We start from the raw sequence: 215,896 nt of genomic DNA on the forward strand, positions 1-215,896 counted from the left end.
CATGAATCAGGCCGAATACATTCGTGTCAAACTGCTGTCTGTAATGTTCCATCGGTACATCTGCAATAAATCCCCCATACGCAGTGCCGGCGTTGTTCACAAGCACATCAACCGGTCCGAAACCGCTGATGGTGTTGCCGAAGTCAGACACCGACTGCTCATTTGTAACATCTAAAGAAGCGATCGTAATATGACCGGATACACCCGCTTGGGCGGCCGCCTCTTTCAATGTTTCAGCTTTCTCCGGCTGTCTCGCTGTTGCGATGACATGATAAGACCGGGCGAGCTTCAGCGCTGTCAGCAGACCGAATCCGCTTGTCGCGCCGGTTACAATGGCAATTTTTCTGTTCAACTCATATTCCTCCCCGTTTGTTCTTATATGTTAGTGTATAACATTTAGCGGTGAGAAGGAGAAATCGTTCGGAAATATGTCAGAATTATTTTATAATGGAATCAGCTTCGGACAGAAAGGGGTAATGAAAAAGATGGCATTAGAGGGATTGAAGGAAACATGGGATTTAAACTCCATTTTTGAGGGCGGGAGCAGGTCGGAAGATTTCCAGCAATACATACAAGAGCTCAAACAGCAGCTCAGCGCTTTTCAAAAAGAGGCAGAGGCGTTTACAGTTCCGTCTCATGCTGATGAAGGCGGGGAGCTGGTCAATCTGATTGATCGGTTTGAACGGTCGGCGATCATGATCAGACAGGCGGGAGCGTTCGTCGGCTGTCTTCAGGCTCAGAACACTGATGACCAGAAAGCGAATGAGTGGAGGGCGCGGATCAATCAGCTGAGCAGTGATTTTAAATCCGCTCTGGTCACCCTTGACGATACACTTGCCCGGATTGACGAGCGGGTCTGGGCGGAACTGCTGCAAAAACCGGAACTTCAGGACCTCACATACGTTTTAAATGAAAGAAGAGACCGGATCAGAGAAAAGCTCAGCGCACATGAAGAGAGACTGATTGAAGGTCTGGCCGTTGACGGCTATCATGCATGGGGCGACCTGTATAATGCGGCTGTCGGAAGAATGAAGATTCCGTTTGAGGATAAAGAGCTGTCAGTCGGCCAAGCGGAAAACATGATGGCGCATCCGGACCGCGGCACCAGGCGGCAAGTATTTAAAGAGCTTAACGAAGCCTGGAAGGGAGAAGAGGAGCTGTTTGGCAGCACGCTGAATCATCTGGCCGGCTTCCGAACGGAAATGTATAAAGCGCGGGGCTGGGAAAGCGCCTTGGAAGAGCCGCTTGCGATCAACCGGATGAAAAAAGAAACACTGGATGTCATGTGGCAGGTCATTACCGATCATAAAAAACCCTTTGCCGAATACCTGAATCGAAAGGCGTCCCTCTTAGGGCTTGAGCGCCTGAATTGGTATGATGTGAATGCGCCGATCGGCGAGGCGCCGAAAAAATACACATATGATGAAGCGGCCAATCTGATCGTTACCCAATTTTCCACATTTGGCAAAAAACTGTCCGCATTTACGGAAAAAGCGTTCCGCGATCGGTGGATTGAAGCGGAAGACCGCAGCGGCAAACGGGTCGGCGGTTTCTGCACCAGCTTTCCCGACAGCGGAGAATCCCGTATTTTCATGACGTTTTCAGGAAGCGCTTCAAATGTATCAACGCTTGCGCATGAGCTTGGACACGCGTTTCATCAGGAGGCCATGCTTCAAGTGCGGCAGCTGAACAGAGCCTACGCCATGAATGTCGCTGAAACAGCCTCGACTTTTGCGGAAATGATCGTCGCCGACGCCGCTTTGAAACAAGCGGAGACAAAAGAAGAAAAGCTGTTCCTGCTTGAAGATAAAATTCAAAGAAGCGTAGCCATGTTTATGAATATTCATGCGAGATTTTTATTTGAAACGCGGTTTTATGAAGAGCGGAAACATGGCGTCGTTCCGGCTGAAAAATTGAATGAACTGATGGAAGCGGCGCAGAAAGAAGCGTTTTGCGATTCATTAGGGGAATACCACCCGCATTTCTGGGCGTCAAAACTTCATTTTCATATTACGGGAGTGCCGTTCTACAATTTTCCGTATACGTTCGGTTATTTATTTTCCCTTGGAATATACGCAAGAGCTCTTCGGGAGAATGCGGATTTTGAAGAAAAATATATCGCGCTTTTGTGTGACACGGCTTCGATGACCGTTGAGGATTTGGCGATGAAGCACCTTGGAGCGGATCTGACGGAACGATCGTTTTGGGAGGACGCGGTCCGCCTTGCGGTACGGGATGTACAGGAATTTTTAGAGCTGACTGAATGATGATATAGAGAGGAACCGGCCGGAGCGATAAACAGCTCCGGTTCTTTTTTGTTCGATGAATGACAGCCGCCTCCCTTGGAAATACCTAAAAACGATCGGAATGGAATGGGAGTGAATCGCATGAAATGGATCAGGACGGCGGGTGTTTTATGTCTGGCGCTGATGCTGATTGCCGGCTGCCGATTGAATGAAGAAAAACGGAATGCGGAACAAGACAGCACGCCCGTATCATCCGCGAAGCCGGTTCCATACAGCAGCTTTTCCCTTCGCGTCAACTACGGAGCCGGAGAGCATAACCGCTATGAAGGTTTGTATGAAAGAAAAGGCGGTCGTGAAAAGGCGGACATCCAGGACAAGCTTTCAGGAGTTCACAGAGAGGGCGAGGAAGCGCTTGATGAAATGAAGATGATCCTCGGAGAACTTGCCGTAAACAGCGGGATGCAAGAAGGCGAAGTTGTCAGGCAGGTGCTCTCTGCTTTTAATTTAGACAGCCATTATGACCATTTTTATTTGAAACTGAAAAAAAGCGACGGAGAAATGACGGAAATCAAGAAATAACCGCTGTCCGCTGTTTTTTTGCCCGAAACTAATTGATAATGATATTCAGAGTCATTAATTTCTGTTACAATATAATCATGATCTCACGTTGAATGTTCAGGCAATTTGTTTATATACATAGTGTTGGGAAATACAAAAAAGGAGCGGTTAGCGGTATGAGTGCAATTTCTACAGAGACGCTGAGCTTAGGGTACGGAGAGACTGTTATCATTGACGAGTTGGATGTAGCGATTCCAAAAGGCGAAATCACTGTATTGATCGGAAGCAACGGCTGCGGAAAATCGACGCTTTTACGTTCATTGGCGCGCCTGATGAAACCGAGGGGCGGTTCTGTGCTTTTGGAAGGAAAAGCCATCGCTAAGCTGCCGACGAAAGAAGTCGCCAGAGAACTGGCTATCTTGCCGCAGAGCCCGTCAGCTCCCGAAGGCCTGACCGTGCATCAGCTTGTAAAGCAGGGACGATACCCTTATCAAAGCTGGCTGAAGCAATGGTCCAAAGAGGACGAAGACGCAGTGGCAAAAGCGCTGAAGGCGACAAAGCTTGAGGAAATGGCCGACCGTACGGTGGATTCTTTGTCAGGCGGACAGCGCCAGCGCGCGTGGATTGCGATGACACTCGCCCAGGATACGGATATCATTCTGCTCGACGAGCCGACAACCTATCTCGACATGACGCATCAAATTGAAATACTTGATTTGCTGTTTGAATTAAATGAAAAAGAAAAACGGACCATCGTCATGGTGCTGCACGACCTTAATCTCGCATGCCGCTATGCTCATTATCTTGTCGCCATTAAGGATAAACAGATTTACGCGGAGGGCCGTCCCGAAGAAGTCATCACTTGCGAGCTTGTGCAGCAGGTATTTGCGATGAACTGCCAAGTCACGCAGGACCCGCTGTTCGGTACGCCGCTTTGCATTCCGCACGGGCGCGGGAGATGCATCGTGCAGGAAGCGGCTCTCACCGCCCGATTGTCATAATCATGAAAAAGGGAAGGGAACGGTATGGAAGAAAAACTGCAGCAGCAGCTGGACGGCCTGCTTGAAAAATATACGGAACTATTGCTTGGCGAAACAACCCCGGAACTAAAGGAAGAAGTCAGGCAATGGATTTTGTATACACATATCGCAAAAAGCATGCCTCCGCTCGTAAAGCATTGGAACCAATCCTACCCGGACGCCAAAGAGGGCATCAAAGCTGCGATACAGCACATTAAACAGCTCAATGAAGAGCACAGAAAAAAACAATAAAAAGCTTCCGGCATCAAAGAGAGGTGCCGGAAGCTTTTTTTGCTGAAAAGGAATCAATAAAGGCGCCATTCAATTCTTTAATAATTTCTTCCGCTTGTTGAACCAAGAAAAAAGGACCGCCGCAGCAATCCCTTTCTCTCTTTCCTATATATCACATTTCTTTTCGGATACTTAATAACTCTTCAAATGCTTTTATATTTGTATCAAAATTGGGCACTGTTTGAGATTCCTCGGCACATTTGACTTGTGCTACAACCAAATCATTAAAAGGTGTTGAAATTCCAGTACCTTCTGCCATTTTGGGAATAACTCCATTAATATAATCAATTTCAGTTTTGCGTTTCTTCTCAAGATCCTGCAGCATACTTGCTCTTAGCAGCCTAGATGGTGCCATGGCTGCCCTAAATGTCTGGATACGTTCAGGAATATCATTTTCGCTTCTTAATTCCAAAGATTCTAAATCAAGGCCGCCCATTTTCGCAAATTTGACACCATTGGCGTGTCCAACCTTAATCGTCTCATCTGCGATATGAACTGCGCTGACAATGCCGATTTCATGGTCAAGAATGTCTCCGTATTCTCCATCTAATGCTGCCGATAAACCACTGAATGCATTATTGATAAGTAATTTTGACCACTTCGTTCCAACTAAATTATCGGAAATATGTGTTCCGCCGATAAGGTCTAAAACCGATTTAATACGCTGGATTCTTTCTGTTGTTTCACCATTTAATTCTCCAATTTGAAAAGCGTACTCTTTAAATTGAGTATACTCAGTTGTAAGTCTGGATACGCCTGGTTCAATAAACGTAGCACCAAATTCAACAGAACCCGCAATAACACGTTCATTACCAACGATCGAAGCAACTTTCTGTTCAGGTATACCGTTTTGCAAGGAACATACAACACTGTCATCCTTTAAAAAAGGCAGTAACTCTTTAAGAATCGAATCATTATATAATTGTTTCGTCAGAAGTAATATTAAATCATACTTGCCTGACTTGTTTTCAGGGGTAATGGCTTTCACCTTTGCTTGGAATTCCGTTGTACCAACTACTTTAGCACCTATTTGATTTAGAGTATCTACATGTTCTTTGTATGAATCAATCAATTCGACATCCATTCCGCCAGCAGACAGATATGCTCCCACTATGGTTCCTAAAGAACCTGCCCCTAAAATTGCAATTCTCATTGTAAACGTCTCCTTATTTTTCCTCTAAGTAGTTATAAACCGGCTGAGCAGCATTTAAGGTTAAATCTGTAAGGATATGAGATGCTGAAACGACTTCTAATACAGGCAAGTCTGCAAGAGGTGCCAGAGCATGTTCAAATAATTGAAGCCGCGCGGGTCCAGTCCAGGCACCTTTAACTTCTATATTCGTTATTTGCGTTCGCACCAAATCACAAACCCTTAAATCACCATTATAATCAGTAGCCATCTTAACCATAAAATTAGGTCGGCAAATTTCCCTTTTCGCTTTTTCCTTGTCCATTTCGAAATGTTTATATCCCATAGTCGCAGTTGCCACGCGAAGACTGCCATAATCCAGTGTGCCGACAAGAGTATCAGAGTCTATATACAGCTTAGGGGCACCCAATTTCTTTGGATATGCAGTAAGTTCCCGTCCGCTTGCGATAGCTGGAAAATTGTCTACATACATAGAATGTACATAATCCCCTTCTTCACCATTAAAGCTGACAGGGATGACTTGTCCTGCTTCTGTATAGGCGCCAAGTCCGGAAACATCGGGCATCCACATCACTTCGAATTTCACTAAAGGTTCAGTAATTTCAAGAGGTTCTGGCACTGCCGCACGTAACGCTTTTTCATCCGTTCGGTAAATAATATTTAAATATTCACGGTTAACAAATTTATAATTTGGGATAGGATAAGCAGGAGCCGTTAGCGGCGTATTTAAATTTTTTGCTATATCTTTCACATCAATTTTCATTGAATGACACCCTTTCCTTTTCTTTTTTATGTTTTTTCAATTTAACTATGCTATTATCTTACATCCGCATTTACATTTAATCTAATACATAATAAGGTATATGTATATTTATTGAAATAAATAAGGGAGATGCAGACAGATGGAATTGCTGCAGCTAAAATACTTTCAGACAGTTGCCTATACTGAGCATATTTCTAAAGCAGCAGAACAATTAAAGATTGCCCAGCCTTCTTTAAGTCTTACTATAAAAAGACTTGAGAATGAACTGGGAACAGCCTTGTTTGAGAGAAAAGGCAGAAATATTAAGCTGAGTTCATCAGGGGAAATTCTTTTAAAACATGTAAACAGGATTTTTACTGAAATTGAAAATGCACAAACGGAAATTCAATTGAAGGAACATCAAATTTCTGACACCATAAGAATATCTATTTCCAATCCAAGATTCCTTGCAGGACTGATGAGTGAATATATCAACCGCTCTCCTCAATCAAAAATTCTCCAAGCAATCGGAGTTAAAAGCGAGATCATCACAAGTTTAAAAAAAGGGGACATTGATTTAGGAATAACAGGTCATCCGATTCAAGATGAAGAGATAGAGAGCTATGTGCTGGTAAATGAAGATATTGTTCTGGCTTTACCCTCAAACCACCGATTTACGGGTAAAACAGAAATTTCTTTACGTCTTGTCGCCGATGAACCATTTATTACCCTTGCTAATAATGAGGAGTATAGAGGTTTTACAACCTCGCTTTGTGAGAAAGCTGGTTTCACCCCAAATATTGCATTTGAGGCGGATTCTCATTTACTGGTCGAGATTATAAAGCTGGATCGAGGTGTTGCGTTGCTTCCTATTTCAGTTTGCAGAACATTGGGGCTGAATTTTATAAAAGTGACTGATCACTCTGCTTCATATCCAGTCGGCTTATCTTGGATGAGACATAAGCTGTTATCTTCTTCGGTAAGAAATTTTCGTGACTTTATTATGTCGTACTATAAAGATAACGATGAAATGTTTAAGGTTTATTAAAGGGTTCCATCACTAGGGTTTTTACCCCCATTTCCTATTCACTTGTTGCGGGGTAGGTACTCCGGCTGCACGAAAAGCTGGGCGTCAGAAAAGAAGATGTGTTTATCGTCCTCTCAGGCAATGCGGCGGAAGACTGGTCATTCGGAAACGGAGAGGCCCAGAGGATATAAAAAAATCCCGCGGCATCCGCGGAATTTTCTCTATTAAACGGCTTTCGCCTTTTCTTCTTGTTTGCCTGTTTTTTTGTTAGTCAGTTTAATTGATTTAACAAACAGCGTGAGGATTAATCCGGCAGCGATAAAGGCCAGACCTGTGAAAAACACGCTGTGAAGCGAATCCATCAGTGACGTTTTTAAAACCGGCACGATATGGGAAGAAAATGCCGCCGGAATCTGCTTAATCGATTCCTGGCTGAACAAGGATTGAAGCAGCCCTTCAGGATTCTTGTCAATCATGCCTTTAAACTGGTCGGCAAAGGCACTTGCCTGTTTCGGCAGTGAATCTAAGTAAGGCACCAGTCTGTCGGTTAGAAGGGTTCCTGATCTGGCATTCATGACAGCGCCGAGCACCGTAATGCCGAACGTTCCCCCGATCATCCGGAAAAATTGGCTTGATGAAGTCACCACACCCAGCTCTTCTTTTGAAAACGTTTCTTGCAGAGCGAGTGTGAGAAGCGGCATAACGAGCCCCATTCCCAGACCGATCACGGCCATATAGCATGTAGCCGCGAGCTTGCTTGTATCCAGCTGCAAAGTCGTTAATAAGAAGAAGCCGACGGCCATGATCAGCATGCCGATCATGATTTGCGGTTTGATGCCGATCTTATAAACCAGCTGGCCTCCGATAATACTTGTGATGATCATAGATACCATCATCGGCGTCATAATCGTTCCGGACGCGGTAGCGCTGACTCCGATAATTCCCTGCATAAAGAAAGGAACGAACGTAACGGCGCCGAACATGCCGATACTCATGAAAAACCCGATCAGATTCAGTACGGTAAACGTTCTGTTTTTAAACAGGTACATCGGCAGAATCGGCTCTTTTGCTTTGATTTCAGCGAAAATGAATCCGACAATCCCGACAAGCGCAAGCGCAAAGAGACCGAGAATCTGCCAAGACCCCCATGCATAATCCTTTCCTCCGAAGCTGAGTGCGAGCAGGAGGCTGACGATTCCGACGATCATTGTGAAAATGCCGGCGATGTCAAAGTTAATCGGCCCGGTCTGTTTTCTGCCTTGAAGTCCTCTTGCGATAAAGATGACGGCTAAGATTCCGACAGGCAGGTTGATATAGAAAACCCATTTCCAATTTAAAGAGTCAACAATCCAGCCCCCGATTTGCGGGCCGATAACAGAAGCCAGCCCGTAAATCGCCCCGAAAAGCCCTTGGAACTTGGCACGCTGTTTCCCTGTGAACAAATCTCCGATGACGATCATGGCCATCGGCATCATGACACCGCCGCCGATTCCCTGAAGTCCGCGGAAAATAATCAGTTCCGTCATGTTGCTGGCCATTCCGCACAGTGCGGAAGCGCCCATGAAAATCAATAAACCTGATACATATACGACGCGCCGCCCCAATAAATCTGCAAGTTTCCCCGCAATCGGGACGATCGTTGTCGAAGTTAAAAGATATGCCGTGGTCAGCCACGTCATCATGCTTAATCCCCCGAGGTCACCCACGATTTTAGGAATCGCCGTTCCTACGATCGTGCCGTCAAGGGCTGAGAAAAACATAGCGATAATTAAGCCCGTTATTAATAGTGTGCGTTTTGGATCCTTCTGTTCAATGCTCATGCTTCGGCAGCTCCTCTTTTCTATTAGTTTTCTTTTTGGTCAGCCGCGTATTTCTCGGCGGCTTCCGCTACTTTGCGGATGATGTTCACGGACTGAATCAGTTCATCGTCAGTCAGAACGGACAGGTTTCGCGCTAATATCGCTTTTCTTCCTTCCACGACATCTTCGAATTTCTTCTCGCCTTTTTCGGTAAGGCTGATGTCGATGACACGTCTGTCCTGCTGATTATGTTTGCGGACGATCAGTCCTTTTTGCTCAAGGCGGTCGGCCATCAGCGTCACTGCGCTCGGCTTTACTTCCATGCGCTCCGCAATTTCGGAAACTTTGCAGCTCCCTTGTTTTTTTAAGCTGGCTAAAACAAATAATTGGGCAGGAGTCACCTCATGTTTTGCCATGCTTTCCATCATTTCCGGCTGTATGTTTTGCAGCAGCGTCTGAAGGGATTTTTGGATGTCAGACACATATTGATCCGCGTTTTTCATAACTCCTCCTCATCTGGTTCTTCGGGAAAATAATTAACATTAGTTAAATATAAATAAGGATTAAAGATAAGTCAATCCTTTTGTGCAAAAATAAAAAAAGGATTGATGCTTAGTGAAAACATCAAATCCTTTCTTATGTTACTGCTGGTAGGGAGACTGCTGCTGAATGGTCTGCCGGAACTTCTGATACGATTGCTGAAGCTTTTGGGTGTCGGCCGCTTCAATGGAATACCAGCCATTTTGAAACATTACATCGTATAATCTTCTCTGCGCTTTTTGTGACTCATCGAAAATCGCCTGAATATCTTGATAAAGAGACTCGTGGCTGAACTCGTGCAGGGCTGTGCAATATGAAGACGTGATATACTTTTCCGTCGTCAGCAGTTCATTCACCAAGTCTCGGTCATTCATTTGCGCCGTATCGGGCACGGGCGTTTGCGGGTTAGTGATTTTTTGATTTTGCTGTTCCATGTATTGTCCTCCTATTGCATATAGCCTGTTGTTGTCTGTCCGCCTTGAGCGGGATTCAGGTGACCCAAAATGTTTTGATAATGTTTGTGGTGCATCCGGCCTATTTGTTCAAGCTCTTGTTTTAACGTCTGATTCTGGCAGTGTTCCGCCATGAAATGCGCTTTTTTCATGGCAAGCAGATTCCAGTTCAGCATGTCTTCAAGATACAAATGGTCTTTCGTTGAGATGACGGCAGGCGGCAAATGTCCGTGCTGCTCCTGGTTATTCATATAAACGCCTCCTTCAATTCTGTTCTTCTTAGCTTTCTCTGCGACCGGGATTTCATACACGAATAAAAGAAAAAGGAGGGAGTTCGCCCTTGCTGCGGAGCATATGTTTATTTTTGTCGAAAAATAAAATGCTTACGAAATTCGCCCAGGCTTACGGCCTCCGCTTCGGCGCGGGAAGATTCGTTGCGGGGGAAACACTTCGAGAAGCAGTAAAAACGGTGAAGCGGCTGAACCAAAACGGGCTGTCGGCCTCGATAGATTACCTAGGTGAATATGCTGGGTCCCGGAAGGATGCCAAAAGGACGGCCGAAGAATGTAAAAAAGCAATCAGGGCGATCGCAGAGAATCAATTGGACTGTGAGCTGTCGCTGAAATTAACATCCATCGGTCTGGATATATCTGAGAATCTCGCCGAACAGCACATCAGAGACATATTGACGGAGGCAAAAGAACACCGCGTCCCCGTCACGATTGACATGGAGGACTATTCCAGATGCGCCCGCACGCTTGATCTGTATAAGCGGTGCAAACCGGATTTTCCGATGCTCGGCACCGTCATTCAGGCTTATTTGTACCGCGCGGCTGAAGACATCAGCAGCCTGATGCCATACAAACCGCGGCTCAGGCTTGTAAAAGGCGCATACAAAGAATCAGCGTCCGTTGCGTTTCCTGATAAAAAAGGGACCGATCTTCATTTCCAGCAGCTGATCAAGCTGCAGCTTTTGAGCGGGCATGAAACAGCGGTGGCGACACATGATGACGACATGATTTCGTATACGAAAACACTCATCAGCGAATATCAGATTCCCCGGGAGCAGTTTGAATTCCAAATGCTGTACGGCATCAGAACGGAGCGGCAGAAAAAGCTTGCCGAAGAAGGATACAGGATGAGGGTGTACGTCCCGTACGGAACCGATTGGTACGGCTACCTGATGAGAAGAATTGCCGAGCGCCCGGCAAATGCGGCGTTTGTGCTGAAAGGAATCTTCAAAAAATAACGGCTGCCTTAAAAAAGCAGCCGCAGTCTGTTACTCCATGTTGTCTTTTTTATATTGCTGATTTTGGCTTGTCCGCTTGCCGCCGCCGTATTTTTGCTTCGGTCCCGCATTTCCTTTCATGCTTGCCGCGCTCACTGCGCCGGAAGACGGATCTTTTCTCCCTCGCACCATTCCCTTCACCTCCGGGTTTAAGTTTCCCGCCTGCGGCGCGGAACATGCGGAAGCCAAAAAATTTAAAAAAATTCCATATTTGCTATTGAAGTCATCCTGAAAATCTTTTAAGATGAAAGAAGAAAAGGGTTTCATTTTTTTTGCCGAAAAAATGAATGACTATTCATTCAAAGTTCAAGGGGGATGACTCATGCACAAGTTTATAAAGAAAGCAGCCGTTCTCGGGTCAGGCGTCATGGGGTCCGGAATTGCCGCGCACTTGGCTAACATCGGAATTCCCGTCCTGCTGCTTGATATTGTGCCAAACGAGCTGACAAAGGATGAGGTGAAAAAAGGGCTGACATTAGAAAGCCCGGAGGTCCGCAGCAGACTGAGCCGATCGGCCATGCAAAAGCTGCTGAAGCAAAAACCGGCGCCGCTGACTTCAGCTGCCAATCTCGATTATATAACGGCGGGGAATTTGGAAGATGACGCGGCTGGGTTGAAAGATGCTGATTGGATTATTGAAGTCGTCGTCGAAAATCTTGACGTGAAAAAACAGATTTTCTCACTTGTTGATGAATACCGGAAACCAGGAAGCATCGTGTCCAGCAATACGTCCGGTATCTCCGTCACAAAAATGGCGGAAGGCAGATCTGCCGATTTTAAAGCTCATTTCTTAGGAACACATTTCTTTAATCCGGCCCGCTACTTGAAACTTCTGGAAATCATTCCGATTCAGGAAACAGATCCTGACGTATTGCAATTTATGACTTCATTTGCCGAAAATACACTCGGAAAAGGTGTCGTCATCGCAAAAGACACGCCTAACTTTATCGCCAACCGCATCGGTACGTACGGCCTGTTGGTCACGGTAAGGGAAATGCTTTCCTCCGGCTGCCGCATCGGCGAGGTGGACACGGTGACCGGGCCTTTGATCGGCAGACCGAAAAGCGCGACCTTCAGAACCCTTGACGTCGTGGGGCTTGATACATTCGCCCATGTGGCAAAAAATGTTTATGATAAAGCCGACGGTGCTGAAAAAGACATGTTTAAGCTGCCGGAATTTATGAATGACATGCTGAAAAACAATTGGCTGGGCAGCAAATCAGGCCAAGGTTTTTACAAAAAAGAAGGTAAAACAATATATGAGCTCGATCCGCTTACCATGACATACGGCGAGCGTTCGAAAATGAAGACGCCCGCTTTAGAAGCCGCCAAACAGGCAAAGGGTGCCAAAGGGAAAATGAAAGCGCTTATATATTCTGATGACCGCGCCGGCCGCCTGCTTTGGAATATCACGTCGCAAACCCTCTTATACTCAGCCCGGCTTTTAGGTGAAATCACTGATGATATCAAAGCGATTGACGACGCCATGAAATGGGGCTTCGGCTGGGAGCTCGGCCCGTTTGAGATATGGGATGCCATCGGTGTCAGAACATCAGCAGAGCGGCTTGAACAAGAAGGCGCAGAACTTCCCGGCTGGGTGAAAGAAATGCTTGACGAGGGCCATGAAACATTTTATATGAAGGAAAACGGAAGACCGTTTTACTATTCAGACGGCCAATACAGAGCTGTGAAAGAAAATCCGAAACGGATCAGCCTGCAAACGGTAAAGGAAACAAAGGGCGTGATCAGCAAAAACAGCGGTGCCAGTCTGATTGATCTCGGCGATGATATCGCTTTGCTGGAATTTCATACGAAAAGCAACGCGATCGGCTTAGACATTATTCAGATGATTGACAATGCGCTTGAGGAAACGGAGCGGAATTATAAAGGTCTTGTCATCGGAAACCAAGGCAGACATTTCTGCGCGGGAGCAAACCTTGCGATGATTTTAATGGAAGCTCAGGATGATAACTTCATGGAAGTCGATTTTGTCATCCGCCGTTTTCAGCAGACGATGCTGAACATCAAATACAGCGCCAAACCTGTTGTGGCGGCGCCGTTCGGAATGACACTCGGCGGAGGAACGGAAGTCTGTCTTCCGGCGGCACGCGTTCAGGCGGCGAGCGAATCGTATATGGGTCTTGTCGAAACCGGCGTCGGCCTTATTCCGGGCGGCGGAGGAAATAAAGAGTTGTACATGAATTATTTGAACGGCGGAAGTGAACTGATGGACGCTGCCATTAAAACCTTTGAAACAATTGCGCTTGCCAAGGTGTCCGGCTCGGCGCACGAAGCCCGTGATATGAAGATTTTGTCTGCGGCAGACCGTGTCAGCATGAATCAGGATCACCTGCTGCACGATGCGAAACAGCTGGCTGCTTATTTATATGACAGCGGATACCGCCCGCCTGCCCGCAAAAAGGTAAAAGTCACCGGGGAAACCGGCTGTGCCGCGTTACTGCTCGGAGCAGACCAAATGAGAAGATCCGGCTATTTATCAGATCATGATATGAAGATTGCGAAGAAGCTGGCCCATGTCATTGCCGGAGGAAGAGTCCCGTTCGGCACGGAGGTTTCAGAAGAATATTTACTCGAGATTGAAAGAGAAGCCTTTTTAAGTCTCGCTGGCGAGGCGAAATCTCAAGCAAGAATGCAGCATATGCTGGTCAAAGGCAAACCTTTACGGAACTAGGAGGGTGTTTATGAGAGAAGCAGTCATTGTGGCCGGTGCGAGAACGCCGGTCGGTAAAGCGAAAAAAGGGTCGCTTGCAGCCGTTCGTCCTGATGATTTAGGCGCGCTTTGTGTGAAAGAAACGCTGAAACGGGCAGGCGGCTATGAAGGAAACATCGATGACTTAATTATCGGATGTGCAACACCTGAAGCCGAACAAGGATTAAATATGGCGCGGAATATCGGTGCGCTGGCGGGGCTTCCTCATACGGTGCCGGCCATTACGGTGAACCGCTACTGCTCTTCCGGACTCCAATCCATCGCTTACGGTGCGGAAAAAATTATGATCGGCGCGGGCGACACCGTCATCGCCGGCGGTGCGGAATGCATGTCACAAGTTCCGATGATGGGGCATGTGACCCGCCCGAATATCGCTTTGGCGGAGCATGCGCCTGAGTATTACATGAGCATGGGGCACACAGCGGAGCAGGTCGCCGAAACGTACGGCGTATCCAGAGAAGACCAGGATGCGTTTGCCGTCCGCAGCCATCAGAATGCCGCGAAAGCCCTTAAAGAAGGGAAATTTAATGATGAAATCGTGCCGGTTGAAGTAACGCTGACAGAAGTCGGGGATGATCATAAGCCGCGGAAAAAACAATTTACCTTTTCTCAAGATGAAGGCGTGCGCCCCGGCACATCGGCTGACGTATTGGCAAAGCTCCGTCCGGCTTTTTCTAAAACGGGAACCGTGACGGCCGGGAACTCTTCACAAACGAGTGACGGCGCCGCGGCTGTCATGCTGATGGATCGCGAAAAAGCTTCGTCGCTCGGATTGGCGCCGCTAGTCAAATTCCGTTCCTTTGCCGTAGGCGGCGTTCCCCCTGAGGTCATGGGGATCGGTCCGATTGAAGCCATTCCGCGGGCGCTCAAGCTTGCCGGACTCGAATTACAGGATATCGGGCTATTTGAATTGAATGAGGCCTTTGCTTCACAGGCCATTCAAGTCATCAGATCGCTGGGAATAGATGAAGAAAAGGTGAACGTCAATGGGGGCGCCATCGCGCTCGGACATCCGCTCGGCTGCACGGGAACGAAGCTGACCTTGTCACTCATACATGAAATGAAACGGAGAAACGAGCAATTCGGTGTGGTGACGATGTGCATCGGAGGCGGCATGGGCGCTGCCGGCGTATTTGAGCTCATTTAAACAAAGGGGGAAACAAACATGAAACAGGAAACGGTCAACGTCAAAAAAGGCGGCAGCTTTCTGATTGAGGAGACGGGATATGATCAAATATTCACTCCGGAGGACTTTACAGACGAACATAAAATGATCGGCAAAACAACAGAAGACTATGTCATAAACGATGTGCTTCCTTATATTGATGAAATTGAAAACCATCAGTTTGAGCATTCAGTCAGACTGCTCAGAAAAGCCGGAGACTTGGGCCTCCTCGGAGCAGACGTGCCTGAAGAGTACGGCGGCATCGGCCTGGATAAAATCAGTTCAGCCTTCATTACGGAAAAATTTTCACGTGCCGGCAGCTTTTCGCTATCTTACGGCGCTCACGTCGGTATCGGCTCATTGCCGATCGTGTTCTTCGGAACGGAAGAACAGAAAAAAACATATTTGCCGGACTTGGCTTCAGGACAAAGAATCGCGGCATACGCCTTAACTGAGCCCGGTTCAGGTTCAGATGCCCTCGGTGCGAAAACGACGGCTGTTTTGAATGAAGCGGGCACACATTATATTCTCAACGGAGAAAAGCAATGGATTACGAACTCCGCCTTTGCAGATGTCTTTGTCGTCTACGCAAAAGTGGACGGAGATAAGTTTTCCGCATTTATCGTAGAGAAAAATTATCCGGGCGTGTCAACGGGCCCTGAAGAGAAAAAAATGGGGATTAAAGGTTCATCGACGAGAACGCTGATTTTAGATCAGGCGGAAGTGCCGAAAGAGAACCTTCTCGGCGAAATCGGAAAAGGCCATGTCATCGCCTTTAATATCCTGAATATCGGACGCTACAAGCTTGCCGTCGGCACAATCGGCGCTTCTAAACGGGTGATTGAGCTGTCTGCCGCTTACGCAAACCAGCGCCGGCAATTTAAAACACCGATTTCAAGCTTCACGCTCACTCAGGAAAAGCTTGCGACAATGTCGGCACGGCTTTACGCCATGGAGAGCTCTGTATACAGAACAGTGGGCTTATTCGAAGATAATATGAGTCGGCTGACAGAAGAAGCGCAAAAAGACGGACGCGAAGTCGCAAAGTCGATCGCCGAGTACGCCATTGAATGCTCGCTCAACAAAATGTGCGGATCTGAAACGCTTGATTACATTGCCGACGAAGGCGTTCAAATTCACGGCGGTTACGGGTTTATGCAGGAATATGAAGTGGAGCGCGCCTACCGTGACTCGCGAATCAACAGAATTTTTGAAGGCACAAATGAAATCAACCGCCTGATCGTAACGAGCACGTTCCTGAAAAAAGCCGTAAAAGGGCAGCTTCCCCTCTTTGAAAAAGCGAAGGCGCTCCAGGAAGAGCTCATGATGCTGATGCCTGAAGAGCCGGGCTCAGAGCCTCTTGAACAGGAAAAATACATTGTCAGACAGGCGAAAAAGATCGCCCTCTTGACAGCGGGGCTCGCGGCGCAGAAATACGGAAAAGAGATCGAAGGCGAGCAGGAAATCATGGTAAACATCGCTGATATCGTCAGCGCGGTGTACGCTTTGGAATCTGCCGTCCTCAGAACGGAAAAAGCGATTGCGGCGGACGGTGCCGAAAAAGCCGCGCAAAAGCTGTTATATACGGAGATCTTTGCCCAGGAAGCCCTTCAGAATATTGAAGCGCATGCCAAAGAATCACTGATCGCCATGGAGGAAGGAGATTCCCTCCGCATGATGCTTTCCGTGCTGCGCAAACTGACGCGCCTGACACCGAAAAATCTGATTCAGAAAAAACGTGAAGCAGCGGCCGCTGTCTTCCGTGAAGAAAAATATATCGTCTGATCACATGCTGTAAGCGCTCCTTCATCCGGAGCGCTTTTTCATGAAGCAACGTTATAGGTTTTTACAAGTGATTGTGTTAAAATAACGACGATCATTTACAAGGGGTGAAGAAGATGTCGTTGAATTTTTACTGGTACCCTAAATGCGGAACGTGCCGTAATGCGAAAAAATGGCTGGAAGACCGCGGTAAGGAAATAAACGAAATACATATTGTGGAGGAAACTCCGTCGAAAGAAGAAATTAAAGACCTCTATGAAAAGAGCGGACTTGAGCTGAGAAAGTTTTTCAACACGAGCGGCATGAAATACCGCGAGCTGAACCTAAAGGAAAAACTGTATCACATGTCAGAGGATGAACAGCTTGACCTTCTGTCATCTGACGGTATGCTCCTGAAACGCCCGATTACGACAGACGGCGAAAAAGTCACTGTCGGCTTCAAAGAAGACCAATTCGAAAAATATTGGATGTAATGCCGCGTTCAAAGAATTATGGTATCTTCTTATTATAAGAAAAAATTGGAGGGATTTAGATGAGCACACCGAAAGATATGCGTTATTCCAAAGAGCACGAATGGGTCAAAGTTGAGGACGGAAAAGCCCGTATCGGGATTACACATTTCGCGCAAGCCGAACTTGGCGATATCGTATTTGTCGAGCTTCCGGAAGTCGGCGCTGAAATTAAAGCGGACGAGCCATTCGGCAGCGTAGAATCCGTCAAAACCGTATCCGAATTGTACGCACCGATTAACGGAACGGTGACGGAAGTGAACGAAGACCTTGATGACAGCCCTGAATTCGTAAACGAGTCTCCGTATGAAAAAGCGTGGATGATCGTCGTAGAACCGGCTGATGCTGAAGAAATCGAAAACCTCATGACTTCCGAGCAATATGACGAAATGACACAGGAAGACTGATCGGATAGCAAAAGGGCCATTTGGACATTCTATCTGTAACGGGAGGTGTCTAATATGGCTTTTGATAAACAAAAGGTCGATGTGACGGAGAACGTCACAGGCCGCTTTCAAAACGGCCGGTTTTCCTTGTTTCATGAAAATGAAGCCATCGGCGAGATGACAGGCATGAACCAGTACGAGCTCAAACAGGGCTTTTCATTTGAGAATCAAAAATTTTATAAAACAGCCGATGTCATAAACGGCAGTGATCCGAAATATGTGGATTGCGATTATGAGAACGGCTGGTGTTAACAGTTGGCGGTGAATTTCACTGCCTTCTTTTTTAATCTGACGCTAAAACAATCGGCAGGTGATGCGCTTATGTTCAACGGAGATGAAAAGGTGATCATCGTAGAAGGAAAATCGGATAAAATCAAAGTCAGAGAAGTGCTCATCGAACCCGCGGAAATCGTCTGCACAAACGGGACGATCGGCCAAACCGAACTGGAAGATTTGGCGGACCGCCTGTTTGACAGAGACGTGTTTATATTAACGGACGCAGATGAATCCGGAGAAAAATTAAGAAAACAGCTGAAACGGGAGCTTCCCGAAGCGCGCCATATCTATATAGACAGAACATACAGGCAAGTCGAAGCGTGCCCGGGCCATCATCTCGCATCTGTGCTGATCAGAGCCGGCCTTGATGCAGACCCTGTATTTTTGAAAAAGAACGACCTGAGGTGAAATCAAAATGAAAGAACTCCAAGAAAATGAACTCGAATTGATTCAGGATGACGTCTATCTCCTGTATTTGTACACCCCGTTTTGCGGCACATGCCAGCTGGCGTCCAAGATGCTTTCTGTCGTCGAAGAAATGCTGCCCGGCACCGCCTTCTATAAAAACAACGTGAATTATTCCCCCGCATTCGCCAAAGCCTATCAGATTGAGAGCGTTCCGTGCTTTTTGCTGTTTAAAGGCGGAGAGCTTGTTGAGAAAGGATACGCCTTCCGCTCCGTTTCCTATTTATATGAGCTGATTAAACAAAAAACATCGCAAACGTTCCCGATGTGACAATTTTTACAGGAAAATGTCGTGCGGTTTATAAAGGGTTCTGTCCGTTAAAAAGAGAAAGTGTATGTATGGCCATTAAAACGGGAGGTTATACGAGTGGAGAAAATAGAAGTTTTGGAGAATGACGGACAGCATCTGTTTTTGAAACCGCTATTAAACGCCTCAACGCTGCTGATTACATTCCAGGGAGAAAAAGAAGCCTTAACGGTCTCAATTAACGGACAGGGAGAAATGAGAAAAACGGCGGTTTCAAAGGAAAAATCAAATTTGACCTTTTACGGAAACCAGACGGAAATCATCCATCTCCTGCACGGTGATGTCTCTTTGCAGAAGCTCATCCAAAGCGGAAAACTCAAAGTGAAAGGATCATTCCGAGCCCTGCTGAAGCTGGAGGCCATCCTCTGGCTGACAAACGGATTTTTTCAGACGATCAGCAAACGGCCGTAAACAGCCAATCTACTATGTGACAATAGCTTCCATTATTTATTTTATTGACTTTTTATCATTCGCCGTGCTATTCTACAGTAAGAATTTCCGGACGAAAATACGATATGTTTTCTCTTATCAAGAGAGGTGGAGGGAAGTGCCCTATGAAGCCCGGCAACCATCAACGATGTTGAAATGGTGCCAATTCACTCAAAGCGGTCTGCTTTGAAAGATGAGAGAAAGGCCTTTTTCAATAAGCCTTTCTGCTCATTTTTGCAGAAAGGCTTTTCTTTTGCGTAGAAAACCGGAAGATTTCTTAGAATAGTGTAAGGCAGGTGATTGCTTTGATCCATCTTCAAAATGTTTCAAAAATTTACAAAGCGAAGCATGGGGATGTCAATGCTGTCCAAGATGTCACTCTTGATATCAAAAAGGGCGAAATATTTGGAATTATAGGATATAGCGGAGCTGGTAAAAGTTCCTTAATCCGTCTTTTGAACGGCCTTGAAAAGCCGACGTCAGGCATCGTGGAAGTTGCGGGGACGGAATTAAATAAAGTAAGCAGCCGCGGACTGAGAAAAGCGCGCCAGGAAATCAGCATGATTTTCCAGCATTTTAACCTTTTGTGGTCGCGCACCGTCCGGGAGAACATTATGTTTCCGCTGGAAATCGCCGGCGTGAAAAAAAGCGAACGGGTCCGCCGCGCCGATGAGCTGATTAAACTGGTCGGATTAGAGGGGAAAGAAAAGTCTTATCCGTCACAGCTGAGCGGCGGTCAAAAGCAGCGTGTCGGCATCGCCCGGGCGCTCGCCAATAATCCGAAAGTCCTTCTGTGCGATGAAGCAACATCAGCGCTCGACCCGCAGACGACCGATTCAATTTTGGATCTTTTATCCGATATAAATGACAGACTCGGTCTGACGATCGTGCTCATTACCCATGAAATGCACGTCATCCGAAAAATCTGCAACAGAGTCGCCGTGATGGAAAACGGGAAAGTCGTTGAAGAAGGCGAAGTGCTCCAAGTCTTCAGAAACCCGCGCGAACCGATGACCAAGCGTTTCGTTCAGCAGGTGACAGAACCGGAAGAGACGAAAGAAACCATCCAGCATTTTCTGCAGGAAACCGCGACAGGAAAAACGATTCAGCTTTCATTTGTCGGGCAGGCCGCCGAGCAGCCCCTCATTACGGAGATGATCCGAAACTTTGATGTGGACGTCAATATTCTGCAGGGGAAAATCTCACAGACGAAGGACGGAGCCTACGGTTCTTTATTCATCCATATTGACGGTCAGGAAAAAGAAGTAGAAAACGTGATCCGGTTCATCAAAGACAAACAGGTAGAAGCAGAGGTGATCACAAATGTTTGAAAAATGGTTTCCGAACGTTGATTTAACCGAGCTGTGGACGGCCACATACGAGACCCTTTATATGACGGTCATCGCCTTAGTCTTTTCATTTGTCATCGGAGCGATTCTCGGTCTTCTGCTCTTTTTAACGGGCAAGGGAAGCTTATGGGAAAATAAAATCATTAACACTGTGATTGCGGCGGTCGTTAATATTTTCAGGTCTATTCCGTTTCTTATTTTAATTATTCTGCTTCTCGGCTTTACTAAGATTTTGGTCGGCTCGATTTTAGGGCCGAACGCGGCATTGCCTGCGCTGATTATCGGCTCCGCGCCGTTTTATGCCCGGCTTGTTGAAATTGCGCTGCGTGAGGTCGATAAAGGAGTCATCGAAGCTGCCAGATCAATGGGAGCAAAGACATCGACGATTATCTTCAAAGTGCTGATTCCTGAATCAATGCCTGCGTTAATTTCGGGCATCACCGTTACAGCCATCGCCCTGATCGGATCTACCGCCATTGCCGGCGCCATCGGTTCAGGCGGACTCGGAAACCTTGCATATGTAGAGGGGTACCAGTCCAATAATACGGATGTAACGTTTGTAGCAACTGTATTTATACTCATCATCGTCTTTATCATTCAAATCATCGGTGATGTGATTACAAATATAATAGACAAAAGATAAGGGAGGATTTACATTGAAAAAGATTGTACTAAGTGCGCTGCTGCTTGTGTTCGCGGGAGTTTTGGCCGCCTGCGGATCAAACGGCTCAAATAAAAAGGAAATCGTCGTCGCTGCGACAAAGACGCCGCACGCTGAAATCTTAAAAGAAGCGGAGCCGCTCCTGAAGGAAAAAGGCTACACATTAACAGTAAAAGTGCTGAACGATTACAAAATGTACAACAAAGCGTTAGCTGATAAAGAAGTGGATGCAAACTACTTCCAGCACGTTCCTTACCTTGAACAGGAAATGAAAGAAAATAAAGATTACAAACTCGTGAATGCCGGAGCCGTTCATCTTGAGCCGTTCGGTATTTATACGAAAAAATATAAAACACTGAAAGACCTGCCTAAAGGCGCGACCATCATCATGACAAACAACGTCGCTGAACAAGGCCGGATGCTGGCGATGCTTGAAAAAGCCGGATTGATTACTCTTGATCCGAAGGTAAAAACAATTGACGCCACTACGAAAAACATTACGAAAAACCCGAAAGACCTGACATTCAAAAAAATCGCCCCTGAATTAACGGCGAAAGCATATAATGAAGAAGAAGGCGATGCAGTCTTCATTAACGTCAACTATGCGATTCAAAACAAACTGAATCCGTTAAAAGATGCGATTCAAGTAGAATCAACGAAAAACAACCCGTACGCAAACATCATCGCCGTGCGAAAAGGTGACGAAAAATCAGCGAAAATCAAAGCGCTTATGGAAGTGCTTCACTCTAAGAAAATCAAAGACTTTATTGAGAAAAAATACGACGGAGCCGTGCTTCCTGTATCTGAATAAAGCAAAAACCCCGGATGGATCATCCGGGGTTTTTTTCGGGTATTAATCGGAGAACTGTCCATAATAAAAAGGAAGGTTAACGATTGGAGGGAATGGCAGTGGCTCAATACCAGGATAACGGAAAAAGCGTACATGACGCATTGAAACAATATAAAGAAGGTTTAGGCATATTCGAGCAAAAAATGCCGATGATGGGGCGGAAATTTAATGAATTTACTGAACAGTGTTTTTCAGCGGATTCATTAACTGAAAAAGAGAAACAATTAATCGCTCTGGGCATCAGCATCAGCGCTCAAGATGAATTTTGCATGATTTATCACACGAAAGGCTGTCTTGATCAGGGCGCGACAGAGGAAAACATCCTTGAGGTCATCAGCGTCGCCGCGGCATTCGGGGGAGGCGCGGCTCTCAGTCAGGGAGTAACCCTCGTGCAGCAGTGTATTCAGGAATTCGGACATACGACGCATTAGAAAGAGCAATCGTATGAATACCGTTTTTCAGATAAAGCCAGCGCCGGTTACCGGCACATTCGAAAGGATTCAGGGGCACACTCCCTTTGGCCGGAGCAGAGGATCGTTGTTACAATAGAAGCAAATAGATGAAGGGATTGATTCATTATCTGCACCAGCCACGAGAGACTGGACCTTGACTATACGCCTGAAATGGAAAAAGCGATGCAGAAATCACACGGCATCGGCTACGAGGAATACGGACGGCGTCTTTCAAAAAGGATGGAAGTCGAACGGCAGAGGGAGCTTGAGTACCAAAAAAGCAAGTTCCTCGCAGCGCAGTTTAATGAGAAAATCGGTCAGTAAAAAAGGGTGGAATTCCGCCCTTTTTCTGTTTCAAACAGCTTTAACTACGTCCGGTTCTTTGATAAACTTTAGGAATGTTCCGGGTAATATAAAAAGTTGTATTTACTTTTCATTTGTTATAAAATTAGAATGAGAATAAATTGAGAATAATGATTATATATTTTTGGAGGTATAGATATGGCTGCTTCAACATTAACGATCAAGGATCTTCACGTTGAAATCGAAGGAAAAGAGATCTTAAAAGGTGTAAACCTTGAAATAAAAGGCGGCGAATTCCACGCTGTCATGGGGCCGAACGGTACCGGTAAATCAACGCTTTCTGCAGCGATTATGGGACATCCGAAATACGAAGTCACTAAAGGCAGCATCACGCTTGACGGCAAGGATGTACTGGAAATGGAAGTGGACGAGCGCGCTCAGGCGGGTCTTTTCCTTGCGATGCAGTACCCAAGTGAAATCAGCGGTGTGACGAATGCCGACTTCCTTCGCTCTGCGATTAACGCACGCCGCGAAGAAGGCGATGAAATTTCTCTTATGAAATTCATCCGCAAAATGGACGAAAACATGGAGTTCCTTGAAATGGACCCTGAAATGGCGCAGCGTTACCTGAACGAAGGTTTCTCAGGCGGAGAGAAAAAACGTAACGAAATCCTTCAGCTTATGATGATCGAGCCGAAAATCGCCATTCTTGACGAGATCGATTCAGGTCTTGATATCGATGCGCTTAAAGTTGTTTCTAAAGGAATCAACAAAATGCGCAGCGAAAACTTCGGCTGCTTAATGATCACTCACTATCAGCGCCTTCTGAACTACATCACGCCGGATGTCGTTCACGTTATGATGCAGGGACGCGTAGTGAAATCAGGCGGTGCGGAGCTTGCACAGCGCCTTGAAGCGGAAGGTTATGACTGGATTAAACAAGAACTCGGCATTGAAGACGAAACTGTAGGCCAAGAAGCGTAAGCGTTAGGGGGATTAACATGACATTGGAAACGAAACTATCCGTAGATCAGGAATATGTCAAAGGCTTTTCCGAAAAGCATCAAGAACCTGCCTGGCTGAAAAACCTGCGCTTACAGGCTCTTGAAAAAGCTGAAGATCTGCCGCTGCCTAAGCCTGATAAAACAAAAATCACAAATTGGAACTTTACAAAGTTCAACAAGCATACAGTAGAAAACGCGCCGCTTGCTTCTTTGGAAGATTTAGCTGATGAAGCAAAAGCGCTGATCGATATTGAAAATGAAGACAAAACGTTATATGTGCAGCGTGACCAAACGCCTGCATTTCTGTCTCTCTCTAAAGAGCTGAAAGACAAAGGCGTTATTTTCACGGACATCTTAACGGCTGCCCGTGAGCACAGCGACCTCGTTGAGAAATACTTCATGAAAGACGGCGTAAAGGTCGACGAGCATAAACTGACTGCGCTTCATGCGGCATTAATGAACGGCGGGGCATTCCTTTATGTTCCTAAAAACGTTCAGGTGGAGACGCCTGTTCAGGCCGTTTACGTTCATGAAAGCAATGACACGGCATTGTTCAACCACGTGCTGATCGTCGCTGAAGACCACAGCTCCGTCACTTACGTTGAGAACTATATCAGCACAGTGAATCCGAAAGAAGCTGTATTCAATATTATCAGTGAAGTAATCACAGGTGATAATGCCAGCGTGACGTACGGTGCCGTTGACAACTTGTCAGCAGGCGTCACAACATACGTCAACCGCCGCGGAGCCGCGCGCGGACGCGACAGCAAAATCGAGTGGGCGCTCGGTCTGATGAACGACGGCGACACGATTTCTGAAAACACGACAAACCTCTACGGAGACGGCACATACGGCGATACGAAAACCGTGGTTGTCGGAAGAGGAGAACAGACGGAAAACTTTACGACGCAGATCATCCACTTCGGTAAAGCTTCCGAAGGCTATATCCTGAAGCACGGAGTCATGAAAGATGCCGCATCTTCCATTTTTAACGGCATCGGCAAAATTGAGCACGGCGCGTCTAAAGCAAACGCTGAACAGGAATCCCGCGTCCTGATGCTGAGTGAAAAAGCGCGAGGCGACGCAAACCCGATTCTTTTAATTGATGAAGACGATGTAACTGCAGGACATGCGGCATCTGTCGGCCGTGTGGATCCGATCCAGCTTTACTACCTGATGAGCCGCGGAATTGCGAAAGAAGAAGCAGAACGCTTAGTCATCTACGGATTCCTGGCGCCGGTAGTAAAAGAACTTCCGATTGAAGGAGTTAAGAAACAGCTCGTCTCCGTCATCGAAAGGAAAGTAAAATAATGAATATCACTGATATTCGTGAACAGTTCCCGATCCTTCATCAGCAAGTGAACGGACATGACCTCGTGTACCTTGACAGCGCGGCGACTTCTCAGAAGCCGCGGTCAGTCATTGAAGCAGTGGATCAGTATTACAGCAAATACAACTCCAATGTTCACAGAGGCGTTCATACTCTTGGCACAAGAGCGACAGACGGCTATGAAGGAGCGCGTGAAAAAGTCCGTAAGTTTATCAATGCGAAGTCAATGGCTGAGGTCATTTTCACAAAAGGCACGACAACTTCACTGAATATGGTGGCGCTGAGCTATGCCCGCTCCAGCTTAAAACCCGGTGATGAAGTGGTCATCACCCAAATGGAGCATCATGCGAATATCATCCCGTGGCAGCAGGCTGTAAAAGCAACCGGCGCGACTTTAAAGTATATCCCGATGCAGGAAGACGGCACGCTTTCGCTGGAAGACGTCCGGCAGACTGTCACAAGCCATACGAAGATCGTGGCGGTCGCTCATGTGTCAAACGTGCTCGGCACGATCAACCCGATTAAAGAAATCGCCAAAATCGCTCATGACAACGGCGCGGTCATCGTGGTGGACGGAGCGCAGAGCACACCGCACATGAAAATCGACGTTCAGGATCTGGATTGCGACTTCTTCGCGCTTTCTTCCCATAAAATGTGCGGCCCGACGGGAATCGGCGTGCTGTACGGCAAGAAAGAACTGCTTGAGAATATGGAGCCGGCTGAATTTGGCGGCGAGATGATCGACTTTGTAGGGCTTTATGAATCAACTTGGAAAGAGCTTCCGTGGAAGTTTGAAGCAGGCACGCCGATTATTGCAGGCGCGATCGGATTGGGAGCCGCGATTGATTTTCTTGAAGAGGTCGGACTCGACGAGATTTCCCGGCATGAGCATAAGCTTGCGGCCTATGCGCTTGACCGTTTCGAACAGCTCGACGGCGTGACGGTATACGGACCGAAAGAGCGGGCGGGCCTTGTGACATTTAACCTTGATGAGGTTCACCCTCATGATGTCGCGACTGTCCTTGATGCTGAGGGCATTGCGGTCAGAGCCGGCCATCACTGCGCCCAGCCGCTCATGAAATGGCTGGATGTATCTGCTACTGCGAGAGCGAGTTTTTATCTGTATAATACAGAGGAAGAGATCGATAAGCTCGCGGAAGCTCTCCAAAAGACAAAGGAGTACTTTACAAATGTCTTTTAATGCAAATTTAGATACATTATACAGACAAGTGATCATGGATCATTACAAAAATCCGCGCAACAAAGGGGTTTTGGATGACAGCATCGTCGTCGATATGAACAACCCGACTTGCGGCGACCGGATCAGACTGACAATGAAGCTTGACGGCGATACCGTTCAGGAAGCGAAGTTTGAAGGGGAGGGCTGCTCCATCTCCATGGCTTCAGCTTCCATGATGACGCAGGCGATTAAAGGAAAAGATATTGATACCGCCCTTTCCATGTCTAAGATTTTCTCAGACATGATGCAAGGGAAAGAGTATGACGACTCAATAGATCTCGGGGATATTGAAGCCCTTCAAGGCGTTTCGAAATTCCCGGCCCGGATTAAATGTGCCACCCTTTCATGGAAAGCACTTGAAAAAGGAGTCGCTGGCGAAAAAGGCGGCAATTAAAAGATTGGAGTGAAAATGGATGGCTAAAAAAATGCCTGAAATTGGTGAATACAAGTACGGTTTTCACGATAAGGACGTTTCCATTTTCCGTTCAGAGCGCGGATTGACAAAAGAAATCGTAGAAGAAATTTCACGCATGAAAGAAGAGCCTCAATGGATGCTCGATTTCCGCCTGAAATCTCTTGAGCATTTCTACAACATGCCGATGCCGCAGTGGGGCGGGGATTTAAACTCTTTAAACTTTGACGAAATTACGTACTACGTAAAACCGTCTGAGCGTTCAGAGCGTTCTTGGGATGAAGTGCCTGAGGAAATTAAACAGACATTCGACAAACTCGGTATTCCTGAAGCTGAGCAAAAATACCTTGCCGGTGTTTCTGCACAGTACGAATCTGAGGTTGTGTACCACAACATGAAAGAAGACCTTGAAGCGCAAGGCATCGTCTTCAAAGACACCGACAGCGCGCTGAAAGAAAATGAAGACATTTTCCGCGAGCACTGGGCGAAAGTCATTCCGCCGACTGATAACAAGTTTGCGGCGCTGAACTCAGCTGTATGGTCCGGCGGATCTTTCATCTACGTGCCTAAAGGCGTGAAGGTTGAAACACCGCTTCAAGCGTACTTCCGCATCAACTCTGAGAACATGGGCCAATTCGAACGCACGCTGATTATCGTTGACGAAGAAGCAAGCGTTCATTACGTAGAGGGCTGTACGGCTCCTGTGTACACGACAAACTCACTTCACAGCGCGGTTGTTGAAATCATCGTCAAAAAAGGCGGCTACTGCCGTTATACAACAATCCAAAACTGGGCGAACAACGTTTACAACCTTGTAACGAAACGTACGGTTTGTGAAGAAAACGCAACAATGGAATGGGTTGACGGAAACATCGGTTCTAAATTGACGATGAAATATCCGGCTGTCATTCTGAAAGGTGAAGGCGCGCGCGGCATGACGCTTTCTATTGCTCTTGCGGGCAAAGGACAGCATCAGGACGCAGGTGCGAAAATGATTCACCTTGCACCGAATACGTCATCCACAATCGTATCAAAATCGATTTCAAAACAAGGCGGAAAAGTAACGTACCGCGGAATCGTCCACTTCGGACGGAAAGCGGACGGCGCCCGTTCAAACATCGAGTGCGATACGCTCATTATGGATAACAAATCAACTTCTGATACAATCCCTTACAATGAAATTCTGAACGACAACATTTCATTGGAGCACGAAGCGAAAGTATCAAAAGTTTCTGAAGAACAGCTTTTCTACTTGATGAGCCGCGGTATTTCTGAAGAAGAAGCAACAGAAATGATCGTTATGGGCTTCATCGAGCCGTTCACAAAAGAACTTCCGATGGAATACGCAGTTGAAATGAACCGTTTGATCAAGTTCGAGATGGAAGGTTCTATCGGTTAATAGTAAAACCCCGCCATGCGCGGGGTTTTTTTGTTTTATTGAATAGTGAAATTTCCGTATTCACTTGACCGGACATGAATCGGCCCGTTTAAATTGTAGTTCTTCTCTTTGACAATATCACGGAAAACGTCGACCCGGGCAACCGATTCTCTCCATTCATCCTGGGTGTCCTCATCTGACGGATTCATCAGATCGTCATAGCGCACATCCAAAAATTTATTTAACCATTTCTTCTCGTCCGTTCCGTCTTTCGGTGACCCGCCCATTTTTTTGTTCGTGCGTTTAATCAGGGCATAGAAGGAGTCTGGATCATCGCCGTCGCCATGCTGAATCACTGTATCGTACATCACCGCTTTTGCCAATGCCGTTTTCAGTCCGGCTTGCTCTGAACGTTTCATCGCCGGCTGATAATACAAGCTGTCATTTACCTTATCCTGGGCAGCGCGGAAGGCCTTATCATTGCCAAGTGAGCGCCAGGCAGAAGCGAATCCTTTCAGATTGCTGATGTCATCACTTTCGTCCTTTGCAAGACGCCGTAATTCAGGCAAATACTTTTTCAATTTGTTATTCGGCACCGCTTTCGTGTATACTTCGACTACTTCCAGCGCATCTCCGGTAGCCGTCGTAAAGCCGGCCCGGCCGCAGGTGTAACCTCTTCCGTCATCCAACGCTTCAACATAGCCGTATTGGATTTCCGTCTTGCCGTTTTCAAAGATGCTGGTCAGCTGTTCCGCCCGTCGCTTCTGATCCTTATTCAGCCCGGCCGCAAAAACCGTACCGCTCATCATCAGGGTAAAAAACATAGTGAAAATAAGAGATGAAACCGCCGTCTTCTTCCAAAAACCTGCTTTTTTCTTCAACCTGATTTTCATGGTCATACCCCTTTCATATGTAAGTTACGCACTCAGTATACATGAGGGGGTTGTTTTTTTGTTGAAAACACACGAATTTGTCAATATTTTGAATCATAAGCCCTATCCGGCGCTTCATAAAAAGAACGCATCTTCATCAGACAGACAATCCCGTTCTCGCATCATTCTCATCTGTCACATAGCCAACGCGGTGAAACCCGCATTGTACAGCCTGCTGAAAAAGAGCTTCGAGCATGTCCGGATCTTTGCAATATAACGTTACATACGAGCAATCCGCGATGAGAAGCACAAGTTCACAGGGACTCTCCACATACTCCTCGTACGTATCGATTTCCGTTACCATCCCGCTCGGGAAAGCTTTCAATTCAGCAAAAATCATATAATAAGGGTTTCCTTCCAGACGCTGACGGAGTTCTTGACCCTCAATGACGCGCTGATTTTGTGGAAACAGGTCTGTATCGGTGTCTTCTTTGAACTCAGTATACGCCTCTCCATCACCGATAAACCACGTATAGGAAGAGATGGGGAACGGTTTTAATATATCTGCCGCAAACCGCCCGAATTGATTTGGGATGTCAAAGGTAATGCCGCGTTTCATATTGTCCTCACTTCTTTCGGCTTTTGAATATTATGATATAATAGTTGGATAAATATTGAAAGGGCTTGATGGTATGACAACACGATACGGAATTGATGCGCCTTATGGGGCTTTTGGGTTTATTTTACTTGCGATCCTTTATGTCGCAGGCACGTTATGCGGCATAATTCCTCTTTTCTGGGGCTGACGGGTGCTTTGTTTTTAGTGCTCGGACTTTGGATGCTTTTGTATTCAACGGCCATTAAACTTTCACACCGCCATCGCATTCTGGCGCTTTCCGGTTTAAAGCCGGACATGAAGGTGCTTGATATTGGGACGGGACGGGGGCTGTTAGCGATCGCCGCGGCTCAAAAAGGCGCTGACGTCTCAGCGATTGACAAATGGTCAGGCTGGAATCTGGGCGGAAACGGGAGAGACGCATTTGAAAAGAACAGACGGGCAGAAGGAGCGCTGGAAATTGATTTGTATGACGGGCTCGCGCAAGACATGCCGTTTCCTGATAAAACGTTTGCCGTACACAACATTTCAGGCAGAAAAGAGAGGGAACGGGCGATCGCGGAAATGGCGCGAGTGCTGAAACCTGGCGGCACATTGGCTGTGTCAGATATAAAAAATACGTCTCAATACAGGAAGCTTCTTGAGGAAAGCGGCTTCCAGACAAGAACTTATTCCTTTTATTATACGTTTCCGTTTTCGAAACTCATCATTGCCGTCAGGACTCCGGTAGGAACCGGGCGCTCCATTTGTTAAAATAAATAAGACAAAACAGATAGAAAAGGTGTTACACATGAAGTCTTATATCATTATCGGAGCCGGCATTCTCGGTGCGTCAGCGGCTTATCATCTCGCAAAGGCCGGTGCGGATGTAACGGTCATTGACCGGAAACACAAGGGGCAGGCGACTGACGCTGCAGCGGGGATCGTCTGCCCGTGGCTGTCGCAGCGCCGCAATCAGGCATGGTATGCGATCGCAAAAGGCGGAGCCCGTTATTATAACCAATTGATACAGCAGCTTGAAGCCGACGGAGAAACGGACACCGGTTATCAAAAGGTCGGTGCCGTCAGTCTCCATACGGATGAAAAAAAGCTCAGCCAAATGGAGGAAAGAGCTTATAAAAGAAGAGAGGACGCTCCTGAAATCGGTGACATTACAAGACTGACTCCGGAAGAAACGAAGGCATTGTTTCCTGCGCTGTCGGAGGAATACGGAGCGGTTCATATCAGCGGTGCGGCCCGGGTGAACGGCAGGGCGCTTCGTAAGGCGCTGTTAAACGCTGCCGTTAAGCACGGCGCGGCTGTTTACAAGGAAGAGGCGTCAATATTGACAGAGGACGGTGCCGTCATCGGTGTGAAAACCGCAGAACGCAGGCTTTTGGCCGATCAGGTTCTCGTAACGGCCGGCGCTTGGGCGAGAGAGCTGCTTGAGCCGCTCGGCATCCGCTTTTCAGTATCGTACCAAAAGGCGCAGATCGTTCATTTAGAACTTCAGGATGAGGATACGGGCGGCTGGCCGGTCGTCATGCCTCCAAATGATCAATACATTCTCGCGTTTGCAAACGGCCGGATTGTAGCGGGCGCGACTCATGAAAACGATACCGGCATGGATTTGCGGGTGACGGCCGGCGGTCTCCGCGAGATTTTTGACAAAGCATTAACTGTGGCGCCGGGGCTTTCAGACAGTACTGTGATAGAGACAAGAGTCGGTTTCAGGCCGTTTACTCCCGGTTTTCTTCCCGTCATCGGCAGACTGCCGAATATCAGCGGACTTCTCGTTGCCAACGGGCTGGGCGCCTCAGGGCTGACGAGCGGGCCGTATCTGGGGGCTGAACTGGCGAAACTCGCGCTCGGTCAGCAGACAGAAATTGATTTGAGCCTTTATAATCCGGCCGGGGCGCTTGAATAAAAAATAGCTTTTGGCGCATTCTTATGATAGGATGGAGCTTTAATGAATAAGAGGACGTGACCCATTTTGATAAAAATAAACCTTCCTGCTCCTGATGTAACGATTACGGAACGGCAGCAGTCACAGTCGGAAAATGAACCGGCGATTAAAGCGATTTACGGTTTCATTGATTTTCACCGAATTCCAAGAGACAAAGGCGGCATCTTTATGTTTTATAACATTCATGATGAGCTGCTGTTTGTCGGGAAAGCCCGTAAATTAAGACAAAGAATCAAAAAGCATTTTGAAGACAATGTGTCGCCTGTTAAACATCACAGGGACGAAGTGTATAAAATTGAAGTATGTGTCGTCAATGATCCGATGGAAAGGGAGATTTACGAAACGTACGCGATCAATACCCTTCAGTCAAAATACAACATTGAGAAAGTATTTTATAAATAAGAAAAACCGGAGCTTAAGGGCTCCGGTTTTCTTTATGTTTACAGTGCCAGCCACATCACTGCAATATGCACGATCAGCAGACAGTAAACGACGAGGAATAGCTGGACGACCTTTTTTCTGAATAACATGCAGATAATCATGAGCACAGGAAAAATCAGGACGCCGGCCGTTTTATTGATTGATGTATTCGGACGGTTCGACACGTCATAGTGAATGGCCATATCAGCAGGAAGCAACGGATAAAACACAATCGAAAGAATAAAGGCGAGAGCCACCGCTCCCCACAGCACCTTATCATTCATCAAAAACATATGAACACTCCTTTTTTACATATAATAGTATATTAGTCCGAAAAATCTAATTTATCAATATTTTACCTGTTGAATGGTGTATAATCATGTCAATGAAATTTCCAAACAATAGGAGGGTTTCGATTGACTGACAAGAAGCAAACCGGCATGTTTTCATTCTTTCTTTTTATCATGGCCGCCTGGATCATCGTTTTGTTTTTAACCGTTATCGCGGCACTGCCAAGCTCCGCCATCCAATTAACCAAACATCAATCCAAAACCGTTTCTATGATTTATCCGCAAAGCTGGGGGTTTTTCAGTAAAGATCCGAGAGAAGACAGCCTGAACATCTATCTTCTTGATGCCGGGGAGGAGCTCAGATGGCCGAATAATTCTCTGAAAAACGTGATCGGCTTAAACCGCTACGGACGGACGCAAGGGATAGAGCTCGGCCTTATGCTGGAAAAGCTGCCTTCCAAAGAAAAGTGGAACGACTTCACGGCCGGCCAGGACTTTAAGGATACCACATTTTTGAAGGTGAAAAATGAGTCTCCCTCCCCAAGGCTGAAAGGAAAAATGATCATTACATATGAACGCATTACCCCATGGGCATGGAGCAGCCATACTGAAACGAAACGAACCATCAAAAAATACATCGGAGTGGATGTCAATTGATTCAGGATGCAAAAAAGCAGCTCACCTTATGGATGATGAAGAATCCGCCTTGGACAAATGTGTACGGGCTTGCCAGAAGTTTAATCGCGCTCGGCACGCTTCTGACATTGCTGTTCAATCCGGCGTCTGTCTTCTTTAAAACGCAAAATCAAATGCTCAGCTTTTCCGATACGTTCAGCCTGTTCTTGCTGTTTCCCGAATTCCGTTACATTGAGGTCGTCAAAGCCGTTTGTATCTGTATTTTAATTCTGGTTGTCATTGGCTGGCGGCCCCGCCTAACCGGTTTTTTTCACTGGTGGATTTCATACAGCTTCCAAAACTCCGCCGTTACCCTTGATGGGGGAGATCAGGTGGCTGCCGTCTTTACGCTGCTGCTGCTGCCCTTGACATTAACTGATCCGCGGAAGTGGCACTGGTCTCCGTACGAAGCGTCTTTTGAGAAAAGGCCGCTTGAGCCTTATTACCGTTCCTTATGCTGGGCGACACTGACAATCATCAGAATACAGGTCGCGATGCTGTACTTTAACTCCGTCATTGCCAAACTGATGGAAGAAGAGTGGCAGAATGGCACCGCCGTTTATTACTATTTGAACGATCCGATGCTGGGGCTGCCGGATGCGCTTCACAGTCTGTTTGACTTTATCTTGCAGTCAAAGCTTGTCATCATCCCGACTTGGGGCACGCTCATTGTGCAAACCATTATGTTCTGCGCTTTGTTCGCTCCGAAAAAATATTGGCGCCTGATCTTGTTTATATCCATTTTTATGCATGAAATTTTTGCTGTCATGCTTGGGCTTACCTCATTTTCCATTACAGTGTCTGGTATTTTGGTCCTGTTTTTGGTGCCGGCAGAGAAAACAGTAGCTTTGAACCATTACAATCCCTATTTTATCAGATACAATTTTCTCAATAAAAGGAAAAGGAGGAAATTATATGGTTAAAAGTAAAAGGTCAGCTGCCGCCATGCTGCTGGTGTTTGTTTTAATGATTGCATTAGTCGGTCCGCATGCCACAGCGAAAACGAAGCCAGCCGTCTCTTATTCGGGTGAAGACATTTTTTCCGGCATCTTTTTTGGACAAGGTGAGGTCGCAAAGCTTCTTCCCGAGGTATGGGATACCAAAGCTGTCAAAAAGATTAATCAGGACGAATTAAAGCAAGTTTCCGATCAGGTGATCGCTGATATTAAAAAGTCATCGCCGGATTATTTTAAAAAGTTAAAAGCCGCGGTCTACAGCGGCGATTATGAGAAAGTGAACAGCGTCATTGATCAAGGTTCGCAGATTATGGCGAAAGTGCTGAAAGAAGAATTTGACAAAAAAAGCATGGACAAAGGAAAATCAACGGCCATCGGCCAATGCGCAACGGCAGTTTGGGTGTTTTTAAACGCGGCAGCCGCCATTGAGACGATCGCTCTTGCGGTAGCGGCCATCATTTTGACTGTAGCAAGCGTTGACGAAGATTCCGACTTAGGCAAAGAGCAGCTCATCGCTAATGTCGTGGACCGCATTAATGCGCAGCACTGAAGCTGAAGAAAGAAACGCTAAGGAAATCGGCCTTAGCGTTTTTTTATTTGCAGCATCTCTTTTAAATATGCCTCTGAATCAAAGCCGAGCTCCTCGTCGGCTTCTTTTTTCAGTTCAAGCTGAAGGCGCACGTATTTGTCATATGTCGGACTGAGCTTTTGAAGGAGATCGCTGAAAGGCGAACCCGCCTTAAGCGCAGGCAGATCCGAAGCGGATTCCCCGACCTTGATCAGGTTTTCTCTGTATTCTTCATCTGTCTGCACTCTTTTTACGAGCTGAATGATTGTGTTTTTATGAGTGTCCCAAGTAGCGGGGTCTCTCTCCAAAATCCGCTCGATGAATTGGTCATGCTGGGCTTTGTGCTGCTGGAGCTGAGCCGGATCCTCACTGCCGACCAGCTGCATGATCGGGTGTGCGGCCGGCACTTCTTCCATATCATCCAATACTTTAATAAGCTCCGCCCATGTCGTTTTTTTCTCATCTGTATCAATAGAAAAGTCGAGGAACGGTTCAAACAGCGCGGCGATAAATTTTCCGAAATCTCCCGGGAACAGTTTTTTCAGCTGAAGCCCCATATACTTCGGTTCGTCTATTTGGACTTCGCCGATGTCATGTAAAATGGAATCGACATTTTCTGCACCCTCCACGCGTTTGAGCAGCAGTTCGGTGAGTTTCCGTTCCTGCTCAAGCCCTTCAATCTGCCGGCTGAGCTTTTGATGCTGCTGCTGCAGTATCTCATGCAGGCTGCTGCCCTCTAAGAGAAACGCTTTAATATCGCTTACGGACAGTGCCAGCATTCGAAGGGCGGCAATCATTTTCAGTGTATTTACATCCTTTGCGGAATACTCACGGTATCCGTTATCAGGGTTTTTGCTGACGGTAATTAAACCTTCCTGCTCATAATATTTGATGGCTTTTTTCGTGAGACCCGTCTGCCGGGCAGCTTCTTTTATATTCATTCTGCATCACTCCCTGCTTTTATTCTAAACGTGTCTCTAAGGGTCAGGTCAAGAGAGTGCGGGAAATAAGGCGATCCTGCTTTATATTTTAGAAATTTCAGAAAATATAATTGACAACACACCTTTATTGCGATTAATATAACAATATATAATGTTATATAACGTTATATAATAAGAATAAGGAGTGAAAGATTTGAGTCAGGCCACAGCAAAAGTAAATCGTGAGGTTCAAGCTTTCTTGCAGGATTTGAAAGGGAAAACCATTGATCATGTCTTCTTTGTCGCTTGCGGAGGGTCTTCGGCCATTATGTATCCGAGTAAATATGTGTTTGACAGGGAGTCAAAATCAATCAGCTCAGACCTTTACAGCTCAAACGAATTTATTCAGCGCAACCCTGTTCAGCTTGGTGAAAAGTCTCTTGTTATTTTGTGCTCGCATTCGGGAAATACCCCGGAAACAGTTAAAGCTGCCGCGTTTGCAAGGGGCAAAGGCGCACTTACGATTGCGATGACGTATAAACCGGAGTCTCCTTTAGCACAGGAAGCGCAATATGTTGCCCAGTACGATTGGGGTGATGAGGCGCTTGCGATCAATACGAACTATGGCGTTTTGTATCAAATCGTTTTCGGCACCCTGCAAGTTTTAGAAAAAAACACGAAATTTGAGCAGGCCATTGAAGGCTTAGACCAATTACAGGCTGTGTATGAAGGAGCCCTTAAGCAGGAAGCTGACAACGCACAGCAATTCGCAAAAGCTCATGAAAAAGAAAGCATCATTTACACAATGGCAAGCGGTGCAAACTACGGTGTCGCTTACTCCTACAGCATCTGCATTCTCATGGAAATGCAATGGATTCATTCCCACGCCATTCATGCCGGAGAATATTTTCACGGACCATTTGAAATCATTGATGAATCCGTTCCATTTATTATCCTGCTCGGCTTAGACGAAACAAGACCTCTTGAAGAGCGGGCGCTTTCCTTCTCGAAAAAGTATGGCAGAAAGCTCACTGTGCTTGATGCCGCATCTTACGATTTCACTGCAATTGACGATTCAGTTAAAGGCTACCTTGCCCCGCTCGTCCTCAACCGTGTGCTGAGAAGCTACGCAGACGAGCTGGCAGAGGCGAGAAATCATCCTTTATCTCATAGAAGATACATGTGGAAAGTTGAGTATTGATCTGAAAATGAGGAACCATTATGCACTAGACTATAATGTTATATAACATTATAGTCTAGTGTCCAGAGGAGGCCAACCCTTTGAAGAAAATGTTGTTGTTCTTGATCATTGCAGCTGTCAGTTTGCTCACCATTGCAGGCTGTTCGAGCCAGGGCAGTTCAGCGGACGGAAAGGTGACATTGAAATTTTTCCACAGATGGCCGAAGGAGCCGGAAAAAAGTTACTTTCAAGAGGTTGTGAAGGAATTTGAAAAAAAGCATCCGGATATCAACATTCAGATTGAATCCGTTTTGAATGACTCCTATAAAGACAAAATTAAGGTTATGCTGGGAACTACCAGTCCTCCAGACATTTACTTCTCTTGGAGCGACGAGTTCGCTTTTAAATTCATCAAAGGCAATAAAGCACTTGATCTCTCGTCCTACTACAAAAATGATACCGATTGGTCATCACAGCTCGTTCAATCGCAAATCACACCATTTACTTATGAAAACAAGCAATATGGCGTGCCGTGGCAAATGGACGCTAAATCATTCTTCTATAATAAAGACATTTTTCAAAAACTGAACCTTAATCCGCCGAAGACATGGGATGAATTAATCGATGTGTCAAAGAAGCTGAAAGCACATGGATACACACCGATCAGCTTCGGCACAAAGGCAACTTGGACAATCTCGCACTATATCGGCACGCTCAATCAGCGGATGGTCGATGAAAAAACCCGGGAAAAGGACTATAACGCCAAAACAGGTGAATTTACCGATGAAGGCTATGTAAAAGCACTTGAAAAGCTTCAGGAGCTGATGCCCTACTTCAATAAACATGTAAACTCCGTCGACCACGAATATGTAAGACAGCAATTTAAGAGCGGAAAGTCGGCGATGATATATGCGGAAACAGCGGAAATCAAGCTGGTTGAACCGGTGAATCTGGGGATGTTCCCATTCCCTGAAATCAGCGGGCAAAAAGGATCCTCAGAAGCGTTAACGGGAGCGCCGGAAGGATTCATGATTTCCTCAAAAACAAAACATCCGAAGGAAGCGGTGGAATTTTTGCAGTTTCTGACGTCGAAAAAAATGGGGGAAAAGCTCGTCAAAGATGTCGGAAAATACAGTGCGGTGCAAGGAACGGCAACTGAAGAAAATTCAACAGCCGTCCAGCGTGAAGCCGTTCAGCATATTGTTGATGCCAAATCAATGGTTCCATGGTTTGATATGGATGTCGATGTTGAAATTGCAGATGCGTACCTAACGAGCGTCCAACAAATGCTTGGCGGCGACATGACACCGGAGCAGGTGATGAAGGCCGTTCAAAAAGCAGCGAAGCAAGTGAGGGCGCAAGCTGAATAAATCAAGAAAAGGTGAAGCTTCGCACCTTTTCTTTTTATAAAGGAGATGAGATATCCTTGGTCAATCAGAATAAAATAATCCCCTATTTGTTTTTGGTGCCCGCTCTCGTTTTTTTACTTTTCGTTTATATCCCGATTTTTGAGAATGTCTTCCTCAGCTTGTTTCAGTGGAGCTCTTTTTCTCCGGAAAAAACGTTTATCGGCTTGAAAAACTATGTGGAACTGTTTCATGATCCTGTCTTCTACCAGGCGCTTTCCAATAATGTGCTTTACGCCGTGATCTCCATTGTATGCCAGGTATTTGGCGGTTTGATTTTGGCGGCGGTGCTTGAGGATAAGCTGGTCAGAAAATGGTCGCCGTTTTTTCGCACCGTTTTCTTTTTGCCGGTCGTCATCTCTATGACGGTGATCGCGCTTTTGTTTGATTTTATTTACAACCCTGAGACGGGGCTTTTGAATCAGCTGCTTCAGGCGGCAGGGCTTGATCAGCTGACGAGGGCTTGGCTTGGGGAGGACAGCACGGCTATGCTTTCTGTTATTTTCGTGTCTCAATGGCAATCTGTCGGTTATATTGCGATGCTGTACATTGTGTCGATTCAAAAAATACCGGATGAACTGTATGAAGCGGCCCGGCTTGACGGGGCGGGAAAAATTCAGCAGTTTTTTCACATTACCGTTCCCCAGACGAAAGAGATGTCATTTGTTGCGGTCGTCATGACGCTGACAGGGGCTTTTACGGTATTTAATGAACCGTACATCTTGACAGGCGGCGGGCCGGGAAACGCTTCAGAAGTTTTAAGCACGTTTTTATATAAAAGCGCCTTTACAAAGGATATGATGGGCTATGCCTCAGCGATTGCCACCGTTGTGTTAATCATTACCCTCGTATTGTCGCTCATGCAAATGAAGTTCTTTAAAACCGGAAAGGAGGATTAACAGATGCTGCCCCAGAAGAAGACAGATTCGTTCAGATTGGAGCCTGTGCCTGACCGGCGCATTGAGGAGAAAAGAAAGCCTAGACGAAAATGGTACATCGGAGAAACGTCTGTGTGGGTTTTTCTGTTTCTTTATCTGATTGCGATCGCCTACCCGCTTATATGGATGGTGATGAGCGCTTTTAAAAACTCGGATGATATTTTTGAGCACAGCTGGTCGCTGCCGTCTTCGTGGCATCCGGAGAACTTTGTGTCGGCCTGGAATCAGGGGATTTCTTCTTATTTTATGAACAGTGTCATTGTCACGGCGCTGACGTGTGTGATCACTGTCTTTATCAGTGCATGGGCGGCGTATGGACTTTCCCGTTTTGAGTTTAAAGGAAAAGGATTCTTTTTGGTGCTGTGTCTTGGCGGATTGATGCTGACGCCGCAGGTCAGTCTTGTGCCGCTTTATTCTATTATTCAGTCGCTTGGACTGTACAATACGTATTGGGCGTTGATCCTCCCGTATGCGGCTTACCGGATTCCATTCACCATCATTTTGATCCGCTCTTATTTTCTTTCTATTTCAAAAGAATTGGAGGAGGCGGCTTATTTAGATGGGTGTTCGAGTTTCGGAGTATTTTTCAGAATTTTCTTACCAATGAGTGTGCCGATCCTGGTCACCTCCGGCATTTTGACGGCTTATCATACGTGGAATGAGTTTATGTTTGCGATTATTTTCATAGATGATGAGAATTTGCGGACCATTCCAGCCGGGCTGATGCAGTTCAGAGACGCGCTGCAGACAGATTGGGGCGTCCTGCTGGCGGGGTTAACGATTTCAGCAGCGCCGATTATCATTCTATTTTTATTGATGCAGAAATATTTTGTCCGCGGGATTGCAAGCGGAAGTGTAAAAGGTTAAAGGGGGAAGAGAAATGAAATTGATTGCGGTCGGAGATAACGTTGTCGATTACTATAAGGATCAAGAAACGTTCTACCCGGGAGGAAATGCCTTGAACGTCGCTGTGCTTGCCAAACGGCTCGGGCACGAGGCTTCTTATATCGGAATTGTCGGCAATGACGAAGCTGCGGCACATCTTTTGAACGTACTGAATTTAGAGAAGGTTAATGCGGATTACATCCGCCAAGCGCACGGAGAAAACGGAATGGCGATTGTCACCCTTGATGAACAGGGGGACCGGATTTTTGTCAGGTCAAATAAAGGCGGCATTCAGTCCCGGCTCCGGCTCGTGTTCCAGGAGAAAGATCTCGCCTTTATCAGCGGGCATGATCTGCTGCATACCAGTGTGTACAGCCGGCTTGAGAACGATCTTCCGCAGCTGTGCGGGCTGATCCCGGTCTCTTTTGATTTTTCAACCAATCGGGAGGATGATTATTTGAGAAAGGTCTGTCCTTATGTGACGTATGCGTTTTTCTCAGGAAGCGATTTGAGTGAGTCAGAGTGCGGTTCGCTTGTTGAAAAAGCTCATGGGTACGGAGCCAAATTCGTTTGTCTGACCCGCGGGAGCCAGGGCGCGATCCTGTCTGCGGGAGACCGAATCTATCATCAGCCGATTGTGGAAATTGATATAATAGATACACTTGGAGCGGGAGATTCTTTTATCGCTGGTTTTTTGACTGCCTTTTGTGAGAAGCAGGACATAACGCCTGCTTTGCGCCAAGCGGCGGAAACGGCTGCGAAAACTTGCAGCGTGTACGGGGCTTTCGGCTATGGCCATCCTTATCGCTTGGAGGATGGCGGGGGAAGCAGTGAAAAAACGAGAATACTGTAAGCAGTGTCTCGTTTTTTATGCCTATTAAGTGTAGGGGCTGTTGATGGTAAAGGTGACACGGTTTGTGTGCATCAAAAACAATGAGCAGTAGATTGGCTGGTCATTTGAAGTAAAAGCCGTTTTATCAATTTCAAACAGCGCATCGCCGATATCGCAATCCAGGTATTTGCTTTCCTCCTGCTGGGCATATACGACATTTAATAGCTTCGTATTGTGAGTCGGAACAACTTGGTATTGCTGTTTCAAAATATCATGCATGGATACGCCGTCAGCAATAAACGTATCAATAGCGGGAAACAGATCCAGCGGATAATGTGTCACTTCAAAGGTGAGCGGCTGGTCATCGTTATATAAAATCCGTTTTAGTTCAACGACAGGGCTCTCGGGATTGATCTGAAGCTTCTCAGCAATGAGGTTTGCCGCCGGAATGATCTCATGGGACAGCACATGGTGCTTCGGTTTTTTTCCGGTTGATTCCATGAATTCCGAGTAGCCGTTTACTGCAATCAGCTCCCGTTTTAATTTAGGGCTTTTAACGAACGTTCCTTTTCCCTGCTGCCGGATCAGATAGCCTTCTTCGACTAAATCAAGAATGGCTTTCCTGACGGTAATGCGGCTGACATTATACTTGCTGCAAAGCTCGTTTTCAGTAGGCAGCTTGGCGGCGGGAGAATACACGCCCTTTTTGATATCATCAGTGATGATTTGTTTTAGCTGAATGTATAAAGGTGTAGAACTTCCATTGTTTAACAAAAGGTAGCCTCCTTTTAACCTGTTATTCATATTATAATGTAATATGACGTTATAATACAAATTCGCATTTGTTATTTTAGGAATATAGCAAAAATAGGAATTGATTATTTTAAAAATAACAGAAAGACCGCGTTGTTTCCAGTGACGAAATAACAGATGAAAAGATAGGGGGAATGTCTGATGGCTTCATTAACATTTGAACATGTCAAAAAATCATATCACTCACAATTAACGGTGAAGGACTTTGATTTAAATGTAAAGGATAAGGAGCTTTTGGTGCTGGTGGGGCCGTCAGGATGCGGAAAATCGACCACGCTGCGGATGGTGGCGGGACTGGAAAGAATCTCTGAAGGAAACCTTCTCATTGATGGGGAGCGGGTCAATGATCTCCCTCCGAAAGAACGTGATATCGCGATGGTATTTCAAAACTATGCGCTTTATCCGCATATGACGGTTTTTGATAATATGGCGTTCGGATTAAAGCTCAGAAAGATGTCCAAACAGGAAATCACCGAGCGGGTTCATGCGGCAGCTCAAATTTTAGAGATTGAGCATTTGCTGAAGAGAAAACCGAAGGCGCTCTCCGGCGGGCAGCGGCAAAGGGTGGCGCTGGGCAGATCGATTGTGAGGGAGCCGAAGGTCTTTTTAATGGACGAGCCGCTTTCCAATTTGGATGCGAAGCTGAGAGTGACGATGCGTACAGAAATCAGCAAGCTGCACCAGCGTTTAGAGGCTACCATCATTTATGTCACACATGACCAGACCGAAGCGATGACAATGGGCGATCGGATTGTCGTGATGAATGAAGGAGAAATCCAGCAGGTGGCGAAACCTCATGACATTTATCATTATCCGGCAAATCTGTTTGTCGCAGGTTTCATCGGCTCTCCCGGAATGAACTTTTTGAAAGGCGTCATAGAAGAGCAGCATGGCGAGCTGTTTTTCACAAATCCTTCGATCCGGCTTCACATTCCTGAAGAAAAAGCGAAGCGGCTTAGACAAAAGGGTTACGCCGGAGAACAGATGATTGCCGGCATCCGGCCGGAGCATATCACACACATGACAGGGAATGAACAGCTGTTTGATTCAGTGTGTAAAGCGAAGGTGGAAGTGAATGAAAATCTGGGATCAGAGCTGATTGTCCATGTCACAAGCGGAGACGAGCGGCTGACGGTGCGCCTGGATGGGAACACGCGAATTGCCGCAGGCGATTCGATTCAGCTGGCAGTGAAAATGGATCACGCCGTCTTTTTCGATGCGGAGACGGAAGAGGCTGTGTATTAGGAAAGGTGCTCCTGAAAAGGCATCTTCAGCTTGAGCAAATTGCAGGAAAGCATCATAAAACAATTTCTAAGTGATCTTACGCTGGCATATCTAGCCCGGTGCTGTCCCGATTCCAAAATCAGCACCGCTAGACAGCCAGCCTGTAAATATCTCTGTTTTTGATTTCTCCTTGAAGAAAACGATATGAAGATCATCATTCGCTTACCCGCCCGGACGTACCCATAACGGTTAAGATCCCGCGCGGAGTATGAGGAGTTTTAAGAGAAGAAATACTCAATAAAGAACGTGGTATAGCGGCCGTCCTTTTCAGCGAATTAATTATCACGTAATCACAGCTGCCCTGCTGATTTTAAGTCTTTCACTTGCCGTTACATTTATTTTTCGGTTTGGATCTGACACAACTATATTAAACACTTTTTTGATTGTTGCTAACGAGGAACCACCAAATTTGACTACCTTCATATCTACATCTCCTAATATTTTATTATAGCTCTTTTGCTAATAACAATTTATATAAAATGAATGCCACAAGTATTCTGTAATTAACTTGTGGCATTCATTATTTCAATAAAGTAGTATTATTTATCTCGCAAAAATATAAATTTACCGCATATGTCCTCTATAACCGATGAAAATCCAGGTAAGAAGGACTTAAAGAAGCCCATACAATGATGCGCCTCTCTATATTCTTGATTTTCCATTAATATAATATGTGCCTTTTTTAAATTGTAGTGCGGTATACCAGGAAATAAGTGATGAACAAGATGGTAATTATCATGATGTGGATGCAAGATAAATCTTTCGATAGGATTACCAAGTGTGTTTCTACTTGAATAGAGGGGATGATCAGTTTTTAAACCTGAGTGCTCTGCCATTTCCGCCCAATATCTAATGATTTGAAATGTTGTTAATAATGGTACAAACCAAAATAACAATAACTCTAACCATAGATTAAATACAGCAATAACTACTAAAATAGTTGCCCAAAAACCGAGGCGTGCGATACGTTCGCTCAATGGCTCTTCTTTTGAGAAAAGATTAACTTTTAATGTTCCAAATATATACTTAGGTACATGTAATAATGTTAATGGTTTAATAATATGATTAATTAAGAATGTGCTCATTTTTTTCTGTGGTTTATCTAACCCCATTAACTCATATCGTTTGGTATCTGGGTCTTTCTGAGGATCCCATAAGAAACGGTGATGTAGCACATGTGACTTACAGTACGTTGTAAAAGAAGTGAATATAGGAAAGGCTATAAAAAAGCAAGTAACCCATTTATTTAAGTGCTTATTCTTAAATAACATTTTATGACTTGCTTCATGCATGAGATTGTCAAAACCTCTCATTCTACTTCCAATCAAGGTAATACTTAATAGGTATATCCAAATATTTGGGGTTTTCATAGATAAATAAATCGAACTGCTTATCACGCCCCAATTAAAGAAGATACATAAGAAGTTATACCAGTTATTTTTCTTGTAAAGTTTGGTTAATTTTTTTCTAGTTTCTTGTGAAAAGATAGAGTTCACTGAAGACATGACTTTTCCTCCGTTATTAATTAGAATAGGGAGCCGAATGGCACCCTATTATTTATATTAATTTGTTACTAAATTTGCTTGATTTAATGCATTTTCTAAATCAGCTTGGATATCTTCAACTTCCTCAATTCCAACTGAAAGTCTAAGCATTCCATCTGTAATTCCACCTTTTTCTCTTTCCTCACGAGGTAATAAATTGTGAGTCATAGAAGCAGGGTGTGTAATGGTGCTTGAATAACCACCAAGACTAACAGCCATCTTATTAAGTTTCACGTTAGATATAAGTGAAAGACCCGAGTTCATTCCACCTTTTACCTCGAAGCAAACCATTCCTCCCCCACCAGTCATTTGACGAGCGGCTACATCATGTTGTTTGTGACTTTTAAGGAATGGATAATATACCTTATTTACCATAGGGTGATTTTCGAGGAATGTAGCTATTTTCAAAGCATTTTCGTTATGTTTTTGAACTCGCAATCCTAAAGTTCTCACACCGCGGCATAAAAGCCATGCTGCAAAAGGATCTAATTTCGGACCATGGAACGAAAATGCTTTTCTCACTTTACTCATTAAGTCTTTGTTTCCTGCACAAACTCCAGCTACAACATCAGAGTGACCGCCAATATACTTCGTTGCCGAGTGTAGTACAATATCAGCTCCGAGCTTTAAAGGTTGTTGATTGTATGGTGTTGCAAAAGTGGAATCCACTACAAAGATTGCGTCACTCTGTTCTTTTGTAATCCTAGACACTTCTTGAATGTCTACAAGAGTGATAGTTGGATTTGCTGGTGTTTCTGCATATACAAGTTTTGTATTTGGGTTAATGGCATTCCTATAGTTTTCAATATCCTCTGAACTAATCATTGTAAGTTCAACAGAATGTTGTTTGCATAATTCTTCGATTAATATTTTCGACTCGGAATAACAATTATGTACAGCAACACAATGGTCTCCTGGTTGCAGTAAAGCATGGAATACCATCGATATTGCTGCTAATCCTGAAGAAGTAGATACGGCATCTTCTGCTCCTTCTAATGCAGCTATAATCGCTTCAAACTCCCTTTCATTTCTACTACCCCATCTTCCGTAAAACTCATCCGCATGTATATCTGCTGCTCTACGTGCACCTTCCTCAGTGTTGGGAAATTCAAACGCTGTAGATTGACATATTGGGGGACTCAAATGACCACTCTTGTTCCATTCTTCTCCAGAGTGAATACAACTAGTTTGAAAACCTCTATTTTTATTTTCCATTAATAACTCTCCCTTACGAATAATAATTTATTTAAACTTCGAAATAATTAGTGGGATACTCGTTACTTAGTTCAAATTGATATATAATTTGAGCATCACATGTATCTTTTAGTAGATTTGCTAAGTCCTTGATCGCATTTTTCCCTTTTGTAGGTGTTGCGTCAATTTCATCTATAAAGAATATAGAGTTTTTTGTATTTTCAGTAATTTTTGTATACTCAGAATCTCTATAGTTCCAATAGGAACACAACACTTTTTCTTCATCCGCATATACAACAGAGTTCTTAGAAAGAGAAATTGGTTCGCTTGCTCCAATTGGTAAGCAAGTTTCACCTTCCTTCGCAAAACGGAGAGTGATTTTATTTTGAATCTTGTCTAGATCATAACCACCAATACATTTTTGATGTAATAGACTCACAGAGTTATAGGAATCTACAACATTATTAATGCCCAGAAAATTAAAGCCTTTTAAATATCTTCGAAGAATACTTTCAAAAGAACAATGGTATTTACTTGGCTTTAGTCCCATTTTTTTGTATATATTTCTCCATTTTTTCACTTCTTCATTTTCAGTTACATCCTGTTGTTTATAGAGTTCATTTAAGCCGGAAATATAAGGTTCAAAAAAATTAGGATTTATACTTTTCACCTTCAAGTTTTTAACGATAATTCCTGTTAAGTGAATGTCCTTGAATTTTTCTAACATTTCTTTCTCGATAGATAATGTGTAAAGTTTACCCATATGAAAGTTAGTTCTCCCTCTTGATTTTGTTTGTAAATGCTCCATGGAACATATGCAATAAAACTTCAATCCTCCCATTCTGATATTTTTTTCGTTATTACTTGTTTTTCTGGGTGTTTCATGTGTCAGTTTATCGAGATATGACTAAATTTGTAAATAACAATCGAATACAAGTGTTATTCTAAATTCCCTAGTGTTATAAGTAGTGTTATTGCTCTTCCTTGACTGTTTTTAAATTTTTTTATATGATTGAATTTTTTAGTAGAGTTATGCTCTTTAACCCTAGTTTCGCTAATTAGCGGAACATAAGGTTTTGTGAAGAATTGGACGCCAGTATCCTTTATGAAAATTTCCTATTTATAGGATTTTGCTTCTCCCCCTAACTTATCTTGAATTGCAGACTCAGCAAATGTCGCCTAACCTTTTATAAACTTGTGTTCCTCAGGGTAGAAGTTTGCCGCCACCCCATATAAAAAGAGTGAATATTTTTAATGTTCACTCAGCTTGTAGAGAAAACGATGTTTTTTCTACAAGCTTTTTTGTTTTATACAGTTTCTTTAGATATTCATCAGGTTTCAGATGCAGAAAAAGCGCTCCCTCCCACATGCCTAGCCCTGCTTGGCTAGGTATGTGGCAATCTTCTTCATGTTCTGGCATACGGCTGTGAGGATAACTTGTTCACTCACATTTCGTTTTCCCCTCAACCTGCAATAGCGAAGCCCATGCAGCTGTTTTGAATCTGCAAAGCCTCGCTCTATTTTTTCTTTTCTTTTTTTATAGAGGGTTTTTCCTGAAACAGACAAGCGATTTTGTTTGACCTTTTCTTTATGATCTTCCCATACATGCCGGGTGATGACCTTCTGGCGGTTTTTTGATCTTGTGCATTGCGCAAGTAAAGGGCATGCGGAACAGGTTTCAGGATTTGATTTATATGACCGTTAGCCTTTTCGGTCAGTTGTTGAGTATGTAAGTTTTTGCTGGTTCTGGAAAATATAACTGTCTTTTTCACTGTCATAATGAAACTTCCATTTTGGAAACAAGCCTCTAGTAGGGTGATATCGTCTATGGGCAATAACGCCAAAAATATGGCGGTCAGCTAATCCTTTACAGATGCGGGGTCGTTAAATATCCCAAATCAAGAGTGACGGCTTCTACTTGAAAACCAAATGTGCGATTTGAAGATCCAATCGGTCAAGATAGGGCACAGAATCATGGAGATTTCCGGGTGTGACATAGGCATCGGTGATAATGTTGTATTTCATATCCGTTGTGCGGTGATCTAAATAAAAGAAACCCTCCGGTTTGTTTTCACAGTACATATATCCACTTTCAGGATCAGTGGTACTGTGGCGGATCTCTTTTTCAGCTTTCACCTCCTCTTTGGCGGGTAATGGCTTTTTTCCGTGTTCCTCCCGATCTTCTTGGATGGCTTCATTTAAATCTTTGATATAGTTTTGTGTATCCTGTTCAATTGTTTTTCTTGTGTATTTGTGCTTGTTGGCATTGGCTTTCAGTTGAGTTGAATCGGTGAAAAGTACACGTCCGCCCACCATGTCATAATTGATGGCCTGGCGAACGATCTCATCAAAGATGTCTTGGAAAATAGTTGTATCTTTAAAGCGTGTTCGTCTGTGCCAGCTGATGGTGGAGTGGTGCGGAACTGGGTCATTGATATTCAGTCCCAAAAACCATCTGTACGCCATATTGTAGTAAATTTTTTTTCAAGCTGTCTTTCTGAACGGGTACCGTAGAGGTATCCGATAAACATCATTTTGAATAAAATCAGCGGATCAAGTGAGGGGCGGCCTTTGTTTTCGCTGTAGTAAGGTTTCACCTTTTCAATGATGAAAGAGAAGTCTATTTTACGAAGCAGATGATCTTCTTCGACGAGTTGGTCAAGCAGAACAAATTCGGCTGTGTTTTGAGAAGAGTTTCTTGTGTGGAACATGAGAAAGACACCGTCCTTTTTAGTCTTTCTTTTATTTTATTGCAGGAGAATGGATATTTTAAGGAAAAATAAAGGCCGTCGAGATTTTCTCGACAGCCTGAGTGAACATTTTTAATATTCGCTCTTTTTTGATAATAGGTTACTAAAATATCTATTTTATAATATTAGCCGACTATTCTCTGGAGGAGTAACTGATAAAAATTCTTTTAAGATTCTACATAATTCTATAATTCCTGTCTCTAAAACATTATCGTTTAGATATGAAAAGCTTAATCTTAAATGATTTGTTTCTGGTTCACCAGAAAAACATACAAAACCTGGTAGGAAAGATAGGTTTTTCTTTTGACATTCTAATAATAACTGTTTGGTATCCCACTTTTCAGGAATAGATATCCAAATATTTAATCCTCCTTTTGGTTCTATCCACTCAACACCTTCAGGCATATGTTTCTTTAACAACTTAATTACTAAATCTCTTCTTATTTTTAATGCAGTTCTTAATTTTTTTATATGATCTTCCATTCTTTTAGATTGAAAGAGTGGATATAAAGCTTTTTGTGTTAATAAAGGACTTCCAAGGTCAGCATTCATTTTTGATGATACCAAACGATTAAAAATAGTCCCATCTGCAGTTAGTAATCCTATTCTACAACCAGGAATTAGTGTTTTACTTAATCCTTTTAAATATATAACATTCCCCTTAGTATCCAAACTTTTAATTGGATTTGGCGGTTTTTCATTGTAATAAATTTCACTCCAAGGATCATCTTCAATAATTATTATTTTAAATTCTTGAGCAATTGTTAACAGTTGTTCTCTTCTATCGTCACTAAGAACTATTCCTGTGGGATTTTGGAAATTAGGGATTGTATATATTAATTTAGGATTTTTTGTTTCACATAGTTTAATTAATATGTCTGTTCTTATTCCATTTTTATCTATTGGAACGGGTAAAATTGAGGCTCCTCGCGAACGGAATATGTCTAATGCTGCTGGATAAGTAGGCGCTTCTGCTATAACTACATCTCCTGGACCAATAAATGTCCTTGCTACTAAGTCTATTCCCTGTTGTGTACCGTTTGTAACTAAAATATCCTTTTCGCTAACATTAATTTTTTGTTTCTTTAAAGTTCGTTTCATAGCTATTCTTAAATCTAAGTCTCCCTGAATTGGTCCATATTCTGATAAGATAAGAGGATTTTTTTCTAACATTATATGAATCTCGTTTTCTAGATATCTATTTGGCAAGAGAGAGGGAGCAATAGCTGCTAATGAAAATTGTAAACTATGATCTGACGAATTGTAATGTGTATCAAAATGTGTTCTTGGAAGATAATCTTGTATTGAAAGTTGCCACTTGTATGATCTCCCCGTGTTTTTTGATTTTTCACACTTTATGGAATGCGATTTAACAAAAGTTCCTTTTCCTTGTACTCTTTTGACAAGGTTATTTTGTTCAAGTAGATCATAAGCTTTCACAACTGTAAGAAAACTCACCTCTAAATTTTTGGACATTTCCCTAATTGAAGGCAGACACTCCTCCTCATTTAATATCCCTGACCGTATTCTGTCGGATAGATTTTCGTATATTTGTTGGACAAGGGATATTCTACTATATCTGTTCAATTCAATTTTCAAATTTAATCCCTCCGTAAAACCATCAAGGTGTTATAGTGTTATGTTGACTGTTATTCTAATTATTGGTTTATATTAGGGTCATACCATACAATATAACTTATTTTGAAAATTATAAAAAGGTGGAATTCGTATGTCAGACAGTGCTCTTCAACTTAAACGTTCAGCACAAAGCCAAGAAACTTTTATGGATGGTGTGAAAGCTTGCTTGCCGACTGTGTTTGGTTATCTCAGTATTGGTTTTGCAGCAGGGGTAGTTGCAAAGACAGCTGGTCTAAGTGTTCTAGAAATTGCATTGTTATCCCTATTCCTTTATGCAGGTTCAGGACAATTTGTAACAGCTGGAATGATTTTGGCTGGAAGTGCAATTACTTCCATTCTCTTTTCAATCTTTTTAGTAAATCTACGACATTTGCTATTTAGTGCTTCTTTAGCTCCTTATTGTCGTAAATTTTCCGCTTGGAAAAACTTTGTTATTGGTTCGCAAATTACGGACGAAACATTTGGTGTTGCATCCAATCATCTAGAAAATAGGAAGGAAGCGAGTTTTTCTTGGCTACTCGGATTAAATATAACAGCATATATCAATTGGTTACTTGCTAATGTCCTAGGAGGTATTTTTGGAGGTTTAGTAACAGATACAGAGTCTATAGGGATGGACTTTGCTTTACCTGCGATGTTCGCTGGCCTATTGGTTCTACAGATTTTGAGTAAGACCAATAAAGCTCTCGAAATATCAATAGCTATCTTTACAATTTTTTGTTTGATCGCTGTTAATTATTTAATGCCAGGTATGTGGGCCGTCATGGTGACAACTATTATTGCTTCAACAGTCGGGATGGTGATTAAGAAATGGAATTGAGATTAGATATTTTACTCATTGTTTTAGGTACAGGTATTGTTACATTATTACCTAGAGTAATCCCACTCCTTTTTTTAAGTAAAATAGAGTTGCCTAAATGGTTTTTGAGTTGGCTAAGTTTTGTACCGGTTACTGTTATGACTGCTTTGTTGGGTCAAGAACTTCTTTTTGAAGATGATAATTTTTCACCTCTCTCAAATAGTCATGAGTTATTAGGAATCATACCAACTTTTTTAGTTGTTTTATTAACTAAGAGTTTGCTAGGTGCTGTAGTGGCAGGAATGATAACTATTAGTTTACTAAGATATTTTCTATAATTTTAAATATAAAGGAAAGAACAAAAGCGCAAGCGCCTTGATCAGCCTCGGGCAAATAAGACGCTCATGAATAGAAGGTGCTCTTTACCTTCAATTCATGAGTCGCTTATGACCTCGAGGGGCTAGGCGCTGAAGCTGGATGCCAAGCGTTTATCCACAGTACAAGAATTTTAAGGTAGTAATAACTCCAATAGTTTCCATGTATCGTACGTATTCTCTACGCAACCCTTGTAGCTTTTCGCTCCCATGTCTAAAACTTGTCAAATGCATCTCATTCGTTCGTTACACCTATCCAAGCGGTAGGGGCCAGTCCTTCTAAAGGAATAGGTAAGAGCTCTTTTGCACAATAAATCCGGTACTTCGTACTTTCTTTGGTATCCTACGAATAAGCTCATATTCGAAAGATATTAATCTTAAAAACTACCGGTTATTTTAATTTCTAATTAGTCTATTTTTTGTTTGTCTTGTATTTTAAAAGCTCCTCCTAAGAATGATTTTGTATTGTGTGTGTATAATTATCTTAAATGAGTATCCCTTTTGCTCAGAATATGTTTACCAAAGTTATCTAAAGGTGCTCCTCACAAGGAGCACCTTTTTCTTACGGCCAGATGTCGCCGGCCCATTCAGGGTGGTCGATAAATGGATTGCGGTTGTGCTGGTATTTCTCATAAATGATTTCATTTCTTTTTCGCTCACGGCCGTCAACCGGGTCCTGTTTATTCCAGTCGAGCAGGACAGATTGTTTGCCGATATAAGGAGCCGAGCCGTTGCCTGTCTTATTATTAAGCTCAAGGTCAGGATAGCCGTCATCACCTTCGTAACGGACAGCCATGTAAAACAGCATGCGGGCAATATCGCCTTTTACATCATCGCGGGGTTCCCATGAATCGCCATCATAATAATTTCCGGGTGCCTTCTTATATTCAGTGCCGCCATTGTCAAAATCCATATTTCCTCTGGCGCTGTTAACTTGGACATCAGCCGGGCGCAAATGGTGAATATCAGTTCCGGGTCCTTTGCCCGTACCAAAATTGCCATGGGATTTCGCCCAGACGTGCTCGCGGTTCCAATCGCCGACATTGCCACCGTTCAAGTTTTTGGACCGTGATTCATTCGTATAGAGCAGGATGACGTTATTCGGATTTGCCGGATCTTCATCGGTTTCTTTCAGTGCGTTCCACACTTCGCTGTAGGACAGCATCGTGTGTCCGCTGATGATGCGGTGCAGGGCGCTTTTTAGCGAGTTCCCTGTTTTTCCGTCAGCCCCTTCATAATAGGTGTCAATGTCAGTATAAGGTGCAGCGGGAGCGGCTAATGTGAGAAGGCCCCCTGTCCCTGAGATGGAAGACGCCAATCGGTCATTCAGGCTTAATGCGGTTTGCGCGCTTGCTGAAGCTGCCGGCGCAAACCATCCGGAAATCAGTAATACACAGACGAACGGCAGAAACCATGCTTTTTTTGTCATCGCTTGCCCTCCTTTTATCAACTCATATCTATTATCTAAAATTGATATAAAGGATAGAAGTGTCATTTTATATATTTTTCATTAAAATTGTAAATTGGTTCCTTTGGGGGATATCCTGAGAACCGGTTTTTGCTTCAGTTGGGAGGCAAGCTGCCGGCATTTCTGTTTTCATCCGTCCCGCGATCTCCGCAGCGCTTCTCCTGTAAGCTTGGCTTGTTCATATGAAAGGTTTTTTGTCCTCCTTTTTTCCTCTCGCTGGTTCCTTCATTCATTGCGGCTGATTACTGTGTTTTCTGTGGGCTTTACATGAGATACTGTGACCAAAAAATAAACGTTTTTTTGGTTAATCTGTCAATGAACTGTCGTGTTCCTCCTTCTATAATGAAGTCACCATAACGGCCAGAGGGGGGAGTACATGGAGAAGCAGAAGCTTTCAGTCAAAAACAGCATCACAGATTATATTGAATGGCTCGCCCAATACGGCGCATCAGCAGACGGCGGTGTAACGAGGCTTTTGTACACAAAAGAGTGGATGGACGCACAGCTTGCAGTGAAGACGGAAATGTCTTCATTCGGGCTTGAAACAAGATTCGATGACGTCGGCAATGTTTTCGGCAGGCTTACGGGCACCCAGTCTCCGGATGAAGTGATTGTAACCGGTTCGCACATTGATACTGTCATCAATGGGGGAAAGTATGACGGCGCCTATGGCGTTCTGGCGGCAATGCTTGCGTTAAAGCAGCTCAAGGAAACATACGGAGCGCCGAAAAAAACGCTCGAGGCGGTCTCCTTATGTGAGGAGGAAGGCAGCCGTTTTCCAATGACCTATTGGGGGTCGGGGATTATGACGGGTGTTTTTTCAGAACAAGATGCAAAAGAGCCAAGAGACGAGTCGGGAGTCTCCCTCCAAACAGCGATGCATGAGAGCGGTTTTGGCAAAGGTGTGTTTCAGTCAGCCTATAGGACAGATATCAGCGCATTTGTTGAGCTGCATATTGAACAGGGGCAGACATTGGAAATGTCAGGCCGGGATCTCGGCATCGTGACAAGTATTGCGGGGCAGAGACGATATCTCGTCACGCTCGAAGGAGAATGCAATCACGCAGGAACCACCTCCATGAAATGGCGCAAGGACCCGCTCGCAGCCGGCAGCCGCATCATTCATGAACTGCTGCTGCGCGCGGAAGAGCAGCCGGACGAGCTCCGTCTGACATGCGGCAAAATAACGGCCGAACCCAATGTAGCCAATGTCATCCCGGGGCGCGTGCAGTTTTCAATCGATATACGCCATCAAAATCAGCGCGTGCTGAAGCAATTTCATGAAGATATGGCTGTTTTGATCAACCGAATTTGCCATCAAAAAGGAATTCACGCCGTGATTGATGAATATATGCGGATAGAACCTGTGCCGATGGACAAAAGGCTGAAGGATGCGGCTTTTGAAACGGCGGCAGAAAACGGCATCAGCTGTGAGGAAATGGTGAGCGGAGCAGGGCATGACGCGCAAATGATCGGACGGCGCCATCCTGCTTGTATGCTGTTTGTGCCTAGCCGAAGCGGCATCAGCCACTCACCGAAGGAATATACCTCAGCCAGACAGCTTGAGATCGGCGTCCGCGTACTGACTGATTTATTATACAAACTGGCTTACTGATAAAGGAGGAATGGCTGTGTCAGGCAGAAAAGAATTATGCACGCCGTTAAGAACGATTATGACGCCGGGCCCTGTTGAGGTTGATCCGCGTGTATTAAGAGTGATGAGCACCCCTGTTGTCGGACAATTTGATCCGGCGTTTACGGATATCATGAATGAAACGATGGAAATGCTTCGGGAGCTGTTTCAAACAAAAAACCGCTGGGCATACCCGATTGACGGCACTTCTCGAGCGGGAATCGAAGCGGTGCTGGCGAGTATCATTGAACCTGAAGATGATGTGCTCGTCCCCATTTACGGGCGCTTTGGTTATTTGCTGACTGAAATTGCCGAGCGGTACGGGGCGAATGTCCATACGCTTGAGTGTGAATGGGGAACGGTTTTTGACCCGGAGGACATCATACGGGAAATGACAAAAGTGAAGCCGAAAATCGTGGCGATGGTGCACGGCGAAACTTCGACAGGGCGGATTCACCCGCTGAAAGCAATCGGCGAAGCCTGCCGCGCACACAATGCATTGTTTGTTGTCGACGCAGTCGCGACGATCGGCGGCTGCGAGGTAAAGGTGGATGAATGGAAGATTGACGCGGCCATCGGCGGCACGCAAAAATGCTTGTCTGTTCCGTCGGGAATGGCGCCGATTACATATAATGAGCGGGTGGCGGATGTGATTGCGGCTCGTAAAAAGGTGGAGCGCGGGATTGCGACACAAGCGGATAGGGCAGCACTTTCGGGAAACCGGCCGATCACAAGCAATTATTTTGATTTGAGCCAGCTTGAGGATTATTGGAGCGAAAGACGGCTCAATCATCATACAGAAGCGACGACGATGCTGTATGCCTTGCGTGAAGGTGTCAGGCTGGTCCTTGAAGAAGGTCTGGAAGCCCGCTTTGAGCGCCATCGCCGCCATGAGAACGCATTAGCGGCAGGGATTCAGGCCATGGGGCTGAATCCGTTTGGAGATGACAGCTGCAAAATGCCTGTTGTCACCTGTGTAGAAATTCCGGACGGCATTGACGGCGAGTCTGTCCGCCGCATGCTGCTGGCGCAATTCGGCATCGAAATCGCCAGCTCATTCGGTCCGCTGGCGGGGAAGATCTGGAGAATCGGCACGATGGGCTACAGCTGCAGAAAAGAAAACGTGCTGTTCGTCCTTGCCGGGCTGGAGGCTGTGCTGCTCAGGCATGGTGCAGCGATCGAAGCGGGAAAAGCACTCCAAGCGGCGCTTGACGTGTATGAAAACGCCGGCCGTCAGGCGGCGGTATAAAGAAAAGCTTGCGGAATCTCCGCAAGCTTTTTTAGTCATATGATGTGCTATTTCTCCAATCCGTTTTTCTCCGTTTGACTCTTTTTACAAATCTTCTTTCTCCGTGTTGTATTTTCTGACGAAGCATGAGTCATTTTTTCTTCCATCATCTATTCTTTATACAAGTTACCTATAAAATCACGCTGAACTTGTTGATTCTCACAACAATTTGAGAGAGGGGGATACAGCATTGGCAAATTTGCACATGATGGTAGATGCGCTCCTGGAAGATCAGGAAGAGGCTGTGCTGGCGACAATTGTTCAAGTAGAAGGTTCCGCATATCGAAAAGCAGGCGCCTCTATGCTCTTTAAGAAAAATGGGGAAAGGGTCGGCCTGCTGAGCGGCGGATGTGTAGAAGAAGATTTATTCCACAGAATCAGTGAGCTGGGTGATCAGCTGACGTCAGCGCTGATTTCTTATGATATGCGGGCGGAGGACGATCTTTCTTGGGGCATGGGAGCAGGGTGCAACGGCATGATTCATATTCATGCGGAAGCAATCACTCAGGAAAAAAGACGGCACTATGAAAGAGTGAGAGACTGCCTTCATGCAGGCAAAGCAGTAACAGCCGTTACGCAGATTGACTCCTCCCGTTCTTTATTTCTGACGGAAAACGGGCATTTCGGGAATTGGCCGGGCGCGCCTCTGGAAGACATACAACGTACCGTTTCTGCGCTTCATTTACCTCATTTTGATCCATCTGCCAACCTGTTTATGCAGCGGATTGAACCGAAGCCGCGCCTCATTCTGTTCGGAGCGGGACCGGATATTGTGCCGCTTGCCAATTTGGCGGCTGATACAGGATTTTCTGTGATCGTGACAGATTGGCGTCCCGCTTATTGCACATCCTCTCTATTCCCAAAAGCGGATCGGCTGATCACCGCTTTTCCGGAACAAATGCTCAGTGAATTTCAGTTTTTACCGCAGGATGCAGCCGTTGTGGCAACCCACCATTTTCAGCACGATCAAGCGATCATCGACTTTTTATTTTCTCAACACCTTCATTATATCGGTTTGTTGGGTTCGGCGAATCGCACGAAGCGGCTGCTGAACGGTAAACAGCCGCCGGCTCACTTTTACAGTCCGGTCGGGCTGTCAATCGGTGCGGAAGGCCCCGAGGAAATTGCCGTCAGCGTTGTTGCCGAAATCATTCAAACAAGAAAACGGCTGGCGGTTGTATGAGAAGCCCCTATCTGATCGGCGTGTTTCTCGCTGCCGGCAAAAGCGAAAGGATGGGCCGAAACAAGCTGGCTTTGCCGCTAAAAGGAGAAACCATCGGATCGCTTTCCTTGAAAACGGCTCTTCTGTCCGGCCTTGATCACGTGCTGATCGTCGAGCGGACAAAACATGCTTCCCTTGAATGGATGGGAGCACCCTATCACGCTCCGCCTTTTCGAAAACGCTGGAATCTGCATGTTTGTCGAGACGCAGAAAAAGGTCAAGGGCATTCAGTCAGCAGCGGGGTGAGAAAAGCGGAAAGCATGGGAGCGGACGGCGTTGTCATTTTGTTAGCCGACCAGCCGCAGCTTTCCGTTGATCATCTCAATGCCCTTGTGGCAATGGCACCTGAGTCGTTTGCCGTGTCTTCATCTTTAGGCGCTCCTGCCCCGCCAATCTATTTCTCAGCAGCGTGTTTTCCTTATATAAAGAAGCTAAAGGGAGATGAAGGGGCCCGCAGACTTCTGAAAAACGGGCAGCTTGGAAGAGGAGCCGTTTTGGAGGCAAAGGAAGACGCGGAGCTGAACGATATTGATACACCGGAGGAATATGAGATGGTGAGGAGGGTGATGGTATGAACGGGCAAGTGCCAAAAGCGAGGATGAACATTCAATTATGGAAACCGGCAGCGCTCGATGAAGCCTATTCGCTTCTAGAGCAGTTTGCCCCGGATGTGTGTGCCGCATCGGGCAGCACACTGCTTCAGCTTCAGTGGGATAAGGGAATTCTTCCGAAACAGCACCTTGTCAGTCTGGAAGGAATTGAAGAGATGAGGGGGATCAGCGTCAGTGACACCCACGTGTCGATCGGAGCGCTCACGACACTGAATGAATGCAGAAAGCATCCTTTCATCAAAAGTGCGCTTGGCTGTTTCAGCGACGCTGCTTCCGCCGTCGCCGCACCGGGTGTCCGCAGCCGGGCCACAATTGGCGGAAACATCGCGAGTAAAATCGGCGATTTGCTTCCGCTCTTGCTCGTGCTTGATGCGGAGCTTGTCGTGTATCAAAACGAGCTGATCAGACTGCCGCTTGGCGATTGGCTCGCAAATGAAAACGATGGAGCTGCTATCGTCACGCGTGTCATCATCCCGCGTGCGGAGGGAGAGCGTGTGTTTTACCGCAAGCTTGGGAGGCGCCAGGCTTTTACAGGAGCGGCTGCTGTTGTGGCCGGACGTTTTTTGAAAGACGGCGGCATTCGTCTCGCTGCCGGCCATGCCGATATTACACCTGAAAGATTACTGGAAAGTGAAGCGAAGCGGATGGCGTCAGGGTGTGATCCGCACGAGCTGTACGAAACGCTTATCCATGAGCTGCCATTTTCCGCAGATGCTTTTATGTCAGCGGCATACAGAAAAAAAGCGGCTGCTAACGTCATTATGTCAGAGCTGATGGCTGAGGGAGGGGAATAAATGATGATCAACAAACCGTCAAGAGTCAGGCCGGATGGAAGAGAAAAGGTCACAGGGGAACTGAAATATATGACCGATCTCAGCTTTCGCGGAATGCTGCATGGCAAGGTGTTAAGAAGCGCTTATCCTCATGCGGAGATTGTGTCGATTTGCACCATGAAAGCTGAAGAAATGGAAGGTGTGCGGGCTGTCGTCACTTATAAAGATGTTCCCGGATTAAACCGATTTGGCATAGTCATCCCTGATCAGCCGGTTTTATGCGAGGACAGAGTACGGTATGTCGGGGATGCGATTGCCGCCGTGGCTGCGGAAACGGAGGAAATCGCGGAGGCGGCGCTGGAGCTGATTCACGTTGAATATAAAGAACTGGAGGTCATTGATTCACCGGAAAAAGCGCTTCTTCCGGACGCGCTTAGACTGCACGAGGACGGCAACATTCTGCACCGTGCATGTTTTGCACACGGAGATGCGGAAGAAGGGTTTCGGGTGTGTGACACAGTCCTTGAAGAAACCTATGAGCTGCCCCGGCAGATGCATACGTATATGGAAACGGAAGGAGGCACAGCCGTTCCGGAGGATGATGGGGGCTTTACGATGTATGCAGGAACACAGCACGGCTATAAAGACCGTTTCCAGCTTGCTCGTATTTTTGACATTCCTGAAGAGAAGATCAGGGTGGTGTCGAGTCCGATGGGCGGCTCGTTCGGAGGAAAGGATGAGCTGAATATCCAGCCGTATGCCGCGCTTTTGGCCCTGAAAAGCGGACGCCCTGTCAAAATCCATCAGACGAGAAAGGAATCTGTACATTCTGGCATTAAGCGCCATCCGATGAAGGTGACAATAAAAACGGGAGCTGATCAAACAGGAAAGCTTTTGGCTCATGATGTGAAAATTGTGGCGGACACAGGCGCTTACGCCACCCTTGGGCCCGCCGTTCTTGATTTTTCTGTCGAGCATGCCGCGGGGCCGTACCGTATTCCGAATATCCGGACGGAAGGGATATCTGTGTTTACGAACAACGGGGTGGCGGGAGAATTCCGGGGCTTTGGCGGCAATCAAATCACATTTGCCCTTGAAACCCATCTCGACCGTCTCAGTGATAGGCTTGGTATCGACCCGTTGGAGCTGAGAAGAAAAAATATCAGAAAACCGTATGACTTAGGGCCGCTGGAGCATCGGATTGCACCGACTGACGGAGCGACACAGGTGTTGAATGCCATTTCTGAATCTCCCATTTTGACAAGAAAACGCCGGAACTCCGGGTATATACGGAGCGGCACGGGAGCGGCAATAACGATGCACGGCGGCGGGCTGGGCTATGGCCGAATGGATGCGGCGGGAGGCCGTTTGTCCCTTTCAAGTGACGGCAAAATCACAGCTTCGTTCGGATTTGAAGAATGCGGACAGGGCATTCTGGCAGCGATTGAACATATCGTCACAGAGGAGCTTGGCTGTGCCGCAGAGGATATTTCCATTGTGATCGGAGATACCGCAAAAGTGCCGAAGTCAGGCTCCTCCACGGCATCCCGCGGCACAAGCATGGTATGGCACGCAATTCAGCGTTTGAAGAAGCCGTTTCTTTCTCGCTTGAAAAAACGGGCGGCAGAATGGAGCGGCTGTTCAGCGGAAAACCTTATTCCCGGCGCTAAAGGCTTGCGTGATAAAAACACAGAGGAGCTTATGGTGACATATAAAGAGCTGGCTGAAAAAGGCCCTTTGGCAGAGGAAACGGCATTTGACTTTCCGACAACGCCTGATCCCGTGGACGGCGGCCATTTCCTTTACTCATTTGGAGCGGCGGCTGTTGAGGTGGAGGTAGATCTGTTAACAGGTGATGTCAAAGTGATAGATTGTGAGCATGCTATTGCGGCAGGGCCGATTGTCAGTCCGCAGGGTTATCGGGGCCAAATTGAAGGCGGCGCCGCCATGGCTCTCGGCTATACGCTGATGGAGGAGGCCAAAATGACGGACGGCCGTTATGCCGCGGAAAATCTCGATCACTATTTAATCCCTGTCGTCAAAGATGTTCCTAACATGAAGGTGATCGCAATAGAAGAACTGATGAAGGGAGACGCATATGGCCCGAGGGGAGTTGGCGAAATCGGAACGATCGCTATCACTCCCGCTATTGTAAAGGCTGTCCATGATGCGGTCGGCTGCTGGATAAACAAGCTGCCGATTTCAAGAGAAGAGCTGCTTGAAGCGATAGACAGAAAGGGGCTGAAGCAATGGACGTAAAAGAAGCTGGATCACTTCCTGTAAAAAAGGGACAGTACCAAATGACCGTAAATGGGCAGGAGCGGGAGATTTCAGCCATTCCCACGGCACGTCTGAGTGATTTGCTTAGAAAGGAATTTCAGCTGACCGGGACAAAGGTGTCCTGCGGTATTGGCCGCTGCGGAGCATGCTCCATTTTAATTGACGGGAAGCTTGCCAATGCGTGCATGACGATGGCCTATCAAGCAGACGGCCATTCCATCACAACCATCGAGGGGCTTCAAAAAGAAGAGCTAGACATGTGCCAAACCGCTTTCCTGGAAGAAGGCGGCTTCCAATGCGGCTACTGTACGCCGGGAATGATCATTGCGCTTAAAGCATTGTTCGAAGAAAACCCGCATCCCACAGATGAAGACATAGAAGAAGGGCTGGCAGGGAATTTGTGCCGGTGTACCGGGTATGGCGGAATTATGCGGTCGGCTTGGAGGATTAGAAGAGAGCTCAACAGAGGGAAAAGGGAGTTCGGCTGTTAAGAGCGGACTTTTAGTATCTAAAAAACTTCGTGATATTTTCCCCGCAGGCCATTTTCTGAAAATCAATAATTGTATAAGACTAATCAATACTTTAGAATAATTGATTATATTCTGAAAAAAATTCAGGAGTGGTGATATGAAAACGATCGGCCTTATTGGCGGAATGAGCTGGGAATCTTCGGCTGAATATTATCGAATAATCAATGAGGAGATAAAAAAGAAACTAGGAGGGCTGCATTCTGCAAAATGCGTTTTGTACAGTGTTGATTTTAAAGAGATTGAACACTATCAGTCTGAAGGGGCTTGGGATAAGGCGGGTGCAGCTTTGGGGGAGGCTGCGAGATCATTAGAAAAAGCCGGTGCAGATTTTATCGTCATATGTACAAATACTATGCATAAAGTGATTGGCTATATCCAGAAAATGATCACCATCCCTATTTTACATATTGCAGATGCAACTGCCGATCAAATCACAAGACAAGGTATTCGTTCAGTAGGTTTACTTGGAACGAAGTATACGATGGAACAAGATTTTTATAAATCACGTATTGAGTCTCACAATATCAATGTCATTGTGCCTGCTGATGAGGAAAGAGAAGTAATCAATCATATTATTTATCAGGAGCTGTGTTTAGGCGAAATCAAACAGTCGTCTAAAACCATGTATAAGAAGATTATCAATCATTTGGTGGATCGAGGTGCAGAAGGGATTATTCTCGGATGTACTGAAATTGGATTATTAGTAAAAGCCGAGGATTCTGAAGTGCCATTATTTGATACGGCTTTCATTCATGCACAAACAGCAGTGAATACATCTCTTTCCTTGTAGCTGTGAATGTGCCAAGTGAAAAGAGTGTAAGACATACTTTGGAGAAGCCCGCCTCACCGGCGGGCTTCCTTTTAATTAACTTCCCCTATACACCTGATAACCAAACGGCGACAGCAAAAGCGGGATATGATAATGCGCATCTGAATCTGCAATGTGAAACCGGACGGTGACGATGGTTAAAAACGGCTGAGCGGCTGTGTTCACGTTTCTACTCGCGAAATAGTCCCCTGCATGAAACTCCATCACATACTCTCCGGACACCAGCTCTTCACCTGCGAGAAGCGGCGCATCGACTCTGCCGTCATCGTTAGTGTATGCCTCTTTCCTAAAGCCTCCGCCGCCCAGCCGCTTCAATTCAATTTTTACGTTCGCCGCGGGTTTGCCGCAGGTTAAATCTAAGATATGGGTCGTCAGCTTTCCCATCAGGCCTTCAGGCTCCCTAAGGCTTCATCGGCTTTCTGTTTTTCTTTCTCGGCGTCTTCTCTTGTCACGGTAAAGCGCTGGAAACCGAATGGCGGGCGCGGTTCAGTGTAGACTTTTCCTTTGGACCCTGGGATTTCTTCCACGACTGTGTCCCATGTGTGATTTTGAGATTGGAAGCTGACACCAGTGAGCTGCGGGAATCTCGTTAAAATTCTGCAGCCGATATGATAGATTAAATTTTGGATTGAAGGGGTTTCAAGCTCGTGAAATACGGCGCTTGCCAAGTCGCGGACTTGTTCAGCGGCGACGTAGCGGGCGGGATCAGAAGCGTATGCGTCATTTGTGTGTTCATAATGCCAGCCGATGTTTAGATGGACAAACAGCGGGCGGTTGCCGTCTTCGGGGAGAGTCGTATATTCGTCGCGAATAAAGCCGACGAAGGAGTTGCCGCTCACCTTGACGAGCTGAAGATCCATCATTTCGCTGTACTGCTCTGTAATCGTTATAGTCTCTCCTGTGCGTTCCGCTTTCAGCACAGACCGGGCCCGTTCATTGCGTGATCTTCTGAAAACGAGCCGGCTTGTGCGGAGCTCTTGCGCCTCATATGCGGGCATTGCTTCAAACGGAATCTCTTCGCCTGTCAGAGTAATCGTGTCCATATGAGAATACGTATTTAAAAATCGGTGAGCCACATCGTGTAAGAATCCCTCAATTGTTGTCCCTTCATAGGAAGCGAAATGGCGCTGAATAAAGTTTTTCATTGAGTCTGTAGCCACAACGAGAGTGTTATCCCCGTCTATAAATGACGGCAGGAAGGCATCACCGCCAATTTCACATGTCACATCAACACCGACAACGGTATTGTCTCTCCCTGAAAAAGATGACTCTGGGATTTGCTTTACTCCTGTGAGCGGCTTTAAAAACGTTCGGTAGGCAAATACATTTCCTTTGCCGTAAGACATGGTTCTTTTCATTTGCGTCTCTCCTTTTTCAGTGATGATGTCAGCCAGACGAAAGCGGGCGATGCGGTAAATTTCTTCCAGTGACTGCTGGAATTCCGTTTCCGGTTCGTTCTCAAGCCTTGCCAGCAGGGCCCGGTGAATGTCCTGTTTCGTTTTTCCCTTTACCGCTAAAATAAAAGGAAAGCCGAAGCGTTCATAATAGTGTTCATTCAGCTTGAGAAACTCCTCGTATTCCTCTTGTTCAAGTTTGCTGAGCCCTGCGTTTCGCTGTTCGCTTACTGAGGCATCACTCATTATGTTCTTTGTTCCGAGCCTGGGATGCTTGTTGATTAAATCAAGCTGCGTCTGGCGGTCCGCGGCTTTTACAATGCCGGCCATTTTGCGGTGAAGGTCAGAAAGGGAAGAAAACGGGCGTAATTCCGCAGCTTCCTCCGCAATCCATGAAGAGTGTTCGAAAATAGATCCCAGCGTGTCTGTCAGTGTGTGTCTTTCCATTTGATTCAGGTCATCGATAGTGAACATTGGCATCTTCCTTTACGTTTTTATTTCAGCGTGATCCGGCTGTTTGGTATGAAAAAAAGCGTGCAATGCAATGGCCGTCAAACTGCCGATCACAATTCCGCTTCCTGCCAAGACTGAAGCCGCTCCCGGAAGAGATGAAAACAACGCGGGAACTGTCGTTGCGCCGAGCCCTAAGCTGACGGAAGCGGCAATAATCAGCAGGTTGCCTTGGGAGTCGAGATCAACGCTGGAAAGCATTTTGATCCCGTAAGAAATGACCATGCCGAACATGACGATCATCGCGCCGCCGAGAACGGGGGTTGGAATCACTGTTGTCAGTGCCGCTGCTTTTGGAACCAGGCCGATTGCCATCAGCATCATTCCCGTGACGGCGATGACATTGACACTTTTCATTTTCGACAGCTGGACAATACCGACATTTTGCGAGAAAGCTGTGTAGGGAAACGCGTTAAATAAGCCGCCAAGCACGATCGCAAGGCCTTCCGCCCGGTAGCCCTTTTCCAGATCCTTTTCCGACAGCCTGCGGTTTGTGATATCGGCAAGCGCAAAGTATACACCTGTCGATTCGACCAGACTGACAATCGCAACGAGCAGCATCGTCACAACAGCCGGCAGCTCAAAGGTCGGCATGCCGAAATAAAACAGAGACGGAATATGAAGCCAGGACGCCTCCATGACATCAGAAAAATCGACCTTTCCCATGAAGAATGCGGCCGCTGTACCTGCGATAAGGCCGAGCAAAACCGAAATGGAGCGGATAAAGCCTTTAAAGAAATAAAACAGCAATAAGATAAAAGCCGTGACGCCAAACCCGAGGAGCACATTGTCCAATGAGCCGAAGTCTTTGCTTCCTTCACCTCCGGCCAGATTATTCATTGCCGTCGGGATCAGGCTGAGACCGATGATCATGACGACTGAGCCGGTTACGACAGGCGGAAAAAAACGGACAAGCTTTCCGAAGAAGCCCGCGGCAATGACGACAATCAGCCCTGCGGCGATAATGGCGCCATAGATCGCTGAGACACCGTATGTGCTGCCGATGGAAATCATCGGGCCGACCGCGGTAAACGTACATCCGAGCACAACGGGGAGGCCGATGCCGAAAAACCGATTTTTCCACAGCTGCAAAAGAGTCGCTGCCCCGCACATGAACAAATCGATCGCGATTAAATATGTCAGCTGCCCCGCATTCAGCCCGATCGCCGCTCCGACGATCAGCGGAACGAGAATCGCTCCCGCATACATGGCAAGCATATGCTGAAGTCCGAGTATCGCCAGCTGAAAGGCATTTTGATGTTTCTTCATCTTTTTCACACCTCTTTTTCTAATGCGAGTGTATGATCTAATGCCGGAAGTTCAGTTTTCTGTGTTGTTTTTTCTTTTTTGCCGCGCAGGCTGAAAAATAAATTCAAAAAGATGGCGGTCAGGCTGCCGGTGATGGTGCCGTCACTGACCAGAATTCTGATTGGAGCGGGGAATTCAGCAAAAATCCCGGGGACCGTGCTGGCGCCGATGCCGAGTGCGATTGAGCATGCGATGGTCAAGAGGTGGTATTGGTTTTTGAGATCCGCTGTGCTGAGCATTTTAACGCCTGAGGCAATCACCATGCCGAACATGACAACGGTTGCGCCGCCAAGTACAGCAGCAGGAACGGCGGAAGCAAGGGCGGCAATCTTCGGTATCAGCCCGAGACAGACAAGGATACAGCCTGCTGTAACAACGATATTTCTTGTTTTCACTTTCGTGAGCTGCAATAAGCCGGCGTTTTGCGCAAAGGTATTATAAGGAAAGGCGTTGAACAATCCGCCGATGAGAATGGCGATTCCCTCCGCCCGGTAGCCTTTGACAAGATCTTTTTCGGTTAAAGATCTGCCGCATATCTTGCCGATTGCGTAGAAAACGCCAGTTGATTCGACGATAATGACCATTCCGACGATCAGCATCGTTAAGATTGGTCCGATTTCAAATGAAGGGGCTCCAAAATAAAACGGTTTCGGGATTTGGAAGAACGGGGCTTCAGCAGCAGCAGAAAAGCTGACTTTGCCCATGATCGCTGCTGCCGTTGTTCCGGCGGCGATTCCGATCAGAACAGACAGCGTTCGGGCAAACCCTTTGAGAAAGCGGTTGAGGACTAAGATCAGAACAAGAACGCCGACAGAGAGAAGAAGGTTTTCGAGCGAACCGTATTCGGGGTTGGCGCTGCCGTTTATTTTTTCGCCGCCGGCCATATTTTTCACACCTGCCGGAACAAGTGATAGGCCGATTAAGGTCACAACGGTTCCTGTTACGACAGGAGGGAATAACACGGTCAGCTTGCCGAAAAAACGCGCAAACAAAAAGATGAACACACCGGCTGTGATGATGGAACCGTAAACCGCGTGAATGCCGTAATTGGCGCCGATTGCGATCATCGGGGTGACGGCCACAAAGGAACTGCCCAGCATGACGGGAAGCCCGATCCCGATGTGTGCGCCGCGCAAGGTCTGCAAAAGCGTCGCGATGCCGCACGTTAACAGGTCAATCGCCAACAGGTAAGACAGCTGTTCAGAGGTTACATTCAGCGCCCTGCCGACAAGCAGGGGCACTAAAATCGCACCTGCATACATGGCCAGCACATGCTGAAGGCCAAGAGAAAACACCGCAAACGATCTTTGTTTCAACATAGTCCCTCCTTGTATGTAAACTTTAGTAACATGATAGCGTGCTGATTTTTAGGTGTCATTGGGTACAGTAGCTGAAAAAGACAGGCATTATTGCTGGAAGTGACGAAAAACGATTTAGTTTGTAAGATTATGTGACGGATGCTAGCTGATCAGCCGCTGCATCCGTAAGGCCAGCCGCAAACGCATCGTCGTTTCAGGATCTTTTAAGCTTTTGCCCAGCAGATCCTCACATTTTTCAAGGCGGTAGATGACCGTATTGCGATGAACGTACAGACGCTTTGCCGTCTCGGAGATTTGGCAGTGTGTTTCTAAATAGACGGACAGGGTATGAAGCAGGCTTTGATCCTCCTGCTGTTTTTCAGCGAGGCTTTGAAGCGTGGAGCTGTAAAACTTCTTCAAATCCTCAACCGGAAGCAGGCGGAGAAGCTCGGGCACATCTTTCGCGTGATACACCTGGATAAACTCCGTGCTTCTTGACAAATGCCCAGAGTGCAGAGCATCAGAAGCCTCTGTGAATGCGTCGGGCACGTCAATGAGCTTTTGGCATATATTGCTGATGCCAAAGGACACCGTCCGCTTAAATTGAGCTCTGACCTGTGTTTGGAACTGCTCTAAAAAGCTGATCACCGAGGCGTGCATTTCATTCCAGCTGTCTGTCGCTTCTATCAGAATAATGCCGACATTTCCTTTTATAAAAAGGTGGGGTGGAAATGGGAAGGCTGATAATTCACCTTCAAGAAAGTCGAAGACACCGTCGGAGGCGAGCTGATTTTCTGTGAAGCTGATCGAATCGTTATTCCGGTCGAGTTTGCCGGCGATGCACATGTATTTTTGATCCCAGCACAGCTTGAATTCCTTCGCCCGGTTTTTGATTTCATCATCTGAAGAAAATGTGCGCTCAATAAAATTGCTGAAAAACTCATTGCGCGCACGCCGGCTGAATTGCTTCAGCGCATTTTCCTTCAGCAGTTCAAAGGATATTACGTTGGCCGCTTGCTCTATGGTGAGAATCAATCCTTTGTCGCCGGCCTGCACCATGTCCGGTATCAGCAGGAAGCCGCAGTTTTTTTCATGATTATAAATAGGAAGGACGGAATATGTTTTCTGATCGGAGATTGCAGAAAAACAAGTGAAAAACGGCCCGGATACGGTGTTCAGGACTCTTTTTAGCTTTTCGGTCTCAATTGAGATCTGATGGGACGCAGACAGCATTTTGGCATGCTGGTCCAGAAGCAGTACGGGTATCTGAAGCAGGTCTGAGACCTTTTTGAGGAGAGATTGCAGCCCTTTGCCGCTCATAATGTGGTTTGTGAATTTTTTGTGCGCGTAAATGGCTTGCTGAAGCTCGCTGGAACGCATATCGAGAATACGGCTGAGTGTTGCATTCACAATATCGCCGAGACGGATGTGTTCCGGAAGCTCAATGATCGGAAACGCGTATGAATCGGCCAGTTCGATGATTTCTTGCGGGATATCCTCCAAGTAGCGCTTTGTTTTAATGCCGAGACCCGCGCAGCCGCGTTTTGCCATTTGCCGAATCAATTCAGATAACTGGTCCGGGTGATCCTTCAGGTGATACGCGGTGGTGACGAGCAATTCATTCTTGTGCAGGAAGTCTGCAATATCCGGTGCGTCCATCATATTGACATGCTGAACCTCTCTTTCCCCTCCTGCTTTTCCAGCGATTAAATGGGCGTTTGCAAAAGCCGGTATTCTCATCACATCAAAAATATTCATAGCGTATTCTCCTTTTCTATAAAAAGATTGGTTAAGATGAATAATTTTCAATAGGAATTCTAGCGGTTTTGCTGATGTAATACGATTATAGTAGCAGTAAACTGTTGAAAATAGAATGGATTGTGTTACATAAACTGACATGAAAAATCGTCAACCTGACATGGGGGGATCGGTATGGCTTACGATATGGTGATAAAAGGTGCGAAGGCAGTTACGCCAGATGGTGTGAAGGAAGTTGATATCGCAGTTCAAAACGGTATCATTGCCGAGGTGGGTTCTGTCATTGAAACAAGCGGGGCAGAAATCATCCAAGCAGACGGAAAGTACGTGTTTCCCGGTGCGATAGACTGCCATGTTCATTTCAATGAACCGGGCAGAGAGGACTGGGAGGGGATTGAAACAGGCTCTCAAATGATGGCGGCAGGCGGCTGCACTACCTATTTTGATATGCCGCTCAATTGCATCCCGTCAACCGTAACGGCAGAGCATCTACACGCAAAAGCTGAACTCGGCAGACAAAAATCAGCCGTGGATTTTGCGCTATGGGGCGGCCTGGTGCCCGGCCATATCGAGGACATCCGTCCGATGGCTGAAGCGGGAGCGATCGGATTTAAAGCATTTTTATCAAGATCAGGCACAGATGAGTTCCGCTCTGTTGATGAACGGACATTGCTCAAAGGCATGGCGGAAATCGCGGCAACAGGGAAAATCCTCGCTCTTCACGCGGAAAGCGACGCGCTCACAAGTTATTTGCAGATGGTTTTGGCCAATGAAGGAAAGGTGGATGCGGATGCGTACGCCGCCTCCCGCCCGGAGGAAGCTGAAGCTGAAGCGGTATATCGCACCATTCAGTATGCGAGGGTGACAGGGTGCCCGGTGCATTTTGTTCATATCAGCACGGCGAAAGCGGTTCGGCTGATCAGAGAGGCGAAACAGGAAGGGCTCGATGTTTCAGTCGAAACATGCCCGCATTATGTCTTGTTCAGCCATGACGATTTACGGGAAAAGGGCTCTGTCGCAAAATGCGCGCCTCCGCTCCGGCCGCGGGAGTCGCAGGAAGCGCTGATCGAGGCGCTCATTGCGGGGCACATTGACATGGTTTCCTCTGACCATTCCCCTTGCCGTCCATCCTTGAAGCGGGAGGATAATCTGTTTTTATCATGGGGCGGAATCAGCGGCGGGCAGTTTACTTTATTAGGGATGCTGGAACTCGCGCTTGAGCATCAGATTCCGTTTGAAACCATCGCTGAATGGACAGCAGCGGCACCTGCGCGGCGATTCGGCCTTCAGAAAAAAGGGCGGCTTGAGGAGGGGTGTGATGCGGATTTTGTGCTCGTCAGCATGGAGCCGTACACTGTCACAAGAGAATCGATGTTTGCAAAGCATAAGCTAAGCCTTTACGAAGGACATACCTTTCCCTCCCGCATTTCGGCTACATACAGCAAAGGCCGGTGCGTGTACAGTGACGGGAAGAAAGCAAAAGAAGGCATTGACGGAACGCTGGTCGTTCCTTCGTAAGCCCGGCGGATTTTACCGCCGGGTTTTTTTGATTTCCGCCCTGCTTGTTTTTAAAATTTCATCAACGTGGTATCTTTTTATAAAAAGGAGTAAAACACATTGTATGATCAAATCTTGAACATATTAACGGCATCCTGGTCGCGGCAGTCCAGTACAAAATGGACGGAAGAATGCCCGGCCAAAGGCCAGTGCGGCGTGACGGCTTTAGTCATCCAAGATGTTTACGGCGGTGACATTCTCAAAACAAAAACCGGCACAAGCTGGCATTTTTATAACCGAATAGAAGGGGAGATATATGATTTCACGAGGGGACAGTTTTCGGAGCCGGTCGTCTATCAGCATATCCCTTCTACCAGAAGTGAAGCATTTTCGGACACCAATGAACATCAATACCGGTATCTGAAAAGTGCATTCAGACAAAACATGGAGACGGAAAGAGAAAAACACCTGTGATAAACTAGAGTGAGAGGTGAAGGAATGTGATTTATATCGGACTGACGGGTTGGGGGGATCATGACAGCATCTATCCGCCTAAAACGGCGGGCCCGCAAAAACTGCAGGCGTATTCCTCTCATTTTCCCATCGTTGAGCTGGACGCGAGCTTTTACGCGATACAGCCCGCCCGCAATAACGAGAGGTGGGTCAAAGAGACGCCGGAAACTTTTCAATTTATCATCAAAGCATATCAAGGGATGACGGGCCATCAGCGCGGCGATATTCCTTTTGAAACGAAGGAAGAGATGTTTGAAGCGTTTAAGCTGTCATTGACGCCGTATATAGAGCATGGAAAGCTTGCCATGGTGCTGTTCCAATTCCCGCCGTGGTTTGACTGCAAGAAAGAAAACGTCGCATATTTGAGATGGTGCAGGCAGCAGATGGGTGATATCCCGTGTGCGCTTGAATTCCGCAACAGGTCATGGTTTTCCCCGCCATTTTACGAGCAGACGCTTTCCTTTATGAAGTCGGAAGGCTGGATTCACACCATATGTGACGAGCCGCAAATCGGCGAGGGCAGCATTCCGACCGTCCTGAAAGCAACGGATGAGGAAAAAACGCTTGTCCGTTTTCACGGACGGAACAAGCAGGGCTGGGTCAAACCTGACGGCGGGCAAAACTGGCGTGAGGTCAGATATTTATACCGCTATAATAAACAGGAGCTCAAAGATTGGAAAAACAATCTTCAGGAGCTGAAAAAGCAGTCGCGCAATCTGTACGTGCTCTTCAATAATAACTCAGGCGGAGACGCCGCCGACAACGGCCTTGAGATGCTTGAAATGCTAGATATACAATATACCGGGCTTGCTCCGAAGCAGCTTGACCTATTCAGCTAGAAAAGAGGTTTCAAGACACATGTCTTATCTTATTTTAATTATATTAGGATTTATCGCGGGAACGGTCGGCAGCCTGATCGGGCTTGGGGGAGGAATTATTATTGTGCCCGCAATGCTCTATTTAAGCACGATGACTCCGTTTTTCCATGACGTAACACCGCAGACTGCCATCGGCACGTCCCTTTTGGTGATTATATTTACGGGTCTGTCATCAACTCTGGCCTATATGAAATATAAAACCGTTGATTACAAAAGCGGGCTGATCTTTTTTATCGGTTCCGGCCCGGGAAGCATCATCGGCGCGTATTTGTCTAAACTCTTTAATGCACATACGTTTTCCGTCTGGTTCGGACTTTTTATGATCTTGATTTCCATTACATTAATGCTGAAGGCGAAAGCAAAACCGGTCAATAAAGCGCATAAAGGCATGATCCGGACATTTGAGGATGAATCAGGTGAGCTTTATACATATTCGTACCGTATGTTTACCGGTATCGCGATTGCCTTTTTCGTCGGCTTATTGGGCGGTCTCTTCGGCATTGGCGGCGGCTCTCTTATGGTTCCGGCCATGATGCTGTTATTTTTGTTCCCGCCGAAAGTGGCTGTGGCGACGTCAATGCTCATTATTTTCTTATCCTCCGTGACAGGTTCCGTGTCACATATCGCAGAAGGCCATGTCAATTGGCTGTATGCGCTGTGTCTTATTCCGGGCGCTTGGTTCGGCGGTAAAATGGGCGCGTGGGTCAACAAGCGGGTGCAGACGAAAACGATCGTGCTTTTCATGCGGATCGTCTTGATTTTGATCGGCTGTGAATTGATTTATCAAGGGATATTCAGCTAAAAGGTAGGAGAGATGGTATGTTAGAGAAGCTCCGTTTATATCATACGAATGATTTGCACAGCCATTTCGAAAATTGGCCGAAAATCGTACATTATATTGAGCAGAAGAAACATGAGCATGAAAAAGACGGGGAGGAAACACTCGTTTTCGACATCGGCGACCATATGGACCGATTTCAAATGATAACAGAAGCGACCTTCGGCAAAGCGAATGTCGACTTGTTAAACCGTCTTGAGATTGATGCGGCCGCCGTCGGGAATAATGAAGGAATTACGCTGCCTCATGATGAACTGGCGGATTTATATAATCATGCCGCGTTTCCCGTCATAGTGTCCAACCTGTTTGATGCGGACGGACAGCGGCCGGAATGGGCCGAGCCATACGTGATCAAAACACTGAAAAACGGGATGAGCGCAGGCATACTCGGCGTCACGGTGCCGTATTATCCCGTCTATCAAAAGCTTGGCTGGACGGTGACGGATGCGGAAAAAAGCATTCAAGAATCACTTGACGATATCAAGGGCAAAGCGGATATCATCATTCTGCTTTCGCATTTAGGCTTGATCGATGACCGGGCCGCAGCGGAAAAATTCCCCGATATTGATGTCATTCTTGAATCGCATACACACCACCTCCTTGAGGACGGCCAGGACATAAACGGCGTACTGCTTGCCTGTGCGGAGAAATACGGGAACTACGTCGGCTGTGTCGAGCTGACGATCGAAAGCGAATCAAGAACCATCGTCAGCAAACAGGCATCTGTGCAGAAAATGGCTGATTGGCACGGTGAATCTGAAGATACGGCGGCTTATCTGAAAGAGAAAGAACGGGAAGCGGAAAACCTGCTTTCCGTACAAGTCGCCGATCTGAATGAAGAAGCCGGCGTGAAGTGGTTTGAAGAATCGCCCCTTCCGCTTCTTTTAGCTGAAGCGCTGAAAAGCTGGTGCGGCTGTGAAGTCAGCATGGTGAATTCAGGTGTCATTTTGGGGCCTTTAAGAAAGGGGCCTGTCACAAAGCTTGATCTGCACCGCATCTGCCCCCATCCGATCAATCCGGTCGCCGTGCGTCTTTCAGGCAGGGAACTTCAAGAAACAATCAGCCAGGCTGCCTCTGAAAAAATGGAGCAGCTGCGGATTAAAGGCCTCGGCTTCCGCGGAGAAGTCATGGGCAGGATGGTATATGCCGGAGCAGAGGTGCAGACTGACATTCTTGAAGACGGGGTGACGCACCTCATCAATGTGAAAGTGAACGGAGAAGAGCTTGATCCGGACCGGATATACTCGGTTGCCGTTCTCGACATGTTCACACTCGGCAAGCTGTTCCCTGAGATCCGTGATTCGAAAGAAAAACAATACTTTATGCCGGAGTTTTTAAGAGATCTGCTCGCCTGGAAGCTTGCGCAGCAGCCGTAATGTCAGAGGTGTTCGTTCGCCGGTCCATTTCTGCCGCGGGCACTTGAATGAAGGAAAGCGTGACTTTTTAAGAGTAAAAATAAATTACTATGTCCCCTCTTACAAGCATACATTGTGATATGTAAGGGGGGATTTTTCTTGCCTAGATACCGGAGCACTCTTCGCAAGAGAGGGCCTTTGCCTTTTCGGTATGTGCTTCTTCTGTCGTTTGCTTTTTTTATCATATCGACGGTCATCAGCCTTTGGATGATCAACTCCTCAATTAAACCGGTGCTGATGAACATCGGAGAAATGGAAACAAAACGGGTGGCGACAGAGGTCATTACAGAATCCATTGAAGAATACATGTCTCACAGCGACAATGTGAAAGATATGGTCGATATGAAAACGGATGAAAACGGAAAAGTCACAACGATGGATTTTAATACACAAGTGGTCAACAGCATGAAGGCGAAAGTGACAAAGCAGCTTCAGGCTCATCTGAAGGAAGCGGAGTCGAACAATAAGCAGCATGAAACAGAAAAAGGCGCCAAAACGGCCGATGCAATTATGATTAACATCCCTTTAGGGCAGGTCACGGGTAACAGCATTCTTGGGAATCTCGGGCCGAAAATCCCCGTGCGCTTTAACTTGATCGGCGATGCGTTAACTGACGTGAAAACAAAAATAAAGCCGTACGGCATCAACAATGCCCTGATTGATATCAGTATTTTCGTGGAGATTAAAGTGAAGGTGATTATCCCGTTTGCCAGCAAAACATCAGTCGTGACAAATAATATCCCGGTCTCCATTAAAGCCATTCAAGGAGAAGTGCCGCAGTTTTATAACGGAAGCGGCGGATCAGGTGTGACGCCTTCCGTTCAGCTGCCGAATGAAAAAAAGGTGAAAGACAAATAAAGACACACAGCCGCATTCTCTTCTGGCGGCTGTGTGTTTACTTTTTCCTGCGGATTTCTTTTCGTTCCCATGCCCTTAAATGAGGATACGGGTCAAAAGACCATTCCGATCTGCCGTTATCTTTATACATCCCGTAGTGAAGATGCGGCGGAAATTTTCCCGCGGTGCCGGGCGGGCCGTAGCCGGAGCTTCCGACAGAACCGATCACCTCACCGGGTTTGACGATCTGGCCTTTATGAATGCCTTTTGCAAAGCCGTTCAGGTGAGCGAAGTAGTGATACGTGTTATTGATATCCCTGATGCCGATTCTCCAGCCGCCGAAGCGGTTCCAGCCTTTCATTTCGACAATACCGTAGCAGGTTGATCTGACGGGGAGCCCGTAACGAGCGAACAGATCCGTTCCTTCGTGAATCCGGCGCCCGCCGAACCCCCTCGCAGCTCCCCAAGTGCTGCGGTAGCTGTAATCCGTCTTTACGGGAAGCGGAAAGGCGTGCTCTCCGAGGTCAAGGCGGCCGAATGTCTTAAACAGTGTCATGAATTCGGTGATAATGCCGACCGTCTGATCACGGCGGTAATAATTCCAGAGGCCGATGCGGATATGGTCAAGATCCGTTCCGAATCCCGCTAAGTACTGTGCAAATGTATAAAGGATATCCTCATCATTGCTTACCTCGGCTTTTCCGTCACCGTCGCCGTCCAGGCCGATGCCGTCAAATACTTTAATACTGAGGGGCGCATCGTCCTTAGGATTTGGATTTTCAGGCCCGCTCCACAAATGATCCGGAATATAAATGCTGATGATTCCCGCTTTTTCAGGCAGATCCTTTCGGTTCGAGCGGACATTTTCTTCATATTGATCAACCGCCGCAAGCACATACCAAGGAATCTGTGTGACCGCCTCGGCTTTGCGGTACAATTGCATCCGTCCGCCGTAAACAGAAGCCGATTGTTCTTTTCCGCTTGCAGCCGGACAGAAAACGGATAAAAGGAGAAGAGCAGATAACAGAACTTTCACAACATGATCTCCTTTCAGGATTGAATACAAATAGTTTGCGGCAACAATCAGAGAAAATGTAAGTAATTCTCTTCCCTTGTCGAGAAATTTTTCCTATGTTAAAGTGACTTATGAATAGAAATCCGCGAGTTTTATATCCATCGTGAAATAGAAATTTTTCGCACATAAACATGAATAAAGGGATAATGGAGATGATGGGGAAATGGCAAAGAAAGACGAGCATCTGAGAAAGCCGGAATGGCTCAAAATAAAGCTGAACACGAATGAAAACTATACGGGTCTCAAAAAATTAATGCGTGAAAATAATCTGCATACCGTATGTGAAGAAGCAAAATGCCCGAACATCCATGAATGCTGGGCTGTCAGACGTACGGCGACATTCATGATTCTCGGTTCCGTCTGTACGAGAGCATGCCGCTTCTGCGCTGTCAAAACGGGTCTGCCGACTGAGCTGGATCTGCAGGAGCCGGAACGCGTAGCTGATTCGGTTGCGCTGATGAACTTAAAGCACGCCGTCATCACCGCCGTGGCGCGTGATGATCAGAAAGACGGCGGAGCAGGCGTCTTTGCGGAAACGGTCCGGGCGATCCGCAGAAAAAGCCCGTTCACGACGATTGAAGTGCTGCCATCCGATATGGGCGGAAATTACGACAACCTGAAAACATTAATGGATACCCGTCCTGATATTCTGAACCACAACATTGAAACCGTGCGCCGCCTGACACCGAGAGTCCGCGCCCGTGCAACATATGACCGTTCTTTAGAATTCTTGCGCCGTGCGAAAGAAATGCAGCCTGACATTCCGACGAAATCAAGCATTATGATCGGTCTCGGCGAAACGAAGGAAGAAATTATTGAAGTGATGGACGACCTGCTTGCGAACAATGTCGACATCATGGCGATCGGCCAATACTTACAGCCATCCAAAAAACATTTAAAAGTTCAAAAATATTATCATCCGGACGAATTTGCCGAACTGAAAGAAATCGCGATGCAAAAAGGCTTCAGCCACTGTGAAGCAGGCCCGCTTGTCCGTTCTTCCTATCATGCGGATGAACAAGTAAACGAAGCGTCTAAAAAGCGCCAGGCCCAAGCATAATATAAGCCGAAAAAACCCAAAACGCCGCAGGTTTTGGGTTTTTTGTGATGGAGCCGTTTCAGCCGAAAAAAAGTCATTCTTGAATAAGGACCGTCTGAACCGCTAAACTGGATATAAAAGGGAAAAATCTTCTCCGCAATCCGAAGCGTCTCATTTTGCAATTGATGCACAGAAGTCAATGAATTATGATAGTAAAGAGTGATAAAAGAGGTGAAGACATGATTCTTATTCAAAATGCCGAGTTTGAACTCGTACATGATTTTAAAAACGGCTTTAATGAAGAAGCGTTCAAAGCCCGCTATTCGGACATATTAAATAAATATGATTACATTGTGGGGGACTGGGGATACAGTCAGCTGCGGCTCAAAGGCTTCTTTGATGACCAGAATCAAAAAGCAACCTTTGAAACGAAAATCAGCACATTGGACGAATACATTTACGAATACTGCAATTTTGGCTGCGCGTATTTTGTCCTAAAACGAATCAGAAAATAATTGATGCAGAAGGGGATGCTGTCACGTGTATTTTGTTGACAGAAATAATATCGAACAAACACTCCGTTTTTTTGAGAATCAGCTGGCGCTGTTTGACAGCACGCCGGCTTGGCAGAACGAGATCGAAAAAAGAGCGCTTGAGCGGATCAGCCATCTTATGATCGAATGCATTCTCGATGTCGGAAATGATATGATTGACGGCTTTATCATGCGCGATCCGGGAAGTTATGACGACATCATGGATATTCTGACGGACGAAAAGGTGGTAGCTGAGGAAGAAGGAAATAAGCTGAAGCAATTGATCTCTTCCAGAAAGCAGCTTGTTCAGGAATATCAGCACGCCGATCATCAGGAGCTGTTTACACTGATCTCGTCAAACAGAGACGTGCTGAAAGCCTTTCCGGCCCGCGTAAGAACCTACCTTGAAACAGAGTTAGGCCCTGTTTCCGCATTTAAATAACAACAAGTGAGAAAATCCACAGGAGTGTTGAGTATGAAGGATTATAAAGGATATTTGATTGATTTGGACGGCACAATGTACAACGGGACGGAAAAAATCGAAGAAGCGTGTGAATTCGTGAGAACGCTTAAAGCGCGCGGCATTCCGTATTTATTCGTGACGAACAATTCCTCCCGGACGCCGAAGCAGGTGGCGGACAAGCTGATGAGCTTTGACATTCCGGCCTCTGAAGAACAGGTCTTCACAACAAGCATGGCGACTGCGCAGCATATCGCCCAGCAGAAAAAAGATGCGTCGGTGTATGTGATCGGCGAAGAAGGCATCCGCCAGGCTATCGAAGAAAACGGGCTGAGCTTCGGAGAAGAAAACGCGGACTTTGTCGTTGTGGGAATTGACCGCGGCATTACATATGAAAAATTGGCCACGGGATGTCTTGCGATCAGAAACGGCGCCCGGTTTATTTCAACAAACGGAGACGTCGCCATTCCGACTGAAAGAGGGCTTTTGCCGGGGAACGGCTCACTGACATCCGTTTTGACGGTGTCCACGGGCGTCGAGCCTGTCTTTATCGGCAAGCCGGAATCCATTATTATGGAACAGGCGATGCGTGTGCTCGGAACAGATATTTCCGAAACACTCATGGTCGGCGATAACTATGCAACGGATATTATGGCCGGCATCAATGCGGGCATGGATACGCTGCTCGTTCATACCGGAGTGACAAAGCGTGAGCATATGGCCGGTTACGATCAGAAGCCGACATATGCGATTGACTCTTTAACTGAATGGATTGAACATCTATAAAAAAGGGACGGCCATGACGGCCGTCCTTATTCTGTATTTCTGGCGCTGTGGGCAAGCCGGCTTGAAGCCGCTGCTGCGATTGCGCCGACGATATCATCAAGAAACGTATGGCATTCGCCCGTTGATTTATCATTTAAACGCCCGAGAATGCCGGGTTTTTCTTTGTCAATATAACCGTAATTCGTAAAGCCGATCGAGCCGTATATATTCACGATAGAGAAGGCGAGCACCTCGTCAACCCCATACAGGCTTTCATCAATCGCCAAAATGGTCTGAAGCGGTTCAGACAGCTTTTTTTGTTCGGCAAGCACATCTAATTCTATTCCCGTTAAAATCGCGTTTTGCACCTCGCGTTTCGCGATGACGCGGTCCACATTGAGCCTGCATACCTCCATCGTCAAATCAGGATGATATTTTTTCTGAAGGAAATACACAAGCTCGGCAATATCGTCCGTCTCAACTCCCCGTTCTTGTAAACGCGCTCTGGCGACAGCTTCCACCTGATTCAGTTGTTCCTTTTCTGACATTTGCTTCACCCAATCTTTTTTTACTAGTTTATACAGCATCCTTCCGATGTGTACGATGTTTCTCCTCTTCATTCAAAGGAATACAATATGTATTCATAATTCCGCCGGCGTATGACTACGATGTGAATAGCTCTAATTTTTCAGGCAGGTGATTATGATGAAAAGCATCATTAAAGAAAAATACGGCATCCATGTCAGACAGCTTTCCGTTTATCAGAAATACCAATGCTTCCAGACGCCTAATTCCTTCTTTCTTATTATTCCCGTCTCCGGCTTTTCGCAATCAGAGCTGACGGAGCTTTATTACATGAGTCAGTATTTACAAGAACAAAGTGACCCATACGTTTCAGTGTTTATCTTTACGAAGGAAGGAGAACTGACCTTTGAGGACGAAGGCAAAACATATGCGCTCTTAAAAGCGCCGATTCCCGTCTCAAACCGGTCGTTTTCTGTCGGAGGGGAGCTTGCTGAATTCCACAGAAAAGGGAGGGGCTTTCCTTACGAAGTGAAAGAAGCGGGCAGAATCGGCCAATGGAAGGACTTATGGGGAAAACGGGTGGATCAGCTGGAATCATTTTGGATGCAGAAAATTCATATGTCTCCGCTTGAACCGTTCGAAAAGAAAATGATCGAAGCATTTCCTTATTATTCAGGCTTAGCGGAAAATGCCATTCAATATTTAGTGGATACGGAGCTGGATGACAATCCCGGCGCGGAAGACTCTGGGACGATCTGCCATCAGCGGATGGAGCGGGATACCTGGTCAGCTGATTCATTGATCCGCATTCCGGGAGATTGGGTATTCGATCATGCAGCCCGTGATATTGCGGAATATATGCGCAGCACGTATTTGTATCATCGTGACGACTTGCTCAATGACGGGTTTTTATTTTTGCAGGAATATGAGCAAGTTACGCCGTTATCCTCCTTTTCCAAACGCCTGTTTTACAGCCGCCTGCTGTTTCCGCTCCATTTTTTCGAGACGGTGGAGAGCTATTACATCTCCGATGAGTCTGAAAAGCATTTTTATGAAGAGCAGCTGGACTACATTCTTGCCGACTGCACCCGTTATGAACAGTTTTTGCAGACATGTCACGACATGCTGAATGTCAGAGCGGCGCAGGTTTTTGTCCCGCCTGTCGCCTGGCTCGGAAAAGGAAGCATTTCGTAAGAAAATATAACGCAAAAATATTTAGAAAATAGAGAATCTTGTCATATCAGTGTGTTAAGCGTTTTCATGACCGCGAAATCAATATTCAGCCGCTTGTCAAAACAAAAGCGGGCTTATATAATATTTGTAACTTAAATGTCTGTGAAGGGTTAACAGTTGTCCTTTTCAAGTGGACAAAAGGAAGAAAGGTGGAGTTTCTCTTTGGAAGCAATTCGTATTGGACTGTTAGGACTGGGAACCGTGGGAAGCGGTGTCGTCAAAATTATACAAGATCATCAGGATAAGCTTATGCACCAGGTCGGCTGTCCGGTGACGATCAAAAAAGTGCTAGTTAAAGATATTGATAAAAAACGAGACGCAGACCTGCCGAAAGAAGTGCTGACGACGGAAGTCTATGATGTGATCGATGACCCTGAGGTCGATGTGATTATTGAAGTCATCGGCGGTGTCGAACAGACGAAGCAATACCTGCTCGACGCCTTGAAAGCGAAAAAACATGTCGTGACAGCAAATAAAGATCTGATCGCTGTGTACGGCTCAGAGCTTTTAGCCGCCGCAAAGGAAAATGGCTGTGACTTGTATTATGAAGCGAGTGTCGCCGGCGGAATTCCGATTTTACGTACACTCGAAGACGGGCTTTCCTCTGACCGGATTACAAAAATGATGGGAATCGTCAACGGAACGACGAACTTCATCTTAACGAAAATGATTAAAGAAAAAAGCCCGTATGAAGAAGTGCTGAAGGAAGCGCAGGATCTCGGATTCGCGGAAGCGGACCCGACTGCCGATGTAGAAGGACTCGATGCCGCACGCAAGATGGCGATTTTAGCCCGTCTCGGTTTCTCTATGAATGTCGACTTGGACGATGTCAAAGTAAAAGGAATTTCCCGGATTACGGATGAAGACATCAGCTTCAGCAAACGGCTCGGCTACACAATGAAGCTGATCGGCATCGCCCAGCGTGATGACAATAAAATCGAGGTCAGCGTTCAGCCGACACTGCTCCCTGATCATCATCCGCTCGCTGCGGTGCATAACGAGTTTAATGCCGTTTACGTATACGGAGAAGCTGTCGGAGAAACGATGTTTTACGGCCCCGGCGCCGGAAGCATGCCGACTGCGACATCAGTCGTTTCCGATCTGGTCGCGGTTATGAAAAACATGCGTCTCGGCGTAAACGGAAACAGCTTTGTCGCCCCGCAGTATGAAAGAAATCTGAAGCAGCCGTCAGATATCTACGCCCAGCAGTTTTTAAGAATTCACGTCAAAGACCAGGTCGGCTCTTTTTCAATAATCACATCCGCTTTCTCAGAGCGCGGCGTAAGCTTTGAAAAAATTCTGCAGCTGCCGATCAAAGGCCGCGATGATCTAGCGGAAATCGTGATTGTCACGCATCATACATCAGAAGAAGATTTCAGCGACATTCTGCAAAACTTAAATGATCTCGAAGTCGTACAGGAAGTAAAAAGCACATATCGCGTAGAAGGGAACGGTTGGAGCTAATGTGGAAAGGACTCATCCATCAATATAAAGAATTTCTGCCGGTGACGGAACAAACGCCGGCCCTGACATTGCATGAAGGAAATACGCCGCTGATTCATCTTCCGAAGCTTTCCGAAAAGCTCGGAATTGAGCTGCATGTGAAAACGGAGGGCATTAATCCGACGGGATCTTTTAAAGATCGCGGCATGGTGATGGCGGTCGCCAAAGCGAAAGAAGAAGGCAATGATACCATCATGTGCGCTTCAACAGGCAACACATCCGCGGCGGCTGCGGCATACGCAGCGAGAGCAGGCATGAAATGCATCGTCATCATTCCGGACGGAAAAATCGCCTTCGGAAAGCTTGCGCAGGCCGTCATGTACGGAGCGGAAATCATCGCGATTGACGGAAACTTTGACGACGCGCTGGCCATCGTCCGGTCGATTTGTGAAAAATCTCCGATTGCATTAGTGAATTCGGTAAACCCGTACCGGATTGAAGGGCAGAAAACAGCGGCCTTTGAAGTATGCGAACAGCTCGGCGGAGCGCCTGACATTCTGGCGATCCCGGTAGGAAACGCCGGGAATATTACGGCCTACTGGAAAGGGTTCAAAGAATACCATGAGAAAAACGGCACCGGCCTTCCGAAGATGCGCGGTTTTGAGGCGGAAGGTTCTGCAGCCATCGTTCGCGGCGAGGTCATTAAAAATCCCGAAACCGTTGCGACGGCAATCCGGATCGGGAACCCTGCCAGCTGGGACAAAGCCGTGCTCGCAGCGGAAGAATCAGCCGGAAAAATTGATGAGGTCACAGATGGAGAAATCCTTCACGCCTATCAGCTGATTGCCCGTGAAGAAGGCGTATTTGCAGAGCCGGGCTCCTGTGCATCCATCGCCGGCGTTTTAAAACAGGTGAAATCCGGTGAAATTCCAAAAGGAAGCAAGGTTGTCGCAGTCTTGACCGGAAACGGCCTGAAAGATCCGAACACGGCTGTAGACATATCTGAGATAAAACCGATCACGCTGCCGACAGATGAAGACAGTATTCTCGAATACTTAAATGGAGCGGCGCGTGTATGAATGAGGCGGAGATGCTGTTTTCCATTACGGTTCCGGGAAGCACCGCCAACTTAGGACCGGGCTTTGATTCCGTCGGGATGGCGCTCAGCAGATATTTGAAGCTTTCGGTTTTCCGAAATGATGAATGGACGTTTTCGGCGGAGACGGAAACTGTCGCGGGCATCCCTCAAGGAACGGACAACCTCATCTATCAAGTCGCCAAACGGACGGCTGACCGTTATCAGAAAGAGCTGCCGCCCGCGCATGTCAAGGTGTGGAGTGACATCCCCCTTGCGCGAGGCCTCGGCAGCAGCGCAGCCGCTATCGTCGCCGCCATTGAGCTTGCGGATGAGTTATGCGGCCTGCAGCTGCCGGAAAGTGACAAGCTGCACTTAGCCAGTCTTGAAGAGGGGCACCCTGATAATGCCGCCGCTTCTCTCGCAGGAGGGCTTGTGATCGGCCTTCATGAAGAAGATGAAACACATATCGTGCGTACAGCCGAAGCGGATATCGACGTTGTTGCGGTTATTCCGTTTTACGAAGTTCTGACCAGGGACGCAAGAGACGTCCTCCCGAAAGAACTGCCGTACCGCGGCGCCGTTAAAGCAAGCGCCGTCAGCAACCTTCTTGTTGCTGCGATCATGTCAAATGACTGGGCGCTCGCGGGGAAAATGATGAGAAAAGACATGCTGCATCAGCCGTACCGCGCCATGCTTGTTCCTGAGCTTTCGAAGGTGGAGCATGCGGCAGAAATGAAAGGCGCTTATGGGACGGCGCTGAGCGGAGCGGGCCCGACGATTCTTGTCCTGACTGCAAAAGGAAAAGGAGAAGAGATGAGAAGCCACCTTTCTCAGCATTTTCCGCACTGTGAGATTGCGTCGCTTACCGTCCCGTCAGAAGGAAGCGTAATCGAACGGAACCCTTTAAAGCAAATGAAAAGTGTATAATGGTAATAAGCGTTCTTCCCATCAGAGAAGGACGCTTTCTTTTTCTGGAGAGGATTTTTATTTAGGGAAGCGAAATAAAAGAGAAAAGGAGGAGAAACGATTGAAAAAACTTATAACCGAGGAGGACATTGCGTCTCTCGTATCCGTGACAGATCCCCAATACGCCCCTGACGGCAGACGGGCCGCATACGTCCGGACAACTGTCAATGATAAACGGGACTCCTATTCCTCAGCCATTATGGTGTACGACACAGAATCCGGCACCTCAAAGCCGTGGACATTCGGAAGCGGTAAAAATACAAGTCCGCGATGGTCGCCTGACGGACGGCGCCTTGCTTTTGTTTCTGACAGGGAGGATGGTGTCCCTCAGCTGTACATCGTAGACACTGCCGGGGGAGAGGCGGAAAAGGCGTCTGATATCCCTTGGGGCGTGTCAGATCCGATATGGGCTCCCGACGGCAGATCCGTGCTTGTGTCCGTCAGTCTGACATCAGCGGAGCGCGCCGATGAGAAAGAAAAAAAGAAGCATGACGAATATGAGCCAATCGACATTCAGTCATTAACATATAAACGCGACGGGAAGGGTCTGCTCAATGGCAGCCGGACACAGCTTGTGCTGATTCATCTTGAAACGGGGAAGGTTCAGCAGCTGACAGACCATGAAGCGGATCATGATGACGCGGCATTTTCACCGGATGGCAAGCAGATTGCGTTTACCGCCAATTTATGCGATCCCGGTGACGCCGGAAAGCCGAGCGATGTCTACCTGATGAATCTCGCAGACGGCGATCTCAAACAGATTACCCCGCACAGCGGTTCTTTCGGCTCCTGCGTGTTTTCACCGGATGGTTCTTATATCGCGATGCTGGGCCATGAGAATGAATTTCGCAACGCGACCTTAGAAAAAGCGTGGCTGTACGATGTGAAAAATGAGCGGCTGTCCTGCTTAACCGACATGCTGGATGTTCATTTGAGCGATGCGCTTATTGCCGATTCTCTCGTAGGAGGAGTGACGCCCCGGCCGGTTTGGACAAATGACGGGCAGGGATTTTACGTCCTCGGGAGCGAGCAGGGAAGCACCGGTATTTATTATATCTCGATTGACGGCCTCGTATATCCGATCCGATTAGAAGAAGAGTATGTGAACGGTTTTGCTTTTCATCCCGATCAGAAAAGCTGTATCGCCGTAATTGCCAAACCCGCCCGGCCTTCTGAGCTTTACAGCATTTCATTTGAAAACGGTAAAGAGAAGCAATTGACAAACAACAATGATTGTTTTACAGAGGAACGCATCATATCCGTGCCGGAGAAGCTGCAATATGAAACGAAAGACGGACTGACGGTGCACGGCTGGTTTTTAAAGCCTGCGGCTTTTGAAGAAGATCAAACTTATCCCCTCATTCTATACATACACGGCGGGCCTCACATGATGTACGGACATACGTATTTTCATGAATTTCAAGTGCTGGCCGCGCAAGGATATGCTGTCGTCTATGTCAATCCGAGGGGAAGCCACGGCTATGGGCAGGATTTCGTCAATCGTGTCAGAGGCGATTACGGAGGCGGAGATTACCGTGATGTCATGCAGGCGGTGGATGAAGCCATTCAGGCGTATCCGTTTATTGACAGCGGCCGTCTCGGCGTGACGGGCGGAAGCTACGGAGGATTTATGACGAATTGGATTGTCGGGCAGACCGGCCGTTTTAAAACAGCCGTCACGCAGCGCTCCATTTCAAATTGGTTCAGTTTCCACGGTGTCAGCGATATCGGCTTCTTTTTTACCGACTGGCAGCTTGGGCATGATCTGTTTGAGGAAGCGGATAAGCTTTGGGACCGTTCACCTGTAAAATATGCGTCCCGCGTTTCAACGCCTCTTCTCATCCTGCACGGCGAGCGTGATGACCGCTGTCCGATAGAACAGGCTGAGCAGTTCTTTATCGCGTTGAAGAAGCTGAACAAAACGACGGCGTTCATCCGATTTCCGAAAGCCACGCATGAGCTGTCGAGAAGCGGCCATCCGGAACAGCGGATCAAGCGCATCCGTTATATTTATTCATGGTTTAATGACTATCTCCAAAAATAAAATAAAAACCAGGCTGTCATCAGCCTGGTTTTGTTATTAAAATACTTGTTCTACTTCAACGACACCCGGCACTTCTTCAAGAAGGGCGCGTTCGATTCCGGCTTTCAGCGTAATCGTTGAACTTGGGCAGCTGCCGCATGCGCCAAGGAGACGAAGCTTTACAATGCCTTCGTCAACGTCGACAAGCTCACAGTCACCGCCGTCACGAAGCAGAAACGGGCGTAATTTATCCAATACTTCCTGTACTTGCTCTTTCATTTCAACCTCAGTCATGAGATTCGCTCCTTTCATATGCATAAAACCATTATATTCACAGTAACGGTAAAAATCTAATGTTTGGTTTGCAATGCTGCTTTCTTCATTATAGCATATTTAAACTTGAACATAAAAACCGTTTTTTATACAAAAGCTGCCCCGTCCTTTGTATACTGGTGGAAAGGGGATGATAAACATGACAAAGCCGGTGACGCTCAGTGTTTACGGCGCTGAAACGCTCTGCGCAAGCTGCGTAAATATGCCGAGCGCCAAAGATACGTTTGAATGGCTGGAGGCGGCGCTGAAACGGAAATATCCGGAGCAGCCTTTTAACATGCAGTATATTGATATTGACACACCGCCTCAGCAAAAGGAGGCAAAAGAGCTTGCGGAGCGAATCAGAAACGATGAATTTTTCTATCCGCTTGTGCTGGTGGAAGATGTCATTGTAGGAGAAGGGAATCCGCATTTAAAAGATATATATGAAGAAATGGAAAAGCGCGGCTATGTGGCGGGCTCATAAAAACGGCCGCTGATCGCAATCAGCGGCTTTTCCATTATCAGCCGTTATGATGCTTGTACATCCATAAAAGGCCTGATTTTAACAGGCGCGGCACACGCCCGATCAGCGGACGGTCGTTGACAAGACCGAAACCCGCTTTTTTTCCGAGTGAGCCGAGGACGCCTTTCAGCTTAAATTGCGGCATTGTTTCCGGCAGCTCTTCATTGTTCCAGCGTTTCAAAAGAACCTGCACAATTTGCTCCGCCTGCGCTTCAGCAAGCTGAGCGCTCGGCGCATGCGGAAGGGACGCGCAATCACCGACGACGTAAACATGCTCATCGCCCGGAAGGTTATGGTGCGGTGTCAAAACGATGCGGCCTTGCGGATCTTTTTCAGCGTCCAGTTCTCTGACGGCTCTATTCGGCTGAATTCCCGCCGTCCACACGATGGCATCGGCCGGTATTCCTTCATCATGATTATAAACGATGCCGTCTTCCACTTTTGTAATATTCGCATTATTGATAATGGTGACGCCGTGCTCTTCAAACCACTTTTGAACGTACTTGCTGAGCCTTTTCGGAAAGCTTGATAAAATCAGATCGCCCCGGTCAAATAATATAATCTTCAGATCGTCACGGCTCTCTCTTAATTCACTGGCAAGCTCCACGCCGCTTAATCCCGCTCCGACGATAGCGACAGATGCATTGGCGCCGAGGTTGTTCAGCTTTTGATAGGCTTCGCGTGACTGATCAATGGTCTGAATGCTGTAAGTATGTTCCGGCGCGCCGGGCACGTTATGATACTTATCCTCGCAGCCCAGTCCGATCACCGCGTCATCGTAAGAAATCGGTTCGCGGTCATGAAACAGAACTTGTTTGTTTTTCGTGTCGATGGAAGCCACCTCACCGTATTGAACATCCAGATTCGGATGCTCTGGAAAGGACACTCTGATATGATGATCAGAAATCGTGCCGGCGGCGAGCGCATAATATTCTGTTTTTAAGCAGTGATACGGGTTTCTATCAATCAGCGTGATGGATGTATCTGACGGAAGCTGGTTCGGCAATAAACGGTGCAGCACCCGCATGTTTCCGTAACCCCCGCCGATCAAGACCAATTTTTTCATAATGATTCCCCTTTTGCCCGAAAAATATGGTAGTCAATGTTGTTACAAAATAACGAACTATGTAAAATAACATCTAGAATTATATCGAATTTGATCTAAAACCACAATAATAGTTTTAAAATAACCTACAAATTGACCAGAAAACGTGTAATAGTAAAACCTTTAACCTGAATTAATATGTTACGATAACATTGAGCGTGAAACCGGATCTTTGACGAATAGAGGAAATTCCGTTAGGATAAGGTACATATGTGAGGTGAAACCGCATGAATCCGATGATTGAATTCTGTGTCAGCAATTTAGCGCGCGGTTCCCAGGAAGCACTTGAGATCTTAGAGAAGGATCCGAACTTGGACGTGCTTGAATATGGCTGTTTAAGCTATTGCGGGAAATGCATGGAATCCCTGTTCGCCTTGGTTAACGGCGAAGTGGTCACGGGAGGCACGCCTGCTGAATTGGTTGACAACATATATACATTCATAGAAGAAAATCCGATGTTTTAATCAGAGGCTCCGAACGGGCCTCTTTTTTTATGCGCCCCGGGATTTGGCAAAATAAAAAATTTGTAGACAGCAAAAATAAATATTGTTATCTTAATAAAGACTTTTTTTAAATAAAATTTTAGAGGTGGATTCATTGAATATCGTTTGGGGGCTGCTCGGGGCAGTTGCTATATTAGCCATTGCTTTTTTGTTATCAGAGAAGAAAAGCAAAATTAAACTGCGAACCGTCATTGTCGGTTTATGTTTACAAATGGCCTTCGGATTCATCGTATTAAAGTGGGACGCCGGCCGGGCCGTATTTTTATGGTTCTCAAGCCGTGTGCAGCTTCTTATTGATTATGCGAACGAAGGCATCAGCTTTATTTTTGGCCCGCTGTTAAAAGTGGGCAGCAGCCCGGCTTTCGCGCTGAGTGTTCTGCCGGTCATTATCTTTTTCTCAGCGCTGATTGCGGTTTTGTATCACCTGAAAATCATGCAGCTTATTTTTCGCGTCATCGGAGGCGGACTGTCAAAGCTTCTTGGGACAAGCAGAACAGAATCGCTTGCGGCGGCTGCGAATATTTTTGTCGGACAGTCTGAATCACCGCTTGCCATTAAACCGCTGATTGCGGGATTGACCCGTTCCGAGCTGTTTACGATTATGACGAGCGGCCTTTCGGCTGTAGCGGGTTCGACGCTTTTCGGATACGCCCTGTTAGGCATTCCGATCGAGTACTTGCTGGCGGCCAGCTTCATGGCGGCTCCTGCCGGTCTCGTGTTCGGAAAAATATTAATACCGGAAACAGAAAAAACGCAGACGGTTAAAGGTGACTTTAATATGGACGAAGAAGGCGAAGGCGCCGCTAATGTGATCGATGCCGCGGCAAAAGGCGCGTCCACCGGCCTTCAAATTGCGCTAAACGTCGGCGCCATGCTGCTTGCGTTTGTCGCGCTCATCGCCGTAGTGAACGGAATTCTCGGCGGAATCGGCGGCTGGTTCGGTTTCAAACATATTACATTAGAATCCATTCTCGGTTACGTGTTTTCACCGATCGCATTTGTTATCGGCGTTCCTTGGCATGAAGCGCTGGGAGCGGGAAGCTATATCGGACAAAAGCTTGTGCTGAATGAGTTTGTCGCTTATTCCAACTTCGGTCCCCATATTGCGGACTTTTCTAAAAAAACGTCTACGATTATCAGCTTTGCGCTGTGCGGATTCGCCAACTTCTCTTCCATTGCGATCATGCTCGGCACATTGGGCGGTTTGGCACCAAGCCGCCGTTCGGACATCGCGCGCCTCGGGTTAAGAGCGGTTATTGCGGGAACACTCGCTAACCTTCTCAGCGCGGCGATTGCCGGCATGTTTATTTAGTAAACGATAAAAGCTCCCTGCATATGCAGGGAGCTTTTATGTATGAAAAACGGGGGATATTTGTATTGTGTCCGAGGGGAAGAGCTTTTATACTAAGTAAAAGAAAAAAAGTTGGAGGCCGATATGAATTCATTCCGTTTTACCAAGATGCACGGTCTTGGAAACAGTTATATATATGTTAATCAATTCGAAGAACAGCTGCCGGAAGAACGGCTGGCTGAGATTGCCGTTAAAGTGTCCAGCATTCATACGGGCATCGGTTCTGACGGCATGATCCTCATCTGTCCGTCAGAAAAAGCGCCCGTCAAAATGCGGATTTTTAATAATGACGGTTCAGAAGGAAAAAATTGCGGCAACGGCCTTCGCTGTGTGGCAAAGTATGCATACGAACATAAGCTGACAGAAGAAACGTCCTTTTTCATTGAAACGCTCTCAGGTCTTGTGAAAGCAGACATTACGGAGGACAACGGGATAGTGCGTGAAGTCGCCGTTGATATGGGCGAACCCCGCCTGACCAAAAAAGAGCTGCCGATGCTAGGCAATGAAGATGAACGGACGATCGATGAGACCTTTGTTTTTGGAGAGACGGAGCTTTCAGGAACTGCCGTATCAATGGGAAACCCCCATATTGTCTTTCCGGTTGAAGATATCAGTCAAGCGCCTCTTACAACGCTCGGCCCCGTCATTGAAAAAGACCCGAGATTCCCGGAAGGCGTCAATGTCGAGTTTGTGGAAACCGTCAGCGCGGATGAACTTCATTTCCGTGTATGGGAACGCGGGTCCGGCATTACACAGGCTTGCGGAACAGGCGCCTGTGCGGCGGCTGTCGCATCCGTATTGAACGGTGTCTCTGAACGAAACCGGGATATCACCGTTCATTTAGCGGGAGGCGACCTTGTGATTAATTGGCAGGACAATGGGCACGTGCTGATGACAGGTCCCGCCGAAACCGTATGCAGCGGCGTCTATTATTTGTAAAACAGCTCGTTTGAGAAATACGCTTCTCAAGGTTTATAATAGACATCAGTATTCGTTTTTAAAAAAGGAGGTCTACCTATGAGTGTTCCAGTAACCATCACTGAAGCAGCAGCTTTGCATATAAAAGATATGATGAAAGAGCATGAAGAAGAAAACGCGTTCCTCCGTGTGGGCGTAAAAGGCGGCGGCTGCAGCGGCCTGTCTTACGGAATGGGATTTGAGCATGAAAAAGGCGAAAAAGACAGCATGTTTGAACAGCACGGAATCACCGTTTTGGTCGACAGCGACAGCCTCGATATTATGACCGGCACGATCATCGACTTCAAACAGTCCATGATGGGCGGCGGCTTCACCATTGACAACCCGAATGCCATCGCTTCCTGCGGCTGCGGATCTTCTTTCCGCACGGCCAAAAACGCCGGTACGCCGGAAGAGTGCTAGGGCTCAACCTGCCATTCTTAGGATGAAAAAATATAACGTCTATCTTAACAATGGCGTTTGTTTAATAAAAGCAAAACCCGCTCAACAGAAGCGGGTTTTCTTTTTCAAAGATGTTATTCAATTGTATGTTTCATTGCATTGTACATATTTGCCGTGTGTTCATCGGCTTTATCCCGGGACATGCGCAGCCGTTCCACAGAAGAACCATATCCGATTTCAAGTTTGCCCTCTTTAAGTCCTTTAAAAATCCCATCAGCGAATTCATCCAGCGGTTCTCCTTGCGTATGCAGTCCTGCTCCGCCTAAATCTGTATTGACTGCCGGAGGCGCAACTTCAATCACTTCTACAGCTGAATCAGAAAGCTGGTGTCTCAGACTCATTGTAAATGAATGAAGCGCCGCTTTCGTTGCTGAATAGATCGGTGCAATGGCAAGCGGTGTAAAAGCCAATCCCGAAGAGACGTTAATGACAGCCGCATCTTCTTTTCCGGCAAAAAACGGAGCGAACAGCATAGACAGGTGGAAGGGAGCTTCAATATTCGTTGTGATTTCTTTATTGAAATAGTCCCAATTGTCCTTCGCATCCGCTTTCAGCACATGAAAACGTTGTTGAATCCCCGCGTTGTTGACTAACACATTCACTTCCGGATAGTTCTCTGTCACCCAATCAAACAGTGATACACGTTCAGATGGAATGCTCAAATCACTGACATAGGTAATAAGATCCGGAAATGTTTCCTTTGCTTTTTGAAGAGCATGTTCACGCCGTCCGGTCACGATGACTTTATTTCCCGCTTTTAAAAATCGTTCTGCAAAAGCCAATCCTATTCCGGCATTTCCGCCTGTAATCAGTATTGTATTTCCCGTCAGTTTCATATGAACTCCTCTTTTCCAATTGTTTTACATTTCTTTGATAACATTTCAGCTGCAATCCAATCAATATATTTTTTGGGATCTTCGGGAAACCCGCCAAAACTATTCTTTCCTTGTCACAATATGATGATACGGCTTAAAGTGCGGTTTAAGTCAACAAAAGAACCTTTTCCGGTCAAATTCTGGGATCTTTATTGATGCGATAAAGCGTACCGTACAACATGGGAAAAAGGCAATTAAAAAACGTTTCTGATTAAAACAAAAGGACGGCGATGCATATGCAGGAAGGAAACAGCGTTGATATCAGGCTGCTCAGCCTGAATGATGCAGAGCAGGAACTGGTTTTGCAGACGAAAACCGCATGTTTTTTGAACGGTTTGCCATGTCGAGACAAGAGGATTTTTATACGCTGGAAGGCCGGAAAAAACGAATTGAACAATCACTGAAGAATGCGGAAAATGACACAGAATACAGCTTCGGCATTTTTCTTCAGGATCAGACCCTGATTGGCACGATCAGCCTTTTTCAGGTGGTTCGGGGCGACATCCAAAGCGCTTTCATCGGGTGCTTTTTAGATGGCAAACATAACGGAAAAGGCGATGCGACGAAGGCTGTCAAGCTGGCAGCCGATTATGCATTCAATGAGCTGAAACTGCATCGGATAGAAGCCGGAGTCATGCCGCACAATAAGGCGTCAATCCGTGTGCTCGAAAAAGCTGGGTTTCATAAAGAAGGCATTGCGAGAAAAAATGTAAAAATAAATGGAAGATGGGAAGATCATCAGGTGCTGGCGGTCATACATCCGGAGGATACATAGCGATATCCTCCTTTTTTGGATCCTGTGTCTCATTCCGCAGGTCATTCTCTCTATATCTCAAATCCATTGTCCAAATCATACTATTTGCAAATTCAGAAAAAAATAAAGGGTATATAGCATTAAAAACTATGAAAAATATCCTCTTTAACAACACGTTCTAAAGTCATATTTTTCGAAAGGATATTGATTTTTTGATAGGAATAAACTAAATTGTAAAAGTATAGAATAGTTCATTTATTTTGTAAGAAAAGGATGATAATATGATAGGTCAATTGAGCAATAAAAAAATATTTTTAAGTTCTTTTTTCATCATTTTGATCTGTTCATTACTCTTCCAATTCAGTATTTCAGATAAAGTGCTGCAGTCTTATTACTCTTCTGTCGGAGAAAATACCTACGATATCGGGGAGAAAAGTGTTCGTACGATTGTCATGTTTCTGCAAGGGTTTATGATCTTCACCACTTTTGTGGAAATCCTGATAGGCGGGTTTCTGTTATTCGTTGCCGCTTTTATTCTCGGTACAAAAAAACCGAAAAAAATATATTTGCTTCTATATACGCTGACTTCTTTAATCTCAGCATTTAAAATGTTGATTCTGTCAGTTGTTAACTACTTAACGGCTGATTCCTCACTTATATATTCTGCCGGCGGCACCAAACTGAGTTTACAGCTGCTGGATCCATTTCTGCTTCTGTCAATCGCGGCTCTTTATGCTGCCGCAGGAAAACTTACCGATCTCAGCAAAGGAAAGAGAATCATTTTAACTGGATGTTTTGTTTTATTAAAACTCTTCACTATCTTCTTTAATTATTTTATGGCGGATAAAATTTAGCTCGGGAGAGAGTCAATTAAGCTGAATTTTATTATATATTAAAAACAGAGCAGGGGGATGTTAAGATGAACTTAGTAAAATCTAATAAAAAATCTTTTATTTTGTTTGGCGCGGCTCTTGCTGCAGCGACGTTGGTTTATGCACTTTTATTAACTGGCACTGAATTAAATGTGGCGGCGGCTCATGCATTCTCAGCCAATGCTGAATTAGCTTCGACTCTCGGTATCTCTACAGCAGCAGCTAAAAAAGCAATTGATATCATTGATGCGGCTTCAACAATTGCTTCTATCATTTCTCTCATCGGTATCGTTACAGGCGCAGGCGCGATTTCTTATGCAATCGTTGCAACAGCAAAAACAATGATTAAGAAATACGGCAAAAAATACGCAGCTGCTTGGTAAAATCGATCGATAAATAATTGCTCTTTTTGTACAAGCTGCAAAAAGAGCCTCTCTCCCAAATACATATGTAAGGATTGAAAGTATGATAGTCAGACAAATTACAGCTCTTATCAAATATAATACCCTGTCGTCGTTCCGCAAAAAAAAGGAAGATTGGGGAATTCCTCAACTCAACGGCAAACTGCTTTCTGCCATTATTATTTCTCTGTTATGTGTTTATCTTATTTTACTGGGATGCGGCGTTGTATTCGGGACAAAACTGATTCAGCTTCCTATCAGCGCGTGGGGGCAATTTGTTTTAATCGCCGTTTCATTGGAGCAGCTTTTTTGGGCTGCCGGCTTCTTTAAAGAACATCAAAATGCTTTTCTGCTGGATACGCGCAAGGTCATTCATCAATTAAAAAAGGTTCGTTTTTTACAGCTGTTTTCAGTTTTTACCGGCCAGGCGATCAAAAAAACCATTTTCGTATGGTATCTTTTTGTTTTTCCGGTCTTTTTGTTTTTAACCGGCGCAGGCATGGCTGGATCTGCAGCGGTCATCGTATTTTTCCTGGGCTTCGTTTATTTTCTTCTCAATTTATTTTTATCTATGCTGTTTTCTTACGTTGTTTATCTTCTTACGAATATGTGGAGCAAATGGTTTTACTTGAAAATCATGAAGGGCATTTTATTCAGCGTCAGCCTGCTGGTGCCGCTGGCAGTGGGGTATGCCGTTTATCTTCTCGTGTTTGGGGAGTATACGGTAAAGGACATTTCCGGATTTACGGAGTCGCCGGCTTTCCGGAACATCCTCATGAATACACCGTATGTATGGCTGGTATTCCGCTCAGATTCCGTGCTCGTTTTCGCAGCAGTATTTGCAGCCGCCGTCCTTTTTACGGCTGGACTGTTTAAGCTGTGGGCGGCTACCCTGAAGAAAATGGATCTTATTCCTTATATGTTTTTGACAAACGCGGCTTTTGCACCAAAGCTTAAATTATATAGGAATAACAAAATATTTCATGCCGTTTTTCAAAAGGACCTTCTGTTTTTAACGAGAATTGACGGGTTTTTTATCAGGAATTTCGGCAGTATGCTTTATTTGTTCATGCTGTTTTTAGGTTTTTGTGTTCCGCTGCTTTCTCATCATTTTACCGGGTATTCGGCAGCTGCCATCGTATCCGCCGCGGTTATCATTGCGAACTTTTCGTATCAGCTCGTCGGGGACGCGCTCAAAACCGTATTATCCGTTGACGGAGAAATAAAAAATCAGCATCTGTTTCACCGGAATATCAAGCATGCGTGGCAGCTCGTGTTTCCGAAAGTATGTATTTATAATCTTGCGGCTCTTATCTATTCATTCATCATGACCATTTTGATTACGGTGTTTTTTCCGTCCTCCGCTGCGCTGACGGTCTACCTGTTTATTGTATTTTTATGTTCGGGTTTTTTATACAGTCTCGTTCAGATTTCAAGCACCGCCTTGTACCCTAAAAAAAACTGGGAGCATCTGTACGAAATCGGAGAAGCCGGGAAAGCAAAGACGTACAACAACTTATACGGTTCTTTGATTTTCATTGTGTCGCTTCAAATTGCTGCGATCACGTCATATTTTATTTATAAAAAGCCGGAACTTGAAACGCTGCTTATTCATTCTGCATCAGGTATATTTGTCCTGTTCACACTATTAAACTATGGAGTCATGTTTCTGTTTCTTCGCAGAATTAATATGGCGGAAAGGTTTGCGAACAATGATTAAATTAGTGAATATACAAAAAAACTATAGTGAAAAACAGGTGTTAAAGGATATTTCCTTTGAGGTGAAAAAAGGCTCAATCTACGCTTTGCTCGGGACCAATGGAGTCGGGAAAACAACGACTTTGAAAATCATTTCGGGCCTGCTTAAACCGACGTCAGGCTGCGTCGTGATTGACGGTAAAGAAATAGATTCAGAAGAGGGGGGGCAAATATCGGCTGATATCGGTTTTGTGCCCGACCATGCTTTTTTATATGATTACTTAACGGGAGTCGAATACTTGCGTTTTACAGCGGAGATGTTTCAAGTGCCGTCTCAGCGGACAAATGATTATATAAAGAATATGTTAGAGACGCTGAAGCTTTCACAAGACGGAAATCAGCTGATTAAAACCTATTCACACGGAATGAAACAAAAACTATCAATCGCTGCCGCGCTCATTCATCAGCCTAAGATCTTAATCCTTGACGAGCCGCTGACGGGCATTGATTTAATCAGCGGCAAAACGATACGGACGTTATTGAAGGAGTACGTCAAACAGGGGAATACGGTCCTGTTATCGACTCACCTGCTGGAACTGGCGCATTCGTTGTGCGATACGATCGGTATTATCCATGACGGCGTTTTTGCGGCGGAGTATCAGTCATCCGAGCATTCATTAGAAGAAATCGAAGAAATGGCTGAGCGTATCTATACATGATGAACCGCATTTTGCCGGCAATCAGAACGTCCGCCATTCCGTTAACCGCGTCATTGCTGTTTTTTTCAGGCGGTGCAATCGCTGCGGTTTTTACCGATCACTTTGTATCATCAGCGTCTTATAATGGCTCGTCAGGCGCGGTTGAATTGTTAAAAAATAATGCAATCGCTTGTCTGTTTTTAGCGGCAGGTTTTTTTACTTTTGGGTTGACCTCAATCTTTTATTTATTCACCAACGGGTTTATTTTAAGCGGCTCTATTATCGAAAATCTGCATAGCGGGGTTCCTTTTTATCAGATTTTTTTACTGCTAATTCCTCATGGTATATTTGAAGTTCCTGCGTTATTATTGAGTGGCGCCATTGGTTTTAAAGGCGTTGATTTGGTCATCAGGCTGTGTTTTTCTAAAGAGAGAAGGATAATAGCTTCAATGTTCAGGCATATCGGAATATTGGTGCTGTTTATTATTTGTCTGCTGATCGCTGCCGCCATTATTGAAGCTTACATCACACCAATTTTTAAGTAAAAGGGGCAGAAATCATATGAGAAGTAAATTATCATTAATCGGTGTGCCGATTGTTATGATTATCGGTTATATCATTTCTTTATCCTTTGAGTGGCTGTTTCCTGTTCTTACTTTTGGAGTGGCAGGACTGTATCTCTTTATATTTGCTCCGGTGCAAAATAAATTCATCCGTTACATCTTTTTGTTTATTTTTGTGATTAATCTGTTGGCCAGTGCGGCTCTTTATTTTGGTATTTAATAAAAAAATGACATTCATGTTGAATGTCATTTTTTTTATTTTCGAGCGGCTCTGCTGTGGGTTAAAATCTGTCGCCGTTGAAAATTGAGTTTTTTACGATTACGTAGTCGACATTGCGGATGGCTTCGAGTTTATTGCCGCCGGCGTAAGAGATGGAAGACTGCAGATCCTGCTCCATTTCAATCAGCGTATCCTGCAGAGATCCTTTATGCTCAACATGCATTTTTTTGCCCTCGACGTTTTTCTTTTCGCCTTTTTGAAATTCGGAAGCGGAGCCGAAATATTCTTTGTACAGCTTGCCGTCGATTTCGATCGTTTGTCCCGGTGATTCTTCGTGGCCGGCGAATAATGATCCGATCATGACCATAGACGCGCCGAAACGGATGGACTTTGCAATATCGCCGTGCGTGCGGATGCCGCCGTCAGCAATGATCGGTTTGCTTGCCGCTTTTGCACACCAGCGAAGCGCGGCTAATTGCCATCCGCCGGTTCCGAAGCCGGTTTTAATTTTTGTGATGCATACTTTCCCGGGCCCGATCCCCACTTTTGTCGCGTCAGCGCCCGCGCGTTCCAGTTCCCGTACAGCTTCAGGCGTCCCGACATTCCCTGCAATGACAAAGCTTTCCGGCACATGTTCTTTAATAAATTGAATCATGCTGATCACGGCATTGGAATGGCCGTGCGCGATATCAATGGTAATATAATCCGGTACAAGCTCCTGTGCTTTCAGCTCGCGGATGAATTCATAATCGTTGTCTTTCACGCCGACGCTGATCGAGGAAATCAGTCCGCGTGCTTTCATATCCTGGACAAAGGCCAGGCGTTTTTCCGGCTCGAAGCGGTGCATGATATAAAAATATCCGTTTTCCGCGAGCCAGGCCGCGATGTTTTCATCTATAATCGTCTGCATGTTGGCCGGTACGACCGGAAGTTTAAATGTGTGTCCGCCCAATGTAACTGATGTATCACATTCAGATCGGCTGTTTACAACGCATTTTGCAGGAATCAGCTGAATATCTTCGTAATCAAATACATTTTCCATAAATAACACCCCTAAAAGCGAATGATAAAATTATAATTAAATTAAAATGTTCGTCTTTTTATAATGTACTTTGTTTTGTCAGGAATGTCAAATGATTTCATGCTGCCTCATACGCCGTCAGCTTGTCATCTTTTTGCAGTTTGGTTATCATAGTAGTATTGGGTGTTGTAAGACATTTGTTACGATAGATAGATTTGCAAAGAAGGGAGGGGCCGGTATGGAACAAAAACAGCCCGGGCACAGCCCGAAAGCCCAGAAAATTCAGGACCGGATTATTTTAGGCACGATTTGGGTCGTGTCGGCGCTTGTGATTGCGCTCGTTGTCGGAACCGTCATGAATTATATGTGGATCTTTAAATAAAAAAGAGTCTGTGCCGGTATGACACAGACTCTTTTTTATATTATTTTTCAAACATGCTTGTAGAATGCAGTGGCTGGACGCGCGCTTTCGGGTCCATGTAAGCCTTCGCGTTGTTTACGGCTGTCGGAGCTTCGCCGAAACCGCTCGCGATCAGCTTGACTTTGCCTTCATATGTGCAGATATCTCCGGCGGCAAAGAAGCCTTCGATATTGGTTTCCATCGTGCTTTTGACGACGATGGAGTTTTTCTCGATTTCAAGACCCCAGTTTTTAATCGGGCCGAGGGAAGAAACAAAGCCGTAGTTTACGATCAGGTCATCAATTTCAATGATTTCTTTGCGGTCGCCTTTCACTTCTTCGAGAACGAGCTGTTCGATCCGGTCTTCACCGACAAGTTCAGCCGGAACAAACGGTGTCAGCACGTTGACTTTAGAATTGTGCAGGTTTTCGACACTGTGCTCATGCGCGCGGAATTTATCACGGCGGTGGATGATGCTGACTTCTTTGGCGATTGGCTCAAGCATGAGCGCCCAGTCAACAGCGGAATCGCCGCCGCCCAGAACGGCAACGCGTCTGCCGGCGAATTGATTGAGGTCGTCAATGAAGTAGTGCAGGTTTTTGCCTTCATATTGCTCCGCTGATTCCAGCTCAAGCTTTCTCGGCTTAAACGCGCCGTTTCCCGCGGTGATAATGACCGTTTTTGAATAATGCGTTTCTGAATTCGTGACAAGCTTAAACACACCGTCAGCCTGTTTTTCAACAGATTCAACGGCCTGCTCTAAGCAGATGGTCTGATCGAACTTTGCCATTTGCTCTTTTAAGTTGTTCACAAGTTCTTGGGCGCGGATTTTCGGGAATCCGGCTACATCATAAATATATTTTTCAGGGTACAGCGCGCTGAGCTGGCCGCCAAGCTGAGGCAGGCTCTCGATGATTTTGACGCTCGCCTGTCTCATTCCCCCGTAAAAAGCGGTAAACAGGCCGACCGGGCCGCCGCCGATGACCGTAATATCATAAACCTTTGAATCCTCTTGCATACCAAATTGCCTCCTAATTGAAAATTGTTATTAATTATAACATAGAATTTGAAAGGATGACGAGTGCCGAAAACCGCCCGGCCGCTTCATTCTTGAAAAAAATTGCGCCTGCCGCTAATATGGGGACAAATTCCAATCCGTTTTTTCCTGAATGTTTTCCGATGCTTCCGGATAGTATGGTGATATGCAGACATGTGCGGTTTTCTAAAAAATTTATAATTCATTTCATAAAATCCCGCCAATAAGCTGAAGCTAATACAAATGTTGATTTGATTATGCGTCTAACAGCAAAAAAAAGAAGGTGGATGTGATGGCATTGAATAAACCCAAAATCGTGGTTTTAGGTGCAGGTTATGGTGGATTAATGACAGTAACAAGGCTTCCGAAGCATATCGGGGCAAATGACGCCGAAATCACTTTGGTCAATAAACACAATTATCATTATGAAACGACATGGATGCATGAAGCGAGCGCAGGAACGCTCCACCATGACCGCTGCAGATATCAAGTGAAAGATGTAATTAATGATTCACGGGTCAAATTTGTGCAGGATACCGTAAAAGCAATAGATGTGCAAAATAAAAAGGTGACGCTTTCACAAGGGGACATCCCTTATGATTATCTCGTTATCGGGCTGGGCGCTGTCCCTGAAACATTCGGGATTAAAGGCTTAAAAGAGTTCGCCTTTCCGATCGCTAATATTAATACGTCACGTCAGCTGAAAGAGCATATTGAGCTCCAATTTGCGACATACAATACGGAGGCCGAAAAACGCCCCGACCGCTTAACCATCGTCGTCGGCGGAGCGGGCTTTACGGGAATTGAATTTCTCGGTGAACTTGCGAACCGCAAGCCGGAGTTATGCAGAAATTATGATATAGATGATAGTCTCGTCCGGATCGTCTGCGTCGAAGCCGCTCCGACGGTTCTGCCGGGATTTGACCCGGAGCTTGTCGATTACGCCGTTCAATACCTTGAGAGCAAGGGTGTTGAGTTTAAAATCGGCACCGCGGTTCAAGAATGCCGCGCGGACGGTGTCACAGTCGGCAAGAAGGATGAAGAGCCTGAAGAAATCAAATCGCAGACCGTTGTCTGGGCCGCAGGCGTACGCGGACATCCGATCGTGGAGGAAGCGGGTTTTGAAAATATGCGCGGCCGCGTCAAAGTCAATCCCGATCTTCGGGCGCCCGGCCATGATAACGTTTTTATTCTCGGCGACAGCTCGCTCTTTATTAATGAAGAGACGGAACGGCCGTACCCGCCGACTGCTCAGATCGCGATGCAGCAAGGAGAAACCGTGGCCAAAAACCTGGGCCGTCTGATTAAAGGAGGCCAGCTTGAAGAGTTCAAGCCGGACATTAAAGGAACCGTCGCTTCCCTCGGTGAGCATAACGCGGTCGGTGTCGTATACGGCAGGAAGCTCAAAGGCACGCCGGCGTCCTTTATGAAAAAGGTGATTGACAACCGTTCGTTATTTATGATCGGCGGACTCGGCCTGACACTGAAAAAAGGGAAGTTTAAATTCTTCTGAAAAACCCGCAGGAGCGGGTTTTTTCTTCTTTCAAAAAAGAGCGTTATATAAAGCATGTAAGAGAAAAAAACGAATGTTTCCGCTTACATGAAATGATTCGTTACATATTCTGACTTGGTGCTTGACAAGTAAATATGATATATTATCAGAAAATTAAGAAAAAGGGTGATCCGCATGAAAACGACAGCAAAAAGCACGGCGGCGTGTCCGTTCTGCTCAGGTAAAGGGTATTTTCAATTGCTTCTTGGCGGCTCCGAGACATGTCCCTCCTGCCAGGGAAGCGGCAAAGAGAGACGCTGAATTTTCCAGACGTTGACTTTTTTACCGCCCCCGAGGTACACTGAAAGTGCTGTAGGGGGTGGATGTTTGTGATTAGTTTGCCGGTGGTCCTGATCTCAATCGTACTATTTTTCGTACTGTTTTTCGGCATTGGCTTTCTGTTGAACATGCTGCTGAGAATGTCGTGGATTATGGCTGTTGTCTATCCGATTGTATGCCTTTTCATTATCAGTAATAAAAAGATGATCAGTTACGTGCAGGCGCCGGGGGAATCATTTCAAAGCCTGTTTCAGCGGATCATGTCATTAGCGGCTGCGGATGTCGTGATTTTGGCAGGCGGACTGGCGGGAGCGATCATGTCAGGCATTGCCATAAAGGCGCTGAGAAAAAGAGGATATCAAATGTTTTAAGCCGCTTTCTTATTCAAAGAAAGCTTTTTTTGTGCCTCGGCGCTTTTTGTATAGCACCTCACCGGGTTGGGAACACTGACTCGGAGGAGAGTGATTTCAGATTGACGATAATCAGACGCGTATTCATGATTGCGCTTTTTTTGGGCGCATGCCATGCGACATACTTTTCCATAACGGGTGTTGAAGCAAAGGATCTGACAAATTGGATGACGGAACATCGCGGCGCCGTTTTGAAAAACATCGGCACTCCGTTTCAGTCCTTACAGAATCAGCCGGAAAAGCAGGCATCAGGCAAGGTAAAACCGCTGGAAGAGGCTTTTGACTGGGAACGCTATCCGTCAAAAAAGGTGACGGCCACCGGTTATACCGCAGGAGCGGAATCTACGGGGAAATCTCCGGGTCATCCGCAGTATGGAATTACATATTCAGGCGTGAAGGTCAAACGCGATTTATATTCAACAGTGGCTGCCGATCCGTCTGTTTTCCCGATCGGGACGATTCTGTTTATACCGAATTACGGATATGGGGTTGTCGCCGATACCGGCTCGAAAATTAAAGGCAGCCGTCTGGATCTCTACTTTGACACCGTAAAGGACGTCTATAACAACTGGGGCAAAAAAACACTTGATGTCTACATTGTCAAAAAAGGGAACGGCAAAGTGACCGAGGACGAACTTGTAAAGCTGAACGAAACAAAGTCACTTCAAGTCTTCAGAAATCAATACAAAACGGTAAAAGAATAAAAACGCTTCAGCATCCGCTGAAGCGTTTTTTACATAAAGAAATAATTTAAAATCAGTGTCAGTACAATGCCGGTGACGCCGCCGAAGAACACTTCGATCGGCTGATGGCCGAGCAGTTCTTTCAGTTTCTTCTGTTTTTCTTTCTCTTCCGCTTTCTGAAAGTCCTTCGCTTCGCTGACAAACCGATTAAAGTCGATGACCAGTTTATTAATGACCGTCGCCTGTTCACCCGCATGCCGCCTGACACCGGTAGCGTCAAACATCGTAATGACGGCGAAAATCGCGGCGACTGCAAACAGAGGCGAGTCCAGTCCCTGTTCCAAAGCGACTCCGGTTGACAGCGCGGTGACGGCGGCGGAATGGGAGCTCGGCATGCCGCCGGTGCTCGTCACAAGAGACCAGTCAAGTTTTTTGGATACGATAAATTGAATAGGCACTTTTACAACTTGGGCAAAAATAATGGCAGCAAAACTCGCCAGTAAAGGAAAATTCATAAATACATCCATATGCGACATCCTTTCTGTATCTGCGAAAGTCCGATCATATCGAAAAACTGCAGAAAACGCCCTTAGTTTGGTAAAATAAAATCAATGGAAAAATGTTTTTTCATTATACCACTTTACATAACAAATACCCACATAAGGAGTGTGTACTCATGTTTTATGCATCTGATCAATTGCGGCATCCCGAAACCCTGGTCATCGGTCTTTTTCAAAAAAGCATGCTGAGCGGATTTACGAAGGAATTAGATGATAAACTGGATGGACATTTGACACAGCTGTTAAAGGACGGTGATGTGTCTGCCAAACGCAATCGTGTATCAAAAGTATACCCTCCGGCTGCGACGGGTATGAAACGTATTTACTTTATCGGCTTGGGAAGGGAAGCGGATTATTCGTTTGAAGATGCGAAAGAATGCTTCGCACGCGTGTTTCAGCAGATTCACCAAGATAAAAAACAAGAAGTATCCGTTCTGCTTGATACGTTCGTCTCCGGTGAAGTGCCTGCCGCCGATGCCGCTCATGCGCTTTCGGAAAGCTGTCTGCTTGCGGTTTATGAGGTGCAGGATTATAAACATAAATCGAATGAGCCGGATCAGGAACTGACTTCCGTCTGCGCCGTGACCGAAGAAGACTTGAGGGAAGTGCAGGCCGGCCTGAACGTCGGCGCGGCATACGGCCAAGGGACGAATTCAGCCCGCACGCTTGTGAACATGCCGGGAAATATGCTGACGGCCACCGATTTGGCGTCATATGCAGCTGAGCTTGCGGCAAAATATGATTTTGAGTGTGAAATTTTAGAAAAAGAAGAAATGGAAGAGCTCGGAATGGGCGGGCTGCTAGCCGTTAACAAAGGCTCATCCGAACCGCCGAAAATGATCGTTCTGAAGTATCAGGGCAAAGATTATTGGGAAGATGTCATCGGCCTGGTCGGAAAAGGAATTACCTTTGATACCGGCGGATATTCAATTAAGCCGAAAACCGGCATCGTCGGCATGAAAAGCGATATGGGAGGGGCGGCTTCGGTATTGGGCGCAATGGAAATTATCGGCGAACTGCGGCCTGAACAAAACGTGCTAGCCGTCATTCCGTCTACGGACAACATGATCTCGTCTGATGCCATGAAGCCGGATGACGTCATCGTTTCGCTCAGCGGAAAAACCATTGAGATTCTGAACACCGATGCGGAAGGCCGCCTCGTGCTTGCCGACGGCATCACATATGCCAAGCAGCACGGAGCCTCTGTCCTCGTAGACGTCGCAACGTTAACGGGCGGTGTCATTGTCGCCTTAGGAAACGAAATGACGGGCGCCATGACCAATCACGCCGGGTTTTATAAGCAGGTGGCAGAATCGGCGAAGGAATCCGGAGAGCCGATCTGGCAGCTTCCGATTACAGAAAAGGATAAAAAACGCGTGAGAAACAGTCAGATGGCTGATTTGAACAATTCTCCGGGAAGAGAAGGCCACGCGATTATGGCGGGCACATTCATTGGTGAATTCGCGGAAAACACCCCGTGGGTTCATCTCGACATTGCGGGAACCGCGACGGCGAATAAAGCGACATGCTTCGGCCCTGCCGGCGCAACAGGCGTCATGGCAAGGACGCTGGCCGTTTTGACTGAGCGGTTTACGCCTGAAAGATAACAGCACCCGCTGCCTTGATGCAGCGGGTTTTTTGATTTCCAAAATCTTTAGTTGACTAAAGCGCAGAATGTATGTTAACTTTAATTATCTACTACATTAGCAAACTAAAGGATTTTTGGAGGGACTCATCAATGAATGCTGTTGTTGTCGCAGTATTGCTTATGCTCGTCTTAAGCCTGCTGCGTGTCAATATTATTATAGCTTTAATGATCGGAGCGCTTGCCGGCGGACTGACAGGGGGCTTAGGCCTTGGAGAGACGGTGAAGGCTTTTACTGACGGTCTCGGCGGAAATGCCACCGTCGCGGTCAGCTACGCGCTGCTCGGAGCATTTGCCGCGGCGCTGACAAAGACGGGGCTTCCCGATGCAATGGTCGAAGCGTCTGTCAAACTAATCGGTAAAAAGGAAGATTCGCGGAAAAAAGCACTGTCTAAAGTGTTAATCGTACTGATTATTTTAATCATATCCTGTTTCTCGCAAAACGTGGTGCCCGTTCACATTGCGTTTATTCCGGTATTAATTCCGCCGCTTTTAAAAATATTTAACGAACTTGAAATGGACCGCAGGCTGGTCGCGTGTGTGATGACATTCGGACTGACTGCGCCGTACATTGTTCTGCCGATCGGATTCGGACAGATTTTCCAGGGGATGCTGAGAGATAATATGGCATCAGCCGGTTTAAAGGTGCCGCTCAGTGATATCCCGTATGCTTTAATCATCCCGACGGCGGGGATGGTAGTCGGTTTAATTTTATCCGTCATCGTCTTCCGCAAACCGAAGAAATATGAGACGAAGGAGATTGCCGGATTATCGTCTTCTCCTTATACGAAAAAAAGCATTGCGATCGCCCTGTTCTCCATTGCCGTGTCGCTTGCCGTTCAGCTCTACCTGTCACAGGTGCTCGGAGTGGAAGGCATGATCATGGGCGCGCTCGCCGGCTTGTTTACGCTGTTTATCAGCGGAGTCATGAAGCGCAATGAAGCGGATAAGCTGATCACAGACGGTATGATTCTGATGGCCTTTATCGGTTTTGTTATGCTCGTTGCGGCCGGTTTTTCAAATGTATTGAACAAAACGGGGGATGTGGCTTCCTTGGTCAAAGCATCAACAGGCTTTATCGGCCACAGCCAATCGTTAGGCGCGCTCCTGATGCTGATCGTCGGTTTATTAATCACAATGGGAATCGGATCGTCATTTGCAACCGTCCCGGTCATTACGACTATATTTGTTCCGCTGTGCGCTCAGCTCGGATTCAGCCCGATGGCGACGATCGCCGTAATCGGAGCGGCTGCTGCAGTCGGTGATGCAGGTTCTCCTGCAAGTGACAGTACGCTCGGGCCGACGTCAGGCCTCAGCGCCGACGGACAGCACCACCACATTTGGGATACGTGCGTCCCGACATTTATTTTCTATAACATTCCGCTTGTCATATTCGGCTGGATTGCCGCAGTTGTCCTGTAAAAAAAGGCTCCCGGAAAGGGGAGCCTTTTTGAATGCTTGAAAAAACTTACGCCGGATTTCGATTGAAGCCCGTCGCTTTATGAATGGACCTGTAAACGGCAGGCGCGACAGATGCCAATAACAATGCTAAAATGATATCTTTTATGAAAAACCAAATCATATAAAACCAGGCCATTCCGTAGCTGATCGGAGCATGAAGCCATAATTTCAGCGCAATATACGTATAGGTCGTGCCAATGAGATAAATAACCGCGGTACCGATCAAAGAGGCCCATGCATAATGCAGACGGCCGGGTTCTTTTGTCTTTTCCAGCAGCCAGCCGGCTGCAAATGCCGCCGGGATGTAAGCAAGAATAAATCCCCCGCTCTTACCGATAAACGGCGCAAAGCCTGCTGAGAATTGGGCGAAGATGGGAGCCCCCGCGAGTCCGGCCAATGCGTATACCGTCATTGCAATGGCGGCCCGTCTTGCGCCGAGAAGCATCGCGGCTAACAGACAAAAGAAAGGCTGCAGCGAGAGCGGAATTCCCGCAACTTGCAAAAAGGGAGCCATTGATGTAATGTTGGCGCCGATGGCCATCAGTGCGGCAAACATGCCGATAAGCGCCATATCGCCCGCGCGAAGGTTGCGTTGTTTCATTTGTTTTTCCCCCTTACACTTGTACCAGATTAGCGTAATCGAAGGATGATTAATTGTCAACATGAATTTTATATAGGTTTACTAAATGGAGGGAGCCATATGTTTTTCGGGAAAACGAAACAAACAGGACAGTCGGATCGGATTCCGCCAAACCAAAATGTCACAACGAAGTTTCCCGTGCTTCACGCCGGAAATGTTCCTTATTATGAAGATATGTCAAAATGGAACCTGCAGGTGTACGGGCTTGTCGACCGTCCTATGCTGTTAAGCTTTGAAGATATTAAAGCCTTTCCGAAAGCCGAATTGAAAAATGATATTCATTGCGTCACGGGCTGGTCCCGTCTTGATAACGTCTGGCAGGGCATACGCGCGAAAGACATCGCTGAGAAAGCGGGTGTGCACAAAGAAGCCGGTTTCGTCATTTTGCACGCTGAAGAGGGCTGGACGGCCAATCTGCCGCTTTCTGATTTTACACGGGAGACATCCCTGCTGGCATATGCGCATAATGGCGAGCCGTTAACGCCCGAGCACGGCTATCCGCTCAGAGGCGTTTTCCCCCATCTTTATTTTTGGAAAAGCGCCAAATGGCTGCGCGGCATTCAGTTCACAAATGAAAACCACCCCGGCTTTTGGGAGAAAAACGGCTACCATATGAGGGGAGATCCATGGAAAAATCAGCGCTTTACATGGGATTAAACACATATCATCATATAGTTCTTAGGTACCTTATTGAAATAAGGTGCTTTTTTTATATCCAAAATCCATTGACTTTGTTTGGCAAAAAACCTATTATTTGAGGTGTCTTTTGATATTGAAAATCATTATCAATAAGCGGAGCGAATGTCATAGAGGAGATGAACTCATAATGGACGGAAAACAAACAAAGCGGGGTTTCGCGCAGGCCGGACGATACGCGATTCCGGGTACAGAAGTAAGAGAAATGCGTTCAAAAGGAGGCCGTACGTATCGTATCTTTGTCTCTTTTCCTCAGGAAGAACCGCCTCCATCCGGCTTTCCCGTCATCTATCTGCTTGATGCGAATTCCGTGTTCGGTACAATGGCCGAAGCTTTGCGGGTGCAAAGCCGCCGGCCGGAAAAAACAGGCGTTGTCCCGGCGGTGATTGTCGGAATCGGCTACCCGACTGATCAGCCGTTTTCCGCCGAACGCCACAGTGATTTTACGATGCCGCTCTCTGAATCAGAACTGCCGGTGCATCCGCGCGGCGCGGCATGGCCCGAACAGGGAGGAGCGGAAGCGTTTCTGGCATTTATAGAAGAAGCAGTAAAGCCCGCGGTGGAGCGGGATTATCCGATCGACAGAGACAGGCAGACGATTTTCGGCCATTCGCTGGGCGGTCTTTTTGTGCTGCAAGTGCTTTTGACGAGACCGGACATGTTCCAGACCTATGTTGCCGGGAGTCCGTCAATTCACTGGAACAAACGTTTTATTCAGGAAGAAGCGGATCGTTTGTCAGACCGGCTCTCTGAGGACAATCTTCAAGTCAGCGTACTGCTGGCAGCGGGAGAAATTGAAAAGACACATAAAAGCAGAATTCCGCAGCACGCAGAGGCGCTGTATTCTGTACTATCCGAGTTTGAAAGTGGCGGAGTCCGCGCTGAATACCGCGAGTTTGAAGGAGAGGGCCATATCTCTGTCCTGCCCGTTTTAATCAGCAGGGCCCTGCGTTTCTGCCTGAATCCGGGAGGGCCGCATACCTCGTATTCTCCTGCCTGAGAAAAAACAGGCCCTTCGAACTAAATACGGCTGATTCTAATTTTCTAATTGACGGAGTGTTTTGATTTGGATATGATTGTCTTGAATCATAATTGATAATGATAATCATTATCAATATAGGGAGGGAATGATAATATGGACGCATTGGGAATGAGAGGGAAAACGGCGGTTGTCACCGGCGCCGCTCAAGGCATCGGAGAAGCAACAGCGCTCGCCCTTGCTGAACAAGGCGTAAATGTGGCTGCTATAGATAAGAACGAAGGCCTGCTTCGGGGGCTTACTGACAGACTCCGGGAAAAAGGCGTGCAGGCGCAGGCTTTCGCAGCAGATGTATCAGACAGTGCGGCTGTCAATGATATCATCGCCGCCGTTGAACACGACATGGGTCCTATTGAAATATTGGCGAACGTTGCGGGCGTGCTGCGGCCGGGGCCGGTGCATTCCCTCAGTGATGAAGAGTGGGATCAAACATTTTCAGTTAATACGACCGGTGTATTTCATGTGTCACGGGCTGTCAGCCGATACATGATGGAGCGGAAAAAAGGCGCCATCGTAACGGTCGGTTCAAATGCAGCCGGAGTTCCGCGTGCTTCCATGGCGGCTTATGCGGCGTCGAAAGCGGCAGCCGTCATGTTTACGAAATGCCTCGGGCTGGAGCTTGCGGCCTATCATATCCGCTGCAACATCGTATCTCCCGGCTCAACGGAAACCGACATGCAGCGTGCGCTGTGGCGGGATGAAAACGGAGCACAGGACGTTATCAGAGGTTCGCTTGATACATATAAAACGGGAATTCCGCTTCAAAAGCTGGCAAAGCCTTCTGATATTGCAAATGCCGTTTTGTTTCTGGCCTCTGAACAGGCAAGCCATATCACGATGCATGATTTATGCGTGGATGGCGGCGCTACTTTAGGCATTTGATGTAACGAGAAGGAGGGACAATCATGACAAATCAACATTTATTGACGGAAGTGTCTGCAAAAGAGGTGCTGGACGCTTACAAGCCCGGAGCGTTCTTTTTAGCTTCCCCGAAAAGTACGCTCCTTGCAGAATGTGTGTTTGCAAAAGTGCCGGATGCAGACGCGGAGAATCAGCTGGACTCACTGCCTGAACGTGTGAGACAGACGCTTCTTGAGGCAAAGCAAGCCGGCATCAAACATCCGATTGCGGCCGGCGCCATTCCGTTTGACGGGAGAAAAGCTTCGCGGCTTTTTGTACCGAAAGCCGTCCTAACGGCAGGGCCGCTTTCGTTTACGGAAGCTTCCGCAGAAAAACCCCAAGCGAATACATATGACATCCGGCCCGTTCCTGACCCTGAGGACTTTATGAGCGGTGTGGAACAAGGCGTTTTAAACATTACGGACGGTCCGCTCAGCAAGATTGTACTGTCAAGGACGCTGCATCTGACCGCTGAAAGAGATATCGACATTCCCCAGGCCGTCAAGCATTTGGCGCAGCACAACCCGCGCGGCTATACATTCGCTGCAGATGTGACGGGAACGTCAGAAACAAGAAAAACGCTTTTTGGCGCGAGTCCTGAACTGCTTCTGTCGAAAAACGGAACATCGATTCTGTCCAATCCGCTGGCAGGTTCTAGACCGCGAAGCACAGATCCCGAAGAGGATCAGAGAAGAGCGGAGGAACTCCTGCAATCAGCTAAAGACCTGCATGAACATGCCGTAGTCGTTGCCGCAGTTGCCGCCGCACTTAAACCATTCTGCCGTGTGCTTGATGTGCCGGAAAAACCGTCACTCATTAAAACTGAGGCGATGTGGCACTTGTCCACCGAGGTGAAGGGAGAGCTTAGTGATCCCTCAACTACATCGCTTGAGCTGGCCATCGCTCTTCATCCGACGCCGGCTGTATGCGGAACGCCGACGGATGCGGCGAGAGAAGCGATTCAAAATATTGAGCCGTTTGACCGCAATTTCTACACGGGAATGGCGGGCTGGTGTGATGCTGAAGGTGACGGAGAATGGATTATCGCACTTCGCTGCGCCGAAGCGGAAACAAGGTCTCTCCGGCTCTTTGCGGGTGCCGGGATTGTCGCCGGATCAAAGCCGCAGGACGAATTGGACGAGACATCTGCGAAATTCCGCACCATGCTCCGGGCGATGGGGCTTTATCAAGATGAGATGTAAAAAAGGAGGAAACAGATCGTGCTGACTGGATTTACGCCATGGCCGGAAGAATGGGCTGACAAATACCGCAAAGACGGCTGCTGGAAGGGTGAAACTTTCGGAGGGATGCTGAAAGAGCGCGCGGCTTTATACGGAGATCAAACTGCCGTGACGTGTAAAGGTGTACATTGGACCTACAAAGAATTGGATGAAAGGGCCGACCGTTTGGCGGCGGGACTGCACAAGCTCGGAATTCAAAAGGAAGACCGCGTTGTCGTTCAGCTGCCGAATATCGCTGAGTTTTTTGAAGTGATTTTTGCGCTGTTCCGGCTCGGGGCGCTGCCCGTCTTCGCGCTGCCTTCTCACAGAAGCAGTGAGATTACGTATTTCTGCGAGTTTGCGGAGGCGAAAGCATACATCATTCCTGATACGCATTCAGGCTTTGATTACAGAGCGCTTGCCAGACAGGTGAAAGACAAACTTCCGGCTTTGGCGCATGTCATTGTGGCCGGCGACGCTGAGGAATTTCAGGAACTGAGCAGCCTGCATAGAGAGCCCGTCCAGCTGGAAGACGTCAGCCCGTCGGAAGTCGCCTTTTTACAGCTTTCAGGAGGCAGTACGGGGCTGTCCAAGCTGATTCCGAGGACACACGATGATTACATATACAGTCTGCGCCTCAGTGCGGAAATATGCGGCTTGGATCATCACAGCGTTTATTTAGCCGCTTTGCCGACAGCGCATAATTATCCGCTCAGCTCACCCGGTGTGCTGGGAACTTTATATGCCGGGGGCCGGGTTGTTCTGTCACCCGCGCCGAGTCCGGATGACTGCTTCCCGTTAATTGAAAAAGAGCGTGTCACGATTACAGCGCTCGTCCCGCCGCTTGCGATGGTGTGGATGGAAGCATCCGCTTCGCGACGTGATGATTTATCAAGCCTTCAAGTGCTTCAAGTTGGAGGCGCCAAATTCAGCGCTGAAGCGGCCCGCCGTGTGAAAAACGCTTTCGGATGCACTCTTCAGCAGGTTTTCGGAATGGCGGAAGGATTGGTGAATTATACGAGACTGGATGATCCCGAGGAGATCATTGTCAATACGCAAGGCAGACCGATGTCACCATTTGATGAGGTGCGGGTTTTAGATGATGACGGACGGGACGTGGCTCCCGGAGAAACCGGACATTTGTTTACACGCGGCCCTTACACGATTCGCGGATATTATAAAGCGCCTGAACATAATAAAAGATCATTCACAGATGACGGCTTTTATCAGACCGGCGATCTCGTCAAACTGACGGCGGACGGTTATATCGTCGTCGAAGGACGCGCGAAAGATCAAATCAACCGGGGCGGCGAAAAGATTGCCGCTGAAGAGGTGGAAAATCACCTTCTGGCTCATCCTGCTGTTCATGATGCGGCCATGGTTTCAATGCCGGATGATTTTCTCGGAGAGCGGTCCTGTGTGTTCGTCATTCCGAAAGGAGAAGCGCCGAAACCGGGAGAGCTGAAAGCGTTTTTACGGGACCGCGGGCTGGCGGCATATAAAATTCCCGACCGGGTTGAATTTATCGCTTCTTTCCCAAAAACCGGCGTCGGCAAGGTCAGCAAAAAGGACCTTCGCGAAACGATCGCCCAAAAATTGAAGCCTGCTGAAATCAAACAATCATAAAAAGGAAGTGTTTATATTGGCTATACCGGCTATTCCCGCATATGCGCTGCCGACAGCGTCAGATATGCCTGAAAATAAAGTATCGTGGACGCTGAACCCGAAACGCGCGGTGCTTCTGATCCATGACATGCAGAATTATTTCGTCGATGCTTTTGAGAAAGGGAAGGCTCCGATCACGGAGGCGGCTCAGAATATCAAGAAAATAAAAGAGCAATGCAAAGCGCTCGGCATTCCGGTGGTGTACACCGCGCAGCCGGGCAGCCAAGACCCGGCAGACCGCGCCCTGCTGACGGATTTTTGGGGGCCGGGACTTAAAAGCGGTCCTTATGAAGAAAAGGTCATTCCGGAGCTTGCCCCCGAAGATCAGGACATTGTCCTCACAAAGTGGAGATACAGTGCGTTTAAACGGACGAATCTCCTTGATATCATGCGTGAAAAGGGCAGAGATCAGCTCATTATTACGGGAATTTACGCACACATCGGCTGCCTCGTCACAGCCTGTGAAGCTTTTATGGATGATATTCAAAGCTTCTTTATCGGAGACGCCGTAGCTGACTTTTCTTCAGAAAAACATAAGATGGCCATCGAATATGCGTCCCAGCGCTGCGCTTACACAGCTTTGACAAACGAAGTGCTGGAAGTGCTGGGCGGCTCGCCGGTTTCTGACGGAAAAGAGAAGACTCCCGCCGCATTGACAAAAGAACGGGTTCGGGAGCAAATTGCGGCGATTCTTCAAGAATCCCCGTCCGATATTCCGGATCAGGAAGACCTGCTGGACAGAGGCCTTGACTCCGTCAGAATCATGAGCCTTGTCGAACAATGGCGCCGTGACGGAGCTGAAGTGACGTTTGTGGAACTGGCGGAGAATCCGACGCTTGAAGAGTGGTGGAGACTGCTTTCTTCCCGATCTCAAAAAGTCTTGCCGAATGCAGATTATTTATAAGGGAGAGAATAGAATGCATGATACACAACAGCTGCCTCTGACAGGCGCACAGGCCGGTATCTGGTTTGCGCAGCAGCTTGATCCTGATAATCCGATTTACAATACAGGCGAGTATGTTGAGATAAATGGCGCGCTCGATGTGAACATATTTAAAACGGCTCTTGAACGTGTGCTGACCGAAGCCGCGTCATTACACGCCCGCTTCACAGAGGGAACAGACGGACCGAGACAGACGATCGCTCCTTCTTGTGAGGCCGCGATTGATGTCATAGATGTGAGCGCAGCGGCTGATCCGAAGCAGACCGCACTCAGAATCATGCAGACTGATTTGGCTGAGCCCGTTGATATGGCGGCCGGGCCCTTGTACCGCGACATTTTATTCCAAGCCGGACCGGAACGTTTTTTCTGGTATCAGCGCATTCACCACATCGCGATAGACGGCTACGGTTTTTCACTGCTGGCACGGCGTACGGCGCAAATGTACACTGCAATGCGGGAGGGACGTCTGGATAACGGGCGCTCCTTCGGTTCTTTGGAGGATCTGGTAAAAGAAGATCATGAGTACCGCGCGTCTGATCAATTCCTGAAAGATCGGGAATTTTGGATGGAGAAATTTGCAGATAAACCTGATGTCGTCAGCTTGGCGGAAAGAGCGCCGAGAACGTCAACAAGCTTTCACAGGAGCACGGCTTATCTTTCTGAAACGGCTTTACAGCATGTGAAAGCGATTCCGAACTGGCATGAGGCGGTCACGGCCGCGGTAGCTGTATATGTTCATCGGATGACAAGCGCCGGGGATATCGTTCTCGGTTTGCCGATGATGGGACGGATCGGCTCGATTTCACTGAATATTCCGAGTATGGTGATGAATCTGCTGCCTTTGCGGCTTTCTCTCCGCCCGGATATGCATTTTCACGAGGCGGTCAGCCAAGTGGCAAAAGAAATCCGAAGCATCCGGCGTCATCAGAAATATCGCCATGAAGACCTGCGCCGCGATCTTAAATTATTAGGAGAAAACCGCAGGCTGTTCGGTCCGCAAGTCAATGTGATGCCGTTTGATTACGCGCTTGATTTCGCCGGAGCGCGGGGGACCGTTCATAACTTATCAGCAGGACCTGTTGATGATTTGTCAATTAACGTTTACGACAGAGCCGACGGCAGCGGATTGCGTGTGGACTTTGATGCGAATCCGGAAGTGTACAGCGCCGAAGATATTGAAAGCCATCAAAAACGCTTCCTGCTGCTGCTGGAATCAGCTGTGAAAGACCAGACACAAAAAATCGGCACACTCAATCTTCTGCTTGAAAGCGAACGTCTCCGCGTGCTGAAAAGCTGGAATGACACGTGCAAATCTGAAAGGCAGAAAAGTCTTCCGGAGCTGTTTTACGACCAGGCCGTAAAAACACCGCACCGCCCGGCAATCATCACGGAAAACGAAGAGCTCACCTATGCCGAATTGAACAAGCGCGCAAACCAGCTTGCCGCCATGTTAAAGCAGAAAGGGCTCGGGCCGGAACAATTTGCCGCTTTACTGCTTCCGCGGTCACAGGATTTAGCCGTGAGCATGCTGGCTGTTTTGAAAACAGGAGCCGCGTACCTGCCGCTTGATCCTGATTTTCCTTCTGAGCGGATCACATACATGCTCAAAGATGCACAGCCTGCATGTCTGATTACAACGATGGAATTATCGGGCCGCATGCCGGAAGACATTGATGCAAAAAGGATCATTCTCGATGACCCGGATACGGTAAAAAACATTGCCGGTCAAAATGCTGACGGTCCTGCTCAGGCGGAATGTTCACCTTTAAACCCTGCTTATATCATTTATACTTCGGGCTCAACGGGCAGACCGAAAGGCGTTGTCGTCACATTAAAAAGCGTAAGCAATTTTCTCTTATCCATGCGGGAAATGTTTCCGCTCGGCGGACAAGACCGCCTGCTCGCCGTTACGACTGCGGCGTTTGATATTTCAGGACTTGAGCTCTTCCTTCCGCTCATCAGCGGGGCGGGGTGCGTCATCGCCCGAAAAGAGACGATTCAGGAGCCGCAGGCGCTTGCGCACATGATTCACTCATACGGTATTTCAATCATGCAGGCAACGCCGACATTATGGCATTCATTAGTCATAAATGAACCGGATTCACTTCGGTCGCTGCAGGTGCTTGTCGGAGGTGAGGCGCTCCCGAAAGCGTTAATGCATGCATTGCTTGAATTAGGCTGTACGGTGACGAATCTGTACGGGCCGACTGAAACAACAATCTGGTCGGCCGCACAGCCGCTTGCAAAAGACTATACAGGGACGCCCCCGATCGGAAAGCCGATTTGGAACACGCGGGTATATGTGCTGGATGCCGCATTGCAGCCCGTCCCGCCGGGAGTTGCGGGTGAGCTTTATATCGCGGGCGAGGGGCTTGCCAGAGGCTATTTTAACAGGCCTGATTTAACAGCGGAAAGATTCATTGCCGACCCGTACGGCCCCGCAGGTGCGAGAATGTACCGGACGGGCGATCTCGTGCGCTGGCGTGAGGACGGTTCACTTGATTATATCAGCAGAGCCGATCATCAAATTAAAATCCGCGGATTCAGGATAGAATTAGGGGAAATTGAGACGGTGCTGTCGAACTATCCGGGTATTTTGCAGGCCGCTGTCATTGTCCGTGAAGATCAGCCGGGAGACAAGCGGCTGGCGGCTTATGCTGTCGCGGATCACCCCCTTGATATCGGCGGCCTTCGTGCATATATGGGCGAAAGCCTGCCGGATTATATGGTGCCGGGCGCATTTGTACAGCTGGAGGAACTGCCGCTGACACCGAATAAGAAGCTCGATCGCAATGCCCTGCCTGCCCCTGATTTTTCCGCTGTCCTGAGTGACAGAGGGCCGCGGACGCCGCAGGAAGAAATATTATGCGAGCTGTTTGCCGAGGTTCTCGGTCTTGCACGGGTCGGAATTGATGACGGATTCTTTGAACTGGGCGGCCATTCACTCTTAGCGGGACGCCTGATGAGCCGGATCCGGGAGACGATGGGCGCAGAGCTAGGCATCGGCCGTCTGTTTGATACGCCGACGGTTGCAGGGCTCGCCGCACAGCTGGACACTGCAAAGAACGCGCGGCCAAAGCTTAAGCCGTTTGCCCGTCCGCAGCATATCCCGCTGTCATTCGCGCAGCTGCGTCTGTGGTTTCTCTACTGCCTTGAAGGTCCGAGCCCGACTTACAACATTCCGGTGATTGTCCGTATGTCAGGAAAGCTTAACCAAACAGCGCTGAAACACGCCCTTTACGATGTTGTCAGCCGCCATGAAAGCCTGCGCACCGTTTTTCCGGAAAATAAGGGCTCGTCTCATCAGCTTATTTTGCCTGCTGAAGAAGCCTGTCCCGTGTTTACAGTGACACATGCAGACGAAAACGAACTTCAAGACATGCTTGCCGCTGCGGCACGCTACCGGTTTGATCTCGCAAAAGAGCCGGCCGTACGGGCTGAGCTGTTTGATCTTGGCGACGGCGAATATGCGCTGATGGTTCTTCTGCATCACATCGCAGGTGACGGCTGGTCCTTGAATCCGCTCATGCGTGACTTATCCGCAGCCTATATCGCCCGCCAAACAGGCAAAAAAGCAGAATGGCCGCCGCTAGCGGTTCAATATGCGGATTATGCGCTTTGGCAGCAGCAGCTTTTAGGAAGCGTATCTGATTCTGAGAGCTTAATAGCGCGCCAGTTGAATTTCTGGAAGAAAACACTTGAAAATGTACCGGATCAGCTGGAGCTGCCGTCTGATTTTCCGCGACCCGCCGAATCAAGCTACAGAGGCGGCGTCATTCCGGTCAAAATCGGCCAAGAGCTTCATACCCGTCTTCTCTCACTTGCCAGAAATCAGCGCGTCAGCCTGTTTATGGTGCTTCAGTCAGGGCTTTCCGCACTGCTGACCCGGCTTGGGGCCGGAACCGATATTCCGATCGGCAGCCCGATAGCCGGCCGCAGTGATGACACATTGGGCGACCTTGTGGGTATGTTCATTAATACTCTCGTGCTGAGAACCGATACCTCAGGTGATCCAAGCTTTTGTGAGCTTCTTGAAAGGGTCCGGACGATAAATCTCGCCGCATATGAACATCAGGACGTGCCGTTTGAACGTCTCGTGGAGGAATTGAACCCGGTTCGTTCCCGGTCAAGACATCCGCTGTTCCAAGTGATGCTCGCATTCCAAAATACGCCTGATCCTGTACTCAGCCTTCCGGACATGGAAACAAGCCTGCAAATCAGCAGCGTCGGAGCGTCCAAATTTGATTTGACGCTGGAATTGGCTGAACAGCGCCATGACGACGGCACGCCTGCCGGTATTGAAGGTCTTTTGGAATTCAGCACGGACCTATTCAAACAAGAAACGGCTGAAGCACTTGCAGGACGTTTGCTTCTTCTGCTCGAAGATGCCGCATCGCATCCGGAAAAGCCGATCGGAAGCTTAACGATTCTTTCTGATGAAGAGCGCCGAAAGCTATTGCCGATTAAACGGAATAAACAGCACACTCAGCCTCGAAAGACATTACCTGAACTGTTTGAAAGACAGGCCGCCGAAAAAAAACCGGATGAAACGGCGGCCGTATATAAAGAGAGCCGGCTCACTTATAAAGAGCTGAATCAAAAAGCCAATCAGCTCGCACATATGATGATCGCCCGCGGCGTCGGCCCGGAGCAGTTTGTCGCGCTGGCCCTGCCGCGCTCATTAGATACGATTGTCGGGCTGTTAGCCGTCCTGAAAACGGGAGCTGCGTATTTGCCGCTTGATCCCGATTATCCGTCGGACCGCATCGCTTTTATGTTACAGGATGCCAAGCCTGTATTTATGCTTACCAATCGTGAAGGCGCAAGTAAGTTTCCTGCCGAAAGCGGTATGCCGTCCTTCATTTTGGATGACCCGCAGAAAAAAGAAACACTTGAGCAATATGCCGTCACGAATCCGACTGACGCAGACAGGACTTGTCCGCTGTCACCGCTTCATCCGGCTTACGTCATTTACACGTCGGGATCGACCGGTGTGCCGAAAGGAGTCATCATCCCGCACAGCAATGTCATCCGGCTGTTTGAGTCGACACAGCACTGGTACCGCTTTAATTCTGATGATGTATGGACGATGTTTCACTCTTACGCATTCGATTTCTCTGTCTGGGAAATGTGGGGGCCTTTGCTTCATGGCGGACGTCTCGTCGTCGTGCCGCATGACATCAGCAGATCGCCGGAAGCGTTTCTGGATCTTCTTGTGAAAGAGCGGGTGACCGTGCTTAACCAAACGCCGTCAGCGTTTTACCAGCTGATGCATGCGGAAAAAGAAAACGAAGAACTGGGGCGGCAGCTTGCACTCAGATATATCATCTTCGGCGGCGAGGCGCTTGAGCTGGGCCGGCTTGAAGATTGGTACAGCCGCCATCCGGATGATAAGCCGGTGCTCATAAATATGTACGGCATTACGGAAACGACGGTGCACGTCAGTTATCTTGAATTAGATAAAAACATTGCGGAACTGAAGGCAAACAGCCTCATCGGCTGCGGCATTCCTGATCTGAACGTATATGTGCTTGATGACCGGCTTGAGCCTGTGCCTCCGGGCATCACAGGCGAAATGTATGTTGCAGGGGAAGGTGTGGCACGCGGTTACTTAGGGCGGCAAAGCCTGACCGCGGAACGCTTTGTGGCTGATCCGTACGGCCCGCCGGGAACGAGAATGTACCGGACGGGGGACTTAGCCCGCCTGCGGACGGACGGTTCTCTTGATTATATGGGAAGGGCGGATCACCAGATAAAAATCCGCGGATTCCGGATTGAACTGGGAGAAATCGAGGCGGTTCTCGTCAAACATCCGGGAGTTGAGGACGCGGCTGCAGTCGTCCGTGAAGACCGGCCGGGAGACAAACGGATCGCCGCTTACCTTGTCCGCTCTGACAGCAGCTTAGATACGGGAGAGATTCGCCGGTTTGCCGGAGAAAGCCTGCCGGATTATATGGTTCCGTCTGCTTTTGTCCAAATGGATGAACTGCCGCTGACACCGAATGGAAAGCTTGACCGAAAAGCGCTCCCTGCGCCTGACTTCCAAATGGAGGTCTCCGGCCGGGGACCGAGAACACCTCAGGAAGAAATGCTGTGTGAGCTGTTCGCAGAGGTGCTGCACCTGCCGCGTGTCGGTATTGATGACAGATTCTTTGATTTAGGCGGCCATTCTTTGCTTGCGGTCCATTTAATGAGCCGTATTCGGGAAGCGATGGGAGCCGAGCTCAGTATCGGAACATTATTCGAAGCTCCTACGGTTGCAAGTCTTGCTGAAAGGCTTGAGACGGGCACAGGGACAAGCGCGCTTGATGTTCTTCTGCCGCTCAGAACAGCCGGGGAAGAAACACCGCTGTTTTGTGTCCATCCTGCCGGCGGTCTCAGCTGGTGTTATGCCGGGCTGATGTCTTCTTTAGAAGCCGATTATCCGATATACGGTTTACAGGCGAGAGGCATCGGAAAAAAAGAACCGCTTCCCGAAAGCCTTGATGACATGGCGGCGGATTATATTGAAAAGATCCGCACCGTGCAGCCGAAAGGGCCGTACCGTCTGCTCGGCTGGTCTCTCGGGGGAAATGTCATTCAGGCCATGGCGACACAATTACAGAGCCGGGGCGAAGAGGTTTCGCTTTTGGTGATGCTTGACGCGTACCCGAATCATTTTCTGCCGATAAAAAATGCGCCTGATGACGAGGAAGCCGTCATTGCGCTGCTTGCCCTGGGAGGGTACGACCCGGACAGCCTCGGGGATCAGCCGCTTGATTTTGACACCGCGCTGACCATTCTCCGCCGTGAGGGAAGCGCATTAGCCAGTCTGGACGAGTCAGTGATGATGAATCTGAAAGACACATACGTCAATTCTGTCGGGCTGTTAGGGAAGTACAAGCCGAAGCCGTTCCATGGAGATGTTCTGTTCTTCAGATCCACGGTTATCCCGGAATGGTTTGACCCGATTGAGCCGGATACTTGGAAACCGTATATTACGGGAAAAATCGAGCGGTATGATTTAGACTGCCGCCATAAGGATATGTGCCAGCCGGGACCGCTTGCCGACATCGGCGCGATTCTGGCAGAGAAATTAAACGGACGGCGTACAGTCCGGTAAAGAAAGGATCAATCTGCTATGACAAATCCATTTGAACGGGAAGACAGCTTATATCATGTCCTGGTCAATGCTGAAGGCCAGTACTCACTGTGGCCGGCCTATCTGGATGTGCCGGACGGCTGGGAAACCCGCCTGACGAATGAAAACCGCTCCATTTGTCTCGAATATATTGAAACAAACTGGCGTGATATGAGGCCGGAAAGCCTGAAACAGGCCGAAGCCGCTAAGATGTAATAAATTAAAGCCTGCCGCTATTTCGGCAGGCTTTTTATACGGATATCAGCTGTTAAGCTGTGTATGATCACAAAATGTATAAGGGTGTCCTTCTTCATTCGTGCACCATGACTGAGACAGAAAAGCCAAAAAGACCGCGGCCCACTGGTCTGCAAACTGGATTAAAATACCGCCGTCGTGCCACGTTCCGTTATCCTTCTTCCAGCGTGTGTCAATTGGATTTCCCTGATTCATATGAATATTATGCATGCCGTTTGTCGGTTTGAATCCGAAAATCTTATCAGCGCCCGGCTCCGGTCCGAATTTAGAGCCGTAAATATAGACGGCGGCTTTTTCCGATTTTGCTTTTTGCATATACGTCTCAATAAAATCATTTAAGTCATTATCAGGCCCGGTGACTTCATGCGGGAGCGGCACCATGTTCCGGGGATCAAACAATCCGCCGCGGACATAATCCAGCGCCAGCTCACGGCTCGTTTCATCAATTGGGGTGTACCCATACGGTATGTTCGGCAGCAGGGTGATCGCGCTTGCGTCAAAATGATCGCGCGCCGCATACAGAACCTCTGATTCTTTTGAACTTGACATGACATTGATCGCACAGCGATAGTGCGTATCAGGCTCGCCTAGCACCTCGACTTGAAAATGCGGAGAATCATCATCTGTTTCCCTTCTCATATCTAACACAGTGCCTTTTAATACACCATAGTGCTGAACAGCCATATGAATCCTCCTTTTTCTTCCGGGATATGAATTGATATTCGAGACGGGTGTCCGTTTTTCCTTTTATGAGAAAGAAAAAAGGACAGCCCGCTGATCAGGCTGTCCTCTTCATATCTATTAAGCTTTTGCAGCTGAACCTTGTATCGCTTTTTCAGCAGGTACGTAGTCATAGCCTAAGTCTTTGGCTACCGCTTCATACGTGACATGTCCGTTAGCCGTATTCAGCCCCGCTTTAAGCGCCGGGCTCTCGGCAATGGCTTTCGCCGCGCCTTTATTGGCGATTTCAAGCGCATAAGGAACGGTCACATTCGTTAATGCGAGCGTAGATGTACGCGGTACGGCGCCCGGCATATTGGCGACAGCGTAATGAACGACGCCGTGTTTTTCGTAAGTCGGATTATCGTGTGTTGTAATATGATCAACGGTTTCCACAATGCCGCCCTGATCAATGGCAACATCAACAATGACGGAACCCGGTTTCATCTGTTTGACCATTTCTTCGGTAACGAGAGTCGGCGCTTTGGCTCCCGGGATGAGTACGGCGCAGATCAGAAGATCAGCTTCCGCGACAGAGTCTGCAATATTTACAGGGTTTGAGATCAGTGTTTTAATCTGATGCCCGAAAATATCATCAAGCTGACGCAGGCGGTCTGCGTTCAAATCGATCATCGTCACATCGGCACCGAGTCCGACAGCCATTTTCGCGGCATTTGTTCCGACGCCGCCCCCTCCGATGATCGTGACTTTCCCGCGGGATACCCCCGGTACGCCGGCTAATAAAATTCCTTTTCCGCCCTTTGGTTTTTCAAGGAACTGAGCACCGATCTGAGCGGCCATTCTTCCGGCCACTTCAGACATCGGCGTAAGCAGCGGAAGTGAACGTCCGTCCGTTACCGTTTCGTACGCAATAGCTGTCACGCCTTTTTCTGTAAGCGCTTTAGCTAATTCCGGCTCTGCGGCTAAATGAAGGTAAGTGAATAAGATCAGGCCTTGACGGAAATACGCATACTCCTCAGCCAGCGGTTCTTTTACCTTCATGACCATTTCCGCATCCCATACTTGCTTTCTGTCTTCCAGAATTTCCGCGCCTGCAGATACATAATCTTCATTAGTAAAACCGCTTCCGAGTCCCGCTCCGGATTCCACAAGAACCCGATGGCCGTTTCCGATAAGCTGTGAAACGCCTCCAGGTGTTAATGCCACTCGATTTTCATTGTTTTTGATTTCTTTTGGAACCCCGATAATCATGTCTGTTTCCCCCAATGTTTGTGTGATGCTTCAAGTGTAGCGTGATTTTTGCGAAAATTCTTTGTTTGAAACAGAAAATAAAAAAACACGGATTTGTGAAATTTCACGAACCCATGTTGCGAAGCTTGATATCAAGGTAAATCGTAAACTTTTCATTCACGTTTTTTAAGTCGATTTCTGCGATCTGGCTGATTCTTTTCAGCCTGTAATTCAATGTATTGACATGGATGTTAAGCGCTTTAGCGGCGGTGTTGACGTTGCTGTCGGCATCAATAAAATGTTCGAGCGTTTTTACCATATCGGCTTGGTGCTCCCTATCATACTGCTCAAGCTTTGACAGGGAATAGTTCATATAGCCGCTGTGCTTGCGTTTTTCATCCAACACATCAAGGTACTGATAAATGCCGAGTTCAGAAAAACTGAAAAGGTGTTTGGTCTCTCTCACAAACCGTTCTTTCGCTTTTAATACGGAGAGCGCTTCCTGATAGGAGCGGTAAACGTAAGAAATCGATTCGTAAATACCGCCGAAAGCAATCGACGCATCCTCAATTTTATATCGTTCTTTCAGCTGTTTTTGAACATGGAGGGCGAAATGCTTTAAATCTTTAAAAGGCTGATCAGTTTTCGGCGCAGCTAGTAGGATTAATTCATTTGAATCGACAGTCGCCAGCATGACATGTATCTGCTGTGTCGTTTCTTGCAAATATTGCAGCTGCTGTTCCGTCTTTTCAGTCAGCTCCTCATGCAAACGGATGATCATGACGCTGAATACGGACGGCAGCGCCATTCCGAGCTTATGAAATCCTTCGGCCATCTCGGCTTCCTGATAAATATGGCCGGTCAGCATTTTCCAAAAAAACTCCTGGCCCCGCTCTTCGATTTTCGTTTTGCGGATCTGCAGGTGCAAAAGCTTGTTCCGCACTGCTTTGGCTGCCAGCTGAAGCGTCTTCAGATCCTCGTCATTGAGCTTTTTTTTGATTTCAAGCGCCCAAATAAATCCAAGTACCTGACTGTTTTTCCAGATGGAAATCGCCACGCGGTTGCTCAGGCCGACCTCGTCAATTTCTTTCACTTTGATCGGCTGGTCCGTTTTTAAAAGGGCCGGAATGGTTCCGTCTTTCCACAGTTTGTTGATGACTTTTTCAGGCACCCTCCGCCCGATAATCGTCGACGTCCGGGCCGGATCTGTACAATCGCTGTGCGTGCTGTATGCAAGCAGTTTATGATTAACGTCTTCTATTGTAATGGGGCATTGAAGGACCTCGCTGATATGGTCGGCTACATCTTCAAGCCTGTCGAAACTGTACTTAAATGGATCTTTTGGATTGGTCATCTGTATCCCTACTTTTTCATAGCTTCATATCTTGATCTTACCATCTTGTTTTTCAGACTGAAAGGCATCTTTGAACGGAAGCGGAGTAGGAAAATAGGATCATTTGAAAAAATGGAAAAGAATAAGATAATCATACTATTATATTTACAAAATGTGTAAATATAACGAAAAATCCAATATATCATAAGACTCATTTTGTAAAATTAAAACAGATTTGTTTGACTGTGCCGAATTGTTGTTTTTATAATAATGACGTTCAAAAAATAAGTGAATTAGCCCATATTTAGGCTGATGACACAGGAGGGTATAAGGAATATGTCTGGATTAATTCGTGTCACACCCGAAGAGCTAAGAGCGATGGCTAAGCAATATGGCGTTGAAAGTCAGGAAGTCATGAATCAGGTTGACCGCCTGAACCGCATGATTTCTGATTTGAAAGGCATGTGGGAAGGTGCTTCAAGTGAAGCATTCGCGGATCAATATGAGCAGCTGAAACCTTCATTTATTAAAATGTCTGAATTGCTTCAAGATGTGAATCATCAGCTCGATCAAACGGCAAATACGCTTGAGTCTACTGACCAAGATATCGCTAACCAAATTCGCGGATAATAAGATGAATGAAGAACGGAGCGCCTGATTCAATCAAGAAGACGGCGCTCTTTCTATGTAAGGGTGATATGAATATGTATATCGATATTACAATAGATTTAACACATTATAACGGCAGCGTCTTCGATCTCAGATTGTCAGATTACCATTCTGTGAAAAAAGTCATTGATATTGCCCGGCAGGCTCAGCAAGTATCCGTTCCGCCGCGTGAAGGCTATTGGATCAGAGTGGTCAATAAAGAAACGGTTTTTTCCGGAGAGCAAAAATTATCTGACTGCGGCATTACGAACGGAGACCGCCTTGAAATTTTATGAGAGGACATGGTGGAATGACAGGTCATAACAGATCTTATTTAGAAACAGAACTGGACGCCGTCCGGGAAGAAACCGAATCAGGCTTCACGTTCACCTTCCAACGGGAAAAAGTCAAGCTTCTTGACGGGCTGGAAGCAAACGTGATTAAAGAGGCTGATCCTTTTTTTCAAAAAGAGGTTTCAGTCTCAGAAGACGAAGTAACTATAACGATCAGACCCCCTTCTTCTTACCAGGCTTTCCGCTATATAAAAGGAAAAGATAAAAAAAGCAGGTGGCAATTTGCCTACCGTCTCGTTCAAGCCGTGAAACAGCATAAGCTGAAACGGCTCAATCTGATTGCCGCCCCGGAGAATATCGTGTTTGATAAAGCGCTGACACCGTACTTTCTGCATTACGGCATAAAGGAGAGCCTCCCGCCTTATGAGGAAGACAGAGAAAGGGTGTTAAAAGAGCTCAAAGCATGTGCGGCGCTTGCGGCTGACGGGGCTTTCACCTTCGAAGAATATTTGAAGTACAAGGAGACACTTCAATTCTCTCCCGAGGTAAAAAGCGTGTTAGAAGCGAAAACGTTTGAAGAACTGGAAGAAACCATTCTAACCGTAATTGATTCCCTCGAAGCAAGGGACAAGACATACATAAAACTGCCGAAAAAGAAATGGAAAATCCAAAGATACGCCGGACTGGCGCTTGCCGTCCTCCTTGTGCCGGCACTTCTGTATTCCTTGTACGTGCTGTTTTTCGCCCAGCCGAAGCAAGAGGCAATCACCGAAAGCAACCGCTATTTTTTAAATCAGCAGTACAGCAAAGTCATTGACACACTCGCTAAATACGATGCGGAAAGCCTTCCTGAATCGGTGCAGTACGAGCTTGCTTCTTCTTATGTGGCAGTAGAAAAACTGAGCGAAGAACAGCGGAAAAACATCGGAAATCTGGTCACCCTGCAATCTGATCCGAAGCACTTCCTTTATTGGATTGATATCGGCCGAGGGGAAAATGAAGAAGCCATCAATATCGGCCGCAATCTTGAGTACAATCCGTATATATGGCTCGGGCTTACAAAATATAAGCAGCAATTATTGGCGGACGACAGTATGAAAGACGACGAAAAGCAGAAAGAACTGGACGCTGTGGAAAGCGAGCTGGAGAAGGCGAAAAAAGAGCAGGAAGAGCAAAACAAAGAAGCGGACGAAAACACCGCTGAAGCTTCCGCAGGACAGGATAAAGACGGCAAAAAGGACGAAGCAAAGGATAACAAAGAGAGCGACAAGAAAGATGAGAAAAAAGATGAAAAAAAATAACAGCGTATATCAACTGGCCGTAAATAACGATCAGGCAGTCAGGAGGTTCGCCATATGAGTCTGTTATGGGTCTTTTACCGGGAGCACATACAAAAGATTCAGCTGTCTGAACTCCCGCCGTCTCAGCCGATTACGATCGGCCCGGAAATAAAGGATACGATCACGTTCGGCACACTGCCGTTACGGCAGCCTGCCGCAACCCTTTATCGTAAGGAAACAGATCATTACGAAGTTTTCCTGGGAAATAACTGTGCCGGCGAATTGACAATAGGAAATGAAATGCCCTGCCGGATTGAAGAAGAGACGCTGCGGCTTCTTCTCACTCCTGATCAGGAAGAATCCTCCGTTTACTTTATCGGTGGGAAGGACGAGATCGTTTTCTCATCAGCAACAGAGGAAGCGGATATATACAAAGAGCCGTCGTCCGCTCAAACAGGCGATTTTTATCTGCGAAAAGCGGGAGGAAGCTGGTCTGTTGTTCCTGGCGGCCGGGAAGTTTATCTGAACGGAGAGCTCACAAAAGCTCCTGAAAAGCTTCGGACGGGAGATGAGCTGCTGTGGAATTTTCTGCGTGTGAGGCTGACCGAGGATGACCTTTTAGAAGTCATTCATCACGAACCGTTTCAAAGCGGCTTAATCAAAACGTTAAAGCCAAGCACCGAAATGAAAAAGAAATACCCGCAATATCGAAGAACGCCGCGGATGGTCTACGATCTTCCCGAAGACCGCGTGTCATTCAGTTTCCCTTCGCAGGAAAGCGAACAGAATAACCGGGGGCTGTGGCTCGTCATTCTGCCTCCTGTGGTCATGCTGATTGTAATGGGGGTTGTCGCCATTATACAGCCGAGGGGTATTTTCATTCTCGTCTCTTTGGCGATGTTTATGATGACTCTCATTACGTCCACCGTGCAGTATTTCCGAGAAAAAACGCAGCGAAAAAAACGGGAGGAAAAGCGGGAGCGTGTGTACAAGCAGTATTTAGAAAACAAACGGAAAGAGCTTCAGACGCTTTCGGAAAAACAATTGCAAGTGCTGACGCATCACTTTCCCCCGTTTGAAAAAATGAAATATTTAACCTCTGAAATCAGCGGCCGCATTTGGGAGAAATCGCTGGAAAGCAGGGATTTCCTGATGCTCCGGCTCGGAACGGGCACGGTTCCGGCAAGCTACGAGATTTCGATGAGCGGCGGAGACCTGGCGAACCGGGATGTCGATGATTTGATGGAGCAGTCGCAGCACATGCAGCGTGTATATAAAGATATCCGCCATGCGCCCGTGACCGTTGATTTACAAGAAGGGCCGATGGGGCTCGTCGGGAAACCCCAGATCGTCAAAAATGAAATTCATCAGCTCATCGGCCAGCTCGCTTTCTTCAACAGCTATCATGACCTGCGGTTTGTCTTTATCTTTCATGAAGAGGAATATAAGGATTGGGAATGGATGAAGTGGCTGCCGCAATTTCAGCTGCCTCATATGTATGCGAAAGGGTTTATTTACAATGAACAGACGCGCGATCAATTGTTATCGTCCATTTATGAGCTGCTGCGGGAACGGGATTTGGAAGACGAGAAAGAAAAAAAGATCTTCCAGCCGCATTTTGTTTTTGTCATCACAAATCAGCAGCTGATTGCAGAGCACGTCATTTTAGAATATATCGAAGGCCGGCATGAGCATCTCGGCATCTCGGCGATCATCGCCGCGGAAACGAAGGAAAGCCTGGCAGAAAACATTCACACCCTCGTCCGCTACATTAATGAGGATGAGGGCGACATTCTCATTCAGAAGAAAAAAGCGGTGCAGATCCCGTTTAAGCTGGACAGGCATGAACGGACAGACAACGAGCGGTTTTCCCGGACGCTTCGGACATTGCACCATCAGGTCGGGATGACGAATTCCATTCCTGAAACGGTCTCATTTTTGGAACTGTTTCATGCGAAGGAAGTAAAAGAAATCGGCATCAGGCAGAAGTGGGAGACAAGTGAGTCTGCTAAATCGCTGGCTGTTCCGATCGGCTACAAGGGAAAAGACGATATCGTGTATTTAAACCTGCATGAAAAAGCCCACGGGCCGCACGGATTGCTGGCGGGGACGACCGGCTCCGGGAAAAGTGAATTTCTGCAAACGTATATTCTGTCATTGGCCGTTCATTTCCACCCGCATGAAGCGGCGTTTTTGCTGATTGACTATAAGGGCGGAGGAATGGCGCAGCCGTTCCGCAAGATGCCGCACCTTCTCGGAACCATCACGAACATCGAAGGAAGCAGAAACTTCAGTATCAGGGCGCTTGCCTCCATCAAAAGCGAGCTGAAAAAACGGCAGCGGCTGTTTGATCAATACCGCGTCAATCACATCAATGACTATACAAAGCTGTATAAACAGGGAGAAACGGATATTCCGATGCCGCACCTGTTTTTGATTTCAGATGAATTCGCCGAGCTCAAAAGTGAAGAGCCTGACTTTATCAGGGAGCTTGTCAGCGCGGCGCGCATCGGGCGGAGCCTCGGTGTGCATTTAATCCTCGCCACGCAAAAGCCGGGCGGCATCATTGACGACCAGATATGGAGCAACTCACGCTTTAAGGTCGCCCTGAAAGTGCAGGATGCAAGCGACAGTAAAGAAATCCTGAAAAACAGTGATGCGGCGAATATTACCGTCACCGGACGCGGCTATCTGCAAGTCGGAAATAATGAAGTGTATGAGCAGTTCCAGTCTGCCTGGAGCGGCGCCCCTTACATGGAAGATGTATACGGCACCGAGGATGACATTGCCATCGTTACCGATACCGGCTTAATTCCGCTGTCTGAGGTCGAGACGGATGATGCGGCGAAAAAAGACGCCCCGGCAGAAATAGAGGCCGTAGTCGAAGAAATCGAGCGGATTCAAAAAGAAATGAGCATTGAAAAGCTGCCGAGCCCTTGGCTGCCGCCGCTTGCCGAACGTATTCCGCGCACGCTTTATCCTTCGAAGGATAAAGACCGCTTCTTCATCGCCTGCGTGGATGAGCCTGATCAGCAAAGACAGGCGCCTCTCGCTTATACGATGATGGATGACGGCAACATCGGTATTTTCGGCTCATCGGGCTACGGCAAGTCAGTTTCTGCCATCACGTTCCTGATGAACTTCGCGGAAGGGTACACGCCACAAGAGCTTCACATGTATATCTTTGATTTCGGAAACGGAACGCTTCTGCCATTGGCAAAGCTTCCGCACACCGCAGATTATTTCTTAATGGATCAAATGAGAAAGATTGAAAAATTCATGATCCGCATCAAGGAAGAAATCGAGCGGCGGAAACGGCTGTTCAGAGAAAAAGAAGTCAGCCATATTAAAATGTACAATTCGCTCAGTGAAGAAGAGCTGCCGTTTATATTTATCACAATTGATAATTTCGATATCGTCAAAGACGAAATGCATGAATTGGAAACGGAATTCATCCAGATTTCACGCGACGGGCAAAGTTTAGGCATTTACTTCCTGCTGACCGCAACGAGGGTAAACGCCGTCCGCCAGTCGCTGTTAAACAATTTAAAAACGAAAGCCGTTCATTATTTAATGGATCAGTCAGAAGGATACTCTATTTACGGGCGTCCGCCGTTCAGTCTCGAACCGATTCCGGGCCGCGTCATGATCCAAAAAGAAGAACTGTATTTCGCACAAATGTTTCTTCCGGCAGAAGCGGAAAATGACCTCGAGATGTTCCAAGCGCTGAAAGACGATGTCAAAGCTTTAGCTGTTCGCCATGCCGGAACGGCCGGTCCAAAACCGATTCCGATGCTCCCGGACATGCTGACGGCCGGCGAATTTTCGCTCCGTCTCGAACCGGGTCAGGAACCGTTCCGAATTCCTGTCGGGCTGCATGAGGAAAAGGTCAGCCCCGTGTACTTTGATCTGGGTAAATATAAACATTGCCTCATTTTAGGACAGACACAGCGGGGAAAAACAAACATCCTGAAAGTCATGCTGAATCACCTGCTGCGTGAAGGAACGGAACAGATCGGACTGTTTGACTCGATTGACCGCGGATTGTCGCAATATGCGCAGGAAACAAAGGTCAGTTATCTGGACACAAAAGAAGACATACAGCAGTGGATCGAATCTGCTGAAGCCATATTCACGGAGCGTGAAGCCCAGTATGCACAGGCCGTTAAAAATGGTGATGTGCACAAACTCAGTTTCTCTCCGATCGTGTTAATGGCCGACGGCATTACAAGATTCCAGCAGACAATCGACACCGCCATTCAGGACAAGCTGGCGATGTTTATGAAATCTTACGCGCATGTCGGCTTCAGTTTTATCCCGGCGGGCAATCACAGTGAATTCTCAAAAGGCTATGATTCCTTAACGACGGAAATGAAACAGATCCGCCACGCGATGCTGCTTGTGAAAAAATCCGAACAAAACGTCATTCCGCTGCCTTACCAAAGGCAGGAACCGGACATTCAGCCGGGCTTCGGCTATTTGGTTGAAAACGGGAAGGAGCAAAAAATCCAAATACCTCTATGTTCAGCGGAAAGGGAGGCCGTCAGATGACAGAACAACGAAAAAGCCTGATCAAATTAATAGCCGCGGTCGTTATCATTCTGGTGCTGCCGGTGCTGTTTTTCCGATTTATCGGCGATGACCCGGGAAAACAAAAAATCAATGCCACCCGCCAAATCGCAGTCGTGAATGAAGACATGGGCTTACAAACAGGTGAAAATGAGGGGCAGGAATCCGTCCATTTCGGAAAAGAAGTGGCGGCGGCTCTCGGCGGCCGTCCGGATTATTCCTGGACGGTTGTCAACAGGAGCGCGGCTGAAAACGGTCTGGCGGCTAAGAAGTATGACGCCGTCGTTTACATTCCATCCGATTTTTCAAAAGACATTTTAAGCTATGACAAAGAGCGTCCGCAAAAAGCCACGCTGACATTCAATATTCAAAGCAGCCTGAACGCCGTCAACAAAGAAAAAGTGCAGCGTGAGCTTGAAGACGCCCAAAAATCAATGAATAAAAAAATGTCGGCATTGTATTGGAATTTCGTCTCACAAAAAGTGAACAATGTCAGAGGCGATTTTGACAAGATCGTCAATAAAGAATCAGAATTTCAAAATGTCATGTACAACTTTTACAAGCCGAGCTCAAATGACTTGGCGGGTGAAATCAAACGGCAAAAAGACCTGATTGACGAACTGAAAAAATCAATGAATGAAGCACAAGGCGCGGCCAAAGAAAAATTGACTTTCGCAGATGAAGCCAAAAACACGCTCAAAGACTTTGCCGATACGGTTGAGCGCTATAAACAATATCAGGAAAATCAGAAAAAATTGCTGATGGCCGCGCAGGAACAAAATCAAAAGCAAATCACAACCGGCCTGAACGCCATTAAAGCACAGCAGGCCGCCAATCAATTCAGCGCCATGATGAACGGGCTGTCTTCAGGCATAAACCAGGCGAAGACACAGCTTGACCAGACAGGAGCGGCTCTGTCTGCCGCCCAGCAGGTGAGAGAAGCGCAGGTTCCTGAGCAGGAACACGGGATGGCAGATATTCAATCCAATTTACTGAACAATTATTTGACCCAATATAAAGCTCAAGCAAGATTTGAAACACTGAACAGCATCCAAACCCTGATGAAAAGGGATCGGCACGCATTAACCGTTCCGGAAAATGATCCGGGGGATGACGGCTCAGATGAACCGAAAGAAGAAGAAAAACCGGAAGAAGAAAAACCCGGCGATCTGAAAATTGACCTTGACGATCAGCGTGACGAATTAAAACGCATCTCCGCTGAAATCAATCAAATTTCAGACGGATTAAAAGAACCGGAAAAAGAAAATCCTGACCCTGAAAAACCGGGCCAAGGCGATGACGGTGAAAAACCCGGAGGTACTGATCCGAATAACGGAACGGCTCCCGGAGAAGACGGAAAAACGGAAGACGGCACAAAAGATCAGCAGCCTGATTCCGATAACACTGGCGGCGAAGAGCCAAAAAACGTCCAAACCGCATCGGCCGCTAAAAACGTCACTCCGCCTGCTGTTGAGCCGGAGGACGATTCAAACGATTCTGAAGGAGACGGCGGCACGGGAGTTTCTGACGCGAAAGAAAGGCTGAACCAAGCCGCAGAGCGCATTCAGCAAATTGAAAAAGAGCTGGAAGAGAAACAGCAGACTCATAATGAAGAGCTGAAAAAACGTCTCGATGCTCTTGATGAAGAAATCCAAGGCCTTAAAGACCGAATTGATGACGCGAAAAAACGAGCGGACAAATTACGTGAGCAGCTGGAAGAATCAAAAGAAAAGAGAAAACAAGACTTCAATACCATTTACAGAATGATTGTAAAAACAGAACAGAACATTCTGAACTACCCGTCATTGGATAGCGGCCGCAAATCTGCTCTTGAACAGATGTTTGCCGCTGACATCAATACAACAGAGATATCCGATTTAATGAGTTACTATAATGATTTATCTTTGTATGAGGCAACACTCTATCACTCTCTTGACGCAGGCTCGCTGCCTGATGTAAAAAACAGGGTGCTGAAAGCCCAGCAAGGCGAAGTCCAAACCGTTCTCGCCATCAAACCGGAAGAAACGGCAAGCTGGGAAAACTTGAAAAACAACAAGATGCAGACAGATGAAGACATCAGCAATTTCATTAAAGGCATGACCGAATTCTCGGATAACTACAGCTCGTATATCAGAGATGAACAAGCCGGAGTGCTCAATGAGCTCGCCAGCATTTCAGACAGCGCGGCGAAAGCATCCGATCAGCTGGCTGAAGGCGCTGTGCAGGAAGCGGCCGCATTCAGCGGAGACGGATTAACCGGAACGATGGCGCTCGGCGCTCAGGACACCGTCGGCCGCGAAGTGCTGCAAATGTCTGACACGATGGGCCATCTGTCAGAACGCCAGTCCGGCATCATCAGCTATACCGACAATATGCAGCAAAGCGTAAATGACGTCCAGCATAAAGCGGACACCCTGAACAGCAACTGGGGCAAAAACGTCGATTCCACGAAATTGATCAGAAATGACGTGTACGGCATTTTAGGGAACGCGCTCGTTGACGGACAGGAAAACGGATATGTTTACGATTATCTCGCCAATCCGCTTAAAATCAGCGGAGAGGTGCCGGAAGACCGGGTTCAGAATGTTCCGCCGGTCGTCATTTTGGTAATCGTTCTGATCAGCAGTCTTCTGATCGGCTATTTCAGCTCGTATTACCAGCAGGCGCCGCTTCTTGTCAAAGGCGCGCTCTTTGGGATTTTAAACATAATGGTCGGACTGATGATCAGTCTGTTCGGTCTGAATATCTACTCGCTTCCGGACGATCAGACGATTAAATGGTCAGTCTTTACGATTCTCCTGCTTGCGGCAAGTTCAGCTTTCATCCGGGCAGCCTTTGTCTTTGGCTCACTCACCGGATGGATCGCTTCATCAGCGCTCATTCTCTTTTATGTGGCGCCTTTGATCGACCTGATTATGCCGAACTTCAGCTTTGACAGCCCGGTATCGAAAGTGTATATCGATATTCAATACGGAACGGGCCATCTGTTTGCGATGGGCATAACGGTTCTTGCGATCATTACGCTGATTGCGGCGGCGCTTCCGCTCATCATTCGGCTGCTTGCGGAAAAAACGGAGGAAAGTGATCAGTCTTATGAGGCGTAACACAATCGTGGAAAAAGGAGTTTTGCTGCTTGCTCTCTCCTTTTTCCTTTTCCTCCCGCATGCCGCAGCCGCGAATGAGGACAATACTGATGTCAAGCCGAATGAATATGAAAAGAAGGACATTGAAATTCGTACGGATTATCTTCATGACGATGCCTATTCCGAGGAAAAAACGGCGCTTCCGAAAGAGCAGAAGGACATCACGTTCGATCAGCCGGCAGAAAACCCGGATGAAAAACTGATATCAAATTTGTTTACATCGTCAGAAACGGAGCCGAATACGATCAAAGCGCAATCGAAAAAACTGGGTATCACATTTGCCGAGCCTGCCGTGCGGCACACCTCAGCAGACATGGAAACGGATGAGAAAAAGACTTCCTTTCTGCTGCCTGTCATTTATGCCGTCTTGATCCTCCTCGGCATCGCCGCAATGATCTATCTGATTCCGAAGGTCACGGCGCAGGAAAAGGCAAAGCGGTAAACGGATCGCTTGTGTTTGCGGGAAGACAGCCCGTAAAATAAGAAAAAAAGGAGGAGTTTCATGCAGTTTTTTCTTATAACAGGTGCGTCAAAAGGATTGGGACGGGCGCTGACGGAACAGGCGCTGCAAGAAGGAGCCGAAGTCGCCGCGCTTTCAAGAACGATAAGCGGGGAAAAGCGTGAGGGACTGACAGAATACAGTGTTGATTTAACTGATCTGGCAGATACAGAGCGGCAGATGAAGGCGATTCTTGATCAAGCTGAGAAGAAGCGGTATTCCGCCGTCACACTGATCAATAATGCCGGAATGGTGGAGCCGATCAAGCGGGCGAAAGAGGCTTCCGCGGAAGAATTGAACCGCCACTACACCCTTAATCTGACGGCGCCCGTTTTGCTCAGCCAAATGTTCACAAAGCGTTTCGAAGCGTTCAGCGGCAGCAAAACAATTGTCAACATCACATCTGGCGCGGCGAAAAATCCCTATAAAGGGTGGAGCGCGTATTGCAGCTCAAAAGCGGGACTTGATATGTTTACGAAAACATTCGGATTCGAACAGGAAGATGAAGAGCTGCCGGTCCGCATGATATCATTCTCGCCGGGAGTGATGGATACAGACATGCAGGCCGTCATCCGTTCTTCGTCAAAAGAAGATTTCCATGACATCGAGCGGTTCCGCAATCTGAAAGAAACGAAAAACCTCAGAAGCCCGGAATACATCGCCAGTGTCATTCACTCACTGATCGCGGGTGAGCCGGAAAACGGACGGATATACGATATCAAAGAGTTTTTGTAGAGCAGCTTTTACGCTGCTCTTTTTTTGTTTATACAATCATTTCGGCGCCCGGCGGCATATCATGAATGAAACACCAAGTAAGGGGTATAAGAAATGTATCAGATGAATTGAGTTTCTTCTCGATTTATGTTAGGATTCTAAAAATATAATTAAGGAGGGGTTTCCATGAGAAATGTAACGTTAATGGATGTCTTCACCCATCCAATCGCACAAAAGTATTTACAGCGCTCCGGTGTCGCCCATGCGATTGCCTGCGCGTTTCATGCATACCGTCTTGCCGTAAAAGCGGGTGTCAGCCCCGATCTTGCGGCGAAAGCGGCTTTACTGCATGATGTCGGCCATTACGAATGGTACACAGACGGCAAATGGGATTATGAAAAGTACAGAAGAAACGATATCCATGCCATAAAAGGCGCGGAACGGGCGCATAAGCTGCTCATCCGTCTCGGTGAAGAACCGAAAGCGGCGAAAGACATTGCGCTGGCGATTCTGCTCCACACCGATTCCTATCTGCCTGAAGGCGAACTGGACAAGAATACGCTCCAGCAAATCGTGAAACAAGCGGACGAACTCGATGAAGAACCTGGCGGACATCATCATTACCGCCAAATGGATCACACGGCCGCGCTCAAACAAATCCAAAAGCTTGATCAGTTAATTGACCAAGCCCAATATCCCATAAGAAGCTCAGTCTAGGCCACTCATGCGGCCTTTTCCGCTTTACATAACCCCGCCATCTCACTAACACCTTTTTCCGCTCCGATAGACGTACTGTGTCAAAGCCTTTGTCCGCTGCATATGATGAAGGAAAACATAGTAAAGGGGATCAGCGAAAATGGCCCATCAAGGAAGCCCGCAACTCGTCTCGTTAGTAGATCCTTACGTTTATCAGACCATCCATAAGCTTATCGGCTCAAGGTTTATCATTCAAACCGTCAGACGGATTGTCAGGGGACGGCTGATTGATGCCGCTCCGGATCATATCGCCATTGAAGAAACCCATGACCGCGTATTATATATCAGGAACCGCCATGTGGTTTCTGTCATGCCTGATTATACCGAACGTGTGTAACAGCCCATATAAGGCGCAGACCGGAGGCGGCCCTTACAGAACCCCGGTGCGTCTTCTTTTTTGAGATACATAGATGCACGGCACCTTTTTTTGGTACAATCACAGTACAAGTTCACATGACAATAGGAGGAAACCGCTTGTTGAAATCAAAGGTCCATTTTTGGACGCTGCAAATTTTGCTCGTTTTGCTCATTATTTACGTATCAACGAAAGTCTCGTTTATTTTTCAGCCGTTTTTCGGTTTCATCACCACTCTGTTTTTTCCGATTTTGATCTCAGGCATTTTGTTTTTCATTTTTAATCCGATCGTGCGCCTGCTTGAGAAAAAAATCCCCCGAACATTGGCGATCCTGCTCATTTATCTCGTTTTCATCGGCCTGATCGCCTTTATGTTCACCGCAATCGGACCGATCGTGGCTTCTCAGGTCACGGGGCTGATTAACAATTTCCCTGATTACATTAATCAGATTCAAAGCTTGATTACACAATTGTCCCATTCCAAATGGTTTACGTGGATGATGACGCAGGATTATGTGTCGATAGAAAAAATCCGGCAGTCTCTGACGGGATTTTTACAAAGTCTTCCGCAAAATATTACCGCAAGCCTGTCGGCCGTGTTCGGCGTCGTTACGAATATTACGCTTGTCATCATCACCGTTCCGTTCATTCTGTTTTATATGCTGAAGGACGGCCGGCGTTTTCCGCTTTTGGCGGTCAAAATTCTGCCTTCTTCCTACCGGGCGGAGGGCCGGAAAATATTTAACGACTTATACGTCACATTGGCCGCATATTTCCAAGGCCAGCTGCTGATTTGTCTCTTTGTCGGAACAGCATGCTTTATCGGATATTGGATCATCGGCCTGCCGTATGCGTTAATTCTCGGGATGGTGATCGCCGTCACCAATATCATTCCGTACCTGGGACCGTTTCTCGGGGCGGCGCCCGCGGTCATTATCGCGTTTATGGATTCTCCTGCTAAGGCGCTGTTTGCCGTGATTGTTGTCGTTGTCGTCCAGCAGCTTGACGGAAACCTGCTTTCTCCGCTTGTTATCGGGAAGCGGCTCAATACCCACCCGCTCACCATTATTCTTCTGCTTATCGGAGCGGGCAGTTTCGGAGGCATTCTCGCAATGATTCTGGCCGTGCCGGTTTACGCGGTCTTAAAAGCATTCGTCTTAAATATCGTCCGGCTTATCAAACTTCGTCAGCGATCGAAGCACGAAGACAGCCGCAAGCCGAAATAAAAACGGGCACAACTCCAGACGCAGCGCATAAACTGCTGTAAAGAAAAGCGGAGGTGTGGGTATGCCTGCAATTGTGGGACCGATTTATATCATGAGCTTAGCCGGAGATGCTGCGGCGAGCTTCGGTGACGTGTTTGCCATTTCTCCCAAAGCCGTTGACCACTCAGGCGCGGGGTCAGGGGCGTTTCATTCCGGAGATTTTGTCAAAGTCACTAATAAATTCAGCAAAACGCGCTTTGAAGACATTGATCTGTTTGACGAACCTGATTGGTTTAACGCGTGACAGCCTCCTTTAGGAGGCTGTCGCTTTTTTGTAGTATAATAGAATCAGTCTTTTATAAAAGGGGAATTTTTATGAAAATCAGAAAAGCGAATATTACCGTTCAGTCCGGAATGATCGGCGACGTGTATCTGCATGAAAATAAAAAAGAACAGCATACCCTCGTTGCCGTTCCGGAACTTGAGTGGAGCACGATCATTTCCTATGAGGAAGAGAAAAAGGCGCTGGCGCAGCGGCTTTTACAATCATTCAGCAAGCTGATAGATGAAGAGCCCGCCGGAGAGCTCGCAGGCAAGATCTCCCATTGGGTCGCTGAAATGTAACGAAGACGGTTTACCGCGTCCCGTCCGGGGCGATAATTGTAAAACAAGCTGAGGAGGGAAGGCCGATGAGCGACAAAACGGTTGACCTTTATTTACAGCAGGGTATGTACGGCCCTCTGCAGACGAAACCGGATGAACGGCATTTATTTTTAGGCTCGCTGCGTGAACGGGTCATCATTGCCCTGACGAAGGGGCAGGTGCTGCAAAAGAAGCCGTATGAAGAAGTGAAACAGGCGCTGAAAAAACGAAAAGATGCGGTGCTCTATATAAACGGAAGGCTCCCGTATCATGCTTATTCACCCTATATGAAGCTTGCCGCACTGGAAGGTGTCCGAAGCTCCGTGATCTCGGATCTTCAATTCGAAACGCCGCTCGGCCTGGTATTTGCCGCCGATCATGCCGTGAACCTTGACGGCATTTACGTTCAGGATGACATTTTCAAGCGCTCACTCCTGAAATCTTAGAAAAGCAAGTGTCATTTTATAATGCCAATTCACTTACAAGTGGAGATAGGATATAATGGTTTTCATATGAATGGCGGGGAGGCCGGCTATGAAAAAAGCATTTATTTGCATTGATTATACGAATGATTTTGCAGCAGAGAACGGAGCATTAACCTGCGGAGAACCCGCAAGGCAAATTGAGGATAAGATTGTCAGTTTGACGCAAGCATTTATAGAAAATGGTGATTACGTTGTCTTTGCGGTAGATTCACATGATGCAGACGATGACTTTCATCCGGAAACACGCCTGTTTCCTCCGCATAATATCAACGGCACGGAGGGCAAAGAGCTGTACGGAAAGCTCTCGCCTCTTTATGAGAAACATAAACACGCAAAAAACGTAAGCTACATGGAAAAATCGAGATATTCTGCTTTTGCTGGAACGGATTTAGAGCTGAAACTGCGGGAACGGCAGATCACTGAACTGCATCTTGCGGGCCTGTGCACCGACATCTGCGTTCTTCACACGGCGGTTGACGCCTACAACAAGGGCTTTCAGATCGTCATTCATCAAAACGCTGTGGCAAGCTTTAATCCGGAAGGGCATGAATGGGCGCTGTCCCATTTTAAGAACAGCATCGGAGCGCAAGTGGCAGAGTAAGGAAGGGGAAAACAATTTTGGTGGAGCATGGTTTTAAAGACGACAGTTTGTCTTTACATACAGATCTTTATCAAATTAATATGGCCGAAACGTACTGGAGAGACGGCATTCATGAGAAAAAAGCAATTTTTGAGCTTTTTTTCAGAAAGCTTCCTTTTGAAAACGGCTATGCGGTATTTGCGGGCTTAGAAAAAGCAATCGAATACTTGGAGAACTTCAAGTTTACTGACAGCGATCTGAACTATTTAAAAACGGAATTGCACTATGCTGATGATTTCATTGATTATTTGCGGGATCTGTCATTTACCGGATCTCTTTACAGCATGAAAGAAGGAGAGCTTGTCTTTAACAACGAACCGATTATGCGGGTCGAAGCGCCCCTCATTGAAGCGCAGCTGATTGAGACGGCTCTGCTTAACATTGTGAATTACCAAACATTAATCGCCACGAAAGCGGCCCGCATTAAAGGCGTAGTCGGTGATGAAGACGCCCTTGAATTCGGAACGCGGCGCGCCCATGAAATGGATGCGGCTATGTGGGGAGCAAGAGCGGCTCTGATCGGCGGCTTCAGCGCGACGAGTAATGTAAGAGCCGGCAAGCGTTTTAATATACCGGTATCCGGCACGCACGCTCATGCACTCGTGCAAGCGTACCGCGATGAGTACACGGCTTTTAAGAAATATGCGGAGACGCACAGAGACTGCGTGTTCCTCGTCGATACGTACGATACGATCCGTTCAGGCATGCCGAATGCGATTAAAGTCGCGAAAGAATTCGGCGACCGGATCAACTTCATCGGCATCCGCTTAGACAGCGGGGACTTGGCGTACCTGTCAAAAAAAGCGCGTGAAATGCTTGATGAAGCGGGTTTCAAAGACGCGAAGGTTATTGCTTCAAGCGATCTTGATGAGCACACGATATTAAATCTGAAATCCCAGGGAGCGAAAATCGATACATGGGGAGTCGGCACAAAGCTGATTACCGCATACGATCAGCCGGCCCTCGGCGCGGTTTACAAGCTTGTCGCCATTGAAGAGAACGGCAAACTGACCGACACCATCAAGATTTCGTCGAACCCTGAAAAAGTGACAACGCCGGGAAGAAAGAAAGTATACCGGATTATCAACAAGCTGAACCACCACTCGGAAGGGGATTATATCGCTCTTTATGACGAGCGGGTAAATGACCAGAAACGTTTAAAAATGTTCCATCCCGTTCACACGTTCGTCAGCAAATTCGTCACTGATTTCTATGCGAAAGACCTGCATGAGCCGATTTTTGAAAACGGCGTTTTATGCTATGATAATCCCGAAATCACCGACATCCAGCAATACGTGCAGGATAACCTCAAACTTCTGTGGGAGGAATACAAACGGATCAGCAAGCCGGAAGAATATCCGGTTGATTTAAGCGAAGACTGCTGGAGCAACAAGATGCAGCGGATTCATGAGATCAAAAGCAAGCTGAAACGGGAACTTGAATAGAAGACAAAGCAGCCTTTCCTTTCTCTGGAAAGGCTTTTTGTTTGCGATAATATTTTTCACATTTAGACAAAATTCGTCAAATTATTTGATATACTTATGTTCGAAGGCCGCATCTAAGGGGGTAAATGAATGAAGGTGTTTGTTGCCAGACAGCCTATCTTCAACAGGAATGAACAGGTTGTTGCTTATGAACTTCTTTACCGGGAGAGCGAAGAGAACCGTTATTCGGCCGCAGACGGAGATAAAGCTACGACTGATCTCATTATTAACAGCTTTATCAACATCGGAATCGAAAAACTGACTGAGGGAAAACGCTGCTTTGTGAATTTTACAGAAAGCCTGATGTTTTCAGATCTCCCTACCTCCTTTGATCCTGACCAGCTCATTATCGAAATTCTTGAGGACATACCGATCACTCCGGCTCTGATCTCAAGATGCAGACAGCTGAAGAAACTAGGATATACATTAGCACTTGATGATTTTTACGCCATCAATCCGGCAAATGAAGAATTATTGGAACAGCTGATGAAATATATTGATATTTTAAAAATCGACTTTTTGCAATCCTCGCGTCTGGAACGCAAAAAAATCATTCAGACGTACAGCTGTAAAAGTCTGATTTATTTAGCGGAAAAAGTGGAGACAAGAAAAGATTACAAACAGGCGGCCATAGACGGCTTTCACCTGTTTCAAGGATATTTTTTCAGTGAACCGCGTGTCATCAGCGGGAATGATCTGACGTTTCATTTTCATTCTTACTACCAGCTTTTAAACGAATTAAACCAAGACCAGCCCGATATAGAGCGCGTGACGGAATACATAGAACAGGACGTTACATTATCGTATCAGATTCTGCGTTTTTTAAACGGATCGCAGACAAGGCTGAAAAAAAAGATAGACAGCATCCGGCAGGCCATCATGATGCTTGGGCTGAATGAGATTAAGCGTTTGATTTACATTCTTTCATTCAGAGATTTAACGGCGAAAAGCCACTCAAGCCAAAAAGAAATCATTAAGATTTCCTTAATCAGGGCCAAGCTGTGCGAACTGCTTGCGAAAAGGACCGGAAGACCGCAGCCCGCTTCCTACATGCTGATCGGCATGTTTTCACTCATCGATACGCTTCTCCACAGGGAGCTGGAGGATATCGTCAAAGAACTGCCTTTAATTGATGAAGTCGGACAGGCGCTGCTCGGTTATGAAAACGATTATTATAAGATGCTCGGGCTCGTCAAAGCCATTGAATGCAACAACTGGGACTGTGACGAATGGGGAAAAGAACTGGACAAAGAAGCAGCGTATGAATGTTACTTGCAGGCAATCGAATGGTGCCGGCAGCTGATCGTGGATTGATGCTTTAAGCTGACCACCTGAGGGCGATGATGAACCGGCTTTGCTCCCTGATCAGACTGACGCGGATGCCGTCGGGATTAAATGTCACGTCAAAGTCATTTTTGATGCCGGTCTGCTTAATGAGCCGCTTGACCGCTGCGGCGTCAGATGATTCCGCTGCGGTGAGGATGCGGCGCGCAAGCTCTTTTGACGCCGACAGCCGCGCAAGAAACAGACGGGCATCCTCCAGCATGCCCGCAGCGTCTTTTGCGGACGCTGTCAAAATATTTGCGGAAGCCTGGGGGGCAGGCGCAGGATTGCGGTACGGCGCGGCGAAAACAGGGCAGCATAGATACACATAATGCATGCGGCGGCCTCCTTCCTGAGATAACATTCGTTATATATGAGTATAGGCCGCGTGATAACGAGTTATGACATGCAAAAAGACCACAATGCGGGGGTTGCGGTCTTTTCGGTGTTTGTCGGTGGATATGCGACGCTGTTCGCCCATTCTGTTTTGAAATTGCGACGACGGGGACTATAGTCCTTGTCAGTTTGTCGGAAAACCGTTAAAAAAACAGCAGAACCACAAAATTGATCTGCTTCATCCTAAACGTCTGCCTTTATCGTAGTTATATAGTCCTGTTCGTTAAATGCTCCATTCGGGACTATGGGATTATCGAGGTTTGCGGTGTCACGCAGATACTTTTACACTATTAGTAACAGATCAAATACCTAGGACTCGTTCACCATACACAATTCATTGATCTTTCAAAAAAAGGAGTGTGGAAACGGTGGAAAAGAAATTAGAAGAAGTAAAGCAATTATTATTCCGACTTGAAAATGATATCAGAGAAACAACCGACTCTTTACGAAACATTAACAAAAGCATTGATCAGCTCGATAAATTCTCATATGCAATGAAAATTTCTTAAAAAGACTTGGAAACAAGTCTTTTTTTTGTGCATTTTTCACCCATTTCATGGATAAAGTATTATACGATTGTTAAAAAAACAAAAACCCGCTGTCTTTCATCACCTGCATTTAGTAAAATAGAATGGGAGGGTGAAGACAATTATTGAGCAAATGTGTTTAGATGCCGAAACGATTAAAGAGAAGATGAAGGAAATTGTGGAGCACAATATATGCAATACTAACCTGAAAATGTACCTTCTGAAATTTATTGCATCAAAAGATTCATTTGGGTTTGCTGAATTGGCATATCAACATTACAAGGCGTTCAATGGCAGAGACACAGAGGCGATTTTAAACTTAGCCGTAGGTTTAGAATTATTAGTCCTGTCATACGACATTTATGATGATTTAGAAGATAATGATAATCTGAAAATGGAATGGATGAAAACAGGTCTCCCCATTACGCTGAATACTGTAACAGCTCTCTATACATTAAGTATACAGGTTATGAATCAGGTTAGTGAAAACCCGTATTTTCTTAAGCAAATTTTAAACTTTGCTTTGAATTCAATTGAGGGCCAGCAAGATGATATTTTGAATGCACCGCAAACTGAAGAAGAGTGCTTGGAAATGATTAAGAATAAATCCGGCTCTTTAACTGCAATGCCTTGCGTTATGGGAGCGATGCTGGCTACAGGAAATTTAAATCCAATCGTTCAATCATATTCGTATGAACTCGGAATAATATCCCAGATTGATAATGATTATCAAGGTTTGTTTTACTTGAATAATGATTTTGTTCAACGAAAAAATACACTTGCTTATTTATATTTAAAAAAGAGATTCAATAAAGCTTCTGAAGAAATCTTACAGTGGTATGAAAACCCAGAGCTATTCAAAACCTTAAAGACTCGAGACATAAAAAAGAAATTAATTGAAGCAGGTGTAACTCAATACTTATTGGTTTTGAAACATTTGTCGTTAAAGAAAATAAAAAGTAAGATATTTGAATTGGAAATAGAAAGAAATAAATCGGAAACTTTATTAAATGCGATTGTTAATTTAGAGGAGGATGAAAGATAATGCAGGAAATTGTAGGATACTTAACCAAAAATCCAGAAGTTTTAAATAAAGTGATTGAAGGCAATGCTAGTCTGATTGGAGTTAGCCAGGATCAAACAGATTGTGTTATAAATGCGTTTAAGGGTATAGATGTTATTTCCTTCGGCGGTGACTGGAAATATTGAGGCTGATATAAATGAAGTCCAAGTACAATAAGATTTCAGTTGTCTTAATTCTGCTTACATTGGTATATGTCATTTATCTGACTTATATAAGCACAAATAATCTCTTAGTCGGCGCCACAATTTCTGAAAATAAACAGGGCGAAATTAAAATAAAAGATGTAGAAGATTTTACAATGGCATATTACGCCGGAGTGCAAAAGGGAGATATAGTAAAGAATATTAATCACCAAAATGTAAAGTCAATTAATATTCAAATGAATAAGCTGAAAAATGTAAACTCTATGGTTGTTGATAGAAACGGTCATGATATTGAGATTAAGCTCAATTTATTTAATGACAGGAACTTCAGTACTTACTTAATACCGATAATTTTTTATGTAGTATGTTTATTTTGCTGTTTCTTCATCATCAAAATAAATGAAGAAAAAAACTTGAAATCTGCTTTGGTACTAATTGTATTTCTTTTGTCTGCTTCAATTGCATATATTAGTGCTGGAGGGTCGGCAAAAGGCGATCTGCTCAGCAGATGTATCATGTTGCTAACATTAATAACTGTACCATTAAATTATCTTCTGTTTCTTTATCATTACTTTAAAGAATTAGGTACAGTGCTTTTCAGCAAAAAAGTTTTTGTTTTGTATTTATTTCCAACTATAAATATATTATTTGAATTATTTCGGTCGCGATTATTTTTTGGTGATTTTATTCCAAAATTTAATTTGATTTCGTTTTTTCTTCTTTTTTTAATTGTAGCATATTATTTTATTGTTATTTTGAGAAGAAACAAAGATACTGATCAGGCACATATTATAAAGGTGCTTGTAGTAATAAATATATTGGCATTTTCGCCTTTTTTATGTCTGTATCTTATACCATATGTATTTTTTAATGATTATTATGTCTCTTCTTTCTTAACAGCATCATTTATGCTGCTAATACCTTTTTCACTTGTATATCAATTCATGTCGAATAAAATATATAACGTTGATTTTATCTTAAGTAAGTTAAAATATTACGGCTTTTTAGCTTTAACTCCAACTATAATTCTGGTTACGACAATAGAGTTATTACGTGAGCCGGAAGAGAATTTTTACAATCTCAAACTGACATTTTTAATATACATTTTAATGTTAGCTGTTTTTTATTATAAAGAAATACTCGATTTCCGGTTTAAATTAAAAAGGGTCTCAGAAAGATTCAATTACCAAGACAGCATTTATAAGTTTACCCAATTAATCAGAAACTCATCTTCTTTAAATCAGGTTTTTGGAGAGTTAAAAACCACCATTCTCGAAGTAACTCTTACGAGTAAAGTGTATATATTTGAAGTCACGTATGACGGAAATGTAAAGGCATTTGACGAAAGAGACTCAAGTTTGATAGATGATTATCAAGTGCTTTTAAATAGTGTTACTGTTGAGATAGGAAAAATAATGGAGTTTAATCAAGGTTTCGTAATGAAAGTAGGAGAACGGGGAGATAGATCATTCGTTGTTCTCTGTTTGTCTAAAATGAATACGCCCCGCTTATCACGTGAAGAAATTTCTTGGTTAAAAACATTATCTTTTTACGTTAATGTTTCAATAGAAAACGTGATGAAAATCGAAGAACTGATGAATCATCTCGAAGATTTAAAGAAACAGGAGACAAACCCGGTCTGGCTCAAAAAGCTGATGTTTACGATCGAGGAAAAGCAACGGTCGGATCTGGCCCGTGATCTGCATGATTCGGTGCTGCAGGATTTGATTTCTTTGAAGCGCCAGTGTGAGCTGTTTCTGGCTGATTTTAAAAGAGAAGAGCCTTGCCAGTTAGAGGTGCAGGACAAGCTTCATCAGATGAATGAGCAGATGTCGGATGTCATTTTGATGACCCGGGAGACGTGCCATGAGCTTCGGCCTCAGCTGCTGTATGATTTGGGTCTGGTCAAGGCGGTATCCAAGCTTGCCGCGCAGCAGCAGGAGCGTGCGCCGTTTCATATCCGTCTGAATACGGGCCGGTTTACGGCGGCGCTGGATTTGGATACGCAGCTGAATTTGTACCGCATCATTCAGGAATTTCTTTCGAATGCCATGAAGCATTCACAGGCCAATGAGGTGCTGATTATGCTGATCAGCATTCAAAATAAAGTGATTCTGCATTATGAAGATGACGGGGTCGGGTGCAATCAGGAAGAAGGCGGCGGACAGTCGATGAGCATGGGGCTTTCGGGTATTAAGGAGCGCGTCCGTGCGCTTGACGGACGGATGAAAATCGACACAAGTGAAGGAAACGGTTTTAAAGCGGATATTGAAATGGAATTGTAACCAATTTATCACCAAAATCGACTTGGCAGAAGCCAAGTCTTTTTAATAAAATGGAAATGAATGAGTAAAAGGGAGGAAACCATGAAAAAGATACTAGTGATTGATGATCATCCGGCTGTCATGGAGGGCACCAAGACGATTCTGGAAACGGACACGAATCTTTCTGTCGATTGCCTCAGTCCCGATGCCAGTGAACAGTTCGTTCTCCGGCATGATTTTTCAGCTTACGATCTCATATTAATGGATTTAAATCTGGGTGATGACCTCAGCGGCATAGAGCTTTCCAAGAAAATCTTAAAAGAGAATCCTCTCTGTAAAATCATTGTCTACACAGGCTATGAAGTTGAAGATTATTTTGAAGAATCCATCCGCGCGGGCCTGCATGGCGCCATCAGCAAAACCGAATCTAAAGAGAAAATCATGCAATACATATATCACGTGCTCAACGGACAGATTTTAGTTGATTTCTCCTATTTCAAACAGCTGATGACTCAGCAAAAAACAAAAACGTCTTCTTCCCCTCAAAGTGAGCAGGATCGGTTAACCCCGAGAGAGCGCCATATTCTCCAAGAGGTCGAAAAAGGTTTGACCAATCAGGAAATCGCCGATGCGCTTCACTTAAGCAAGCGGTCGATTGAATACAGCCTGACATCCATTTTTAATAAGCTGAATGTCGGCTCCCGCACTGAAGCGGTACTGATCGCCAAGTCAGATAATGTACTATAAACCTTGAAAGGAGAATGACCTATGAATCTGAATCATACATTGCTCGGCGCACTCGGCATTGAAATCACTGAAAACACGGCGGAGAGATGCGTCGCTGTTATGCCGGTGGATAAGAGGACGGTGCAGCCTTTCGGATATCTGCACGGAGGCGCGTCCGCAGCGCTGGCGGAGACTGTTGCAAGCATCGGTGCCCAGCATTTTATCGACCAGTCGAAACAGGCCTGTGTCGGGCTTGAGATTAATGCCAATCATTTAAAATCCGTGAAAGAGGGCGGTACGGTCACGGCGATTGCGGAACCCGTTCACACGGGCAGGACAACCATTGTGTACGGGATTAACATTTTCGATGAAAGAGAAAGGCTGATCTGTGTGTCCCGCTGCACGCTGGCTGTTATAACAAAATAAACAAACAGCCGGAACCCTGAATCGTCCGGCTGTTTGTTTTTACAAATATGAATCTTCTTTTCGTTTGATCACAAAGTTTCTGATCCCTTTATAATCATCCTGAACGCTTCGTTTATCAAGCGCCGTTCCCGAGTTATACGCGGCTCTGCATATGAGGTGCGCCCCGACCGGCGCCGTCAGCAGGATAAAAATGATGCCGAGCAGTATTTTTACGGAAATTTCTCCGGTCAGCATCCACAAGTAACCTAACACCCCGAGCAATATCAAATTAACGCCGAGTGTCGAGCCTTTTGAAGAGGCGTGGGCGCGTGTATACATGTCAGGAAGTCTGAGTGTGCCGAAAGACGCGACCAGGCAGATCAGCGATCCCATCAGAATACAAACGGCGACGGCCCATTTAACGATTTCGATCATTTTCGATAATCTCTCCTTTCTCCAAAAACTTAGCGAAGGCAATCGTGCCGATAAATGATAAAATGCCGAGCAGCAGAATGATGTCCAAAAAGGCCGTTGTTCTTAAGAGGATGGATACGAGCGCGGTCATGGCAATCAGATTGATGCCGATCCCATCAAGCGCGACGACCCGGTCCGGTATCGTAGGCCCTTTAATGACTCGAATGACGTACAGAAGCGTCGAAACCGCCATAATGCCGAGTGATAATTGCAGAATAAACGTAAACATCAGCGGCTCACCTCCTGAATGGCTTTCTCAAAAGAGACGCGGATGTCATGAATCGCTTTCTCCGCATCCTCAATGTCCATAGCGTGTATATAGAGAATCGACCGGTCATCGGAGATATCCATCACAAGCGTACCCGGCGTCAGAGTGATTAACAGCGAGAGCAGTGTGATCTCCCAATCCTCCGTCAGTTCCGTCTTAAACGCGAAAATGCCCGGGCGGATGTTCATCTTCGGCGAAATAACGGTTTTCAGCACGCTGACATTGGCCAGATATAATTCTTTTATAAAGATCAGCATCAGTTTGATGACCGACCATATTTTCCAAATGTAAAACGGCCGCGAGAAGAAGCGCCGGAAAAAAAACAGCGCCGCCAAGCCCGCGATAAATCCGGTAACAAATCCCGCCGCGCTGAGGCTGTTTGTAAGAAACATCCAGCAAACAGCGAGAAGAACATTTAATAATAGTTGCAAAGCCATGCCATCTACTCCTTCAAAACAGCTTCAATGTATTTTTCCGGATTCAGCAGATTCTCAGCCGTCTGATTGACATACGGTGAAACCCATTCGGTTCCGAGCCCGAACAGAAGCGACAAAAGGAGAAAAGCGGCTGCCGGATAAAGAAGCCCTTTTGCGGACCGTCCGCCCGCGCCCGGGATTTCTTTTTCTTCTCCCCAAAAAGCCGTCGTAAAAACCTTCAGCACGGAATACAGCACAAGCAGGCTCGACAAGAGAATCAATACGGAAAACAATGTTTCCCCCTGATCAAAACCGCCTTCAGCAATCTTCAGCTTACCCACAAATCCGCTGAACGGCGGGATGCCGGCCAAAGATATGGCGGAGATAAAGAACATCCAGCCCAAAACGGGATAACGGGTGATCAGGCCGCTCATTTTATGCAGGCTCGCCGTGCCGGTCAGCGTGATAAGCGTTCCCGCCAGCATAAACAGCGCTCCTTTTATCAGCATATCGTGAATCAAGTAATAAACCGCTCCTTGAATGGAGGCCGGGGTGTTCATGGCGATGCCGAACAAAATCACGCCGACGGCTGTAATAATATTATAGATGACAATTTTCATGACATCCGAAAAGGCGATAGACCCGATTACGCCGAATAACACCGTCAGCATCGCAAGCCACATCATCAATTGGTGGGTAAAGCCTGCATCGTGAATGAAAATCAAGGTGAATACTCTCAAAATGGCGTACAGGCCGACTTTCGTCAAAAGAGATCCGAATAAGGCCGAAATCGCAGCCGGCGGGGCGTAATAAGAGCCCGGCATCCAGAAATACAGCGGGAATATCCCGCCCTTTAAACCGAAAACGACGAGAAACAGGACGCCGATGACACTTATCAGCCCGGTCTGGCCTGATTCGCTGATTTTTACGCTTAAATCAGCCATATTCAGCGTCCCCGTCACCGCATATAAGTAACCGACACCGATGACAAAAAACGCGGATGACACAATGTTGAACACGATATACTTCAATGATTCTCTTAATTGAATTTTCGTTCCGCCAAGCACAATCAGCATGTAGGACGCGATAAGCAGAAGCTCAAAAAAGACGTACATGTTGAACAGGTCACCCGTCAAAAACGCTCCGCTTACACCCGCCAGAAGAAACTGCACCCCTGAATAATAGAAAGCGCGCTCCCGTTTTTCTCCGATAGAGCGGAAGGAGTACAAAATGACGAGCAGCCCGATGACGGCGGTTGTCAAAACAAGCAGTGCGGCGAGCTGATCAGCGGCGAGCACAATGCCGTACGGTGCTTTCCAGCCGCCGAGTGTCAGCGTCTGAATTCCGTGTGTAAAAACCGTCTGAACGAGAACGGCGCTGATGGCGATGGAGACACAGGAAGCGGCAGTGCTGAATATCCGCATCAGCATCACGTGCCTGTTCATAAAAATCAGCAGCACTGCGCAAAGCAGCGGCACCAGAATAGGCAATATCACAAAGTTATTCATGTTGATCATTTCCCCTCATTCGATCCATATCGTCCGTTTTCAGTTCCTGATAGGCGCGAAACGCCATCACAAGCAGGAAGGACGTGACGCCGAACGAAATAACGATCGCCGTCAGTATGAGTGCCTGCGGCAGCGGATCGACAAACGATGTGCTTTTTCCGCCCAGTATGGGAGGGGCGCCTTTTTTCAGTCCGCCCATGGTCAGAAGCAGCAAATGGACGCCGTGGCTTAAAAGCGCGGTGCCGATAATCACGCGCAGCAGACTTTTAGAAAGCAGCAAGTAGGTTGCCGCCATAAACAAAATACCGGCAATGACAGACATTAAGATTTCCACTATTCTTCCTCTCCAATCGTTTGAATAATGGTCATCGTCACGCCGACAACAACGAGATACACACCTAAATCAAACAAAGTGGCCGTCGCAAGCTCCGTATTCCCGAGCACCGGGAGATGAAAATGGCCGAATGTATGGGTGAGAAAGGGCGCTCCGAAAAAGAACGAACCTGCACCCGTTGCAATCGCGATAAGCAGACCCGCGCCCGCTACATAAATAAAATTGACGGGCAAAATCGACTTGACGGTTTTTAAATCAAAGGCCAAAAGCAAAAGCACAATGGCCGAAGATGTAATCAGCCCGCCGACAAATCCTCCGCCGGGAGCGTTATGCCCCGATAAAAATAAATAGAAAGAGAAAAGCAGAATGATAAAAGATACAAGTTTCGTTGCCGTCTGAAGGATGATGTCGTTTGTTTTTTGCTGTCTCAACGCTCTTCTCCCTCCTCTTTTACTTTCGTTCTGATCATGCCGTAAATGCCGAGTGCGGCAATCGACAGCACCGTGATTTCAAACATGGTGTCAAATCCCCTGAAATCAACGAGGATGACGTTGACAATATTATTGCCTCCCCCAAGCTTATGACTGTAAGCCGTGAAAAAAGAGGCGATACTGTCTTTTGTTTTTTCGCTGGAAGACGCGATTCCGAGCATTGTCACGATGACGCCGACACCGAGAGAAATGATAAAATTCGTCAGCCGGAATGTTCTGGTCTTCTTTTTCCGCCGCATTTTCGGCAGATGATAAAAACAAAGAAGAAACAAGGCGACGGATATCGTCTCAATGACAAGCTGCGTGAGCGCCAGATCGGGCGCTCTGAAAATCACGAAAAACAGCGCGAGCGTATACCCGACAACTCCGAGTGAGATAATGGCCGTCAGCCGCGATTTGGCGAACACAGTCGCAATCGTTGCGCTCACCATAACGAGCGACAGCACGATTTCATACAGACCGATCTCAGCCATTCCTTTCGTTGTCATGGAAAAGCCGCCTTTCATCACGAACGCCGCTCCGATGAGAATGATAAACGCCGCAAAAATATACAGCAGATAATCCCGCAAAAATCCGGTCATATAAGACGACGTCAGCTGGTAAGATCTTTTTTCCATACTGCCCGTCACCGCATTGTAAAGCCGGTTCAGCGTCAGTTTTTTCGGAAACAGACCGTATACCCGCTCCCATTTAGACAGAGACACGTAACCGATCGTGCCGACAATGATAATGCCGACGGTCATCAGCACTTCAGCCGTCACACCGTGCCACTGGGAAATGTGGACATGGAATGTATCTCCGCCGGTTAACAGAGCCGGATAAATGGAATTCATCGCCGGTTCAATCAGGCTGTAGGATAAAACATTCGGTGCGAAAAACAGACTGACGGCGCAAGCGGCAAGAATCACCGGCGAAATCAGCATGCCAAGCGGAGCTTCATGCGGCGTCTTTTCAAGCTGATCCGTTTTGCGCGCGCCACTGAACGTTCTGAAAAACAGCTTCATGCTGTAGATAAACGTGAAGACGCTGCCGATCCACGCCAGAACGGGGAACAGCACGCCCCACGTATCCAGGCTGAAAATATCTGCATGAGCAATCCGCAGCATACTGGTAAAGAACATTTCTTTACTTAAGAAGCCGTTAAAAGGAGGGAGGCCGGCCATGGAAAACGTTCCGATCAATGAAACGGTAAACGTTATCGGCATAAGCGCCATCAGTCCGCCGAGCCTGCGGATATCCCTCGTTCCCGTTTCATGGTCGATAATGCCGACCGCCATAAATAAACTTCCTTTAAAAGTAGCATGGTTAATTAAGTGAAACACAGCCGCGGTCACAGCCGCCGTGAAATACTCCGAATGCTGAAAGTGAAGCGCGGCGGCTCCTGCGCCGAGCATCGATACAATCATACCGAGCTGGCTGACTGTGGAAAAAGCCAGAATCGCTTTTAAATCGGTTTGTTTAATCGCGTTGAAGGAAGCCCATACCATCGTGATCAGACCGACTGAGGCAACCGTCCAAAACCAGACGGGTGAAAACGCAAAAACCGGACTGAATCTGGCAATCAGATAAATGCCCGCTTTCACCATTGTTGCCGAGTGCAGGTAGGCGCTGACAGGAGTCGGGGCTTCCATGGCATCAGGAAGCCAGATGTAAAACGGAAACTGCGCTGATTTCGTAAAGGCCCCCAATAACAGGAGAACCATTGCCGGAATAAAGAACGGATGGCCGGCGATAATATGCACCTGGTTGACCATTTCCCTGATACTGAATGAGTCCGTTATCAGATACAGCAGGATAAAGCCGCCGAGCATGCACAGTCCGCCGCCGACGGTAATCAGCAGTGATTTTTCCGCCCCGTAGCGTGATTTCTCCCGCTTATGCCAATACCCGATTAATAAGAAGGATGACAGGCTTGTCAGCTCCCAGAACATATAAAGCACAATGACGTTATCGACGAGCACAACGCCGAGCATCGCGCCCATAAACATCAGCAGGTACACGTAAAAGGGGCCGAGCTTTTCTTTGTCCTTCGATAAGTAAAAAATACTGTAAAGTGTCACCAGAGAGCCGATGCCCGTAATCAATAAAGCGAATAACAGCCCGAGTCCGTCAATATAAACGGTATAGTTAATGCCGAGGGAAGGAATCCATTCGGCCGCATACCGGACGGTTTCTCCCGCCATTGTCAGCGGGAGCTTGCTGATAAAGTAAACAAACAGCACAACGGGCAATATCAGCACAAACCAGCCTGTATGGACTTGTTTTACCCGTTTATAAAGAAAGGGAACGATAAATGCAAATAAAAAAGGCGCCAAAATCGCGAAATGTAACAGCTGCAACAGAAGACCTCCTTTGCTTGTTTTTCATCAAGCAACTGCTTTATGTAAGAGTGAAAAAATCAATTCACGGTCATAGGACCCAGTACAAATTATATCGCACTTTTTTTTACCCTGCTACGGCATAATGTATTCCTCTCTATGTTTTTGTGGTCTTTTGAACCTAAAATAAATTTATCAAATATCCGGATCTTTGTATATACATTTAGCTTTCAGATCAAGCTTTACAAAAGGAGCTGGTCAGATGAAAAGAAAGGCGGCAGCCTGTATTGGAATATTTTGTTCCATTATTTCAGGAACATTCATAGCGGACGATTTCTGCAAAGGGAGGCAGGAGACGGAGGCAGATGAATGGGAGTATTTTTTTCTCGGCACAGAATACGCGCACGACAAGCTGAGTGCGGCTGAATCAATGAAAAAGCCGTTTCAGCCGCGTGAATATATTAGAATCGTTTATAGATGAAAAGAGTTCCGGCATCAGGGCGCGGAACTCTTTTTGTATGATGATCAGCGTTTTCCTTTAATATAAGGGATGCCGTTGGCTTTAGGCGCATCCGCGCGGCCGATGAACCCGGCAAGCGCGAGAATGGTCAGAATGTAAGGAGCCATCAGCATGTATACATTCGGAATGTCTTTGAACAGGGGCAAAAGCGAGCCGATAATGCTCAAACTCTGCGCAAATCCGAAAAACAGCGCAGCCCCGAGCGCGCCGATCGGATGCCATTTGCCGAAAACAAGCGCGGCAAGAGCGATAAAGCCTTGTCCGGAAATGGTGGAGTGCGTGAAATCAAGCGCGATTGTAGAAGCATACACACCGCCGCCGAGCCCGCCAAACAGCCCGCTGATCATGACGCCGATATAGCGCATGGCGAACACGTTGATTCCCATCGTATCTGCCGCCATCGGATGTTCCCCGACAGAACGGATGCGGAGGCCGAACGGTGTTTTGAATAAAATAAACCAAGAAACAAAGGCCAGTACGATGGCTAGAATCGAAGTATAATATACGTCTGAAAAGAAGATTTTTCCTAAAACCGGAATGTCGCTTAACCCCGGAATGTTCGTTTTGTAAAAGGGCTCCGGGATTTTATCAGTCTGCGCCTTGCCGTATATCAGCTTAACGATAAACAGCGTCGCTCCTAACGCAAGCATATTGATCGCCACCCCGGTTACCGTCTGATCGGCGCGGAAAGAAACCGCGGCAGCCGCGTGAATCAGCGAAAACAGCCCGCCGGCAATCATAGCCGCAGCCAGGGCGAGCCACGGGGCAGCGGCGCCGAGCTCACGGCCGAAAAATAAGTTGAACATGACGCTTGTAAAGGCGCCGATAATCATCAGCCCTTCCAGACCGATATTGACAACCCCCGATCTTTCAGAAAACACGCCGCCGAGAGCGGTTAAAATAAGCGGAGCCGCATAAACGAGTGTGGCCGGGACAATTATGGATAAAATCTGCAGGAAGTCCACTTACTTCGCCCCCTTTTTCTTCAATTTATCAAGGATGAGCCGGATGGCGTAGCTTGATGCCACAAACAAAATAATAATGGCGATGACGATGTCAACGACTTCAGAAGGCACACCGGATTCAATCGGCATATTTAAAGCGCCGACTTTAAGGCCGCCGAGAAGACAGGCCGCAAGAACCACGCCGATTGCCGTGCTGCTCCCTAGAAGCGCAACCGCGATGCCGTCGAAGCCGACTCCGGTAAATGCGCCTTTAACCGCCGCGTATTGAAAGGTTCCGAGGCCTTCCATCGCGCCGGCAAGCCCCGCGAAGGCGCCGGAAATCATCATGGCATACATCATATTTTTTCTGACGCTCATTCCGGCGTATTGTGCCGCGTGCTGATTAAAGCCAACAGCCCGAAATTCGAATCCGCTTTTTGTTTTATGAATGATAAACCACATGAAGACTGCCGCAAACAAAGCGATCAGTATCCCCCAATGAAGGCGGGAGTAGTCTGTCAGCTGCTCTAAAAACGGCGAGCGGAGCGACGCGCTTTCATGAATTTTGTCTGTTTTGTCCCTGTGGTCCGTCATGACATCGGATATGAGGTAATTGGTTAAATGAAGAGCGATATAATTCATCATGATCGTGACAATCACTTCGTGAACAAAAAAACGGGCTTTTAAAAATCCGGGAATCAGCCCCCAAATGCCTCCCGCGGCAGCCGCCGCCAATAACGAAAGCGGGAGGTGGATGTAAGCGGGAGCGTCAAAGGAAGTACCGACCCAAACCGCGGCCGTCCAGCCGACAAGGAGCTGTCCCTCAACACCGATATTGAACAGGCCGGTCCGAAATGCGAACGCCACGGCCAATCCGGATAAAATATAAGGCGTAATCTGCCGGATCGTTTCCCCGAGATAATACATTTCACCGAAAATGCCGTTCCAAAGAGCCGAATACCCGCTTGCGACATTGTAGCCGCTGGCAAGCATGATGACCGCACCTGCAGCCAGGCCAAGAATGATTGCAATCAGCGGCACAGCCAGATGAGAAAGTCGATTAATCATGTATGTTCCCTGCCTCCATTTGCTTACTTCCCGCCATTAAAAGACCAAGCTCCTGCTCGTCTGTTTCCGGCGGATTGACGTTTGCAATGATGCTGCCTTCAAAGATGACGGCGATGCGATCGCTGAGATTCATGATTTCATCAAGCTCAAAAGACAACAGCAGCACAGCTTTACCGGCGTCACGCTGCTCAATGAGCTTTTTATGGACGAATTCAATCGCGCCGACATCGAGCCCCCGAGTCGGCTGGGCGGCAATTAATAGATCGGGATTTCTGTCCACTTCACGGCCGATAATGGCCTTTTGCTGATTTCCTCCCGAGAGAGCGCGCGCGGGCGTATATTCATCAGGCGTTCTGACGTCGTATTCTTCAATCAGGCTTCGCGCTTTGTCATAAATCGCATGTTTATTTAATATGCCGAAAGAAGAGTAGGGCTTTTGATAATAACTTTGCAGCACGATATTTTCTCCGATCGGAAAATCAAGAACGAGTCCATGTTTATGCCTGTCCTGGGGGATATGCCCGATTCCTGATTCAGTGACTTTCCGCGGCGGCATGTTTTGCAGCTGTTTGCCGTTTAACGTGATCGTGCCGGCATGTGTTTTTCTGAGACCTGTAATGGCTTCGATTAATTCAGATTGGCCGTTGCCGTCAACGCCCGCAATGCCGACGATTTCACCGGCTCTGACAGAGAGGGAGAGCTGTTTGACCGCCTCAACTCCGCGCGCGTCTTTCACCGTTACATCAGAAAGCGAAAGCACTTCCTGTTTCGGTACAGCCGGCTGTTTATCCGTCTTGAATGAAACTGCGCGTCCGACCATAAGGCTTGCCAGTTCATCCTGATCCGTATGTGCGACATCGAGTGTTGTAATGCCTTTTCCTTTCCGGATGATGGTGACACGGTCGCAGACTTCCATGATTTCTTTTAATTTGTGGGTGATGAGGATAATGGATTTTCCTTCATTGACCAGGTTTTTCATAATCTGAATCAGTTCTTGAATTTCGTGCGGAGTCAGCACCGCGGTCGGCTCGTCAAAAATGAGAATGTCCGCGCCCCGGTAGAGGGTCTTTAATATTTCCGCCCGCTGCTGCATACCGACAGAAATATCGGCAACTTTAGCTTCAGGATCAATCTGCAGGCCGTAACGGTCGGAAATATCGCGCACGTCCCGGTCGGCGCGCTGTCTGTCAATCCGTCCTAATTTTTTCGGCTCTTTTCCGAGAATAATATTTTCTGAGACGGTAAAGGTATCCACAAGCATAAAATGCTGGTGCACCATTCCGATGCCGAGATCGTTGGCTTTGTTCGGGCTGTTGATGTGAACACGTTCACCCCGCACCCGGATTTCGCCTTTTTCCGGCTGATACAGGCCGAATAAAACGTTCATGAGTGTCGACTTCCCCGCGCCGTTTTCCCCGAGCAGGGCGTGTATTTCGCCTTTTTTCACTTGAAGCGTGACGTCATCATTGGCAACGATTCCGGGAAACTCTTTGCGTATATTAAGCATTTCAATGATATAATCCACCGATTTGACGCTCCTTTTCAGAGATGCTTTGATGAAAAAGCTTGGCAAAAGAAAAGCTGCAAGAAGATGCAGCTTTTCCTTCGCCGCTCTTTCCAAAAAAGAGAGGGGATAAGCACGAAAGTCTCCTTATCCCCTGATTTCTTACTCAGCCTTGAAGGATTTCAATTCTTTTTCAGTTGAAGGGATCTCGAGTCCGTCCGCGATTTTCTTCTTCCAATCGTCTGTTGCTTTGATGACATCGTCAGAAAGGTTTTCCTTGTGATCCGAGATGCCGACTGCATCCTGTGCCAATCCGTAAGTTAATGTTTTGCCGCCCGGGAATTTGCCGTCACTTGCTTTTTTCGTTAAGTCCTTCACGGCTGTATCCACTTTTTTGACCATTGATGTGAGCGTGACATTGTCTTTTGTGCCTTCAACTTGACCTTCCGCATACTGGTCTTTATCAACGCCGATGACCCATACGTTGCGTTTCGGATCTTCTTTTTTAAGGTTTTTGGCTTCCGTGAAGACGCCCGTACCCGTTGCGCCGGCCGCGTGATAAATGACGTCAACGCCTGATTTGTACATGCTTTCAGCTGTGGCTTTGCCGACATCGGCTTTGTCGAATCCGCCCGCATATTTCACTTCGACGGCCGCTTTCGGATTTGCGGCTTGTACACCGGCGCGGAAGCCGATTTCAAATTTTTTGATCAATTCAGACTCCATTCCGCCCACAAATCCGACTTTTCCCGTTTTGCTCGATAACGCAGCCGCTACTCCCGCGAGGAATGAACCTTCCTGCTCTTTAAATGTAAGGCTCGCCACGTTGTCTTTTTTGACAACGGCGTCAATAATCGCAAAATTCGTGTCTTTGCGCTGATCGGCGATTTCGCTGATGGAATCCTGCATCAGGTACCCGACGCCGTAAATCAGGTCAAAGTGTTCCCGTGCTAATTTATTTAAGTTCGTTGTGTAATCTGCATCTGATTTTGATTGGAGATAGTCAAACCCGCTTTTGCCTTTTGTAAGCCCCTTGTCTTTTCCGAATGCCTGAATGCCTTCCCAAGCGGACTGGTTAAATGATTTGTCATCGACTCCGCCGATATCCGTGACCATGCCGACGGTAAAGTTTTTGCTGCCGGAGCCGTTTGCTTTGTCACTCGAACCGCATGCGCTTAATAGGGTTCCGGCCGCCGCGATGAGCGCTACCGCCATTCCGATTTTGCGTTTTTTCAAAGATATAACCCCCCTGTAAAATATGGCTGATACCGTTTTTTTCAGACTTGAGCCGCCGACAGGATACAGAATCGAAAAAACTTTCTGATAATAGTGATGAGACGTCTCTCTTTTTCCCGCTTTGAGCGGCTGTCTCGTGTTAGTTCGGGACTTATGTCATATCTGAAAAGATCAGCTAACCAATCATAATTTATCATTTTACCCAGCATAAATAAATAGAAATTTGCTTATTTTTAAAAAAATATCAATATTATGAATCTGTTTCCTCATTTGGATAAATCATAGGCGGCTCCGTCGGGTCATTATTCTTATATAGCATATCAAAACGGAATCTCAAGCCTTTTGTCAGGGGATATGACAGTAAAAAGCACCGTTCACGGCGGAACGGCGCTTTTGACATTATAAATATTGTTTTATGGTGCTGACATTGCCGGTGTTGATATGGTATTGAAAGACGGGTCTGCCGATCGTGCCGTACGCCATCTCTACGTTCAGCACTTGAATGTCTTCAAGAAATTTAAGGTATTTCCGGATGGAGACTTGCGAGATTTCAGTATGCTTGGCGAGGTCTTCCGTAGTAAAAGAGCTGTCGCCGAAAGATTCGATGCTCGCCCAGATGAGTTTAAGCGTGCTTTTTGTCAGTCCTTTCGGAAGGTGAACCTTTTCCGCCGCTACTTTCTTTTGAAAAAGCTCCGCATCTAATTCTTTCTGTGTCATGCTTCTGTGTGATTGATAAACCTTCTGCTTGCGTCTGTAGTCGGAAAGGGCGGTTTGAAAGCGGTCAAACTCAAATGGTTTGATTAAATAATCGACGGCGCCGTACCGAAGTGTTTTTTTGATGACATCCAGCTCGCTTGCGGCTGAAATGACGATGACATCGACCGATTCATTTTGTTTGCGGATTTCCGTTAAAAGCTCAAGACCGTTTTTTCCCGGCATATAAATGTCAAGGAGGATGAGGTCGATATGATGCTCGCTTAACACGTGCAGCGCGCTTTGAAAGGATGAAGCGATCCCTTTCAGCTGAAAGCCTTCAATCTGGCTGAGATAGCGTTTATTTAATTCACCCACCATGGGGTCGTCTTCAACTATGAGTACATTAATCATCATTTTCCTCCTTCGGTTCATACGGAATGCGAAGACTGAAAGTCGTTCCTTCATTCTTTTCACTTGTCACAATCATGTGGCCTTTTAAATTTTCTGTTGCCTGCTGGGTAAAATAGAGACCGAATCCCCGGTTTGTCCCTTTCGTGGAATAGCCTTGTTCAAAAATACGGGTTTGGTCTTCGGCGGACATTCCGGCCCCGGTGTCCGTAATTTCTATATCAAGCAGTCGATCCTGAAACCGCATCGAACACGTAATGTTTTTTTTCGGCATCTGCGCCACCGCGTCAAGCGCATTGTTCAGCAGATTTCCGATAATCGTAATGAGCTCGTGGATGACGGCGGGGTCCGCCGCATTCGGAATCATGCTGCCGAGCTGAATGTCCAGGTCAGCGCCCTGTTCGCGTATATAGCTTTGTTTTCCCAGCAGAAACCCTGCAAGAACCGGACTTTTGACATCGCTGATAATCTCGCTTGTTTCCGTCTTCTGCTGAATGGCGATATCCTTAATATAAGTGCCGAGATCATCATATTCTTTTAACTGGACAAGTCCTAAAATGACATGAAGCTTATTCATGAATTCATGGGACTGTGCTCTTAATGCGTTTGCATACATTTTAACACCGGACAGCTGTTCTGCTAAATGTTTGACCTCAGTTTTGTCCCTGAAAGTGGCGATCGCTCCGACGGTTTGTCCTTTCAGATGAATCGGAACCTCATTAAAAACAAGCTCAAGTCCGTTAATGCGGATATCCCTGTCTTGAAGCGGTTTTTTCGTTTCAATCACCTGCTTCAGCCGGCTTTTCGGAAGAATATCGTTCACATCTTGATCGACCGGATTAGTCGGAATACCCATTTTAATAAAGAGGCGTTTCGCTTCGGCATTGGCGAGCTTAATTTTTCCCCGCGCGTCAACCGCGAGGATGCCTTCCTTCGTGGATTCGAGCATGGCGCTCCGCTCTTCAAGCAGAGTGGCAATTTCATAAGGCTCAAGACCGTACATAATGTTTTTAACGGTGCGGGCGACAATGACGGCTCCTATAACGCCGACAAAAATACTTACGCAGATAATGAAATAAAGCGGTCTCAAACTGTGGCTGACGACATCCTGTATTTTGTTAAGCGAAATTCCGACCGAAACGACGCCCACTTGTTTTTTATCTTTTCCGTAGATCGGAACGAAGGCTCTCATGGATTTCCCGAGCGTTCCCGCTGATGTGCTCGTTTTGATATGGCCGTGCATCGCCGGCTGTTCGTCTCCGCCGGTGAATTTCTTACCGATTTTATTTGCGTCGGGGTGGGTGAGACGGATGCTGTTCATATCCATCACCACGACAAATTCGGTTCCTGTCGTATGCTGGACATCCAGTGTATAGTGCCGGAGCTCTTGCAGCCCTTTTCTTGTTTGCAATGCCTGCGCGACACTCGGTGTTTCCGCGACCAGCTTTGCGGTTCGCAGGGCGGTTGTCCGCTCTTCTTCTTTCACGCGGTCTGCGGTCTGGACGCTGATAGTGAAAAAGGTGATACAAAGTGCGATAAGAACGACAATACAGACGAATATCGTTAATCGGGTTTGCAATTTTAATGTTTTTTTCATGACAGCCTTCCTTACGTTTATCATTCCCGCGTTCTACTTTACTCCGAAAAAGCCGGTTTGTGAAGATCGGGCTCTTATTTCGTAAAAGTGAGGAAAAATGGAATTTTTTATCTTGTCAATGTGTTTTAAGTCCTCCATAATAAGTGAAGTAGATTACAGAAAGGGACTTTTTATATGAAAAATACTTATTGGACGGGTTATTTTCCGCTCGTTGCGATTCTGCTTTTTAGTTCGTCATTATCCATTTCTACCTCGCTTTATGTCATGAAAATGCTTCAGACGCTCGGCATGTATCAGGGAATGCTGGATTATTTCTCTGAGAAAGGGATCAGACTGGCGCTTTTTGCAGCGTTCGCCCTTGTGTATTTTATGCTTTTTTCGGCTTTGAAGCTGATTGCAGACACAGTGACAGAGCTGTCTCTATTGTTTTTCACAAATGACCCTGAAGGGGAAAACCTGAAAAAAATCAGATTAGGCTCTTTAATTTATGTAGGCGGCGGAATTCTTTCCTTTGCGCTTGTGCAGAATGGTTTCTGGATTGCGGCGTTTTTTGCCGTTGTCACACTCGTTTATTTGATCTTCATGGTGTACAGAATCTATTCAACGCTCTCGGTCGTTTCGCTGATCGGTTTCATATTGCTCGAGATTCTGTTTTGGTTTACTTTTGTTATCGGTATTTTGTACATCTTTATCAAGCTTTATAATAGCATAATGGCTAGCTTACCTGTGTAAGCTAGCCATTTTTATTAGGATAGAAATCGGTTTTTGATCTCAGGGGAGGGGAGCATGCATGCTTCCTTCTTTCCGAACCATTTATAACGGCGCCGGGCGATGAAAGAATAAGCTCTGTCCCTGAGAGGGCGGGGCACTGCGAAAAAAACCGCTGACAGCCGCCAGGCCCCGGAGAGATGCCGGGCAGCCTTTAATACGGCTGCGGATTTTTTGTAGATCCGCCCGTTTTCGATAAAAATCATGCTGTCAAATTGTTCTGTCGGAAGTCCTTCTGATGCCAAAAGCTCCCGGGCGGTATCTGATTGCAATGATGCAAATGAGATCAGGCCGGCCGGATCGCGTTTAATGATGAATTGAACGGCGCCGCTGCATAAGTTGCAGACGCCGTCAAACAAAAGCACGCGGTCCGGAAGCTGAGCTGGTTTCAAGTCGGATCCCCTCCATTATCTTTAATAAGCTGCCTGCAGCGTGTTTTTCCAGATCGAAAGCTGAGGGCTTGCGTCATGCAGATATTCGACGCTTGACGGTGTATCCTTGCCGACCCATACCCCCATCGTGTAAGCATCCGTCAGGCCGACAAACCACATATCGTGATAGTCATTTGACGTCCCTGATTTTCCGCCGACGTACGGAGCTTTAAAGTTCGCTTTTTTCCCTGTTCCGCTTTTCACGACGGCTTTCATCATTTCTTTGATCTGCATGTTGGTCCGCACGCTGAATACCTGCGTCGGCTCATCTTTCCATTTTAATATCGTTTTTCCTTTTAAATCAGTCACTTTCGTAATCGCGTGACTCGGCGTATAAACGCCGTTGTTTCCGAACGTGGTGTACGCATTGGTCATTTCAAGCGGCGTCATGCCGTTTGTAAAACCGCCAAGCGCCGCAGGCAGACGGTAATCCGCGCTGACCAGCTTCGCGAAATGAAACGGTTCAAGATAGCTGAACGCCTTATTGACGCCCACGCGGTCCATGATTCTGATGGCCGGTGTATTGTACGAGTATTTAAACGCCGTTTCCAGCGTAACCGTCCCGTACGTGCGGTTATTATAGTTCTGCGGGCAGTAATCCGCACTGCAGAATTTGCTTGCGTCAATCTTGCTGTGCGGCGTTGCGCCGGTCTTTTCAATGTAAGGCCCGTAATCAAGCAGCGGCTTAATGGATGAACCGGGCTGTCTGTATGCCTGATAGGCGCGGTTGAAATCATATTTATGATAATCTTTCCCGCCTGAAAGCGCGATAATCTGATGCGTCTGATGATTAATCACGGCCGCTCCGCCCTGAACGCCTGCATACGGCAGATTTTGATTCACTTGGGCGACGACCTGATTTTGCATATACGGATTCAGCGCCGTATAAATCTTCACACCGTCTTTTAACAATGTGCCGACTCTATCGGAAAGCTCACTCTGTATTTTTTGTTTCGCCTTTCCGGAAGCTTTTTCAAGGCGTTTGTCATAGCCTTCAGATGATGAAACAAGCTGTGTGAATTCATCATTTACATAGGAAACATAGTCAGGATATTTGTTTGTTTTTTCGTTTATATCAAGCTTGATCTTTTCCTTTTCGGCTTTTTTCAGCTGTTTTCCGGATATGACACCCGCTTTTTTTAATCCGTTAAGCAATCTGACTTGTCGTTTTTTCGTATAGTCAAAATGCTTGAGAGGATCATATAATGTAGGGTTATTAGGGATGGCGCAGATAAAGGCCATTTCTCCCAAGGTGAGAGATTTCAGCGGCTTGCTGAAATAAAATTGTGCCGCCGAACCGACACCGTATACACCGTTATTAAAATAAATCGTATTTAAGTAGCCTTCCAAAATCTCATCTTTGCTGTATTTTTTCTCAAGCTGATAGGAATAGGCCAGCTCCGTCAGTTTTCGGCTGAAGGTGCGTTCATGGCTTAAATACACATTTCTCGCCAGCTGCTGGGTGATGGTGCTGGCGCCCTGGTCAATTTTATGATCTTTGAAATTGGAGGCGGCCGCTCTGACCATCCCCATAAAGTCAAACCCTTTATGCTCATAAAAATGACGGTCTTCAGAGGTTAAAAACAGCTGTTTTACCTCATTCGGTATTTTATTAAAGGGCACGATCACGCGGTTCTCATGATCGCTGACAATCTCAGAAACAAGGCTTCCGTCCCTGTCATACATGTAACTGTTTTGAACCAGGTTGATCGCTTTTAAATCAATATGTTTATCGAGCACCTGATCAAAAGGCTTGATTTGTTTTACCTCTTTGCCGGAAGCAATAACTGTAAATGCAAACAACGGGATAATGCCGAGCAGCAAAATCCATCCGATTATTTTACGTACCATGGTCACTCTCTTTTCTCCTGATTTCTAGCCATATCGTATCATTCTTTTAAGAATACGAGAAGGTTAAATTTAGAAGAAATCATAATTGCTGATCGGTCAGCCCGCATCAGACGCTGTATCTTTTTGCAAATGTCCGGCCAGCCATAAAAGCCCCGCGCCTGCCAAAAAGAGAAAAGCGGTGACGTAGAAAGCGGCCGAAATGGAAAAGCCGCTTGACACCGCACCGCCGAGCAGAGGGCCGATTACGTTTCCGAGAAAACGAAAGCTGACGTTATAGCCGAGCACCTCCCCCTGAATGCTGCCCGGCGCCCTGACGCGGATCGCTGCCGTCATACAAGGCAGCGTCCCGCCCATGACCATCCCGAACAGAAATCTGAAGACTAAAAGGATGGAAAGGGAGGAGGCGAGCGCCTGCGGAATAAAAAAAACCGCTGAGGCAATCAAAAGCACGATTAAGATCCGGCTGTGGCCGAAGCGGTCGCCGAGGTCTCCCCATTTCCGGGCAAGCAGCAAGCTTCCGAGTCCGGTCGCAGAAAACGCCATTCCGGAGAAAAAGGCTAAATTAACAGGTCCGTGCAGCTCATTAACATATAAAGCGAGAAGCGGCTGAATACTGAAATTGCCGGTCTGCACGATCATAGTAAGCACCATCATCGCCCAAAGCGCGGGCTGGTGAAAAATATAAGAGAGCACCTGTTTTCTGGAGTAGGTTTTCCGCTTGCTTTGTTTCTCGCTGAGCGGCTGCTCATTGACCTGAAATAAAACGAGAAGCACAGATGCGAAAATGACAAAAGACGTAATAAAAAACGTGTACGTAAACCCGAAGCTGTCAGCAAGCAGCCCGCCCAGCATCGGTCCGAATAAAGTGCCTGACACCTGACCCATCTGCAGCGTGCCGAGTGTTTTCCCGGCAGTCTCTTTCGGCGTCTGCGCCGAAATCATCGCCAGTGATGTCGGAACAAAGCCCGTGACAAGGCCCATAAGCAGCCGGAGGACAAACAGCTGATAAACCGATGTCACAAACCCCATCAATAAAATGCTGACGGCAATGCCGGTGCCGGTAATCAAGAGAATTTTTTTGTAGCCGCGCTTATCGCCGAATCTTCCCCAAAACGGGGAAATCACAAACGCCATTAAAAACGTGACGCCGAACACATAACCGCTCCATCTCTGCACATACCCGCCCGAATGGGGGCTGATCGTTTCAATATATAACGAAAGAAACGGAACAATCATAGTCATGCTGGCGGAAATAAAGAAATTTGTAATCCAAATGACGACGAAGTTCTTCTTACGGACAGAAATAACATCACCTTCTTTACTTTTCGTGTGTCTAATTATAAGTATATAGGAATGAATCCGGTATTTGTATTTTCGATGCGGATATAGGAAAATTCATTATTTTTAGAAAATGAAGAAAGTTTCAGAGGGGAAACTGATATACTATCATAAAATATCATTTTTGATCGGAGGAAAGGCAGGTGTAAAAAAGTGGATCAGCGCAGTCTTCTCATTATTGATTTTGAATTTACGATGCCTGACGGAAAATACAGCCCGCAAAATTTCTTTCCCGAAATTATTGAAGCGGGGATTGTCAAGACAGTGAATGATGAAGTGACTGAAACGTTTTCGAGTTATATCAAACCGAAAAAATTTCCGAAGCTGACAAAACGATGCAAAACCTTTCTGAACATCACTCAAAAAGACGTGGACGGCGGAATCACGTTTAATGAATTCATCCGCAAATTAAATGAGCTTGACCCTGATAAAAACTGCACGATCGTCACCTGGGGCAATATGGATATGAAAGTGTTAAAGCAAAATTGCATGTTTAACCACATCCCCTTTCCATTTAAAGGAGAACTCCGGGATTTGTCCCTTGAATATAAAAACTTCTTCGGAGACAGAACTCTGACCGGGCTTTGGAAAGCGGCTGAAGAGTATGGCGATAAAGGGACGGGCACACATCATAAAGCGCTTGATGATGCGCAGACGACTTATAAATTATTCAAGCTTGTCGAACGGGATAAACAATACCTTGAAAAACCGAAACCTCCGACGATCGGCGATCGCGTCGATCTGACTGAACTGTTTCGCCGGGCCACATAAAAAAACCCAATCATGCCGACTGGGTCATAGTCTTTTAAAATAGTCGCGCTCTAACACGGCCAAGTTGGCGAGCGAACGTTCCGCCCATTCTGAGCCGTCCGCTGTGAGCTGATCTTTCAGCCGGGCAGCCGCCGCTTGTAAGGAAGCCGTATAATCAGGAACTTCGCCTTCAAACGGTTTGACCATATGATGCGGTATGTTTGTCTGTTCTCCGAATGCCAGCGCTCTTCTTTCATGAAAAAACGGAACATCCGCCTGCTTCGGATGATGAAGATCTCCTTGAGCGGGATGCGTCAGAACGGCTTTAATTTTTACTAAATAGTGATTGGGCCTGACGTCTGTCACTTCCCCTATGTATACTCCTGTTTTATAAAACCCTTTTACGATTGTGCCGATTTCAAATGAATTCATTGCGTTCACCTCTCTGTTTATTCTATATAAGATCAACGCGATTGGCTAGAGAACAGCTGCCGGAAGCCTGACAGAGGCCGTGGTGCCCGAGTGCTCTCCGCTGGTGAAATAGACGGAGCCTTCATGATGCTGAATAATGGAGAATGTCACAGTAAGCCCAAGTCCGGTGCCGTTAGTCTTCAGCGTATAATACGGCTTGCCGAGTTTTTGAAGTTCTTCGTCGGACATGCCGATCCCATTATCCGTAATCTGAATGAGAATCATCTGTTCCTGTTTTTGGACGGAGACCTCGATTCGGCCGTTTTCGGAAGGCACGGCTTCAATACTGTTTTTAATCAGATTAATGAAGGCTTGTTTTAGTTTTTTCACATCCCCGAACACATATAAATCCGGCTCGCTTCGAACAGTAACGGTCACCGATTTAAAATTGGCGTATGACTCCATTAAGGAACCAGTTTCCTTCACAAGCAGAGAAATATCAAACTTTTCTTTTTCATAATCATCCTGCTTCGCCATATCCAGATAATTCGTTATGATCGTCTGAGCCCGGTCAAGTTCGGACAGCACAAGCTTCTGATACCCGGCGTGTGATTTATCCTGAAGCTGATCGCCGCTGAACAGCAGCTGCACGAAACCTCTGACGACCGTGAGCGGATTGCGGACTTCGTGTGCGACGCTTGCCGCAAGCTCGCTGACGACAGCCATTTTCTCTGAGTGAATCAGCCTTGCCCGCATGGACGCATTCTCATCAATGATTTCAATCAAATAAATGCACAGCACAAGAGCGCTGATCTGAAAAAAAACGGATACTCCCGCCTCATAATATACGGAAGATAGATTTTGAAAGTTGAAAATATTGGTCACGGAATAGATGAAGACAGATGCGGTTAATAAGGCGGCTTCAGTACAGCCGATGAGAAGAGCGAAAATCAGTTTCTTCCGCTTTGAAAAAAAGGGCCATTTCGTTTGGAGCTGGATAGAGATGATGATTAAAAAAGGAATTAAGGATAAGAAAAAAAGAGCGGAAGGTTCAAACCATATGAGCTGGAACAAAACAGACGCTGCTCCTGCGGCAAGTCCTGCGGCAGTTCCGGAATAAAGCAGGCAGACGATAATGGGAATCAGCTGCAATCCGTAACGGACGGAATGAAGCTCCTGGATGGGAAAAGCCGTACATAATAATGAAGATGCCGCTGCAAATACGGCGACCAGCAGGCGGTTCGCTCTCGGCACAAGCAAATCGGGCTTGCTGAGCCAGAAGACTTGATAGAGAAAAATAGGAAATAAAAGAAAAGAGAAGTGAAGCAGATAATCCTTTACAATCTCCATTTATGCGAAATCCTTTCTTATGTAAATATGAACCTATTATAACATCTTTACCGGCAAAAAAAGTATATATTTCTCTAAAGAGAACGCCCTTATCTCTTCTGATAAAGGCGTCCTTTACATTATGAAGCAAGCGCTGCTTTGATTCTCTCAAGCCCTTCTTTTACAGCTGCGGCTGAACAGCCGACATTGAGTCTCATAAAGCCTTCGCCGCCAGGTCCGTATTTCGTTCCCGGCTCTAAAATGATTTTCCCTTTTTTGAGCATTCTTTCTTTGAGCTCGGCGTCTGAAAATCCGTATTCGCTGAAATCCATCCAGATCAAATAGGAAGCATCAGGCTTCATCATGCGGACTTTCGGCAATTCTTCCTTAAAAAAGTCCTCAGCTAATTTCATATTCCCCTCAATGTAAGGAATCAGCGCGTCAAGCCAAGGGCCTCCCTTTGTATAAGCCGCTTCGATTGCTGCAACCGCAAATGTGTTGAGAGTGGAGATCCCGTTCCGATGCAATGCCGCGGAGAATTTCGCCCGCTTATACCGATCGGGAATGATAATGGCCGATGCCTGAAGGCCGGCAATATTAAACGTCTTGCTCGGCGCGACACAAGTAACGGAAATCCGCGCAAAATCCTCAGACAGAGAAGCAAAAGGCGTGTGCGGTTTTCCGTACAGCATCAAGTCGGAGTGAATCTCGTCAGAAACGACGGTGACGTTATGGGCGGCGCACAGCGATCCGAGCTTCAAAAGCTCATCCCGGCTCCACGCTCTGCCGGACGGATTGTGCGGATTACAGAGAATCATCAGCTTAACCTCGGAATCGCTCAGCTTTTTCTCAAGGTCCTCAAAATCCATGCGGTAGATTCCGTTTTCTTCCCGTAAAGGATTATGTAAAACCTGCCGTTTGTTTTCCTTGATCATCTGATAAAAAGGCGTATATACCGGTGACTGGATCAAAACCTCATCTCCCGGTTCGGTAAAGGCCTGGACGGCCATGCTGATTGCCGTCACAATTCCGGGGCTGAACGTGATGCTTGCGGGATCTGGCCGGTAGCCGTGCCGTGTATCAAGCCATGAAGCGACGGCTTTTTTTGTGTTTTCGTCAGGAGACGTATAACCGAATATGCCATGGTCAAGACGGGCTTTTAATGCCTCTGTGACTGCTTCGGGAGCGCGGAAATCCATATCGGCCACCCACATCGGAAGTGCGTCCGATACGCCGAATAACGCTTCCGCCTTGTCCCATTTCACCGATTGAGTGCCAAAGCGGTTTTCTCGAAGGTCAAAGTTCATGTATGTCACTCCTGTAGTATCATTATTTTTCACATCGTATCTATGATAAAATAGATTTGCAAACTTTATTATAAGCGGTGATGAAAATGGAAGAAAGCCAAGCGGTCATGGAAATGATGAAAATCATTGCCAAGTGGGACCCGTTTAAATATGGAGAAGATTTTTATGAGACAGAAGCCGTCGACATCGTTCAGGCCGTCTACAGTGAAGACCGTGCCGACAAGCTGGCAGCAGCCATTCAGGATATCTTTGAAGCTTCATTTGAGCAAAAGCTTCCGATCGAAGACTGTCAAAAGGCCGCCGCGCAGCTTCTGCTCATAAAAGAAAGCAGCTCCTGCACCCCTTAAAACCGGCGGAAACGCCGGTTTTTTTATTGGACAAATTCAAAAATCCGCTCTGAAACAAACTCAGGACGCTCTTCGGGGACGAGGTGCCCCGTATCTTTAAGCGAATATAAAATAGAATCCGGCAGGTCGTGATGAAGCCGTTTTCCAACTGAAACCGGCACGACCCGGTCTTCTTCCCCCCATATTAAGAGCGCGGGGTTTTGTATTTTCTTCAAATTCTCGGAGTCCAAATCGCCCTCCCTATGTCTGATGAACCTTGTCATCGCTTTGAAAATCTGGCGGTCTGTAAATGGTTTTTCATAACCGTCAATCATTTCCTGGTCGATAAGCGTCCGGTCGTGCACGACATTTAACAGGTTTTTCAGCACGCCGTCTTTTGAAAGCCAATACTTAAGATACAGGTCAAAACAAGGGATATGCGTTCCGACTATAATCGACGGATGCGAGCGTTTTAAATACCCCGAGCTGCACAGCAGGACGATTCTAGTAAAAAGCTCGGGTTTAAGCAAAGACGCGGATAAGGAAATCTGGCCGCCCATCGAATGGCCGACGAGCGCGGCCCGGCTGATATTGAGCTTTTCCAAAAGTCCGATCAGAAGCTTGGCGAGGTTTGCATAAGTGTATACGAACGTCCGTGACTTTTCCGATTGTCCGAAAGGAGGCAGGTCAACGGCGATAATATCATAATGGTTTCTGAGCAGCGGAATCAGTTTTCTGAAGCTGAATGCCGAAGATAAAAAACCGTGTACGCAGACGAGCGTCTGTCTGCCGGGATTCTCATAATGCTCGTAATACAGCTCAACTCCGTGTATCGCGGCCCGTTTAATCGGTGAAACAGCTTCCATGAGCGTCTTCTCCGTCCTTTCTGTGTTGTAGTGTAATGGCTTTTTAATTGTCAGATTTTAGCTCTGGTTTCTTGCGGGTTTTTCTTAGCATTTGTCGAAAATCATGATATAATGTCATGAAGATTTTTGATTAAGCAAAGGTGTGAAACGTATGAAGCTGACCGAAAAAGAAACAGAAATATTAGAAATTTTAGACGAAAACAGCCGCGTTGATGCGGAAACGATCGCCAAAATGGCGAACATTCCCGCTGATGAAGTCAAAAGCATCATTGAAAAGCTTGAAAAGGAAAAAGTCATCATTGATTATGCGGCGATGATCGACTGGCGCAAAGTTGACGGGCTGGAAGGCGTCACGGCGATGATTGACGTAAAAGTCACTCCGAAACGAAATGTCGGCTTTGATGAAGTTGCTGAACGGATATACAGATTCCAGGAAGTCGAATCAGTGTACCTGATGTCAGGGGTGTATGACTTATCTGTCGTCATCCGCGGCAATACGATGTCAGACGTGGCGAGCTTCGTTTCTGAAAAACTGTCCACCCTTGAGTCTGTCGTTTCCACGACAACGCACTTCATCCTGAAAAAATATAAGCATGACGGCAAAGTCTTTGAAAGCGGAGACGATGACAAAAGAATCGTGGTGTCTCCGTAAATGGAAACGAAGACTTCTTATTTATCGGATTATGTGCAGCAGATTAAACCGTCAGGCATCCGCAAATTCTTTGATCTGGCCGCTACGATGGAAGGCGTCATTTCACTGGGAGTGGGAGAGCCTGACTTTGTGACGGCTTGGAACGTGAGGGAAGCGAGTATTCTTTCTTTAGAACAGGGCTACACGGCTTATACGGCAAATGCGGGTCTTTATGAACTGAGAGAAGAGATCAGCCGCTATTTAGATAAGCGGTTCGGCCTGAATTACTCGCCTGACAGTGAACTGATCGTTACGGTAGGGGCAAGCCAGGCGCTTGATCTCGCTGTCCGTGCCATTATGAATCCCGGAGAGGAAATGTTAATTCCCGAACCGTGTTTTGTCGCATATGAATCACTCGTGACGCTGACGGGGGCGAAGCCGGTGCCGATTCAGACTGTCGCTGCAAAAGGTTTCAAAGCATCCCCGGTCGATTTTGAAGCGGCCCTGACGGACAAAACGAAAGCGCTGCTCCTTTGCTCGCCGTCAAACCCGACCGGTTCCGTCTATTCGAAAGAAGAACTTGAATCCATCGCTGCTTTCGCTGAAAAACATGACTTGATCGTGCTTTCCGATGAAATTTATGCCGAGCTGACGTATGATGAGCCATTCACGAGCATGGGGGCCATCCGCGGCATGAAGGAGCGGACGATTCTGATTTCAGGGTTCTCCAAAGCATTTGCCATGACGGGATGGAGACTCGGATTTACGGCGGCGCCTCCCGTAATCAGGGATGCCATGCTCAAAATTCATCAGCACGCGATGATGTGCGCGCCTTCTATGGCGCAGTACGCCGCGCTTGAAGGTTTGAAAAACGGTCAGGAAGACGTCGAACGAATGAAAAAAAGCTACCGGAGACGCCGAAATCTGATTGTGGAAACACTGAACGAAATCGGACTCGGCTGCCACCATCCTGGCGGAGCGTTTTACGCTTTTCCTTCCATTCAATCGACAGGCATGAGTTCAGAAGAGTTCGCGGAACAGCTGCTTCTTGAAGAAAAAGTAGCCGTCGTTCCGGGGAATGTATTCGGCCCGAGCGGCGAAGGGTACATCAGATGCTCCTATGCAACATCTATTGAGCAGATTCAGGAAGCGCTCGTCAGAATCAAACGGTTTGTTGAAAAAAGGGCATAAAAAAAGATACGAACCCGGTTCGCATCCAAATAAAAGGGGGGGAATACTAGAAAGCCTTCGTAGTCATAGTATACCCACCTTTTTCTGTGCTTAAACATCATCATACAAAAAAGTTCCCTTTGCGAAAAACAAACTTGTATGATATAATTTTAAATTGCGTATAAACTGTATTTAATTTAACTTAGGAGTTGTTATGAATGGCAGCAAAATTTGAAGTGGGCAGTGTTTACACTGGTAAAGTAACAGGATTACAAGCGTATGGTGCGTTTGTTGCATTAGATGAAGAAACTCAAGGACTTGTTCACATTTCTGAAGTCACTCACGGTTTCGTAAAAGACATTAACGAGCACCTTTCTATCGGTGACGAAGTACAAGTAAAAGTTCTTGCAGTTGACGAAGAAAAAGGCAAAATCAGCCTTTCTATCCGTGCGACTCAAGCAGCGCCTGAAAGAAAAGAAAGCAAGCCAAGAAAACCGAAAGCGGCTCAAGTTTCTGAAGAAACATCTGCTCCGCAAGGTTTCAACACATTGAAAGATAAGCTTGAAGAGTGGATCGAACAGTCCAACCGCAAAGACCTTATCAAAAAATAAGCATCAAAAAAAGCACCGGATATGTATGTTCGGTGCTTTTTTTATGTTTATCTGACTTCTGGATTTGCCGCTTCCTCGCGGGATGTTTCTTCGTTCGGCTTAAACAGCAGGCCGAGATTGATGAGACCGGCGATGCCGACAAGGCCGTAAATAATCCGCGACAGAGCTGATCCTTGGCCGCCGAAGATGGCTGCTACTAAATCAAATTGGAAAAATCCGATCAGTCCCCAGTTAATCGCGCCGATAATGGTTAAAACAAGACAGATCCGCTGAATAACACTCATGTAAACAACCTCCTCTATGAATTCGTGAAACAGTTATAGATTGTGACAAAGCAAAGAAACTATACATGCTTCCTTCTCCGGCGTGAAAATCGCATCCTGTCTCATGCTGTACCAGTGCCTTTCCCGTGAACCCGCTGTCATGAAACCGTGTGATGTGCCGTCAAAAAAGCGGATTGCTTTACATTGAACGTCAACTTTCTGCATAATATAAATCCAAAGGAGGAGATGTCATGCAAAACTTTACATATTGGAATCCGACAAAATTGATTTTCGGAAAGGGAGAGGTTGAAAAGCTTCCAGAAGAAATCAAGCCGTACGGAAAAAACGTGCTGCTCGTATACGGAGGCGGCAGCATTAAGCGCAGCGGTCTTTATGATCAAGTAACCGAGCTGCTGAAAAAAGCAGGAGTTACGGTACATGAATTGGCAGGCGTAGAGCCGAATCCGCGTGTCTCAACGGTGAACAAAGGTGTTGCGCTCTGTAAAGAAAACAACATCGATTTCTTATTGGCCGTCGGCGGCGGAAGTGTCATTGACTGCACGAAAGCCATCGCCGCGGGCGCTAAATATGATGGTGATGCGTGGGATATCGTCACGAAAAAACACCAGCCGAAAGAAGCGCTGCCGTTCGGAACAGTGCTGACACTTGCGGCGACCGGTTCGGAAATGAACGCCGGATCAGTGATCACAAACTGGGAGACACAGGAGAAATACGGATGGGGAAGCCCGCTCGTTTATCCTAAATTCTCTATTCTTGATCCGGTAAACACATTTACCGTTCCGAAAGACCACACCATTTACGGCATGGTCGATATGATGAGCCATGTGTTTGAACAATATTTCCACCATACGTCAAACACGCCGTATCAGGACCGGATGTGTGAATCACTTCTGCGCACGGTGATTGAAACAGCGCCGAAGCTGATCAATGATCTGGAGAACTATGAGCTTCGTGAAACCATTTTATATACAGGCACCATCGCATTAAACGGAATGCTGTCAATGGGCGCAAGAGGGGATTGGGCTACACACAACATCGAGCATGCGGTGTCAGCGGTGTACGATATACCGCACGCCGGAGGTTTAGCGATCTTGTTCCCGAACTGGATGAGACATGTGCTCAAAGAAAATCCGGCCCGCTTTAAGCAGCTTGCCGTCCGTGTTTTTGATATTGACGAGGCAGGCAGATCAGATGAAGAGATCGCGCTTGAAGGGATTAGCAAGCTGTCTGCTTTCTGGACGAGCCTCGGCGCTCCGAACAGACTCGCTGATTATGATATTTCAGATGAAAAGCTGGATACGATTGCAGATAAAGCGATGGCAAACGGCGCATTCGGACAGTTCAAATCACTTCAGAAAGAAGATGTGCTTGCGATACTGAAGGCATCATTGTAATAGAATAAAGGGGGCGGCCGAACTGGCAGCTCCTTTTTTTCTGTGTTATAGTAATTCCCTTACGATTTTTTTGGAGGTTATGATAAATGGAGAACTTTACGTACTACAATCCGACGAAACTGATTTTCGGAAAAGGCCAAATCGACCAATTGAAAAAAGAGCTGAAACAATACGGGAAAAACGTGCTGCTTGTATACGGAGGCGGCAGCATTAAGCGAAACGGCCTGTATGACCAAGTAACAGGCATCTTAAAAGAAGAAGGCGCAGCCGTTTATGAGCTTGCGGGCGTTGAACCGAATCCGCGTCTGGCAACGGTGAATAAAGGAATTGAGCTGTGCAGACAGCATGAAATTGATTTTCTTCTCGCAGTCGGCGGCGGAAGTGTCATCGACTGTACAAAAGCGATTGCGGCCGGAGCGAAGTATGACGGAGACGCATGGGACATTTACAGCAAAAAAGTAACGGCACAGGACGCGCTTCCGTTCGGCACGGTGCTGACGCTTGCGGCGACAGGCTCTGAAATGAACCCTGATTCCGTTATCACAAATTGGGAAACGAATGAAAAATACGTATGGGGCAGCGATGTCACTCATCCGCGTTTCTCCATTTTAGACCCTGAGAATACATTCAGCGTTCCGGAAAACCAAACCGTATACGGCATGGTGGATATGATGAGCCACGTATTCGAACAATACTTCCACAATGTTGAAAATACGCCGCTTCAGGACAGAATGTGCTTTGCGGTGCTTCAGACGGTGATTGAAACAGCGCCGAAACTTTTGGAAGACCTCGGGAACTACAAGCATCGCGAAACGATTTTATACGCGGGTACGATCGCTTTAAACGGCACGCTGCAAATGGGCTATTTCGGCGATTGGGCTTCCCACACGATGGAGCACGCCGTATCAGCGGTTTATGACATCCCTCACGCGGGAGGACTTGCGATTCTGTTCCCGAATTGGATGAGATACACGCTTGATACAAATGTAGACCGTTTTAAAAACCTCATGCTCAACATGTTTGACATTGATACCGAAGGCAAAACAGATAAAGAAATTGCTTTAGAAGGAATCGATAAGTTATCAGCGTTCTGGTCAAGCCTCGGCGCGCCGTCCCGTCTTGCTGATTATGACATCGGCGAAGACAAGCTTGAGCTGATCGCAGATATCGCCGCAAAAGAAATGGAACACGGCGGATTCGGCAATTTCCAAAAACTGAACAAAGATGACGTGCTTGCCATCCTGAAGGCGTCTCTGTAAGATCCCATCCTGCAGATCTACCGGATTTTCTATGAGTGAATCAGGAGCAAGTGAAACACTCCTTGCACTGAAACAACTATGGAAAGTAAGAATAAAAAAGAGCGCTGATTAAATCAGCGCTCTTTTTTATGCATTCTGTGTACTAAGATCTCGCTGCGCCCCCATATAGCTCCCCATTAAGTTTTGGTAACCAGGAAGATGACTGGAAATTAATGCGCCAAACCCTTCAACATCGTTGCGCCAATCACGTTGTAACTCGCATGCTACACTAAACCAGTTCATAAGCTGTGCGCCCCCATGAGCCATACGGGTTAATGATGCATCTGCTACTTGCTTACTGAATGTTCCCGAAGCATCTGTCACAACAAACACTTCGTAACCTGCCTTGATTGCGGAAAGTGCAGGAAACGCAACGCAGACATCTGTAACTACACCTGCGATAATAAGTTGTTTTTTCCCAGTCGCTTCAATGGCTTTCACAAAGTCTTCATTATCCCATGCATTAATTTGTCCTGGACGCGCTATTTTTGGTGCATCAGGAAAGAGATCCGTCAATTCCTGCATGAGTGGGCCATTAGGTCCATTTTCGAAACTCGTTGTTAAAATAACCGGTAAATCAAAGAATTTAGCCGTATCGCCAAGAGCCAATACATTATTCTTAAATTCATCAACACCATAGTCACGTACTAGACCGGAAATAAGGCCGGTTTGATGATCCACCAAAAGAACAGCAGCATCATCTTTTGAAAGACGGGAATAAAGATCAGACATTTTATCATCCTCCTTAAATTCATTAAGTAAGTTTGTCAAAGGCATCTAAGAATTATGTAGAAAGCTTCTGAGGTGACTTTTAGTGAGGGTTATGATCCTTCTATTAATCTAGAACGGGAACCGGAGCATGATCAATCCAATGGATGAACTGTTGTAAATAGCGTTGAAGATAACGGTTTGTTTGTTCATCCGTAAGTATGTTTTGAGTGGAATCAATTTTCTCATGGACTTGCGAAATCAGCATTTTTTGAAAGGGCAGCACATTGACTTGCATAGCTTCGAGTACTTCTCTCATTTGCATTTGGCTAAAGGCAGTACCGAACCCTCCGGGGGTTGCTCCGATTAAGCCAACCGGTTTTCTGTTGAACACAGAAGAGGTCCGAGGTCTCGATGCCCAGTCCAATGCATTTTTTAATACCCCCGGCATTCCGGAATTGTACTCTGGACTTACAATGATGACGCCGTCAACGTCTTGTATATCTGCTCTAAAGGATGTTACGGATTCTGGCGCTCCGGCCATTTCTAAATCTTCGTTAAAAAAAGGAAGACGGTCTATTTCAATCCAACGAAATTGCGCCGAATGATCCAAGTCAATCAATGATTGAGCAATTGCTCGATTATACGAGTTTTTTCGTAAACTTCCACAAATAAGACCAATGGTTTTAGTCATAAAATCACCTCCCGGTTTAAAATTATTTTCATCTTAACATGATAACCCAAATATAGACACTATTTTTAAAAATGGAAGTATTTGATTTATCGTGCGTGCATTCACCTTTACTGCATTTTTCGTCATCTGATTAGTGATCCTTCTCACCATGCATACAAATATAACGTTCTGTACAATACCTATCTCAAAACCGAGATATTTTATGAAAAAATGAATGCGTCTTTAGCGCAAATCCCGTATCCGTCAGGCCTTCTTCATGACTTGATTTAGAGGTAGAGTTCATATAAAGTGGAAGAGAAAACAATTCACCGTGATGGAGGGACAAGCAAATGACGCATGTACGCTTTGATTACTCAAGAGCGTTACCTTTTTTCAATGAACATGAACTTACATACGCACGTGATTTCGTAAAAACGGCACACCATAATATCCATGAAAAAACAGGCGCCGGAAGCGACTTTTTAGGCTGGGTGGACCTCCCTGAAAACTACGATAAAGAAGAATTTGCGCGCATTAAAAAAAGCGCTGAAAAAATCAAATCAGATTCAGACGTGCTTCTCGTCGTCGGAATCGGCGGTTCATACTTAGGCGCCCGCGCGGCGATTGAAGCGCTCAACCATTCTTTCTATAATGTCCTGCCGAAAGATAAACGCAAAAACCCTCAAGTCATCTTTATCGGCAACAATATCAGCTCAACTTATATGAAAGACGTTATGGATCTTTTGGAAGACGCTGATTTCTCTATCAATGTCATTTCTAAGTCAGGAACGACGACGGAACCTGCCATCGCTTTCCGGATTTTCCGCAAACTTCTTGAAGAAAAATACGGAAAAGAAGAAGCGAAAGCGCGGATTTACGCGACAACTGACAAAGAGCGCGGCGCTTTAAAAACGCTTTCTAACGAAGAAGGCTTCGAATCATTCGTTATTCCTGATGATGTCGGCGGACGTTTCTCCGTTCTGACTGCGGTGGGTCTTCTGCCGATTGCGGTAAGCGGGGCTGATATCGACGAAATGATGAAGGGCGCGTTTGATGCAAGCAAAGACTTTTCCAGCTCGGAATTAGAAGAGAATGCGGCTTACCAATATGCCGTCGTCCGCAACGTTCTGTACAATAAAGGCAGAACCATTGAAATGCTCATTAACTACGAGCCAGCCCTGCAGTACTTTGCAGAATGGTGGAAGCAGCTCTTCGGTGAAAGTGAAGGAAAAGACGAGAAAGGAATTTATCCTTCCTCCGCTAACTTCTCAACAGACCTTCACTCTCTCGGCCAATACGTGCAGGAAGGCAGACGCGATCTGTTTGAAACTGTATTAAACGTAGAAAAACCGAAGCATGAGCTGACAATTGAAGAAGCGGAAAATGATCTCGACGGCTTAAACTACTTAGCCGGCAAAACGGTCGATTTCGTCAATAAAAAAGCGTTCCAAGGTACGATGCTGGCTCATACAGACGGAAAAGTGCCGAACTTAATCGTCAACATTCCGGAGCTTAATGCATATACATTTGGATATCTCGTCTATTTCTTTGAAAAAGCGGTGGCAATGAGCGGTTATCTGCTCGGAGTTAACCCGTTTGATCAGCCGGGTGTTGAAGCCTACAAGGTGAACATGTTCGCGCTTCTCGGCAAACCGGGCTTTGAAGAGAAAAAAGCAGAGCTTGAAAAACGCCTTGAGAAATAAAAAGAATGGCTGGCCCGCATGACGGGTCAGCCTTTTTTAAACCGTGAAAGGTGTGATGATGAATTGACACGGCTCTTATGTAAGCATACCGTCATTTCCTTCTGTTCCGCTGCTATTGTCTTTTTTGCGCTGAACCCGTCCTCTGCTTCCCTCTTACAAACGATCTTTTTTTTCGCTCTTCCCCTCGGCTTGTTTACGGATATGGTCCGGCTGAAACTGAAGATGGGCCGGATGCATTCGCTCATTACGAAGTGCTGTCTGTATGCCGTCGTTTTCCTCATTTCGCCGGATGCCGCTCTCTCCGCAATTGTGACGTATGTTCTGATTGAATGCGCCGTTACCTCTTTTCAGCGTCTGTCTGCTGCTCCTGATTCTTTGCGGAAGCCGTATGAAGATATCGCAGACCGGGGACGCTAAAGACTAAAAGGAGCGTATTTACATGATCAGCATACCATCTTCACTTGAAGGACAGTCTTTTTTACTCCGCGAATTGGAACAGGTGCTGAAACCGATCGGTTATACCATCGGAGGCGGCTGGGAATATGACCGGGGATTCTTTGATTACAAAATTTCCGATCAGGACGGCTATTTGTTTCTCCGTATCCCTGTTGAAGCAAATAAAGGACGCCTTGATGAACGGGGAACGGCCGTTACAATCGGCACACCCTTTTTGCTGAGGCACGTCTATCAGCAGGAAACGGATGATGCAGCAGGCGGCGGAGTTTTTGAATCATTATTCAACCAATTCTCCGAGCCGAAACGCCGGGATGCGGCAATTGACCGCTCATATATAGATATCGGCATCTCGCTCGTGAAAGAGCTGGAAGATGTCCTGCTGCATTAAAGCGCCAAAAAAAGATCAGTACTGAGCACTTGGTATGACAGAGGAGGGGTCAGCATCGGCCCCTCTTCTTTTTGTATGCCGATAATCGTTGTATTCCGTTTGAGATAATAGCGCGCACAATCATGATAAGAGGAGCCTTTTAATTCCTCGGGGACGGGAATGATGCGAACCTTTTTCTCCAGCGTCAGGTCGGACAGCGTCTGCGGCTTGGCAAGCTGCATCTTGACCCGGTAATGCTCAAACATCACCCGGCTCGACAGGCGTGATGTGCACAGAATCTTATTGGCTCCTGCACGTTCGGCGTTTTTGACATACCGTTCCGTTAAAATCTCCACGATACAATAAACGGACGGATGCAACCCTTTGATGGCGAGAAGCGTTAATACCGACAGCATATCAGCTTCGGATTCATTTTTCTGCTGGTCTGCTGTCAGAATGACGGTATCGGCTTCCGTAATATTCGCTTTATTGAGCGTGCTGTCATCAGCAGCATGTCCGCGGATGAAATGGACATTTTCAATAAGCGGGCCTTCTCTTAATGAATCATCAATCAGGACGACAGTTTTTGACGGTGCGATGTGCTGCAGTTCTTTCAGCAGCATATGCGACTTCTCATTCCATCCGATAAGAATGACGTGCCCCTTGCCTTTAAAGGCGACTTTCCCTTCGATATAACGGTGCTGTTTGCTGAATACGGCTGAAGAAAGCGTAGCGAAATAGGCGGTCACAAAACTCGCTCCGCTTAATACAAGCACCATGGCGGCAATCTGCCCGAGCGGAGTCTGCGGAACATAATCGCCATAACCGACCGTGGCTACCGTAATAACCGCCCACCAAACCCCTTCAAACACAGACGTGAATTGCTTCGGTTCAAGCATGTAAATCAATTGGCCGAACAATAAGATCAAGGCGATAATGATCAGTCCGATCCGGATATATAACGGCCATCTCAGCCAGGTAATAAAGATACGGTTTGATTTCATTCGGCCTGCTCCTCTTTCGACAAAGAGATGGACAAAATCTGCTTAATAATGGTGTTTAATTTTTCATTCAGCTGTTCCTGCCCGTATGAGTCACGCGCCTGTCTGATTAAATCGGCCGTCTCATCCTCAAACTGAATGAGAGGTTCGTCGTTTTCCGATTCATTATAGAGCTGGATGAAGGCGTCAAGCCCCTCATTCATTCTGTCTATCGCATTGCTCAGCTTTTCTTTTTCGCCATTTGTCACTTTCATGATGGATCACACCTGTATCTTTTTTATACAGTATGTCCCAGTTCGTTTGATGTCTTTCAAAAATCAGTGAAAACATATTCACCTTCATTTTTTCATATGATAAAGAAAGCGGACCGAAAAAGGGTGAGTCAGATGACAGTTATTCAAAAACTGCTGGCGGCGCTGGCCGGAGCGCAGCTGCTCGCTTCAGCGGCCGTATTGCTTATTTTCGATTTAAATGGATATGATCATATGTCCGGCAGCTTTTCATGGGTCGCTTTCGCAAAAGGGACTGTCGGCACGTTTCCGTTTTATACTGCAATGGCCGGATGTGTTCTGATTTTGCTCGGAGGATTGATTCCTGTCAGAAAAAAGAAGCGGATTTCTGTACAGGAAAGCGGGCAATCATTAAAATAATATATAAGCAGATCGTACGATATAAGAGAAAAAGGAAGAGGATAATATGCTGTTTGTCTTTTTAACAATTGCTGCATTGGGATTGTCGTTTTGGGCACAATTTAAAGTGAAAAGTAATTTTCAGAAATACTCAGACGTGGAAGCTTCCAGTCAGCGGACCGGGGCGGAAACGGCAAGACGGATTCTTGATATAAACGGTTTATATGATGTGCCGGTAGAACCGGTAAGAGGCACTTTAACAGACCATTACGACCCGACGGAGCGGGTGGTGCGTTTATCTGAGCCGGTATATTACGGCCGCTCCATTTCCGCCATTTCCGTCGCTTCCCATGAAGTCGGACATGCTTTGCAGCACCAGGAATCTTACGGCGCGCTTGTGCTGAGGCACAAAATTTTTCCGGTCGTCAATTTTGCCTCCGGGGTCGCCCCTCTGCTTTTCTTGGGCGGAATGCTCCTTGGCAGCTTGAATTTAATCGGGCTCGGCATTATTTTGTTTTCTGCCGCTGTTTTTTTCCAGCTTGTCACACTGCCTGTCGAGTTTAATGCCAGCGCGAGGGCGAAGCGGATTATCGTGTCGGAAGGATTCATTCGCAACAGTGAAGAACACGGCGTGAATAAAGTGCTGAACGCCGCTGCGCTGACGTATGTGGCTGCGGCGCTCGTTTCATTATTCGAGCTGCTTCGTTTTGTGATGATTTTCTTAAATGGTCGTGATGAGAATTAACACGAAGGAGGTGGCCCCTTACCGTTTGCGGTAGGGGTTTTTTTGCTTATATTAAAACTGATTCTCATTTTGCTGTTAATCGGATTAACGGCCATCTTTGTCGCTGCGGAATTTGCGATTGTCAAAATCCGCGGTTCAAAAATTGCGGAGCTGGTTGAAACCGGAGACAGCCGGGCGCTTGCGGCGCACCGGGTGATTACAAATCTCGACGAGTATTTATCAGCGTGCCAGCTCGGCATTACGATTACGGCGCTCGGACTCGGCTGGCTCGGGGAACCGACGATTCAGCGGCTTCTTCATCCTGTTTTCAGTCTGATCGGAATGCCGTCACCCATTACGCACGTCGTCACGTTTATTGCGGCATTTATCGCCGTTACGTATCTGCACGTCGTCATCGGCGAGCTTGCGCCGAAAACGATATCCATTCAAAAAGCTGAAGCCGTCAGTCTGTGGACGGCAAAACCGCTCATCCTCTTTTATAAAGTGATGTATCCGTTTATCAAGCTGTTAAACGGCTCAGCCGGATTTTTGGTCAAGCTGTTCGGATTTCATTCGGTGAAAGAACATGAAGTCGTGGTCAGTGAAGAGGAATTGCGGCTGATTTTGTCTGAAAGCTATAAAAAAGGTCAAATCAATCAATCCGAATTCCGTTACGTCAACAAAATATTTGAATTCGATAACCGTGTCGCCAGAGAAATCATGGTGCCGCGCACCGAAATCGCCGCCATCTCGCTCGAGCAGTCAGTTGATGAAGCCATTCATCTGATCATCAACGAGCGGTATACGCGATATCCGGTCATTAAGGAAGACAAAGACCACATTCTCGGCATTATTAACAACAAGGATTTATTTAAAGCGTATTTTCTCGGCCGTTCCATCGAATTAAAAGAAATTATGCGTCCGGTCATCAGAGTCATTGAAAGCATCCCTGTTCAAGAGCTGTTGATCCGCATGCAGAAGGAGCGGATTCATATGGCGATTCTTGTTGACGAATACGGAGGTACGGCGGGACTTGTGACTGTCGAAGACATATTGGAGGAAATCGTCGGCGAAATCCGTGATGAATATGACCAGGATGAAATGCCCCACATCGTCAAAAAAGGCGAGCATCATTATGTGATGGACGGAAAAGCGCTGATAGAAGAGGTGAATGATCTTCTTGATATCGCGATCGAAAATGAAGACATAGACACGATTGCGGGCTGGCTCCTCACACAAAAAATGGAGCTGAAAAACGGTGATGTGTTTCATGCTGAAGGGTGCGAATTTAAGGTGCTTGAAGCAGAAGACCACCATATCCGCTTTGTTGAAATTAAAAAAACAGATTTCTGAGCCTCCTGCTTTTGCAATGAGGCTTTTTTTGCGAAAAAAATGCTTCTTCATCCCGCTTCTTCATATGCTGTAAAGAAAGGAGTGGACGGTATGAAAACGGATTGGTGGAAAACGGCGTCCGTCTATCAAATTTATCCCCGCAGCTTTATGGATTCGAACGGGGACGGAATCGGCGACATGAACGGCATCAGAGCAAAGCTTCATTACATAAAAGAGTTGGGGGCTGATGTGATCTGGCTTTGCCCCGTTTTTGACTCGCCGGGCGCCGACAACGGCTACGATATTCGAAATTACAAACAAATTGCCGAAGAATTCGGGACGATGGAGGATTTTGACCGGTTCCTCGCGGATATCCATGCGCTCGGCATGAAGCTGATTATAGACCTCGCCGTCAACCATACGAGTGATGAACATCCTTGGTTTATCGAATCGCGCTCAGCGAAAGATTCCGAAAAACGGGACTGGTACATCTGGAGAGACGGAAAAAACGGCAAAGAGCCGAACAATTGGGAAAGCATTTTCGGCGGATCGGCGTGGGAATATGATCAAAAGACAAACCAGTATTACCTTCACCTGTTTGATAAAAAACAGCCTGATTTAAATTGGGAAAACGAAACGATGAGGCAGTCCGTTTATAAGATGATCCGCTGGTGGCTTGATAAAGGCATTGACGGCTTCCGGGTGGATGCCATTTCTCACATCAAGAAAAAAGAAGGGCTCCCTGACATGCCGAATCCGGACGGTCTCCCGTATGTCCCGTCCTTCCCGTATCATATGAATACAGAAGGCATCGTGGATCTCTTAAAAGAGCTGAAGCGTGAAACATTTTCACATTATCCGATCATGACGGTCGGCGAGGCGAACGGGGTGACGGCTTGGGAGGCAGCTGATTGGGCCGGTGAAGAAAACGGCGTCTTCCATATGATTTTTCAATTTGAACACCTCGGCCTTTGGGATACGGATGATGATCAAAGCATTTGCATCCCGGCGCTTAAGCGCGTTTTGTCCGACTGGCAGAACAGCCTTGAAGGAAAGGGCTGGAATGCGTTATTTATGGAAAATCACGACCAGCCCCGATCCGTTTCGGTATGGGGTGACGAACGGTTTTTGACAGAAAGCGCTAAGGCACTTGCCGCGATGTATATGCTGATGAAAGGCACGCCGTTTATTTACCAGGGACAGGAGCTCGGCATGACCAATGTTTCGTTCCCATCCATTGAAGATTACGACGACGTCACAATCAAACAGCTGTATGAAAAAGAGACGTCCCGCGGCGTTCCGCATGAAAAAGTGATGAAGACGATCTGGAAGAAGGGCCGGGATAATTCACGGACACCGATGCAATGGAGCGGGACGGCGAACGGCGGGTTTTCTGATGTTTCTCCGTGGCTCGGGGTGAATCCGAACCACACATGGCTGAACGCTGCATCGCAAATGAAGGATGAAACTTCCGTATACCATTTCTACAAACGGCTGATCGCCCTCAGGAAAGAACATGACGTATTGATCAGCGGAACTTATGAATTGCTGCTTCCAAAAGACCGGCAGATTTATGCCTACCTAAGAAAAAACGGAACAACAACCGCCCTGATCATCACCAATCTGTCTAAAACTCCCGCATTATACAGGCATCCCGGTTATCCGCTTGATGCCGATGCGCTCGTTCTCGCAAACATGGAAACACCGCCGCATCGGCATGTGACATCCTTCCTTTTAAAGCCTTATGAGGCCCGCGTATATATATGGTGAAAAACTTCAGTTTTGAGGCTGAAGTTTTTTATGATCTGCGTTTATCATCGCGATCCGACAGGAAAAGACAAATACAGAAACGAATATGGGAAAGGAAGAGAAAAAGAGAGGAGGCATTCATATGCTGAAACAATTGCAGATTCAAACAAACAGACGGGATGAAATGATCGACATCACACATGAAGCCGAAGCGTTTCTCCGCGAAACAGGCGTGAAAAACGGTTTGGCGCTCATATACTGTCCCCATACCACCGCCGGCATTACCATCAATGAAAATGCCGACCCGGATGTAAAAAGGGATATGCTCCGCAGGTTTGACGAAGTGTACCCGTGGGAGCACGCACTGGACCGGCATATGGAGGGAAATACGGCGGCACATATGAAGGCGAGTACAACGGGCGCATCCCAGCATGTCATCATAGAAGGCGGGCGCCTGATCCTCGGAACGTGGCAGGGCATTTATTTTTGCGAATTTGACGGTCCGCGAAACAGAACATGTTATATCAAAATCCACGCTGAAGCGGAGGCAGCCGCAAATGAGTGAATGGATGGACGCATTATCATTAACAAAGCCGGTCATTCAGGCGCCGATGGCCGGAGGGCTTGTCACGCCGCGCCTGGCTGCGGCGGTATCAAATGAAGGGGCGCTCGGAAGTCTCGCTTCAGGATACGTCAGCCCGCCGGCGCTTGAAAAACAGCTTATCGAGATGAAAGACCTGACCGGCCGCTCCTTTCAAGTGAATCTTTTCGTCCCGGAAGAAAGGCAGATGCCCGAGGAGGAACTGGTTGAACAATGGAAAGCGCGCATCCCGAGGGCAAAAGACGCCAAGCCGTTCTCCGATCTGAAAGAAGAGTGGAACGATTTTGAAGAAAAAGCGGACCTTCTGATCCGTTACGGGGTCAAAGCGTGCTCATTCACCTTCGGCCTGCCGCCGGAAGAAACGGCGGAAAAGCTGAAGAAAAACGGCTGCTTCCTGTTCGGCACAGCGACAACGCCGGAGGAAGCGAAGGCTTTTGAAGAGCGGGGAATGGACGCCGTTATCCTACAAGGAATAGAAGCCGGGGGACATCGCGGATCGTTTCTGCCGGTTAAAGGAGAACCGGCTCTCGGTCTTATGGCGCTTATTCCGCAGGCTAAAGACGCGCTGAATATCCCGGTCATTGCGGCAGGCGGCATTTTTGACCGCCGCGGGGTGCAGGCAGCCCGATGTTTGGGTGCGGACGGCGTTCAAGTCGGCACGCCGTTTCTCCTTTGTGAAGAAAGCAGCGCTTCACCGGCATATCAAAAAGCCATTGCCGAATCAAAAGGAGCCGACACACGGCTGACCACCTTGTTTTCGGGAAAACAGGCGCGCGGAATTGTGAATCAGTTCATGAAAACATATGAAGCTGACGAGGGAAAAACGCTGCCTTATCCGCTGCATAATACGCTCACAAAGCCGATGCGCGGGCATGCGGTTCAATCGGGAGATGCGGAGTATATGTCTTTATGGGCGGGCCAGTCCGCCGCGAAACTTGAAGGGCCGACAGATGTGAAAGCCGTTTTGGACCGCTTGTGCCGATCATAATCAAGATGCTGTGAGGTGATGGAAGATGAAGATTCTTCAAATGTCCTATAAAAAAAGAGGAAATATTGAATTTGTCTTTGAAGATTTTCCGCATTCCAAAGTCACCATGGCGCCGATTAAAGGGTATTACTTTGTCCGGGCCATTAAATGGAGCAGACGGGACAGAGCCGTCACCAGCCATGATTTAGAGAAGTTTGAATGGGCGGCAAACCAAGCGCTCGGCACGACGGCTTTTTACCGAAAAAGAAAAGCATTCCACATCCCATCGTCACATTGACAGACGATGGGATTGTTTTAATGCATCATCCGATATAGCGCGGGCGCATCAAGCCTTGTCGCCTGAGAAAGCAGATAAGCCGACTGCACGGCATCTCTTTTTCTTAAAGAATTCAATTTATGGATAATCTGTTCAGCGGTCAGAATCCCGAGACCGTGGGCGAAATATTGGTCATTCCCCATCACAATGACATTTTCTCCCCGCCACTGGGCCTTTGCAGGATTAAAATCAGGGTTTTTAAAATATAAACAATCTCCCCTTAAAAAGTGGCTGCCGGTTTCCGTGTAGATCGGCAGATGCTCATAGTGCCAGTCATACAAAGTAATATCCCGGAAAAGGCGGTCAAACCGCTCTTCACCGATTGTCTTTAAAACGGCCAGATAATAAATCACGACAATGGCCGTCGCGCATTCAAATGCATAAAACGCCCCGTTTTCAACAATATCCCGAATCGCTTTTGAAGCGGGAATTCTGTACTTCAGCTCCAGGGCTCCTTCCGGCGTCAGTCTCCAATAAGCCGTATTTCCGTATGTTTTGGCGAAAGTTGCAAATTTTGCACCTGATCCGTGCAGTTCTCTTGCGGCTTCCACAATATGGCGCCGCACCCGGGCTTCAAACATCAGTTCAGCAATCGATCCGTAATCAAATTGTACGGGAGAATGGGTCAGTTCATTTAGATACGGAACAAGGCTTTCTTCCGTCTGCCAGTTCGCAATGTCCTGGGGCCGAAGCACTTGGCCGGAAATGATAATCATCTGCGCGCCCCCCCTATCTTTTTTTATAAGATATGCAGGAAGCTTGGGAAATGAAAATCAAGTCATAAAAAAGGAGGAAATGTTAACAAAATGTGAAGTCTGAGCCGATATATAAGGTATCACACATGAGGGAGCAGCTTAATATGAAAAAATTCATCAATTGGTGCACAAAGGCATCGATTTCACGTAAATTAATCATTTCATTTATCGTGATCTTAATCATACCGATTCTCGTGTTAGAATTCAGTTCATACCATACGGCGAGCAATTCGCTGGATGATCAGATTTCAGGCAACGCGAAAAACAACATCGAATCTTTTAACACAACCATTACAAATGATATCGGCGCAAAAGCAAAGGCGATTGAATTTTTCAGTGAAACCTTAAAAGGGTCATCATTCTCAAAGAAAAATATGTCCGCTCTTGAAGAAAAGTTCAGGCAATACACGTCTATTCATAAGGACGTAGCCCGTATTTACGGAGGAACGGAAGACGGCAGCTACACACAGGCGCCGAAGGAAAATATTTCGGCTGATTACGATCCGAGAACACGGACATGGTATAAAGACGCTGTAAAGGCCGGCGGCACGCTCGTTGTCACCGATCCTTACACCGCGGCAAGCGACGGCAGCATGGTCGTCACCGTGGCAAAGCAGATGCAGGACGGAACAGGCGTAGTGGCCATGGATATTACGATTGACCAGCTGCTGAAGCAGATGCAGGGAATCAAAATCGGGCAAAAAGGCTTCGTGTTTATCACATCTAAAAATAAAACCTATGTCGCGCATAAAGACCACAAACCGGGCGATAAAGTCTCAACCCCGTGGCTGAACGAGGTATACAGCAAAGACAGCGGGATTATTTCATACAAGCTTGATGATGAAAATAAAAAAATGGCATTTACGACAAATAAACTGACCGGGTGGAAAATAGAGGGGAGTATGGAGCTCAACGAAATTAAAGACGCCTCACAACCGGTGCTGACGATGGGAATGATCGTCCTTGCAGCATCCATTATCATCGGGGGAATTTTAATTCTGTTTATTGTCAGATCCATCACATCACCGCTGAAACGTCTTGTCCGCTCGTCTAAACAAATCAGCGGCGGAGACCTGACTGAAACCATTGAGATCCGCTCGAAAGATGAACTGGGCGAACTGGGCGCAAGCTTTAATGAAATGGGAGAATCTCTGCGCGGACTGATCAGCGCGATCCAAAGCTCGGTCGACAACGTGGCTGCGTCATCAGAAGAGCTGACTGCTTCAGCTTCGCAGACAAGCAAAGCGACAGAGCATATTACGATGGCGATTGAGCAGTTTTCAAACGGGAACGAAGAGCAGAGTGAAAAAGTCGATTCAAGCTCAGCCAAGCTGAATCATATAAATGACGGGCTCGCCGCCGTTTCCCGCACATCATCATCCATTACGGAAGCATCTAAACAATCGAAAGAAGCTGCCGGCACCGGGGAAGAATATGTGCAGCAAACCGTCGGGCAGATGAATCTCATCAATCAATCCGTCCAGCAGGCGGAAGCTGTTGTAAAAGGCCTTGAGGCCAAATCAAAAGACATCGCTCATATTTTAAGAGTCATCAACGGCATTGCCGATCAGACAAACCTGCTTGCATTAAATGCAGCCATTGAAGCGGCAAGAGCCGGTGAATACGGGCGGGGCTTCTCAGTAGTAGCGGAAGAAGTGAGAAAGCTTGCCGTCCAATCCGCCGGTTCTGCAAAAGAGATTGAAAAACTCATTCAGGAAATCACGTCTGAAATTAATACGTCGCTTCACATGTTTACATCCGTTAATGAAGAAGTGCAATCAGGACTTGCGGTGACGGACCGAACAAAAGAAAGCTTCCAGAATATCTTCGGCATGACAAACGACATCGCCGAGAAGCTGCAATCCATGAACGGCACGGTTGAACAGCTGTCAGACAGCTCTCAGCACGTCTCAGCCGCGGTAACCGATATTGCGGACGTTTCACGGGAAAGCGCAGCAAGCATTCAGGATATTGCCGCATCCGCAGAAGAACAGCTTGCATCTATGGAAGAAATCAGCACATCCGCCGACACTTTGGCGCAAATGGCCGAAGAACTGCGGGAATTAACAAAACAATTTAAAATCAACTAGTAAAAAAGGACGCTTTCCGGATGGAAGGCGTCTTTTTTTATGGCTTCATCGAGAAAATTAAATAAAAAGTCTTACTTGTAAAAAGAGCATATAGAACTATTTTTCATTTATTACTAAATTTTCAATGTAATAAAAAGGGAGATTGCCGATATAAACAGTAAATGATTGAAAGAGGTTTACAAAATTGAAAAAAACAGCAAAAAACATCGCAAAAAAATCAATAGCCAGAAAACTCATCATTTCATTTTTACTGATCTTAATCATTCCGGTAGCAGTGCTGGCTGCCAGCGCCTATCGTTCGGCTGCCTCATCCGTTGAAAATCAAATGATGGAAAGCGCCGAAGGGAATGTGCAAATCTTAAACAATATGATTGATGACCGGATCGGGACGTTTACAAAAAGCTCAGCATATTTCAGCGAATGGGCGACAAGCGCAAAATTTAAAGAAAAAAACCAAACGGAAATGAAAGACAGATTCAAGCAGTTCATAGAAAGCAATGATAAAGCTGCCGCCGTATTTTCAAGCAGCAAGGATGGCACGTTTACACGTTATCCTCATGCCGATATGCCGGCCGATTTCAATCCGCTTGAGAGAAACTGGTACCAAGAAGCCATGGAGAATAAAGGCCAAACCATCATCACGGACCCTTACCAGTCCATTTCAAACAAAAAGATGGTCGTCACCATGGCCCGTGCGGCTCAGGACGGCTCAGGGGTCGTCGCCATTGATATTAAAATCGACGATCTCATTACGATGACAAAAGAAGTCAATATCGGAAAAGAAGGATACGCCTTTATCCTCAGCAAAAATAAAAAAGCCGTTGCCTACAGCAATGAAAAATCCGGCGCGGCGGTATCGGGAAAATGGGTTGATACATTATACAGCGGGGAAAAAGGTGATTTTGAATATACGATGAACGGAAAAGCGAAAAAAATGGCGTATGTCACCAATGAGGCGACAGGCTGGAAAATCAGCGGAACCATGTCCGTTGATGAAATCAAGGACGCGGCAAGACCGGTTTTGATCACAGCCATTATCATTTTGGCCATAGCGGTTGCCGCAGGAATGGTCTTCATTTATTTTGTCATCCGCTCTATTACAAAACCGTTAAAACGTCTCGCAGCGTCAGCGGAAAAAATCAGAAGCGGAGATCTGACGGAAACCGTTGATGTCAGCTCTCAAGATGAGCTTGGCGTGCTCAGTAAAAGTTTTAATCATATGACAGATTCACTCCGGACGCTTATTCAGGGAATTCAGGACTCTGTTGAACATGTCGCTTCCTCCTCAGAGGAGCTGACGGCTTCCGCCGAGCAGACGAGCAAAGCAACGGAACATATCACCCTTGCGATTGAACAGTTTTCTAATGGCACGGAAGACCAAAGTGAGAGCATTGAAAAAGCGACAGCCCAAGTGAATGACATGAAAGACGGGCTCAGCGATCTGGCGGAAGCGGCAGCCGTTGTAACGGAGACTTCTATTGAATCGGCGGAGATATCCGGTGCCGGAGAGCGGCTTGTTAAGAAAACAGCAGGCCAGATGGACACCATTGACCAATCCGTAAGTAAAGCGGAACAAGTCGTAAAAGGGCTTGAGCACAAATCGCAGGACATCACCAGCATTTTGCGCGTCATTAACGGCATAGCCGATCAAACGAATCTTCTCGCTTTAAACGCAGCCATTGAAGCGGCAAGAGCGGGAGAATACGGACGCGGTTTTTCAGTCGTTGCCGAAGAAGTGAGAAAGCTTGCCGTCCAATCAGCCGATTCAGCAAAAGAAATCGAAACCTTAATCCATGAAATCGTTAAAGAAATCCATACATCGCTCGGAATGCTGGAATCCGTCAATCACGAGGTGAAAAGCGGACTTCAGCTGACGGACGAAACGGAAAAAAGCTTCCGGGACATTTCCGTCAAAACAAATCAGATTGCCGGTGAACTGCAAAATATGAATGCAACCGTAGAACAGCTCTCCGCCGGATCTCAGGAAGTATCGAACGCTTCAGAGGATATCGCGGCTGTCTCCAGACAAAGCGCGGCCGGCATTCAGGACATTGCGGCTTCTGCTGAAGAGCAGCTCGCCTCTATGGAAGAGATCAGCTCATCCGCCGTCACGCTGGAAAAAATGGCGGAAGAATTACGCGAGCTGACAAAACGCTTTAAAATAAGTTTTTAATTAAGTCTAAAAGACTACTTTTGTAATAGGTAAAAAGTATGTTTTGTTATATTTCTTCTTTTTGGATATGTATATTTACCCATAATCGCCGATATGAAGGGTAAACACGTAAGAGGAGATATAGCAGATGAAAAAAATCATGCAAATCATCAAGCAGAGATCGCTTACAAGAAAACTGCTCATTTCTTTTTTGGCCATTCTTATTCTGCCGATTTCAACGCTGGCTTTTATCGCATATCAATCGGCGGTAAGCACGCTTGACAAGCAGATGATGGGAAGCGCATTAGATAATGTGCAGCAGATTAATGATATGATCAATACCAGCATCAGCCAGAAGGAAGACGGAACGGCATATTTCAGCGATTGGCTCACCAAGGATCGGTACAAGCCGAAAAACCAATCGCAAATTACCGATAAATTCACAGAGTATATGAAAATCAATAAAGATGTGGAATCCATCTATACGAGTGACACGGAAGGCCATTTCACACGGTATCCCGATCTGCAGATGCCTAAAGGATATAATCCGCTTGAAAGGGACTGGTATAAAAAAGCCGTGGAAAACAAGGGGAAAGTTGTTGTAACAGATCCTTACCGCACGGCTTCCACCAATACGATGGTCGTGACGATCGTCCAGCAGACGAAAGACGGCTCAGGGGTCGTCGCCATCAATATGAAAATCGAAGAACTTCTGAAAACGACAAAGAAAGTAAAACTCGGAAAATCCGGCTATGCTTTCATCCTGACGAAAGACAAAAAAGTGGTCGCCCACCCGAACCGCACGTCAGGCACAGCATTAGACGGAGATTGGGCTGAACAGCTGTACGGCAGCAAAAAAGGTGATTTTCAGTACAAATACGACGGCCAGGAAAAGAAAATGGCTTATGATACGAACGAGCTGACAGGCTGGAAAATCAGCGGAACGATGTATCTGGACGAAATTCATGAAGCGGCGCTGCCGATCCTTCATCTGTCCCTGCTCGTTCTGGTGTTAGCAATTGTCATCGGAACCATCGTCATGGTGCTGATTATCCGTTCAATCACAAAACCGCTCAAGCAGCTTGTGACATCATCGAAACAGATCAGTGAAGGCGATTTAACCGAAACGATCGAGATTCAGTCAAAAGACGAATTAGGAGAGCTTGGCAAAAGCTTTAACAATATGGCAGCTTCACTCAGGTCTCTCATCCATGCCATTCAGGATTCCGTGAATAACGTCGCGTCTTCCTCAGAGGAGCTGACGGCTTCAGCGGAGCAGACAAGCAGGGCAACCGAACATATCACACTGGCAATCGAACAATTTTCTAACGGAAATGAAAGCCAGAGTGAAAAAATTGAAAGCGCCGCGGAACATATTTACCAAATGAACAGCGGGCTCAAAGATATGGCGAAAGCATCTGCTGTCATTACCGAATCCTCTGTCACATCAGCGGAAGTCGCCAATTCAGGCGGAAAGCTCGTTCATCAGACAGTCGGTCAAATGAACGTCATTGACCGGTCAGTGAAAGAAGCTGAACAAGTGGTGCGCGGGCTTGAAACAAAATCAAAAGACATTACAAACATTCTCCGTGTCATTAACGGAATCGCCGATCAGACAAATCTGCTTGCGCTGAACGCGGCAATTGAAGCCGCGCGTGCCGGTGAATACGGCCGGGGCTTCTCCGTCGTCGCAGAAGAAGTGAGAAAACTTGCGGTGCAGTCTGCCGATTCAGCGAAAGAAATCGAAAGCTTAATTATAGAAATCGTCAACGAAATCAATACATCTCTCGGCATGTTCCAATCCGTCAACAAAGAGGTGGAGAGCGGGCTGGATATTACGAATCAGACCGAAACGAGCTTCAGGCGGATTTCGGAAATGACGAACCAGATCGCCGGAGAAATTCAAAACATGAATGCCACGGTAGAACAGCTGACAGCCGGTTCGCAGCAGATTTCAGGTGCTTCCGAGCAAATCGCGTCCATCGCAAAAGAAAGTTCAGCCAGCATTCAGGATATCGCGGCATCCGCCGAAGAACAGCTGGCTTCCATGGAAGAAATCAGTTCGTCTTCAGAAACGTTATCCCAGATGGCGGAAGAATTACGTGATATGACGAAACAATTTAAAATAGAATAATAGTCCATAGAACACCCAAATGTGCTGTTTGGGTGTTTTTTTTAGTTTTTTTAATAAATCTTTTGTCCTAGCTGTCGATAATAGATTTAGCTTTTCAAAGAAGGAGACTGAAAAAATGAAACAACTGATACATTGGATCAAACAGCCATCCATCAGCAAGCCGCTTATCGCGGCATTTTTAGCCGTATTGGTGCTTCCAGTCGGCATACTTGCCTATTTCAGCTACCAAACGGCAGGAAGTACATTAGAAAACGAACTGACCCACAGCGCGCAAGGAAATGTCAGCGAACTGAACAGCGTGCTGGAAAACATGCTCGAAGGCAAGCTGAAAGGACTTGACTATTACAGTGAATTAATCACAAAGGACAAAATGAACAAAAAAAATAAATCCGACCTGCTTGAAAATATGAAGCAGTATGTCACCGTAAATGACGATGTCACATCAATTTATGCCGCGTCCGCCGACAAAGCGTTTGTGACATATCCGTCCGCTGACGTGCCGTCCGATTTCAATCCGCTCACACGCGAGTGGTATACAAAAGCGGTTGAAAAAAGCGGACAGCCGGTGTTTACCGAGCCTTATAAGGACGCTGCAACCGGACAAACGGTCGTTACGATTGCCCAGCAGACAAAAGACGGCTCAGGCGTTGTAGCGCTGGATATTAAACTGGGCGACCTTTTGAACGCTTCCGAACGCGTACAGATCGGTCATAAAGGATTTGCTTTCATTACAACGGGAGATAAAAAATACATCGCCCATCCGACCATCAAAGCGGGAACGGAAGGCTCCGGAGAGTGGACGAAAGAAGTATTTTCTAAATCAAGCGGATCGTTTGAATACACGTTTGAAGGACAGCAAAAGAAAATGGCCTTCACGACAAATAAACTGACGGGCTGGAAAATCGCCGGCACATTCTTTGTCAGTGAGATACATGACGCAGCCGCGCCTGTCATGAAAATGGCGCTGATCATTCTTGCGGTTTCTCTTATCGTCGGCGGGATTTTAATCTTCTTTATCATTCGCTCGATTTCAAAACCGCTCAAAAAACTTGTCTCGACATCAGCTAAAATCAGTGACGGCGATTTAACCGAAGTGATTAACATCAGGTCGAAAAATGAATTCGGTCAGCTCAGCCAAAGCTTCAATGAGATGTCGGCATCACTCCGGTCTGTCATCGGCGTCATTCAATCATCCGTCGAACATGTCGCTTCTTCATCCGAAGAGCTGACGGCATCTGCCGGTCAGACAAGCAAGGCGACCGAGCATATCACACTTGCGATTGAACAATTCTCAAACGGAAACGAATCACAAAGCGAGAAATTGGAAGAAAGTGCTGATCACCTGTCCCAAATGAATACGGGCATTGCCGAGACGGCGAATGTATCGGCGGAAATCACCGAATCGGCCATTCAAACTTCTGATACGGCCGGAAGCGGAGAAAAATTAGTGGCGAAAACGGTCGGCCAGATGAAAACGATTGATCGTTCCGTACAGCAGGCGGAAGCCGTCGTAAAAGGACTGGAAACGAAGTCGCACGACATTAAGAGCATTCTGAATGTCATTAACGGCATTGCCGATCAAACAAACCTGCTTGCTCTAAACGCGGCTATCGAAGCAGCCAGAGCCGGCGAATACGGGCGCGGTTTCTCCGTCGTTGCGGAAGAAGTGAGAAAGCTTGCTGTCCAATCAGCCGACTCCGCCAAGGAAATCGAAACGCTGATTCAGGAAATCGTCAAAGAAATCGCCACATCGCTTTCTGTATTCCAAGCAGTGAATCAAGACGTGAAAGAAGGCCTTGATATTACGGACCAAACGGCCGAAAGCTTCAAAAAAATCTCGGAAATGACGACTCAGATTTCAGGCGCTTTGCAGCATATGAACGGAACGCTTGAGCAGCTTGCGGCCGGGTCGCAAAACGTGACAAACGCGGTGGAGCACATTACCTCAGTCGCCAAAGAAGGGTCCGCCGGCATTCAAGACATCGCCGCGTCAGCCGAAGAGCAGCTGGCTTCCATGGAAGAAATCAGTTCCTCTGCTGAAACGCTTGCGCACATGGCAGAAGAACTGCAGCAGGTCACACGGAAATTTACGATTCAGTCTGAAGGCGAAGAACAGCTGTAACGAGCTGTTTCTTTTCCTCAGCTGAAAAAAGCGATACACTTGAAAAAAAGAAGGGAGTGGCAGTGATGAGATTAGAAGGCAAGAAAGTCATAGCGCTTGTCAGTGACGACTTTGAAGACTTAGAGCTTTGGTATCCCGTCTACCGGATGAGGGAGGAAGGCGCGATCGTCCATTTAATAGGAGAAGAAGCCGGCCGTTCATACAAAGGAAAATACGGCGTGCCCGCGACGGCGGATTACGATTTTAAGAGCCTGATTATTCAGGAGTATGATGCCGTGCTCGTGCCTGGCGGCTGGGCTCCTGACAAACTGAGAAGATATCCGGAAGTTTTGGACATCATCCGTACGATGAACGAGCAGAAAAAGCCGATCGGCCAGATCTGCCACGCTGGCTGGGTGCTCATATCTGCCGGAATTCTCGCAGGAAAAAAAGTAACGAGCACGCCCGGCATCAAAGACGACATGACAAATGCCGGGGCACAGTGGCTGGATGAAGCCGTCGTAACTGACGGCCACATTGTATCAAGCCGCCGCCCGCCCGACCTTCCGCAGTATGCAAAAGCGTTCGCTGACTTGTTAGCGTCCAAATAAAAAACATCCGCCCGAAACCCGGGCGGATGTTTTAGTTTTGATCGGCGGGAAAGACAATTCCGATTTGTTTTCTCGCTTCTTCCATAATGCTTGCCGTAATGAAAGAGCGTTCAAAGGTATTTTCGGAAGACTCCTGCTGTCCGTTCCGAAGAAGGCTGATGAATTCAGCCGTTTCATAATACATCGCCGGTTTCAGATCAGGAACGGAAATGTCCTCCATCCGTCCGTCACGATAGCGGATTTCCGCCCGCTCCGGCCCGTGAATGCTGTCCAGCACGATTGTGCCGTCTTCACCCTGTATTTCCGCAGGGGCAAACGAATTTGAAATTTTTGAATGCATCAGTACCGCTTCAAACCCGTCGTATGACAAAATAACCGTGCCCTCGCCGTCAACGCCGGATGCTAGTTTGTGACCAGTCGCAATGACGTTTTTCGGTTTGCCGAACAGGACGACGGCCGGATAAATGCAGTATACGCCGATGTCCATTAACGAACCGTTCGATAATTCAGGCTTAAACGCATTAAGCACCGTTCCGTTTTTATATGCATCATATCGTGATGAATATTGGCAGTAGCTTGCCGTGAATCTCCTGATCGGTCCGATTTTATGTAAGTGGTGTTGAAGCATGCTGAAGTTCGGCAAAAACGTCGTTTTCATGGCTTCCATCAAGAGAACGCCGTTTGATTTGGCTGCGTGAATCATGTCTTCCGTTTCCCTTGCGTTAGACGCAAACGGTTTTTCGCACAGCACATGCTTGCCGTGTTCCATAAAAAGGATCGCCTGCTCTTTGTGAAATGCATTCGGGCTGGCGAGATACACCGCGTCATAGGCTTCGCTTTCCGCCATTTCTCTCAGGCTGGTGAAATAATGAGCTGCGCCGTGCTTGCCGGCAAATTCCGCCGCGCGTTCCTCAGTTCTGGAATAAACCGCCGTTAATTGAAAATCATCAATAGCAGAAGCCGCCTCCAGAAATCGTTCTGTAATCCAATTCGTTCCGACTGTTGCAAATCGAATCATTGCTATCGCTCCTTCTATGTATTGGCTTACATTATAGCTTTTTTTCAAAGAAACATAAATGGAAAAAAGACTGTCCGCCAAAAGTATAGGAAAAATTCCCATAGAGACCGGTTATTATTTTTCATTACAGGAACGATAGTGTACAATTTAAGTAAAATACATATGATGGAGGAACAATAGTGGAAACATTGCAAACATGGGGCGGCAGATTTAAACAGTTTTTCTTAGACAATAAATTTGTCTTGTTTTTACTTGTATTGCTGCTCATCGGTCTCAATATCCTTGTCTTTATGAAGACATCTTTTATTTTCACACCCATTATCGTCCTGCTCAAAACGATTGCGCTCCCCGTTATTTTGACAGGAATTGTTTATTATCTGCTTAATCCGATCGTAGATATATTGGAAAAAATAAGGGTGAAAAGAGTCTATTCCATCCTGCTCCTTTACCTCGTTATTATAGGGCTGATTACGATTACGATCGTTTCTATTATTCCGTTTTTAAAGGAACAGATCATGAGTTTGATCGACAATCTGCCGAAATATGTGGACATTGTTGAAGATCAGACGAAAAGCCTGATCGGAAGCGATTTTGTAAATCAGGCGCAAAAGACGATGAATATCAACATTTCCGATCTTGCCAATAAAGTATCGGCGCAGGCGGCGACAATTGCAAACAGCACATTTACCGGAGTCGGGAATTTTATCGGTGCGCTGACGGAAGTGATTATTTCGATTGTAACCGTGCCGTTTATTCTGTTCTATTTGCTGAAGGACGGCAAAAAACTGCCAATCTATATCTTGAAATTTGTGCCCACCCGTCTGAAAGAACAAACGTATACGATGCTGAGCGAAATGAACCACAGATTAAGCTCCTATATTAGAGGACAGGTCATCGTCAGCTTCTGCATCGGGTTTTTATTATTTATCGGCTATTTGATTATCGGACTTGATTATGCGTCACTGCTTGCGGTCATTGCCGCTTGTACGAGCGTTGTTCCGTATTTAGGGCCGACCATTGCCATCACGCCGGCGATTATTATCGCTTTGGTCACTTCGCCTCTTATGCTGCTGAAGCTTGCGATTGTATGGACCGTTGTCCAGCTCGTGGAAGGAAAATTAATTTCTCCGCAGATCATGGGGAAAAATCTTCACATTCACCCGATTACTATCATTTTTGTTCTTTTAACCGCCGGAAAGCTGTTCGGGGTTGTCGGCATTATTTTAGCCATCCCGGGCTACGCGGTCATCAAAGTGGTCACGACCCATCTGTTTGATTGGTTCAAAATGCGCTCGCATTTATATGAAGAAGAAAAAAATGATGAAGTATCGAAGTCATAAAATCGGAACCGACATGATATTTATTATAAGACAGGCTTTCCTTCAGAGGAGAGCTTCTCTTTTGTAAATGATAAATGAAGGGAAGAATAGGATGACACTATGGGAGATGTTCACAGCAGCCGTTTTGGGAATCGTGGAAGGGCTGACGGAATACGCGCCGGTTTCTTCCACGGGACATATGATCATAGCGGATGACATCTGGCTGAAATCCGGAAGCCTGATGAATCCTGAAGCCGCCAATTCCTTCAAAGTGGTGATCCAGCTCGGTTCGATCCTGGCGGTGGCCATTGTGTTTAAGGATCGGATATTAAATTTACTCGGCATCAAAAAAAACGAGACGCGCGACCAGCAGAAAGGATACAGGCTGACTATCGCGCAAATCGCTGTCGGTCTTGTTCCGGCCGCAGTGCTCGGCTTTTTATTTGAGGATTTCATTGACCGCTATCTATTCTCCGTCAGAACGGTCGCTTACGGACTGATTGCCGGAGCCGTGCTTATGCTGATTGCGGACTGGATCAATAAAAGAAAAGATACGATCAATACGGTAGACAGAATCACCTACAAACAGGCTTTCTGTGTCGGTTTATTCCAATGTCTCGCCTTGTGGCCCGGCTTTTCCCGATCAGGCTCAACGATTGCCGGAGGTGTCATTCTAGGCTTGAATCACCGGGCAGCCGCAGACTTTACATTTATCATGGCCATTCCGATTATGGCGGGTGCAAGCCTTCTGAAGCTGGTGAAATACTGGAGCAGTCTTTCTCCTGACATGATTCCGTTTTTTCTTGTCGGTTTTATCTGCGCCTTTGTCGTCGCTCTCTTAGTCGTCAAATTTTTTCTTCGGCTTATTAATCGGATTAAGCTTGTCCCGTTCGCCATTTACCGTGTCATCCTCGGCATCATTTTAATCATGCTCGTGCGATAAACGAAGAGGCCCCCGGAGGGTCTTTTCTATGTTTGAAAAACGTCTCAGAAAAATGTAAGCAAACTGAATTTTCGGCTTGAAATTCGAAGGGAACTCGTCTATAATAAAACATGACGTTACCGCACGGGGCCATAGCTCAGCTGGGAGAGCGCTACGCTGGCAGCGTAGAGGTCAGGGGTTCGAGCCCCCTTGGCTCCATACCTTTAAACCCTTATTCTACAAGGGTTTTTTTATTTGTCAGGAACAGAGCCAACAGCCCCAAAAAAGCCTCGCCTTCAAATTAAGATTGAATGGTTCAAAATATTGAGCTGTCTCATTTTCAAGTTTTTCGGTTACATGTCTTCGGCTTGCATGACCGGCGCATTTCGAATGGCGTTCATATTTTCACCGGCTTCTATAAGGAGAGTCTAGGTGGTTTTCCGAATTAGGGTACATTTATCTGGTTTTAATCTGTTTAGACAGGATAAGTCGAATATTGACAAAAAGGATTATGACCATAAACTAAAAGCAAGAGTCGAAAACCCCCAAGCTAATATACCGAACATCACAGAGAACCTAAGACAAGCTTCAAATTTTGTAAGCCCTCGCTCTCTTTTTGTTTTACCTAACTTCCAGTAAACAGCATAGCCGGAGAAGACCAAAATGATTACTCCGAGTCGTGTCATATTTTCTAAAAATTCTATACCATCCATTGATTTTCACCTCGTTTATTTATGAGAAAAAATAAAGTAGACTTGTAGAGAGTCTACTTATAAACCTATTTCAAAGTACACACTTTCATAGAGCTTAAATCATTTGAGTGATCAAGTAATGCTCATTTTAAAATGACACATCCTTAATCCTCCCAATTATATTCCCCATACATTAGTTTTATTATCGCAAACGGAATGGACGATTCCAACAGTTATGTGAAAATAAGTAATATGGCAGACCGTAAACAAATTGCGGTTTTTTTATCCAAACATAATTTGGAAATGTTAGAATATTATATAAAAGGAGGAGTGGCCTTGTGAGTTCTGTTTTACCATCATCGGAGGTAGGCGTTAAAATTAATGAATGGTACAAAATGATACGTCAGTTCAGTGTTCCGGATGCGGAAATTTTGAAAGCGGAAGTGGAGCAAGAAATAAATGAGATGGAAGAAGACGAGTATCTACTGATTTACTACACCCTCATGAAATTCCGCCATCAGCTCATGCTGGATTATTTAGAACCGGTGACTACCCGCGTGAGACCGACAATTGACGAGCTGCTGGAAAAAATCGAAGCATCAAATAAAGGAATTTCCGGACTGCTATGCTATTACTCTTTATTTTTCCGCGGCATGTATGAATTTGATCAAAAGCAGTATGTAAAGGCGATCGGTTTTTATAGAGAGGCTGAAAAACAACTTGTTCATGTGCATGATGAAATTGAGAGAGCGGAGTTTCATTTTAAATTGGCTGAAGCATATTACGGTATGAAACAAAGCCACGTCTCCATGCATCACGTAAAGCAAGCGCTCGATATTTACGATCAGTATGAGTTGTATAAAGTCCGGAAAATTCAATGTCTATTCGTCATATCGGGGAATTATGTTGACTTTAAACGCTTTGAAAAAAGTTTGCCGCATTTAGAAAAAGCTTTAGAGTTGTCGAAACAACTAAATAATAATGAAAGGCTGCTCAGTTCTGCTTATTACAACATAGGAAAGAATTACGGAGACCTAGAAGAATACAGTAAAGCTGAAATCTACTTAAAAAAAGCAGCGGAGATATCTGAAAAGTATAAATTGGGTAACCTCCCGCATTCCTTGTTTACATACGCAAAGCTTCTATTTAAACAAGGGAAAACAAATGAGGCGATTCAAATCAGCAAAAAGGGACTTTCATCAGCGATACATCACGGGGATAAGCTGTTTGAATCTCTGCAAAAATATTTGGATGCTTTATATATTAATGCAATAGACCAAATGCGAATCAAAAAAACAATTGATTACCTTGAGAAAAATAAAAACTATTCGTATGTGGAAGATATTGCTCTTGATACGGCTGCTGTTTATGCAGAGTCAAAACAATATGACAAATCTTATGTTTATCATCAAAAAATGATTCAAACGCAAAAACAAATTCAGAGGGGGGGATGCCTGTATGAATTTTAGAAAAGGCGTATTTATCATTGTATCGGCTGTCGTTTTAATGTCAGGGGTCGGTCTAACGGCCTCGGCTGTTTCATTTGATGGATCATATCAAGTTTCATCTGATCGTAATCAAACCTAAGAAGGAGAGTGCCTGTATGAATTTTAAAAAGAGCATCTTCATCGTCCTGGGCTGACATTGACTTTAGTATGTGGGTTGGGTATGAACTCGGTAGAAAAACAAGCACAGGATACAATCAAAGTAGCTTCTGATCGTTTTCAAACTTGAACGTAAAAAGCCTTTTCTTCGGAAAAGGCTTTTTTAGTTTCTTCATTATAACGTATTCAAAACATCCACCTGGTTTTTCTTTTCAATTGTTCCATGGAGGGATTTTTCCCAAAGCGATATAATAACTTTTCGTTCAAAATCAGTCATTTGATCATCCCCCAACTTCATAAGTCTCAACGGATAAAAAAGAATCAAATACAATAAGCCATGTATCCCCCTTTAAGTCCCTCACACGAAATCCTTCCGTAGGTGGTCCCGTAATGAACTGCGCAGATAACTTTGCGTATGTATCGGTCGCCATCAGCTCGAACGATAAATCTATGCTAATATTTAAAAAATATGGCACTCAATATTTATAAGTTCAATTTTCTTTTCAATTTATCAATTTAATGGAGGGAAAATAGAAAGGAGAGAAATGAGAAAGTATTTTTGGATCGTGTCGCTTATCATCCTTTTATTCACATTGTGCTTTCTGCCTCATATTCATTGGGCGCTTGGAATGCTAGGAATTGTCGCGGGGAGTATTCTGGCAATCAAATCGCCTAAAGGAATCGCAAAGAATATTTCTTTTGTTATCCTGGCACTTTGTTTACTTTTACTATTATTATTGATTGTGATGGGCGTTTTGATGGCAGGTCTAGTGGGGAATTAACTTTCATTTACAATCCTATTTGGGGACCAACTTGTTCATTTTTCGCCAAACAGAAGATTTTTTATCAGAAAGATTCGTCAGCAACCCCTATCATTTCCACACTGGCAGCGTAGAGATCAGGGGTGCGAGCCCCTTGGCTCCATACCTTTATAAGTTTTTAATCCTCTGCAGCAGCCTCTGTGTTCTGCTTCATTTTTAACAACTAAATGAAAGGAAAAAGAGGAAAATGAAAAAGAAAATCTATCTTCTACTAACTCTTTCAGCGGCAGTGGCACTTCTTTTAACAGCGCTCCCCGCTCTTTCTCCTGTCGTCTTCACGTCTGCTTCAGAAAAAGGAGCCATCAGGCATGACATTTATAAAAAAGGCTATCCGTATCAAAGCTACTTTGCGATTCTTCGAAAAGAAGAAAACAGCAATGAGGCCGGGAACCTTTATGATGTAAATTGGTTCGATTGGAAAGATGAAACCGGACAGACGCCGCACTTATGTTATTCGAAAAAATTGCCCGAAGGTGAGTACAAAGTAAGCTGCGGAACCGGACCGTAATGATTAAGAGCCCCTCTTTCATGAGGGGCTTTTTTTAATGCCGCTCCTGCTCTCCGTTTAATACCCCCAATATAACGGCGGATCATAATGCCGATACGGATCATTCGGATAATGCGTATTTGGCTGATAAGGTTTATTCATATCGTGAATACCCGTATTTTCAGACTGCCCGCAGTATTTATCGGGACCTATCACAGTTGATTTGCAGATCGGTGAAACAGCTTTTTCCCATTCCTGTTCATTCAGACAGTACGTATGCGCCATGATCTCGGGCGGTGTGAGGCGGAGAATATCCGACCCGTAAATCACTTCAGGCGTATGGGCGTCAAATATGGCCAAAAGATGGGTATTATCTGAAGTCGCGATCTCATAATGCCACCACCCCTGCGGAATATTCGCCACTTGCCCGGGGGTAATCGGGTAATTACGTATTTTCTGGGTGAACGGATTCAGCATCGACACGGTTGCGGAACCCGAAATACAGTACACCAATTCAGCGGCATTTTGATGGGTATGCGGTTCAATCACATTTGTCTTGCTCAAAAAGATATCCAATAATGAAATATTTTCAAGCGTGTTTAATTGTTTAATCCCCAATACATTGATAAAGTTCCGATGATCTTTAGTGAAAAAACGGCTCTCATTCACATCATATGTGAACTGTGTATTCGGAGACGTGTAATCCATATAAGAAACCATACAATCCCCTGCTTTCATGTGTAAACGTATAATTTCTAGAATATGTGTCCCGGTTCCAATAGGTGAAAAAGGGAATAAAAACCAATGATTCCAAACTGACCACAATATTGTGACGACTTTTCTAAAGATTCATTTAAGATATATCTTTTATTCGAAATATCTCTTACTATAAAGATATATTATAAATACATCTTTAGAAGGGTTGAGGATTAACATGCTGGATGAGAGAACAATAGACATCATCAAAAGCACAGTACCCGTATTGAAAACACATGGAGAAAACATCACAGGACGCTTTTATAACCTGATGTTTCAAGATCATCCCGAACTGTTAAATATGTTTAACCAAACGAACCAAAAGAAACAGACGCAGCGCGCAGCATTGGCAAATGCAGTCATTGCGGCTGCGGCGAATATTGATCAATTAGAACAAATCATTCCGGCAGTCAGACAGATCGGCCATAAACATACTAGCATCGGGGTAAAGCCGGAGCATTATCCGATTGTCGGAAAATATTTGCTTCTGGCGATCAAGGATGTGCTGCAGGATGCCGCAACTCCTGACATTATGGAGGCTTGGGAAAAAGCTTACGGCGTCATTGCAGAGGCTTTCATCGGCATTGAAAAAGATATGTACAATGCGGCCGGATGGCAGGGATATAAAGAATTTACGGTGATAAAGAAAACCGAAGAAAGCAAAGACATCACATCATTTTATATCAAACCGAGCGACGGCTCTGCGCTTCCTGAATTTGAAGCGGGGCAATATATCAGCATTAAAGTGCGGATTGCAGATTCTCCTTATACGCACATTCGCCAATACAGCCTTTCTGATGCTGCCCGAAAAGGCGAATATCGAATTTCCGTGAAAAAGGACGGGGCGGTTTCTTCTCATCTCCACAATGAAGTTCAAGAAGGAGATAAACTTGAAGTCAGCGCACCCGCCGGGGATTTCAAACTGTCTTCCGCCGAAAAACCGGCTGTCCTTCTCAGTGCCGGTTCCGGAATCACGCCGATGATGAGCATGCTGAAAACAGCCGCCGAAAAACAGCCGGAGCGTTCCATTACTTTTATTCATGCCGCGAAAAACGGAGAGTACGCCGCGTTCCGCAAAGAAGTTGAGCAAGCTGCGGCAGGCAATCCGAATATTAACGTCATTTATGTATACAGTGAACCGTCAGAACAAGACCGCTTAGGAGACAAGCCTTTTTACAGCGGCCGGATTGATCAAAGCTTTTTAGAGCAGCTTCATCTGAATCAAGATGCTGAATTTTACTTGTGCGGTTCAGCACCGTTTATGACGCAAATGAAAGATATGATTCTTGCACTCGGGTTTAACTCTGAATCCGTTCAATTTGAATTGTTCGGTCCTCAGCTGAGCATGGCATAAAAAAAAAGACTCCTCTTTGAGGGTTTTTTTTTTTGCATACATGTTCTTTCTCCGTCTTTTTCCCTATTTTATTGAAATTTTCATCAATGACCAGTAAAATTATAAATCTAGTGATTCCGGAATTAAAGGAAGGTTGATATGAAAAAGAAAGCAAAGACCAAAAGGGTGCTTGGATGCCTTTTTGCTGTATCTCTTATATTCGGATTATTTCTGGTATCAATGGTGTTTTCGAAATTCATAGCGACGGAAGAAAAACCGCCTGAAGAGGTGGACGGGCAGCAGGTCTTTATTGACAGCCTTTCCGGGCATGCTCAGATTTTATATGAGAAATATCATGTCCTTCCGAGCATCACCCTTGCACAGGCCATTCTCGAATCGGATTGGGGGAACAGTGAGCTTGCGGGAAAAGCGCGCAACCTGTTCGGTGTAAAAGGTGATTATAAAGGAAAACACGTCACGATGAAAACAGATGAATTTGAAAAAGGGAAACGAAAAACGATTCGGGCAAAATTTCGTAAGTACAACACGTTTTTTGAATCCATGGATGACCACGCCAAATTATTTGTCAAAGGAACGTCTTGGAATAAAAAGAAGTATAAACCCGTCATAGAAGCGGACGATTATAAATCAGCTGCGGCAGCCCTTCAAAAATCCGGCTATGCCACAGATCCCGACTATGCGGAAAAAATTAAAGATGTCATAGAAACCTATAACCTGAATGAATTTGACAAAATCAATGCCTCTCTTAAAGCAGTTGATAAGAAAGGCGCCATCAAAGACTACGCCATGGAAGACATTTGGTCCAAGCCGTCGAAAGAGCAGCATTCTATTAAACTGGCATCGGCGCAAAAGTTTACCGGCCAGCATATTAAAGTTGTCTCTGAGAAGCAAAACGGCGGATCTGTCTGGTATCAATTTCAGGTGAAAGACAAGCTGATCGGCTGGGTTGACCAAACCGCCGTCCAGTTAAATGAAGAAACATAAGCATCACAAAAGCCGGCCGCAGCCGGCTTTTTTTACATTCCCTCTGTTTCAAACCTTTTAATATCACGTTTATGCCCCATCAGCACAAGGCAGTCACATTCATGGATGACAGACTCCGGAGAAGGGGACAGCTGAATGTCTCCATTATGTTTCACGGCGAGAATGGTGCAGCCGAATCTGGCACGGACGCCGAGGTCAAGAATGGTTTTTAAATGGAGTTTTTTCGTGGCTGACAGTTCTACTATGCTGTATTCATCTGACAGATCAATATAATTTAAGACGTTTTCATCCGAAAGGCTTTGCGCAATCCTTACGCCCATATCCTTTTCCGGATGAATAATACGATCAGCGCCGATTTTCTCAAGCACTTTGTGATGATAATAATTTTGCGCCTTCACCCAAATGTTAGGGATGTTCAGTTCTTTCAATAACAGCGTCGTCAGCGTGCTTGCCTGAATGTTGGCGCCGATTGCCACGATGACATATTCAAAATTTCTGATGCCGAGCGATTGAAGTTCGCTTTCTTCCGTCGCATTTGCCCGCACGGCATGAGTGGCATAAGAGGAGTATGCGTTGACCCGCTCTTCGCTGATATCGACGGCCAGCACCTCATGCCCCATTTTAAAAAGCTCTTTGCAGATGCTTCCGCCGAAACGGCCGAGTCCGATGACGGCAAATTGTTTATTTTTGATTTTTCCCAATCCTCATAACTCCTTAAGAAACTGTTTTCGTCACTCCAAATACAACAAACAAGAATGTACTCCTGTTTCAAAGGTTTGTCAATGTGAGAGCCGGAAGATAAAACGGCACAAAAAAAGACCGGCTGACAAGCGGAGCTTGTGCCGGTCCGTTTTTCGCAATTATTTGCAGTTGCAAGGCTGTGTCGGCGGTGTGCTGCGTTTTTGAACAACAATTGTGTCCTCAGCATAGAATTTAGAGCCGATGCTTAATGATTTATTTTCTGCACGGAACTTATATGTACCTGCAGCAGGCAATGTTTTATTATTAAGAGAAAGCTTAAATTCCGCTGCGCCGAGCAAATCAATGTTTAACGGAAGTCTGACTGTTTTGCCGTTATTCAGAATCTGTCTTTCACGCAAAGCGTGTCCGTTGATTGTATCTTTTGTTGTAGCCGCAAATCCGCTAGGAAGGGTAAATTCCATAACGCCTAGGCTTAGGATCGTGTTCGGGCGGTACGTCAATTCGATATCAGAAAATGACCATTCCTGCTGGCTGGCACCTGTGTATTTTGCAAATAAAGTAGCGGTCGCCTTTGTGGACATTTCCGGCTCGTGAACGGTTGAACCTGATTCAGCGGCGAATGACGCTGTCGGCAGAGAAAGCAGTAAAGCCAAGCCGAATAAACTTGCCATGACAGTTGAGAAAAACTTTTGTTTCATATCAAAATCCCCCTTAAAAAAATTTGCCGATCGTTCTTAAAAAAGAACGACCGTACCTATAAAAATTTACCATCAATTTTAATGGAAGTAAATGGGGTTATGTTCCTATATTTCCTCGAAAATGATCAAATCGTGTCGAAAAATGACGAAGAAAAAACGCCTGATTACGATTCAGGCGTTTTTTCGTCTGTTTCTATCGGAATAAAGTTAAAAATCTCTCCGCTCCGGACTGAATCGGCGAGCCGCTTCAGCCAATGATAATAGGCCTTCGAGCTTTCAAGCTGATCATATAACTGCCGCGCTTCTTCCTGTAATTCCGCGCTGCCTTCCTCTGCCAGCAAAACGGCCTGCAAATCCGCCTGGGCCTGTACGATGGCGGACAAATTCACCTGAACTTCCCGATCCCATTTCGGCGGGAAGAAATTCGTGAAAAACGTAAAGAAATCCTTTTCCGCTACAAATGTATGCTTCCGCGTGCCGCGGTGAAAGGTTTTTTTGACCACATTTAAATCCTGCAGCTTTTTGACGCCTGTGCTCATACTCGGTTTGCTCATCTGCAGTTCCTCACGCATTTCATCAAGCGTCATTTCATCCCTCATATACATTGTTCCGTATAAAATCCCGACACTCCGGGTAATTCCGTACAGATCCATCGTCTCAGCAATGGAATCAATGACAAGATCCCTTGCTTGTTCTATAGCTGCAAATTCTGGATTCTCATCCATACTGTCCCTCTTTTCCTCTTGAAGATTAAATTGATTAAGTCATTTCTTTATGTTCTTAATCTTAACGAATCATGGCGAAATGTCAAAACCTAAGCGGACAAACAAGGTTTTGACAGGTTAAAAAACATGTGTTAAATTAACATTGTTAAAAACATTAAATTTTTATTTAACAAACTTACTTTTCGGTAAGGAGGACTCTTATGAGCAAAACGCTTTATATCGGCGGCGAATGGATCAGTGCAGAAAAAAAGCAGACCCGCCGTATCATCAATCCATTTAATCAGGAAGAAATTGCAACAGTATGCGAAGGAGACCGGAACGATGCGGTGAAAGCCATCGCCGCAGCCAGAAAAGCATTTGATGAAGGGGAGTGGCCGGTGCTTTCCGGACTGGAGCGCGGTCAATTTGTTCTGAAAATTGCGGAATTAATCAGACGCGATCTGAACGAATTAGCTGAGCTGGAATCGCTGGACACAGGTAAAACCATTGAAGAAAGCAAAGCCGACATGGATGATATCGCAAATGTTTTTCAGTATTATGCCGGTTTGGCGGATAAAGACGGAGGCGAGGTCATCTCATCTCCTATTCCCGATTCCGTAAGTAAAATCGTCAGAGAGCCAATCGGCGTATGCGGACAAATTACGCCGTGGAACTATCCGCTCCTTCAGGCGAGCTGGAAAATTGCTCCCGCTCTTGCGGCCGGAAACACGATCGTTTTAAAGCCGAGCGAGATAACTCCGCTGACAACGATTAAAGTCTTTCAATTAATAGAAGAAGCCGGTATTCCGAAAGGAGCCGCCAATCTTGTGCTTGGACCGGGCGCTTCTGTCGGGGATGAGCTGGCGAGAAACCTTGACGTCGATTTGGTGTCCTTTACGGGCGGAATTGAAACAGGCAAAAAAATCATGCAGGCGGCAAGCGGCAATGTGAAAAAGATTGCCCTTGAGCTTGGCGGCAAAAATCCGAATATCGTGTTTAAAGATGCGGATCTCGAAACAGCTGCAGATCAAGCGCTCAACGCCGTGTTTTTTCATGCCGGCCAAGTTTGTTCTGCAGGCTCGCGCCTTTTAGTGGACGAAGCCATTCATGATGAATTTTTAGCCGAGCTGATCAAGCGCACGAAAAGCATCAAATTAGGAAACGGTTTTCATGAAGATACGGAAAGCGGTCCGCTGATTTCCGCCGAGCATCGGGCCAAAGTTGAAAAATACGTAGAAATCGGCATCGAAGAAGGGGCAAAGCTGGAAACAGGCGGCAAACGTCCTGATGATCCCGCTCTTCAAAACGGTTTCTTCTATGAACCTACTATTTTCTCAAACTGCAAGTCTGACATGAGAATTGTCCAAGAGGAAATCTTCGGCCCCGTTTTAACAGTCGAGTCATTCTCTTCTGAAGAAGAAGTGGTCAGACTCGCCAACGATACCATTTACGGGCTGGCCGGAGCGGTATGGTCAAAGGATATTGAAAAATGCGAACGCGTAGCCGCGAAACTGCGGATGGGTACGGTTTGGATCAATGATTTTCATCCGTATTTCGCGCAAGCGCCGTGGGGCGGGTACAAACAATCAGGCTTCGGCCGCGAACTCGGCAAAATCGGTCTGGAAGAGTACACGGAAATCAAACATATTTACCGCAATACGAAACCTGCACCTGTTAACTGGTTTCAAGCATAACAAGGAGGAGATATAATATGACATTAAATATGAAAGTAGAAAGCATGCATAAATTCCATACATTCGAAATCCCGACAGTTATTAAGCACGGAATCGGCGCGATTCAGCATGCGGGAAAAGAAGTCAGAGCGCTTGGTGTCACAAAAGCGCTGCTCGTAACAGACCCGGGAATTTATAATGCGGGAGTGGCAAACCCGGTTATTGAATCCTTGCAGGAAGCGGGCATCGAAGTCGTCCTGTTTAACAAAGTGGAGCCGAACCCGCCTGTACGTCTTGTGAACGAAGGATCTGAACTGTATAAAAAAGAAAACTGCAACGGCCTTGTGGCTGTCGGCGGCGGAAGCTCCATGGATACGGCGAAAGCGATCGGGGTAGAAGCAACACACGAAGGAAGCGTGCTTGATTATGAAGCAGCGGAAGGCAAAAAGCCGCTGGAAAACCGCATTCCTCCGCTGACAACGATCCCGACGACTGCGGGAACAGGTTCAGAGGTCACACAATGGGCGGTCATTACAGATGAGGAAAGAGAATTTAAATTCAATACGGGCGGACCGCTTATCGCCGCGCATTTAACAGTCATTGATCCTGAGCTGCATACGTCCATGCCTCCGCATGTGACGGCTATGACAGGTATCGATGCCCTCGCGCACGCCATTGAGTGCTATACGATGAAATTCGCGCAGCCGATCACTGATGCTGTGGCTTTAATGGCAATTGAATATGCGGCGCATTATATTAAGCGTGCGTTCGCGGACGGAGAGGATTTGGAAGCGAGATACGGCATGGCGCAGGCGGCGATGCTTGCCGGACTTTCATACGGCAGTGAATCCGCAGGCGCTGCGCATGCAATGAGCCAGACACTTGGCGGCATCATCCCTGTCGCTCACGGGCAATGCGTCGCAGCTATGATGGGGCCGGTAATGGAATATAACTGGAAGGGATATCCGGAAAAATTTGCCCGCATCGCCAAAGCATTCGGAATCGATACAAGCAAAATGACAACCGAAGAAGCGGCCAAAGCGTCCGTCAATTGGATGTATGACCTTGTAAAAGATTTAGAGGTGCCGAGCTTAGAAGAACAAGGTGTGTCTCCGGACATGATTGAGCGCTTATCAAAAGAAGCCATGAAAGATCCGCAAACCTTCGGAAATCCAAGAGACTTGAATGAGAAAGCATACAACTGGATTTACAAACGCTGCTTTGACTTAACGCCGAAAACGGTATAATAATTGAACCCCGCTTCTTTACAGAGCGGGGTTTTTTTAAGGATAATGTCAAGAAAAAGGCGGTGACGGGTGATGTGGAAGTGCATAACAGCAAAGGCGGAAGGCGTATATATAGCGGATACGGAACAATTTGTTACCAAAAAGATGGACAAGCTTCGTGCGGAATACGGCGGGTTTCCCGGTGACCTTCATTTCGGACTGACAAAAAAAGCCGGTGCGCGGGAGCCGATGTATCAAAGAGGGACGGAAATTTTTAACCGGAGACAAATTTCAATCGTGTCCATGGAGGAATGTGATGAGATTGCGGCGGCGATGGGGGTTTCTCATATCTTTCCCGAATGGCTCGGCGCTAATATCGCAATCAGCGGTTTTTCTGCACTGACGTCGCTTAAAGAAGGAAGCAGAATAATATTTCCAAGCGGTGCGTCTCTGTTGTGCGAGGGAGAAAATGATCCGTGCATTCAGCCGGGAGAAATCATTCAATCCTTTTACCCGGATCAGCCAAAACTCGCTGCGGCGTTTGTGAGGCACGCGATGGGCAGAAGGGGAATTGTGTGTATTGTTGAACGGCCGGGAGACATATGCACGGGTGATTCGGTCGACATTCATTCTTATGAACCGAAACGCGTTAAGAAAAAAATCGAAAAGGTCTGATTCAGACCTTTTCGATTTTTTGTTTGATTTCTTTTATTTGATTGATGTGACGCTTTTCATGATGGCCGATAAAATCAATCCACTGGCGGATCGTCAGTTCTTGAAAAACGGGATGCGGAAGCACCCGTTCAAAGTCTTCCTCGTTTAATGATGAAATAACGGCGGTCAGCTGCTGTCTTGCCGTATCTAATTCTTGTTTCGCTTCAATGACTGATATTCGGTTTTGCTCAGGTTCAAGCTGTGACGGCGCCGGCCGTTTATTTGTTCTGTCCTCTATAAACTCCATCGGTTTTTCTTCGATTTTTTTAAACGGTGCGTCTTTTGCCTGCTTTGTTAAAAGATTCTGCGCTGATTCGTCAATTTTCTTTAAATGGTCAAGGACTTCGCGCACGCTCCATTCATCAGCCGCAGGCTTTTGGTTGAATTCCTCATCAGAGAGTCCTTTCAGTTCTTCCCAAGTCTGCTGTCTGGCTTCATTAAAAATGCTCATTCTATCTCCTCCTTTGGAGTAAACATACCATATCCGGATTGGATAATCATGTAATCAGCCTTTTTTATCAGAAAATTGAAACCATTTCCCTTTACACCCGTATATAAAGTAACACTCCGAGACCCGGCCGAAAGGAGGAAAGTATGTGGACATATTTCATCTGCCGCTTGAAACGATCTATCTTTACACACTGATTATTGCGGGGAGCCTCACGCTTTTGATTCTGTTTTTTCAAGATGTGTTTCACGGCCTCTCGGAAGCCATTCCTGTTTCATTCGTAAATCCAACGTTGATTTTATCGTTTTTGACCATCTTTTCAGCCTCAGGTTACATCGGCGAAATCGCAACTTCGCTTTCAAATCCTGTCATTGCATTACTTTCATTTGTGCTTTCAGTTTTTTTGGTCAGCCTGCTTTACTTCTTCATCCTTGTACCGCTTTCATCTGCGGAAGAATCGCTCGTATATCGGGAGTCGGATTTAAAGGGCAGAATCGGCAGGGTTATTACTTCCGTTCCGAAAGATGGCTATGGGGAAGTGATCATAGAGGGAATCGGAGGCGCCATTTCTAAATCTGCGGTCAGCTTTGATCAAGAACAGATCAAGTACGGAACGGCCGTATTAGTGATTGATGTGAAAGACGGAGTGCTTTTTGTGACGCCGCATGAACCAATCTGATATCTAAGGGGGAACTGTTATGACTATGCCGATTATCATTGTTATCGGAATCGTATTCTTTTTACTCATCGCACTTATTGCTTGCTGTATTTATTACGAAGTACCGGACGGCGGGGCCGGACGAAGCCCTTATCGTAACCGGAAGCTATTTGGGAAATAAGAACGTCCACGTTGATGAAGGCGGAAATCGTTTGAAAATCGTCCGGGGCGGGGGAACATTCGTGCTCCCGGTATTCCAGCAGGCAGAACCTCTCAGTTTACTGTCAAGCAAACTTGATGTCTCTACACCTGAAGTTTATACAGAGCAAGGCGTGCCGGTAATGGCCGACGGAACCGCCATTATAAAAATCGGCGGCTCCATCGGGGAAATCGCAACAGCCGCTGAACAATTTTTAGGGAAGTCTAAGCAAGACCGCGAGCAGGAGGCGCGTGAGGTGCTGGAGGGCCATCTGCGCTCCATTCTCGGCTCCATGACCGTTGAAGAGATTTATAAAAACAGGGAAAAGTTTTCTCAGGAAGTCCAGCGGGTCGCGTCTCAGGATCTTGCCAAAATGGGGCTTATGATCGTTTCCTTTACGATTAAAGATGTCCGCGATAAAAATGGCTATCTAGAATCGTTAGGTAAGCCGAGAATCGCCCAAGTCAAGCGGGATGCGGACATTGCCACGGCAGAAGCGGATAAAGAGACGAGAATTAAACGCGCGGCGGCTGATAAAGACGCAAAAAAATCAGAGCTGGAGCGGGCGACGGAAATAGCTGAAGCGGAAAAAATCAATCAGTTGAAAATGGCGGAATACAGAAGAGAGCAGGACACAGCAAAAGCCAATGCCGACCAGGCATATGACCTCGAAACAGCAAAAGCCCGCCAGCAGGTGACAGAGCAGGAAATGCAGATTAAAATTATTGAGCGGCAAAAGCAGATTGAATTGGAAGAAAAAGAAATTCTCCGCCGTGAGCGCCAGTATGACTCTGAAGTGAAGAAAAAAGCCGATGCCGACCGTTATTCGGTAGAGCAAGCGGCCGCAGCTGCAAAGGCGAAGCAGCTCGCAGAAGCAGATGCCGAACAGTATAGTATTGAAGCGATGGCCAAAGCGGAAGCTGAACGCGTGAGAATTGACGGTCTTGCTAAAGCGGAGGCTGAAAAGGCGAGAGGAAAAACCGAAGCGGAAGTCATCCGCCTGAAAGGTCTTGCGGAAGCGGAAGCTAAAGAGAAAATTGCGGAAGCTTTCGAAAAATACGGTCAGGCCGCAATCCTCGATATGATTGTGAAAATGCTGCCTGAGTATGCGAAGCAAGTCTCGGCGCCTCTTTCCAACATTGATAAAATAACCGTCGTTGATACGGGAGGAAGCGGTGAAAACGGCGGAGCCAATAAAGTCACGGGCTATGCAACCAATTTAATGGCCGGTCTTCAGGAAAGTTTAAAAGCATCTTCCGGAATCAATGTAAAAGAGATCATTGAGAATTTTTCAGGCAAAGGAAACATAAAACAAAGCATAAATGAACTTACAAAAGAACTGAGCGATTCGAAAGAAGAACGCAGCTCTGGATAAAAAAACAGCAGGCGTAACCCGCCTGCTGTTTCAATTTGCCCGCTTGGATTCAAGAAGCCGCGGCGCCGTCATGAATAATAAGATAAGGACAATGGCTGAAAGGATAAAAGAAGGAATCATATAAGTCGCGTTGTAGACGAGCGAATAAATCCAGACCGGAGTGCCCTTCGGAGCATAGCTTCCGAAAAAGACCGCTCCGGAGATTACATGTGCCGCATACCGCAGTACACTGCCGATAAAAACGCCGCTTACCACATACACCGTTAATGCGCCTCTTTTTTTAGCCAATGCCGTTTCACGGACACCGGAAGCAAACAAGCCGCTGAAACCGAGAACTGCAAACGCCGCGATATAATCAAGAAATAGCTGCACCGGATGCTGTAAAAACAAATTGCCGATGGCGATCTGGACAATCCCTGTTAAAAAGCCTGTCGTAAGCCCGGCCTTCACTCCCCAGCGGAATGAAATCAAAAAAATCGGAATCATCATAATAGAGACTGATCCGCCTTGGGGCATCCGGAGAAACATACCTGACACAATGTCCAGAATGACGGCCGCTCCGGTCATAATCGCTATTTCTATTAAGCGCACAAGCTGTGTTGAATGATTCATAGTTTTCCCCCTGGTCAGACAACCGTATCAAGGATAAACAAAAAAGCAGCGCGGGGAAGGATGGGAAAAGGTCCGCGCGCTGCTTACAAAACTGCAATTCATTTGGCTTTGCCACATCCCTACGCCAGCGTTAACTAACAGGTTCAAAGGGTCAGAACAAAACGTTCACTCTCAGCTTTAATGCTCCCCTTGTGGTCATCAAGTATTTAGTTCAATCTTACTATACAAGAAAATATACCAAACCACAAGACTGCATTCTTTCTATAGAAGAGAAACTGAAATAAGTAAGAAAGAAAATAAACGGAGACTTTTTTTAAAAAAACTATTGTCATACTTTCAAAAGGGTGTTATATTATTAAACGTCGCTGATGAACAGCAGACAACAACAAAAAGCTTCAAAAACGACTTAAAAAAAGTTGTTGACATAAAAGAAGCTGAGTGGTAAGATAATAAAGCTGCTTCAACAAGCGGTAATGATCTTTGAAAACTAAACAAGACAAAACGTACCTGTTAATTCAAAGTTTTA

General features: G+C 46.5%; 213 protein-coding genes, 1 tRNA gene, 7 pseudogenes and 2 riboswitches (1 of these 223 cut by a window edge). Of the genes and pseudogenes, 149 read left to right on the top strand and 72 right to left on the bottom strand.

The window, feature by feature from the left end:
- Positions 1–352: the beginning of an oxidoreductase gene (locus Y79_RS0112495; RefSeq protein ID WP_016937984.1), read on the bottom strand. It extends 497 nt beyond the left edge of the window; 352 of the gene's 849 nt are visible here — the first part of the coding sequence; the start codon lies at positions 350–352; its stop codon lies off the left edge, out of view.
- A 133-nt stretch (positions 353–485) separates the two neighbouring features.
- Here Y79_RS0112495 and Y79_RS0112500 point away from each other — a divergent pair, with 133 nt between their 5' ends.
- The 4 genes and pseudogenes from Y79_RS0112500 to Y79_RS0112515 all read left to right on the top strand — a co-directional run bounded on the left by Y79_RS0112500 (position 486) and on the right by Y79_RS0112515 (position 4,075).
- On the top strand, positions 486–2,267 hold the full coding sequence (locus Y79_RS0112500; protein ID WP_029575312.1) for a M3 family oligoendopeptidase: 1,782 nt from the start codon (positions 486–488) through the stop codon (positions 2,265–2,267).
- Between the two features lie 120 nt (positions 2,268–2,387).
- A complete protein-coding gene (locus Y79_RS0112505; protein WP_016937986.1) occupies positions 2,388–2,825 on the top strand; it encodes a YusW family protein in 438 nt (145 codons plus the stop codon).
- Between the two features lie 155 nt (positions 2,826–2,980).
- Positions 2,981–3,805: an ABC transporter ATP-binding protein gene (locus tag Y79_RS0112510; protein WP_016937987.1), complete on the top strand. Its 825-nt coding sequence runs from the start codon at positions 2,981–2,983 to the stop codon at positions 3,803–3,805.
- A 2-nt stretch (positions 3,806–3,807) separates the two neighbouring features.
- Positions 3,808–4,075: pseudogene (locus Y79_RS0112515) on the top strand (YusU family protein).
- A gap of 151 nt (positions 4,076–4,226) precedes the next feature.
- Here the strand turns inward: Y79_RS0112515 and Y79_RS0112525 are convergent.
- Positions 4,227–5,267 (bottom strand): ketopantoate reductase family protein, encoded by a 1,041-nt coding sequence (locus tag Y79_RS0112525; RefSeq protein ID WP_016937990.1) that lies wholly within the window; start codon positions 5,265–5,267, stop codon positions 4,227–4,229.
- A 13-nt stretch (positions 5,268–5,280) separates the two neighbouring features.
- A complete protein-coding gene (locus Y79_RS0112530) occupies positions 5,281–6,027 on the bottom strand; it encodes an acetoacetate decarboxylase (protein ID WP_016937991.1) in 747 nt (248 codons plus the stop codon).
- Between the two features lie 139 nt (positions 6,028–6,166).
- Between Y79_RS0112530 and Y79_RS0112535 the strand changes: the two genes are divergently transcribed.
- A complete protein-coding gene (locus Y79_RS0112535) occupies positions 6,167–7,054 on the top strand; it encodes a LysR family transcriptional regulator (RefSeq protein ID WP_016937992.1) in 888 nt (295 codons plus the stop codon).
- 62 nt (positions 7,055–7,116) lie between these two features.
- Positions 7,117–7,224: pseudogene (locus Y79_RS1000000120905) on the top strand (tautomerase family protein); the annotation flags it as partial.
- A gap of 33 nt (positions 7,225–7,257) precedes the next feature.
- On the opposite strand, the gene Y79_RS0112540 reads toward Y79_RS1000000120905, so the two are convergent.
- From Y79_RS0112540 to Y79_RS0112555, 4 genes are all read right to left on the bottom strand, one after another.
- The gene (locus Y79_RS0112540; RefSeq protein ID WP_016937993.1) at positions 7,258–8,853 is read right to left on the bottom strand and encodes an MDR family MFS transporter; all 1,596 of its coding nucleotides are present in this window, start codon (positions 8,851–8,853) and stop codon (positions 7,258–7,260) included.
- 23 nt (positions 8,854–8,876) lie between these two features.
- On the bottom strand, positions 8,877–9,335 hold the full coding sequence (locus tag Y79_RS0112545) for a MarR family winged helix-turn-helix transcriptional regulator (protein WP_016937994.1): 459 nt from the start codon (positions 9,333–9,335) through the stop codon (positions 8,877–8,879).
- A 138-nt stretch (positions 9,336–9,473) separates the two neighbouring features.
- Positions 9,474–9,806 (bottom strand): spore coat protein, encoded by a 333-nt coding sequence (locus Y79_RS0112550; RefSeq protein WP_016937995.1) that lies wholly within the window; start codon positions 9,804–9,806, stop codon positions 9,474–9,476.
- 11 nt (positions 9,807–9,817) lie between these two features.
- Positions 9,818–10,075 carry a hypothetical protein gene (locus Y79_RS0112555; RefSeq protein ID WP_016937996.1) on the bottom strand — a complete coding sequence of 86 codons (258 nt, stop codon included), beginning with the start codon at positions 10,073–10,075 and terminating at the stop codon, positions 9,818–9,820.
- Between the two features lie 89 nt (positions 10,076–10,164).
- Here Y79_RS0112555 and Y79_RS0112560 point away from each other — a divergent pair, with 89 nt between their 5' ends.
- Entirely contained in the window at positions 10,165–11,073 is a 909-nt protein-coding gene (locus Y79_RS0112560; protein ID WP_016937997.1) for a proline dehydrogenase family protein, read from the top strand.
- Between the two features lie 30 nt (positions 11,074–11,103).
- Here the strand turns inward: Y79_RS0112560 and Y79_RS1000000120910 are convergent, their stop codons facing one another.
- Positions 11,104–11,244, bottom strand: coding sequence for a YuzL family protein (locus Y79_RS1000000120910; protein WP_076982541.1), 141 nt, complete (start codon positions 11,242–11,244; stop codon positions 11,104–11,106).
- 190 nt (positions 11,245–11,434) lie between these two features.
- Between Y79_RS1000000120910 and Y79_RS0112570 the strand changes: the two genes are divergently transcribed.
- The 19 genes from Y79_RS0112570 to sufB all read left to right on the top strand — a co-directional run bounded on the left by Y79_RS0112570 (position 11,435) and on the right by sufB (position 28,222).
- On the top strand, positions 11,435–13,804 hold the full coding sequence (locus Y79_RS0112570) for a 3-hydroxyacyl-CoA dehydrogenase/enoyl-CoA hydratase family protein (protein ID WP_016937999.1): 2,370 nt from the start codon (positions 11,435–11,437) through the stop codon (positions 13,802–13,804).
- A 10-nt stretch (positions 13,805–13,814) separates the two neighbouring features.
- Positions 13,815–14,990: an acetyl-CoA C-acetyltransferase gene (locus Y79_RS0112575; protein ID WP_016938000.1), complete on the top strand. Its 1,176-nt coding sequence runs from the start codon at positions 13,815–13,817 to the stop codon at positions 14,988–14,990.
- A gap of 18 nt (positions 14,991–15,008) precedes the next feature.
- Positions 15,009–16,793 (top strand): acyl-CoA dehydrogenase family protein, encoded by a 1,785-nt coding sequence (locus tag Y79_RS0112580; protein WP_016938001.1) that lies wholly within the window; start codon positions 15,009–15,011, stop codon positions 16,791–16,793.
- A 113-nt stretch (positions 16,794–16,906) separates the two neighbouring features.
- Positions 16,907–17,263, top strand: coding sequence for an arsenate reductase family protein (locus Y79_RS0112585; RefSeq protein WP_016938002.1), 357 nt, complete (start codon positions 16,907–16,909; stop codon positions 17,261–17,263).
- A 59-nt stretch (positions 17,264–17,322) separates the two neighbouring features.
- Positions 17,323–17,706 (top strand): glycine cleavage system protein GcvH, encoded by a 384-nt coding sequence (gene gcvH, locus Y79_RS0112590; RefSeq protein WP_003151844.1) that lies wholly within the window; start codon positions 17,323–17,325, stop codon positions 17,704–17,706.
- A 54-nt stretch (positions 17,707–17,760) separates the two neighbouring features.
- A complete protein-coding gene (locus tag Y79_RS0112595; RefSeq protein ID WP_016938003.1) occupies positions 17,761–17,997 on the top strand; it encodes a YusG family protein in 237 nt (78 codons plus the stop codon).
- A 69-nt stretch (positions 17,998–18,066) separates the two neighbouring features.
- Positions 18,067–18,429: a toprim domain-containing protein gene (locus Y79_RS0112600; protein WP_016938004.1), complete on the top strand. Its 363-nt coding sequence runs from the start codon at positions 18,067–18,069 to the stop codon at positions 18,427–18,429.
- 7 nt (positions 18,430–18,436) lie between these two features.
- Positions 18,437–18,757, top strand: coding sequence for a thioredoxin family protein (locus Y79_RS0112605; RefSeq protein ID WP_016938005.1), 321 nt, complete (start codon positions 18,437–18,439; stop codon positions 18,755–18,757).
- Positions 18,758–18,853: 96 nt separating this feature from the next.
- Positions 18,854–19,204 carry an SCP2 sterol-binding domain-containing protein gene (locus Y79_RS0112610; RefSeq protein ID WP_016938006.1) on the top strand — a complete coding sequence of 117 codons (351 nt, stop codon included), beginning with the start codon at positions 18,854–18,856 and terminating at the stop codon, positions 19,202–19,204.
- 111 nt (positions 19,205–19,315) lie between these two features.
- A riboswitch (SAM riboswitch) is annotated at positions 19,316–19,422 on the top strand.
- A gap of 105 nt (positions 19,423–19,527) precedes the next feature.
- Complete coding sequence (gene metN, locus Y79_RS0112620; RefSeq protein ID WP_016938008.1) at positions 19,528–20,553, top strand: methionine ABC transporter ATP-binding protein MetN; 1,026 nt, start codon at positions 19,528–19,530, stop codon at positions 20,551–20,553.
- Positions 20,546–21,214 carry a methionine ABC transporter permease gene (locus Y79_RS0112625; protein WP_016938009.1) on the top strand — a complete coding sequence of 223 codons (669 nt, stop codon included), beginning with the start codon at positions 20,546–20,548 and terminating at the stop codon, positions 21,212–21,214. The genes metN and Y79_RS0112625 overlap by 8 nt, the downstream gene beginning before the upstream one ends.
- A 13-nt stretch (positions 21,215–21,227) precedes the next feature.
- Positions 21,228–22,043 carry a methionine ABC transporter substrate-binding lipoprotein MetQ gene (gene metQ / locus Y79_RS0112630; protein WP_016938010.1) on the top strand — a complete coding sequence of 272 codons (816 nt, stop codon included), beginning with the start codon at positions 21,228–21,230 and terminating at the stop codon, positions 22,041–22,043.
- Between the two features lie 92 nt (positions 22,044–22,135).
- Entirely contained in the window at positions 22,136–22,513 is a 378-nt protein-coding gene (locus Y79_RS0112635; protein ID WP_031306536.1) for a carboxymuconolactone decarboxylase family protein, read from the top strand.
- Between the two features lie 192 nt (positions 22,514–22,705).
- Complete coding sequence (locus Y79_RS1000000121290) at positions 22,706–22,858, top strand: YuzK family famiily protein (protein WP_016938011.1); 153 nt, start codon at positions 22,706–22,708, stop codon at positions 22,856–22,858.
- Positions 22,859–23,035: 177 nt separating this feature from the next.
- On the top strand, positions 23,036–23,821 hold the full coding sequence (gene sufC, locus Y79_RS0112645) for a Fe-S cluster assembly ATPase SufC (protein WP_003151872.1): 786 nt from the start codon (positions 23,036–23,038) through the stop codon (positions 23,819–23,821).
- Between the two features lie 17 nt (positions 23,822–23,838).
- Positions 23,839–25,152 (top strand): Fe-S cluster assembly protein SufD, encoded by a 1,314-nt coding sequence (gene sufD / locus Y79_RS0112650; protein WP_016938012.1) that lies wholly within the window; start codon positions 23,839–23,841, stop codon positions 25,150–25,152.
- The gene (sufS, locus tag Y79_RS0112655) at positions 25,152–26,372 is read left to right on the top strand and encodes a cysteine desulfurase SufS (protein WP_016938013.1); all 1,221 of its coding nucleotides are present in this window, start codon (positions 25,152–25,154) and stop codon (positions 26,370–26,372) included. The genes sufD and sufS overlap by 1 nt, the downstream gene beginning before the upstream one ends.
- Positions 26,362–26,805, top strand: coding sequence for a Fe-S cluster assembly sulfur transfer protein SufU (gene sufU, locus Y79_RS0112660; protein WP_003151877.1), 444 nt, complete (start codon positions 26,362–26,364; stop codon positions 26,803–26,805). The genes sufS and sufU overlap by 11 nt, the downstream gene beginning before the upstream one ends.
- A 19-nt stretch (positions 26,806–26,824) precedes the next feature.
- The gene (gene sufB, locus Y79_RS0112665) at positions 26,825–28,222 is read left to right on the top strand and encodes a Fe-S cluster assembly protein SufB (protein ID WP_003151878.1); all 1,398 of its coding nucleotides are present in this window, start codon (positions 26,825–26,827) and stop codon (positions 28,220–28,222) included.
- 35 nt (positions 28,223–28,257) lie between these two features.
- Here the strand turns inward: sufB and csn are convergent, their stop codons facing one another.
- Positions 28,258–29,094 (bottom strand): chitosanase, encoded by an 837-nt coding sequence (gene csn, locus Y79_RS0112670; protein ID WP_016938014.1) that lies wholly within the window; start codon positions 29,092–29,094, stop codon positions 28,258–28,260.
- 136 nt (positions 29,095–29,230) lie between these two features.
- Entirely contained in the window at positions 29,231–29,692 is a 462-nt protein-coding gene (locus Y79_RS0112675; protein WP_016938015.1) for a DUF2691 family protein, read from the bottom strand.
- A gap of 156 nt (positions 29,693–29,848) precedes the next feature.
- Here Y79_RS0112675 and Y79_RS0112680 point away from each other — a divergent pair, with 156 nt between their 5' ends.
- The 3 genes from Y79_RS0112680 to Y79_RS0112690 all read left to right on the top strand — a co-directional run bounded on the left by Y79_RS0112680 (position 29,849) and on the right by Y79_RS0112690 (position 32,036).
- The gene (locus tag Y79_RS0112680; RefSeq protein ID WP_016938016.1) at positions 29,849–30,442 is read left to right on the top strand and encodes a class I SAM-dependent methyltransferase; all 594 of its coding nucleotides are present in this window, start codon (positions 29,849–29,851) and stop codon (positions 30,440–30,442) included.
- Positions 30,443–30,479: 37 nt separating this feature from the next.
- Entirely contained in the window at positions 30,480–31,595 is a 1,116-nt protein-coding gene (locus Y79_RS0112685; protein WP_016938017.1) for an NAD(P)/FAD-dependent oxidoreductase, read from the top strand.
- A gap of 66 nt (positions 31,596–31,661) precedes the next feature.
- The gene (locus tag Y79_RS0112690) at positions 31,662–32,036 is read left to right on the top strand and encodes a nucleotide excision repair endonuclease (RefSeq protein ID WP_016938018.1); all 375 of its coding nucleotides are present in this window, start codon (positions 31,662–31,664) and stop codon (positions 32,034–32,036) included.
- 38 nt (positions 32,037–32,074) lie between these two features.
- Here the strand turns inward: Y79_RS0112690 and Y79_RS0112695 are convergent, their stop codons facing one another.
- Positions 32,075–32,347, bottom strand: coding sequence for a DUF1648 domain-containing protein (locus tag Y79_RS0112695; protein ID WP_016938019.1), 273 nt, complete (start codon positions 32,345–32,347; stop codon positions 32,075–32,077).
- Positions 32,348–32,470: 123 nt separating this feature from the next.
- Between Y79_RS0112695 and Y79_RS0112700 the strand changes: the two genes are divergently transcribed.
- The 3 genes and pseudogenes from Y79_RS0112700 (at position 32,471) to Y79_RS0112710 (ending at position 34,525) form a co-directional block, all read left to right on the top strand.
- Positions 32,471–33,001, top strand: a complete 531-nt coding sequence (locus Y79_RS0112700; RefSeq protein WP_016938020.1) for an SdpA family antimicrobial peptide system protein — start codon at positions 32,471–32,473, stop codon at positions 32,999–33,001.
- A gap of 32 nt (positions 33,002–33,033) precedes the next feature.
- Positions 33,034–33,850: pseudogene (locus Y79_RS0112705) on the top strand (sporulation-delaying protein SdpB family protein); the annotation flags it as partial.
- 84 nt (positions 33,851–33,934) lie between these two features.
- Positions 33,935–34,525, top strand: coding sequence for a sporulation delaying protein family toxin (locus tag Y79_RS0112710; protein ID WP_016938022.1), 591 nt, complete (start codon positions 33,935–33,937; stop codon positions 34,523–34,525).
- Positions 34,526–34,557: 32 nt separating this feature from the next.
- On the opposite strand, the gene Y79_RS0112715 is transcribed toward Y79_RS0112710, so the two are convergent.
- Positions 34,558–35,484 carry a MerR family transcriptional regulator gene (locus Y79_RS0112715; protein WP_016938023.1) on the bottom strand — a complete coding sequence of 309 codons (927 nt, stop codon included), beginning with the start codon at positions 35,482–35,484 and terminating at the stop codon, positions 34,558–34,560.
- Between the two features lie 193 nt (positions 35,485–35,677).
- Here Y79_RS0112715 and frlB point away from each other — a divergent pair, with 193 nt between their 5' ends.
- The 5 genes from frlB to Y79_RS0112740 all read left to right on the top strand — a co-directional run bounded on the left by frlB (position 35,678) and on the right by Y79_RS0112740 (position 40,725).
- Positions 35,678–36,664, top strand: coding sequence for a fructosamine deglycase FrlB (gene frlB, locus Y79_RS0112720; RefSeq protein ID WP_016938024.1), 987 nt, complete (start codon positions 35,678–35,680; stop codon positions 36,662–36,664).
- A gap of 80 nt (positions 36,665–36,744) precedes the next feature.
- Complete coding sequence (locus Y79_RS0112725) at positions 36,745–38,013, top strand: ABC transporter substrate-binding protein (RefSeq protein ID WP_016938025.1); 1,269 nt, start codon at positions 36,745–36,747, stop codon at positions 38,011–38,013.
- A 56-nt stretch (positions 38,014–38,069) separates the two neighbouring features.
- On the top strand, positions 38,070–38,948 hold the full coding sequence (locus tag Y79_RS0112730) for a carbohydrate ABC transporter permease (RefSeq protein WP_016938026.1): 879 nt from the start codon (positions 38,070–38,072) through the stop codon (positions 38,946–38,948).
- A gap of 3 nt (positions 38,949–38,951) precedes the next feature.
- Positions 38,952–39,854 carry a carbohydrate ABC transporter permease gene (locus tag Y79_RS0112735; protein WP_016938027.1) on the top strand — a complete coding sequence of 301 codons (903 nt, stop codon included), beginning with the start codon at positions 38,952–38,954 and terminating at the stop codon, positions 39,852–39,854.
- 13 nt (positions 39,855–39,867) lie between these two features.
- On the top strand, positions 39,868–40,725 hold the full coding sequence (locus Y79_RS0112740; protein ID WP_016938028.1) for a fructoselysine 6-kinase: 858 nt from the start codon (positions 39,868–39,870) through the stop codon (positions 40,723–40,725).
- A 24-nt stretch (positions 40,726–40,749) separates the two neighbouring features.
- On the opposite strand, the gene frlR is transcribed toward Y79_RS0112740, so the two are convergent.
- The gene (gene frlR / locus Y79_RS0112745; RefSeq protein WP_016938029.1) at positions 40,750–41,478 is read right to left on the bottom strand and encodes a transcriptional regulator FrlR; all 729 of its coding nucleotides are present in this window, start codon (positions 41,476–41,478) and stop codon (positions 40,750–40,752) included.
- A gap of 180 nt (positions 41,479–41,658) precedes the next feature.
- On the opposite strand from frlR, the gene Y79_RS0112750 reads away from it, so the two are divergent.
- Both Y79_RS0112750 and Y79_RS1000000121975 read left to right on the top strand, forming a co-directional pair.
- Entirely contained in the window at positions 41,659–42,762 is a 1,104-nt protein-coding gene (locus Y79_RS0112750) for an ABC transporter ATP-binding protein (protein ID WP_016938030.1), read from the top strand.
- 26 nt (positions 42,763–42,788) lie between these two features.
- A pseudogene (locus tag Y79_RS1000000121975) lies at positions 42,789–43,023 on the top strand (aldo/keto reductase); the annotation flags it as partial.
- Between the two features lie 60 nt (positions 43,024–43,083).
- Here the strand turns inward: Y79_RS1000000121975 and Y79_RS1000000121510 are convergent.
- The 6 genes and pseudogenes from Y79_RS1000000121510 to pdxR all read right to left on the bottom strand — a co-directional run bounded on the left by Y79_RS1000000121510 (position 43,084) and on the right by pdxR (position 49,888).
- A complete protein-coding gene (locus tag Y79_RS1000000121510) occupies positions 43,084–43,224 on the bottom strand; it encodes a hypothetical protein (RefSeq protein WP_016938031.1) in 141 nt (46 codons plus the stop codon).
- Positions 43,225–43,340: 116 nt separating this feature from the next.
- Entirely contained in the window at positions 43,341–44,306 is a 966-nt protein-coding gene (locus tag Y79_RS0112760; protein WP_016938032.1) for a fatty acid desaturase family protein, read from the bottom strand.
- A 57-nt stretch (positions 44,307–44,363) separates the two neighbouring features.
- The gene (locus tag Y79_RS0112765; protein WP_016938033.1) at positions 44,364–45,560 is read right to left on the bottom strand and encodes a trans-sulfuration enzyme family protein; all 1,197 of its coding nucleotides are present in this window, start codon (positions 45,558–45,560) and stop codon (positions 44,364–44,366) included.
- A 31-nt stretch (positions 45,561–45,591) separates the two neighbouring features.
- The gene (locus Y79_RS0112770; protein WP_016938034.1) at positions 45,592–46,302 is read right to left on the bottom strand and encodes a B3/B4 domain-containing protein; all 711 of its coding nucleotides are present in this window, start codon (positions 46,300–46,302) and stop codon (positions 45,592–45,594) included.
- 608 nt (positions 46,303–46,910) lie between these two features.
- Positions 46,911–48,250 (bottom strand): annotated as a pseudogene (locus tag Y79_RS1000000120395) (IS1182 family transposase).
- 156 nt (positions 48,251–48,406) lie between these two features.
- Positions 48,407–49,888 (bottom strand): MocR-like pyridoxine biosynthesis transcription factor PdxR, encoded by a 1,482-nt coding sequence (pdxR, locus tag Y79_RS0112785; RefSeq protein ID WP_016938038.1) that lies wholly within the window; start codon positions 49,886–49,888, stop codon positions 48,407–48,409.
- A gap of 130 nt (positions 49,889–50,018) precedes the next feature.
- Here pdxR and Y79_RS0112790 point away from each other — a divergent pair, with 130 nt between their 5' ends.
- Both Y79_RS0112790 and Y79_RS0112795 read left to right on the top strand, forming a co-directional pair.
- On the top strand, positions 50,019–50,747 hold the full coding sequence (locus tag Y79_RS0112790; RefSeq protein ID WP_016938039.1) for an AzlC family ABC transporter permease: 729 nt from the start codon (positions 50,019–50,021) through the stop codon (positions 50,745–50,747).
- Positions 50,738–51,064 carry an AzlD domain-containing protein gene (locus Y79_RS0112795; protein ID WP_016938040.1) on the top strand — a complete coding sequence of 109 codons (327 nt, stop codon included), beginning with the start codon at positions 50,738–50,740 and terminating at the stop codon, positions 51,062–51,064. Before Y79_RS0112790 ends, Y79_RS0112795 begins: the two co-directional genes overlap by 10 nt.
- A 598-nt stretch (positions 51,065–51,662) precedes the next feature.
- Here the strand turns inward: Y79_RS0112795 and Y79_RS0112800 are convergent.
- Positions 51,663–52,529 (bottom strand): endonuclease I family protein, encoded by an 867-nt coding sequence (locus tag Y79_RS0112800; RefSeq protein ID WP_016938041.1) that lies wholly within the window; start codon positions 52,527–52,529, stop codon positions 51,663–51,665.
- A gap of 415 nt (positions 52,530–52,944) precedes the next feature.
- Here Y79_RS0112800 and allC point away from each other — a divergent pair, with 415 nt between their 5' ends.
- The 8 genes from allC to Y79_RS0112840 all read left to right on the top strand — a co-directional run bounded on the left by allC (position 52,945) and on the right by Y79_RS0112840 (position 61,695).
- Complete coding sequence (gene allC, locus Y79_RS0112805) at positions 52,945–54,183, top strand: allantoate deiminase (RefSeq protein WP_016938042.1); 1,239 nt, start codon at positions 52,945–52,947, stop codon at positions 54,181–54,183.
- A gap of 16 nt (positions 54,184–54,199) precedes the next feature.
- Positions 54,200–55,450: a (S)-ureidoglycine--glyoxylate transaminase gene (gene pucG, locus Y79_RS0112810; RefSeq protein WP_016938043.1), complete on the top strand. Its 1,251-nt coding sequence runs from the start codon at positions 54,200–54,202 to the stop codon at positions 55,448–55,450.
- Between the two features lie 229 nt (positions 55,451–55,679).
- Positions 55,680–56,672, top strand: coding sequence for an XdhC family protein (locus Y79_RS0112815; protein ID WP_016938044.1), 993 nt, complete (start codon positions 55,680–55,682; stop codon positions 56,670–56,672).
- Positions 56,669–57,286, top strand: coding sequence for a xanthine dehydrogenase accessory protein PucB (gene pucB / locus Y79_RS0112820; RefSeq protein WP_016938045.1), 618 nt, complete (start codon positions 56,669–56,671; stop codon positions 57,284–57,286). Before Y79_RS0112815 ends, pucB begins: the two co-directional genes overlap by 4 nt.
- Positions 57,283–58,116, top strand: coding sequence for a xanthine dehydrogenase subunit C (gene pucC, locus Y79_RS0112825; protein ID WP_016938046.1), 834 nt, complete (start codon positions 57,283–57,285; stop codon positions 58,114–58,116). Before pucB ends, pucC begins: the two co-directional genes overlap by 4 nt.
- Positions 58,117–60,354 (top strand): xanthine dehydrogenase subunit D, encoded by a 2,238-nt coding sequence (gene pucD / locus Y79_RS0112830; RefSeq protein WP_016938047.1) that lies wholly within the window; start codon positions 58,117–58,119, stop codon positions 60,352–60,354.
- Positions 60,345–60,866, top strand: coding sequence for a xanthine dehydrogenase subunit E (pucE, locus tag Y79_RS0112835; RefSeq protein ID WP_016938048.1), 522 nt, complete (start codon positions 60,345–60,347; stop codon positions 60,864–60,866). The genes pucD and pucE overlap by 10 nt, the downstream gene beginning before the upstream one ends.
- Before the next feature lie 136 nt (positions 60,867–61,002).
- On the top strand, positions 61,003–61,695 hold the full coding sequence (locus tag Y79_RS0112840) for an aspartate/glutamate racemase family protein (RefSeq protein ID WP_016938049.1): 693 nt from the start codon (positions 61,003–61,005) through the stop codon (positions 61,693–61,695).
- A 75-nt stretch (positions 61,696–61,770) separates the two neighbouring features.
- Here Y79_RS0112840 and uraH read toward each other — a convergent pair whose 3' ends face one another.
- The 5 genes from uraH to pucR form a co-directional block, all read right to left on the bottom strand.
- The gene (gene uraH, locus Y79_RS0112845) at positions 61,771–62,118 is read right to left on the bottom strand and encodes a hydroxyisourate hydrolase (protein WP_016938050.1); all 348 of its coding nucleotides are present in this window, start codon (positions 62,116–62,118) and stop codon (positions 61,771–61,773) included.
- Entirely contained in the window at positions 62,118–63,602 is a 1,485-nt protein-coding gene (pucL, locus tag Y79_RS0112850; protein ID WP_016938051.1) for a factor-independent urate hydroxylase, read from the bottom strand. Before pucL ends, uraH begins: the two co-directional genes overlap by 1 nt.
- 12 nt (positions 63,603–63,614) lie before the next feature.
- Positions 63,615–64,907, bottom strand: a complete 1,293-nt coding sequence (locus Y79_RS0112855) for a nucleobase:cation symporter-2 family protein (RefSeq protein WP_016938052.1) — start codon at positions 64,905–64,907, stop codon at positions 63,615–63,617.
- Positions 64,908–64,912: 5 nt separating this feature from the next.
- Entirely contained in the window at positions 64,913–66,262 is a 1,350-nt protein-coding gene (locus tag Y79_RS0112860) for a nucleobase:cation symporter-2 family protein (RefSeq protein WP_016938053.1), read from the bottom strand.
- 144 nt (positions 66,263–66,406) lie between these two features.
- Positions 66,407–68,002 carry a purine catabolism transcriptional regulator PucR gene (pucR, locus tag Y79_RS0112865; RefSeq protein WP_016938054.1) on the bottom strand — a complete coding sequence of 532 codons (1,596 nt, stop codon included), beginning with the start codon at positions 68,000–68,002 and terminating at the stop codon, positions 66,407–66,409.
- Positions 68,003–68,176: 174 nt separating this feature from the next.
- Between pucR and Y79_RS0112870 the strand changes: the two genes are divergently transcribed.
- The 6 genes from Y79_RS0112870 (at position 68,177) to yunB (ending at position 74,001) form a co-directional block, all read left to right on the top strand.
- Positions 68,177–69,520 carry an allantoinase gene (locus tag Y79_RS0112870; RefSeq protein ID WP_016938055.1) on the top strand — a complete coding sequence of 448 codons (1,344 nt, stop codon included), beginning with the start codon at positions 68,177–68,179 and terminating at the stop codon, positions 69,518–69,520.
- A gap of 99 nt (positions 69,521–69,619) precedes the next feature.
- Positions 69,620–69,973: a YunG family protein gene (locus tag Y79_RS0112875; protein ID WP_016938056.1), complete on the top strand. Its 354-nt coding sequence runs from the start codon at positions 69,620–69,622 to the stop codon at positions 69,971–69,973.
- A gap of 26 nt (positions 69,974–69,999) precedes the next feature.
- Positions 70,000–70,851 (top strand): DUF72 domain-containing protein, encoded by an 852-nt coding sequence (locus Y79_RS0112880; RefSeq protein ID WP_016938057.1) that lies wholly within the window; start codon positions 70,000–70,002, stop codon positions 70,849–70,851.
- 19 nt (positions 70,852–70,870) lie between these two features.
- The gene (locus Y79_RS0112885; protein WP_016938058.1) at positions 70,871–71,692 is read left to right on the top strand and encodes a sulfite exporter TauE/SafE family protein; all 822 of its coding nucleotides are present in this window, start codon (positions 70,871–70,873) and stop codon (positions 71,690–71,692) included.
- A 17-nt stretch (positions 71,693–71,709) separates the two neighbouring features.
- A complete protein-coding gene (locus Y79_RS0112890) occupies positions 71,710–73,104 on the top strand; it encodes a bifunctional metallophosphatase/5'-nucleotidase (protein ID WP_016938059.1) in 1,395 nt (464 codons plus the stop codon).
- Positions 73,105–73,242: 138 nt separating this feature from the next.
- Positions 73,243–74,001 carry a sporulation protein YunB gene (yunB, locus tag Y79_RS0112895; protein WP_016938060.1) on the top strand — a complete coding sequence of 253 codons (759 nt, stop codon included), beginning with the start codon at positions 73,243–73,245 and terminating at the stop codon, positions 73,999–74,001.
- 37 nt (positions 74,002–74,038) lie between these two features.
- On the opposite strand, the gene lytH is transcribed toward yunB, so the two are convergent.
- Positions 74,039–75,016 carry an L-Ala--D-Glu endopeptidase gene (gene lytH / locus Y79_RS0112900; protein ID WP_016938061.1) on the bottom strand — a complete coding sequence of 326 codons (978 nt, stop codon included), beginning with the start codon at positions 75,014–75,016 and terminating at the stop codon, positions 74,039–74,041.
- A gap of 202 nt (positions 75,017–75,218) precedes the next feature.
- Between lytH and lipA the strand changes: the two genes are divergently transcribed.
- From lipA to Y79_RS0112920, 4 genes are all read left to right on the top strand, one after another.
- Positions 75,219–76,115, top strand: coding sequence for a lipoyl synthase (gene lipA / locus Y79_RS0112905; RefSeq protein ID WP_003151923.1), 897 nt, complete (start codon positions 75,219–75,221; stop codon positions 76,113–76,115).
- 218 nt (positions 76,116–76,333) lie between these two features.
- Positions 76,334–76,609: a YutD family protein gene (locus Y79_RS0112910; RefSeq protein ID WP_003151928.1), complete on the top strand. Its 276-nt coding sequence runs from the start codon at positions 76,334–76,336 to the stop codon at positions 76,607–76,609.
- Positions 76,610–76,634: 25 nt separating this feature from the next.
- Positions 76,635–77,069 carry a DUF86 domain-containing protein gene (locus Y79_RS0112915; protein WP_016938062.1) on the top strand — a complete coding sequence of 145 codons (435 nt, stop codon included), beginning with the start codon at positions 76,635–76,637 and terminating at the stop codon, positions 77,067–77,069.
- 33 nt (positions 77,070–77,102) lie between these two features.
- Entirely contained in the window at positions 77,103–77,873 is a 771-nt protein-coding gene (locus Y79_RS0112920; RefSeq protein ID WP_013353455.1) for a TIGR01457 family HAD-type hydrolase, read from the top strand.
- Between the two features lie 26 nt (positions 77,874–77,899).
- Here Y79_RS0112920 and Y79_RS0112925 read toward each other — a convergent pair whose 3' ends face one another.
- On the bottom strand, positions 77,900–78,400 hold the full coding sequence (locus Y79_RS0112925; RefSeq protein ID WP_029575315.1) for a phosphatidylglycerophosphatase A family protein: 501 nt from the start codon (positions 78,398–78,400) through the stop codon (positions 77,900–77,902).
- A gap of 154 nt (positions 78,401–78,554) precedes the next feature.
- Here Y79_RS0112925 and yutH point away from each other — a divergent pair, with 154 nt between their 5' ends.
- The 5 genes from yutH to Y79_RS0112950 all read left to right on the top strand — a co-directional run bounded on the left by yutH (position 78,555) and on the right by Y79_RS0112950 (position 85,141).
- Complete coding sequence (gene yutH / locus Y79_RS0112930; protein WP_155816742.1) at positions 78,555–79,571, top strand: spore coat-associated protein CotNH; 1,017 nt, start codon at positions 78,555–78,557, stop codon at positions 79,569–79,571.
- Positions 79,572–79,772: 201 nt separating this feature from the next.
- Positions 79,773–81,074, top strand: a complete 1,302-nt coding sequence (locus Y79_RS0112935) for a homoserine dehydrogenase (RefSeq protein WP_016938065.1) — start codon at positions 79,773–79,775, stop codon at positions 81,072–81,074.
- On the top strand, positions 81,074–82,132 hold the full coding sequence (gene thrC / locus Y79_RS0112940) for a threonine synthase (RefSeq protein WP_016938066.1): 1,059 nt from the start codon (positions 81,074–81,076) through the stop codon (positions 82,130–82,132). Before Y79_RS0112935 ends, thrC begins: the two co-directional genes overlap by 1 nt.
- Positions 82,129–83,058 carry a homoserine kinase gene (gene thrB, locus Y79_RS0112945; RefSeq protein WP_016938067.1) on the top strand — a complete coding sequence of 310 codons (930 nt, stop codon included), beginning with the start codon at positions 82,129–82,131 and terminating at the stop codon, positions 83,056–83,058. Before thrC ends, thrB begins: the two co-directional genes overlap by 4 nt.
- A gap of 100 nt (positions 83,059–83,158) precedes the next feature.
- Positions 83,159–85,141 (top strand): S9 family peptidase, encoded by a 1,983-nt coding sequence (locus Y79_RS0112950; protein ID WP_029575316.1) that lies wholly within the window; start codon positions 83,159–83,161, stop codon positions 85,139–85,141.
- A 36-nt stretch (positions 85,142–85,177) separates the two neighbouring features.
- Here Y79_RS0112950 and Y79_RS0112955 read toward each other — a convergent pair whose 3' ends face one another.
- Positions 85,178–85,513, bottom strand: coding sequence for a NifU family protein (locus tag Y79_RS0112955; protein WP_173363134.1), 336 nt, complete (start codon positions 85,511–85,513; stop codon positions 85,178–85,180).
- 79 nt (positions 85,514–85,592) lie between these two features.
- Here Y79_RS0112955 and Y79_RS0112960 point away from each other — a divergent pair, with 79 nt between their 5' ends.
- The gene (locus tag Y79_RS0112960) at positions 85,593–85,919 is read left to right on the top strand and encodes a YuzD family protein (protein ID WP_016938068.1); all 327 of its coding nucleotides are present in this window, start codon (positions 85,593–85,595) and stop codon (positions 85,917–85,919) included.
- Positions 85,920–85,956: 37 nt separating this feature from the next.
- Here the strand turns inward: Y79_RS0112960 and Y79_RS0112965 are convergent, their stop codons facing one another.
- Entirely contained in the window at positions 85,957–87,024 is a 1,068-nt protein-coding gene (locus Y79_RS0112965) for an NAD(P)/FAD-dependent oxidoreductase (RefSeq protein ID WP_016938069.1), read from the bottom strand.
- A gap of 266 nt (positions 87,025–87,290) precedes the next feature.
- Here Y79_RS0112965 and Y79_RS0112970 point away from each other — a divergent pair, with 266 nt between their 5' ends.
- The 4 genes from Y79_RS0112970 (at position 87,291) to Y79_RS0112985 (ending at position 90,297) form a co-directional block, all read left to right on the top strand.
- Positions 87,291–87,527: a YuzB family protein gene (locus tag Y79_RS0112970; protein ID WP_007408721.1), complete on the top strand. Its 237-nt coding sequence runs from the start codon at positions 87,291–87,293 to the stop codon at positions 87,525–87,527.
- Positions 87,528–87,660: 133 nt separating this feature from the next.
- A complete protein-coding gene (locus Y79_RS0112975) occupies positions 87,661–88,878 on the top strand; it encodes a NupC/NupG family nucleoside CNT transporter (RefSeq protein WP_016938070.1) in 1,218 nt (405 codons plus the stop codon).
- 123 nt (positions 88,879–89,001) lie between these two features.
- Positions 89,002–89,856, top strand: coding sequence for a diaminopimelate epimerase (dapF, locus tag Y79_RS0112980; protein ID WP_016938071.1), 855 nt, complete (start codon positions 89,002–89,004; stop codon positions 89,854–89,856).
- Positions 89,857–89,934: 78 nt separating this feature from the next.
- On the top strand, positions 89,935–90,297 hold the full coding sequence (locus tag Y79_RS0112985) for a HesB/IscA family protein (RefSeq protein WP_016938072.1): 363 nt from the start codon (positions 89,935–89,937) through the stop codon (positions 90,295–90,297).
- 113 nt (positions 90,298–90,410) lie between these two features.
- On the opposite strand, the gene Y79_RS0112990 is transcribed toward Y79_RS0112985, so the two are convergent.
- Positions 90,411–91,172, bottom strand: coding sequence for an SDR family oxidoreductase (locus Y79_RS0112990; RefSeq protein ID WP_016938073.1), 762 nt, complete (start codon positions 91,170–91,172; stop codon positions 90,411–90,413).
- Positions 91,173–91,447: 275 nt separating this feature from the next.
- Between Y79_RS0112990 and Y79_RS1000000120400 the strand changes: the two are divergent.
- The 7 genes and pseudogenes from Y79_RS1000000120400 to Y79_RS0113025 all read left to right on the top strand — a co-directional run bounded on the left by Y79_RS1000000120400 (position 91,448) and on the right by Y79_RS0113025 (position 96,417).
- Positions 91,448–91,986: pseudogene (locus Y79_RS1000000120400) on the top strand (GNAT family N-acetyltransferase).
- Positions 91,987–92,246: 260 nt separating this feature from the next.
- Positions 92,247–92,819 (top strand): hypothetical protein, encoded by a 573-nt coding sequence (locus Y79_RS0113000; protein ID WP_016938075.1) that lies wholly within the window; start codon positions 92,247–92,249, stop codon positions 92,817–92,819.
- A 65-nt stretch (positions 92,820–92,884) separates the two neighbouring features.
- Complete coding sequence (locus tag Y79_RS0113005; protein WP_003151973.1) at positions 92,885–93,220, top strand: uberolysin/carnocyclin family circular bacteriocin; 336 nt, start codon at positions 92,885–92,887, stop codon at positions 93,218–93,220.
- 82 nt (positions 93,221–93,302) lie between these two features.
- Entirely contained in the window at positions 93,303–94,958 is a 1,656-nt protein-coding gene (locus Y79_RS0113010) for a hypothetical protein (protein ID WP_016938076.1), read from the top strand.
- Entirely contained in the window at positions 94,951–95,655 is a 705-nt protein-coding gene (locus Y79_RS0113015; protein ID WP_016938077.1) for an ABC transporter ATP-binding protein, read from the top strand. The genes Y79_RS0113010 and Y79_RS0113015 overlap by 8 nt, the downstream gene beginning before the upstream one ends.
- Entirely contained in the window at positions 95,652–96,179 is a 528-nt protein-coding gene (locus Y79_RS0113020) for a stage II sporulation protein M (RefSeq protein ID WP_016938078.1), read from the top strand. The genes Y79_RS0113015 and Y79_RS0113020 overlap by 4 nt, the downstream gene beginning before the upstream one ends.
- Before the next feature lie 16 nt (positions 96,180–96,195).
- Positions 96,196–96,417 (top strand): DUF5970 family protein, encoded by a 222-nt coding sequence (locus Y79_RS0113025; protein WP_003151978.1) that lies wholly within the window; start codon positions 96,196–96,198, stop codon positions 96,415–96,417.
- 61 nt (positions 96,418–96,478) lie between these two features.
- Here Y79_RS0113025 and guaC read toward each other — a convergent pair whose 3' ends face one another.
- Positions 96,479–97,459, bottom strand: coding sequence for a GMP reductase (gene guaC / locus Y79_RS0113030; RefSeq protein ID WP_016938079.1), 981 nt, complete (start codon positions 97,457–97,459; stop codon positions 96,479–96,481).
- Positions 97,460–97,676: 217 nt separating this feature from the next.
- Between guaC and Y79_RS1000000121515 the strand changes: the two genes are divergently transcribed.
- Positions 97,677–97,820, top strand: a complete 144-nt coding sequence (locus Y79_RS1000000121515; RefSeq protein WP_016938080.1) for a hypothetical protein — start codon at positions 97,677–97,679, stop codon at positions 97,818–97,820.
- Positions 97,821–97,860: 40 nt separating this feature from the next.
- Here Y79_RS1000000121515 and yumC read toward each other — a convergent pair whose 3' ends face one another.
- Positions 97,861–98,856: a ferredoxin--NADP reductase 2 gene (gene yumC / locus Y79_RS0113040; protein ID WP_007613496.1), complete on the bottom strand. Its 996-nt coding sequence runs from the start codon at positions 98,854–98,856 to the stop codon at positions 97,861–97,863.
- A gap of 310 nt (positions 98,857–99,166) precedes the next feature.
- Here yumC and Y79_RS0113050 point away from each other — a divergent pair, with 310 nt between their 5' ends.
- The 4 genes from Y79_RS0113050 (at position 99,167) to Y79_RS0113065 (ending at position 101,819) form a co-directional block, all read left to right on the top strand.
- Positions 99,167–100,387 carry an NAD(P)/FAD-dependent oxidoreductase gene (locus Y79_RS0113050; RefSeq protein ID WP_016938082.1) on the top strand — a complete coding sequence of 407 codons (1,221 nt, stop codon included), beginning with the start codon at positions 99,167–99,169 and terminating at the stop codon, positions 100,385–100,387.
- Between the two features lie 174 nt (positions 100,388–100,561).
- On the top strand, positions 100,562–100,687 hold the full coding sequence (locus Y79_RS1000000121295; RefSeq protein WP_007408708.1) for a YuiA family protein: 126 nt from the start codon (positions 100,562–100,564) through the stop codon (positions 100,685–100,687).
- 68 nt (positions 100,688–100,755) lie between these two features.
- Entirely contained in the window at positions 100,756–101,076 is a 321-nt protein-coding gene (locus Y79_RS0113060; RefSeq protein ID WP_029575317.1) for a YuiB family protein, read from the top strand.
- A 101-nt stretch (positions 101,077–101,177) separates the two neighbouring features.
- Entirely contained in the window at positions 101,178–101,819 is a 642-nt protein-coding gene (locus Y79_RS0113065) for a 3D domain-containing protein (RefSeq protein WP_016938085.1), read from the top strand.
- Between the two features lie 29 nt (positions 101,820–101,848).
- Here Y79_RS0113065 and Y79_RS0113070 read toward each other — a convergent pair whose 3' ends face one another.
- Positions 101,849–102,325 (bottom strand): divergent PAP2 family protein, encoded by a 477-nt coding sequence (locus tag Y79_RS0113070; RefSeq protein ID WP_016938086.1) that lies wholly within the window; start codon positions 102,323–102,325, stop codon positions 101,849–101,851.
- A gap of 149 nt (positions 102,326–102,474) precedes the next feature.
- Here Y79_RS0113070 and Y79_RS0113075 point away from each other — a divergent pair, with 149 nt between their 5' ends.
- Both Y79_RS0113075 and Y79_RS0113080 read left to right on the top strand, forming a co-directional pair.
- The gene (locus Y79_RS0113075; RefSeq protein ID WP_016938087.1) at positions 102,475–103,965 is read left to right on the top strand and encodes a leucyl aminopeptidase; all 1,491 of its coding nucleotides are present in this window, start codon (positions 102,475–102,477) and stop codon (positions 103,963–103,965) included.
- A gap of 131 nt (positions 103,966–104,096) precedes the next feature.
- A complete protein-coding gene (locus Y79_RS0113080; protein WP_016938088.1) occupies positions 104,097–105,425 on the top strand; it encodes a Na+/H+ antiporter NhaC family protein in 1,329 nt (442 codons plus the stop codon).
- Between the two features lie 46 nt (positions 105,426–105,471).
- Here the strand turns inward: Y79_RS0113080 and Y79_RS0113085 are convergent, their stop codons facing one another.
- The gene (locus Y79_RS0113085) at positions 105,472–106,065 is read right to left on the bottom strand and encodes a biotin transporter BioY (protein WP_016938089.1); all 594 of its coding nucleotides are present in this window, start codon (positions 106,063–106,065) and stop codon (positions 105,472–105,474) included.
- 99 nt (positions 106,066–106,164) lie between these two features.
- On the opposite strand from Y79_RS0113085, the gene Y79_RS0113090 reads away from it, so the two are divergent.
- The 8 genes from Y79_RS0113090 to Y79_RS0113125 all read left to right on the top strand — a co-directional run bounded on the left by Y79_RS0113090 (position 106,165) and on the right by Y79_RS0113125 (position 119,903).
- The gene (locus tag Y79_RS0113090) at positions 106,165–106,761 is read left to right on the top strand and encodes a sulfite oxidase-like oxidoreductase (RefSeq protein ID WP_016938090.1); all 597 of its coding nucleotides are present in this window, start codon (positions 106,165–106,167) and stop codon (positions 106,759–106,761) included.
- Positions 106,762–106,930: 169 nt separating this feature from the next.
- The gene (locus tag Y79_RS0113095; RefSeq protein ID WP_016938091.1) at positions 106,931–107,800 is read left to right on the top strand and encodes an alpha/beta hydrolase; all 870 of its coding nucleotides are present in this window, start codon (positions 106,931–106,933) and stop codon (positions 107,798–107,800) included.
- Positions 107,801–107,935: 135 nt separating this feature from the next.
- On the top strand, positions 107,936–108,721 hold the full coding sequence (locus tag Y79_RS0113100) for a 2,3-dihydro-2,3-dihydroxybenzoate dehydrogenase (RefSeq protein WP_016938092.1): 786 nt from the start codon (positions 107,936–107,938) through the stop codon (positions 108,719–108,721).
- Positions 108,722–108,744: 23 nt separating this feature from the next.
- On the top strand, positions 108,745–109,941 hold the full coding sequence (gene dhbC, locus Y79_RS0113105; protein WP_016938093.1) for an isochorismate synthase DhbC: 1,197 nt from the start codon (positions 108,745–108,747) through the stop codon (positions 109,939–109,941).
- A gap of 18 nt (positions 109,942–109,959) precedes the next feature.
- Positions 109,960–111,585 carry a (2,3-dihydroxybenzoyl)adenylate synthase gene (locus Y79_RS0113110; protein WP_016938094.1) on the top strand — a complete coding sequence of 542 codons (1,626 nt, stop codon included), beginning with the start codon at positions 109,960–109,962 and terminating at the stop codon, positions 111,583–111,585.
- 16 nt (positions 111,586–111,601) lie between these two features.
- Positions 111,602–112,528, top strand: a complete 927-nt coding sequence (locus Y79_RS0113115) for an isochorismatase (RefSeq protein WP_016938095.1) — start codon at positions 111,602–111,604, stop codon at positions 112,526–112,528.
- Positions 112,529–112,541: 13 nt separating this feature from the next.
- Positions 112,542–119,669, top strand: a complete 7,128-nt coding sequence (locus Y79_RS0113120) for an amino acid adenylation domain-containing protein (protein ID WP_016938096.1) — start codon at positions 112,542–112,544, stop codon at positions 119,667–119,669.
- Between the two features lie 18 nt (positions 119,670–119,687).
- A complete protein-coding gene (locus Y79_RS0113125; protein ID WP_016938097.1) occupies positions 119,688–119,903 on the top strand; it encodes an MbtH family protein in 216 nt (71 codons plus the stop codon).
- Positions 119,904–119,948: 45 nt separating this feature from the next.
- Here the strand turns inward: Y79_RS0113125 and Y79_RS0113130 are convergent, their stop codons facing one another.
- The 3 genes from Y79_RS0113130 to Y79_RS0113140 form a co-directional block, all read right to left on the bottom strand.
- Positions 119,949–120,626, bottom strand: coding sequence for a YukJ family protein (locus Y79_RS0113130; protein WP_016938098.1), 678 nt, complete (start codon positions 120,624–120,626; stop codon positions 119,949–119,951).
- A gap of 117 nt (positions 120,627–120,743) precedes the next feature.
- Complete coding sequence (ald, locus tag Y79_RS0113135; protein ID WP_016938099.1) at positions 120,744–121,874, bottom strand: alanine dehydrogenase; 1,131 nt, start codon at positions 121,872–121,874, stop codon at positions 120,744–120,746.
- Positions 121,875–121,977: 103 nt separating this feature from the next.
- Entirely contained in the window at positions 121,978–123,207 is a 1,230-nt protein-coding gene (locus Y79_RS0113140) for a PucR family transcriptional regulator (RefSeq protein WP_016938100.1), read from the bottom strand.
- 315 nt (positions 123,208–123,522) lie between these two features.
- Between Y79_RS0113140 and Y79_RS0113145 the strand changes: the two genes are divergently transcribed.
- From Y79_RS0113145 to Y79_RS0113220, 16 genes are all read left to right on the top strand, one after another.
- Positions 123,523–123,816 (top strand): WXG100 family type VII secretion target, encoded by a 294-nt coding sequence (locus Y79_RS0113145; RefSeq protein ID WP_003152013.1) that lies wholly within the window; start codon positions 123,523–123,525, stop codon positions 123,814–123,816.
- A 74-nt stretch (positions 123,817–123,890) separates the two neighbouring features.
- Positions 123,891–124,130, top strand: coding sequence for an ESX secretion system protein YukD (gene yukD / locus Y79_RS0113150; RefSeq protein WP_016938101.1), 240 nt, complete (start codon positions 123,891–123,893; stop codon positions 124,128–124,130).
- A gap of 14 nt (positions 124,131–124,144) precedes the next feature.
- Entirely contained in the window at positions 124,145–125,428 is a 1,284-nt protein-coding gene (essB, locus tag Y79_RS0113155; protein ID WP_016938102.1) for a type VII secretion protein EssB, read from the top strand.
- Positions 125,429–125,482: 54 nt separating this feature from the next.
- Positions 125,483–129,958: a type VII secretion protein EssC gene (gene essC, locus Y79_RS0113160; RefSeq protein ID WP_016938103.1), complete on the top strand. Its 4,476-nt coding sequence runs from the start codon at positions 125,483–125,485 to the stop codon at positions 129,956–129,958.
- Positions 129,955–133,080 carry a type VII secretion protein EsaA gene (gene esaA, locus Y79_RS0113165; RefSeq protein ID WP_016938104.1) on the top strand — a complete coding sequence of 1,042 codons (3,126 nt, stop codon included), beginning with the start codon at positions 129,955–129,957 and terminating at the stop codon, positions 133,078–133,080. Before essC ends, esaA begins: the two co-directional genes overlap by 4 nt.
- A gap of 7 nt (positions 133,081–133,087) precedes the next feature.
- On the top strand, positions 133,088–133,561 hold the full coding sequence (essA, locus tag Y79_RS0113170) for a type VII secretion protein EssA (RefSeq protein ID WP_029575318.1): 474 nt from the start codon (positions 133,088–133,090) through the stop codon (positions 133,559–133,561).
- A 60-nt stretch (positions 133,562–133,621) separates the two neighbouring features.
- Positions 133,622–134,353 carry a (S)-benzoin forming benzil reductase gene (locus Y79_RS0113175; RefSeq protein ID WP_016938106.1) on the top strand — a complete coding sequence of 244 codons (732 nt, stop codon included), beginning with the start codon at positions 133,622–133,624 and terminating at the stop codon, positions 134,351–134,353.
- 165 nt (positions 134,354–134,518) lie between these two features.
- The gene (locus Y79_RS0113180; protein ID WP_007613450.1) at positions 134,519–135,049 is read left to right on the top strand and encodes an HD domain-containing protein; all 531 of its coding nucleotides are present in this window, start codon (positions 134,519–134,521) and stop codon (positions 135,047–135,049) included.
- A 139-nt stretch (positions 135,050–135,188) separates the two neighbouring features.
- A complete protein-coding gene (locus Y79_RS0113185) occupies positions 135,189–135,425 on the top strand; it encodes a DUF2642 domain-containing protein (protein WP_016938107.1) in 237 nt (78 codons plus the stop codon).
- A 137-nt stretch (positions 135,426–135,562) separates the two neighbouring features.
- Positions 135,563–136,669, top strand: coding sequence for an AI-2E family transporter (locus Y79_RS0113190; RefSeq protein WP_016938108.1), 1,107 nt, complete (start codon positions 135,563–135,565; stop codon positions 136,667–136,669).
- A gap of 61 nt (positions 136,670–136,730) precedes the next feature.
- A complete protein-coding gene (locus Y79_RS0113195; RefSeq protein WP_016938109.1) occupies positions 136,731–136,952 on the top strand; it encodes a spore germination protein in 222 nt (73 codons plus the stop codon).
- A 71-nt stretch (positions 136,953–137,023) separates the two neighbouring features.
- Positions 137,024–137,272: a YueH family protein gene (locus Y79_RS0113200; RefSeq protein WP_013353404.1), complete on the top strand. Its 249-nt coding sequence runs from the start codon at positions 137,024–137,026 to the stop codon at positions 137,270–137,272.
- A gap of 65 nt (positions 137,273–137,337) precedes the next feature.
- Positions 137,338–137,736, top strand: a complete 399-nt coding sequence (locus Y79_RS0113205; protein WP_016938110.1) for a YueI family protein — start codon at positions 137,338–137,340, stop codon at positions 137,734–137,736.
- Between the two features lie 88 nt (positions 137,737–137,824).
- Positions 137,825–138,376 (top strand): cysteine hydrolase family protein, encoded by a 552-nt coding sequence (locus tag Y79_RS0113210; RefSeq protein ID WP_016938111.1) that lies wholly within the window; start codon positions 137,825–137,827, stop codon positions 138,374–138,376.
- A 17-nt stretch (positions 138,377–138,393) separates the two neighbouring features.
- Positions 138,394–139,860 carry a nicotinate phosphoribosyltransferase gene (locus tag Y79_RS0113215; RefSeq protein ID WP_016938112.1) on the top strand — a complete coding sequence of 489 codons (1,467 nt, stop codon included), beginning with the start codon at positions 138,394–138,396 and terminating at the stop codon, positions 139,858–139,860.
- Positions 139,861–139,989: 129 nt separating this feature from the next.
- Positions 139,990–141,213: an EAL and HDOD domain-containing protein gene (locus Y79_RS0113220; RefSeq protein WP_016938113.1), complete on the top strand. Its 1,224-nt coding sequence runs from the start codon at positions 139,990–139,992 to the stop codon at positions 141,211–141,213.
- Positions 141,214–141,217: 4 nt separating this feature from the next.
- Here Y79_RS0113220 and Y79_RS0113225 read toward each other — a convergent pair whose 3' ends face one another.
- A complete protein-coding gene (locus Y79_RS0113225; RefSeq protein ID WP_016938114.1) occupies positions 141,218–141,559 on the bottom strand; it encodes a YuzC family spore coat inner layer protein in 342 nt (113 codons plus the stop codon).
- A 427-nt stretch (positions 141,560–141,986) separates the two neighbouring features.
- On the opposite strand from Y79_RS0113225, the gene degQ reads away from it, so the two are divergent.
- From degQ to Y79_RS0113255, 6 genes are all read left to right on the top strand, one after another.
- Positions 141,987–142,127: a degradation enzyme regulation protein DegQ gene (gene degQ, locus Y79_RS0113230; RefSeq protein WP_013353398.1), complete on the top strand. Its 141-nt coding sequence runs from the start codon at positions 141,987–141,989 to the stop codon at positions 142,125–142,127.
- Between the two features lie 151 nt (positions 142,128–142,278).
- Positions 142,279–143,190 (top strand): polyprenyl synthetase family protein, encoded by a 912-nt coding sequence (locus Y79_RS0113235; RefSeq protein ID WP_029575319.1) that lies wholly within the window; start codon positions 142,279–142,281, stop codon positions 143,188–143,190.
- Complete coding sequence (gene comX, locus Y79_RS0113240) at positions 143,190–143,354, top strand: competence pheromone ComX (protein WP_007613432.1); 165 nt, start codon at positions 143,190–143,192, stop codon at positions 143,352–143,354. The genes Y79_RS0113235 and comX overlap by 1 nt, the downstream gene beginning before the upstream one ends.
- Before the next feature lie 11 nt (positions 143,355–143,365).
- A complete protein-coding gene (locus Y79_RS0113245) occupies positions 143,366–145,657 on the top strand; it encodes a histidine kinase (protein ID WP_016938116.1) in 2,292 nt (763 codons plus the stop codon).
- 81 nt (positions 145,658–145,738) lie between these two features.
- Entirely contained in the window at positions 145,739–146,383 is a 645-nt protein-coding gene (gene comA / locus Y79_RS0113250; RefSeq protein ID WP_016938117.1) for a two-component system response regulator ComA, read from the top strand.
- A gap of 21 nt (positions 146,384–146,404) precedes the next feature.
- On the top strand, positions 146,405–146,788 hold the full coding sequence (locus tag Y79_RS0113255; protein ID WP_016938118.1) for a hotdog fold thioesterase: 384 nt from the start codon (positions 146,405–146,407) through the stop codon (positions 146,786–146,788).
- Positions 146,789–146,827: 39 nt separating this feature from the next.
- On the opposite strand, the gene mnhG is transcribed toward Y79_RS0113255, so the two are convergent.
- From mnhG to Y79_RS0113290, 7 genes are read right to left on the bottom strand one after another with little or no spacing between them, the layout of a single operon-like run.
- A complete protein-coding gene (mnhG, locus tag Y79_RS0113260; protein ID WP_016938119.1) occupies positions 146,828–147,202 on the bottom strand; it encodes a monovalent cation/H(+) antiporter subunit G in 375 nt (124 codons plus the stop codon).
- On the bottom strand, positions 147,186–147,470 hold the full coding sequence (locus tag Y79_RS0113265) for a Na(+)/H(+) antiporter subunit F1 (protein ID WP_016938120.1): 285 nt from the start codon (positions 147,468–147,470) through the stop codon (positions 147,186–147,188). Before Y79_RS0113265 ends, mnhG begins: the two co-directional genes overlap by 17 nt.
- Complete coding sequence (locus Y79_RS0113270; RefSeq protein WP_016938121.1) at positions 147,470–147,946, bottom strand: Na+/H+ antiporter subunit E; 477 nt, start codon at positions 147,944–147,946, stop codon at positions 147,470–147,472. Before Y79_RS0113270 ends, Y79_RS0113265 begins: the two co-directional genes overlap by 1 nt.
- Before the next feature lie 5 nt (positions 147,947–147,951).
- Positions 147,952–149,433, bottom strand: coding sequence for a Na+/H+ antiporter subunit D (locus Y79_RS0113275; protein WP_016938122.1), 1,482 nt, complete (start codon positions 149,431–149,433; stop codon positions 147,952–147,954).
- The gene (locus Y79_RS0113280; protein ID WP_003152063.1) at positions 149,426–149,767 is read right to left on the bottom strand and encodes a Na(+)/H(+) antiporter subunit C; all 342 of its coding nucleotides are present in this window, start codon (positions 149,765–149,767) and stop codon (positions 149,426–149,428) included. The genes Y79_RS0113275 and Y79_RS0113280 overlap by 8 nt, the downstream gene beginning before the upstream one ends.
- The gene (locus Y79_RS0113285; protein WP_016938123.1) at positions 149,767–150,198 is read right to left on the bottom strand and encodes a Na(+)/H(+) antiporter subunit B; all 432 of its coding nucleotides are present in this window, start codon (positions 150,196–150,198) and stop codon (positions 149,767–149,769) included. Before Y79_RS0113285 ends, Y79_RS0113280 begins: the two co-directional genes overlap by 1 nt.
- On the bottom strand, positions 150,195–152,597 hold the full coding sequence (locus Y79_RS0113290; protein ID WP_016938124.1) for a Na+/H+ antiporter subunit A: 2,403 nt from the start codon (positions 152,595–152,597) through the stop codon (positions 150,195–150,197). Before Y79_RS0113290 ends, Y79_RS0113285 begins: the two co-directional genes overlap by 4 nt.
- A 241-nt stretch (positions 152,598–152,838) precedes the next feature.
- Here Y79_RS0113290 and Y79_RS0113295 point away from each other — a divergent pair, with 241 nt between their 5' ends.
- Entirely contained in the window at positions 152,839–153,057 is a 219-nt protein-coding gene (locus Y79_RS0113295) for a hypothetical protein (RefSeq protein WP_016938125.1), read from the top strand.
- Positions 153,058–153,101: 44 nt separating this feature from the next.
- Here the strand turns inward: Y79_RS0113295 and nupQ are convergent, their stop codons facing one another.
- From nupQ to malK, 6 genes are all read right to left on the bottom strand, one after another.
- Complete coding sequence (gene nupQ / locus Y79_RS0113300) at positions 153,102–154,061, bottom strand: guanosine ABC transporter permease NupQ (protein ID WP_016938126.1); 960 nt, start codon at positions 154,059–154,061, stop codon at positions 153,102–153,104.
- Entirely contained in the window at positions 154,062–155,108 is a 1,047-nt protein-coding gene (locus Y79_RS0113305) for an ABC transporter permease (RefSeq protein ID WP_016938127.1), read from the bottom strand.
- Complete coding sequence (locus tag Y79_RS0113310; protein WP_029575320.1) at positions 155,101–156,633, bottom strand: ABC transporter ATP-binding protein; 1,533 nt, start codon at positions 156,631–156,633, stop codon at positions 155,101–155,103. Before Y79_RS0113310 ends, Y79_RS0113305 begins: the two co-directional genes overlap by 8 nt.
- A 141-nt stretch (positions 156,634–156,774) precedes the next feature.
- Positions 156,775–157,848: a BMP family lipoprotein gene (locus Y79_RS0113315; protein ID WP_016938129.1), complete on the bottom strand. Its 1,074-nt coding sequence runs from the start codon at positions 157,846–157,848 to the stop codon at positions 156,775–156,777.
- A 399-nt stretch (positions 157,849–158,247) separates the two neighbouring features.
- Entirely contained in the window at positions 158,248–158,955 is a 708-nt protein-coding gene (locus Y79_RS0113320; protein WP_016938130.1) for a response regulator, read from the bottom strand.
- Entirely contained in the window at positions 158,948–160,549 is a 1,602-nt protein-coding gene (malK, locus tag Y79_RS0113325; protein WP_016938131.1) for a malate sensor histidine kinase MalK, read from the bottom strand. The genes Y79_RS0113320 and malK overlap by 8 nt, the downstream gene beginning before the upstream one ends.
- A 174-nt stretch (positions 160,550–160,723) precedes the next feature.
- Here malK and Y79_RS0113330 point away from each other — a divergent pair, with 174 nt between their 5' ends.
- The gene (locus tag Y79_RS0113330; RefSeq protein WP_016938132.1) at positions 160,724–161,281 is read left to right on the top strand and encodes a YufK family protein; all 558 of its coding nucleotides are present in this window, start codon (positions 160,724–160,726) and stop codon (positions 161,279–161,281) included.
- Between the two features lie 14 nt (positions 161,282–161,295).
- On the opposite strand, the gene Y79_RS0113335 is transcribed toward Y79_RS0113330, so the two are convergent.
- The 3 genes from Y79_RS0113335 to Y79_RS0113345 form a co-directional block, all read right to left on the bottom strand.
- Positions 161,296–161,709 (bottom strand): thiol-disulfide oxidoreductase DCC family protein, encoded by a 414-nt coding sequence (locus Y79_RS0113335; protein ID WP_016938133.1) that lies wholly within the window; start codon positions 161,707–161,709, stop codon positions 161,296–161,298.
- Between the two features lie 21 nt (positions 161,710–161,730).
- The gene (locus tag Y79_RS0113340; RefSeq protein WP_016938134.1) at positions 161,731–163,605 is read right to left on the bottom strand and encodes a transglycosylase domain-containing protein; all 1,875 of its coding nucleotides are present in this window, start codon (positions 163,603–163,605) and stop codon (positions 161,731–161,733) included.
- Positions 163,606–163,695: 90 nt separating this feature from the next.
- Positions 163,696–164,940 (bottom strand): multidrug efflux MFS transporter, encoded by a 1,245-nt coding sequence (locus tag Y79_RS0113345; RefSeq protein ID WP_081484462.1) that lies wholly within the window; start codon positions 164,938–164,940, stop codon positions 163,696–163,698.
- Positions 164,941–165,090: 150 nt separating this feature from the next.
- Here Y79_RS0113345 and kapD point away from each other — a divergent pair, with 150 nt between their 5' ends.
- A complete protein-coding gene (gene kapD, locus Y79_RS0113350) occupies positions 165,091–165,708 on the top strand; it encodes a 3'-5' exonuclease KapD (RefSeq protein WP_029575323.1) in 618 nt (205 codons plus the stop codon).
- A 24-nt stretch (positions 165,709–165,732) separates the two neighbouring features.
- On the opposite strand, the gene kapB is transcribed toward kapD, so the two are convergent.
- The 3 genes from kapB to Y79_RS0113365 all read right to left on the bottom strand — a co-directional run bounded on the left by kapB (position 165,733) and on the right by Y79_RS0113365 (position 168,734).
- On the bottom strand, positions 165,733–166,119 hold the full coding sequence (gene kapB, locus Y79_RS0113355; protein ID WP_016938136.1) for a kinase-associated lipoprotein KapB: 387 nt from the start codon (positions 166,117–166,119) through the stop codon (positions 165,733–165,735).
- A 45-nt stretch (positions 166,120–166,164) separates the two neighbouring features.
- Complete coding sequence (locus Y79_RS0113360; RefSeq protein ID WP_016938137.1) at positions 166,165–167,448, bottom strand: sensor histidine kinase; 1,284 nt, start codon at positions 167,446–167,448, stop codon at positions 166,165–166,167.
- A 119-nt stretch (positions 167,449–167,567) separates the two neighbouring features.
- Entirely contained in the window at positions 167,568–168,734 is a 1,167-nt protein-coding gene (locus Y79_RS0113365; protein ID WP_016938138.1) for a MalY/PatB family protein, read from the bottom strand.
- A gap of 86 nt (positions 168,735–168,820) precedes the next feature.
- Here Y79_RS0113365 and Y79_RS0113370 point away from each other — a divergent pair, with 86 nt between their 5' ends.
- On the top strand, positions 168,821–169,081 hold the full coding sequence (locus Y79_RS0113370) for a DUF1871 family protein (RefSeq protein WP_016938139.1): 261 nt from the start codon (positions 168,821–168,823) through the stop codon (positions 169,079–169,081).
- 23 nt (positions 169,082–169,104) lie between these two features.
- Here the strand turns inward: Y79_RS0113370 and Y79_RS0113375 are convergent, their stop codons facing one another.
- The gene (locus Y79_RS0113375) at positions 169,105–169,926 is read right to left on the bottom strand and encodes an alpha/beta fold hydrolase (protein WP_016938140.1); all 822 of its coding nucleotides are present in this window, start codon (positions 169,924–169,926) and stop codon (positions 169,105–169,107) included.
- A gap of 151 nt (positions 169,927–170,077) precedes the next feature.
- Between Y79_RS0113375 and Y79_RS0113380 the strand changes: the two genes are divergently transcribed.
- From Y79_RS0113380 to yugI, 3 genes are all read left to right on the top strand, one after another.
- The gene (locus Y79_RS0113380; protein ID WP_016938141.1) at positions 170,078–170,578 is read left to right on the top strand and encodes an Lrp/AsnC family transcriptional regulator; all 501 of its coding nucleotides are present in this window, start codon (positions 170,078–170,080) and stop codon (positions 170,576–170,578) included.
- Entirely contained in the window at positions 170,579–171,748 is a 1,170-nt protein-coding gene (locus Y79_RS0113385) for an aminotransferase (protein WP_016938142.1), read from the top strand.
- 197 nt (positions 171,749–171,945) lie between these two features.
- Positions 171,946–172,338 (top strand): S1 domain-containing post-transcriptional regulator GSP13, encoded by a 393-nt coding sequence (gene yugI / locus Y79_RS0113390; RefSeq protein WP_003152102.1) that lies wholly within the window; start codon positions 171,946–171,948, stop codon positions 172,336–172,338.
- Between the two features lie 47 nt (positions 172,339–172,385).
- Here yugI and Y79_RS0113395 read toward each other — a convergent pair whose 3' ends face one another.
- Complete coding sequence (locus tag Y79_RS0113395) at positions 172,386–172,622, bottom strand: DUF378 domain-containing protein (RefSeq protein WP_003152104.1); 237 nt, start codon at positions 172,620–172,622, stop codon at positions 172,386–172,388.
- Between the two features lie 230 nt (positions 172,623–172,852).
- On the opposite strand from Y79_RS0113395, the gene Y79_RS0113400 reads away from it, so the two are divergent.
- Entirely contained in the window at positions 172,853–174,016 is a 1,164-nt protein-coding gene (locus tag Y79_RS0113400) for an iron-containing alcohol dehydrogenase (protein WP_016938143.1), read from the top strand.
- An 86-nt stretch (positions 174,017–174,102) separates the two neighbouring features.
- On the top strand, positions 174,103–175,275 hold the full coding sequence (locus Y79_RS0113405; RefSeq protein ID WP_016938144.1) for an iron-containing alcohol dehydrogenase: 1,173 nt from the start codon (positions 174,103–174,105) through the stop codon (positions 175,273–175,275).
- Positions 175,276–175,401: 126 nt separating this feature from the next.
- Here the strand turns inward: Y79_RS0113405 and ycaC are convergent, their stop codons facing one another.
- A complete protein-coding gene (gene ycaC, locus Y79_RS0113410; RefSeq protein ID WP_016938145.1) occupies positions 175,402–176,046 on the bottom strand; it encodes an isochorismate family cysteine hydrolase YcaC in 645 nt (214 codons plus the stop codon).
- A gap of 103 nt (positions 176,047–176,149) precedes the next feature.
- A complete protein-coding gene (locus Y79_RS0113415) occupies positions 176,150–176,716 on the bottom strand; it encodes an NADPH-dependent FMN reductase (protein ID WP_016938146.1) in 567 nt (188 codons plus the stop codon).
- Between the two features lie 329 nt (positions 176,717–177,045).
- Here Y79_RS0113415 and Y79_RS0113420 point away from each other — a divergent pair, with 329 nt between their 5' ends.
- The 3 genes from Y79_RS0113420 to Y79_RS0113430 are packed head-to-tail and all read left to right on the top strand — an operon-like array spanning position 177,046 to position 179,242.
- The gene (locus Y79_RS0113420; protein WP_016938147.1) at positions 177,046–178,398 is read left to right on the top strand and encodes a glucose-6-phosphate isomerase; all 1,353 of its coding nucleotides are present in this window, start codon (positions 177,046–177,048) and stop codon (positions 178,396–178,398) included.
- A gap of 18 nt (positions 178,399–178,416) precedes the next feature.
- Positions 178,417–178,815, top strand: a complete 399-nt coding sequence (locus Y79_RS0113425; RefSeq protein ID WP_016938148.1) for a hypothetical protein — start codon at positions 178,417–178,419, stop codon at positions 178,813–178,815.
- Positions 178,816–178,837: 22 nt separating this feature from the next.
- Positions 178,838–179,242: a YugN-like family protein gene (locus Y79_RS0113430; RefSeq protein WP_016938149.1), complete on the top strand. Its 405-nt coding sequence runs from the start codon at positions 178,838–178,840 to the stop codon at positions 179,240–179,242.
- Here Y79_RS0113430 and Y79_RS0113435 read toward each other — a convergent pair.
- Positions 179,239–180,225 (bottom strand): potassium channel family protein, encoded by a 987-nt coding sequence (locus Y79_RS0113435; RefSeq protein WP_016938150.1) that lies wholly within the window; start codon positions 180,223–180,225, stop codon positions 179,239–179,241. The two genes, Y79_RS0113430 and Y79_RS0113435, sit on opposite strands and share 4 nt — an antisense overlap.
- A complete protein-coding gene (locus Y79_RS0113440) occupies positions 180,222–180,476 on the bottom strand; it encodes a protein mistic (protein ID WP_016938151.1) in 255 nt (84 codons plus the stop codon). The genes Y79_RS0113435 and Y79_RS0113440 overlap by 4 nt, the downstream gene beginning before the upstream one ends.
- A gap of 132 nt (positions 180,477–180,608) precedes the next feature.
- Here Y79_RS0113440 and Y79_RS0113445 point away from each other — a divergent pair, with 132 nt between their 5' ends.
- From Y79_RS0113445 to Y79_RS0113475, 7 genes are all read left to right on the top strand, one after another.
- Entirely contained in the window at positions 180,609–180,872 is a 264-nt protein-coding gene (locus tag Y79_RS0113445) for a YuzI family membrane protein (RefSeq protein ID WP_016938152.1), read from the top strand.
- 46 nt (positions 180,873–180,918) lie between these two features.
- Positions 180,919–181,596, top strand: coding sequence for a zinc metallopeptidase (locus Y79_RS0113450; protein ID WP_007408641.1), 678 nt, complete (start codon positions 180,919–180,921; stop codon positions 181,594–181,596).
- Positions 181,597–181,638: 42 nt separating this feature from the next.
- Complete coding sequence (locus tag Y79_RS0113455; protein WP_016938153.1) at positions 181,639–182,928, top strand: hemolysin family protein; 1,290 nt, start codon at positions 181,639–181,641, stop codon at positions 182,926–182,928.
- A gap of 90 nt (positions 182,929–183,018) precedes the next feature.
- A complete protein-coding gene (locus Y79_RS0113460; protein ID WP_016938154.1) occupies positions 183,019–184,677 on the top strand; it encodes a glycoside hydrolase family 13 protein in 1,659 nt (552 codons plus the stop codon).
- A gap of 121 nt (positions 184,678–184,798) precedes the next feature.
- The gene (locus Y79_RS0113465; RefSeq protein WP_016938155.1) at positions 184,799–185,221 is read left to right on the top strand and encodes a secondary thiamine-phosphate synthase enzyme YjbQ; all 423 of its coding nucleotides are present in this window, start codon (positions 184,799–184,801) and stop codon (positions 185,219–185,221) included.
- Positions 185,214–186,245: an NAD(P)H-dependent flavin oxidoreductase gene (locus Y79_RS0113470; protein ID WP_016938156.1), complete on the top strand. Its 1,032-nt coding sequence runs from the start codon at positions 185,214–185,216 to the stop codon at positions 186,243–186,245. Before Y79_RS0113465 ends, Y79_RS0113470 begins: the two co-directional genes overlap by 8 nt.
- A gap of 25 nt (positions 186,246–186,270) precedes the next feature.
- Positions 186,271–186,522 (top strand): hypothetical protein, encoded by a 252-nt coding sequence (locus Y79_RS0113475; RefSeq protein WP_016938157.1) that lies wholly within the window; start codon positions 186,271–186,273, stop codon positions 186,520–186,522.
- Positions 186,523–186,539: 17 nt separating this feature from the next.
- Here Y79_RS0113475 and Y79_RS0113480 read toward each other — a convergent pair whose 3' ends face one another.
- Positions 186,540–187,277 carry a protein-glutamine gamma-glutamyltransferase gene (locus Y79_RS0113480; protein WP_016938158.1) on the bottom strand — a complete coding sequence of 246 codons (738 nt, stop codon included), beginning with the start codon at positions 187,275–187,277 and terminating at the stop codon, positions 186,540–186,542.
- A 143-nt stretch (positions 187,278–187,420) separates the two neighbouring features.
- Between Y79_RS0113480 and tlpB (Y79_RS1000000122035) the strand changes: the two genes are divergently transcribed.
- The 5 genes from tlpB (Y79_RS1000000122035) (at position 187,421) to Y79_RS0113505 (ending at position 196,404) form a co-directional block, all read left to right on the top strand.
- On the top strand, positions 187,421–189,406 hold the full coding sequence (gene tlpB, locus Y79_RS1000000122035) for a methyl-accepting chemotaxis protein (RefSeq protein WP_029575324.1): 1,986 nt from the start codon (positions 187,421–187,423) through the stop codon (positions 189,404–189,406).
- 184 nt (positions 189,407–189,590) lie between these two features.
- Positions 189,591–191,579, top strand: a complete 1,989-nt coding sequence (gene tlpB / locus Y79_RS1000000122040) for a methyl-accepting chemotaxis protein (RefSeq protein WP_016938160.1) — start codon at positions 189,591–189,593, stop codon at positions 191,577–191,579.
- Between the two features lie 127 nt (positions 191,580–191,706).
- Positions 191,707–193,692, top strand: coding sequence for a methyl-accepting chemotaxis protein (tlpB, locus tag Y79_RS0113495; protein ID WP_016938161.1), 1,986 nt, complete (start codon positions 191,707–191,709; stop codon positions 193,690–193,692).
- 115 nt (positions 193,693–193,807) lie between these two features.
- Complete coding sequence (tlpB, locus tag Y79_RS1000000122045) at positions 193,808–195,814, top strand: methyl-accepting chemotaxis protein (RefSeq protein WP_016938162.1); 2,007 nt, start codon at positions 193,808–193,810, stop codon at positions 195,812–195,814.
- Between the two features lie 65 nt (positions 195,815–195,879).
- The gene (locus Y79_RS0113505) at positions 195,880–196,404 is read left to right on the top strand and encodes a type 1 glutamine amidotransferase domain-containing protein (protein ID WP_016938163.1); all 525 of its coding nucleotides are present in this window, start codon (positions 195,880–195,882) and stop codon (positions 196,402–196,404) included.
- Between the two features lie 31 nt (positions 196,405–196,435).
- Here Y79_RS0113505 and Y79_RS0113510 read toward each other — a convergent pair whose 3' ends face one another.
- Positions 196,436–197,422, bottom strand: coding sequence for a Gfo/Idh/MocA family protein (locus Y79_RS0113510; protein ID WP_016938164.1), 987 nt, complete (start codon positions 197,420–197,422; stop codon positions 196,436–196,438).
- A gap of 179 nt (positions 197,423–197,601) precedes the next feature.
- Here Y79_RS0113510 and Y79_RS0113515 point away from each other — a divergent pair, with 179 nt between their 5' ends.
- From Y79_RS0113515 to Y79_RS0113525, 3 genes are all read left to right on the top strand, one after another.
- A complete protein-coding gene (locus tag Y79_RS0113515; RefSeq protein WP_016938165.1) occupies positions 197,602–198,762 on the top strand; it encodes an AI-2E family transporter in 1,161 nt (386 codons plus the stop codon).
- Positions 198,763–198,853: 91 nt separating this feature from the next.
- Complete coding sequence (locus Y79_RS0113520; protein WP_029575325.1) at positions 198,854–199,684, top strand: undecaprenyl-diphosphate phosphatase; 831 nt, start codon at positions 198,854–198,856, stop codon at positions 199,682–199,684.
- 125 nt (positions 199,685–199,809) lie between these two features.
- Positions 199,810–199,882 (top strand) — tRNA-Ala (locus tag Y79_RS0113525).
- Positions 199,883–200,172: 290 nt separating this feature from the next.
- On the opposite strand, the gene Y79_RS0113530 is transcribed toward Y79_RS0113525, so the two are convergent.
- Entirely contained in the window at positions 200,173–200,376 is a 204-nt protein-coding gene (locus Y79_RS0113530; protein WP_016938167.1) for a hypothetical protein, read from the bottom strand.
- A gap of 317 nt (positions 200,377–200,693) precedes the next feature.
- Between Y79_RS0113530 and Y79_RS0113535 the strand changes: the two genes are divergently transcribed.
- Both Y79_RS0113535 and Y79_RS0113555 read left to right on the top strand, forming a co-directional pair.
- Positions 200,694–201,824 (top strand): Rap family tetratricopeptide repeat protein, encoded by a 1,131-nt coding sequence (locus Y79_RS0113535; RefSeq protein ID WP_016938168.1) that lies wholly within the window; start codon positions 200,694–200,696, stop codon positions 201,822–201,824.
- Between the two features lie 1,143 nt (positions 201,825–202,967).
- Positions 202,968–203,288 carry a hypothetical protein gene (locus tag Y79_RS0113555; protein ID WP_016938171.1) on the top strand — a complete coding sequence of 107 codons (321 nt, stop codon included), beginning with the start codon at positions 202,968–202,970 and terminating at the stop codon, positions 203,286–203,288.
- Between the two features lie 57 nt (positions 203,289–203,345).
- On the opposite strand, the gene Y79_RS0113560 is transcribed toward Y79_RS0113555, so the two are convergent.
- The gene (locus Y79_RS0113560; RefSeq protein WP_016938172.1) at positions 203,346–203,987 is read right to left on the bottom strand and encodes a cupin domain-containing protein; all 642 of its coding nucleotides are present in this window, start codon (positions 203,985–203,987) and stop codon (positions 203,346–203,348) included.
- A gap of 214 nt (positions 203,988–204,201) precedes the next feature.
- Between Y79_RS0113560 and hmpA the strand changes: the two genes are divergently transcribed.
- Together hmpA and Y79_RS0113570 are read left to right on the top strand one after the other, a co-directional pair.
- Complete coding sequence (gene hmpA / locus Y79_RS0113565) at positions 204,202–205,377, top strand: NO-inducible flavohemoprotein (protein ID WP_016938173.1); 1,176 nt, start codon at positions 204,202–204,204, stop codon at positions 205,375–205,377.
- A gap of 138 nt (positions 205,378–205,515) precedes the next feature.
- A complete protein-coding gene (locus tag Y79_RS0113570) occupies positions 205,516–206,361 on the top strand; it encodes a glucosaminidase domain-containing protein (RefSeq protein WP_016938174.1) in 846 nt (281 codons plus the stop codon).
- A 32-nt stretch (positions 206,362–206,393) separates the two neighbouring features.
- Here Y79_RS0113570 and ktrA read toward each other — a convergent pair whose 3' ends face one another.
- From ktrA to cudC, 3 genes are all read right to left on the bottom strand, one after another.
- Positions 206,394–207,062 carry a potassium uptake protein KtrA gene (ktrA, locus tag Y79_RS0113575; RefSeq protein ID WP_016938175.1) on the bottom strand — a complete coding sequence of 223 codons (669 nt, stop codon included), beginning with the start codon at positions 207,060–207,062 and terminating at the stop codon, positions 206,394–206,396.
- A 159-nt stretch (positions 207,063–207,221) separates the two neighbouring features.
- Positions 207,222–207,761 carry a biofilm surface layer hydrophobin BslA gene (gene bslA / locus Y79_RS0113580; protein ID WP_016938176.1) on the bottom strand — a complete coding sequence of 180 codons (540 nt, stop codon included), beginning with the start codon at positions 207,759–207,761 and terminating at the stop codon, positions 207,222–207,224.
- 164 nt (positions 207,762–207,925) lie between these two features.
- Positions 207,926–208,486, bottom strand: coding sequence for a choline uptake/conversion transcriptional regulator CudC (gene cudC, locus Y79_RS0113585; protein ID WP_016938177.1), 561 nt, complete (start codon positions 208,484–208,486; stop codon positions 207,926–207,928).
- Between the two features lie 200 nt (positions 208,487–208,686).
- Between cudC and betB the strand changes: the two genes are divergently transcribed.
- The 3 genes from betB to Y79_RS0113600 all read left to right on the top strand — a co-directional run bounded on the left by betB (position 208,687) and on the right by Y79_RS0113600 (position 212,039).
- Positions 208,687–210,159: a betaine-aldehyde dehydrogenase gene (betB, locus tag Y79_RS0113590; protein ID WP_016938178.1), complete on the top strand. Its 1,473-nt coding sequence runs from the start codon at positions 208,687–208,689 to the stop codon at positions 210,157–210,159.
- A 17-nt stretch (positions 210,160–210,176) separates the two neighbouring features.
- Positions 210,177–211,385 (top strand): choline dehydrogenase, encoded by a 1,209-nt coding sequence (gene gbsB / locus Y79_RS0113595; RefSeq protein ID WP_016938179.1) that lies wholly within the window; start codon positions 210,177–210,179, stop codon positions 211,383–211,385.
- A 72-nt stretch (positions 211,386–211,457) separates the two neighbouring features.
- Positions 211,458–212,039 (top strand): MOSC domain-containing protein, encoded by a 582-nt coding sequence (locus Y79_RS0113600; protein WP_016938180.1) that lies wholly within the window; start codon positions 211,458–211,460, stop codon positions 212,037–212,039.
- A gap of 1 nt (position 212,040) precedes the next feature.
- Here the strand turns inward: Y79_RS0113600 and Y79_RS0113605 are convergent, their stop codons facing one another.
- On the bottom strand, positions 212,041–212,529 hold the full coding sequence (locus tag Y79_RS0113605) for a DinB family protein (RefSeq protein WP_016938181.1): 489 nt from the start codon (positions 212,527–212,529) through the stop codon (positions 212,041–212,043).
- A 145-nt stretch (positions 212,530–212,674) separates the two neighbouring features.
- Between Y79_RS0113605 and Y79_RS0113610 the strand changes: the two genes are divergently transcribed.
- Together Y79_RS0113610 and Y79_RS1000000120405 are read left to right on the top strand one after the other, a co-directional pair.
- Positions 212,675–213,205, top strand: a complete 531-nt coding sequence (locus Y79_RS0113610) for an NfeD family protein (protein ID WP_016938182.1) — start codon at positions 212,675–212,677, stop codon at positions 213,203–213,205.
- A gap of 19 nt (positions 213,206–213,224) precedes the next feature.
- A pseudogene (locus Y79_RS1000000120405) lies at positions 213,225–214,758 on the top strand (flotillin family protein).
- Between the two features lie 30 nt (positions 214,759–214,788).
- Here Y79_RS1000000120405 and thiT read toward each other — a convergent pair.
- Positions 214,789–215,370 carry an energy-coupled thiamine transporter ThiT gene (gene thiT / locus Y79_RS0113620; RefSeq protein WP_016938183.1) on the bottom strand — a complete coding sequence of 194 codons (582 nt, stop codon included), beginning with the start codon at positions 215,368–215,370 and terminating at the stop codon, positions 214,789–214,791.
- Positions 215,371–215,469: 99 nt separating this feature from the next.
- Positions 215,470–215,570, bottom strand: a riboswitch (TPP riboswitch).
- Positions 215,571–215,896: the final 326 nt, after the last annotated feature.

Origin of the sequence: Bacillus siamensis KCTC 13613 (assembly GCF_000262045.1) — a bacterium.
In the GTDB taxonomy this organism is placed as follows: domain Bacteria; phylum Bacillota; class Bacilli; order Bacillales; family Bacillaceae; genus Bacillus; species Bacillus siamensis.

Bases quoted from the DNA above. Each gene is read 5' to 3' on its own strand.
- tlpB (WP_029575324.1), top strand. From the start codon at position 187,421: ATGAAAAAATTCATCAATTGGTGCACAAAGGCATCGATTTCACGTAAA.
- Y79_RS0113270 (WP_016938121.1), bottom strand. From the start codon at position 147,946: ATGGCTTTGCAACTATTATTAAATGTTCTTCTCGCTGTTTGCTGGATG.
- Y79_RS0112580 (WP_016938001.1), top strand. From the start codon at position 15,009: ATGAAACAGGAAACGGTCAACGTCAAAAAAGGCGGCAGCTTTCTGATT.
- pucB (WP_016938045.1), top strand. From the start codon at position 56,669: ATGAGAAGCCCCTATCTGATCGGCGTGTTTCTCGCTGCCGGCAAAAGC.
- Y79_RS0113385 (WP_016938142.1), top strand. From the start codon at position 170,579: ATGGAAACGAAGACTTCTTATTTATCGGATTATGTGCAGCAGATTAAA.
- Y79_RS0113145 (WP_003152013.1), top strand. From the start codon at position 123,523: ATGTCTGGATTAATTCGTGTCACACCCGAAGAGCTAAGAGCGATGGCT.
- thrB (WP_016938067.1), top strand. From the start codon at position 82,129: ATGAATGAGGCGGAGATGCTGTTTTCCATTACGGTTCCGGGAAGCACC.
- Y79_RS0113205 (WP_016938110.1), top strand. From the start codon at position 137,338: ATGAGCGACAAAACGGTTGACCTTTATTTACAGCAGGGTATGTACGGC.
- sufU (WP_003151877.1), top strand. From the start codon at position 26,362: ATGTCTTTTAATGCAAATTTAGATACATTATACAGACAAGTGATCATG.
- bslA (WP_016938176.1), bottom strand. From the start codon at position 207,761: ATGAAACAAAAGTTTTTCTCAACTGTCATGGCAAGTTTATTCGGCTTG.
- pucE (WP_016938048.1), top strand. From the start codon at position 60,345: ATGGACGTAAAAGAAGCTGGATCACTTCCTGTAAAAAAGGGACAGTAC.
- Y79_RS0112575 (WP_016938000.1), top strand. From the start codon at position 13,815: ATGAGAGAAGCAGTCATTGTGGCCGGTGCGAGAACGCCGGTCGGTAAA.
- Y79_RS0113560 (WP_016938172.1), bottom strand. From the start codon at position 203,987: ATGGTTTCTTATATGGATTACACGTCTCCGAATACACAGTTCACATAT.
- Y79_RS0113475 (WP_016938157.1), top strand. From the start codon at position 186,271: ATGAAGATTCTTCAAATGTCCTATAAAAAAAGAGGAAATATTGAATTT.
- Y79_RS0112505 (WP_016937986.1), top strand. From the start codon at position 2,388: ATGAAATGGATCAGGACGGCGGGTGTTTTATGTCTGGCGCTGATGCTG.
- Y79_RS0113365 (WP_016938138.1), bottom strand. From the start codon at position 168,734: ATGAACTTTGACCTTCGAGAAAACCGCTTTGGCACTCAATCGGTGAAA.
- essC (WP_016938103.1), top strand. From the start codon at position 125,483: ATGAGTCTGTTATGGGTCTTTTACCGGGAGCACATACAAAAGATTCAG.
- hmpA (WP_016938173.1), top strand. From the start codon at position 204,202: ATGCTGGATGAGAGAACAATAGACATCATCAAAAGCACAGTACCCGTA.
- Y79_RS0113460 (WP_016938154.1), top strand. From the start codon at position 183,019: ATGAAAACGGATTGGTGGAAAACGGCGTCCGTCTATCAAATTTATCCC.
- tlpB (WP_016938161.1), top strand. From the start codon at position 191,707: ATGAAAAAAATCATGCAAATCATCAAGCAGAGATCGCTTACAAGAAAA.
- Y79_RS0113185 (WP_016938107.1), top strand. From the start codon at position 135,189: ATGGCCCATCAAGGAAGCCCGCAACTCGTCTCGTTAGTAGATCCTTAC.
- yutH (WP_155816742.1), top strand. From the start codon at position 78,555: ATGATGAAAAGCATCATTAAAGAAAAATACGGCATCCATGTCAGACAG.
- Y79_RS0112920 (WP_013353455.1), top strand. From the start codon at position 77,103: ATGAAGGATTATAAAGGATATTTGATTGATTTGGACGGCACAATGTAC.
- lipA (WP_003151923.1), top strand. From the start codon at position 75,219: ATGGCAAAGAAAGACGAGCATCTGAGAAAGCCGGAATGGCTCAAAATA.
- Y79_RS0113265 (WP_016938120.1), bottom strand. From the start codon at position 147,470: ATGTTTACGTTTATTCTGCAATTATCACTCGGCATTATGGCGGTTTCG.
- Y79_RS0112535 (WP_016937992.1), top strand. From the start codon at position 6,167: ATGGAATTGCTGCAGCTAAAATACTTTCAGACAGTTGCCTATACTGAG.
- Y79_RS0113275 (WP_016938122.1), bottom strand. From the start codon at position 149,433: ATGAATAACTTTGTGATATTGCCTATTCTGGTGCCGCTGCTTTGCGCA.
- Y79_RS0112735 (WP_016938027.1), top strand. From the start codon at position 38,952: ATGCTGCCCCAGAAGAAGACAGATTCGTTCAGATTGGAGCCTGTGCCT.
- Y79_RS0113210 (WP_016938111.1), top strand. From the start codon at position 137,825: ATGAAAAAAGCATTTATTTGCATTGATTATACGAATGATTTTGCAGCA.
- Y79_RS0113360 (WP_016938137.1), bottom strand. From the start codon at position 167,448: ATGGAGATTGTAAAGGATTATCTGCTTCACTTCTCTTTTCTTTTATTT.
- Y79_RS0113510 (WP_016938164.1), bottom strand. From the start codon at position 197,422: ATGATTCGATTTGCAACAGTCGGAACGAATTGGATTACAGAACGATTT.
- Y79_RS0112750 (WP_016938030.1), top strand. From the start codon at position 41,659: ATGGCTTCATTAACATTTGAACATGTCAAAAAATCATATCACTCACAA.
- Y79_RS0113075 (WP_016938087.1), top strand. From the start codon at position 102,475: ATGTTTTATGCATCTGATCAATTGCGGCATCCCGAAACCCTGGTCATC.
- Y79_RS0113095 (WP_016938091.1), top strand. From the start codon at position 106,931: ATGGACGGAAAACAAACAAAGCGGGGTTTCGCGCAGGCCGGACGATAC.
- Y79_RS0113405 (WP_016938144.1), top strand. From the start codon at position 174,103: ATGGAGAACTTTACGTACTACAATCCGACGAAACTGATTTTCGGAAAA.
- Y79_RS0113010 (WP_016938076.1), top strand. From the start codon at position 93,303: ATGATAGTCAGACAAATTACAGCTCTTATCAAATATAATACCCTGTCG.
- Y79_RS0113020 (WP_016938078.1), top strand. From the start codon at position 95,652: ATGATGAACCGCATTTTGCCGGCAATCAGAACGTCCGCCATTCCGTTA.
- Y79_RS0112800 (WP_016938041.1), bottom strand. From the start codon at position 52,529: ATGACAAAAAAAGCATGGTTTCTGCCGTTCGTCTGTGTATTACTGATT.
- Y79_RS0113195 (WP_016938109.1), top strand. From the start codon at position 136,731: ATGCCTGCAATTGTGGGACCGATTTATATCATGAGCTTAGCCGGAGAT.
- Y79_RS0113080 (WP_016938088.1), top strand. From the start codon at position 104,097: ATGAATGCTGTTGTTGTCGCAGTATTGCTTATGCTCGTCTTAAGCCTG.
- guaC (WP_016938079.1), bottom strand. From the start codon at position 97,459: ATGGAAAATGTATTTGATTACGAAGATATTCAGCTGATTCCTGCAAAA.
- Y79_RS0112770 (WP_016938034.1), bottom strand. From the start codon at position 46,302: ATGGGTAAACTTTACACATTATCTATCGAGAAAGAAATGTTAGAAAAA.
- Y79_RS0113175 (WP_016938106.1), top strand. From the start codon at position 133,622: ATGCAGTTTTTTCTTATAACAGGTGCGTCAAAAGGATTGGGACGGGCG.
- pucD (WP_016938047.1), top strand. From the start codon at position 58,117: ATGATGATCAACAAACCGTCAAGAGTCAGGCCGGATGGAAGAGAAAAG.
- allC (WP_016938042.1), top strand. From the start codon at position 52,945: ATGGAGAAGCAGAAGCTTTCAGTCAAAAACAGCATCACAGATTATATT.
- Y79_RS0112710 (WP_016938022.1), top strand. From the start codon at position 33,935: ATGGTTAAAAGTAAAAGGTCAGCTGCCGCCATGCTGCTGGTGTTTGTT.
- Y79_RS0113555 (WP_016938171.1), top strand. From the start codon at position 202,968: ATGAAAAAGAAAATCTATCTTCTACTAACTCTTTCAGCGGCAGTGGCA.
- Y79_RS0113430 (WP_016938149.1), top strand. From the start codon at position 178,838: ATGATCAGCATACCATCTTCACTTGAAGGACAGTCTTTTTTACTCCGC.
- Y79_RS0113235 (WP_029575319.1), top strand. From the start codon at position 142,279: ATGTGTTTAGATGCCGAAACGATTAAAGAGAAGATGAAGGAAATTGTG.
- yumC (WP_007613496.1), bottom strand. From the start codon at position 98,856: ATGCAAGAGGATTCAAAGGTTTATGATATTACGGTCATCGGCGGCGGC.
- Y79_RS0112555 (WP_016937996.1), bottom strand. From the start codon at position 10,075: ATGAATAACCAGGAGCAGCACGGACATTTGCCGCCTGCCGTCATCTCA.
- dhbC (WP_016938093.1), top strand. From the start codon at position 108,745: ATGACAAATCAACATTTATTGACGGAAGTGTCTGCAAAAGAGGTGCTG.
- yugI (WP_003152102.1), top strand. From the start codon at position 171,946: ATGGCAGCAAAATTTGAAGTGGGCAGTGTTTACACTGGTAAAGTAACA.
- Y79_RS0113445 (WP_016938152.1), top strand. From the start codon at position 180,609: ATGACAGTTATTCAAAAACTGCTGGCGGCGCTGGCCGGAGCGCAGCTG.
- Y79_RS0112585 (WP_016938002.1), top strand. From the start codon at position 16,907: ATGTCGTTGAATTTTTACTGGTACCCTAAATGCGGAACGTGCCGTAAT.
- sufC (WP_003151872.1), top strand. From the start codon at position 23,036: ATGGCTGCTTCAACATTAACGATCAAGGATCTTCACGTTGAAATCGAA.
- Y79_RS0112595 (WP_016938003.1), top strand. From the start codon at position 17,761: ATGGCTTTTGATAAACAAAAGGTCGATGTGACGGAGAACGTCACAGGC.
- Y79_RS0113470 (WP_016938156.1), top strand. From the start codon at position 185,214: ATGAGTGAATGGATGGACGCATTATCATTAACAAAGCCGGTCATTCAG.
- Y79_RS0113225 (WP_016938114.1), bottom strand. From the start codon at position 141,559: ATGCATTATGTGTATCTATGCTGCCCTGTTTTCGCCGCGCCGTACCGC.
- Y79_RS0112695 (WP_016938019.1), bottom strand. From the start codon at position 32,347: ATGTTTTTGATGAATGATAAGGTGCTGTGGGGAGCGGTGGCTCTCGCC.
- malK (WP_016938131.1), bottom strand. From the start codon at position 160,549: ATGAAAAAAACATTAAAATTGCAAACCCGATTAACGATATTCGTCTGT.
- pucL (WP_016938051.1), bottom strand. From the start codon at position 63,602: ATGTTCACTATCGATGACCTGAATCAAATGGAAAGACACACACTGACA.
- Y79_RS0113200 (WP_013353404.1), top strand. From the start codon at position 137,024: ATGAAAATCAGAAAAGCGAATATTACCGTTCAGTCCGGAATGATCGGC.
- ycaC (WP_016938145.1), bottom strand. From the start codon at position 176,046: ATGTCTGATCTTTATTCCCGTCTTTCAAAAGATGATGCTGCTGTTCTT.
- kapB (WP_016938136.1), bottom strand. From the start codon at position 166,119: ATGAATTCATTTGAAATCGGCACAATCGTAAAAGGGTTTTATAAAACA.
- Y79_RS0112760 (WP_016938032.1), bottom strand. From the start codon at position 44,306: ATGTCTTCAGTGAACTCTATCTTTTCACAAGAAACTAGAAAAAAATTA.
- Y79_RS0112965 (WP_016938069.1), bottom strand. From the start codon at position 87,024: ATGAAAAAATTGGTCTTGATCGGCGGGGGTTACGGAAACATGCGGGTG.
- Y79_RS0112685 (WP_016938017.1), top strand. From the start codon at position 30,480: ATGAAGTCTTATATCATTATCGGAGCCGGCATTCTCGGTGCGTCAGCG.
- Y79_RS0112740 (WP_016938028.1), top strand. From the start codon at position 39,868: ATGAAATTGATTGCGGTCGGAGATAACGTTGTCGATTACTATAAGGAT.
- csn (WP_016938014.1), bottom strand. From the start codon at position 29,094: ATGAAAATCAGGTTGAAGAAAAAAGCAGGTTTTTGGAAGAAGACGGCG.
- Y79_RS0113100 (WP_016938092.1), top strand. From the start codon at position 107,936: ATGGACGCATTGGGAATGAGAGGGAAAACGGCGGTTGTCACCGGCGCC.
- tlpB (WP_016938162.1), top strand. From the start codon at position 193,808: ATGAAACAACTGATACATTGGATCAAACAGCCATCCATCAGCAAGCCG.
- Y79_RS0112990 (WP_016938073.1), bottom strand. From the start codon at position 91,172: ATGAAACTGACGGGAAATACAATACTGATTACAGGCGGAAATGCCGGA.
- Y79_RS0113025 (WP_003151978.1), top strand. From the start codon at position 96,196: ATGAGAAGTAAATTATCATTAATCGGTGTGCCGATTGTTATGATTATC.
- Y79_RS0112985 (WP_016938072.1), top strand. From the start codon at position 89,935: ATGAGTGTTCCAGTAACCATCACTGAAGCAGCAGCTTTGCATATAAAA.
- Y79_RS0113450 (WP_007408641.1), top strand. From the start codon at position 180,919: ATGCTGTTTGTCTTTTTAACAATTGCTGCATTGGGATTGTCGTTTTGG.
- ald (WP_016938099.1), bottom strand. From the start codon at position 121,874: ATGATTATCGGGGTTCCAAAAGAAATCAAAAACAATGAAAATCGAGTG.
- Y79_RS0113435 (WP_016938150.1), bottom strand. From the start codon at position 180,225: ATGAAATCAAACCGTATCTTTATTACCTGGCTGAGATGGCCGTTATAT.
- Y79_RS0113330 (WP_016938132.1), top strand. From the start codon at position 160,724: ATGAAAAATACTTATTGGACGGGTTATTTTCCGCTCGTTGCGATTCTG.
- Y79_RS0113395 (WP_003152104.1), bottom strand. From the start codon at position 172,622: ATGAGTGTTATTCAGCGGATCTGTCTTGTTTTAACCATTATCGGCGCG.
- pucR (WP_016938054.1), bottom strand. From the start codon at position 68,002: ATGAATATTTTTGATGTGATGAGAATACCGGCTTTTGCAAACGCCCAT.
- Y79_RS0112960 (WP_016938068.1), top strand. From the start codon at position 85,593: ATGACAAAGCCGGTGACGCTCAGTGTTTACGGCGCTGAAACGCTCTGC.
- Y79_RS0112910 (WP_003151928.1), top strand. From the start codon at position 76,334: ATGATTCTTATTCAAAATGCCGAGTTTGAACTCGTACATGATTTTAAA.
- Y79_RS0113050 (WP_016938082.1), top strand. From the start codon at position 99,167: ATGGCATTGAATAAACCCAAAATCGTGGTTTTAGGTGCAGGTTATGGT.
- Y79_RS0113480 (WP_016938158.1), bottom strand. From the start codon at position 187,277: ATGATTATCATTTCCGGCCAAGTGCTTCGGCCCCAGGACATTGCGAAC.
- Y79_RS0112570 (WP_016937999.1), top strand. From the start codon at position 11,435: ATGCACAAGTTTATAAAGAAAGCAGCCGTTCTCGGGTCAGGCGTCATG.
- Y79_RS0113140 (WP_016938100.1), bottom strand. From the start codon at position 123,207: ATGACCAATCCAAAAGATCCATTTAAGTACAGTTTCGACAGGCTTGAA.
- Y79_RS0113320 (WP_016938130.1), bottom strand. From the start codon at position 158,955: ATGATTAATGTACTCATAGTTGAAGACGACCCCATGGTGGGTGAATTA.
- Y79_RS0113380 (WP_016938141.1), top strand. From the start codon at position 170,078: ATGAAGCTGACCGAAAAAGAAACAGAAATATTAGAAATTTTAGACGAA.
- Y79_RS1000000121295 (WP_007408708.1), top strand. From the start codon at position 100,562: ATGAAAACGACAGCAAAAAGCACGGCGGCGTGTCCGTTCTGCTCAGGT.
- gcvH (WP_003151844.1), top strand. From the start codon at position 17,323: ATGAGCACACCGAAAGATATGCGTTATTCCAAAGAGCACGAATGGGTC.
- Y79_RS0112510 (WP_016937987.1), top strand. From the start codon at position 2,981: ATGAGTGCAATTTCTACAGAGACGCTGAGCTTAGGGTACGGAGAGACT.
- mnhG (WP_016938119.1), bottom strand. From the start codon at position 147,202: ATGATCGAAATCGTTAAATGGGCCGTCGCCGTTTGTATTCTGATGGGA.
- Y79_RS0113070 (WP_016938086.1), bottom strand. From the start codon at position 102,325: ATGGATGTATTTATGAATTTTCCTTTACTGGCGAGTTTTGCTGCCATT.
- Y79_RS0112530 (WP_016937991.1), bottom strand. From the start codon at position 6,027: ATGAAAATTGATGTGAAAGATATAGCAAAAAATTTAAATACGCCGCTA.
- Y79_RS0113570 (WP_016938174.1), top strand. From the start codon at position 205,516: ATGAAAAAGAAAGCAAAGACCAAAAGGGTGCTTGGATGCCTTTTTGCT.
- Y79_RS0113530 (WP_016938167.1), bottom strand. From the start codon at position 200,376: ATGGATGGTATAGAATTTTTAGAAAATATGACACGACTCGGAGTAATC.
- Y79_RS0113415 (WP_016938146.1), bottom strand. From the start codon at position 176,716: ATGACTAAAACCATTGGTCTTATTTGTGGAAGTTTACGAAAAAACTCG.
- betB (WP_016938178.1), top strand. From the start codon at position 208,687: ATGAGCAAAACGCTTTATATCGGCGGCGAATGGATCAGTGCAGAAAAA.
- Y79_RS0113425 (WP_016938148.1), top strand. From the start codon at position 178,417: ATGACGGGTCAGCCTTTTTTAAACCGTGAAAGGTGTGATGATGAATTG.
- Y79_RS0112675 (WP_016938015.1), bottom strand. From the start codon at position 29,692: ATGAAACGCGGCATTACCTTTGACATCCCAAATCAATTCGGGCGGTTT.
- essB (WP_016938102.1), top strand. From the start codon at position 124,145: ATGACAGGTCATAACAGATCTTATTTAGAAACAGAACTGGACGCCGTC.
- Y79_RS0113180 (WP_007613450.1), top strand. From the start codon at position 134,519: ATGAGAAATGTAACGTTAATGGATGTCTTCACCCATCCAATCGCACAA.
- Y79_RS0112885 (WP_016938058.1), top strand. From the start codon at position 70,871: ATGTCTTATCTTATTTTAATTATATTAGGATTTATCGCGGGAACGGTC.
- Y79_RS0112970 (WP_007408721.1), top strand. From the start codon at position 87,291: ATGAATCCGATGATTGAATTCTGTGTCAGCAATTTAGCGCGCGGTTCC.
- Y79_RS0112545 (WP_016937994.1), bottom strand. From the start codon at position 9,335: ATGAAAAACGCGGATCAATATGTGTCTGACATCCAAAAATCCCTTCAG.
- Y79_RS1000000121290 (WP_016938011.1), top strand. From the start codon at position 22,706: ATGGAAAAAGCGATGCAGAAATCACACGGCATCGGCTACGAGGAATAC.
- Y79_RS0113305 (WP_016938127.1), bottom strand. From the start codon at position 155,108: ATGATTAATCGACTTTCTCATCTGGCTGTGCCGCTGATTGCAATCATT.
- Y79_RS0113465 (WP_016938155.1), top strand. From the start codon at position 184,799: ATGCTGAAACAATTGCAGATTCAAACAAACAGACGGGATGAAATGATC.
- Y79_RS0112765 (WP_016938033.1), bottom strand. From the start codon at position 45,560: ATGGAAAATAAAAATAGAGGTTTTCAAACTAGTTGTATTCACTCTGGA.
- Y79_RS0112680 (WP_016938016.1), top strand. From the start codon at position 29,849: ATGCGGCATAATTCCTCTTTTCTGGGGCTGACGGGTGCTTTGTTTTTA.
- Y79_RS0113400 (WP_016938143.1), top strand. From the start codon at position 172,853: ATGCAAAACTTTACATATTGGAATCCGACAAAATTGATTTTCGGAAAG.
- Y79_RS0113440 (WP_016938151.1), bottom strand. From the start codon at position 180,476: ATGAAAGTGACAAATGGCGAAAAAGAAAAGCTGAGCAATGCGATAGAC.
- Y79_RS0113125 (WP_016938097.1), top strand. From the start codon at position 119,688: ATGACAAATCCATTTGAACGGGAAGACAGCTTATATCATGTCCTGGTC.
- Y79_RS0113505 (WP_016938163.1), top strand. From the start codon at position 195,880: ATGAGATTAGAAGGCAAGAAAGTCATAGCGCTTGTCAGTGACGACTTT.
- Y79_RS0113375 (WP_016938140.1), bottom strand. From the start codon at position 169,926: ATGGAAGCTGTTTCACCGATTAAACGGGCCGCGATACACGGAGTTGAG.
- Y79_RS0112635 (WP_031306536.1), top strand. From the start codon at position 22,136: ATGGCAGTGGCTCAATACCAGGATAACGGAAAAAGCGTACATGACGCA.
- Y79_RS0112600 (WP_016938004.1), top strand. From the start codon at position 18,067: ATGTTCAACGGAGATGAAAAGGTGATCATCGTAGAAGGAAAATCGGAT.
- Y79_RS0112870 (WP_016938055.1), top strand. From the start codon at position 68,177: ATGGCTTACGATATGGTGATAAAAGGTGCGAAGGCAGTTACGCCAGAT.
- Y79_RS0112540 (WP_016937993.1), bottom strand. From the start codon at position 8,853: ATGAGCATTGAACAGAAGGATCCAAAACGCACACTATTAATAACGGGC.
- pucC (WP_016938046.1), top strand. From the start codon at position 57,283: ATGAACGGGCAAGTGCCAAAAGCGAGGATGAACATTCAATTATGGAAA.
- Y79_RS0112500 (WP_029575312.1), top strand. From the start codon at position 486: ATGGCATTAGAGGGATTGAAGGAAACATGGGATTTAAACTCCATTTTT.
- yukD (WP_016938101.1), top strand. From the start codon at position 123,891: ATGTATATCGATATTACAATAGATTTAACACATTATAACGGCAGCGTC.
- Y79_RS0113130 (WP_016938098.1), bottom strand. From the start codon at position 120,626: ATGGCTGTTCAGCACTATGGTGTATTAAAAGGCACTGTGTTAGATATG.
- Y79_RS0113000 (WP_016938075.1), top strand. From the start codon at position 92,247: ATGATAGGTCAATTGAGCAATAAAAAAATATTTTTAAGTTCTTTTTTC.
- esaA (WP_016938104.1), top strand. From the start codon at position 129,955: ATGACAGAACAACGAAAAAGCCTGATCAAATTAATAGCCGCGGTCGTT.
- Y79_RS0112855 (WP_016938052.1), bottom strand. From the start codon at position 64,907: ATGAAGAAACATCAAAATGCCTTTCAGCTGGCGATACTCGGACTTCAG.
- Y79_RS0113120 (WP_016938096.1), top strand. From the start codon at position 112,542: ATGCATGATACACAACAGCTGCCTCTGACAGGCGCACAGGCCGGTATC.
- Y79_RS0112795 (WP_016938040.1), top strand. From the start codon at position 50,738: ATGGAATTGAGATTAGATATTTTACTCATTGTTTTAGGTACAGGTATT.
- Y79_RS0112625 (WP_016938009.1), top strand. From the start codon at position 20,546: ATGTTTGAAAAATGGTTTCCGAACGTTGATTTAACCGAGCTGTGGACG.
- thiT (WP_016938183.1), bottom strand. From the start codon at position 215,370: ATGAATCATTCAACACAGCTTGTGCGCTTAATAGAAATAGCGATTATG.
- uraH (WP_016938050.1), bottom strand. From the start codon at position 62,118: ATGGGAAAGCTGACGACCCATATCTTAGATTTAACCTGCGGCAAACCC.
- Y79_RS0113005 (WP_003151973.1), top strand. From the start codon at position 92,885: ATGAACTTAGTAAAATCTAATAAAAAATCTTTTATTTTGTTTGGCGCG.
- Y79_RS0113090 (WP_016938090.1), top strand. From the start codon at position 106,165: ATGTTTTTCGGGAAAACGAAACAAACAGGACAGTCGGATCGGATTCCG.
- sufS (WP_016938013.1), top strand. From the start codon at position 25,152: ATGAATATCACTGATATTCGTGAACAGTTCCCGATCCTTCATCAGCAA.
- Y79_RS0113220 (WP_016938113.1), top strand. From the start codon at position 139,990: ATGAAGGTGTTTGTTGCCAGACAGCCTATCTTCAACAGGAATGAACAG.
- Y79_RS1000000120910 (WP_076982541.1), bottom strand. From the start codon at position 11,244: ATGGTGCGAGGGAGAAAAGATCCGTCTTCCGGCGCAGTGAGCGCGGCA.
- Y79_RS1000000121515 (WP_016938080.1), top strand. From the start codon at position 97,677: ATGGAACAAAAACAGCCCGGGCACAGCCCGAAAGCCCAGAAAATTCAG.
- Y79_RS0112715 (WP_016938023.1), bottom strand. From the start codon at position 35,484: ATGAATATAAAAGAAGCTGCCCGGCAGACGGGTCTCACGAAAAAAGCC.
- Y79_RS0112890 (WP_016938059.1), top strand. From the start codon at position 71,710: ATGTTAGAGAAGCTCCGTTTATATCATACGAATGATTTGCACAGCCAT.
- dapF (WP_016938071.1), top strand. From the start codon at position 89,002: ATGAATTCATTCCGTTTTACCAAGATGCACGGTCTTGGAAACAGTTAT.
- Y79_RS0113085 (WP_016938089.1), bottom strand. From the start codon at position 106,065: ATGAAACAACGCAACCTTCGCGCGGGCGATATGGCGCTTATCGGCATG.
- Y79_RS0112925 (WP_029575315.1), bottom strand. From the start codon at position 78,400: ATGTCAGAAAAGGAACAACTGAATCAGGTGGAAGCTGTCGCCAGAGCG.
- sufB (WP_003151878.1), top strand. From the start codon at position 26,825: ATGGCTAAAAAAATGCCTGAAATTGGTGAATACAAGTACGGTTTTCAC.
- cudC (WP_016938177.1), bottom strand. From the start codon at position 208,486: ATGGATGAGAATCCAGAATTTGCAGCTATAGAACAAGCAAGGGATCTT.
- comX (WP_007613432.1), top strand. From the start codon at position 143,190: ATGCAGGAAATTGTAGGATACTTAACCAAAAATCCAGAAGTTTTAAAT.
- Y79_RS0112840 (WP_016938049.1), top strand. From the start codon at position 61,003: ATGAAAACGATCGGCCTTATTGGCGGAATGAGCTGGGAATCTTCGGCT.
- gbsB (WP_016938179.1), top strand. From the start codon at position 210,177: ATGACATTAAATATGAAAGTAGAAAGCATGCATAAATTCCATACATTC.
- comA (WP_016938117.1), top strand. From the start codon at position 145,739: ATGAAAAAGATACTAGTGATTGATGATCATCCGGCTGTCATGGAGGGC.
- Y79_RS0112790 (WP_016938039.1), top strand. From the start codon at position 50,019: ATGTCAGACAGTGCTCTTCAACTTAAACGTTCAGCACAAAGCCAAGAA.
- sufD (WP_016938012.1), top strand. From the start codon at position 23,839: ATGACATTGGAAACGAAACTATCCGTAGATCAGGAATATGTCAAAGGC.
- Y79_RS0112605 (WP_016938005.1), top strand. From the start codon at position 18,437: ATGAAAGAACTCCAAGAAAATGAACTCGAATTGATTCAGGATGACGTC.
- Y79_RS0112525 (WP_016937990.1), bottom strand. From the start codon at position 5,267: ATGAGAATTGCAATTTTAGGGGCAGGTTCTTTAGGAACCATAGTGGGA.
- Y79_RS0113605 (WP_016938181.1), bottom strand. From the start codon at position 212,529: ATGAGCATTTTTAATGAAGCCAGACAGCAGACTTGGGAAGAACTGAAA.
- Y79_RS0113600 (WP_016938180.1), top strand. From the start codon at position 211,458: ATGTGGAAGTGCATAACAGCAAAGGCGGAAGGCGTATATATAGCGGAT.
- Y79_RS1000000121510 (WP_016938031.1), bottom strand. From the start codon at position 43,224: ATGAAGGTAGTCAAATTTGGTGGTTCCTCGTTAGCAACAATCAAAAAA.
- Y79_RS0113015 (WP_016938077.1), top strand. From the start codon at position 94,951: ATGATTAAATTAGTGAATATACAAAAAAACTATAGTGAAAAACAGGTG.
- Y79_RS0113255 (WP_016938118.1), top strand. From the start codon at position 146,405: ATGAATCTGAATCATACATTGCTCGGCGCACTCGGCATTGAAATCACT.
- Y79_RS0113370 (WP_016938139.1), top strand. From the start codon at position 168,821: ATGGAAGAAAGCCAAGCGGTCATGGAAATGATGAAAATCATTGCCAAG.
- thrC (WP_016938066.1), top strand. From the start codon at position 81,074: ATGTGGAAAGGACTCATCCATCAATATAAAGAATTTCTGCCGGTGACG.
- Y79_RS0113420 (WP_016938147.1), top strand. From the start codon at position 177,046: ATGACGCATGTACGCTTTGATTACTCAAGAGCGTTACCTTTTTTCAAT.
- Y79_RS0113295 (WP_016938125.1), top strand. From the start codon at position 152,839: ATGAAAAGAAAGGCGGCAGCCTGTATTGGAATATTTTGTTCCATTATT.
- Y79_RS0113245 (WP_016938116.1), top strand. From the start codon at position 143,366: ATGAAGTCCAAGTACAATAAGATTTCAGTTGTCTTAATTCTGCTTACA.
- Y79_RS0112550 (WP_016937995.1), bottom strand. From the start codon at position 9,806: ATGGAACAGCAAAATCAAAAAATCACTAACCCGCAAACGCCCGTGCCC.
- Y79_RS0113520 (WP_029575325.1), top strand. From the start codon at position 198,854: ATGACACTATGGGAGATGTTCACAGCAGCCGTTTTGGGAATCGTGGAA.